The 229141-nt window shown below is 56.5% G+C and carries 214 protein-coding genes and 2 pseudogenes (2 of these 216 cut by a window edge); 98 read left to right on the forward strand and 118 right to left on the reverse strand.

Annotated features, from left to right (window positions below):
• Positions 1-440: the 3' end of an aminobutyraldehyde dehydrogenase gene (gene patD, locus V4835_RS11160; RefSeq protein ID WP_331412179.1), read on the forward strand. It extends 985 nt beyond the left edge of the window; 440 of the gene's 1425 nt are visible here — the last part of the coding sequence; the start codon falls outside the window, past its left edge; the stop codon is at positions 438-440.
• A gap of 37 nt (positions 441-477) precedes the next feature.
• Here the strand turns inward: patD and V4835_RS11165 are convergent, their stop codons facing one another.
• Genes V4835_RS11165 through V4835_RS11175 form a run of 3 tightly spaced genes read right to left on the reverse strand, consistent with a single transcriptional unit; the run spans position 478 to position 1372 of the window.
• On the reverse strand, positions 478-660 hold the full coding sequence (locus V4835_RS11165) for a DUF1869 domain-containing protein (protein WP_047348342.1): 183 nt from the start codon (positions 658-660) through the stop codon (positions 478-480).
• Positions 661-664: 4 nt separating this feature from the next.
• Entirely contained in the window at positions 665-1018 is a 354-nt protein-coding gene (locus V4835_RS11170) for a DUF1971 domain-containing protein (protein WP_331412180.1), read from the reverse strand.
• Between the two features lie 27 nt (positions 1019-1045).
• Positions 1046-1372, reverse strand: a complete 327-nt coding sequence (locus V4835_RS11175) for a DUF1971 domain-containing protein (RefSeq protein WP_331412181.1) — start codon at positions 1370-1372, stop codon at positions 1046-1048.
• A 244-nt stretch (positions 1373-1616) separates the two neighbouring features.
• Here V4835_RS11175 and V4835_RS11180 point away from each other — a divergent pair, with 244 nt between their 5' ends.
• Both V4835_RS11180 and V4835_RS11185 read left to right on the forward strand, forming a co-directional pair.
• On the forward strand, positions 1617-1790 hold the full coding sequence (locus V4835_RS11180) for a GhoT/OrtT family toxin (protein ID WP_003856960.1): 174 nt from the start codon (positions 1617-1619) through the stop codon (positions 1788-1790).
• 86 nt (positions 1791-1876) lie between these two features.
• Positions 1877-2632 (forward strand): alpha/beta fold hydrolase, encoded by a 756-nt coding sequence (locus V4835_RS11185; RefSeq protein WP_331412182.1) that lies wholly within the window; start codon positions 1877-1879, stop codon positions 2630-2632.
• A 121-nt stretch (positions 2633-2753) separates the two neighbouring features.
• On the opposite strand, the gene V4835_RS11190 is transcribed toward V4835_RS11185, so the two are convergent.
• Genes V4835_RS11190 through V4835_RS11200 form a run of 3 tightly spaced genes read right to left on the reverse strand, consistent with a single transcriptional unit; the run spans position 2754 to position 9254 of the window.
• A complete protein-coding gene (locus V4835_RS11190; protein WP_331412183.1) occupies positions 2754-4931 on the reverse strand; it encodes a virulence factor SrfC family protein in 2178 nt (725 codons plus the stop codon).
• The gene (locus V4835_RS11195; RefSeq protein WP_331412184.1) at positions 4928-7909 is read right to left on the reverse strand and encodes a virulence factor SrfB; all 2982 of its coding nucleotides are present in this window, start codon (positions 7907-7909) and stop codon (positions 4928-4930) included. Before V4835_RS11195 ends, V4835_RS11190 begins: the two co-directional genes overlap by 4 nt.
• Before the next feature lie 4 nt (positions 7910-7913).
• Positions 7914-9254, reverse strand: coding sequence for an SrfA family protein (locus tag V4835_RS11200; protein WP_331412185.1), 1341 nt, complete (start codon positions 9252-9254; stop codon positions 7914-7916).
• A 283-nt stretch (positions 9255-9537) separates the two neighbouring features.
• On the opposite strand from V4835_RS11200, the gene V4835_RS11205 reads away from it, so the two are divergent.
• Positions 9538-11136: an ABC transporter substrate-binding protein gene (locus V4835_RS11205; protein ID WP_331412186.1), complete on the forward strand. Its 1599-nt coding sequence runs from the start codon at positions 9538-9540 to the stop codon at positions 11134-11136.
• 101 nt (positions 11137-11237) lie between these two features.
• Positions 11238-11471: a YdcY family protein gene (locus V4835_RS11210; RefSeq protein WP_331412187.1), complete on the forward strand. Its 234-nt coding sequence runs from the start codon at positions 11238-11240 to the stop codon at positions 11469-11471.
• 3 nt (positions 11472-11474) lie between these two features.
• Here the strand turns inward: V4835_RS11210 and V4835_RS11215 are convergent, their stop codons facing one another.
• Together V4835_RS11215 and V4835_RS11220 are read right to left on the reverse strand one after the other, a co-directional pair.
• Positions 11475-11924 carry a DMT family transporter gene (locus V4835_RS11215; RefSeq protein WP_331412188.1) on the reverse strand — a complete coding sequence of 150 codons (450 nt, stop codon included), beginning with the start codon at positions 11922-11924 and terminating at the stop codon, positions 11475-11477.
• A complete protein-coding gene (locus V4835_RS11220; protein ID WP_063142656.1) occupies positions 11921-12439 on the reverse strand; it encodes a GNAT family N-acetyltransferase in 519 nt (172 codons plus the stop codon). The genes V4835_RS11215 and V4835_RS11220 overlap by 4 nt, the downstream gene beginning before the upstream one ends.
• Before the next feature lie 148 nt (positions 12440-12587).
• Between V4835_RS11220 and V4835_RS11225 the strand changes: the two genes are divergently transcribed.
• The 3 genes from V4835_RS11225 (at position 12588) to V4835_RS11235 (ending at position 15193) form a co-directional block, all read left to right on the forward strand.
• Positions 12588-13163, forward strand: a complete 576-nt coding sequence (locus tag V4835_RS11225; protein WP_063142657.1) for a helix-turn-helix domain-containing protein — start codon at positions 12588-12590, stop codon at positions 13161-13163.
• 65 nt (positions 13164-13228) lie between these two features.
• Complete coding sequence (locus V4835_RS11230; protein ID WP_331412189.1) at positions 13229-14269, forward strand: NADP-dependent oxidoreductase; 1041 nt, start codon at positions 13229-13231, stop codon at positions 14267-14269.
• A 255-nt stretch (positions 14270-14524) separates the two neighbouring features.
• Complete coding sequence (locus tag V4835_RS11235; protein WP_331414113.1) at positions 14525-15193, forward strand: GntR family transcriptional regulator; 669 nt, start codon at positions 14525-14527, stop codon at positions 15191-15193.
• A gap of 119 nt (positions 15194-15312) precedes the next feature.
• Here V4835_RS11235 and pqqU read toward each other — a convergent pair whose 3' ends face one another.
• Complete coding sequence (gene pqqU / locus V4835_RS11240; RefSeq protein ID WP_331412190.1) at positions 15313-17427, reverse strand: TonB-dependent receptor PqqU; 2115 nt, start codon at positions 17425-17427, stop codon at positions 15313-15315.
• A gap of 242 nt (positions 17428-17669) precedes the next feature.
• Here pqqU and yncE point away from each other — a divergent pair, with 242 nt between their 5' ends.
• Entirely contained in the window at positions 17670-18731 is a 1062-nt protein-coding gene (gene yncE / locus V4835_RS11245) for a 7-bladed beta-propeller protein YncE (protein ID WP_039262863.1), read from the forward strand.
• Between the two features lie 92 nt (positions 18732-18823).
• Here yncE and ansP read toward each other — a convergent pair whose 3' ends face one another.
• On the reverse strand, positions 18824-20320 hold the full coding sequence (gene ansP, locus V4835_RS11250) for an L-asparagine permease (RefSeq protein WP_047651051.1): 1497 nt from the start codon (positions 20318-20320) through the stop codon (positions 18824-18826).
• A 322-nt stretch (positions 20321-20642) separates the two neighbouring features.
• Positions 20643-21539, reverse strand: coding sequence for a LysR family transcriptional regulator (locus V4835_RS11255; protein ID WP_331412192.1), 897 nt, complete (start codon positions 21537-21539; stop codon positions 20643-20645).
• A 112-nt stretch (positions 21540-21651) separates the two neighbouring features.
• Between V4835_RS11255 and V4835_RS11260 the strand changes: the two genes are divergently transcribed.
• The gene (locus V4835_RS11260; RefSeq protein ID WP_331412193.1) at positions 21652-22050 is read left to right on the forward strand and encodes a (R)-mandelonitrile lyase; all 399 of its coding nucleotides are present in this window, start codon (positions 21652-21654) and stop codon (positions 22048-22050) included.
• On the opposite strand, the gene V4835_RS11265 is transcribed toward V4835_RS11260, so the two are convergent.
• Positions 22047-23582, reverse strand: coding sequence for a methyl-accepting chemotaxis protein (locus V4835_RS11265; protein ID WP_331412194.1), 1536 nt, complete (start codon positions 23580-23582; stop codon positions 22047-22049). The two genes, V4835_RS11260 and V4835_RS11265, sit on opposite strands and share 4 nt — an antisense overlap.
• Positions 23583-23924: 342 nt before the next feature.
• Here V4835_RS11265 and V4835_RS11270 point away from each other — a divergent pair, with 342 nt between their 5' ends.
• The 11 genes and pseudogenes from V4835_RS11270 to V4835_RS11320 all read left to right on the forward strand — a co-directional run bounded on the left by V4835_RS11270 (position 23925) and on the right by V4835_RS11320 (position 34204).
• Positions 23925-24464: an AAA family ATPase gene (locus V4835_RS11270; protein ID WP_331412195.1), complete on the forward strand. Its 540-nt coding sequence runs from the start codon at positions 23925-23927 to the stop codon at positions 24462-24464.
• Between the two features lie 110 nt (positions 24465-24574).
• Positions 24575-25576, forward strand: a complete 1002-nt coding sequence (locus tag V4835_RS11275; protein ID WP_331412196.1) for an LLM class flavin-dependent oxidoreductase — start codon at positions 24575-24577, stop codon at positions 25574-25576.
• Positions 25573-26694: a M20 peptidase aminoacylase family protein gene (locus tag V4835_RS11280; protein WP_159514284.1), complete on the forward strand. Its 1122-nt coding sequence runs from the start codon at positions 25573-25575 to the stop codon at positions 26692-26694. The genes V4835_RS11275 and V4835_RS11280 overlap by 4 nt, the downstream gene beginning before the upstream one ends.
• A gap of 16 nt (positions 26695-26710) precedes the next feature.
• Positions 26711-28974 (forward strand): annotated as a pseudogene (locus V4835_RS11285) (NtaA/DmoA family FMN-dependent monooxygenase).
• A gap of 9 nt (positions 28975-28983) precedes the next feature.
• On the forward strand, positions 28984-29493 hold the full coding sequence (locus V4835_RS11290) for a GNAT family N-acetyltransferase (protein ID WP_159514281.1): 510 nt from the start codon (positions 28984-28986) through the stop codon (positions 29491-29493).
• Positions 29494-29502: 9 nt separating this feature from the next.
• On the forward strand, positions 29503-30429 hold the full coding sequence (locus V4835_RS11295) for an amino acid ABC transporter permease (RefSeq protein WP_331412197.1): 927 nt from the start codon (positions 29503-29505) through the stop codon (positions 30427-30429).
• Positions 30413-31186 (forward strand): amino acid ABC transporter ATP-binding protein, encoded by a 774-nt coding sequence (locus V4835_RS11300; protein ID WP_023335851.1) that lies wholly within the window; start codon positions 30413-30415, stop codon positions 31184-31186. The genes V4835_RS11295 and V4835_RS11300 overlap by 17 nt, the downstream gene beginning before the upstream one ends.
• 9 nt (positions 31187-31195) lie before the next feature.
• On the forward strand, positions 31196-32083 hold the full coding sequence (locus V4835_RS11305) for an ABC transporter substrate-binding protein (RefSeq protein ID WP_039262855.1): 888 nt from the start codon (positions 31196-31198) through the stop codon (positions 32081-32083).
• 41 nt (positions 32084-32124) lie between these two features.
• Positions 32125-32742, forward strand: coding sequence for a glutathione S-transferase family protein (locus V4835_RS11310; protein ID WP_331412199.1), 618 nt, complete (start codon positions 32125-32127; stop codon positions 32740-32742).
• Positions 32743-32779: 37 nt separating this feature from the next.
• Entirely contained in the window at positions 32780-33010 is a 231-nt protein-coding gene (gene pptA / locus V4835_RS11315) for a tautomerase PptA (protein WP_063142672.1), read from the forward strand.
• Positions 33011-33202: 192 nt separating this feature from the next.
• A complete protein-coding gene (locus V4835_RS11320; RefSeq protein WP_331412200.1) occupies positions 33203-34204 on the forward strand; it encodes a Kdo(2)-lipid IV(A) acyltransferase in 1002 nt (333 codons plus the stop codon).
• Between the two features lie 45 nt (positions 34205-34249).
• Here V4835_RS11320 and V4835_RS11325 read toward each other — a convergent pair whose 3' ends face one another.
• The gene (locus V4835_RS11325) at positions 34250-35935 is read right to left on the reverse strand and encodes an NAD-dependent malic enzyme (protein WP_331412201.1); all 1686 of its coding nucleotides are present in this window, start codon (positions 35933-35935) and stop codon (positions 34250-34252) included.
• Positions 35936-35967: 32 nt separating this feature from the next.
• Positions 35968-36915 carry an AEC family transporter gene (locus V4835_RS11330; protein ID WP_331412202.1) on the reverse strand — a complete coding sequence of 316 codons (948 nt, stop codon included), beginning with the start codon at positions 36913-36915 and terminating at the stop codon, positions 35968-35970.
• 349 nt (positions 36916-37264) lie between these two features.
• Here V4835_RS11330 and V4835_RS11335 point away from each other — a divergent pair, with 349 nt between their 5' ends.
• A complete protein-coding gene (locus tag V4835_RS11335) occupies positions 37265-38596 on the forward strand; it encodes a 2-hydroxycarboxylate transporter family protein (RefSeq protein WP_331412203.1) in 1332 nt (443 codons plus the stop codon).
• 121 nt (positions 38597-38717) lie between these two features.
• A complete protein-coding gene (locus V4835_RS11340; RefSeq protein ID WP_331412204.1) occupies positions 38718-39359 on the forward strand; it encodes a DNA-binding protein in 642 nt (213 codons plus the stop codon).
• Here V4835_RS11340 and V4835_RS11345 read toward each other — a convergent pair.
• A complete protein-coding gene (locus tag V4835_RS11345) occupies positions 39352-39651 on the reverse strand; it encodes an ArsR/SmtB family transcription factor (protein ID WP_063142676.1) in 300 nt (99 codons plus the stop codon). The genes V4835_RS11340 and V4835_RS11345 overlap by 8 nt on opposite strands.
• Before the next feature lie 160 nt (positions 39652-39811).
• Between V4835_RS11345 and fusA the strand changes: the two genes are divergently transcribed.
• The gene (gene fusA / locus V4835_RS11350; RefSeq protein ID WP_331412205.1) at positions 39812-41911 is read left to right on the forward strand and encodes an elongation factor G; all 2100 of its coding nucleotides are present in this window, start codon (positions 39812-39814) and stop codon (positions 41909-41911) included.
• A gap of 83 nt (positions 41912-41994) precedes the next feature.
• On the opposite strand, the gene V4835_RS11355 is transcribed toward fusA, so the two are convergent.
• Entirely contained in the window at positions 41995-42420 is a 426-nt protein-coding gene (locus tag V4835_RS11355; protein WP_331412206.1) for a DUF3828 domain-containing protein, read from the reverse strand.
• Between V4835_RS11355 and V4835_RS11360 the strand changes: the two genes are divergently transcribed.
• Positions 42411-42563: a hypothetical protein gene (locus V4835_RS11360; RefSeq protein ID WP_331412207.1), complete on the forward strand. Its 153-nt coding sequence runs from the start codon at positions 42411-42413 to the stop codon at positions 42561-42563. The two genes, V4835_RS11355 and V4835_RS11360, sit on opposite strands and share 10 nt — an antisense overlap.
• A gap of 56 nt (positions 42564-42619) precedes the next feature.
• On the opposite strand, the gene V4835_RS11365 is transcribed toward V4835_RS11360, so the two are convergent.
• Positions 42620-43192 (reverse strand): flavin reductase family protein, encoded by a 573-nt coding sequence (locus V4835_RS11365; protein WP_063142679.1) that lies wholly within the window; start codon positions 43190-43192, stop codon positions 42620-42622.
• 108 nt (positions 43193-43300) lie between these two features.
• Between V4835_RS11365 and nhoA the strand changes: the two genes are divergently transcribed.
• Complete coding sequence (gene nhoA / locus V4835_RS11370) at positions 43301-44146, forward strand: N-hydroxyarylamine O-acetyltransferase (protein WP_331412208.1); 846 nt, start codon at positions 43301-43303, stop codon at positions 44144-44146.
• A 95-nt stretch (positions 44147-44241) separates the two neighbouring features.
• Complete coding sequence (locus V4835_RS11375) at positions 44242-44691, forward strand: hypothetical protein (protein ID WP_301509398.1); 450 nt, start codon at positions 44242-44244, stop codon at positions 44689-44691.
• A gap of 163 nt (positions 44692-44854) precedes the next feature.
• Here V4835_RS11375 and V4835_RS11380 read toward each other — a convergent pair whose 3' ends face one another.
• Entirely contained in the window at positions 44855-45430 is a 576-nt protein-coding gene (locus V4835_RS11380; protein ID WP_331412209.1) for a TetR family transcriptional regulator, read from the reverse strand.
• Positions 45431-45545: 115 nt separating this feature from the next.
• Between V4835_RS11380 and V4835_RS11385 the strand changes: the two genes are divergently transcribed.
• Positions 45546-47033, forward strand: coding sequence for an MFS transporter (locus tag V4835_RS11385; RefSeq protein WP_331412210.1), 1488 nt, complete (start codon positions 45546-45548; stop codon positions 47031-47033).
• A gap of 77 nt (positions 47034-47110) precedes the next feature.
• Complete coding sequence (locus V4835_RS11390) at positions 47111-48994, forward strand: potassium transporter Kup (RefSeq protein ID WP_331412211.1); 1884 nt, start codon at positions 47111-47113, stop codon at positions 48992-48994.
• A gap of 37 nt (positions 48995-49031) precedes the next feature.
• On the opposite strand, the gene V4835_RS11395 is transcribed toward V4835_RS11390, so the two are convergent.
• Genes V4835_RS11395 through V4835_RS11425 form a run of 7 tightly spaced genes read right to left on the reverse strand, consistent with a single transcriptional unit; the run spans position 49032 to position 55482 of the window.
• Positions 49032-50258: a Zn-dependent hydrolase gene (locus V4835_RS11395; RefSeq protein WP_331412212.1), complete on the reverse strand. Its 1227-nt coding sequence runs from the start codon at positions 50256-50258 to the stop codon at positions 49032-49034.
• Positions 50255-50737 carry an L-2-amino-thiazoline-4-carboxylic acid hydrolase gene (locus V4835_RS11400; protein WP_032656897.1) on the reverse strand — a complete coding sequence of 161 codons (483 nt, stop codon included), beginning with the start codon at positions 50735-50737 and terminating at the stop codon, positions 50255-50257. The genes V4835_RS11395 and V4835_RS11400 overlap by 4 nt, the downstream gene beginning before the upstream one ends.
• Positions 50738-50754: 17 nt before the next feature.
• Positions 50755-51912 carry a branched-chain amino acid ABC transporter substrate-binding protein gene (locus V4835_RS11405; RefSeq protein WP_331412213.1) on the reverse strand — a complete coding sequence of 386 codons (1158 nt, stop codon included), beginning with the start codon at positions 51910-51912 and terminating at the stop codon, positions 50755-50757.
• A gap of 28 nt (positions 51913-51940) precedes the next feature.
• Positions 51941-52660, reverse strand: coding sequence for an ABC transporter ATP-binding protein (locus tag V4835_RS11410; RefSeq protein ID WP_331412214.1), 720 nt, complete (start codon positions 52658-52660; stop codon positions 51941-51943).
• The gene (locus V4835_RS11415; RefSeq protein WP_032656902.1) at positions 52653-53420 is read right to left on the reverse strand and encodes an ABC transporter ATP-binding protein; all 768 of its coding nucleotides are present in this window, start codon (positions 53418-53420) and stop codon (positions 52653-52655) included. Before V4835_RS11415 ends, V4835_RS11410 begins: the two co-directional genes overlap by 8 nt.
• Positions 53417-54523 (reverse strand): branched-chain amino acid ABC transporter permease, encoded by a 1107-nt coding sequence (locus V4835_RS11420; RefSeq protein ID WP_331412215.1) that lies wholly within the window; start codon positions 54521-54523, stop codon positions 53417-53419. Before V4835_RS11420 ends, V4835_RS11415 begins: the two co-directional genes overlap by 4 nt.
• An 8-nt stretch (positions 54524-54531) precedes the next feature.
• Complete coding sequence (locus V4835_RS11425) at positions 54532-55482, reverse strand: branched-chain amino acid ABC transporter permease (RefSeq protein ID WP_063142690.1); 951 nt, start codon at positions 55480-55482, stop codon at positions 54532-54534.
• A gap of 170 nt (positions 55483-55652) precedes the next feature.
• On the opposite strand from V4835_RS11425, the gene V4835_RS11430 reads away from it, so the two are divergent.
• Positions 55653-56597: a LysR substrate-binding domain-containing protein gene (locus tag V4835_RS11430; RefSeq protein WP_063142691.1), complete on the forward strand. Its 945-nt coding sequence runs from the start codon at positions 55653-55655 to the stop codon at positions 56595-56597.
• On the opposite strand, the gene V4835_RS11435 is transcribed toward V4835_RS11430, so the two are convergent.
• From V4835_RS11435 to yddG, 3 genes are all read right to left on the reverse strand, one after another.
• Entirely contained in the window at positions 56587-57027 is a 441-nt protein-coding gene (locus V4835_RS11435; protein ID WP_063142692.1) for a GFA family protein, read from the reverse strand. The two genes, V4835_RS11430 and V4835_RS11435, sit on opposite strands and share 11 nt — an antisense overlap.
• Positions 57028-57104: 77 nt before the next feature.
• Entirely contained in the window at positions 57105-58187 is a 1083-nt protein-coding gene (gene ompC, locus V4835_RS11440) for a porin OmpC (RefSeq protein ID WP_063142693.1), read from the reverse strand.
• A gap of 620 nt (positions 58188-58807) precedes the next feature.
• Positions 58808-59686 carry an aromatic amino acid DMT transporter YddG gene (yddG, locus tag V4835_RS11445; protein ID WP_331412216.1) on the reverse strand — a complete coding sequence of 293 codons (879 nt, stop codon included), beginning with the start codon at positions 59684-59686 and terminating at the stop codon, positions 58808-58810.
• Positions 59687-59907: 221 nt separating this feature from the next.
• On the opposite strand from yddG, the gene fdnG reads away from it, so the two are divergent.
• From fdnG to fdnI, 3 genes are read left to right on the forward strand one after another with little or no spacing between them, the layout of a single operon-like run.
• Entirely contained in the window at positions 59908-62955 is a 3048-nt protein-coding gene (gene fdnG / locus V4835_RS11450; RefSeq protein ID WP_331412217.1) for a formate dehydrogenase-N subunit alpha, read from the forward strand.
• Between the two features lie 11 nt (positions 62956-62966).
• Positions 62967-63851: a formate dehydrogenase subunit beta gene (gene fdxH, locus V4835_RS11455; RefSeq protein ID WP_331412218.1), complete on the forward strand. Its 885-nt coding sequence runs from the start codon at positions 62967-62969 to the stop codon at positions 63849-63851.
• Positions 63844-64500: a formate dehydrogenase-N subunit gamma gene (gene fdnI / locus V4835_RS11460; RefSeq protein WP_032640727.1), complete on the forward strand. Its 657-nt coding sequence runs from the start codon at positions 63844-63846 to the stop codon at positions 64498-64500. Before fdxH ends, fdnI begins: the two co-directional genes overlap by 8 nt.
• A 60-nt stretch (positions 64501-64560) precedes the next feature.
• On the opposite strand, the gene ppk2 is transcribed toward fdnI, so the two are convergent.
• Positions 64561-65379, reverse strand: a complete 819-nt coding sequence (ppk2, locus tag V4835_RS11465; RefSeq protein WP_331412219.1) for a polyphosphate kinase 2 — start codon at positions 65377-65379, stop codon at positions 64561-64563.
• Positions 65380-65555: 176 nt separating this feature from the next.
• Between ppk2 and V4835_RS11470 the strand changes: the two genes are divergently transcribed.
• The 3 genes from V4835_RS11470 to araJ all read left to right on the forward strand — a co-directional run bounded on the left by V4835_RS11470 (position 65556) and on the right by araJ (position 67795).
• Complete coding sequence (locus tag V4835_RS11470) at positions 65556-65924, forward strand: hypothetical protein (RefSeq protein WP_331412220.1); 369 nt, start codon at positions 65556-65558, stop codon at positions 65922-65924.
• Positions 65924-66430 carry a YbjP/YqhG family protein gene (locus V4835_RS11475; RefSeq protein ID WP_331412221.1) on the forward strand — a complete coding sequence of 169 codons (507 nt, stop codon included), beginning with the start codon at positions 65924-65926 and terminating at the stop codon, positions 66428-66430. The genes V4835_RS11470 and V4835_RS11475 overlap by 1 nt, the downstream gene beginning before the upstream one ends.
• A gap of 189 nt (positions 66431-66619) precedes the next feature.
• Positions 66620-67795, forward strand: coding sequence for an MFS transporter AraJ (gene araJ, locus V4835_RS11480; protein WP_063142699.1), 1176 nt, complete (start codon positions 66620-66622; stop codon positions 67793-67795).
• Between the two features lie 6 nt (positions 67796-67801).
• Here araJ and V4835_RS11485 read toward each other — a convergent pair whose 3' ends face one another.
• The 7 genes from V4835_RS11485 to V4835_RS11515 all read right to left on the reverse strand — a co-directional run bounded on the left by V4835_RS11485 (position 67802) and on the right by V4835_RS11515 (position 76261).
• A complete protein-coding gene (locus V4835_RS11485; protein ID WP_331412223.1) occupies positions 67802-68893 on the reverse strand; it encodes an alkylhydroperoxidase domain protein in 1092 nt (363 codons plus the stop codon).
• Positions 68894-68903: 10 nt separating this feature from the next.
• Complete coding sequence (locus V4835_RS11490) at positions 68904-69893, reverse strand: putative FMN-dependent luciferase-like monooxygenase (RefSeq protein WP_331412224.1); 990 nt, start codon at positions 69891-69893, stop codon at positions 68904-68906.
• Positions 69890-71497, reverse strand: coding sequence for an ABC transporter ATP-binding protein (locus tag V4835_RS11495; RefSeq protein ID WP_331412225.1), 1608 nt, complete (start codon positions 71495-71497; stop codon positions 69890-69892). The genes V4835_RS11490 and V4835_RS11495 overlap by 4 nt, the downstream gene beginning before the upstream one ends.
• Entirely contained in the window at positions 71497-72345 is an 849-nt protein-coding gene (locus V4835_RS11500) for an ABC transporter permease (RefSeq protein WP_032656932.1), read from the reverse strand. Before V4835_RS11500 ends, V4835_RS11495 begins: the two co-directional genes overlap by 1 nt.
• Complete coding sequence (locus V4835_RS11505) at positions 72342-73286, reverse strand: ABC transporter permease (RefSeq protein ID WP_024909556.1); 945 nt, start codon at positions 73284-73286, stop codon at positions 72342-72344. Before V4835_RS11505 ends, V4835_RS11500 begins: the two co-directional genes overlap by 4 nt.
• A 10-nt stretch (positions 73287-73296) precedes the next feature.
• Positions 73297-74916 carry a TIGR04028 family ABC transporter substrate-binding protein gene (locus V4835_RS11510; RefSeq protein WP_331412226.1) on the reverse strand — a complete coding sequence of 540 codons (1620 nt, stop codon included), beginning with the start codon at positions 74914-74916 and terminating at the stop codon, positions 73297-73299.
• Positions 74917-75058: 142 nt separating this feature from the next.
• Positions 75059-76261 carry an NAD(P)/FAD-dependent oxidoreductase gene (locus V4835_RS11515; RefSeq protein ID WP_331412227.1) on the reverse strand — a complete coding sequence of 401 codons (1203 nt, stop codon included), beginning with the start codon at positions 76259-76261 and terminating at the stop codon, positions 75059-75061.
• A gap of 130 nt (positions 76262-76391) precedes the next feature.
• Here V4835_RS11515 and V4835_RS11520 point away from each other — a divergent pair, with 130 nt between their 5' ends.
• Positions 76392-76892, forward strand: coding sequence for an RrF2 family transcriptional regulator (locus V4835_RS11520; RefSeq protein ID WP_331412228.1), 501 nt, complete (start codon positions 76392-76394; stop codon positions 76890-76892).
• Positions 76893-76941: 49 nt separating this feature from the next.
• Here V4835_RS11520 and adhP read toward each other — a convergent pair whose 3' ends face one another.
• The 6 genes from adhP to V4835_RS11550 all read right to left on the reverse strand — a co-directional run bounded on the left by adhP (position 76942) and on the right by V4835_RS11550 (position 83693).
• Positions 76942-77952, reverse strand: coding sequence for an alcohol dehydrogenase AdhP (gene adhP, locus V4835_RS11525; protein ID WP_148241713.1), 1011 nt, complete (start codon positions 77950-77952; stop codon positions 76942-76944).
• Positions 77953-78150: 198 nt separating this feature from the next.
• Positions 78151-79863, reverse strand: coding sequence for an ABC-F family ATP-binding cassette domain-containing protein (locus V4835_RS11530; RefSeq protein WP_331412229.1), 1713 nt, complete (start codon positions 79861-79863; stop codon positions 78151-78153).
• Between the two features lie 424 nt (positions 79864-80287).
• The gene (locus V4835_RS11535) at positions 80288-81985 is read right to left on the reverse strand and encodes an NAD-dependent malic enzyme (protein ID WP_063142707.1); all 1698 of its coding nucleotides are present in this window, start codon (positions 81983-81985) and stop codon (positions 80288-80290) included.
• 176 nt (positions 81986-82161) lie between these two features.
• Complete coding sequence (gene sra, locus V4835_RS11540; RefSeq protein ID WP_008501714.1) at positions 82162-82299, reverse strand: stationary-phase-induced ribosome-associated protein; 138 nt, start codon at positions 82297-82299, stop codon at positions 82162-82164.
• A 95-nt stretch (positions 82300-82394) separates the two neighbouring features.
• Positions 82395-82610, reverse strand: coding sequence for a biofilm-dependent modulation protein (gene bdm, locus V4835_RS11545; RefSeq protein ID WP_023335793.1), 216 nt, complete (start codon positions 82608-82610; stop codon positions 82395-82397).
• Positions 82611-82841: 231 nt separating this feature from the next.
• The gene (locus V4835_RS11550) at positions 82842-83693 is read right to left on the reverse strand and encodes a Vmh family MBL fold metallo-hydrolase (RefSeq protein ID WP_063142708.1); all 852 of its coding nucleotides are present in this window, start codon (positions 83691-83693) and stop codon (positions 82842-82844) included.
• Positions 83694-83803: 110 nt separating this feature from the next.
• On the opposite strand from V4835_RS11550, the gene V4835_RS11555 reads away from it, so the two are divergent.
• Positions 83804-84679: a LysR family transcriptional regulator gene (locus V4835_RS11555; protein ID WP_063142709.1), complete on the forward strand. Its 876-nt coding sequence runs from the start codon at positions 83804-83806 to the stop codon at positions 84677-84679.
• A gap of 7 nt (positions 84680-84686) precedes the next feature.
• On the opposite strand, the gene V4835_RS11560 is transcribed toward V4835_RS11555, so the two are convergent.
• Positions 84687-85646: a hypothetical protein gene (locus V4835_RS11560; protein WP_063142710.1), complete on the reverse strand. Its 960-nt coding sequence runs from the start codon at positions 85644-85646 to the stop codon at positions 84687-84689.
• A gap of 115 nt (positions 85647-85761) precedes the next feature.
• Between V4835_RS11560 and V4835_RS11565 the strand changes: the two genes are divergently transcribed.
• Entirely contained in the window at positions 85762-86190 is a 429-nt protein-coding gene (locus V4835_RS11565) for an OsmC family protein (RefSeq protein ID WP_331412230.1), read from the forward strand.
• A 23-nt stretch (positions 86191-86213) separates the two neighbouring features.
• Here V4835_RS11565 and V4835_RS11570 read toward each other — a convergent pair whose 3' ends face one another.
• Positions 86214-87119 (reverse strand): LysR family transcriptional regulator, encoded by a 906-nt coding sequence (locus tag V4835_RS11570; RefSeq protein ID WP_063142712.1) that lies wholly within the window; start codon positions 87117-87119, stop codon positions 86214-86216.
• A gap of 114 nt (positions 87120-87233) precedes the next feature.
• Here V4835_RS11570 and V4835_RS11575 point away from each other — a divergent pair, with 114 nt between their 5' ends.
• A complete protein-coding gene (locus V4835_RS11575; RefSeq protein WP_008501706.1) occupies positions 87234-87983 on the forward strand; it encodes an SDR family NAD(P)-dependent oxidoreductase in 750 nt (249 codons plus the stop codon).
• Here the strand turns inward: V4835_RS11575 and V4835_RS11580 are convergent.
• From V4835_RS11580 to V4835_RS11610, 7 genes are read right to left on the reverse strand one after another with little or no spacing between them, the layout of a single operon-like run.
• Positions 87980-88909: an ABC transporter ATP-binding protein gene (locus V4835_RS11580; protein WP_063142713.1), complete on the reverse strand. Its 930-nt coding sequence runs from the start codon at positions 88907-88909 to the stop codon at positions 87980-87982. The two genes, V4835_RS11575 and V4835_RS11580, sit on opposite strands and share 4 nt — an antisense overlap.
• Positions 88902-89888: an ABC transporter ATP-binding protein gene (locus V4835_RS11585; RefSeq protein WP_063142714.1), complete on the reverse strand. Its 987-nt coding sequence runs from the start codon at positions 89886-89888 to the stop codon at positions 88902-88904. The genes V4835_RS11580 and V4835_RS11585 overlap by 8 nt, the downstream gene beginning before the upstream one ends.
• A complete protein-coding gene (ddpC, locus tag V4835_RS11590; RefSeq protein WP_047647662.1) occupies positions 89888-90781 on the reverse strand; it encodes a D,D-dipeptide ABC transporter permease in 894 nt (297 codons plus the stop codon). The genes V4835_RS11585 and ddpC overlap by 1 nt, the downstream gene beginning before the upstream one ends.
• Entirely contained in the window at positions 90778-91800 is a 1023-nt protein-coding gene (locus tag V4835_RS11595) for an ABC transporter permease (RefSeq protein ID WP_063142715.1), read from the reverse strand. Before V4835_RS11595 ends, ddpC begins: the two co-directional genes overlap by 4 nt.
• 23 nt (positions 91801-91823) lie before the next feature.
• Positions 91824-93356, reverse strand: coding sequence for an ABC transporter substrate-binding protein (locus V4835_RS11600; RefSeq protein WP_063142716.1), 1533 nt, complete (start codon positions 93354-93356; stop codon positions 91824-91826).
• Positions 93357-93371: 15 nt separating this feature from the next.
• Positions 93372-93947: a D-alanyl-D-alanine dipeptidase gene (gene ddpX / locus V4835_RS11605; protein WP_063142717.1), complete on the reverse strand. Its 576-nt coding sequence runs from the start codon at positions 93945-93947 to the stop codon at positions 93372-93374.
• A 12-nt stretch (positions 93948-93959) separates the two neighbouring features.
• Positions 93960-94814 (reverse strand): MurR/RpiR family transcriptional regulator, encoded by an 855-nt coding sequence (locus V4835_RS11610; protein WP_063142718.1) that lies wholly within the window; start codon positions 94812-94814, stop codon positions 93960-93962.
• A 266-nt stretch (positions 94815-95080) separates the two neighbouring features.
• Between V4835_RS11610 and V4835_RS11615 the strand changes: the two genes are divergently transcribed.
• From V4835_RS11615 to dsbG, 14 genes are all read left to right on the forward strand, one after another.
• Entirely contained in the window at positions 95081-96562 is a 1482-nt protein-coding gene (locus V4835_RS11615; RefSeq protein ID WP_063142719.1) for an alpha/beta hydrolase, read from the forward strand.
• A 95-nt stretch (positions 96563-96657) separates the two neighbouring features.
• Complete coding sequence (locus tag V4835_RS11620; RefSeq protein ID WP_331412231.1) at positions 96658-97869, forward strand: diguanylate phosphodiesterase; 1212 nt, start codon at positions 96658-96660, stop codon at positions 97867-97869.
• Between the two features lie 88 nt (positions 97870-97957).
• Positions 97958-98848: an aminoimidazole riboside kinase gene (locus tag V4835_RS11625; protein ID WP_331412232.1), complete on the forward strand. Its 891-nt coding sequence runs from the start codon at positions 97958-97960 to the stop codon at positions 98846-98848.
• A 173-nt stretch (positions 98849-99021) separates the two neighbouring features.
• Positions 99022-100539, forward strand: a complete 1518-nt coding sequence (locus V4835_RS11630) for a carbohydrate porin (RefSeq protein ID WP_331412233.1) — start codon at positions 99022-99024, stop codon at positions 100537-100539.
• Positions 100540-100605: 66 nt separating this feature from the next.
• On the forward strand, positions 100606-101976 hold the full coding sequence (locus V4835_RS11635; RefSeq protein WP_024909534.1) for a sucrose-specific PTS transporter subunit IIBC: 1371 nt from the start codon (positions 100606-100608) through the stop codon (positions 101974-101976).
• Positions 101976-103382, forward strand: coding sequence for a sucrose-6-phosphate hydrolase (locus V4835_RS11640; protein WP_331412234.1), 1407 nt, complete (start codon positions 101976-101978; stop codon positions 103380-103382). Before V4835_RS11635 ends, V4835_RS11640 begins: the two co-directional genes overlap by 1 nt.
• Positions 103383-103410: 28 nt before the next feature.
• The gene (locus V4835_RS11645) at positions 103411-104427 is read left to right on the forward strand and encodes a LacI family DNA-binding transcriptional regulator (protein WP_032643129.1); all 1017 of its coding nucleotides are present in this window, start codon (positions 103411-103413) and stop codon (positions 104425-104427) included.
• A gap of 89 nt (positions 104428-104516) precedes the next feature.
• Positions 104517-106067, forward strand: a complete 1551-nt coding sequence (locus V4835_RS11650) for a methyl-accepting chemotaxis protein (RefSeq protein ID WP_331412235.1) — start codon at positions 104517-104519, stop codon at positions 106065-106067.
• Positions 106068-106267: 200 nt separating this feature from the next.
• A complete protein-coding gene (locus tag V4835_RS11655) occupies positions 106268-106687 on the forward strand; it encodes a hypothetical protein (RefSeq protein ID WP_063142724.1) in 420 nt (139 codons plus the stop codon).
• Positions 106688-106692: 5 nt separating this feature from the next.
• Positions 106693-107253: an RNA polymerase sigma factor gene (locus V4835_RS11660; protein WP_331414115.1), complete on the forward strand. Its 561-nt coding sequence runs from the start codon at positions 106693-106695 to the stop codon at positions 107251-107253.
• An 87-nt stretch (positions 107254-107340) separates the two neighbouring features.
• On the forward strand, positions 107341-107712 hold the full coding sequence (locus V4835_RS11665; RefSeq protein WP_045356147.1) for a hypothetical protein: 372 nt from the start codon (positions 107341-107343) through the stop codon (positions 107710-107712).
• A 47-nt stretch (positions 107713-107759) separates the two neighbouring features.
• On the forward strand, positions 107760-109784 hold the full coding sequence (locus tag V4835_RS11670; RefSeq protein WP_331412236.1) for a protein-disulfide reductase DsbD family protein: 2025 nt from the start codon (positions 107760-107762) through the stop codon (positions 109782-109784).
• Between the two features lie 7 nt (positions 109785-109791).
• Complete coding sequence (locus tag V4835_RS11675; RefSeq protein WP_331412237.1) at positions 109792-110403, forward strand: DsbA family protein; 612 nt, start codon at positions 109792-109794, stop codon at positions 110401-110403.
• Positions 110404-110444: 41 nt separating this feature from the next.
• Complete coding sequence (dsbG, locus tag V4835_RS11680; RefSeq protein WP_331412238.1) at positions 110445-111203, forward strand: thiol:disulfide interchange protein DsbG; 759 nt, start codon at positions 110445-110447, stop codon at positions 111201-111203.
• A gap of 39 nt (positions 111204-111242) precedes the next feature.
• Here dsbG and V4835_RS11685 read toward each other — a convergent pair whose 3' ends face one another.
• From V4835_RS11685 to V4835_RS11725, 9 genes are all read right to left on the reverse strand, one after another.
• Positions 111243-112535, reverse strand: coding sequence for a glycoside hydrolase family 10 protein (locus tag V4835_RS11685; protein ID WP_331412239.1), 1293 nt, complete (start codon positions 112533-112535; stop codon positions 111243-111245).
• Between the two features lie 7 nt (positions 112536-112542).
• Positions 112543-112830: a VF530 family protein gene (locus tag V4835_RS11690; RefSeq protein WP_331412240.1), complete on the reverse strand. Its 288-nt coding sequence runs from the start codon at positions 112828-112830 to the stop codon at positions 112543-112545.
• Positions 112831-112924: 94 nt separating this feature from the next.
• On the reverse strand, positions 112925-115096 hold the full coding sequence (locus tag V4835_RS11695) for a glycoside hydrolase family 2 protein (RefSeq protein WP_331412241.1): 2172 nt from the start codon (positions 115094-115096) through the stop codon (positions 112925-112927).
• Entirely contained in the window at positions 115086-117764 is a 2679-nt protein-coding gene (locus tag V4835_RS11700; protein ID WP_331412242.1) for a hybrid sensor histidine kinase/response regulator, read from the reverse strand. The genes V4835_RS11695 and V4835_RS11700 overlap by 11 nt, the downstream gene beginning before the upstream one ends.
• Positions 117765-117775: 11 nt before the next feature.
• Positions 117776-118201, reverse strand: coding sequence for a globin (locus tag V4835_RS11705; RefSeq protein ID WP_063142733.1), 426 nt, complete (start codon positions 118199-118201; stop codon positions 117776-117778).
• Entirely contained in the window at positions 118198-119592 is a 1395-nt protein-coding gene (locus V4835_RS11710) for a DUF3131 domain-containing protein (RefSeq protein WP_331412243.1), read from the reverse strand. The genes V4835_RS11705 and V4835_RS11710 overlap by 4 nt, the downstream gene beginning before the upstream one ends.
• Positions 119577-121124 (reverse strand): DUF3131 domain-containing protein, encoded by a 1548-nt coding sequence (locus V4835_RS11715; RefSeq protein WP_331412244.1) that lies wholly within the window; start codon positions 121122-121124, stop codon positions 119577-119579. Before V4835_RS11715 ends, V4835_RS11710 begins: the two co-directional genes overlap by 16 nt.
• Positions 121121-122452 carry a DUF3131 domain-containing protein gene (locus tag V4835_RS11720; RefSeq protein ID WP_331412245.1) on the reverse strand — a complete coding sequence of 444 codons (1332 nt, stop codon included), beginning with the start codon at positions 122450-122452 and terminating at the stop codon, positions 121121-121123. Before V4835_RS11720 ends, V4835_RS11715 begins: the two co-directional genes overlap by 4 nt.
• Entirely contained in the window at positions 122449-124266 is a 1818-nt protein-coding gene (locus tag V4835_RS11725; protein ID WP_331412246.1) for a glycosyltransferase family 2 protein, read from the reverse strand. Before V4835_RS11725 ends, V4835_RS11720 begins: the two co-directional genes overlap by 4 nt.
• A 281-nt stretch (positions 124267-124547) precedes the next feature.
• Between V4835_RS11725 and opgC the strand changes: the two genes are divergently transcribed.
• Genes opgC through V4835_RS11750 form a run of 5 tightly spaced genes read left to right on the forward strand, consistent with a single transcriptional unit; the run spans position 124548 to position 128654 of the window.
• The gene (gene opgC / locus V4835_RS11730) at positions 124548-125765 is read left to right on the forward strand and encodes an OpgC domain-containing protein (protein ID WP_331412247.1); all 1218 of its coding nucleotides are present in this window, start codon (positions 124548-124550) and stop codon (positions 125763-125765) included.
• A gap of 11 nt (positions 125766-125776) precedes the next feature.
• A complete protein-coding gene (locus tag V4835_RS11735) occupies positions 125777-126676 on the forward strand; it encodes a hypothetical protein (RefSeq protein WP_331412248.1) in 900 nt (299 codons plus the stop codon).
• 9 nt (positions 126677-126685) lie between these two features.
• A complete protein-coding gene (locus V4835_RS11740; RefSeq protein WP_331412249.1) occupies positions 126686-127900 on the forward strand; it encodes a PP2C family protein-serine/threonine phosphatase in 1215 nt (404 codons plus the stop codon).
• Positions 127890-128228, forward strand: a complete 339-nt coding sequence (locus tag V4835_RS11745; RefSeq protein WP_032657000.1) for an STAS domain-containing protein — start codon at positions 127890-127892, stop codon at positions 128226-128228. The genes V4835_RS11740 and V4835_RS11745 overlap by 11 nt, the downstream gene beginning before the upstream one ends.
• Positions 128229-128654 (forward strand): ATP-binding protein, encoded by a 426-nt coding sequence (locus tag V4835_RS11750; RefSeq protein ID WP_331412250.1) that lies wholly within the window; start codon positions 128229-128231, stop codon positions 128652-128654.
• A gap of 28 nt (positions 128655-128682) precedes the next feature.
• On the opposite strand, the gene V4835_RS11755 is transcribed toward V4835_RS11750, so the two are convergent.
• On the reverse strand, positions 128683-130170 hold the full coding sequence (locus V4835_RS11755) for a UbiD family decarboxylase (protein WP_331412251.1): 1488 nt from the start codon (positions 130168-130170) through the stop codon (positions 128683-128685).
• Positions 130171-130282: 112 nt separating this feature from the next.
• Between V4835_RS11755 and V4835_RS11760 the strand changes: the two genes are divergently transcribed.
• Complete coding sequence (locus V4835_RS11760) at positions 130283-131167, forward strand: LysR substrate-binding domain-containing protein (protein WP_063142743.1); 885 nt, start codon at positions 130283-130285, stop codon at positions 131165-131167.
• Here the strand turns inward: V4835_RS11760 and V4835_RS11765 are convergent.
• Both V4835_RS11765 and V4835_RS11770 read right to left on the reverse strand, forming a co-directional pair.
• Positions 131158-132069, reverse strand: coding sequence for a LysR family transcriptional regulator (locus V4835_RS11765; RefSeq protein WP_331412252.1), 912 nt, complete (start codon positions 132067-132069; stop codon positions 131158-131160). The two genes, V4835_RS11760 and V4835_RS11765, sit on opposite strands and share 10 nt — an antisense overlap.
• Before the next feature lies 1 nt (position 132070).
• On the reverse strand, positions 132071-133057 hold the full coding sequence (locus V4835_RS11770) for an MBL fold metallo-hydrolase (protein WP_331412253.1): 987 nt from the start codon (positions 133055-133057) through the stop codon (positions 132071-132073).
• 259 nt (positions 133058-133316) lie between these two features.
• Between V4835_RS11770 and V4835_RS11775 the strand changes: the two genes are divergently transcribed.
• From V4835_RS11775 to V4835_RS11785, 3 genes are all read left to right on the forward strand, one after another.
• Positions 133317-134324: a LacI family DNA-binding transcriptional regulator gene (locus tag V4835_RS11775; RefSeq protein WP_063142746.1), complete on the forward strand. Its 1008-nt coding sequence runs from the start codon at positions 133317-133319 to the stop codon at positions 134322-134324.
• Positions 134325-134421: 97 nt separating this feature from the next.
• Positions 134422-135810, forward strand: coding sequence for a glycoside-pentoside-hexuronide (GPH):cation symporter (locus tag V4835_RS11780; RefSeq protein ID WP_442877324.1), 1389 nt, complete (start codon positions 134422-134424; stop codon positions 135808-135810).
• 43 nt (positions 135811-135853) lie between these two features.
• Complete coding sequence (locus tag V4835_RS11785) at positions 135854-137221, forward strand: NosD domain-containing protein (protein ID WP_331412255.1); 1368 nt, start codon at positions 135854-135856, stop codon at positions 137219-137221.
• 96 nt (positions 137222-137317) lie between these two features.
• On the opposite strand, the gene V4835_RS11790 is transcribed toward V4835_RS11785, so the two are convergent.
• Together V4835_RS11790 and V4835_RS11795 are read right to left on the reverse strand one after the other, a co-directional pair.
• Positions 137318-138058 carry a 5'-nucleotidase, lipoprotein e(P4) family gene (locus V4835_RS11790; RefSeq protein WP_331412256.1) on the reverse strand — a complete coding sequence of 247 codons (741 nt, stop codon included), beginning with the start codon at positions 138056-138058 and terminating at the stop codon, positions 137318-137320.
• Between the two features lie 77 nt (positions 138059-138135).
• Complete coding sequence (locus V4835_RS11795) at positions 138136-138663, reverse strand: GNAT family N-acetyltransferase (RefSeq protein ID WP_331412257.1); 528 nt, start codon at positions 138661-138663, stop codon at positions 138136-138138.
• A 132-nt stretch (positions 138664-138795) separates the two neighbouring features.
• On the opposite strand from V4835_RS11795, the gene treZ reads away from it, so the two are divergent.
• From treZ to glgX, 3 genes are read left to right on the forward strand one after another with little or no spacing between them, the layout of a single operon-like run.
• Positions 138796-140583, forward strand: a complete 1788-nt coding sequence (gene treZ, locus V4835_RS11800; RefSeq protein WP_331412258.1) for a malto-oligosyltrehalose trehalohydrolase — start codon at positions 138796-138798, stop codon at positions 140581-140583.
• A complete protein-coding gene (treY, locus tag V4835_RS11805; RefSeq protein WP_331412259.1) occupies positions 140580-143048 on the forward strand; it encodes a malto-oligosyltrehalose synthase in 2469 nt (822 codons plus the stop codon). The genes treZ and treY overlap by 4 nt, the downstream gene beginning before the upstream one ends.
• Before the next feature lie 15 nt (positions 143049-143063).
• Positions 143064-145139: a glycogen debranching protein GlgX gene (gene glgX, locus V4835_RS11810; RefSeq protein ID WP_063142753.1), complete on the forward strand. Its 2076-nt coding sequence runs from the start codon at positions 143064-143066 to the stop codon at positions 145137-145139.
• A gap of 2 nt (positions 145140-145141) precedes the next feature.
• Here the strand turns inward: glgX and V4835_RS11815 are convergent, their stop codons facing one another.
• Positions 145142-145687 carry a winged helix DNA-binding protein gene (locus V4835_RS11815; RefSeq protein WP_023311843.1) on the reverse strand — a complete coding sequence of 182 codons (546 nt, stop codon included), beginning with the start codon at positions 145685-145687 and terminating at the stop codon, positions 145142-145144.
• Positions 145688-145886: 199 nt separating this feature from the next.
• On the opposite strand from V4835_RS11815, the gene V4835_RS11820 reads away from it, so the two are divergent.
• Genes V4835_RS11820 through V4835_RS11830 form a run of 3 tightly spaced genes read left to right on the forward strand, consistent with a single transcriptional unit; the run spans position 145887 to position 148597 of the window.
• Positions 145887-146609 carry a DUF969 domain-containing protein gene (locus V4835_RS11820; protein ID WP_032657020.1) on the forward strand — a complete coding sequence of 241 codons (723 nt, stop codon included), beginning with the start codon at positions 145887-145889 and terminating at the stop codon, positions 146607-146609.
• Complete coding sequence (locus V4835_RS11825; RefSeq protein WP_331412260.1) at positions 146606-147592, forward strand: DUF979 domain-containing protein; 987 nt, start codon at positions 146606-146608, stop codon at positions 147590-147592. Before V4835_RS11820 ends, V4835_RS11825 begins: the two co-directional genes overlap by 4 nt.
• Before the next feature lie 9 nt (positions 147593-147601).
• Positions 147602-148597, forward strand: coding sequence for a DUF2891 domain-containing protein (locus V4835_RS11830; RefSeq protein ID WP_331412261.1), 996 nt, complete (start codon positions 147602-147604; stop codon positions 148595-148597).
• A 68-nt stretch (positions 148598-148665) separates the two neighbouring features.
• Here the strand turns inward: V4835_RS11830 and V4835_RS11835 are convergent, their stop codons facing one another.
• Positions 148666-150069, reverse strand: coding sequence for an MFS transporter (locus tag V4835_RS11835; protein WP_331412262.1), 1404 nt, complete (start codon positions 150067-150069; stop codon positions 148666-148668).
• A 117-nt stretch (positions 150070-150186) separates the two neighbouring features.
• Here V4835_RS11835 and V4835_RS11840 point away from each other — a divergent pair, with 117 nt between their 5' ends.
• Positions 150187-151092, forward strand: a complete 906-nt coding sequence (locus tag V4835_RS11840; RefSeq protein ID WP_331412263.1) for a LysR family transcriptional regulator — start codon at positions 150187-150189, stop codon at positions 151090-151092.
• A gap of 3 nt (positions 151093-151095) precedes the next feature.
• Here the strand turns inward: V4835_RS11840 and V4835_RS11845 are convergent, their stop codons facing one another.
• Together V4835_RS11845 and V4835_RS11850 are read right to left on the reverse strand one after the other, a co-directional pair.
• Entirely contained in the window at positions 151096-152550 is a 1455-nt protein-coding gene (locus V4835_RS11845) for a Cu(+)/Ag(+) sensor histidine kinase (protein ID WP_331412264.1), read from the reverse strand.
• Complete coding sequence (locus tag V4835_RS11850; RefSeq protein ID WP_121423768.1) at positions 152540-153223, reverse strand: copper/silver response regulator transcription factor; 684 nt, start codon at positions 153221-153223, stop codon at positions 152540-152542. Before V4835_RS11850 ends, V4835_RS11845 begins: the two co-directional genes overlap by 11 nt.
• 162 nt (positions 153224-153385) lie before the next feature.
• Here V4835_RS11850 and V4835_RS11855 point away from each other — a divergent pair, with 162 nt between their 5' ends.
• From V4835_RS11855 to silA, 4 genes are read left to right on the forward strand one after another with little or no spacing between them, the layout of a single operon-like run.
• Entirely contained in the window at positions 153386-154771 is a 1386-nt protein-coding gene (locus V4835_RS11855; protein WP_331412265.1) for an efflux transporter outer membrane subunit, read from the forward strand.
• Between the two features lie 28 nt (positions 154772-154799).
• Positions 154800-155141 carry a cation efflux system protein CusF gene (gene cusF, locus V4835_RS11860; protein WP_331412266.1) on the forward strand — a complete coding sequence of 114 codons (342 nt, stop codon included), beginning with the start codon at positions 154800-154802 and terminating at the stop codon, positions 155139-155141.
• Positions 155142-155152: 11 nt separating this feature from the next.
• A complete protein-coding gene (locus V4835_RS11865; RefSeq protein ID WP_331412267.1) occupies positions 155153-156403 on the forward strand; it encodes an efflux RND transporter periplasmic adaptor subunit in 1251 nt (416 codons plus the stop codon).
• Between the two features lie 10 nt (positions 156404-156413).
• A complete protein-coding gene (gene silA / locus V4835_RS11870) occupies positions 156414-159554 on the forward strand; it encodes a Cu(+)/Ag(+) efflux RND transporter permease subunit SilA (protein WP_331412268.1) in 3141 nt (1046 codons plus the stop codon).
• Between the two features lie 42 nt (positions 159555-159596).
• On the opposite strand, the gene V4835_RS11875 is transcribed toward silA, so the two are convergent.
• The 3 genes from V4835_RS11875 to V4835_RS11885 all read right to left on the reverse strand — a co-directional run bounded on the left by V4835_RS11875 (position 159597) and on the right by V4835_RS11885 (position 162582).
• Positions 159597-160181: a hypothetical protein gene (locus V4835_RS11875; protein ID WP_331412269.1), complete on the reverse strand. Its 585-nt coding sequence runs from the start codon at positions 160179-160181 to the stop codon at positions 159597-159599.
• Positions 160182-160196: 15 nt separating this feature from the next.
• Positions 160197-161162, reverse strand: a complete 966-nt coding sequence (locus V4835_RS11880; protein WP_126795395.1) for a hypothetical protein — start codon at positions 161160-161162, stop codon at positions 160197-160199.
• A gap of 511 nt (positions 161163-161673) precedes the next feature.
• The gene (locus V4835_RS11885; RefSeq protein ID WP_331412270.1) at positions 161674-162582 is read right to left on the reverse strand and encodes a LysR family transcriptional regulator; all 909 of its coding nucleotides are present in this window, start codon (positions 162580-162582) and stop codon (positions 161674-161676) included.
• Positions 162583-162676: 94 nt separating this feature from the next.
• Here V4835_RS11885 and V4835_RS11890 point away from each other — a divergent pair, with 94 nt between their 5' ends.
• The 3 genes from V4835_RS11890 to V4835_RS11900 all read left to right on the forward strand — a co-directional run bounded on the left by V4835_RS11890 (position 162677) and on the right by V4835_RS11900 (position 164673).
• Positions 162677-163639: an NAD-dependent epimerase/dehydratase family protein gene (locus tag V4835_RS11890; RefSeq protein WP_331412271.1), complete on the forward strand. Its 963-nt coding sequence runs from the start codon at positions 162677-162679 to the stop codon at positions 163637-163639.
• A gap of 81 nt (positions 163640-163720) precedes the next feature.
• Positions 163721-164164, forward strand: a complete 444-nt coding sequence (locus V4835_RS11895) for a PACE efflux transporter (protein ID WP_331412272.1) — start codon at positions 163721-163723, stop codon at positions 164162-164164.
• A 137-nt stretch (positions 164165-164301) separates the two neighbouring features.
• Positions 164302-164673, forward strand: coding sequence for a VOC family protein (locus V4835_RS11900; protein WP_331412273.1), 372 nt, complete (start codon positions 164302-164304; stop codon positions 164671-164673).
• A gap of 12 nt (positions 164674-164685) precedes the next feature.
• On the opposite strand, the gene V4835_RS11905 is transcribed toward V4835_RS11900, so the two are convergent.
• Positions 164686-165453, reverse strand: a complete 768-nt coding sequence (locus V4835_RS11905; RefSeq protein ID WP_331414118.1) for a DeoR/GlpR family DNA-binding transcription regulator — start codon at positions 165451-165453, stop codon at positions 164686-164688.
• 86 nt (positions 165454-165539) lie between these two features.
• On the opposite strand from V4835_RS11905, the gene V4835_RS11910 reads away from it, so the two are divergent.
• Positions 165540-166124, forward strand: a complete 585-nt coding sequence (locus V4835_RS11910) for an NUDIX domain-containing protein (protein WP_331412274.1) — start codon at positions 165540-165542, stop codon at positions 166122-166124.
• Between the two features lie 83 nt (positions 166125-166207).
• Positions 166208-166966 (forward strand): trans-aconitate 2-methyltransferase, encoded by a 759-nt coding sequence (tam, locus tag V4835_RS11915; protein WP_331412275.1) that lies wholly within the window; start codon positions 166208-166210, stop codon positions 166964-166966.
• A 6-nt stretch (positions 166967-166972) separates the two neighbouring features.
• On the opposite strand, the gene V4835_RS11920 is transcribed toward tam, so the two are convergent.
• From V4835_RS11920 to V4835_RS11955, 8 genes are all read right to left on the reverse strand, one after another.
• On the reverse strand, positions 166973-168163 hold the full coding sequence (locus V4835_RS11920; RefSeq protein WP_331412276.1) for a cytochrome c biogenesis protein/redoxin: 1191 nt from the start codon (positions 168161-168163) through the stop codon (positions 166973-166975).
• Positions 168164-168302: 139 nt separating this feature from the next.
• Complete coding sequence (locus V4835_RS11925; protein WP_331412277.1) at positions 168303-169601, reverse strand: ATP-binding protein; 1299 nt, start codon at positions 169599-169601, stop codon at positions 168303-168305.
• The gene (locus tag V4835_RS11930) at positions 169598-170338 is read right to left on the reverse strand and encodes a response regulator (RefSeq protein ID WP_063142774.1); all 741 of its coding nucleotides are present in this window, start codon (positions 170336-170338) and stop codon (positions 169598-169600) included. The genes V4835_RS11925 and V4835_RS11930 overlap by 4 nt, the downstream gene beginning before the upstream one ends.
• Positions 170339-170382: 44 nt before the next feature.
• On the reverse strand, positions 170383-171378 hold the full coding sequence (locus V4835_RS11935; RefSeq protein WP_331412278.1) for an alpha/beta fold hydrolase: 996 nt from the start codon (positions 171376-171378) through the stop codon (positions 170383-170385).
• A 145-nt stretch (positions 171379-171523) separates the two neighbouring features.
• The gene (locus V4835_RS11940; RefSeq protein ID WP_331412279.1) at positions 171524-171964 is read right to left on the reverse strand and encodes a GNAT family N-acetyltransferase; all 441 of its coding nucleotides are present in this window, start codon (positions 171962-171964) and stop codon (positions 171524-171526) included.
• A gap of 12 nt (positions 171965-171976) precedes the next feature.
• Entirely contained in the window at positions 171977-172447 is a 471-nt protein-coding gene (locus tag V4835_RS11945; protein ID WP_331412280.1) for a GNAT family N-acetyltransferase, read from the reverse strand.
• Between the two features lie 9 nt (positions 172448-172456).
• Entirely contained in the window at positions 172457-173044 is a 588-nt protein-coding gene (locus V4835_RS11950) for a hypothetical protein (RefSeq protein WP_331412281.1), read from the reverse strand.
• Positions 173044-174006, reverse strand: coding sequence for a hypothetical protein (locus tag V4835_RS11955; RefSeq protein WP_331412282.1), 963 nt, complete (start codon positions 174004-174006; stop codon positions 173044-173046). The genes V4835_RS11950 and V4835_RS11955 overlap by 1 nt, the downstream gene beginning before the upstream one ends.
• Positions 174007-174182: 176 nt before the next feature.
• On the opposite strand from V4835_RS11955, the gene V4835_RS11960 reads away from it, so the two are divergent.
• Positions 174183-174731 (forward strand): GNAT family N-acetyltransferase, encoded by a 549-nt coding sequence (locus tag V4835_RS11960; RefSeq protein WP_331412283.1) that lies wholly within the window; start codon positions 174183-174185, stop codon positions 174729-174731.
• Here the strand turns inward: V4835_RS11960 and V4835_RS11965 are convergent.
• From V4835_RS11965 to sad, 9 genes are all read right to left on the reverse strand, one after another.
• Positions 174719-175633, reverse strand: coding sequence for a bestrophin family protein (locus V4835_RS11965; RefSeq protein WP_063142779.1), 915 nt, complete (start codon positions 175631-175633; stop codon positions 174719-174721). The genes V4835_RS11960 and V4835_RS11965 overlap by 13 nt on opposite strands.
• Positions 175634-175834: 201 nt before the next feature.
• A complete protein-coding gene (locus V4835_RS11970) occupies positions 175835-177286 on the reverse strand; it encodes a tagaturonate reductase (RefSeq protein WP_331412284.1) in 1452 nt (483 codons plus the stop codon).
• A 118-nt stretch (positions 177287-177404) separates the two neighbouring features.
• The gene (locus V4835_RS11975; protein WP_331412285.1) at positions 177405-177932 is read right to left on the reverse strand and encodes a GNAT family N-acetyltransferase; all 528 of its coding nucleotides are present in this window, start codon (positions 177930-177932) and stop codon (positions 177405-177407) included.
• Positions 177933-178014: 82 nt separating this feature from the next.
• Positions 178015-178980 (reverse strand): sensor domain-containing diguanylate cyclase, encoded by a 966-nt coding sequence (locus V4835_RS11980; RefSeq protein WP_331412286.1) that lies wholly within the window; start codon positions 178978-178980, stop codon positions 178015-178017.
• 119 nt (positions 178981-179099) lie between these two features.
• Positions 179100-180539 carry a sensor domain-containing diguanylate cyclase gene (locus V4835_RS11985; RefSeq protein ID WP_331412287.1) on the reverse strand — a complete coding sequence of 480 codons (1440 nt, stop codon included), beginning with the start codon at positions 180537-180539 and terminating at the stop codon, positions 179100-179102.
• 113 nt (positions 180540-180652) lie between these two features.
• A complete protein-coding gene (locus V4835_RS11990; protein WP_063142784.1) occupies positions 180653-181009 on the reverse strand; it encodes a DUF4186 domain-containing protein in 357 nt (118 codons plus the stop codon).
• Positions 181009-181935: a glutaminase B gene (glsB, locus tag V4835_RS11995; RefSeq protein ID WP_063142785.1), complete on the reverse strand. Its 927-nt coding sequence runs from the start codon at positions 181933-181935 to the stop codon at positions 181009-181011. The genes V4835_RS11990 and glsB overlap by 1 nt, the downstream gene beginning before the upstream one ends.
• A gap of 62 nt (positions 181936-181997) precedes the next feature.
• The gene (locus V4835_RS12000) at positions 181998-183587 is read right to left on the reverse strand and encodes a methyl-accepting chemotaxis protein (RefSeq protein WP_331412288.1); all 1590 of its coding nucleotides are present in this window, start codon (positions 183585-183587) and stop codon (positions 181998-182000) included.
• A gap of 107 nt (positions 183588-183694) precedes the next feature.
• Positions 183695-185083 (reverse strand): succinate-semialdehyde dehydrogenase, encoded by a 1389-nt coding sequence (gene sad, locus V4835_RS12005; RefSeq protein ID WP_331412289.1) that lies wholly within the window; start codon positions 185081-185083, stop codon positions 183695-183697.
• A 98-nt stretch (positions 185084-185181) separates the two neighbouring features.
• Between sad and ptrR the strand changes: the two genes are divergently transcribed.
• Positions 185182-186060 carry a putrescine utilization regulator PtrR gene (ptrR, locus tag V4835_RS12010; RefSeq protein WP_023335713.1) on the forward strand — a complete coding sequence of 293 codons (879 nt, stop codon included), beginning with the start codon at positions 185182-185184 and terminating at the stop codon, positions 186058-186060.
• Here the strand turns inward: ptrR and V4835_RS12015 are convergent.
• Complete coding sequence (locus tag V4835_RS12015) at positions 186014-186496, reverse strand: GNAT family N-acetyltransferase (protein ID WP_331412290.1); 483 nt, start codon at positions 186494-186496, stop codon at positions 186014-186016. The genes ptrR and V4835_RS12015 overlap by 47 nt on opposite strands.
• An 84-nt stretch (positions 186497-186580) precedes the next feature.
• On the reverse strand, positions 186581-187372 hold the full coding sequence (locus tag V4835_RS12020; RefSeq protein WP_331412291.1) for a PhzF family phenazine biosynthesis protein: 792 nt from the start codon (positions 187370-187372) through the stop codon (positions 186581-186583).
• A 176-nt stretch (positions 187373-187548) separates the two neighbouring features.
• On the opposite strand from V4835_RS12020, the gene V4835_RS12025 reads away from it, so the two are divergent.
• On the forward strand, positions 187549-188745 hold the full coding sequence (locus V4835_RS12025) for a sugar transporter (RefSeq protein WP_331412292.1): 1197 nt from the start codon (positions 187549-187551) through the stop codon (positions 188743-188745).
• 92 nt (positions 188746-188837) lie between these two features.
• Here V4835_RS12025 and V4835_RS12030 read toward each other — a convergent pair whose 3' ends face one another.
• A complete protein-coding gene (locus V4835_RS12030; RefSeq protein WP_047647729.1) occupies positions 188838-189503 on the reverse strand; it encodes a MarC family NAAT transporter in 666 nt (221 codons plus the stop codon).
• Between the two features lie 255 nt (positions 189504-189758).
• Here V4835_RS12030 and marR point away from each other — a divergent pair, with 255 nt between their 5' ends.
• From marR to marB, 3 genes are read left to right on the forward strand one after another with little or no spacing between them, the layout of a single operon-like run.
• A complete protein-coding gene (gene marR, locus V4835_RS12035; RefSeq protein WP_008502236.1) occupies positions 189759-190193 on the forward strand; it encodes a multiple antibiotic resistance transcriptional regulator MarR in 435 nt (144 codons plus the stop codon).
• 20 nt (positions 190194-190213) lie between these two features.
• Positions 190214-190594 (forward strand): MDR efflux pump AcrAB transcriptional activator MarA, encoded by a 381-nt coding sequence (gene marA, locus V4835_RS12040; RefSeq protein ID WP_008502237.1) that lies wholly within the window; start codon positions 190214-190216, stop codon positions 190592-190594.
• A gap of 33 nt (positions 190595-190627) precedes the next feature.
• Positions 190628-190846 carry a multiple antibiotic resistance protein MarB gene (marB, locus tag V4835_RS12045; protein ID WP_029741246.1) on the forward strand — a complete coding sequence of 73 codons (219 nt, stop codon included), beginning with the start codon at positions 190628-190630 and terminating at the stop codon, positions 190844-190846.
• A gap of 33 nt (positions 190847-190879) precedes the next feature.
• Here the strand turns inward: marB and eamA are convergent, their stop codons facing one another.
• The gene (eamA, locus tag V4835_RS12050) at positions 190880-191782 is read right to left on the reverse strand and encodes an O-acetylserine/cysteine exporter (protein ID WP_331412293.1); all 903 of its coding nucleotides are present in this window, start codon (positions 191780-191782) and stop codon (positions 190880-190882) included.
• 194 nt (positions 191783-191976) lie between these two features.
• Here eamA and ydeE point away from each other — a divergent pair, with 194 nt between their 5' ends.
• Positions 191977-193170 carry an efflux MFS transporter YdeE gene (gene ydeE, locus V4835_RS12055; protein WP_331412294.1) on the forward strand — a complete coding sequence of 398 codons (1194 nt, stop codon included), beginning with the start codon at positions 191977-191979 and terminating at the stop codon, positions 193168-193170.
• A gap of 48 nt (positions 193171-193218) precedes the next feature.
• On the opposite strand, the gene zinT is transcribed toward ydeE, so the two are convergent.
• The 8 genes from zinT to V4835_RS12095 form a co-directional block, all read right to left on the reverse strand.
• Positions 193219-193860 carry a metal-binding protein ZinT gene (gene zinT / locus V4835_RS12060; RefSeq protein ID WP_331414121.1) on the reverse strand — a complete coding sequence of 214 codons (642 nt, stop codon included), beginning with the start codon at positions 193858-193860 and terminating at the stop codon, positions 193219-193221.
• Between the two features lie 52 nt (positions 193861-193912).
• Positions 193913-194611 (reverse strand): urea ABC transporter ATP-binding subunit UrtE, encoded by a 699-nt coding sequence (urtE, locus tag V4835_RS12065; RefSeq protein WP_331412295.1) that lies wholly within the window; start codon positions 194609-194611, stop codon positions 193913-193915.
• A 9-nt stretch (positions 194612-194620) separates the two neighbouring features.
• Positions 194621-195418, reverse strand: a complete 798-nt coding sequence (urtD, locus tag V4835_RS12070) for an urea ABC transporter ATP-binding protein UrtD (RefSeq protein ID WP_063142793.1) — start codon at positions 195416-195418, stop codon at positions 194621-194623.
• Complete coding sequence (gene urtC / locus V4835_RS12075) at positions 195418-196491, reverse strand: urea ABC transporter permease subunit UrtC (RefSeq protein WP_331412296.1); 1074 nt, start codon at positions 196489-196491, stop codon at positions 195418-195420. The genes urtD and urtC overlap by 1 nt, the downstream gene beginning before the upstream one ends.
• Positions 196491-198065, reverse strand: a complete 1575-nt coding sequence (gene urtB, locus V4835_RS12080; protein ID WP_331412297.1) for an urea ABC transporter permease subunit UrtB — start codon at positions 198063-198065, stop codon at positions 196491-196493. The genes urtC and urtB overlap by 1 nt, the downstream gene beginning before the upstream one ends.
• Before the next feature lie 23 nt (positions 198066-198088).
• Complete coding sequence (gene urtA, locus V4835_RS12085; RefSeq protein WP_331412298.1) at positions 198089-199360, reverse strand: urea ABC transporter substrate-binding protein; 1272 nt, start codon at positions 199358-199360, stop codon at positions 198089-198091.
• A 201-nt stretch (positions 199361-199561) separates the two neighbouring features.
• Positions 199562-200665 carry a cobalamin-independent methionine synthase II family protein gene (locus V4835_RS12090; RefSeq protein ID WP_331412299.1) on the reverse strand — a complete coding sequence of 368 codons (1104 nt, stop codon included), beginning with the start codon at positions 200663-200665 and terminating at the stop codon, positions 199562-199564.
• Positions 200666-200821: 156 nt separating this feature from the next.
• On the reverse strand, positions 200822-201235 hold the full coding sequence (locus tag V4835_RS12095; protein ID WP_331412300.1) for a rhodanese-like domain-containing protein: 414 nt from the start codon (positions 201233-201235) through the stop codon (positions 200822-200824).
• 73 nt (positions 201236-201308) lie between these two features.
• Between V4835_RS12095 and ftrA the strand changes: the two genes are divergently transcribed.
• Positions 201309-202316, forward strand: a complete 1008-nt coding sequence (ftrA, locus tag V4835_RS12100; protein WP_331412301.1) for a transcriptional regulator FtrA — start codon at positions 201309-201311, stop codon at positions 202314-202316.
• A 233-nt stretch (positions 202317-202549) separates the two neighbouring features.
• On the opposite strand, the gene V4835_RS12105 is transcribed toward ftrA, so the two are convergent.
• Positions 202550-202912: a hypothetical protein gene (locus V4835_RS12105; RefSeq protein WP_331412302.1), complete on the reverse strand. Its 363-nt coding sequence runs from the start codon at positions 202910-202912 to the stop codon at positions 202550-202552.
• Between the two features lie 243 nt (positions 202913-203155).
• Between V4835_RS12105 and V4835_RS12110 the strand changes: the two genes are divergently transcribed.
• Positions 203156-203386, forward strand: coding sequence for a DUF2554 family protein (locus V4835_RS12110; protein WP_331412303.1), 231 nt, complete (start codon positions 203156-203158; stop codon positions 203384-203386).
• Here V4835_RS12110 and V4835_RS12115 read toward each other — a convergent pair whose 3' ends face one another.
• Entirely contained in the window at positions 203387-205351 is a 1965-nt protein-coding gene (locus tag V4835_RS12115; protein ID WP_023335684.1) for a peptidase U32 family protein, read from the reverse strand.
• Between the two features lie 80 nt (positions 205352-205431).
• A complete protein-coding gene (locus tag V4835_RS12120) occupies positions 205432-205959 on the reverse strand; it encodes a helix-turn-helix domain-containing protein (protein WP_331412304.1) in 528 nt (175 codons plus the stop codon).
• 92 nt (positions 205960-206051) lie between these two features.
• Between V4835_RS12120 and V4835_RS12125 the strand changes: the two genes are divergently transcribed.
• Positions 206052-207218 carry a benzoate/H(+) symporter BenE family transporter gene (locus V4835_RS12125; protein ID WP_331412305.1) on the forward strand — a complete coding sequence of 389 codons (1167 nt, stop codon included), beginning with the start codon at positions 206052-206054 and terminating at the stop codon, positions 207216-207218.
• Here V4835_RS12125 and V4835_RS12130 read toward each other — a convergent pair.
• Complete coding sequence (locus V4835_RS12130) at positions 207198-208070, reverse strand: helix-turn-helix transcriptional regulator (RefSeq protein WP_032642978.1); 873 nt, start codon at positions 208068-208070, stop codon at positions 207198-207200. The genes V4835_RS12125 and V4835_RS12130 overlap by 21 nt on opposite strands.
• Before the next feature lie 174 nt (positions 208071-208244).
• Here V4835_RS12130 and V4835_RS12135 point away from each other — a divergent pair, with 174 nt between their 5' ends.
• Complete coding sequence (locus V4835_RS12135) at positions 208245-209141, forward strand: DMT family transporter (RefSeq protein WP_331412306.1); 897 nt, start codon at positions 208245-208247, stop codon at positions 209139-209141.
• Between the two features lie 34 nt (positions 209142-209175).
• Here V4835_RS12135 and V4835_RS12140 read toward each other — a convergent pair whose 3' ends face one another.
• Positions 209176-209850, reverse strand: a complete 675-nt coding sequence (locus V4835_RS12140) for a DUF3313 domain-containing protein (RefSeq protein ID WP_032657106.1) — start codon at positions 209848-209850, stop codon at positions 209176-209178.
• A 135-nt stretch (positions 209851-209985) separates the two neighbouring features.
• Positions 209986-211581, reverse strand: coding sequence for an ABC transporter substrate-binding protein (locus V4835_RS12145; protein WP_331412307.1), 1596 nt, complete (start codon positions 211579-211581; stop codon positions 209986-209988).
• A gap of 111 nt (positions 211582-211692) precedes the next feature.
• Here V4835_RS12145 and pepT point away from each other — a divergent pair, with 111 nt between their 5' ends.
• A complete protein-coding gene (pepT, locus tag V4835_RS12150; RefSeq protein ID WP_331412308.1) occupies positions 211693-212922 on the forward strand; it encodes a peptidase T in 1230 nt (409 codons plus the stop codon).
• Here pepT and tehB read toward each other — a convergent pair.
• Entirely contained in the window at positions 212919-213533 is a 615-nt protein-coding gene (gene tehB, locus V4835_RS12155) for a tellurite resistance methyltransferase TehB (protein ID WP_331414123.1), read from the reverse strand. The genes pepT and tehB overlap by 4 nt on opposite strands.
• Positions 213534-213647: 114 nt before the next feature.
• Here tehB and ydcK point away from each other — a divergent pair, with 114 nt between their 5' ends.
• Complete coding sequence (gene ydcK, locus V4835_RS12160; RefSeq protein ID WP_331412309.1) at positions 213648-214628, forward strand: YdcK family protein; 981 nt, start codon at positions 213648-213650, stop codon at positions 214626-214628.
• On the opposite strand, the gene rimL is transcribed toward ydcK, so the two are convergent.
• The 3 genes and pseudogenes from rimL to V4835_RS12175 all read right to left on the reverse strand — a co-directional run.
• The gene (rimL, locus tag V4835_RS12165) at positions 214623-215162 is read right to left on the reverse strand and encodes a 50S ribosomal protein L7/L12-serine acetyltransferase (RefSeq protein ID WP_331412310.1); all 540 of its coding nucleotides are present in this window, start codon (positions 215160-215162) and stop codon (positions 214623-214625) included. The genes ydcK and rimL overlap by 6 nt on opposite strands.
• A 95-nt stretch (positions 215163-215257) precedes the next feature.
• On the reverse strand, positions 215258-216913 hold the full coding sequence (locus V4835_RS12170; protein ID WP_331412311.1) for a glucan biosynthesis protein D: 1656 nt from the start codon (positions 216911-216913) through the stop codon (positions 215258-215260).
• 242 nt (positions 216914-217155) lie between these two features.
• Positions 217156-217332, reverse strand: a pseudogene (locus V4835_RS12175) (transporter substrate-binding domain-containing protein); the annotation flags it as partial.
• Positions 217333-217398: 66 nt separating this feature from the next.
• On the opposite strand from V4835_RS12175, the gene V4835_RS12180 reads away from it, so the two are divergent.
• The 4 genes from V4835_RS12180 to V4835_RS12195 all read left to right on the forward strand — a co-directional run bounded on the left by V4835_RS12180 (position 217399) and on the right by V4835_RS12195 (position 221463).
• On the forward strand, positions 217399-219138 hold the full coding sequence (locus V4835_RS12180) for a recombinase family protein (protein WP_331412312.1): 1740 nt from the start codon (positions 217399-217401) through the stop codon (positions 219136-219138).
• A gap of 562 nt (positions 219139-219700) precedes the next feature.
• Positions 219701-220546 carry a lysozyme inhibitor LprI family protein gene (locus V4835_RS12185; RefSeq protein WP_331412313.1) on the forward strand — a complete coding sequence of 282 codons (846 nt, stop codon included), beginning with the start codon at positions 219701-219703 and terminating at the stop codon, positions 220544-220546.
• Positions 220536-220904, forward strand: a complete 369-nt coding sequence (locus V4835_RS12190) for a hypothetical protein (RefSeq protein ID WP_331412314.1) — start codon at positions 220536-220538, stop codon at positions 220902-220904. The genes V4835_RS12185 and V4835_RS12190 overlap by 11 nt, the downstream gene beginning before the upstream one ends.
• Positions 220888-221463 carry a hypothetical protein gene (locus V4835_RS12195; RefSeq protein WP_331412315.1) on the forward strand — a complete coding sequence of 192 codons (576 nt, stop codon included), beginning with the start codon at positions 220888-220890 and terminating at the stop codon, positions 221461-221463. Before V4835_RS12190 ends, V4835_RS12195 begins: the two co-directional genes overlap by 17 nt.
• A gap of 442 nt (positions 221464-221905) precedes the next feature.
• On the opposite strand, the gene V4835_RS12200 is transcribed toward V4835_RS12195, so the two are convergent.
• Genes V4835_RS12200 through V4835_RS12215 form a run of 4 tightly spaced genes read right to left on the reverse strand, consistent with a single transcriptional unit; the run spans position 221906 to position 225264 of the window.
• Positions 221906-222979: a PAAR domain-containing protein gene (locus V4835_RS12200; RefSeq protein WP_331412316.1), complete on the reverse strand. Its 1074-nt coding sequence runs from the start codon at positions 222977-222979 to the stop codon at positions 221906-221908.
• A gap of 59 nt (positions 222980-223038) precedes the next feature.
• Entirely contained in the window at positions 223039-223821 is a 783-nt protein-coding gene (gene istB / locus V4835_RS12205) for an IS21-like element ISSen3 family helper ATPase IstB (protein WP_001531258.1), read from the reverse strand.
• The gene (gene istA, locus V4835_RS12210; protein ID WP_279750628.1) at positions 223818-224840 is read right to left on the reverse strand and encodes an IS21-like element ISSen3 family transposase; all 1023 of its coding nucleotides are present in this window, start codon (positions 224838-224840) and stop codon (positions 223818-223820) included. The genes istB (V4835_RS12205) and istA (V4835_RS12210) overlap by 4 nt, the downstream gene beginning before the upstream one ends.
• A gap of 46 nt (positions 224841-224886) precedes the next feature.
• Entirely contained in the window at positions 224887-225264 is a 378-nt protein-coding gene (locus tag V4835_RS12215) for a PAAR domain-containing protein (protein ID WP_331412317.1), read from the reverse strand.
• A gap of 341 nt (positions 225265-225605) precedes the next feature.
• On the opposite strand from V4835_RS12215, the gene istA (V4835_RS12220) reads away from it, so the two are divergent.
• Positions 225606-227105: an IS21 family transposase gene (gene istA, locus V4835_RS12220; protein WP_039817891.1), complete on the forward strand. Its 1500-nt coding sequence runs from the start codon at positions 225606-225608 to the stop codon at positions 227103-227105.
• Positions 227102-227857: an IS21-like element ISEc10 family helper ATPase IstB gene (gene istB, locus V4835_RS12225; RefSeq protein ID WP_039817893.1), complete on the forward strand. Its 756-nt coding sequence runs from the start codon at positions 227102-227104 to the stop codon at positions 227855-227857. The genes istA (V4835_RS12220) and istB (V4835_RS12225) overlap by 4 nt, the downstream gene beginning before the upstream one ends.
• An 8-nt stretch (positions 227858-227865) precedes the next feature.
• Here istB (V4835_RS12225) and V4835_RS12230 read toward each other — a convergent pair whose 3' ends face one another.
• Positions 227866-228402, reverse strand: coding sequence for a hypothetical protein (locus V4835_RS12230; protein WP_331412318.1), 537 nt, complete (start codon positions 228400-228402; stop codon positions 227866-227868).
• 113 nt (positions 228403-228515) lie between these two features.
• Positions 228516-229141, reverse strand: a protein-coding gene (locus V4835_RS12235) for an IS3 family transposase (RefSeq protein ID WP_088581786.1) (it continues 522 nt past the right edge of the window). Within the gene, positions 228516-229141 belong to an annotated coding region that runs on past the window's edge; the region does not span the whole gene.

The raw sequence follows: 229141 nt of genomic DNA on the forward strand, positions 1-229141 counted from the left end.
CACGCGTCTGTCAAGCCGTCGATGACGCGAAAGCGCTCGGCCATATCCGCGTCGTCACGGGCGGGAGCAAAAAAGAGGGGGCAGGCTACTACTTCCAGCCAACCCTGCTGGCGGGGGCAAAACAGGACGACGCCATCGTTCAGCGAGAGGTGTTTGGCCCCGTGGTGAGCGTTACCGAGTTTGACGATGAGGCGCAGGTGCTGGCCTGGGCGAACGATTCGCAGTATGGACTGGCGTCATCGGTCTGGACCAAAGACGTGGGCCGCGCCCATCGTCTGAGCGCGCGCCTGCAGTATGGCTGCACCTGGGTGAATACCCATTTTATGCTGGTGAGCGAAATGCCGCACGGCGGCATGAAATTATCCGGCTACGGCAAAGATATGTCGGTCTACGGGCTTGAGGATTATACGGTTGTCCGGCATGTCATGATCAAACACTAAAAATCCTGCCCGGCGGCCAGCTTCGCCGGGCGTTTTCTTACCAGCCACACACCTCGTGTTCATTTTCCGTGTCGTAAGCGCGGACGGTATTCACCAAATCTTTCACCACGTCTGCGGCGACGTCCGGTATGAGCAACTCCATTGGGGCGTCTGTTTCATAATCCACCGAGACGCCGTTGCTGTTGTTGGTTACGGTCACGGTGTACGTTGCTTTACCCACGCCGTTACTCCTTATGTGTATTAACCACTTTTCCGATACCTGCGCCCTGAAGCGTAACGTCAGGATCGGCAAAAAAGTCGATATTGAAATACGTATCGTCAGTCAATAACTCAATGCGGTGCCATTTTTCCGGCGGTGAGATGCCAAACGATCCGGCCTCGATCACCAGCTCCAGATCCGGTTCTGTCGCGTCTGCATCCGGGAAGCCAAAATAGCGCACGGCGCCCTCCATCACGGACAAACGGCCGTAGACGCTGGCTTTCGTATTATGATGGGTGAAAAGGGCTTTTGGCGCCGTGTCTTTGTTCCAGAATGGCGTGGAGCGGGTATGAACAAAATTCTCAGGAATACGTAGCATAATGGTTTCCTCGTAAGTAAAAGCCGCTTAAAGCGACCTCAGTACATCGGGTTCGACGAAAAAGTCGACGTTGAACAGCGCGTCATCGGACATCACTTCGATGTGATGCCATTTCTCAGGCGGAAAAACGCCGAAGTGTCCGGCCTTGATGATCAATGTGCTGTCAGGCTCGGGAGTCAATTCATCGGCATAGCCTAAGTAACGCACGGCACCCTGCATCACGGTCAGGCGAGGATAAACGCCCGGACGGGTACCCGTGTCGAGATGACGCTGAAAGATCCCAGCAGGGGCAGTGTCTTTATTCCAGAAAGGTGTGGAACGGGTATGAATACAACTCGGCGGAATGCGTAGCATATTGCCTCCCATGAATGTCTGCCTTTATTAGACGCCTTTTCGTAATACATAATTTATCAAAAAGTGCATTTAATATGCATGTTATTAATAAAGGTTATTGTCCGCTCTCCCAGTTTGTTACGCAGAATACTCAGTTGTTATTAGCCTTAATATTTAAGTGGTTATTCTGTAACGAAAAAACTTGATCTGTATCAACATATGACGCATATTGCGTGCGGTTATTTTTTCGGCTCTGGTATACAGAATGACGTTGTATCAAAAGATGTTGGTTTTTTACGCAATCATGGCTTCCATCTGCGCATTAATTACCTGGTTCCTCTCTAAAGACCGCAAACGTATCCGCCTGCTCAGCGCTTTTCTGGTGGGGTCAACCTGGCCAATGAGCTTTCCCGTTGCGCTGCTGATCTCGCTTTTCTGAAGCACGCTTCCATTTTTAAAAGATGAATATGGCATTCCAGATATGATGACTGTATAAATACACAGTGTGTCGTAAAAGGAGTGCTTATGAACAGTTTTTACTCGCAGCAGGCCGGCTGCACCGTGCGCTGGCATGACTTGCCCGGCGCAGGCGATCCCGTGGTGTTCATTCACGGACTGGGCTGCGCCGCTTCCTATGAATATCCCCGTGTCGTTTGTGATCCGCTGTTTGGCGCGCGCAGAGCGATTCTCATTGATTTGCCCGGCAGCGGCTACAGCGACAAGCCTGAGCACTACAGTTATAAAACCACCGACCAGGCGCACGTTGTGGCGGAACTGATTGACCACCTTAAGCTGGATGCCTTCTGGTTATACGGCCACAGCATGGGCGGCAGCATCGCTATCGAAACGGCGGGGCTGCTGGCTTCGCGCGTGAAGGGACTGATGGTGTCAGAACCCAATTTTCATGCGGGTGGAGGGATGTTTAGCCGGTCTATTGCAGCGCAAACCGAGCAACAGTTCCTGAGCCAGGGCTATGACGCCATGCTCAGCGCGGAAAAAACGGCGTGGGCGGGATGTCTGCAGAGCAATGCGCCGTACGCCGTCTGGCGGGGAGCATCGAGCCTGGTGGCGGGCGTTGAGCCCGAATGGGAAGCACAGTTCCTGTCACTCCCTTGCCCGGTAACGTTGATTTTCGGCGAGCTGTCTCTGCCGGATGACGATGTGGACAATCTGAAGCAAAAGGGCGTTGAGGTAAAAATCATCCCTGCGGCGGGACATTCAATGTCGTGGGAAAACCCGTCTGCGCTGGCGCAGACGTTAGCCGGGTGTATGGCGGAGTGATGAGCGCAAAAGTTTCGCCCGGCGGCGCTACGCTTGCACGGGCCTACAACGATGAAGAGTGTAGGCCGGGTAAGCGGCAGCGCCACCCGGCAAGAAATGCGGCTACATTGTTAATCAGCGTTTAGCGTAATAATGCGTGCAAGGCCTGACGCGCGTCAGGCTGAACATCCTGCGGGTGCTGGTAATCAATGTTCTCTATCGCGCGGCTATAGAGGGCGACCAGCCAGTCGTAAACGTACGCGGTGGCCGCATGCACGGGCTGTTCTCCCAGACGCGTCAGGCGGGGCTCGGCGCTGCTGACCACCGGCGTGACGAAGATTGCCTGACCCTTGCGGATGCGGCTTGCCGGACGGACCGCCACGGGCGTCTGATCGTAACCCAGCCAGCCAATGAAATTGCCCATCACGGCATGCAGTTGCGCAGCGCTACTTTTATCCGCTTCGACAATACGCTGAAGCTGCTGAGGCAGATCGAGCCGGTAGCTGGTGACCACCAGTACATCCGCGATTTGCTGTAACACCGCAGGTTCCAGCCCAAGACGGGCGGCCGCGGCCTCATTGCGGCTCCACTGGCGCAGATGATTTATCCATACTCTGTGCGCCAGTCGCGCTTTGTCTTTTGTCTGGAACAGGCCGTTGCTTTCCTGCGCATTCTCGGCAAACAGGTCAATGGTGTCCGTAAACAGCCCGTTCACCTGCTCCTCGCGAGGCTGCTGAATGGCGAGCAGCGTTTCAAAGGCTTTCAGCGGCGGCAGCAGGCCTTCAAGCAGCTCACCGTGGCGGGCGGCGCTGTTTTGCAGCGTGCGCACCATGCTTTCGGCCTGAGCACGTCTTGTCCCCGGTTCCTCAACCAGCGGCGCCAGATAGCTTTGCATCAGCGATGAGAGCTCCTGTCTCAGCAGGCCTTTCAGCGTGCTGAGACGCTTCTGTCGCTGCGCGGGCAGCGTGGCCTGAGACAGCCACTCAACGACGCGCTGCATGCTGTGGCTGTCCAGCGCCTGCAGCGTGCCCCAGCGTAAACCCGGCTTTCCGAGCAGATGCTGTACGGCTTCATCGAGATTCTGCCGGGTGGTAAAGCGGGCGTCATGGGGGGTAATCGCCCACACCAGACCCGGAAGGGCAGATTCTTCAGCAGGCTGCGTCTCCTTCACCCAGTTCATCAACACTTTTGCTTTTTTTGCCGTCTGTTCGTGCTGCGCCGTCGCATTACAAATCACCAGCACATCAGGCTGAAGCTGTTGACGGTAATGCTCGAGCAGCCACTGGGATTTCGCCTGGCGCAGCGGGTCGGCACGGTTATCTTCAAAAATCGGAATATCAATAATGTCGACGTTATCCAGCGCGCCGTTCTCAACCGGCAGCACCAGCTCGCGGGTCAGGAAGGCTAGCACATCGACGGGGATACTGATGGCGTTAAGCATTTCACCGCTATTCAGCGGATGAAGCAGCGTCTCCTGCGCGTCCTGCAGGTCTAACGTGCCGTCATGCGTCAGGAACCCTTCACCCGGCAGCCCGAAGCTGTCCACCAGCAGGCTAAGCGGGGCAGCAAGCTCGCTGGCATGGCTGGTTTGATGCAGCACATGGGCCAGTTTTAACCACTGCTGGGTCAACTCCTGCTGCTCGCCCCACAGCAGCGACCAGACGCTGGCCCGCGTGCTGAGATCGAGCGATGGCACCAGCTGGGCAAATTCATGCCAGAGGGCATCATCAATTTGCTGTTTCGCGGCGGGTACGGCGGTTTGCCAGAAGCGGGCAATCGCACCCACTTCCTGAGCCGTGATGCCGGGCACGCCCTGCGGCTGGCGCAGCCCGCGCCATTTCTCCAGACGTGTCTCAATGACCGCCTTATCCACCGCGCGCATCTGAGGATGCAGCGTCGTGCGGGCAATAAATAGCTGTACCAGCTCGGCCTCGGTGACCAGACGCAGGCGCAGCGGGAACGCCTCATCGGCCACCTCCGGGGTTTCCCGGGTGAAGCGGACGGCCATGTTGGTCAGGGCATGTCCCGGATTGATATGCGAAAAATAGTCAAAGGTGCGCTGGCCCGGCGTCACGTTCAGGCGCCCATTGCCGCTGCCGCACAGAGACAACAGCAGATGTGCCTTCGCGCTTTGCGAATGGCCGTAAAGCCCAATGCTGCTCTGGCGGGTCATGGCGCGTTCAATGGCCTGCTCCCGCGCCTGCGCCGCGTTGATGCGAGCAAGCAGGGCGTCAGCATCGTTATCCAGCACAGGGGCGTTCAGGCGCGTCTCATTAATCCACCCGATTAAGGCCTGAGTGGTGGTCGTCGTCGCTGTCATTTCAGGTATACGCTCCCGCTGTCGATCCAGTAGTGGCTACCGCTGTGTCGGCGATCGGCCAAGGTATTCAGTTTGAAGGTTAATGCGTCAGGCGCAACCGGCGTGCCGTCCTGCAGCCAGGCATCGCTCAGCTCGAAGGCCTCCGGGCCTTCCTGCTTGCTGCCGCCGCAGAGTTTGAGGCGCACGTTCAGCACGCCGTCACCGGCAATGGCTTTCGCCAGTTCGGCCGAGTTAATGCTGAGCGTGTAGAGCGGCGTGGCGGGCCAGCGCGCGTTCGCCAGCTGGCGGAAGCCGAGGGTGACGTTGCCGCGCAGCGGGAAGTGCAGACGAGCGTCGAGCTTCGCGCCGGGCTTATCGAGATCGATATCCTGATACCAGACGTTTTCCTCGCGCAGGGTGTTGACGGTGTTGTCCAGCACCCCGAGATACCGCACGGTTGAATACGCGCCAATGTCCGCGGCCTTAAAGTTGAAGCGCGGCAGGCGCAGGTCGAGCGCCAGGCTGCAGAGCATGGCTCCCACCGCGGCCGTCGATTTCGGGTTGCCAATGCGCCCCTGCTGGCTGAACGGATACCACTCGTGCACCTGGTATTTATCCAGCCAGACGATGCGGTTGACCGGCACCGGCTGCAGATGGCGAATGAGCGCCTGAACGCCCGGCAGGCAGCCGGGGCGACCGGTGATCAGCAGAATATCGCAGCTGTAATGGGATATCGCCTCGCACACCGCGTGCAGCGGTGAGGCCAGCGTAAACTGCCCGGCCAGCATCGCATCCTGCATTTCGCGGAAATTCACGTGCAGCGGCACGGCGAACAGGTCAAACGCGTCGGAACCCGCAGGCAGGGCATGATCGATCGCCTGCTGCAGGTAATTCATTACGTTACGAGTCGGTTTCTGCGGCAGGAGATCGCCAAAGGTGGCGTGCAGACCGGCCAGCGGATCGTCAACGTCGCTCGATTCCCACGCGGCAAGAATGGCATGGCCAATTGGCATAAAGAGCTGAAGCGCCGTTTGCTGGCGAAGTACGGCCTGGGTATCAATGCGCCCGGAGTCGCCGAACAGCGACGCCATCAGCAGCGAGGCGTCCGCGATACCGGATTTCTGCAGCTGCGTTTGCAGGGCAGGCAGCACGTAGCGCTGGATCACGTCCAGAAGCGTATCGTCGCCCGCCACTTTAAAGCCTTCGCGGAACAGCAGCTGCGGGGTGATCTTGACGTTATTGCCCGAACCGTCATCCAGCTGATAATGGGTGATCGCCATATCCGTTGTGCCGCCGCCGATGTCGATGGAGGCAACGCGTAATGCGCGACCCGGCTGGCTACCCGGCTCAGGCTCACGGTCCGGACGGGCCAGGGAGGCGAAGAAGGCTTCTGTCTGACCGCCAAAGCGGGAGATCGCTTCGTTATACAGCCAGACCAGTTGACCACAGCTGGCTTCATCCCACTCCATCTGGATTTCAGGAACCGGCACCACGCTTTTATCCTGCTGTTTGCGGGTGACAAAATCCTCATCCTGCGGGTGCCATCCCATCGCTTTCCAGACGATGGCGATGGCTTCAAACATGCGGCGACGGAAAATCTCGCGCTCCTGCTTTGGCATGGCCGAGGGCAGAGTCAGGATCAGGGTGCGCAGCTGGCGCGGCGACGCCGGGAAGCCGAGACGCAGGCGCGTGGCGACGCTGTTGATTTGCCCCAGGGCCTGAGCCAGCAGCTCGCACAGCATGTGTGTCATCAGGGTGCTGCGGCTGTACTGCGGCGAGAAGACCGGCAGCCGCTCGTCCTGCGGCAGCGTGAAGAGCGGCTCTCCGTCATCGTTCATCAGGTTCATCAGCGGAAACGCGGTGGCGAGCGGTTCACGCTGGGTTTTGCTGTTCATCTGGCTAAAGCGCCAGTCCTGCACGACCGGCGTTTCATCCCACAGGTAGCGGCGCGGGCTGGAGATGCCGCTGTTGCCTTCCGTTCCCAGTCGCTGCATCGCCAGCTTGCGGGCTTCATCGCCGACGCGAACAATCGACGGCCAGACAAAGGCATCTTCGCGACCGCTTTCAACCGAGAAGTGCTGCTTGCCAAAACGCGCTTCCGAAAACTCGAGACGGCTGGTGAACAGCGGTTCGTTCAGGAACTGCGGCTCGCTTAACGAGCGTACCTGCAGCTCGGCGGTCTGGCGCAGCCCATCGTTCGCATCACCGTGGTCTTCAATAATGACGCCGCAGGTGTGGGTATTGCCCACGTCGAGGATCAGGTCGACCGGAATGGCAGGCGTGCTGAGCGTGTGGGTAACAAATTTTACTTCCGGCACGGTGAGCTGTTCACCGAGCATGGTCATCAGGTTGAGCCAGTGGGCCTGATATTCAAAACCGCGCATTGCCTGCTGGAGATCGCGTTCTGAACGATTTTCAACGCCGTCGGCATACTGGGTAAACGCCTCGCGCAGCCAGCCGTCAATCCAGGTCTGGTCGAGGAAACTTTCGACCTCATTGTCTCGCCAGGCCAGCGCGAAACGGGTCCCGTTCAGAATATCGTTTTCAACCGGGGACAGGGCGGACGTGGCGTGTTCAGCTATCTGGCTGTCAAGGGCGAGGGTGACGCGGTGCGTATTGCCTGCCGTATCGGGTGTATCCAGCCTGCGCACCTGAACGCGGGCCCAGTTATCCGGCCCCTCAACAAAGGTTCGCGGCGGGTTGAAGCGCAGGAACGGAACCGGAAGCCAGACGCCGTCCAGCACCGTCAGAGATTGATGCAGCGGGATGGTTGTTTCCGGTTTGACCACTTCAGGCTGCCCGCCGTTCGTTCCCGGCACGGTATAGCGCCCGTTGACCAGGTCGAAATCGAGTCGCAAAAGCGGGCCGTTCGCGGTTTTACGTACGAAGCGCCCGTTGCTGGCGGTGTCCTGCGGCGTCAGCCCGAAATCAAGGAACTGCACGCCGCTGTTGGCAATAAGCGTGACGCTTTGTTTATAGTCGCAAAGATTAACCAGCATAGGATCAGGCACCTGCTTTCTTGAACGTCAGTGGGACGACGGTATTGGCATCATAACGGGCGCGACATTCTGCGATATCGCTGGCGCCTGCTTTACAGGCAATCTCCGGCATCGGGTAGCGGGAACCGTCGGTGCAGCGGGCAGTACCGCGACTTTTAATCATCAGCTCGCCGTTGCTGTGCAGCCCGGAGAAGACCTCCGCGCGGCAGACAACGCTGTCGCCATGGACAACCCGGGCGAACCCTTTATTGTTCTGAATCTGATAGCGCATTGACGGCGGCTTGCCGGTTACCGGATCTTTCACGTCGAGAACCGCACGCCAGGTGCCGTTCAGGAAACGCGTCGATCCCGCTTTCACCTGATTCGCTTCCATCACCATGGCATCTTTCGGAATGGCGACAATCACCACCGGGGCGGGCTGTGGCGCAGGAACGGGAGCAGGCTCTTTTTCTTTACTTGCCAGGACCTCTGCCTGATGCAGCGGTAATTTCATTGCCAGCGGCTCAACCGCTTTGATCGGCTTTGGCGCAATCTCCACGGGCACAGGTGCGGGCGCCGGGGCGGGCTCAGCGGAAGGCGTCTGTTTTGGCCACAGCAGCGGCGCGGCGATGGCGGCAACAATCACGGCGGCAACCGGCAGCGTCCACAGGGGAACGCGGCGCTTTTTCTCGACGATCGGCGGTGCCGGTTCCTGAACGGGCTGCGCCACGGCCGGGGCTGGCTCGGGCTCATACAGATCTTCCGGCGTAATGCGCACCACCGTGGAAGGGGCGATCAGCGGCTCGTCAGCGTGCTCGAAGGTCATCACCGTTTCTGGCTCGGGCTCAGGATCCTCGATCACAACGGGGGCGGGCTCAGGGATCAGCGATTCACGCAGGCAGTCGAGGACATCGTCGCGCGCATTCTCGTTCAGGTTTACAAACCCCCAGAAGCTGATGACCGGCTTTCCGTCCACCAGGAAGAGGAAGTTTTCAGCCGGGAACTGAAACGCCTTCGACAGCAGAGAACCAAAAAGCTGCTGCGCGGTTTTGGGAGACTGGAGGCATTTCTTGCTTAACGACTCGACGCTGGCCAGCGTGTTTTCCAGATAGCGCAGGGCGCGATAACGGTCATCTTCATCGGCCGCTTTCCAGCTGGTTACGCTCCCTTCAACGGGAGAATACCAGTCCACGCGGTCGCCGCTGTCGTTGACCTGAGGAATAGCCAGACAGTCGACGATGGCCTGTTGTTTGCGCAACCGGAGCGCTTCCCGGATTTGTAACGCTGATTCAAAAACGGCTTGTCCGCCGCCGCCAACGGCCTGAAAATCATCCAGGTTACCGCTGCGTAAAAGAGTTTTTGCCACGATTTGATCCCATATACTTCTTCACACCGTTACTTTAACGAAACGAGGAAGCAACCAAACGGGGGAAGAGACGCTAAAAGGGCCGATTTCTTGCGGCATAGAAAGTGACGGTTGTGCTTGACGAATAATGGCCCTTAAGGCAAATCACGATTTTGGGCGCTGGCGGTTAAAACAGCAAAAAACGCGGCTTTAGAATAACCTGATAGTGTTTCGTTATTTGCCAGGTCATAACGGCTGTGCTGTTATTACTGTCTTATATAATAAAACTGTCAGGGTTATAACCATGTCTACAGGGAAAACACTGCTCGCCCTTGCGCTGAGCGCTCTTCTACCAGCCGGTGCCGCATGGGCGGCAAACAGCGACACCCTTATTTACTGTTCTGAAGCCTCCCCCGAGTCGTTCAACCCGCAAATTGCCAGCTCTGGCCCGTCATTTGTGGCCAGCTCTCAGGTGCTGTACAACCGCCTGATCAATTTCGACCCGGTGAAAAACACCCCGGTTCCGTCGCTGGCAGAGTCCTGGACGATCTCACCGGACGGCAAGACCTATACCTTTGCCCTGCGCAAAGGGGTGAAGTTCAACAGCAACAAATACTTCAAACCGACGCGCGACTTTAACGCCGATGACGTTATTTTCTCGGTTATGCGTCAGAAAGACCCTAAACATCCGTACCATAATGTGTCGCAGGGCAACTACGAATACTTCAACGATGTGGGTCTCGATAAGCTGATCCAGGACGTTAAAAAGGTCGACGATTATCACGTTCAGTTCACCCTCAGCGAGCCCAACGCCGCGTTTCTGGCCGACTGGGGGATGGATTTTGCCTCCATTCTCTCCGCCGAATACGCCGACGCGATGCTGAAAAAAGGCACGCCTGAAAACGTAGACACCTGGCCGATTGGTACCGGGCCTTATGTCCTGCAGCAGTACAAGGTGGATTCGCTGATCCGCTATGTTGCTAACCCGAACTACTGGGACGGCGAGGTGCCAACGAAGCATCTTATCTTCTCCATCACGCCAAATGTGGAAACCCGTCTGGCGAAGCTGCAGACCAACGAGTGCCAGATCGTTCCTGCGCCGTCCCCGGTCCAGTTTGACGCGATCAAGAACAATAAAGACCTGACGCTGCACTCCGTCGATGCCCTGAACGTCGGCTATCTGGCGTTTAATACCGAGAAAAAACCGTTTGATAACGTGCTGGTGCGTCAGGCGCTTAACTACGCGACCGACAAGAAGGCTATTGTTAATGCGGTCTTTATGGGTTCCGGCACGGTGGCAAAATCGCCGATCCCGCCAAATATGCTGGGCTTTAATAAAGATTTGAAGGACTACAGCTACGATCCTGAAAAAGCGAAAGCGCTGCTGAAGCAGGCCGGGCTGGAGAAGGGGGCGGAAGTCACGCTGTGGTCAATGCCGGTTCAGCGTCCGTATAACCCGAACTCGCGTCGTATCGCAGAGATGATCCAGAGCGACTGGGCGAAAGTCGGCGTGAAGGCCAAAATCGTCTCTTACGAGTGGGGGGAATATCTCTCCGGAATGCGTAAAGGCGAACATGACTCCGCGCTGTTTGGCTGGATGTCCGATAACGGCGACCCGGACAACTTTGCCGACGTGCTGCTGGGCTGCAACAGCATTAAAACCGGATCCAACGCCGCGCGCTGGTGCGATAAGGGTTATGATGGTCTGGTACAAAAAGCGAAGCTGACCAGCAGCCCGGCCGAGCGTGCGAAGCTCTACGGCCAGGCGCAGGAAATTTTCTACCAGCAGGCGCCGTGGATCGCACTGGCAAACGGGAAAACGTTCTATGCAACCCGCAGCAACGTGACCGGATATAGCGTGAGCCTGATGGGCAGCGATTTCTCCAAAGCGAAGCTGAACTAAGAGTTTTATCGCCGGGTGGCGGCTACGCCTTACCCGGCCTACATTTGGAACCCGTAGGCCCGGTAAGCGTAGCGCCACCGGGCACATAACAAGGAGTGACAATGTCACATTTAAGCGAAGTTACCACCCGTGTCGATGCCGCCCTCGAAGAGAGCGTCATCACCCACATGAATGAACTGCTGATTGAACTGAGCGATGATGCTGAGCTTAGCCGTGAAGATCGTTACACCCAGCAGCAGCGGCTGCGTACCGCGATTTCACACCACGGCAAGCAGCATAAGGAAGAGATGGATGCGCGTCAGGAACAGCTGACCAAAGGCGGCACCATACTGTAACGATCAAAACTGGCGTCGCGCCACCAGCCAGGCCCCGACGACCAGCATCACCGCGCCGCACGCCGGGCCAATCAGGGCGCGCAGCGGAACGCCATGGCTTTTCAGCACGTCCATTACCAGCCCACCGATGAGCTGGCTTGCCACCAGCACGGCGATGGTCGTCGCCGCGCCAACGTTCTGATACCCGCTGATGCTGGCAAAAACGAAAAACGACCCCAGCAGCCCCGGAATGAGCGTCCACCAGCGTACGGTTGCGGCCAGTTCGCTAAACCCGGCGACGCCCTGTTTCAGCAGCAGAATACTGACAAACAGCACAATGCCGACCAGAGAGTTCAGCAGCATCGCGATAAGAATGGTGGAGGAGGACTGGGTGATACGTACCATTAAGGTGTTTTGCACCACCAGACCGATCCCCGCCGCCACCAGAAACGCCAGCGTCAGTGACTGATTCATGGGATGGCGTCCGGATCGCTGCGCTCGTCGAGCTGAAGCTGCATAAAGGTTAAGTCCAGCCAGCGGCCAAACTTGGTCCCCACCTGCGGCATCTGCCCCGTTGTCACAAAACCGAGCGTTTCATGGAGATGAATCGAGGCGTGGTTTTGCGCCTCAATTCCCGCCACCATGACATGTTTGCCGATCTGACGAGCTTCGATTATCAACGCTTTCATCAGCGTGCGGCCAATACCTTTGCCCTGATGATCCGGGTGGACATAAACCGAATGCTCAACCGTATGGCGAAAACCGTCGAAGGCGCGCCAGTCGCCGAAAGAGGCGTAACCGGTGATCGCACCGTCTTCTTCAGTCACCAGAACCGGGTAACCCGCGAGCGTGCGCGCCTCAAACCACGCGATCCGGTTATCGGTATCGACGGTTTTATCGTTCCAGATCGCGGCAGTATGCAGCACCGCGTGGTTGTAGATCTCTCCTATCGCAGCGCAGTCTTCTTTGCAGGCGTGACGAACGATCATGATTAACCCTCTGTGTGTTGTTCACTATAGTATTACGTTATTCCTACGATATTACACAATGGCATTGCCCGATCGCTACGGCATAAGCCATATTTTTTTGTTATCAAAAGCCCATTGAAATGCCGTTCATACACTATAGTATGACGTCATGAACACCATAACAGACACGATGAATCAACGGATTAGCGCAAGAATTCGCCTTGAACGCGAGTCTCGCGGATGGTCCCTGAGCGAGCTTGCCGACCGGGCAGGGGTTTCGCGCGCGATGATCCACAAGATAGAACGCGGAGACAGCAGCCCGACGGCCACCTTGCTTGCCCGCCTGTCCGGCGCGTTTGGCATCAGCATGTCAACGCTCATTGCCCGGGCCGAAATGCAGGAAGGCAAGCTGCTGCGCCTTGCAAACCAGCCCGTCTGGCGAGACCCGCAGACGCACTACCTCCGCCGCCACGTTTCTCCCCGTACCGATCTGCCCATCGACCTTGTTCAGGTTGAACTGCCTGCGGGCAGCGATGTTCCGATGCCTGCATCTTCTTACGCGCTGGCACGTCAGCTTATCTGGCTCCAGTCCGGCGAGCTGGTGTTTCAGGAGGGCGATACCCGCCACGAGATGCACGCCGGAGACTGTCTCGAGCTGGGGCCGCCAAATGACTGCCGGTTCATCAACGAAACGAATGAACCCTGTATTTATCTGGTCGTACGGCTTAACCAGTCTGCCTCGTAATGCTAATGCGATAACGCCGATCGTGAGCCAGGCTGTAATGACACTTGTACCAGAAGGAGATCCCGATGAATCAATCTGTTTCGCAAAATCGCCGCTGGGTACTGGCCTCTCGCCCGCAGGGTGCGCCGGTCGCGGAAAATTTTCGTCTCGAAACGCAGCCTGTTCCCGCACCCGCTGAGGGGCAGCTTTTGCTGCGTACCGTCTGGCTGTCGCTGGACCCTTACATGCGGGGGCGCATGAGCGATGCGCCATCCTATTCACCGCCGGTTGAGCTGGGTGCGGTGATGGTGGGGGGAACGGTCAGCCGCGTTGAACAGTCAAATCATCCCGACTTCAAAGCCGGAGAGTGGGTGCTGGGCTACAGCGGCTGGCAGGAGTATGAACTCTCAGACGGCAGCGGCCTGGTGAAGCTGGGCGAAAATCCGTCCCATCCTTCCTGGGCGCTGGGTATTCTGGGCATGCCGGGCTTTACCGCCTATATGGGATTGCTGGATATCGGGCAACCAAAAGCGGGTGAAACGCTGGTGGTCGCCGCGGCGACGGGCCCGGTTGGCGCGACCGTCGGGCAGATCGGCAAAATCAAAGGGTGCCGGGTGGTCGGCGTCGCCGGTGGCGCTGAAAAATGCCGCCATGCCGTTGAGGTTCTCGGATTTGACCTGTGTCTGGATCATCACGCGGCCGATTTTGCCGAACAGCTGAAGCGCGCCTGCCCGAACGGGATTGATGTCTATTATGAAAACGTCGGCGGGAAAGTGTTTGACGCCGTGCTGCCGTTACTGAATACCTCCGCGCGCGTGCCGGTGTGCGGTCTGGTGAGCGGCTACAATGCGACGGGCCTGCCCGAGGGGCCGGATCGCCTGCCGCTCCTGATGGCGACCATTCTGAAGAAACGCATTCGTATGCAGGGCTTTATCATCGGCCAGGACTACGGGCACCGCATTAAGGAGTTCCAGGAAGCGATGGGACGCTGGGTGCAGGAAGGCAAAATTCACTATCGTGAACAGGTAACGGACGGGCTGGAGAACGCGCCCGAGGCGCTGATTGGCCTGCTTGAAGGGCGGAACTTCGGCAAAGTCGTGATTCGCGTCGCGAGTGACAATAAATAAACAGCATAATGGCGGGGTTTCCCGCCATATTTATTTGTGAAGATACGATATATTGTCTTTAATTAATGGACATGGCTTTTCGCGCCCGCTTCTCGGATGGGCCCGAAACCGATAAAAAAACAAATTTTGCTTTTTTTGATGTTTTTATGTACTTCCCACCACCAGGCATGACGATACAGGATATATCGGACCAGCGTCGTTTTATTAAAACTGGCGTTTAAAAATAGCATTAAGTTTTAGCTACAGGAATTGAACATGCTTGATTTGGATCACTTAGAAAAAGCCCAAAGGATCAGTCTTACCATGCAAGTTGAACTCAGTTTGAAAGGCGCGTTAATTACGGGCTCCCTCAAACCTGGGGCACGACTGATTACGAAAGAGATCGCCGATAAATTAGGAACCAGTATTACCCCGGTTCGCGAGGCGCTTTTACGCCTGGTGTCATCAGGGGCGTTACACGCCACGCCCGCGCAGGCCTTTCTGGTTCCGGAAGTAACGCTGGAGCGTTATAACGAGATTAACGCCATCAGAAAACAGCTTGAGCCGATGGCGGTCGCCGCAGCGTGCCAGAATATGTCAGAAGGCAAGCTGGAGGCGTTGCGCAAAATGTCAGAGGCATTCCATGAGGCCATGCGCAACGGAAACGTTCAGCAGGCGCTTCATGCGAACCGCGTCTTCCGCTTTACGCTTTATCAGTATGCGGAAATGCCGACGCTTAATGCCTTAATTGAACAGCTCTGGGTGCGCATCGGGCCCTGTATGAACTATCTGCATCAGGAGCTTAACGACATCAAAGCGTCGACATATCACTATGACGAACTCCTTTCCGCCCTTGGGCGAAGAGATGTTGCTGCCTGTAAGAAGGCGATTGATAAGGTGATTGATGAAGCGAATTTGCTTTTACAGCGACAATATTTTAACTAAGAGATTATTTAACAGAGCGACTATATACCGCACCTAATTATTTATCTGGTGAATAACTCCTGATGGCAATAAGCCATCAGGAGGGTTATTTCATTAATAAAATAAACGTTTCTTTTTGCTTACTCGAAGCGATAAGAGACCGACAGCCCGACCCCGTAGTTACGGCCTGGTGCTGGTTCGTAATAACGGCCGTTGGACTCGTTGACAATAACCGAGCCCGCGTACTCTTTATCGAACAGGTTATCGACGCGGCCAAAGACGTCCATGCCCCAGTTGCCGTAGTTGAATTTATACCCGGTGTTCAGCCCGACCACCGTATACGACGGCGCTTTCGCCGTGTTCTCGTCGTCGGCCATGATATCGCTCATATAGCGCACGTCAGAACCCGCGTACCAGCCTTCTTCAGGCTGCCAGCCAAACGAGGCGTAGCCCATGTTGCGGGCGATGCCCGGCATACGATTACCGTTACAGTCTGCGTCGCCGCAGACGTTGGTGCGGTAGGTCGCGTCCAGGTAGGTCCACGCCAGCTTCAGCTTCCAGTTCTCAGCAAACTGCTGGTCGAGGGAGACTTCCACACCCTGACGACGGGTTTTACCGGCATTTTTATAGCTGGTACGTCCGCCAGAGCTGGCATCCACCACGATCTCATCATCCGTATCGGTGCGGAACAGGGCAGCGGTCAGCAGGCCATTGCCGATGCGGGTTTTGCTGCCCACTTCGTACGTGTTGTTCGTGGACGGCTTCAGGCCAATGTTCAGACCGCCCTGGTTATCGGCGCGGTAGGAGAGTTCGTTGATGGTTGGCGTTTCAAAGCCGCGCCCTGCGGCGGCGTACAGGTTCCACGCGTCCGTCACGGCATACTTCACGGAACCGGCAGGGAGCCACTTGTGATAGCTCGCGTCACCGCTGTCATCGCCGTTGCCCGGCGTAACGTAATGGTCGTTGGAATCAAACCAGACCGAGCTGTAGCGCACCCCCGCATCCACGGACAGTTTTTGCGTCAGCTGCCAGCTGCTTTGCAGGTAAGGATCGACGTTCCACATCAGGTTACGTTCGTTTCGACGCTTGTCACCCTTCACGCCGTAATCCGGCACGCCGTTGTTCATCACGAAGTTCTCGTATCCGCGACGATCTTCGCTCAGGTTTTCGTAGTTCAGGCCGGTGGTAAACGTCACCGGCACCAGCAGCTCGCCGCGGTGCGTCCAGCGGGTATCAATTCCCTGATAGTGGCGCTGCATATCAATCACCCCGCCGGAGTGGGAAGGTTTCAGCTGCGGCTGATAGGGAATCGACTGGTACTGCGTCATTTCACGCTCACCGGCATACATCATCACGCTGAGGTCGTCCTGCGTGCTGAGCTGGCGATCGTAGCGCAGACCGGCCTGGGTCTGTTTGATGGTCTTGCGGGTGTTGTACTGATCGCCGCGCGGAGACTGACGCGGATTATTCTGCCACTCCTGATAGCTCAGCCCGCCCGGATCGTTGGCCTTCATGTCCACGCTGTTAAAGATAAGCGTCAGCTTGCTGACGTCATCAATACGCACGCCCAGCTTTGCATTGGCCAGGTTCTTCCGCGCGCCGCTGTGGTCACGGTAGCCTTTGGTGGTGAAGCGGGTGGTGGAAACGGTGTAATCCACATCGCCCGCGTGGGTGCCGTCACCCATCGCACCGGTGGCCTTCATGCCGTAGCGCCAGGTACCGTAACTGCCGTAATAGCTGCTGGCTTCAATGGTCGGCGGCTGCTGCCCGGTCTGGGTGTTGATGTTAATCACGCCGCCAGAAGCGTTGCCATAAAGGGCAGAGAAGGGGCCGCGCAGCACTTCAACGCTCTCCACGCTGGAGAGATCGATGTTGGAGGTCTGGCCCTGTCCGTCCGGCATGGTGGCAGGGATACCGTCGACGTACATACGGATACCGCGCACGCCAAACGTTGAGCGGGCGCCAAACCCGCGCATCGAAAGCTGGAGGTCCTGGGCATAGTTCTGGCGGTTCTGAATTTGCAGTCCCGGAACGCTGCCGAGGGATTCAGACAGGTTGATGCGAGGCGCGGCGTGGCGCATGTCATCGCCATTGACGACGCTGACCGCGGCCGGGGTATCCAGTTCCGATACGGTTTGCGGCGTGGCGCTGACGATCATGGTTTGTTCCTCCGCGCTCATTGCGGTTAGCGGCGCGAAAGTAACGGGAACCAGCAGCAGCGGGAGAGAGGCCTTACGGGCAGAAATGATTTTCATGAATAAAACCGGTTGTGGTGTATAAACGAACCAAATGGAACATGTCCATACATGTTAAAGGTTTTGTAAATGTTTTGAAAACTATAACCGCACATTGCGTTAATGAAAGGCGAGACGCGAAAGAAAAACTCCACATTCAGTTGATTAATGATTACTATTCTCATTATCAAAAGGCGATGCCATGACGTTGCCTGTCGGAAGTGATGTCAGCGGAAACCCCTCTTTTCAGAAAAGGAATTGTTATGTCTTTACGTCATCTGTGCTCGCCGCGTCTGAGCCTGTCACTGCTGTCTGCCACTTTACTGCTTGCCGGAACGTTCCAGGTGCATGCCGCCGAAGAGGTTCTGCGTAAAGCGGTGGGCAAAGGGGCGTATGAAATGGCGGTCAGCCAGCAGGAGAATGCGCTGTGGGTGGCGACGTCGCAAAGCCGCAAAACCGATAAGGGCGGGGTTATCTATCGCCTTGATCCGGTCACGCTGGACGTGACGCAGGCGATTCATAGCGATCTCAAACCCTTTGGCGCCACTCTCGACGGCGCGACGCAAACCCTGTGGTTTGGCAACACCATCAACGGCGCGGTGACGGCCATCGATGCGAAAACGGGCGACGTGAAAGGGCGTCTGGTGCTCGATAATCGCCAGCGCAGTGAAACCGTCAAACCGCTGCAGCCGCGCCAGCTGGTGGCGGATGACGCGAGCAACACGATTTACATCACCGGTGTCGGCAAAGAGAGCGTGATTTGGGTGGTGGATGGCGCAACGCTGAAGCTGAAAGAGACCATTGCCAATACCGGTACCTATAGCACCGGCCTGGCGCTGGATGCACAGGCGAAACGCCTCTATACCACGAATGCGGACGGTGAGCTGGTGACGATTGATACGGCCACGAATAAAATCCTGAGCCGTAAAAAAGTGCAGGATGACGGTAAAGAGCACTTCTACCTGAACCTGAGCCTCGACACCGCCGGTCAGCGTGCGTTCCTGACGGATTCAAAACAGCCGGAAGTGCTGGTGGTGAACCTGAAAGACGGCAGCGTGATCGAGAAAATCGCCGCGCCGGAATCCCTGGCGGTCCTGTTTAACCCGGCCCGCAATGAAGCCTATGTGACGCACCGCGAAGCGGGCAAGGTGAGCGTGATTGACGCGAAAACCTACAAGGTGACCAAAACGTTCGACACGCCGGTTTACCCGAACAGCCTGGCTCTCTCTGCGGATGGCAAAACCCTGTACGTGACGGTGAAACAAAAATCCACCCGCCAGCAGGAAGCCACTCAGCCTGACGACGTCATTCGTATCGCGCTTTAAGGTGGGAATTGCCCGGTGGCGCTGCGCTTACCGGGCCGACAAAACCATGAGAAGTAGGCCGGGTAAGGCGAAGCCGCCACCCGGCTTTTTTATTAACGCGAGGTTTCTTCTACCAGCGGCGCGTCGTGTTTTTCATCGTCGTGATGAACCGGCGCGGTGCTGTGGATCTCGTGAACGCGCTTACGCACGCCGAACCAACCGGCAATCAGTAGCACAGCCAGCAGCGGAATGGTCGCGATGGTGTAAGTACCGTTCGGGTAGTCGAACGCCATCAGCACCAGCACGCTGAACAGGAACAGCAGGGTGAGCCAGGAGGTCACCGGTGCGCCCGGCATCTTGAAGCTCACATCAGCCGCCTTGCCTTCTTTGATCGCTTTGCGCAGACGCATCTGGCAGACCACAATAAAGGCCCAGGAGGCGATAATCCCCAGTGCAGCCACGTTCAGAACGATCTCAAATACGCGGGACGGCACCAGATAGTTCAGGAACACGCCAAAGACGTAAACCACCAGCGTTGCCAGAATCCCCGCATAGGGAACCTGCTGCTTGCTCATCTTCGACATGAACTTCGGCGCGGAACCGCCCATCGACATAGAGCGCAGGATACGACCGGTAGAGTAAAGGCCGGAGTTCAGGCTGGAGAGCGCTGCCGTCAGCACCACGATGTTCATGATGCTGCCAACGTAAGGTACGCCCAGCTTAGAGAAGAAGGTCACAAATGGACTCTGACCCGCCTGATAGGCAGTCCATGGCAGCAGCAGAACCAGCAGCACCACGGAACCGACGTAGAACAGACCGATACGCCAGATTACGCTGTTGATGGCTTTTGGCACCATCGTCTGCGGATCTTTACATTCACCTGCTGCGGTGCCCACCAGTTCAATGGAGGCGAAGGCGAACACGACGCCCTGAACCAGGACCAGCGCAGGCAGCAGACCGTGCGGGAAGAATCCGCCGTTATCGGTTATCAGGTGGAAGCCGGTGGCATTGCCGTCCAGCGGCTTGCCGCTGCCGAGGAAGACGGTACCCACGACCAGGAAAATCACAATGGCCAGCACTTTTACCAGCGCAAACCAGAACTCCATCTCCGCGAACCACTTCACGCCGATCATGTTCATGGTGCCGACAATGGCCAGCGCGCCAAGCGCAAACACCCACTGCGGAACGTCACCGAACGCGCCCCAGTAGTGCATGTACAGCGCAACGGCGGTGATATCGACAATACCGGTCATCGCCCAGTTGACGAAGTACATCCAGCCCGCAACGTAGGCCGCTTTTTCACCGAGGAATTCACGGGCGTAAGAGACGAAACTTCCGCTGGAAGGGCGATGCAGTACCAGTTCGCCCAGCGCGCGTAGAATGAAGAAAGAGAAGATCCCGCACACCAGATAGACCAGGGCGAGAGCCGGGCCAGCCATTTGCAGACGCGCACCAGCACCTAAAAACAGACCCGTTCCGATAGCGCCGCCGATGGCGATCATTTGAACCTGACGGTTGCCCATCGCTTTGTGGTAGCCCTCTTCGTGGGAGTTCAACCAGCGACGTTTAGCAGCATGATGATCGGCTGCGCTTTTATTGCTTGTTTTCATTGAGTTACCTGTTTGCCTGTCTGAACCATTATCGTGATAGTCCTGCCTGGCAGAGCGCAATACAAACGATTGCTTCTGCACAAACACATGTCGCCTTCCCAGTCATTCTGCGTATGGATAAGGCGAAACATGGCGAGGCATCCTACCTGCAATTCATAAGCGACGCAAAATATAACCTTGCCGAAAGTGATGCACGTCGAAGGAAATCGTGTGGTCAGAGCAGACGGCGATCGCAACGCGCTGAATCGTGGTGAGTTTTTATACAAAACAGTTGACGGGTTGATTATTAAATCATCAGATTTTCTTAATTATTACCAGGTGGTCAAGATTTTGACTGCTGCAGAGCATCTAACAGTAACCTGAACGCGGTAGTGTGCTGGCGACGGCTCGGATAATAAAGATGATACCCCTCAAAAGTCGGGCACCACGCTTCAAGAACCCTGACCAGCCGTCCGTCACTCAGCGCCCCCAGAACCGACGCCTCCGGTACGTAGGCGAGTCCGAGTCCATTCTCAGCGGCGTCGATGCGCTGCGACAGGTTGCTCAGCGTAAGCTGCCCCTCAACCCGCACGCGAAGCTCGCGCCCGTCGCGCTCAAACTCCCAGTGATACAATCCCCCGCGCGTGGGCAGGCGCATATTGATACAGCGGTGGTCAGCGAGCTGCTCCGGCGTCTGCGGAACGCCTAAGCGTGCCAGATAATCCGCGGAACCGACCACGGCCATGCGCATATCTGGCGCGATCCGTACCGCAATCATATCTTTTGCCACCTGTTCACCCAGGCGAACTCCCGCGTCGAAACGGCCATCAACGATATCCGTCAGGCCGTTATCTACCGTCACTTCGACGTTAATCTCAGGATACTGCACCATAAACGCCTTCAGTACCGGCCAGAGCACGACGTCCATCGCGTGCTCGCCAGCGACGATGCGGATAGAGCCTGCGGGTTTGTTGCGCGCGCTGCGAAGCGCCGTGAGCTCCTGCTCGATCTCCAGCAAATGCGGGCTTAAGCGCGTAAAGAGCTGCTCACCTGCCTGAGTGGGAACAACGCTGCGGGTTGTGCGGGTTAAAAGGCGAACGTCGAGCCGCGCTTCAAGCTTGCGCATGGCGTGGCTTAGCGCCGATTGCGAGACGCCCAGCTGCGCCGCTGCGCGCGTAAAGCTGCGCTCGCGGGCGACTACCATAAAAGAGAGCAGGTCGTTGAAATTATCTTTTAGCATCGCGATTGCCTCTATTTATGAATTTGAATCATATTTCCTATCTGATTATGCATGCTAATGCTCCGGATTGCTTTGCGCTACTGTTAACGCAACAGTAAACGAGGAGCAAAAGATGAAAATTATCCGCAGCGGGTCATTACCTTCAGCAAAGGGACCGGAAGCCTGGTTCACCGGCACCGTCCGCATTGACGCGCCATTCCAGGCGAGCGAACCTGCCAGCGTTGGCGGAGCAACCGTGACCTTCGAGCCGGGCGCGCGCACCGCGTGGCATACGCATCCCCTTGGGCAAACGCTGATTGTGACGCAGGGTCGCGGCTGGTTACAGGAGTGGGGCGAAGCGGCGGAAATCTTGAATCAGGGGGATATCGCCTGGATCCCACCCGGCGTAAAGCACTGGCACGGCGCAAGCGCGCAAACGGCGATGACGCATATTGCTATCGCCGAATCCGTTAACGGCAGCCCGGTAGCATGGCTGGAAAAAGTCACCGACGAGCAGTACCCGAACGGCTAACCGCCAAAAACGGCAATCGCCTGCTGCAGGCGCGTCGTGCGCTGCGTCAGATGATTCGCGGCGTGAGCGACGTTATCCACCATCCCCGTATTGTTGTGTGTCATTGCGCCGATACGGGAGATGGATGCGTTGATGAGCGTCAGCGCCTGGGTTTGCTCCTGCGTGGCGTGGCCGATCTCCTTAATCAGGGAGGAGACCCGCAGCACGTTGTCGATCATAACCGTCAGCTGCGTTTCGGTCTGTTCCACTTTTTCCACGCCCGCGTTGACGCTGGCGACGTTTTTCTCAATCAGCGCTTTGATCTCTTTCGCCGCCGTCGCGGAGTGCTGCGCAAGGTTGCGCACCTCGGCCGCCACCACGGCAAAACCGCGCCCGGCTTCACCTGCGCGCGCCGCTTCCACGGCAGCATTCAGCGCAAGAATGTTGGTCTGAAAAGCGATGCGATCGATAACGCTGATAATATCGACGATCTGACTGTTATCCTGCGACACAGATTGCATCATACCGATAGTCTCTTTCATCATCGCTTCGCCGCAGTGGGCGCTGTCGCGGGTGCGATCCGCCATCTCCGTGGCTTCTTTCGCGGTTTCTGCCGTCTGCTTCACCGCGCTGGCGATCTCTTCCACCGCCGACGCGGTTTGCTGCAGAAAGTCTGCGGTCTCTTCTGAACGCGTCTGCAGCGCTGCACCTTCTTTCGCGACCTGCTGGCTGATGGTGCCAATACCGCTGATTTGCGCCCCGACATCGTCAACCAGCGAATTCAGGTTCAAACCGGATTGATTGACCAGGCGCATCATCAGCCCGATGTCATCGATCCTGTCAAAATGGTAATAGTCCGTTTTACGTCCTGAAACCACGCGCTGCATCTGCTGCACAATGGATTTTACCGGCCGGGCGATCTGCGCATGGAGATAATAAGCCAGGCAAGTCAACAGCAGCACCAGACTCCCCGACTGCACAAGTTTATCAGGGAATAAATACACCGCCAGGCAGGAGAGTAACGCCGTCGTCGCAATACCCAGATGGATTCGCTTAGGGGTACTAAGACATTTAAAAAGCGACATAAAAGAAAATAAACCGCGCCGAATTAACAGCCCTTTATAAAAACGATGATGTTTTAATTCGTTATTACGCACTTTTGCATACAGTTTTTCGCTGGCCGCGATCTCTTCCCGCGCGGGGATATTTCGCACGGAGATATAGCCCGTCAGGCTTTCATCCTGCCAGACCGGCGTCACGTTAGCCCGCACCCAGTAGTGATCGCCATTGTGACGACGGTTCTTCACCAGCCCCGTCCAGGTCTCACCCTGCTGCAGGGTAAACCACATGTCGCCAAACGCTTCGGCAGGCATGTCGGGATGGCGGATGAGGTTATGCGGCTCGCCCAGAAGATGTTCTTCTTTATATCCGCTGGCTTCAATAAAAGCGGAATTAGCATAGGTAATATGACTTTTTGTATCGGTGGTCGACATTAACGTCGAACCATCGTTAAGCAAATACTCGTTTTGTGTAACGGGAGTGTTACGCCTCATGAGTAGCTCCATGATGATGTGCGAGAATAAAAAATGCCCTGAAAACGTTCAGGTAAGATTAATGCGATTATTTTTATAACTGCCTGCGGTCTATTCTCTCTGAAATTAAGACTGTTCGAAATAGCCTTGCTCATTATTTTTAAATTGTTAATTTTGCCGAATGTAATAAAAATGAAAATATTTTAAAGGGCGTCTTTGGTTGGCGCTGCAAATAAATGACATAAGCCAAACTAAAAGGGGGAGATCGCCTCCCCGGAAAAATTGCCATGCTGAAATAGCGTTTCGTTAACAGGATGAAAACGCTATCATTTGGTCAATTTTCGTTAACACAGTGAGGCTGAGGTGAAAATTAACGTCATCGGAACCAGCGGGAGCGGAAAAAGCACGCTGGCGAAGCAGATTGCGACCGAACTGGCTATTCCCTATATCGAGATGGACAGACTCTACTGGCGGCCCGACTGGCAGGGCACGCCGGACGATGTGTTTCAGGAAAAGCTGGAGCAGGCGCTACAGGCGTCGCCTGACTGGGTGCTCGACGGCAACTATAACCGCACGCGGCCCGTTAAATGGCGCAATGTAGACGTTGTGGTGTGGGTGGATTATGGGTTTGCCCGCACCCTCTGGCAGGCCGTCAACAGGGCAATCAAACGGGCCTGGCATAAACGCGAGCTTTGGCCCGGAACCGGGAACAAAGAGAGTTTCCGTCGAGCGTTCTTCAGTAAAGAGTCCATTCTCATCTGGACGATGAAAACGTGGCGTAACAACCGCACGCGTTATGAAGCCGATCTGCAAAACCCGCAATATGGCCATATTCGTTTTGTCCGCATAACCCGCCGCGGGCAGGCGGAAACGCTGATTGCCTCCTTAAAGTCTTATTCTTAGCATGGTTTTATATATCTGATTTCCGGCAAACTAAATGTAAATTAATTGTTTCTCAGTGGTGAAATGCGCCTTTAATAATGTCGACATGTTAAGTCAAACGAGAACGCAACATGTCATGGCGAATCAGCATTCTGGATAAAAGCCCCATCGCTGAAAACGAAACGGCCGCCGATGCACTGGCGCGTACGCTGGCGCTGGCGCAGCAGGCAGAAAATCTGGGCTATCACCGCTTCTGGATTGCCGAACACCACAACACTCCCCATCTTGCCAGCCCCTCACCGGAGCTGCTGATTGCCTGGATCCTCGGGCAGACAACGCGCATCCGCGTCGGATCCGGCGGCGTGATGCTCCAGCACTACAGCCCTTATAAAGTCGCCGAGAATTTCAACGTGCTGGCCGCGCTGGCGCCCGGTCGCGTGGATCTTGGCGTCGGGAAAGCCCCCGGCGGTTTACCGCTCTCAACGCGTGCGCTGCAGCAGGGCATGAATCAAGAGGAAAAGGGCAGCTTCGCCGAACAGCTGGCCCAGCTCGATCGCTGGATCCGTCCTGAACATCCGTCAACCGAGGATGCCGTCCGCGCCACGCCTCAGCCGCCGTCGCCTGCAGAACGTTTTCTGCTGGGCGCGAGTACCGATAGCGCGCTGCTGGCCGCCGGGCTCGGCTGGCACTTTGTTTTTGCCGCGCATCTGAACGGTGACCCGGAACTGCTGCGCGAGGTGGTATCGACCTGGCGTAAGAGCAGCACGCGGGACGTGATTGTGGCGGTACAGGCGATTGTCGCGCCGACGCAGGCCGAGGCAGAAGCCCTGGCGCAAAAGGTCGAAGTGTGGGGCGTTGAGCTGGCAAACGGCCAGCGTGTCACCGTGGCCAGCGAAGAGCAGGCCTACGCCTTTGCGCGTCAGGCGGGCAGCGAGCCGGTGCGCATTGCACGCCGGGCGCAGTCGCTGCTGGCCGGTACGGCTGAGTCGGTACTTGAACAGCTCAACGCGCTGCACCAGCAGTGGGGCATTGACGAATTTATCATCGACACGCCGGTAGCGGAGGGAGCAACGCGCGTCGCGTCGCTGCGCCTGCTGGCCGAGGCGCGTCTTAACAGGGAGGTTACCGTATGAGCTTTGGCGAACAGCTGATTGCCTGGCGTCGCGAGTTGCACCAGAACCCGGAGCTTTCCGGCCAGGAAGTGGAGACCACGACGCGCCTGCGCCAGTGGCTGACGAACGCCGGGATTACCCCGCAGCCTTACGATCTGTCTACCGGACTGGTGGCGGAAATCGGCTCGGGCAGCAAACTGATTGCGCTGCGGGCAGATATCGACGCTCTGCCGATTGAAGAGCGCAGCGGCGTGCCGTTTAGCTCGCAGCGTGCAGGCGTAATGCATGCCTGCGGGCACGATATCCACACCAGCGTGATCCTCGGCGCCGCGTTGAAGCTGAAAGAGCGGGAAGCGTCGCTTAACGGCCGCGTTCGGATCCTGTTTCAACCTGCCGAAGAGAACTTTGGCGGTGCGAAGAGCATGGTGCGCGCCGGTGCCCTGCGTGACGTCAGCGCCATCTTCGGCATGCATAACGAGCCCGGCCTGCCGGTCGGTGAGTTCGCTACCCGCGGCGGGCCATTTTATGCCAACGTCGATCGCTTCGTGATCCGCATTACCGGTAAGGGCGCGCACGCCGCACGTCCGCACGAAGGCAACGACGCCATTGTGCTGGCGAGCCAGCTGGTGACGGCGCTGCAAAGCGTCGCCAGCCGCAACGTCAATACGCTGGACTCGGTGGTGCTGAGCGTGACGCGCATTGCAGGCGGTAACACCTGGAACGTGCTGCCGGAAAGCGTCGAGCTGGAAGGCACGCTGCGCACCCATCGCACGGAAGTGCAGCAGAACGTGAAAGCCCGCGTGGGCGAAATCGCCGCCGGGTTTGCCAGCGCCTTTAGCGCACAGATTGATATCACCTGGTATGCCGGGCCCACCGCGCTGGTGAATGACGAACGCTGGGCCGATTTCGCCACCTCGGTCGCCCGGGACGCCGGATATGAAACCCGGCACGCCGAGCTGCATATGGGTGGGGAAGATTTCGCGGTCTATCTGCAGCAGATCCCGGGGGCGTTTGTCAGCATCGGTAGCAACAGCCCGTATGGTTTACATCATCCGGCCTTCAATCCGGATGAAGCCTTAATTGAGCCCGCTGCCCGCTATTTTGCAGAGCTTGCGGAAAAAGCCCTGCAACACGTTTAATTCTTAAGAGGTGAATATGTCTGCACATCGTCAACTGCGGCTGGGGACCATTTTGCATGGTGCATCCGGAAATATGTCCGCCTGGCGTCACCCTGAGGCCGTCGCCGATGCCAGTATCAATTTTGATTTCGTCAAAGCGACGGCGTTAAAGGCGGAGGAGGGTAAACTCGATTTTTTATTCGTTGCCGACGGTCTTTATATAAACGAGAAATCGATCCCGCATTTTTTAAACCGCTTTGAACCGCTGACGGTGTTATCCGCTCTCGCCAGCATCACCTCGCACCTGGGGCTGGTGGGAACCTTATCCACCTCCTACAGCGAACCCTTCACCACGGCGCGCCAGTTCGCCAGCCTCGACCACCTCAGCAACGGACGCGCGGGCTGGAACGTGGTGACTTCGCCGCTGGAAGGGTCGGCAAAGAACTTTTCCCGCGAAAAACACCCCGAGCATGCGCTGCGCTATCGCATTGCGGATGAGTATCTCGACGTGGTGAAAGGGCTGTGGGATTCCTGGGAAGGCGACGCCTTTGTGCGCAATAAAGAGAGCGGCCAATTCTTTGATTCGGCAAAACTGCATACCCTGGACCACCACGGTGATTTCTTCCAGGTCGCCGGGCCGCTGAATATTGGTCGAACGCCGCAAGGACGACCGATTGTCTTTCAGGCGGGCGCGTCGGACGACGGGAAAAAGCTGGCGGCGAAACATGCCGACGCCATTTTTACCCATCACGAAACGCTCGATGAGGCAAAAGCGTTTTATCGCGACGTGAAGCAGCAGCTGGAAACTAACGGACGCCGCGCGTCAGATTTACATATTTTCCAGGGCGTCAGCGTGATTGTGGGTAAAGACGCCGACGACGTGGAGAACCAGTATCAAACCACGGCGGCGCTGGTGTCGATTAACGATGCCCTCAACTACCTCGGGCGTTATTTTGAACATCACGATTTCAGCCAGTATCCGCTCGACGAGCCGTTCCCGGATATCGGCGACTTAGGCAAAAACAGCTTCCGCAGCACCACCGATGAAATTAAGCGTAATGCCGCAGAGCGCAACTTAACCCTGCGTCAGGTAGCGCTGGAAGCCGCATCAACGCGCCCGCGCTTTTCCGGTACGCCGGAAGAGGTGGCAGACGGCCTGCAGGCCTGGTTTGAAGGCTATGCCGCAGACGGCTTCATCATTCAGGGCGGTACGCCGGACACCTTCCCGCGCTTTGTTGACCTGGTGGTACCTGTTTTACAGGCGCGCGGCCTGTTCCGTACCGACTACCCGGGCACCATGCTGCGCGAAAGTCTGGGTTTAGACGAACCTAAAAATCAATTCACACAACAATAAAAGAGAACACCGCTATGCAGAAAACATCGCTTATTCTGGCGCTCGCGCTGGCCTTTACCCCTGCCGTCTGGGCAGAGAATGTGAATATTAACGGCACCGGCGTGAGCATCGAGGCCAATAAAACGCCGGTTAATACCGTCAAAAATGGCGAGGCGGTGGCACAGCTGCCAAAAGATTATCGCTTCGCCGTGCCGGGGAAATTTACCGTGGCGGTGGCGGGCCTCAATCAACCGCCGCTGACGGTGTTTTCCGATGACAACAAAACGCTGCTGGGAAGTGAGGTGGACGTCGCCCGTCTGGTCGCTGACAGCCTGGGGCTGGAGCTGAACGTGGTGCCGACCTCCTGGGAAGACTGGCCGCTGGGCGTGGCCTCCGGGAAATATGATGCCGCCATCAGCAACATCACCGTCACCAAAGAGCGTAAAGAGAAGTTTGACTTTGCCACCTACCGAAAAGATTCCCTCGGGTTCTACGTGAAATCAACCAGCCCGATCAAGTCGCTTGAGAAGGCTGAGGACATCGCCGGGCTGCGGATTATCGTCGGCTCCGGCACCAACCAGGAGGCCATCCTGCTCGCATGGAATGCCGAAAACCTGAAGAAGGGGCTGAAGCCCTTTACCCCGATCTATACCAAAGACGATGCGGCACAAACGCTGGCACTGCAGTCCGGACGCGCGGATGCCTACTTTGGCCCGAACGTGATTGGCGCCTGGAAAGCGGCGCTGAACGGGAAAACCAAACTGGTGGGTAGCGTGGACGGCGGCTGGCCGAAGGCGGCGCACATTGCCGTGACGCTGAAAAAAGGCAGCGGGCTGGTTGAGCCGGTGCAAACCGCGCTGAACGGCGTGATCAAAAACGGCGATTACGACAAAGTGCTGAACCGCTGGGGGGAAGGCGTTGAGCGCATTCCTCAGTCCGAAGTGAACCCGGCTGGCCTGGGCGATTAAGGAGGCTGCATGAGCGAACGATTTCGTGACGTTTCCCCGGAGGATGCCGAGCTCCAGCCCATCATTGAGGGGCTGTTCGGTGAATATGCTGCCCGTTACGGCGACTACTTCTCTAAAGACGCGGAGGTGGAACTCACCGAGTGGTATTTAGCGCCGCAGGGGCTGTTTATCGTGCTGGAGCGCGACGGGAAAATTATCGCCACCGGCGCGTACAAACCTTTCGACGAACGCACCGCGGAAATCAAACGCATCTGGACGGACAAAACCCTGCGTCAGCAGGGGCTTGCCGGGCGCGTGGTGCAGGAGCTTGAGCGCAGGGCGGTGCTGGCAGGATATAGCCAAATCTACCTGACAACCGGTTTTCGCCAGCCGGAAGCGGTCAGGCTCTATATCAGCCAGGGCTATCAGCCTCAGTTCGATCTGAACCGGGATCCGGAAGAGTACAGCCAGCCGCCGTTTGACGGTCGGCTGCGCTTCACCAAAACGCTGGTACGCGAAGCGTTCAGTAAAACCGCATGAGGAACGACGATGAGCAACGTTGAAACCATTAAGGTGGTCCCGGCGCGTTATCCGCTGCGGACCGTCGGCGCCGCGGTGGCGCTGTTTGTCCTGGCGGTCGTGATTCAGTCCGTGGCCTTTAACCCGCGCTGGGAGTGGGCGGTCTTCGCCCGCTGGTTCTTTGACCCGGTTATCCTCGAAGGCGTCGGGCAGACCCTGCTGCTGACGCTGATCGGCACCGCGCTGAGCGTGGTGTTGGGCGGCATGTTGGCGCTGGCGAGACTGTCCTCGTCATGGCTTCTGAGCAGCCTGGCATGGGGGTACATCTGGCTGTTTCGATCGCTGCCGCTGATTGTGGTGCTGATCGTTCTGTACAACTTTTCCTATCTCTACGACACGCTCTCTCTCGGCGTGCCGTTCACCGGCATCACCTGGGGCAGCTTTGAAACCATCAACGTGCTGGGGCAGTTTTCTACCGCCGTGGTGGGGCTAACCCTGGTGCAGAGCGCCTATACCGCCGAGATCATTCGCGGCGGATTCCTGGGGGTCGATCACGGGCAGTACGAGGCCGCCGCCGCGCTCGGACTCCCGGCCTGGCGCCGCACGGTGCGCATCATTTTGCCTCAGGCGCTGCGTACCATCCTGCCGTCGGGGTTCAATGAAATCATCAGCCTCGCCAAGGGCACGGCGATGGTGTATGTCCTGGCGATGCCGGAGCTGTTCTATACCATCCAGATGATCTACAACCGCACGCAGGAGGTGATCCCGCTGCTGATGGTCGGTGCTGCCTGGTACCTGGCGATCACCACCGTCCTGTCCGCTATCCAGTATGGCGTCGAACGCGCGCTTGCCCGCAGCGAACGCCGCTCTGCCGTTAACCAGAACCGTGCCACCCGTCGTACCCGTTCTGTCACCACCACGCCAGCACAGGAGCCCGTCCATGCAAGCCTCTCCTGAAGGACATATTTCAATTACCGGCGTCAGCAAGTTTTTTGGCCGCCATAAGGCGCTCGACAACGTTTCGCTTGAGATCCCGCCAGGGTCCGTGACGGTGATCCTCGGGCCGTCCGGCTCCGGTAAATCGACGCTGCTGCGCACCATTAATCACCTGGAGCGCGTCGACGAAGGCTTTATCCAGATTGACGGGGATTACATTGGCTATCGTCGTCAGGGCGATAAGCTCTATGAGCTAAAGGAGAAGGAGATCCTCAAACAGCGCGTCAACGTGGGCTATGTGTTCCAGAACTTCAATCTCTTTCCCCATCTCACGGTGCTGGAAAACCTGATAGAGGCGCCTATCGCGCATAAAAAGCTCAGCAAAAAAGAGGCGGTGGAAAGGGCGTACAGCCTGCTGGACGTGGTTGGGCTGCGGGATAAAGCCGATGCCTGGTCACGCCATCTTTCCGGCGGCCAGCAGCAGCGTATTGCCATTGCCCGCGCGCTGGCGTTACGCCCTCGGGTGATGCTGTTCGATGAGCCCACCTCGGCGCTGGATCCGGAGCTGGTGGGGGAAGTGCTGGACGTGATCAAAAAGCTGGCCCGGTCCGGCACCACGCTGGTGGTGGTGACCCACGAGATCGGCTTTGCCCGGGAAGTGGCGGATCAGGTGGTGTTTATGGTCGACGGAAAAATCGTCGAGCAGGGAAGCAGTGACGAGGTATTAAACCGTCCGTCACATGCGCGAACGCGACAGTTCCTCTCCAAAGTCTTGTAAGGAGCGCCAATGAAATATGGACTTCTGGCGGGGCTGGTCTTCACGACGGCGAGCCACGCCAGCATTGATTTGAAAGCCAACGAACAGCCGCTGCCGGTAACGGTGGATCGGCAGGCCGTGGCGAAGATCCCCGCCAATTATAAATTCGTTGAGCCGGGTACGCTGACGGTCGCCGTTTCGGCGCTGAATTCTCCGCCGCTGGCGCTGCTGGCCAGCGATAACCGTACGCGTATTGGCAGCGATCCGGATATCGCCCGCCTGCTGGCGGGCAGCCTGGGGCTAAAGCTGAAGCTGGTGCCGACGGCGTGGGAAGACTGGCCGCTGGGGATCGCCTCCGGGCGCTACGACGTGGCGTTGGTGAACATTGCGGTGACCGAACAGCGTAAAGAGAAGTTTGATTTTGCGACCTACCGCGTCGATTCGCTGGCGTTTTCGGTGAAATCCACCAGCGAGATCCAGTCAATCAAAAGCGCGGAAGATCTGGCGGGGAAAAAGGTGATTGTCGGCTCTGGTACGAATCAGGAGCGCATTCTGCTGGGCTGGAACGAAGAGAACAAAAAGGCGGGGCGGACGCCCGCGCTGCCGGTCTATCTTCACGACGATGCCTCGGGCAATCTCTACATTCAGTCCGGCAGGGCGGACGTGTTCTTTGGCCCTCAGTCGGTTTCAGCCTACAAAGCGGCGCTCACCGGCAAAACCCGCGTTGTCGGTTTAGGGCCGAAAAAAGCCTATGTCGCGACCACCACCAAAAAAGGCAATGAGCTGGTGTACGCGCTGCAGGCCGCGCTGGACGGCGCGATTAAGCGCGGAGATTATCAGAAGGTGCTGGCGCGCTGGGGCGAGCAGGGGGAAGCGGTGGCGCAGTCGGAGGTCAACCCGCCAGGGATAACCTACTAATGGTGCTCTACACTTAGGGTTTTCATCCCGCAGGGGGCAACATGATTAAACTTTATGGCGTACCCGGCTGGGGCTCGGCAATCGGTGAAGTGATGCTAATCCTGGCTGATATCCCTTATCAATTTATCAACGTGGACGGGTTTGACCAGCCCGGCCCGCAGCGTGAGCTGCTGCAAAAGCTCAACCCGCTGTGTCAGGTACCCACGCTGGCGCTGGAAAATGGCGCCATCATGACCGAAACGGCGGCAATTGCCCTGATGGTGCTCGACAGGTGTCCCGATCTCGCTCCGCCCGTGGGGCAGGCCGAACGCCAGCAGTTTCAGCGTCTGCTGATCTGGTTTGTGGCCAACGTCTATCCCACGTTTACGTATGCGGACTATCCCGATCGCTGGGTGCCGGATGCGCCGGAACAGCTGCAAAAAAACTGCATCGAATACCGGAAGTCCCTCTATTTGTGGTTCGAAACTCAGCTCAAGGCCGCCCCGTTTGCGTTGGGTGAACGGCTGACGCTGCTGGACGTGTATATCGCGGTGGCGCGCACCTGGGGGCCACGCCATGGCTGGTTTGCGACCAATACGCCGAAACTGACGGCCATCGCGGACACCGTATGTCAGCTGCCGGAACTGCACAAGGTGTTAAAGGCCAACGGTATTATCTGATAACGTGGAGCCACGACTCACAACTGGAAGCCTGCATATGCCACACGTAGATATCAAATGTTTTCCCCGCGATTTGAACGACGAACAAAAAACCGCACTGGCCGAGGATATTGCTGAAGTCATTATTCGCCATTTCAACAGCAAAGACGGCTCGGTGTCCGTTGCGTTGAATCAGGTGGATCCTGAGGACTGGAAAGCGCAGGTCTGGGATACCGAAATAGGACCGAAGCTGGACGAGTTAATTAAAAAGCCAGGCTATTCAATGTAAGCGCAATTGCCGGGGGGAGTTCTCCTTCCCGGTTTTTCCCCGCCTCATCTTCCTGCTTTTCGCAAAAATGGATAAAAATGCGTTTTGTCTTATCCGTTACACTTTACGTTTCTGACTGACAGCTCATCAATCCTTAGGAAAGATCTCCAACCGAATCAGTTAAGGACAGACACGTTAAAGGATAATTTTCTCATGACAAAATTACCCCGTTTTTCACTCGCCTTTCTTCATCCCCGTTACTGGCTAAGCTGGGCCGGCATTGCCGCGCTGTGGCTCATCATGCTGCTCCCTTATCCGCTTCTGTTCAGCATCGGTCATGGTCTTGGTCGACTGGCGATGCGCCTGCTTCCGCGCCGCGTCGAGATTGCCCGTCGCAACCTTGAGCTCTGTTTTCCGGAGATGAAAAAGGATGAACGCGAGTCATTGCTGCAGCGTAATTTTGAATCGGTAGGAATGGGGGTGATCGAAACCGGAATGGCATGGTTCTGGCCTGAATGGCGGGTGCGGAAATGCTTTACCGTGACGGGTTATGAACACATGGAAAAGGCCAGGGCGCAAGGAAAGGGCGTGGTGCTGGTGGGGATGCATTTTCTGACGCTTGAGCTGGGCGCGCGGATATTTGGCATGCTTAACCCCGGTATTGGGGTGTATCGTCCCAACAATAATGCGCTGCTGGACTGGCTTCAGACGCGCGGACGCCTGCGCTCAAATAAAACCATGCTCGATCGTCATGATTTAAAGGGCATGATTCGCTCGCTGAAGCAGAATGAGATTTTGTGGTACGCCCCGGACCATGACTATGGCAAAACCAATAGCGTCTTTGTGCCGTTTTTTGCGGTTCCGGATGCCGCCACGACCGCTGGGAGCTATATGCTGGTCAAAAGCGCTAAGCCTGCCGTCATTCCCTTTGTGCCGCGCCGCAGGGTGGACGGCACCGGCTACGAACTGATTATTCTGGAGGATATCAGCGAGGCGCTGCAGGGGGGAGATAAAGAATCTGTTGCGACGCAGATGAACAGGGCAATTGAGCAGGCGGTACGGATGGCGCCAGAACAGTATATGTGGCTGCACCGGCGCTTCAAAACGCGTCCTGAAGGTCAGCCTGACCGGTATGCCCGCCGCAGGAGCGTGGCGCCGCGGGCTGATATCCTGTCCGCCGCGGATCTTTCAGACCGATCGGGCGTCCAGCACTAAGGCAGCAATCCTGCCCTCACCGTGCAGTGAGGGCAGGCGCGAGTCTTACAGCGCAGACCTGCGGTACGGCGCATAGTCCGCCTGCCACCAGGTCTTCTCGATACGCGCCATCAACGTCTCATCATCTATCGCCGGAGCCATGCCCTGTGCAATCGCGGCCCGGGCGACGGCGACGGCAATCTGGCGTGAGACCGTTTCAATCTGATCTACCGGCGGCAGCAGTCCGCCTTTTTCCGTGGTGACCAGCGGAGACTGCGCGGCCAGGCTGCGGCTTGCTGCCATCAGCATCTCTTCCGTTACCCGACGCGCGTTGCAGGCCAGTACGCCCAGCCCCAGGCCCGGGAAAATATAGGCGTTGTTACACTGGGCGATCTCGTAGTGTTCATTCTCCCAGAATACCGGGGCGAACGGGCTGCCGGTAGCCACCAGCGCGGCACCCTGGGTCCAGGCGATAAGGTCCTGCGGCTGGGCTTCCGCCCGTGAGGTCGGGTTCGAGAGCGGCATGATGATTGGGCGCGGACAGTGGCGATGCATCTCTTTGACAATCTCTTCGCTGAACAGCCCCGGCTGGCCTGAAACGCCGATCATCACCGTAGGATGCGCATTCTTCACCACGTCCAGCAGGGAAATATTTTGCGAGTCTACCTGCCAGCTGCAAACGGCGTCGCGCGCGGTAAGCAGGTTTTTCTGGAAATCGAGCAGGTTGGTCATGTCGTCGGTCAGCAGGCCGAAGCGGTCGACCATAAAGATCCGGCTGCGCGCTTCCGGCTCGGTCAGGCCGTCATCCACCATCAGCGCCACAATTTTTTCAGCTATCCCGCATCCGGCAGAACCGCTGCCCAGGAAGACCACGCGCTGGTCGCGAATGCGCGTGCCCGCCGCATGCGCCGCCGCCATCAGCGTTCCGGCGGTGACGGCTGCCGTGCCCTGGATATCATCATTGAAGCAGCACAGCTGGTCGCGGTAGCGCTGGAGCAGCCTGGTGGCGTTTTTCTGCGCAAAGTCTTCAAATTGCAGGAGAACATTGGGCCAGCGCGCTTTAACGGTGCTGACAAACATATCCATAAACTCAGCATACTGATCGTCGCTGATGCGCGGATGACGCCAGCCCATGTACATCGGGTCGTCGAGGTGCTGCTGATTATTGGTGCCGACATCCAGCATAATCGGGAGGGTAGAGGCCGGATGGATCCCGCCGCAGGCGGTATACAGCGACAGCTTGCCAATTGGGATGCCCATTCCGCCGATACCCTGATCGCCAAGCCCTAAAATACGTTCCCCGTCCGTCACCACAATCACACGAACGTCGTTGCGCGAAAAGCTTTGCAGCATCTCATCAATACGATGGCGGTTAGGCCACGAAATAAACAGGCCGCGCGCGCGTCGATAAATCGTCGAGAAATGCTCGCAGGCTTCACCGACCGTCGGGGTATAGATAATCGGTAACGTCTCTTTCAGATGCGAACGCAAGAGGTTATAAAAGAGCGTTTCATTGGTGTCCTGGATATTTCGCAGGTAAACATGACGCGAAATATCGCTTTTAAAATGACAGAACTGCACCCAGGCGCGCTCGGTTTGTTCTTCAATAGTTTCAACGTTGTGCGGCAATAATCCATGCAGATTAAAATTGTCACGCTCTTCTTTAATAAATGCGAGCCCTTTATTGAGTAACGGATTTTCCAGCAATACGGCCCCGTTATAGGGGGTGTACAGAACTTCTTTCCTGGACATGGTTAACTCCTGAATTTTTTAAATAAAACAGATTAAGAGATGAAATAGATCATAATGCCTTCGGTCACGACCCCGACGGCAGTGCCAATTAATATGGAGGAGGATGCGGTATCAATATAGGTATCGCTGCGTAAGGCAAACATCCCCGCGGCAATAGCGGAAGGCGTTGCGCCAATAATGACGACCTGCTGCAATAAGGTATGGCTCAGGCCAAAGGCGAGCCCGGCGGCGGCCATGATTGCCGGCTGAATCAGGTTTTTAATACTGATATTGGTAAAGGTCTGCACGTTCAGCTTTGGACGTTCACCGTAAAACAGCAGGCCGAGGGCAAACAGGGACAGTCCGCCTGAAACCTTGCCCACCATCTCAATAGGCATGCTGAGAATAGAAGGGATTTGCACACCGGCCAGACTGAGCAAGACGCCGGAGACCGGGATCCAGACGATAGGATTGCGTGCCGCTTTGATGAGGTTTTGCACGATCATCGCGCCCGGGTGCAGCGCCTCCAGGCCATCATGGCCGTTTTTATCACCCATACGAATCAGGACGATAGTCAGAGGGATCATGATAACGCTGGTAATAATGTTGCCGATGAGCACACCGATAAATCCTTCCGGCCCAATCAAAACCGCCAGGACCGGCGCGCCAAAGTAGGCCATATCAGGAAAGGCGCAAACCAGAGACTGAATAGCGCTGGTTTTGATATCGTGGCGAAAAACGTAGCGTGAAATAAATAGCGTCAGTAAATACGACCCCATTAAACCGACAACCAAAACGGCCATAAAGGTCAGGTTCTTAATTTTATTGGGGTCGGTATGCAATGCACCAATAAAAAGATGGAAAGGAAGGGCGAAACGAATCACCACGGTTGCCATGACGTTTGCATCTTCACGCCGGGAATATCCCAGCTTTCCACTTAGCCATCCAAGTAACATTATAAAGACGAGCGGAAACAGTGACTGTAATAGTAATGAAGGCATAGTATTTCCTGTAGGGTATTTTATGTGTTTTATTGCAGCGCTAATCTAGCGCTTAGATAGCAGGGCAGGAGTGACAAGGGTCACACTCTTTCTGGTTTTATTAATTTCAAAAAGATTGCATTAACCGGCATGAATACTTTAGTTACTTAATGATGAATTAAGTTATTTAAAGAGGAAGGGTAGTATTGTTCACATTTCTCTCCGATACCTCATGTTAATTTCACCCTGAGCCTGTTTTTAGAAAAGGCCATCTACGTCATTATTTATATTTAAGAACATTTTTTCGTATCAGGAATAGCTTCAGTTATTCCTTTCTCTGCATATCCGAACACAATTTTCAGGTGATTATATGAAAGATAATCCTGTACCGACTTCTGAGCTGCCTACCTCGCGTTTTGCCTTTGGGCTCAACAATACCGAGGTGGGCACGGTCCCGCTGATGCTGTTCGTCGGGATTGCCGCCATTGTAGCGACGTCCGCCTGGGCAGGGCTGCTGCCGAAAAATATGATAGGTGGTCTCGCGGTCATCATGACCCTCGGTTTCGCGTTTGCCAAAGTGGGGCGTCAAATCCCGGTGCTGAAGGATATCGGCGGCCCGGCGATCCTGTGCCTGATGGTGCCCTCGGTGCTGGTCTATTTTGGCGTATTCGGGAAACATACCCTTGATACCGTGCATCTGCTGATGAAAGAGGCGAATCTGCTCTATTTCGTCATCGCCTGCCTGGTGGTCGGCAGTATTCTGGGGATGAACCGGGTGCTGCTGATCCAGGGGATGATGCGCATGTTTGTTCCGCTGGTGGCGGGAACCTGCATGGCCGTGCTGAGTGGCCTTATTGTAGGCTCACTGTTTGGTTATACGCCTTACCACACCTTCTTCTTCATCATTGTGCCCATCATTGGCGGCGGGATTGGCGAGGGGATTTTGCCGCTTTCCCTGGCCTATTCGGCAATACTGGGGCAGACGCCGGACGTCTACGTTGCGCAGCTGGCACCCGCTGCGGTCGTCGGGAATATCTTCGCCATTATTTGTGCGGGCTCGCTGGCGCGACTCGGCGCGAAACGTCCTGCGCTTTCGGGAAATGGTATGCTCACGCGGAGTAAAGACGACGCCAGCCTGTTTGCCGGGGCGCAAAGCACGCAGCAGACGGATTTTCATCTGATGGGGGGCGGATTACTGATGGTGTGCGCGTTTTTCATCGTCGGAGGATTGTTTGAAAAACTGGTCCACATTCCCGGCCCGGTGCTGATGATCCTGATTGCCGTTCTGTGTAAATACTTCAGGGCGATCCCGGCCTCGATGGAGCAGGGCGCGCACAGCTGCTATAAATTCGTCTCGGCTGCGCTGGTCTGGCCGCTGATGATCGGCCTCGGGATGTTATACGTACCGCTTGAGAGCGTGGTGTCGGTCTTCTCGGTGGGATACGTGGTGGTATGCGGTTCGGTCGTGATTGCGATGGCGCTGAGCGGCTACTTTATCGCGTCGCGTCTGAATATGTATCCTGTGGAAGCGGCCATTGTGACCTGCTGCCACAGCGGGCTGGGCGGAACGGGGGACGTGGCCATATTGTCCGCGTCTAACCGGATGTCGCTCATGCCGTTCGCGCAGATCGCCACCCGCATCGGCGGCGCGTCGACGGTGATTTTCGCCACCCTGCTGATGGGCTGGATTATGGCGCACTGATCCGAAACGTCAGGATACTGAATCGCAACGACATTTTCAGGATGTCGCTGCGGTTCAGTCCTTTATAAATATCACCGTACTGTATAGAATTACCGCATCCACAGCGACGGGATACCACACGATGACCGGAAGAGTTGATTATCAGATTGAAAAATATCTCCTTACCGAAGCCGCCGAGCCGGAACGCCTGACGCGCCAGTGGGCGGAGGTGATGGAGGAGTGTCGTGAGCAAAAGTCCGGTGCAGAGGAGCGGCTGCGCCTCGCGTTGCTTAATGTGGATTACGTCACCAGCTTCGAGCTGCCCTTCAGGCTGCTTCTTACCCGTGCGCCCCAGCTGATAGACGCTGTCAGAAAAGAGCTTCAGCTCAGTCAGAAAAATGTTCTGTTTAACGGCAAGCGCTTTGGCTGCGTCTATAGCCTTAAAAGGGATCTCGACGGAATACCTGACGAGTTTACCTATCAGCTGAAAACGCGGATCCAGCGCAGTGATGCGACGGGATGTAATGAATTACCTTACAGGCAAATTGCCCAGCAGGTTAAAGCCCCCCGCGAACGCCTCAAGCTGGCGCTGGAAAATGGGTTAGCGGTAACGGCACTCGACGGGCTTTTCTGGTTTGGCATTCAGCGCATCGCGGTGGATGTGCAAAGATTACGCAAAACAGGGATGAGGATAGTGACGTCCGACGCCGAGGTATTTGATACGCTCACCAAAACAACCCGGCGGATCCCAGTCTATCGCCTGCAAGGGACTGAAATTATTTAACCTGCAACAGTATCGCCATCAGCCCTGGAAAACGGGCATCCAGATCCTCTCGTCGCAACGAAATCATGTTTTCTCGTCCCTGCGGACGCTGCCAGATCACGCCGCTGTCGCGCAGTACGCGCCAGTGGTGGGTCATCGTTGACTTCACCACGTCTTCCGGGCGCAGCGCGTTACAGCTGAGTTCGCTGCCGTCGGCCAGCCGGCGAATGATCGACAGCCGGAGCGGGTTGCCGAGGGCAAACAGCACATTTTCCAGCAGTATTTGTTCAGTTTCAGGGTGGTTTGGGATCATCGTTTTCCTGCGTTTGGCGTCAGATTGAGCTATATCAACAATAGGTCAACCGTTAAAAAATAGTTCGATAATACTCGTACAATAAGACTATTATAGCAAACGAACGAATGCACGACCATCCTGGTCGTCACAGACAAGTCATATGACTTAAGGAAATATCATGCCCCGACCCATCCCTCTCGAACGTTATCGCAACATCGGTATCTCCGCGCATATCGATGCCGGTAAAACCACCACCACCGAGCGCATCCTGTTTTATACCGGGATGAGCCACAAGCTGGGTGAAGTACACGATGGCGCGGCAACCACTGACTGGATGGCGCAGGAGCAAGAGCGCGGGATCACGATTACCTCCGCGGCGGTCAGCTGCTTCTGGCCGGGTATGGACAGAGGATATGAGCCGCACCGGATCAACATCATCGACACCCCGGGACACGTGGATTTCACCATCGAGGTGGAGCGTTCCATGCGCGTACTCGACGGTGCCGTGATGGTGTATGACTCCGTGGGCGGCGTGCAGCCGCAGTCGGAAACCGTATGGCGTCAGGCCAATAAATATCACGTTCCGCGACTGGCCTTCGTCAACAAAATGGACCGTCCGGGCGCTGATTTCTTCCGCGTCGTGCGGATGATGCAGGAACGCCTGAAGGCCAATCCGGTGCCGATTGTCATCCCGGTGGGTGCCGAAGATCATTTCACCGGCGTGGTGGATCTCATCAAGATGCGCACCATTCTGTGGGACGATGCGACGCAGGGCATGGTATTTACCTATGCGCCCGTGCCGGATGATTTAGTCAGTACCGCCCGGGAATGGCGGGAGAAAATGGTCTCTGCGGCAGCGGAAGCCAGCGACGATCTGATGGATAAATACCTTGAGACGGGCGATCTCGACGAAGCAGAAATCATCAGGGGGCTGCGTATTCGCACCATCTCGGGCGAAATCCAGCCGATGCTGTGCGGCAGCGCGTTCAAGAATAAAGGCGTTCAGCGCATGCTTGATGCGGTGATTGAGCTGATGCCGTCGCCGCTGGACGTGCCCGCTATTGATGGCGTGGATGAAAAAGGGCAGCACGCGGAGCGTCATCCAAGCGATGATGAGCCGTTCTCGGCCCTGGCGTTCAAGCTGATGAGCGACCCGTACGTCGGTCAACTGACCTTTATCCGCGTGTACTCTGGCGTGCTGCGCAAAGGCGACGCGGTGTACAACCCGGTGAAAGGGAAGAAAGAGCGTATCGGGCGTATCGTGCTGATGCATGCCAACGATCGCCACGAGGTGGACGAACTGCGCGCCGGGGATATCGCGGCCTGCGTGGGGCTGAAAGATGTAACCACCGGCGACACGCTTACCGATCCGAATGCCGTCATCACGCTTGAACGCATGGAGTTCCCGGATCCGGTTATCTCGCTGGCGATCGAGCCGAAAACCAAGGCCGATCAGGAGAAAATGGGGATCGCGCTGCAGCGTCTGGCGGCGGAAGATCCGTCATTCCGCCTGCATACTGACGAAGAGTCCGGCCAGACCATTATCTCCGGGATGGGTGAGCTACACCTCGAGATTATCGTTGACCGCATGAAGCGTGAGTTTGGCGTCGAGGCGAACATTGGTCGTCCGCAGGTGACCTACCGTGAAACCCTGCGTAAAGCGGTGAAGGATATCGAAGGCAAATTTGTCCGTCAGTCCGGCGGTAAAGGGCAGTACGGCCATGTGGTGCTGAGCCTGGAGCCTCTGGAGCCTGGAAGTGGTTTTAAATTTGAAGATGCCACCAAGGGCGGCGTGGTGCCGCGCGAGTATATCCCGTCCGTTGAGAAAGGGCTGCGGGAAGCGATGAACAGCGGCGTGCTGGCGGGCTACCCGGTAGTCGATGTCAAGGCGACGCTGACGTTTGGCTCGTATCACGACGTCGACTCCTCGGAGATGGCGTTCCGCATGGCGGCGATCCTCGGCTTCAAAGAGGGGGCCCGCAGGGCGGATCCGGTGATTCTCGAGCCGATCATGCACGTAGAGGTGGAAACACCGGAAGAGTACGCCGGTAACATTATGGGCGATCTCTCTTCCCGCCGCGGCATGGTGCAGGGGATGGCAGAGCAGTACGGAAGCCAGATTATTCGTGCTGACGTGCCGCTGTCAGAGATGTTTGGTTATGCCACGACATTGCGCTCGATGTCCCAGGGGCGCGCGACGTATACGATGGAGTTCCATCATTTTGCGGAAGCACCGCGGAATGTTGCGGATGAGATTATTTCACGGCGTGCGAAGTAGTTAATGAATTGCACACGGTAGCCGCTGGGCTATCGTGTGCTTTTTCCTCTGCAACAGAGGGCGTTTCCTTTCATATCACGTTTTTACTTTATCAGCGTGGCCGAGCGAACTTTCCATACGCCTTTTTCCTGAACGAGACAATCTGCTACAACGTGATCTTGTTTCTTCCCAAACGCGATATAGACGTTTGTGCAAACGGCATCAAAATCAGAGTGTAAGACGGTTATCTGATCCCAGTCTTCATCCCAATCCTGCGATTTGATGAACATATCCGCATCTGGCATGTCTTTTTCGTTACTGTCGCCAGAGTACATTTCTTTAATTGCTGCAATGGTCCCTGAGGCTACGTACTCGTTCATGATGTCGGGATTAAGTACTGGCGGTTTGTCCTGACTCAGCTGAGCGATATACCATTGATTGAATTTAAGCGCCGCCTGGCCCGGTGAAGAGATGCTATCTGCGACCGCGAACGGAGACAGGGCAAAAAGAAAAAAGCAGAGTGTTTTCATTAGTCATGCCTGAACAGTTCGTAATGGGCCTGTATGTTTCGGTAAGCCTGTCCGGGATACAACGTGCGTTGTACAAAATCGCTTATCCACTGCTGACCATCGTAGATGCAAACGTGGCCGCTATCGTGACCCACAATAAATAGTAAACACAAAATTCCATAGGAATTTACTATAATTCAGTAGGATATGATTAAGTAACTCAATCCAGCGCCTTCACCATCTTCCCACTCGCCACAAACGTCCCGGCTCCAAGATGATGCAGGGTATTAAGCTTATCCTCGTCAAACTGCCAGCGTCCGGCGATAAACGCGCGCTCATCGGCTGCCGCTGAAACCACTTCACCAAACAGCGTATCGTATTTTTCAGCAGCGGAGGTGACGGGTAATAACCGACACTCCATCCATGCCAGACATTTTTCTTCTATCACCGGCAGGCCAAGTTCAGGACCGTTCACGACCGGGATCCCGTAGCAGTTGAATTTGTCTTCATCGCGCCCGCTGACGCTACCGACCGCGTATGTCCAGTTGGCCGCCGCCACGCCGGGGATGACGATGCCAAATTTCCCACTGCGTTCAATCAGCTCACGCGACCAGGTACTTTTATCCACGACGATCGCGATGCGCGGCGGTTCAAACTCAACGGGCATTGACCATGCGGCGGCCATCACGTTGCGTCTGTCGAGGCTTTCATCCCGACTGGTAATAAGCACAGTTGGGCCGTGGTTCAGAAGACGGCTGGCATGACGTAATTCAACAGGGCGAAAGTGGCTCATAGGATCTCCTCATCTACACCGATGAGTATGACGAAAAAGCACGGAAATCAAAGTGTGTGCGTAAAATTAGTTTATAAACAGAACATCACAATCAAAGGAAACTGATGCATGTCCCCATTCCTGACCGCCTATTTCGACCGCATCGGCTGGACGCAACCGACACGGGTGGATATTGATACCCTGCGCGCGCTGCATTTACATCACAACTGTGCGATCCCTTTTGAGAATATTGATGTCGTTCTGCCGCGCGAAATCCAGCTTGACGATCGGTGCCTGGTCGACAAGCTGGTCACCGCACGTCGCGGAGGGTACTGCTTTGAGCAAAACGGTCTGTTCGAACGCGTATTGCGCGAGGTCGGTTTTACGGTGCGTAGCGTGCTGGGACGCGTGGTATTAGCGAGTCCGCCGCAAATGCCGCCGCGCACGCATCGCCTGCTATTGGTCGAGCTTAACGGTGAGCGCTGGATTGCCGATGTCGGGTTTGGCGGCCAGACGCTGACGGCGCCGATTCGTCTGCTCGCCAGTGAAGAACAAGAGACACCGCACGGGCTGTATCGTCTGCTGAGCGAGGGTAATGACTGGGTGCTGCAGTTCCGTCACCACGAGCACTGGCAGTCGATGTATCAGTTTGACCTGACAACGCAGTATTTCAGTGATTACGTGATGGGGAATTTCTGGTCGGCGCACTGGCCGCAGTCGCATTTTCGTCATCATCTGTTGATGTGTCGACATCTGCCTGACGGCGGCAAGCTGACGTTAACTAACTTCAGCTTTACCCACTGGCAGAATGGCCATGTGGAGGAGCAGATCCACCTGCCAGATGCAAAGGCGCTTTACCAGCTGATGCAGTCGCGGTTTGGTCTTGGAGTTGACGATCCTAAGCACGGCTTTACACTGTCAGAATTGACGGCGGTGATGGCAGGGTTTGATACGCATCCGCAGGCAGGAAAATAGCCCGGTGGCGGCTACGCCTTACCGGGCCTACAAGGGCTCGTACGTAGGTCGGGTAAGGCGTAGCCGCCACCCGACAATATCAAAGGCATACTGATATGGAAATCTTGATTCGGAATAAATTCAGTTCAGTGGGAATGTTGCTCGGCGTTATTGCGCTGCTTCTCTCATTAGCTCAGTTCACCCTCGGTCCGTTTTCTTCAAAGTCGACAGCGCTTGAAGTTGTTGTGGCTGAAAAGGTTTCGGCGGTAAAAAAAGGAATAATGGCTGGTATAAAAGGAGAGCAGCCGACCGTTGAGAAGAAAAAGGAACCGGTAGATATTGACCGGTTACTGATCGCTAGCGGAATAATGTTATCTGTCATGGCGTTGGGACTTGCTTTCATTAGTGGCCTGCGTAAAGAGAACAAATGGACCGTGAGTGGGGCACTCTTTTTTTCCGGGGCCACGATCGCTTTTCATGCGGCGTTACTGGCTTTTGGTCTTATCGCTGCGGTTTTGCTCCTGATGTTAGTTGTTTCAATCATAAGCGGAAGCACTCCGTTCTGACCTTATAGCCCGGTGGCGGCTACGCCTTACCGGGCCTACAGGGTTCTAACGTAGGTCGGGTAAGGCGAAGCCGCCACCCGACACAGTCAGCCACGCTGCCTGGCTTGAGGCAGTGCTCGCACTAATTGTAAATTTTGTACAGAATAATATTCCGTTTGGAGTATTAAAATAATTCGAGGGAAATAAGCTTATCGAGATGCTTATTAAACGCGGCTTCGTCCATTTCGGGCATGTTTAAGATATACATCCCGTCAAGACCGCACACCAGACCAATCAAGCGCCAGGCAATATTTTCCGCCCGATCGCCCGGCTTCAATTCTCCGGCCTCCGTTCCCGCTTTGATAAGCGCCACCGTTTCATGGTGCCACATCTCCATGGTCATCACATAGGCACCCTTGATGTCGGCATCACGGCTGGCAAGGATCTGCGCTTCGCGCCAGAGGCGAATATAGGGCTCAAACCTTCCGTCATCGCTGCCGAGCATGGCATGAAGCTGCTCCCGCCATCCGGCCTGTTTACCCGCGACATCCGCGTCCAGCAGCTCGCGAATCAACCGTACGAACGCCAGCGATTTTAGCTCCCCGCCGGACGTAAAGTGATGATGCACCTGGCCGGTGGCGACCCTGGCCTCGGCGGCAATACGGCGTACCGTCATGGCCGCCAGTCCTTCTGCCAGCGCCACGCGCATGGCGGCCTGTAAGATGGCTTCCCGCCGTTCATCCTTGCTCAGATATCGCATGTTTACTTACTCTCAATGGTAATGAAACGAGTGTAACAAAAAGCTGGACACTCGTTCAACTTTACGTAGGATCGCATCCTGGACATGTGTCCATGTTTTAAAGAAAAGGAAATTTATGTTTCGTCAGTGGTTAGCGTTAGTGATTATCGTGCTGGTGTATATTCCGGTGGCGATCGACGCGACGGTGCTGCATGTGGCGGCGCCGACATTGAGCATGACGCTGGGCGCCAGCGGCAATGAATTGCTGTGGATCATCGATATTTACTCGCTGGTGATGGCGGGAATGGTGCTGCCGATGGGCGCCCTGGGTGACCGCATTGGTTTTAAACGACTGCTCATGATTGGCAGCGCGCTGTTTGGCCTGTCGTCGCTGGCGGCAGCCTTTGCCCCGTCAGCAGGTTGGCTGATTGCAGCGCGCGCCTCGCTGGCAATTGGTGCGGCGATGATCATTCCAGCTACGCTGGCCGGGATCCGCACGCTGTTTATCGACGCGCGGGATCGTAATATTGCGCTCGGCGTCTGGGCCGCGGTGGGTTCCGGCGGGGCGGCGTTTGGCCCGCTGATTGGCGGTATGCTGCTTGAGCATTTTTACTGGGGCTCGGTGTTCTTGATCAACGTGCCGATCGTGCTGGTGGTGGTTTCGCTGGCCGCGCGTTTTGTGCCTCCTCAGCAGGGCCGCCCGGAGCAGCCGCTGAATATTAGCCATGCCATTATGCTGATTGTGGCGATTTTGCTGCTGGTTTACAGCGCCAAAACCGCGCTTAAAGGCGTCCTGTCACCGTGGGTAGTCGCCTCCGCGCTGGTGACCGGCTCGGTGCTGCTGTTTATCTTCGTGCGTATTCAGCTCCGCGCTCGCGTACCGATGATCGACATGCGTCTCTTCTGCCATCGCATCATCTTGAGCGGCGTGGTGATGGCGATGACCGCCATGATTGCCCTGGTCGGTTTTGAGCTGCTGATGGCCCAGGAGCTGCAGTTTGTTCATGGCTTTACGCCGTTTGAAGCGGGAATGTTCATGCTGCCGGTGATGGTCGCCAGCGGGTTCAGTGGTCCGATCGCGGGTGTGCTGGTCGGGCGTTTGGGGCTACGCATCGTCGCCGCCGGCGGTATGGGGCTCAGCGCCGTCAGCTTTATCGGCCTGTCGATGCTCGACTTCAGCACGCAGCAGTGGCAGGCGTGGGGGCTGATGGTGCTGCTCGGCTTCAGTGCCGCCAGCGCGCTGCTGGCCTCGACCTCGGCAATTATGGCGGCCGCGCCGAAAGAGAAAGCCGCCGCCGCAGGGGCCATTGAAACCATGTCCTATGAACTGGGCGCCGGGCTGGGGATCGCCATCTTTGGTCTGCTGTTGACCCGCAGCTTCTCGGCGTCAATTGACCTGCCGCAAGGGCTGAATGCCTCGCTCGTCGATAAAGCCTCGTCATCCATTGGTGAGGCGATGAAGGTGGCGCAGGATCTGACCCCGACGCTGGCGGAGTCGGTGATTGAGGCGGCGAAAAGCGCGTTTATCACCTCGCACAGCGTGGCGCTGGGCAGCGCGGGCGGAATGCTGCTGCTGTTGGCCGTAGGGATTTGGTTTAGCCTGGCGAAGGTCAAGCCGCAGTAATACAGGGCGAGCGGTTGGCGCGGGCGGGGCAGATGGGCTATGTTTTTTATAGGATTATCTGACTCTTGCTGGAAAATATGAGCCCTCGCCACAGCAGTGAACCGTCCCAACCGCTCTCCCGGTTAACCCTGCTTGCAGGGGGGGCGCTGGGCGTCGTTTTTGGTGATATCGGCACCAGCCCGCTTTATACCTTCCGGACGGTGCTTTCGCTCTCTGAGCATGATCCAACGCCCGGCGTCATACTGGGCCTGCTCTCGCTGATTACCTGGACACTCATCCTGGTGACATCCATAAAATATGCCGCCTTCGCCATGCGAATTGATAATCATGGCGAGGGGGGCATCATGGCCTTGATGTCGCTTCTGGTGGAGAAAGGCAAAGGCGGGCGCTGGGTGATTTTTGCCGCCCTGATTGGCGCAGCGCTGATTTACGGTGACGGCGCGATAACCCCGGCAATCTCCGTGCTTTCTGCCCTTGAAGGGCTGGAGATGGTGATCCCTGAGTCCCAGCCGTACATATTACCCCTGACGGTGGCGGTGTTGCTGGGGCTGTTTCTTATCCAGCCTTTTGGTACCGCCCGCATAGGGAAAATATTTGGCCCGGTGATGGCGCTGTGGTTTTTGGCGATTGCTGCGCTGGGCGTGCGGGGGATCGTTCAACACCCCTCGGTACTGCTGGCCCTCAACCCTGCGTACGGCATCGCGTTTTTGTTTTCGAACGGGTACACCAGTTTCCTGGTCCTGGGCGGCGTTTTTCTCTGCGTGACGGGTGCCGAGGCCCTGTATGCAGACATGGGGCATTTTGGTAAAAAGCCGATCTGGCTTGCCTGGTACGGTATCGTCTTTCCTTCGCTGCTGCTCAACTATGCTGGCCAGTCAGCGCTGATTCTGGCCGGTGCCGACAGCAAGCAAAACCTTTTCTACACGCTCTGTCCGCCTGTGCTTCAGGTCCCGCTCATCATTCTTGCCGCACTGGCGACAATCATCGCCAGTCAGGCGATTATTACCGGCGCGTTTTCCATGACGCGCCAGGCCATTCAGCTTGGCTGGCTACCCCGATTACGCATCAAACAGACGGCGGCAGAAAGCTACGGTCAGATTTATATCGGGATCATAAACTGGCTGCTGATGGTGGTGACCATCGGGCTGGTGGTGTTCTTTAAATCCTCCGATAAGCTTGCCGCCGCGTACGGCATCGCCGTGTCGTTAACCATGCTGATGACCACGGGGCTGTTGTTTGTGGCGATGCGGGAAGTGTGGCGCTGGAGCCTGGCCCGCAGTGTGGTTATTGCCCTCTGTTTCCTGGTGATTGATGCCACCTTCTTGTTTGCCAACCTGATTAAGGTCCTGGAAGGCGGTTATATTCCGCTGCTGATGGCCGCAGCGATTTGTACGGTGATGCTGATCTGGCACCGCGGCGTTAAGGCGGTATCCGCATCGGTGGGCGAGAAGGGCGTCAGCGTGGATGCGTTCTTTGCCCAGCTTCAGCAAAAGACGGTGCCCAGGGTGGCGGGATCCGCCGTCTTTTTGACCCGTACGCAGAACAATATCCCGCCGGTCATGCGCTGGCATGTCGCGCGAAACCGGGCGCTACAGCAAGATGTGTTGTCGCTTACCATTGATATTCTGAATGTGCCCTATGTGGGGGAAGAACAACGTATCAGGGTAGAGCAGCGCGCGCCGGGCTACTGGCACGGCGTGGCGCAGTATGGCTTTATGGAACACCCGGACATCCCGCATTTGCTGCAGGGCGTCAGCGAGATTAACGCGCTTTTTGCCACGGATGACGCAACCTGGTATGTCGGGCATGAAACCATTGTGGCAGGCGAGGGTGAGGCAGGTATGGCGGCCTGGCAACGGCACATATTTGCTTTTATGAAGCGCAACTGCACGCACGTCATCAACCATTATCACCTTCCGAGCGATCGGGTTGTCGAAATCAGCCGACGCGTTGCCGTGTAGATTCTGGCGAAAGCAGAGGTCCTCTGCTTTCCCCGTTCTATCTCTCAAGGGCCGCAGACAGGACGCTATGCAATAATACATTTGCCCCTTTCTCCGCCCACTCTGGCAGGATCCTTTCCGCTTCGTTATGGCTGATGCCTTTCACGCAGGGGATAAAGATCATGCTGGCGGGCGCAATTTTGCTGACATAGCAGGCGTCGTGTCCCGCACCGGAAACCATCGGTTTCGACGAATAGCCCAGTTCCGCTACGGCCTTCTCCGTACGAGCCAGGCATTCGGCATCAAACGCGATAGGCGCGTAGTCAAAAATGCGTTCAACGGCAGCCGCGACGCCGCGCAGTTTCAGGCTTTCAGCCACCTTATGCAGCGCCGCTTCCATGGCTTCCAGCGCCTGCTGCGCCGGATGGCGAAACTCAACGCTGCATTCCACGCGAGACGGCACGACGTTGCGCGAGTTTGGCGTAACCTTCGCCATACCGATCGTCGCGCGTCCGTCCGGCGCATGCCGATAGCCAATCTCTTCCACCTTCAGCGCCAGCTCGGCAAAGGCGGTCAGCGCGTCGCGGCGGCTGTGCATCGGCGTCGTGCCCGCATGGGCGGCGAATCCTTCCAGCGTCAGGGTAAACCAGCGCTGGCCCATTGCCGCGCGAACTAACCCGATATCCAGACCTTCATCTTCCAGGATCGGGCCCTGCTCGATGTGCAGTTCGTAGCAGGCGTGAACGGGAAACGCGCGGGCAGAGGCTTCACCCCGGTAGCCAATGCTCTCCAGCGCTTCGCCCACGGTAATGCCATCGTTATCCGCGCGGGTATGCGCGTACGCTTCGCTAAATTGCCCCGTCCAGACCCCTGAAGAGAGCATGGCTGGCGCAAAGCGCGCGCCTTCTTCGTTAGTCCAGTTCACCAGCACAACGTCACGCTCGGTCTCAACGTGACGATCGTTGAGGGTTCGCAGCAGCTCCAGCCCGGCCAGCACGCCGTAAACCCCGTCGTAGTTACCGCCCAGCGGCTGGGTATCCACATGTGAACCCGTCATGACCGGAGCAAGCTGCGGGTTTTTCCCCGGTCGACGAATAAACATATTGCCCATGCTGTCGACGTCGCAGGTGAAACCCGCGTCCAGCGCCCAGTCGCGCAGCAGGTTACGCGCAATACGATCTTCCTCGCTCAGTGCCAGACGGGTCACGCCACCGGCGGGCGTGCCGCCGATCTGCGCCATCATCTCAAGCGTTGACCACAGCCGTTCGGCGTTGATGCGGATCATGTCTTGTCCTTACTGCTGCGGTAGCGGAAATCACAGCACGAACCGCCCTGCATGATGGTGGTCGTGCGGGTCAGCTTCACGTCCGGCGCATAGCCAACGATGAATTTTTCATCGCGCGCGCAGGAGAGCAGGTGACCAATCTCGCCCAGGCCCATTTCGTGATACATCTCCGCGTAGCGACAGCGGGTCACGTTGTAGTTGTACTGCTGGTCGTCGGCGTCGATCACCTTCACGTCCAGGGCGTTATCTTTCTCCCACAGATACTGCAGGGCGATAAAACTCTTTACGTCCGCGCCGTTGGGTTCTTTGCTGGCAAACGCTTTGCCAGCGTCAATCGCGGCCTGCTCAATGGCCTCGCCAATGACCGCCTGGGCGCGGGTTTTCCCTATCTCGCGCACCAGGATTTCATAAATTGGCTTAATAATTTCTGCTTCAATTTTGCGGCGGGCGAGAATGCCCAGCTCGTTATTATCACTCATCACATTGCCTCGCTGCGTTACTTCGCTTTTGCGCCACCCAGCACGGTCTGCGGCTGCCATTTGCCGTCGACAACTTTGTAAACGGTGAAAGACGGCGATTTCAGGTTACCTTCTTTATCAAACGCGATCTGTCCGGTGACGCCGGAGTAGCTGATGGCGCGCAGGGCGGGCAGATAGTCGGACGGCTCAACGGAGTCTGCTTTTTCCATCGCCGCAACCAGCACGCGGGTGGCGTCATAGGCGAACGGAGCGTGCAGTTCGATATGGGTATGGTAGCGGGACTGATAGGCCTGTTCGAACGCTTTTCCACCCGGCATCTGGTCAACGGGCAGACCCGGCTCCAGCGCGACTACGCCTTCGCCTTCTTTCTGCGCCAGCTGCAGGAACGTCTGGCTGACAAATCCGCCTGCGCCCATCAGCGTGGCGTTCATGCCCAGCTGTTTGATACGACGCGCCAGCGGTGCGGCCTGGCTGTCGACGCCGCCGAAGAAGATCAGATCGGCGTTTTTACTGCGAATAGCGGTCAGCACGGCGCTGAAGTCCACCGTTTTATCATCAACGTACTGACGATCGACAACCTTCACGCCCTGCGCTTCCAGCGATTTAATAAACTGGTCCGCCAGACCCTGACCAAAGGCGGTACGGTCGTCAATCACCGCGATGCGTTTGGCTTTCAGCGTATTGACCGCGTACTGACCGGCAAACTGACCGCCGTCGTCGTCGTGGCCCATCACGCGGAAGCTGGTATCAAAACCCTGTTTGGTATAGGCGTGACCGGTCGCGACCGGTGCCACCTGTGCGATACCCGCATCGTGATAGATACGTGCGGCAGGAATGCTGGTACCGGTGTTCCAGTGACCGACCACGCCCGCCACGCCGCTATCCACCAGACGCTGCGCCACGGCCACGGCGGTGCGCGGGTCGGACTGATCGTCTTCGGACTGCAGTTTAAAGGTCACCGCTTTGCCGCCGATGGTCGGGTGCTGCTTGTTAATGTCGTCAATTGCCAGCTGCGCGCCGTTCTCCAGATCTTTACCGATACGGGCAGACGGGCCGGTGAGCGGGCCTGCCAGACCGATAACCACGGTTTCACCGTCGGCGGCCCACGCGGCCGTCGAGGCAAAACTGCCGAGGAGGATAGCGGCGCTAAGCGCACTGATTTTTACTGTTTTCATTGTATTTCCCTGATGTTGGCTGGTGTTGTTAAACGGGCATTTCGCCCAAATAAATCTGTGCAATCTGGTCGTCATTGAGCAGCGCTTTCGATTCGCCATGATGAACAATGCTGCCGCTGTCCATTACCCACGCGCTGTCGGTGACTTCCAGCGCGAGACGGGCGTTTTGCTCGATGAGCAGCACGGCAACGCCGCGCTCGCGCAGGCCGGCAATGACGGCAAAAATGTTTTCGACCATCTTCGGGGCGAGGCCCATCGAGGGTTCGTCGAGGATCAGCAGGCGCGGGCGGCTGAGCAGGGCGCGGTTAAGGGCCAGCAGCTGTTGTTCTCCGCCGGAAAGCAGGCCAGCGAGCTGATGCTGCCGTTCTCCCAGGCGCGGGAAGCGCTCGAAAATGGCGTTCATCTCTTGCTTAACGGTGACAGCGTCACGTCTTAGCCAGGCGCCCATCAGCAGGTTTTCCAGCACCGTCATGCGGGAGAAGATCCCTCGTCCTTCCGGGACCATGACCAACCCGTCGCGGAGCAGGGTTTCGGGGGTGTGCTTACGTACCGCTTTACCGTTGAATTCAATACTGCCCCTAAAGCTTTCCAGCCCGGTAATGGCGCGCACGGTGGAGCTTTTCCCCGCGCCGTTAGCGCCGATCAGCGTAGCCTGTTCGCCCTCGTGCAGGGTAAAAGAGACGTCGCGTACGGCCTGAATGCCGCCGTAATGCACGTCCAGACGTTCGACCTTGAGTAATTCAGACATGGGCGTTGCCTCCAAGCCAGGCGGCGATCACTGCCGGGTCGCGACGTACGCTCTCCGGCGTGCCGCTGGCGAGCGTTTTGCCGTAATCAAGCACTGTTAGGCGATCGCAGATGCCCATCACCAGCTTGACGTCATGTTCAATCATCAGCAGGGTTTTACCGTCATCGCGCAGGCGGATAAGCAGCTCGCCGAGCGCCACTTTTTCCGCTGCGTTCATCCCGGCGGCGGGTTCGTCCAGCGCCAGCAGCAGCGGATCCGTTGCCAGCGCGCGGGCAATCTCCAGACGGCGCTGATGACCATACGCCAGATCGCAGGCGCGGTAGTGGGCGAACTTCGCAATGCCGGTGTACTCCAGCCAGTGCCAGGCCAGCTCCCGGGTCTGCGTCTCTTCCGCGCGAGCGCGTTTGTGGCGGCTAAGCGCGGCCCACAGGCCGTTACGGGTGCGCACGTGGCGACCCACCATCACGTTTTCCAGCACCGACATGTCGTTAAAGAGGCGCACGTTCTGGAAGGTGCGCGCAATCCCGGCGGCGGTGACTTTCTCAATGTGCTTTGGAAAATAGGGCTTATCGGCAATGGAAAATTCACCGCTGTCCGCCGGATAAAGCCCGGTGATCAGGTTAAAGCAGGTGGTTTTCCCCGCGCCGTTGGGGCCGATCAGCCCGTAGATCTCGCCCTTGTTCACGGCGATCGACACATCATCCACGGCGGTAAGCCCGCCGAAGCGTTTTGACATATTGCGTACGGTTAACAGGCTCATGCTTTCACCTCCTTGTGGCGTACCGGCCAGATGCCTGAAGGACGCACCAGCATGACCAGCACCAGCGCCAGGCCGTAGAACAGCTGCCGCAGCACTTCCGGGTCAATCAGCACCGTGCCGAACAGCGCCTGCTGAACCGGGGCTGCCTGACTGCGCAGCAGTTCCGGCAGGGCGGTAAGCAGCACCGCGCCGAGGATCACGCCCGGAATATGTCCCATACCGCCGAGCACCACCATCGCCAGTACGGCAATGGATTCCTGTAACGTGAAGGATTCCGGGGAGACAAAGCCCTGAAACGCGCCGAAAAGGGCACCCGCCACGCCGCCAAAAGAGGCACCCATCGCAAAGGCCAGCAGCTTATAGTTACGCACGTTGATGCCCATCGCCCGTGCGACGTCTTCATCCTCACGGATGGCGTGCCAGGCGCGACCAATACGGGAATGCTGCAGGCGCAGGCAGACAAAAATAATCGCCACAATCACCAGCATCAGCAGGTAGTACCACAGCCACAGCGCGGGCACTTTGAAACCAAACCAGTGGTATACGCCGCTAAACTTCAGGCCGAACAGATTCAGCGTATCCACCCCGGTAATGCCCTTTGCACCGTTGGTGATGTTCACCGGACGGTCGAGGTTGCGCATCAGGATGCGGATGATTTCACCAAAGCCGAGGGTCACTATCGCCAGATAGTCCCCGCGCAGCTTCAGCGTGGGAGCACCCAGTAAAATGCCGCAGACCGCAGCGACGAGCGCCGCCAGCGGAATAATCAGCAGATATGACGTGTGCAGCCCGTCCGGGAACCAGACGCCGAGGACAGGAAACACCTCCAGCAGGTGTGGCGAGGCCATCAGTGCAGCGAGGTAAGCCCCGACCGCGTAAAAAGCGATAAACCCCATATCCAGCAGGCCGGTATAGCCCACCACAATATTGAGCCCCAGCGCCAGCATGATATAGATCAGGGCGAAGTCGATAACGCGCACCCAGTAGTTGCCGCCAAGCTGCGTGGCCACCACGGGGGCAACCAGCAGCGCGAGGCAGAACAGAACCATGCCTGACCAGAATTTGCGCGGCGCCGCCGGGGTTTGTAGTTGAAGAGTTGTCATCTTTTTCCTTATGCCCTGTGCGCCACGCGCTCGCCCAGCAGGCCTGCCGGACGGAAGACCAGCACCAGAATCAGGACCATGAAGGCAAAAACGTCCTGATAGTTGCTGCCAAAGACGCCGTGGGTCAGCTCCCCCAGATAACCTGCGCCCAGCGCTTCGATAATGCCGAGCAGGATCCCGCCAATCATGGCGCCGCGAATGTTGCCAATCCCGCCCAGCACGGCGGCGGTGAAGGCTTTAATCCCCGGCAGGAAGCCCATCGAGAAGCTGGCGTTGCCGTAGTTGCTCGCCATCATCACGCCTGCCAGCGCGGCAAATACGCCGCCAATGGCGAACGTCAGGGCAATAATGGCGTTGGGGTTAACCCCCATCAGCGTGGCCACGCGCGGGTTTTCCGCCACGGCGCGCATGCCGCGGCCCAGGCGGGTGTATTCCACCAGCAGCCAAAGCCCGGTCATTACCGCAAGCGCCAGCGCCACGGTAACAATGCCGGTGACGGTCACAATGGCAGGGGGATGCAGTTCACTTCCTGACGTCACGGCGATCGGGTCCATGGGCAGGATCTGCGGGAACATCAGCGGGTTGCGCGTCCAGATAATCATCGCCACGGTTTGCAGCAGGACAGAGACGCCGATACCCGAGATCAGCGGCGCCAGGCGCGGGGCGTTGCGCAGTCGGCGGTAGGCAAAACGCTCTACTGCCATTGCCAGCAGGGCGCAAACGGCCATGGCAATCGCCAGGGCAACGCCAAGCTGCAACAGCAGCGGCATGTGCGGAAAGGTGGCGTTCAGGGCGTTAATGGCGGAGAGCGTGGTGAGCGCGCCAACCATCAGAATATCGCCGTGAGCAAAGTTAATAATGCGCAAGATGCCATACACCATGGTATAGCCCAGCGCGATCAGCGCGTAGATGCTTCCCAGCATCACGCCGTTGATCAGTTGTTGTATGAATGTATCCAACGTCTGTACCCGCAAAGTGCTCTCTCTGCGGCTACCATCCGATAAATGAATTAAATTGTAAAATACACATATATTATTTCTTATGATAAACCGATATTGCATTATCTTAATGATTTATATAAAGATAATATAATCGCATTTCCGGACGAAAAGCCTAAAGAAATCAACATATGAATAAAACAGAACAATCGGCGGGTTTGTCTGCGTATGCAGAAAGCCGCCTGGCAAACGATCCGCCGCTTCGGGCTGTTCGTGCCTTTGAGGCCATCGCCCGGCTTGGCAGCGTCACGCTGGCCGCGCAGGAGCTGGATATCTCACCGTCGGCGGTCAGTCATCAGCTCAAGGTGCTCGAAGGGTATCTGCAAATGCCGCTGACGGAGCGTCAGGGGCGCAGGCTGGTGCTGAGCCAGCACGGACGTGAATATTACCGCTCGATCCGAGCGGCGTTTAACGTGCTGCGCCAGGCAACGGAGCATCTGGCTGAGCAGGCGCAAACGCGTCAGGTCACCATCAGCCTGATCCCGCTTTTCGGCATGGGGTGGTTTATCCCGCGCCTGCCTGATTTCATGCGTGCCAATCCGCAGACCGAGATCAACGTGGTGTATGCCAACCACCGTAACTATCTGAGCGATGCGTCGGATATGTCGATTCGTTTTGGTAACGGCCAGTGGGCGGGCTATCAAAGCGAAAAACTGATTTCCGGACAGATGGTGCCGGTGTGCAGCCGGGCGTTTTTGCGCATTCATGGCCATATCGACACGCCTGAGCAGCTGCTGCAAATGCCCCTGCTGCACGATGAGGAGCGCACCACGTGGCCGCAGTGGTTTCTGCTGCAGGGGGTAAAACGCCCGCTCCGGCGCAGCGGCCCTCTGTTTGAGGACGGGCTGTTAACGCTGGCCGGCGTGCAGGCCGGGCTGGGCTGCGCGTTGATGCGCGAGCCGCTGATCGCACCTTATCTTGAGAGCGGCGAGCTGGTGAAGATATTTGACTTACCCATTGATGACGGGCGCGACTATCACCTCTGCGTTCGTTCAGATTCAGAGATGACCGAGGACGGTAAGCTGCTGCAAAACTGGCTGCGTCGGGCGGCGAGCGTTGAACCACTTACGGCGTAAGCAGGCAGTGTTTGTCCAGCGCTTCCATTTCCGATCCGCTGTAGCGCGCGTATTGCCCGGTCAGGCCAAAAAACGCAGGTTGGGTTTCGGTGTAGATTTCTGCTGCTAGCACCAGCCGACGTCGTTCATCCTCGCTCATCTCAAGCAGCGTCCAGGGAATGAAGTAGCGCGACGTTGAGGTCAGTTTGAACCACAGCGGGCAGCCGCAGCCGGGACAGAACCAGCGTTCGCCGCGTGCGGATGACGCAAAATGAGAAGGGGAGATGGAGTCTTGCTCCACCAGCGGCTGGCCCTGCGTCTCAAGATACATGGCAATACCGCCCGACCACTTCTGGCATTGCGTGCAGTGACATGCGTATACGTCAAAATTGTTGAGGCTCGCGCTGAACTGACTCATTCCGCACAAGCAGCGTCCTTTGAATATGTGCATGGCGTACTCCTTTTTGACGCCAGAAATCCGTATAAAAAAAGCCAGCCACATGGGCTGGCTTTTTATCGTGACAAATCTTAGAACTGGTAGGTCAGGCCTACAGCTACGATGTTGTCGGTAGCAACGCCAGTTGCTTTGGTGAAGCTGTTGTCGTCAACCAGGTTGATTTTGTAATCAACATAGGTAGACATGTTTTTGTTGAAGTAGTAGCTCGCGCCAACGTCAACGTATTCAACCAGATCCTGGTCGCCGTATGAACCGATGTCTTTACCTTTGGATTTCAGGTAAGCGATGGATGGACGCAGGCCGAAGTCGAACTGGTACTGAGCAACAACTTCGAAGTTCTGAGCTTTGTTCGCGATATAACCGTCACCGAAGTTGGTCATGTTGCGGGTTTCAGAGTAGGTAGTTGCCAGGTAGATGTTGTTCGCATCGTATTTCAGGCCAGCAGCCCATACTTCTGCGTTCTCACCGCCAGCGTTAACGGTGTTAGCGACTCGACCTGCAGCAACCTGACGGTCAGTACGGTCAGATTTAGCGTAGGTTGCACCAACACCGAAGCCGTCCATTTCATAGGTAGAAGACAGACCCCAGCCGTCACCGTTCGCTTCGGTGATGTCATTACGGTCGTTTTTACCCTGGTACTGAGCAGCAACGTTCAGACCGTCAACCAGACCGAAGAAGTCGGTGTTACGGTAGGTTGCAACGCCAGTCGTACGGCCAGTCATAAAGCCATCGGTCTGAGTCCAGGTATCGCCACCGAACTCTGGCAGAACGTCAGTCCATGCGCCGATGTCGTAAGCAACACCGTAGTTACGACCGTAGTCGAATGAACCGAATTCGTTGAATTTCAGACCCGCGAATGCCAGACGGGTTTTGTTGCCGTCAGCGCCCTGGGATTCAGAACGGTTGCCTTTGAACTCATATTCCCACTGGCCGTAACCGGTCAGCTGATCGTTGATCTGAGTTTCGCCTTTGAAGCCCAGACGAACGTAAGTTTTGTCGCCGTCGTTGCTGGAATCATCAGAGAAATAGTGCAGACCTGTTACTTTACCGTACAGATCCAGCTTGTTACCGTCTTTGTTATAAACTTCAGCCGCGTTTACAACGCCTGCTGCCAACATGGAAGTCACTGCCACTGCAACTAATTTAAGTTTCATCTTAAATATTCCTTATAATTTTCTTTGGTATTTCCTGAGCCACTTTGAACAATTTCTAAACGAGGCTAATCGTCAATGGCATGCTATTTTTAGAAATCTTGTAGTCCTATTTCAATAATAAGTTTCAAATTATTAGTAATAATTTCAGTTAGTGTGATCGAGATCGGGTAAATGACGGTGAAATGGCGTGAATTGATGAATATTCATTCAATTTTTTGCGTGATTGATTGCCGGTAATATAGTTTCGATGTGGTTTTATAAAAAATGGTAATTATCGGTATTTTCGTTCTTTTGGTGGGTGGTGAGTGGCTATTTGAGCCGTAATGCCTTGTTTTAAACCTTTTATGTACGGAATTTCCGTTCTATTAAATGAAATAAACAGAAACACACTATTGCACTTTGTGCTATTAAGATCGTGAGTATTCGCAAGTAACTAATCACGAGCCGGTGTCAATTTATGTCAATGGAAGTGAATGGAAATTTACGAAAGGACGCTAATATAAACAGAGTCTAAACACGCGCACTACTGGCCTGATGAATATTTTGGCGTGCGCTCACATATTAAATTTATGTTAATTTTTTGCTGTCGGGATAAATATTACCCGACAGCAAAACTGGCATTATTTTCTGGTGGCGTACCAGCAAAGCAACGACCCGGCGCAGACCATCAGCGCGCCTTGCCAGAATGCGAAGGAGAGTGGGGAATTCAGCACTGCGGCGGCAAGCGCGGCTGAGAGGACCGGGGTGAAATAGGATACGGCAGCCAGTACCGTGACGTTACCGTGAAGGATGCCAATATTCCATGCGGCATAACCAAACCCAAGGGCTACCCCGCACATCACGAGTTTTACCACCACCGGAAGCGTGAACACCATATCGGGCTGATCGCTGAGGGCATATTTCACCCACAGACTCAGCGCTGTCAGCAAAACAAACAGGGTGATACCGTTTTGCCCTTTCGCAAATTTACTGGTTACGGTGCAGTAGGCGGCCCAAATAAATGCCCCGGCGAATGCCAGCGCATAGCTCAGCGGACTGGACACGATATTGCGGGTGATTTCATCAAGATGTAACCCCTGTTCGCCCCCTAATACCCAGCAGACGCCCAGCAGCGAGATGGCTAACCCGGGGATCACCCACAGGGTAGATTTTTGACCGTTGAACAAAATGGCAAACACAATCGTCAGGCTTGGCCAAAGGTAATTGACCATGCCGACTTCAATAGCCTGCGATCGCGTTGCGGCATAGCCCAGCGACAGCGCCAGGCATATTTCGTAGCTGACAAATAAAACGCTGCCGGCAATAAGATAGCGGGGTGAAAACCGCCTGATATCAGGAAATCCTACCGTCACCAGACACAGTAATCCGCTGAGGGTGTATATCATCGCCGCACCGCCTACCGGGCCCAGTCCCTCACTCACGCTGCGAATTAGGCCGACCATGGTGCTCCATAACAGTATTGCCGCCAGCCCAATAAGCGTTGCTCTTTTTCTGTCCATTACTTCGCCATTGCAATAAAAATCAAACGAAAAATGTATCGCATTCATCCTGACGCTGTCGCGAATTATTCTCTTAAACCGTTAATCAAAAAGGGGTATTTAAATATTCCGGGGGTGACTATTAAGGGGGTCAAGACAGATGACCTTGATTTGACGCAAAAAAATCAGGGGAGTTACTGCTAGTTTGCGCCACGAAGTCTTATTCGAAAACGAGGACAACAATGGACGTCAGCCGCAGACAATTTTTCAAAATCTGCGCGGGCGGTATGGCCGGAACAACGGCAGCCATGCTGGGATTTGCTCCCAAAATGGCGCTGGCTCAGGCACGCAACTATAAGCTGCTGCGCGCAAAAGAGATCCGTAACACCTGCACATACTGCTCCGTAGGTTGTGGGCTTTTGATGTATAGCCTGGGCGATGGCGCGAAGAACGCCAGAGAAGCGATTTACCATATTGAAGGGGATCCGGATCATCCGGTGAGCCGCGGGGCGCTTTGCCCGAAAGGGGCGGGGCTGCTGGACTATGTTCACAGCGAAAACCGCCTGCGCTACCCGGAATACCGCGCGCCGGGTTCTGATAAATGGCAGCGTATCTCCTGGGATGAGGCCTTTTCCCGTATTGCCAAATTAATGAAAGCCGACCGCGACGCCAACTTTATTGAAAAGAACGCGCAGGGCGTAACGGTCAACCGCTGGCTTTCCACCGGGATGCTGTGCGCGTCTGCGGCGAGTAATGAAACCGGCATGCTGACGCAAAAATTTGTGCGCTCTCTCGGCATGCTGGCGGTAGATAACCAGGCGCGCGTCTGACACGGACCAACGGTAGCAAGTCTTGCTCCAACATTTGGTCGCGGTGCGATGACCAACCACTGGGTTGATATCAAAAACGCTAACGTCGTGGTGGTGATGGGCGGTAACGCCGCTGAAGCCCATCCGGTGGGGTTCCGCTGGGCGATGGAAGCGAAAAACAACAACGACGCAACGCTTATCGTCGTCGATCCGCGCTTTACGCGTACGGCATCGGTGGCCGATATCTATGCGCCAATCCGCTCCGGCACGGACATTACGTTCCTGTCTGGGGTACTGCTGTACCTGATCGAAAACAACAAAATCAACGCGGACTACGTTAAGCACTACACCAACGCAAACCTGCTGGTGCGGGATGATTTTGCCTTCGATGACGGGCTGTTTAGCGGCTATGACGCTGAAAAACGCCAGTACGATAAAACATCCTGGAACTATCAGTTCGACGAAAACGGCTATGCGATGCGTGATGAGACGCTGACGCACCCGCGCTGCGTGTGGAACCTGCTGAAGCAGCACGTTTCCCGCTACACGCCGGAGGTGGTGGAGAACATCTGCGGCACGCCGAAAGCGGACTTCCTGAAGGTGTGTGAAGTGCTGGCCTCAACCAGCGCCGCAGACAGAACCACGACGTTCCTGTACGCGCTGGGCTGGACGCAGCATACCGTCGGCGCGCAGAACATCCGCACCATGGCGATGATCCAACTGCTGCTCGGCAACATGGGCATGGCGGGCGGCGGCGTAAACGCGCTGCGCGGTCACTCCAACATCCAGGGCCTGACCGACCTCGGCCTGCTGTCGACCAGCCTGCCGGGCTACCTGACGCTGCCGTCTGAGACGCAGGCCGATCTGCAAAGCTATCTGGCCGCGAATACGCCAAAAGCGACGCTGCCGGATCAGGTGAACTACTGGAGCAACTATCCGAAATTCTATGTCAGCCTGATGAAATCCTTCTACGGCGATGCGGCGCAGAAGGAGAACGACTGGGGCTTTGAGTGGCTGCCGAAGTGGGACCAGGCCTACGACGTCATCAAGTATTTCAACATGATGGATAAGGGCAACGTCACGGGGTATATCTGCCAGGGCTTTAACCCGGTGGCCTCCTTCCCGGACAAAAACAAAGTCGTTCGCAGCCTGAGCAAGCTGAAGTACATGGTGGTTATCGATCCGCTGGTGACCGAGACCTCCACCTTCTGGCAGAACCACGGGGAATCAAACGATGTCGATCCGGCGTCGATCCAGACCGAGGTGTTCCGCCTGCCGTCCACCTGCTTTGCAGAAGAAGACGGATCTATTGCCAACTCCGGCCGCTGGCTACAGTGGCACTGGAAAGGCCAGGACGCCCCGGGCGAAGCGCGTAACGACGGCGAGATCCTGGCCGGGATTTACCATCGCCTGCGCGAAATGTACCGCACCGAAGGGGGCAAAGGCGCCGAACCGCTGCTGAAGATGAGCTGGAACTACAAGCAGCCGGATCGCCCTGAGTCAGAGGAAGTCGCCAAAGAGAACAACGGCGTGGCGCTGGCGGATCTCTATGACGCGAGCGGCGCCCTTGTGGCGAAGAAAGGCCAGCTGCTGAACAGCTTCGCGCTGCTGCGCGACGACGGCACGACCGCGTCGTCATGCTGGATCTACGCCGGCAGCTGGACGGAGCAGGGCAACCAGATGGCCAACCGCGACAACGCCGATCCGTCCGGGCTGGGCAATACGCTGGGCTGGGCATGGGCGTGGCCGCTCAACCGCCGCGTGCTGTATAACCGCGCCTCGGCGGATATCAACGGCAAGCCGTGGGATCCGAAACGCATGCTGATCCAGTGGAACGGGGCGAAGTGGACGGGGAACGATATCCCGGACTACAACACCGCCGCGCCGGGCAGCAACACCGGGCCGTTTATCATGCAGCCGGAAGGGCTGGGACGCCTGTTTGCCCTCAACAAGCTGGCAGAGGGGCCGTTCCCGGAACACTACGAGCCGATGGAAACGCCGCTGGGAACGAACCCGCTGCATCCAAACGTGATCTCCAGCCCGGTAGTGCGCATCTACGAAGACGACGTTCTGCGCTTAGGCAAAAAGGACAAGTTCCCGTACGTGGGGACGACCTACCGCCTGACCGAGCATTTCCATACCTGGACCAAGCACGCGCGGCTTAACGCTATCGCGCAGCCGGAACAGTTTGTGGAGATCAGCGAGACGCTGGCGAAGGCGAAAGGCATTGCCAACGGCGACCGCGTGACGGTGAGCAGCAAGCGCGGCTTTATTCGCGCGGTGGCGGTGGTGACCCGTCGTTTGCAAAGTCTGAACGTGCACGGGCAGCAGGTGGAAACCGTGGGCATTCCGCTGCACTGGGGCTTTGAGGGCGTGGCGCAGAAAGGCTACATCGCCAATACCCTGACGCCAAACGTCGGCGATTCCAACTCGCAAACGCCGGAGTACAAGGCGTTTCTGGTCAACATCGAGAAAGCGTAAGGAGCGATTCAATGGCGATGGAAACACAAGACGTTATCAAACGCTCCGCGACCAACCCGATAACGCCCGCACCCCGCGCGCGGGACTACAAGGCAGAGGTTGCCAAGCTTATCGACGTATCTTCCTGCGTGGGCTGCAAGGCCTGCCAGGTGGCGTGCTCGGAGTGGAACGATATCCGCGACGAGGTGGGGCACTGCGTCGGGGTCTACGACAATCCGGCGGATCTGAGCGCCAAATCCTGGACGGTAATGCGCTTTAACGAAACCAACCAGAACGGCAGGCTGGAGTGGCTCATCCGCAAAGACGGCTGCATGCACTGTGAAGATCCGGGCTGCCTGAAGGCGTGCCCGTCTGCCGGCGCGATTATTCAGTACGCCAACGGGATCGTCGATTTCCAGCAGGACAACTGCATCGGCTGCGGCTACTGCATCGCGGGCTGTCCGTTTAATATCCCGCGCCTCAATAAAGAGGATAACCGGGTATACAAATGCACCCTGTGCGTGGACCGCGTCAGCGTCGGGCAGGAGCCTGCCTGCGTCAAAACCTGTCCGACCGGGGCTATCCACTTCGGCACCAAAAAAGAGATGCTGGACGTGGCGCAGGCACGTGTGGATAAGCTGAAAGCGCGCGGCTACCAGAATGCGGGCATCTATAACCCGCAGGGCGTGGGCGGTACGCACGTGATGTATGTGCTGCACCACAACGACCAGCCGGAGCTGTACCACAACCTGCCGAAGGATCCGGCGATCGATACGTCCATCAACCTGTGGAAAGGGGCGCTTAAACCGCTCTCGGCGGCGGGCTTTATCGCCACCTTCGCCGGGCTGATTTATCACTACATCGGCATCGGGCCAAACAAAGAGGTGGATGACGACGAGGAGGATCATCATGAGTAAGTCGAAAATGATAGTGCGCACGAAATTTGTCGACCGCGCCTGTCACTGGACGGTGGTGATCTGCTTCTTCCTGGTGGCGGTGTCGGGGATTTCGTTCTTCTTCCCGACGCTGCAGTGGCTGACCGAAACCTTCGGTACGCCGCAGATGGGGCGCATTCTGCATCCGTTCTTCGGCGTGCTGATTTTCGTGGTGCTGATGTTTATGTTCGTGCGCTTTGTCCACCATAACATCCCGGACAAGCAGGATATCCCGTGGGTGAAAGGGATCGTCGAAGTCCTGAAGGGGAACGAGCATAAAGTTGCGAAAGTGGGGAAATACAACGCCGGGCAGAAGATGATGTTCTGGACCATCATGAGCATGATTTTTGTGCTGCTGGTGACCGGGGTGATTATCTGGCGTCCGTATTTTGCGCACTATTTCCCGATTCAGGTTATTCGCTACGCGCTGCTGATCCACGCCACGTCGGCCATCATTCTGATCCACGCCATCCTGATCCATATGTATATGGCGTTCTGGGTAAAAGGATCGATTAAAGGGATGATTGAAGGGAAGGTGAGCCGCCGCTGGGCGCAGAAACACCACCCGCGCTGGTATCGTGATGTGGAACGTCTGGAAGCGAAACAGGAAAGTACGGAAGGAATGAAGTGAGCGCAGCGCCGTCGGCTTTGCCCGGCGGCGCTGCGCTTGCGCGGGCCTACTCCTGCTATATCAGAACCGCTCCTGCACATACCGGAACGGGTATTTTGTGGGTTTGACTTTACCAATTTTACGTTTCGGTAAATCCACCTTGTCTACGTGTATTTCTTTATAGGGGATCTGCGAAAGCAGGTGCGAAATAATATTCAGGCGCACGCGTTTTTTATCTTCTGAACGCGCCACAAACCACGGTGCCCAGGCGGTATCGGTGGCTTCAAACATAGCGTCGCGCGCGAGGGTATACTGGTCCCACAGGTTAAAGGATTTAATATCCATCGGCGAAAGCTTCCAGATTTTACGACCGTCGTTAATACGATCGCGCAGGCGGCGCTCCTGCTCTTTAGGCGTCACCTCCAGCCAGTACTTCAGCAGGATAATCCCGGCATCCACCATCGCTTTTTCCATGACCGGTGCGCCGTCCAAAAATTTCTCCGCCTGTTCCTCCGTGCAGAAACCCATTACCCGTTCCACGCCCGCGCGGTTATACCAGCTGCGATCGAATATCACTATTTCGCCAGCCGAAGGCAGATGCGGCACATAGCGCTGGAAGTAGAGCTGACTTTTTTCTTTATCAGTTGGCGCCGGCAGCGCAACAACGCGAAACACGCGAGGACTGACGCGCTCGGTGATCGCTTTAATGGTACCGCCTTTACCGGCACCGTCGCGTCCTTCAAAAACAATACACACTTTGAGACCTTTGGCGACGACCCACTGCTGGAGCTTAACCAGTTCCACGTGCAGGCGACGAAGCTCTTTTTCGTACTCTTTGGTCTTAAGCGGTGCATTCGTTTCGACATCAACAGCGACACTGGTTTTCTTTTTGCTTCCCATGATTGTCATCCTCAGGTTATCCGGCGCGGGAAAAAGCGAGGCCGCACTATGAAGTGTAATCCACCTGATATTATACGTAATCTTTTTAGGTAATTAATTTTACAGCACTTTTAAACCCGCGCGCTATGTGTGGTTAGCGTGATAATTTCATTCTTATTTACTTAAAGGAACTAAGAATGAGTTGGAATAAAGAAGCTGCGGTTTCGTATCTCCGTTCACACGCTCTGGGGCACTCTCATAGTGAATGTGCTAAGTTTACCCGCCTGGCCATTCTGGCTGGAGGTGTTAAGGTGCCGAACACAGATTATGCAAAAGATTATGGGGCGGAATTATTACGAGCTGGATTCAGTGAGCTGCCGCCCGGTTCAACTTTAATTTCTGGCGATGTGGCTGTGATACAGCCGTATCCTGGTGGAAATGGCATAGGTCACATGACTATGTATGACGGTACGCAGTGGATTTCTGACTTTATTCAAAAAAGCATGTATCCGGGGCCTGGGTACCGCAAAATGCAACCATCTTTTAAAATTTACAGGATGCATTAATGAAAAGGATATTTTTATCATTCGTTATGTTGCTGGTGGGATGTAGTTCGGCTGCCAATCAAGACCATAGCGCACAAGACACCACCGAATTATTTTATAAATCCTATCTTTCTGCATACGGCAGCGATGAAGCCAGGCCTTATCCTGACGACGAACTGCGTAAATATGTTTCTGCTGATACTCTTACTCGCATTAGTGCCATTCAGGAAATCTCTGAACAAGAGTTAATAGAGTCTGACTATTTTACGTATACCCAGGATTACTCTCGCGAATGGATACCCGCGTTACGAGTGGAAAACGCCAGGCCATTTTTAAACGGTGAAGTAGTCCAGGTCACTGAAGGGGCGGGTAACGGGCGAACCATACACCTTGAAGTATTTCTTCGTCGTGAAGATGAAGCATGGAAAATCTACCGCGTTCGTGACATAACGAACAATCACGAGCACCCAATTTTCAATGCTGGCGCTATTACACGCGCCAAAACAGTGGCAGAAAGCGCACTGTGAAAGCTACACCTTAAACCTTTTGAAGCCCTGACACCTGCCGGGGCTTTTTATTTGCCTCTCCTGCCGCGTAGCAATTGGAGAAAACTCCTGAAATAATGGATTAACCTGTCAGCCAACCGATTTGAACTGGCTCACCATACAAGATTATTCAATAATGCCCGTCGCGAGTGATTAACCAGTGGTTGAAGTATGAAAAAGACAATTTTTTCGTTGGCACTTGGCACATTTGGCCTCGGGATGGCTGAATTTGGCATTATGGGCGTGCTCACCGAACTGGCGCATGACACGGGTATTTCGATTCCCTCCGCCGGGAATATGATCTCGTTTTATGCTTTCGGTGTGGTGATTGGCGCTCCGATTATGGCGCTGTTTTCCGGTAAGTTCTCCTTAAAAACCACGCTGCTGTTTCTGGTGGCGATGTCCGCTGTCGGCAATGCCCTGTTTACGTTTTCCACGTCGTACTTCTGGCTGGCGCTGGGACGGCTGATTTCTGGTTTTCCGCACGGGGCCATTTTTGGCGTCGGGGCGATTATCCTCTCGAAAATTGCGCCACCGGGTAAGGTGACGGTCGCGGTGGCGGGAATGATCGCCGGTATGACCGTAGCCAACCTGGTGGGCGTACCGCTGGGGACCTGGCTCGGGCACCAGTTCAGCTGGCGTTATACCTTTTTTCTGATTGCCGTGTTCGACGCGCTGGTGATCCTTTCGGTTCTGCTCTGGGTGCCGGACATCCACGACACGTCAGAAATCAAATTGACCGAGCAGTTCCACTTTCTGAAAAAACCAGAACCCTGGCTGATTTTTGCCGCCACCATGTTTGGCAACGCCGGCGTGTTCGCGTGGTTCAGCTTCGTTAAGCCGTTTATGGTCAACGTTTCAGGCTTCACCGAAGGCGTGATGACGATCGTCATGATGCTGATGGGGCTTGGCATGGTGTTGGGCAATCTGCTGAGCGGTAAACTCTCGGGCCGGTTTAGCCCGCTGCGCATTGCGGCCACCACCGACATGGTGATTGTCGCCTCACTGCTGCTGCTTTTCGCCTTTGGCGAACTGAAAACGGCCTCGCTGGTCATGGGCTTTATCTGCTGTGCCGGGCTGTTCGCACTCTCTGCGCCGCTACAAATTCTGCTTCTGCAAAATGCGAAGGGCGGTGAGATGCTGGGGGCGGCAGGGGGGCAGATGGCGTTTAATCTCGGCAGCGCGATTGGCGCGTATTTTGGCGGGATGATGATTACCTTCGGCTTTAGCTGGCGTTACGTCACGCTGCCGGCAGCAATACTCTCTTTCTCGGCCATGAGTGCGCTGCTGATCTACGGTCATCTTCGGGCCAGACGGGCTCAGGCTAACGCTCGCGCGCTAGCCTGACAGGTTTCAGGCAAGCCAGGGCTCACCCAGGGTCAGCATCAGGCGGTTGGCCCAGGCGAAGAACGCGGCGGACTGCACCAGATCAAGCTGCGCTAAGGTATCCAGCCCCTCTTTTTCCAGCGCGGCAAGGTGCAGCGGCGTGGCGGCAGGCGGCGTGACCGACAGCGCCGCCGCAAAATTGATTTCCGCCTGCCAGCGTGCGGAGTGCCCCTCGCTCAGAGATTGCCCCGGACGCACCGCCAGAAGCGCCTCTACCGCAGCGTCATCCTTTGACAGCTGGCTGGCCTTACGCGCATGGACAGATGCGCAGTAAATGCAGCCGTTGATTTTACTGGCGACCGTTGCGGCCAGCTCGCGCTCGGCGCGCGGCAATCCCCCCGGTGTATAAAAAATCCCTTTATCCGTTAGCGTGCGCTGTTCAAGCACCGGCAGGTTGCGCCCCAGCAGGCGGAAGTAGTCGGAATCGGTATGACCAAATTTCGCCAGGATGGCAACCTCATCGTCACGGAAATCCGCCAGCGGTTTGGCCGCTATCCACGGTTCCCATCCCAGCTCCTGCTGGGTAAACGCGACGGGGGCCGCCTTCCCGGTGACCGTTGTTGCGGTCGTGTGCCAGATGCCTGCCGCCACCGGCGCATCGCTTTTGGCGACGGGCTTGTCGTTCAGCAGCCGTAGCCCGGTGATGAGTCGGCTCTGGAAGCTCACAAACGCGACGAGCTGCGCCAGGGTAACAATGCCTTCCTTGCTCCATCCCGCCTGGATCAGCGCCTTCAATGCAGCTGGCGTCGCTTCGACGGGGGAGAACGTCAGCAGCCGCGCGAAATTCAGCGCCGGGGTCAGGCGTTCTGAGGTGGGGTCGGCCAGGCCAAACCCCGCATAGTGCGCGGCCAGCGCCTCCGCGCTGTGCCAACGGGCGACTTTTGCCGCCACGGCGAAGCGCTCGTCGAGTGCAAAATCACCATCCTGCTGGCTAAACAGGATTTCGTAGCTGCCCTGCGCGTGGCGCGTGGCGGCATCACGCGTGGCGCGCGCCTCTGCCAGAGGGGAACCGGGTTTAATTTCCGCCAGCTCGGCGAGAATGTCCTGACTTAATGACATAGGTGTCTCCTCAAAGGATGTGGGGGGCAATACGTTCGGCGATCAGTTCGATGGACCGCAGCGTGTCGCGATGCGTGGGTTCGACCGAATGAACCTGGAATGAGATATCCGTGGCGCGCCTGAGAATGGAATCCGCATTCAGCGAATGCAGCACCGTATCGGGCGAACCAATATGGGCGTCGAACTGGCGGCGATAATCGGTGACACCGTCACCTTTAGCCGTGAGCCCGGCAGCGCGATGCTGCTGGGCTTGCTTCGTGAGGCCCGGCGCCGCGACCTTGAGCGCATAGTCGTCGCTGTCGGCGACGAACGCCGTGCGGGAGGCCAGAATACGCGGCGCGATGCCCGCCGGCAGCGCATCGAGATAGGCATCCACAATCGGGTTCTGGATCTCGTCGAGCGTTAAATCAAGCCGATCTGCCGGGCGCGGCTGCGTGCGCGAGAGCATTAAACCGTGTCCGGCCTGCGCGGCGCGAACGGCACCGTCGACAGAGAAGGTGGCAATCCAGATACGGTCAGCAAGCTGTGGCGCAGGAGGGTAAAGGTGGTTATCCGGATGGGTCAGGGAATCCCCGCGCCAGGCGCTTTGGATCACATGCAAATGGTCGGCAAAGGCCGCGCCGCGCTCCTCAAACGTCAGGCCGAACGGCAGAAATGAGGTCGGTGTGCCCCCCGAACCAAAACCGACTTCAAGACGTCCATCGGCGAGTAAATCGAGCACGGCGGCATCTTCTGCGACGCGCAGCGGGTTTTCCATCGGCAGGGTAATGATGGCCGTGCCCAGGCGGATGGTTTCGGTATGCGCGGCGACGTGTGCCAGAAACAGCAGCGGCGACGGCAGGCCGCCTTCACTTTCGTGGAAGTGGTGCTGCGCAATCCAGGCGCTGTCAAAACCGTGGCGTTCGGCGTGGCGGATCTGTTCAGTTGCCAGACGATAGCGCTCCTTCGGCGTAGCGTCGTCAAGCAGGCGGGTGAAAAATCCCAGGCGTTTTCGCGTCATGCGAACTCCTCCGTAGCGGGTGAAAAATGGGGAATGGCGTCAATCAGCTCGCGGGTATAATCGTTCTGCGGCGACGCGAATAAGGTTCCGACGTCGCCCTGTTCGACCACCTGACCGCTGCGCAGCACCGTGACGCTGTGGGCGATCCGGCGAACGGTAGACAGATCGTGCGTGATAAAAAGGTAGGTCAATCCCAGCTGCTGCTGCAGCTGCTGGAGCAGAGCCAGGATCTGCGCCTGGACGGTGACGTCCAGCGCGGAGGTGGCTTCGTCCAGCACCAGAATGGTCGGCTCGAGGATCAGCGCCCGGGCGATGGCAACGCGCTGGCGCTGTCCGCCTGAAAGTTCCCGGGCGGTGCGGCTCAGGAGTTCGACGGGCAGGGCAACCCGCTGCGCCACGGTCTCCACCCGGACCTTTCGCTCCGCCTTACCGAGGCGAGAAAAATTCTTCAGTGGTTCTTCGATGATCTCAAACAGCGTCTGACGCGGGTCGAGAGAGGCAAACGGGTTCTGGTAGACAAACTGGATCTTCTGGCGCAGCTGACGGCGGGCCTCGCGGCTGAGCGCGGTGGCATCAATATCATCAATGATGACCTGCCCGCTGTCGGCCTGTTCAAAACCGAGCAAAATACGGGCGAGGGTGGTTTTCCCGGAGCCGGATTCACCAACCAGCGCATGCGTACTGCCGCGCCTGACGTCAAACGTTACCCGGTCCAGCGCCTGAAGCTGGTGTCCTTTGCCGAGGGAGAATTGTTTGCTGATGGCGCGGGCGCGAATGGCCGGTGACGCGAGCCGGCGGCCTGCTACCGGGGCGATGGTCAGGCGCTGGCCCTGGAGATCGCTCAGCAGCTGGCGGGTGTAGGCGTGCTGCGGCGTGCGGACGATATCGGGGGTGTTGCCCTGTTCCTGAACCTCGCCATCGCGAAAAACCAGCAGCCTGTCCGCACGCTGTGCGGCCAGCGCCAGATCGTGGGTGACAAACAGAACGGCGGTACCCGACTCCCGGCGCAGGATATCCAGCAGATCGAGAATGCGTTTTTGCACCGTCACATCCAGCGCGCTGGTGGGCTCATCGGCAACGATCACATCCGGGCGCAGCGCAATCGCGATGGCAATCAACACGCGCTGTTTCATTCCGCCGGAGAGCTGGTGGGGATACTGCGTCATGCGCTGTTCGGGGTGGCTCAGGCCGACCTTTGTCAGCAGGGAGAGCACCTGCTCGTCGCGCTCGGCGCGGGTCACCTTCTGGTGTAGCTGAATAATTTCTCCGACCTGCGCACCGATGGTTTTCACCGGGTTGAGCGAATTACCCGGATCCTGCGGTACCAGGCTAATTCGCGCCCCGCGAAGGGTATCGAGACGCTTAGCGGACCATCGGCTAATCTCCTCGCCGTTGAGCGATATTTTTCCCGCATCGCGCCGGGCGTTGTCAGCCAGCAGACCAATGATCGCCTGTGCCGTGGTCGTTTTGCCGGATCCGGATTCGCCGACAAACGCCAGCATTTCACCTCGCCCGAGCGTAAAGCTGACGCTATGCACCACCTCTCGCCACTGGCGCGCGGTACGGTAGCTGATCGTCAAATTTTCCACTGAGAGCACGGTCATTAGCGACCTCCGCTGAACTGTTGGCTGATACGGTTGGTGGCCAGCACCACGGCGATGACGACGACGCCGGGGAAGGTGGTGAGCCACCAGGCGGTAGAGAGATAGTTACGGCCTTCGGCAATCAATAAGCCCCATTCCGGCACCGGCGGCGGGGTGCCGTAGCCGAGAAAGCTCAGCGTGGAGAGCGCCAGGATGGCCTGACCAAACTGCAGCGTGGCAAAGGCGAGGACGGCGGTTAACGCGTTGGGCAGGATGTGTCGCCACAGCACCGCAAAGAACGTCCCGCCGCTGCCAAAGGCCGCTTCGACATAATCCGTGTGCCGAATGCGCACGACCTCACCGCGCGCGAGGCGGGCGAAGCTGGCAATTGAGGCCACGCCGACGGCAATCGCGGCGTTAACGGTGCCAAACCCGAGCAGAATAATCACCGTCAGCGAGAGCAGCAGAGACGGGATGGACAGCAGCACGTCGACGAAGCGCATCAGCAGAGACTCGACGCGTCCGGCGAACGCCCCGGCAACCACGCCTAAGCCGGTGCCTACCACCAGACCCATCGTCACGGCGGCCAGCGCCGCGCTCAGGGAGTGTGATGCACCATAGACAATACGCGTGTAAACATCGCGGCCAAGCTGATCGGTGCCGAGCCAGTGTCCCGCCTGCGGCGCCAGGCGTTGTGCCCCGGCGATGCCCTCAATCGGGCTGTAGTGGGTTAACAGGCCGGGCGCCACGGCGGCAAAAGCGGCGAGAATAATCACCCCCCATGCCAGCCACAGTCCCGGCTGCCATTCCACGCCCTGCCACGCTGGAACGCGTTTTCGCGCGGCGGCAGCGTAATCGACCAGACTCATGATGCACCTCCGGTAACGGTTTGCAGGCGGGGATCCAGCAGCGGCATCAGCAGATCCACCAGCAGATTGATCAGGACAAAACCGAGGGCGGAAATCATCACTACCGCCTGAAGTACGGCGATATCCTGGTTATTCACCGCCTGCTGGGTCAGCTGTCCGAGCCCGCTGCGGCCAAAAACGGTTTCCGTGATCAGCGCCCCGGCAATCAGCTCGCCCAGCAGCAGCCCGGCAATGTTCAGGACCGGCAGCAGGGCGTTGCCGGTAACGTGACGCCACAGGACGGCGGTTTCACTCAGCCCTTTGGCCCGGGCAACGGCGACAAACGGCTGCGTCGCCACCTGGTCCAGGCTGCGCATCAGAATTTGTGCCAGCGGGGCGGAGATCGGGATCGCAACGGTCACTATCGGCAGGATCAGCCCCTGCAGCGGCGTTGGGTTAATCACCGGGATCAGCCGTAGCTGAAAGGAAAAAAGCTGGATGAGGGCAATCCCCAGCCAGAACGTCGGTAAGGAGATAAACAGGACCGGCAGAGACTGGAGGGTATTGCTCAGCCAGCGCAGACCCGGCAGACGCGATGCAAAGGCCAGCGCAAACGCCAGCAGGACCGCGAGTACAAACGCGGGCAGGGCGAGACTCAGGGTATCCGGCAGATTGCTGGCAATCAGTTCGCTGACCGGCACGCCTGCCTGTAGCGAATAGCCGAAATCACCGCGCAGCATCGCCAGCAGCGTGTGGCCGTATTGCTGCCACAGCGGGCTGTCCGCGCCGTAGGCCACGCGCATCTCCTCGATTTGCGCCGGGCTTAAGCCCAGGTCCGGGTTCTGAAATTTAATCAGCACCGCGTCGCCCGGCAGCACCTGGAGCAACACGAACGAGAGGGTAAAGGCGGCCCACAGTACCAGCAGCCCGTGCCCAAAGCGTTGAAGAAGTGCGTGGCGCATCGTCAGCTCCTCAGTGTTTCTCAATCCACGCGCCGTAGAACGACGGGCGGCCTACCGCTTCAAAATTGACGCCTTTCAGCCACGGCGCGCCGGCAAAGACCTGCGGCTCCTCGAAAATCGGAATGACGTAGGCGTTATCCAGCAGGTAGCGCTGGGCATCGCCGCTCAGCTGCAGGCGTTTTTGCGGATCGACCTCAGCAGAAATGTTCACCAGCAGTTCATTCAGCTTGTCGTCACGGAAGTTTTTGACCTTGTCGCTGGATCCGCCTTTTTGCAGCAGCGCGTCGCGGTTAGCCAGGTAGAACATGCTTTTCACCACGTCCGGATCGGCGCGGCCTACTTCGGAGACGGTTAACGGGGTTTTCAGCGGGTCAAGGTTATCCAGCGTGCGGCTGCCTGCATCACCGGCTTTGACGCTCAACGCCACGCCCACCTGTCGCCACTGCTGGGCAACCAGCTGCAGCACCTCTTTGTTTTGCGGCTGCGGCAGGGATTCATACACCGTCAGTGCCAGACGTTGGCCGTCTTTGGCGCGGATCCCGTCGCTGCCGGCTTTCCAGCCCGCGTCGTCCAGCAGCCGGTTAGCTTTTGCCGGGTCAAAGGTCAATTTGTCGCTGAGGTCGACAAAGCCTGCGGCGGAATCGGCAATCACCGACTTCGCCTGCGGATAGTTGGCCGAGAAGAGGGTCTCGACCACCTGTTTTGCATTGGTGGCATGCAGCAGCGCCTGGCGTACGCGAATATCGGAGACCAGCGGGTTATCCGGGCGGAAGCTGATGCTGTCATTCACCCCGCGCGTCGGGGCGGCGTAGGTCTTATAGCCCTGGTCTGTCGCCTGCTTTTCGTCATACGCCTGCACCTGGCGAATAAAGTCGGCCTGACCGGCCAGCAGGGCGCCAACGCGCACGCTGTCTTCCTGAGTGACGATAAACTTAATGCCGTCTAGGTTGGCTGGCCCCTGTTGCGCCAGATTTTTGGGACCCCACTGATAGTCTTTGCGCGCTTCGAGCGTCACTTCACGACCCAGCTTCTCGTCCTTCACCACAAACGGACCGGAGCCAATGATATGGCGGGCATCCCCCAGCTCTTCGAAGTTGCGCTTCAGCGTGCTGAGCGAAACCAGACCCGAGCCAATGGTGGCGGTGCCTTGCAGGAACCCCGGCGACGGTTTTTTGAAGTAGAACTTCACGGTCAGCGGGTCGATGACTTCGCTACGATCGTAGTTGTTGATCACTTCTGACACCGGCAGGCGCTGCGCCTTATTGCCTAAACCGTAGGTATCAAAATTTTTCGCCACGGCGTTCGCGTCCAGCGGCGTGCCGTCGGAGAAGGTGATGCCGGGACGAAGTTTAAAGGTGTATTCGGTTTTATCGGCGTTGGTGGTCCAGCTTTCTGCCACCCAGGGTTCCACCTGCAGCGTCTTTGGGTTCTGCCACGTCAGTTTGTCGGTGATTTGATTCAGGATGCCGCCGTTCGGGTAAAAGCCACCGGCAGGAGGATAGAGGTTGGTGTGCGCCTGTTGCTCCAGATAAATCAGCGTGCCGCCTTTGACGGGCGCATCTGCTGCCCAGGCTGCGGTTGTCGCCAGAATCAGCGCCGCCAGCAGCGGCAGACGAAATGGGGTTTGCATGGTGAATTCCTTTGTTATCTTCTTGTTAGCGTCGGATTCATCATCGGGCGCAGGGGAAAACAAGGGAACAAAGGAATTAAGATAAGGATTGCCGGAAACTGAAAATAAAAAACGCCCCGTTAACGGGGCGATGGCGGGGGGACTAGACGAATTTCGCCAACGGATCGGCGGCGGCAAATGCGACCGTTTTGTCTGCTGCTGGCGGATAGATCAGCTCGTTCGTGATGGCGATTTTGATCTTCTTCGCCTCGTCGCGGACGGATTTGACGGCCTGTTCCCAGCCCTCGGTATAGACTGCGCCCCACGCCCCTAAATCCAGGCAGGTAACATAGTTCACCTGACGATAAGGATATGGCGCGATGTTTAGCAGGCTGGCTGCCGCGTTGTGTCCGGCAAATTTCCCAAGCTGGATGGCGTGCTGGCAGGTCATCAGCGCCGTGTTGCCCGCATCGTCCGTTTTGGCGTGCGCCATGTCGCCCGTTGCATAGATGTCCGGATGGGCTGGAACCTGCAGCGACTCGGTAACGATAAGCCGCCCCTGGTTGTCACGTTCGCCGTCAATCTGCTGGCTGAGGGGGTTGGCCTCAACGCCTGCCGTCCAGACCACGGTAGAGGCGGCAATACGTTCGCCATTTTTTAAGGTAACGCCGTTTGCGTCGATGGCTTCCACTTCGCTGTTAAGACGCCATTCAACGCCCAGCTCGCGGCTTGCGTCTTCAATGGTCTTGCGCAAGGCTTCGCTGTAACGTCCACCGATAACTGCACCGCGTTCAACTACGATTACTTTAATCGCCGTATCTTCACCCAATCGAGAACGAAGCCGGGCAGGGAGCTCGGTCGCCAGCTCAATGCCGGTGAAACCGCCGCCGCAGACCACAACGGTGTTGCGTTCTTGTGAGGCAGGCCGTGAAGCCAGTGAATCCAGGTGCTGCTCAAATACCTGCGCCGATTCCAGCTGGTCGATATCAAATGCGTACTCGGCAAGCCCGGCAATGGAAGGGCGTTTGGTCTGGCTACCCGTCGCCAGCACTAAACGTTCGTAAGTCACCGAGGATGTTATCCCTTGATTATCACGGAATACCACCGTTTTTGCCTGAGTATCAATATGTTCTGCGCTCCCGGCAATGAACTCAATATTCAGCTCAGCGAACAGTGCGGTCAGCGGCGCGACCAGCGTTGATACCTTTTCTTCATAGAAGCGCGGGCGAACGCGCAGCTCAGGAACGGGCGCCAGCACGGCAATCTTAAGACTGTCTTTTCCTTCCAGCGCCGACAGGCGAGCGGCACTGACCGCAGCCCACATACCGGAAAAGCCGCTACCCACAATTAAAATCTGCTTTTTCATACTCGATCCTTTTGATCGCCAGGCTGTGTACCTGACATAACTGCTACTATACTTGTCGGAGTTAACTGCGACAACTTCTTTCTGAGTTAAAAATCGTTATAATGGCCTGAACAGCAAACTGGGGTTAACCATGGCGTTTTACAGTTCCGGTGTGGAATACGGCATTCACAGCCTGATGTGCATGGTGGATGCGAAGGGCAACGAGCGGGAGATGAGCGTCAGGGAGATGGCTGCCCTTCAGGGCGTGCCGTACGATTATCTCGGTAAAATATTCACCCGCTTGTCGCGTGCCGGGCTGGTCATCAGTACGGAAGGCAAGGGTGGGGGCTTTAAGCTGGCGCGTCCGGCGGAGCTGATCACCGTGCTGGACGTAACGCACGCCATCGACGGCGAGAAAAATATGTTTGAGTGCAGGGAGATACGCCAGCGGCTGGCCGTGTTTGATGAAACGCCGCCTGCCTGGGTGTGTGACGGTCCGTGCGGGGTACGTTCGGTGATGGACAGCGCGCAGCAGCGAATGGAAGAGGAGTTAGCCCGGCATACCATTCTCGATCTGGCGCGCAAAATGTATCGGAAAGCACCGGACACGTTCCAGATTGAGGTTCAGGAGTGGATTTCGGACCGGCGTTAGTCGTAACAGTAGGCCGGGTAGGGCAAAGCCGCTACCCGGCGACAGGTGTTTACGAGCGGAGATCAATGACCATACGGCCACGAATCTGGCCCTGCTCCATCTCTTTAAAGATGGCGTTGATGTCCTCCAGCGGGCGCATCGTGACTTTCGGCACGACCTTACCTTCAGCGGCGAACTGGAAAGCTTCCTGCAGATCCTGACGGGTGCCGACCAGCGAACCTACCACCTGAATGCCGTCCAGCACCAGACGCGGAATGTCGAGACTCATCGCTTCCGGCGGCAGTCCAACCGCGACCACGCGGCCACCGGCACGCACGGCATCAACGGCGGAGTTGAATGCTGCTTTTGCAACGGCAGTAACGACTGCGGCATGCGCGCCGCCCGTTTTCTCCTGCACAATTTTAGCGGCATCTTCGCTGCGGGAGTTGATGGTTAAATCTGCACCCATGCTGGCCGCCAGCTTCAGCTGTTCGTCGTTAACGTCAAGGGCGATGACTTTGGCGTTAAAGACGTTTTTGGCGTACTGCAGCGCGAGGTTGCCCAGCCCGCCCAGCCCATAGATTGCAATCCACTGGCCCGGTTTGATACCCGAGACCTTCACCGCTTTGTAGGTGGTAACGCCAGCGCAGGTGATGCTGCTGGCCGCCGCCGAATCCAGGCCGTCCGGCACTTTTACCGCGTAATCCGCGGTGACGATGCACTCTTCCGCCATCCCGCCGTCAACGGAGTAACCGGCATTTTTCACATCGCGGCACAGGGTTTCGTTGCCGGTATTACAGTATTCGCAGTGGCCACAGCCTTCAAAAAACCAGGCCACGCTTGTGCGGTCGCCGACTTTCAGCGACTTCACGCCTGGGCCGACTTCTTTTACGATACCAATCCCTTCATGGCCCAGGATTACCCCGGTTTTATCGCCGAAATCACCGTTCTTCACGTGGAGATCGGTATGGCATACGCCACAGCATTCCATCTTCAGCAGGGCTTCCCCGTGCTTAAGCGGGCGTAATGTTTTTTCGGTGACGTTGACCTGGTGATCCTGAGTGACAACAGCAGCCTTCATGTGTATCTCCTTGTTCATGATAAGAATCTGTATAGCAGGTGTAGTACCCCTTAAGGATTGATACATTAGCCTGGTAATGCAAGGTTGCGGCAACATAATGTCATCATTTGATTCGATTGCTGATTAAGAATACGGCGTTCCTCTAATAATTTAGGGGGAAAATACTGGCCCGACGAGAGAGCCTCGCCGGGCGCAGCGTTACAGCTGTGCTTCTATCTCCTCAATCTCTTTACGCCATTGCGCCTGCAGCTGCGGCTTTTGATGCTTTGGCTTTCGCGCCAGATCGTCTTCCAGCAGCGTTTCCAGCGCGACCAGCCGTTCGAGCAGATCATCATACGGCGAGGATTGAACCGACGCAGTAGTGATAACAGGCGCGGTGGATGTCACCAGCCCCGCGCTTTCACGCAGGCGCTCAAACACCGCTTCTGCATCGTGCCACTCGCTCAGCTTTTCCTCTTCAATCAGCCAGAAACGGTTGCAGCTTTGGCTAATTAACTGACGGTCATGGCTGACCAGCAGCACGCCGCCTTCGAACTGCTGAAGGGTTTGTGCCAGCGCCTCTTTGCCTTCCATATCCAGGTGGTTGGTCGGCTCATCCAGCATTAGCAGGCTATAGCGGGCAAGCGTCAGGCCAACGAACAGCAGGCGCGAGCGTTCGCCACCGCTGAGCGTGCTGACCGTTTGCCCGTGACGCGCCCACGGGAAACCCGCGCTTATCAGCGCCATTTTGCGGTTCTGCGGATCCGGTGCGAAAGGCTCCAGCGCGTCGAGCAGCGTGGCGTTGTCCGCAAGCTGATGAAGCGTCTGGTCGTAATAGCCTGGCGACACGCGCGGATGGATTTTCAACCCGCTGTCTGCGGACTCTTCGGCGAACTGTTGCCAGATAAGCCTCATCAGCGACGACTTGCCGCAGCCATTACGACCGACAATCGCCACGCGATCGCCGCTTTTTAGCCGCGCCATGTCGATGTTAAACAGCGGCGGTAGCCCGGGTGCAGGCGGGACGCTGAGGTTTTCCATCTCCAGCAGACGGTCTGCCCGCAGCGCGTCGCCGCGCAGGGTTAACGTCCACGGGCTGCCTGCCGTGAGCGCCGTCTGGCTCTCCTTCAGCCGTTCGACCTGTTTTTCCATCTGTTTGGCTTTGCGGGCCAGGTCTTCGTTGTCGTAAACCTTGCCCCAGGTCGCCAGCCGCTTCGCGCTGGCGGTCACGCGGTCTATCTCCTTTTGCTCCGCCTTGTGGCGCTGCGCGTCGCTTTCATCCTTTGCTTCAAGCGCCTTGCGGGCGGCCGTGCAGGGAAGGGCGAAGTAGTGCAGCGTTTTATCGCGCAGGATCCAGCTGCCGTTGGTGACGGCATCCAGCAGCTGTCTGTCATGCGAGACCAGCACGAAGCTGCCCGACCAGTTCTGTAGAAAATGCTCCAGCCAGAGCATGGTCGGCAGGTCAAGGTGGTTGCTGGGTTCATCGAGCAGGAGCAGATCCGGCTCGTGAATCAGCGCCCGCGCCAGCAGCAGGCGGGTGTGTTGCCCGCCGCTCAGCGTGGCGGATTGCAGCATCATATCCTGCGGCGTGAAGCCCATGCTCGCCAGCAGCGTTTCGGCTTTCCAGCGCAGGCTATCGCGCTCGGCTAAAGGCAGCTGTGCGAGTACGGCATCCAGCATGGTCAGCGGGAAAATGGCGTCCGGGAGATGTTGTTCCACGCGCGCCATCAGGCAGTGCCCGGCCAGCGCTACCGTTCCGGCGGCGGGGGAGTCTGTGCCGTCCAGCACCTTCAGCAGCGTGCTTTTTCCGCAGCCGTTGTCGCCCAGCAGGCCAATGCGGTCGCCTTTTTTCAGCGTAAAGGAGAGTGAGTCGAAGAGCGTGCCAAACGCCGTATCAACGCGTAAAGATTGTGCAGTGAGTAAAGTGCTCATTGTTGCTTACCCAAGAGTTACAGGCATGTTTATGCCTCGTCAAACATCGCTGACGATAACTCAGTAAGCCCGAGAGAAGGGATTTCAGGGGTTGGTGTCTTCGCTCAAGCAGAAGTTATCGCAGCACGATACCGATAACGCTTGAGCTGGTGCGATCACCAAATGTATGTGAAACATTGAAAATTTCACGATACAGCATAATTGGCCTCCTTATATATTCAGTAGGTTAATGGATGAAAGGAGTGTAGCGGGGGAAAAGGGGTTTGGCTAGTGGGTATTCGATGGCGCGGTCTGTTGCCCTCACCCTAACCCTCTCCCACGGGGAGAGGGAAAACACCCCGCCCGTAGGCCCGGTAAGCGAAGCGCCACCGGGCGATTGGGCCGCACCGCGTCTCCCACAGGGAGAGGAAACGGTCGGGTCGAATTAAATCGAGGTACGGCGATAGCTGCGGTATTCAGGCTTCCAGAAGTTGTCGTCGATGGCCTGCTGCAGCGCGTCGGCAGAGGTTTTCACCGCCACGCCCTGCTGCTGCGCCATTTTGCCTACCGCAAATGCGATAGCGCGCGACACCTTGTGAATGTCTTTCAGCTCCGGCAGCACCAGCCCTTCACCGTTGTTGACCAGCGGAGAGTAGCCCGCGAGGGTTTCGCTCGCCGACATCAGCATTTCGTCGGTAATGCGGGACGCGCCGGAGGCGATCACGCCCAGACCAATGCCCGGGAAGATGTACGAGTTGTTGCACTGGGCAATCGGATAGGTTTTATCCTTCCACACCACCGGATCGAACGGACTGCCGGTCGCGACCAGCGCGTTACCTTCGGTCCAGGCAATGATGTCCTGCGGCGTTGCTTCCACGCGGGAGGTCGGGTTGGAAAGCGGCATCACGATAGGGCGCACGCAGTGCTTGTGCATCTCGCGAATAATCTCTTCGGTAAAGAGACCAGTTTGCCCGGAAACGCCGATAAGAATATCCGGCTTCACGTTGCGCACTACGTCCAGCAGGGAAAGGACTTCGTTGTCGGTATCCCAGTTTTTCAGGTTCTCACGTTTCTGCACCAGCTTGGTCTGGAACGGCAGCAGGTTTGGCATACCGTCGGTCAGCAGGCCGAAACGGTCAACCATAAAGACGCGGGAGCGGGCCAGCTCTTCGCTTAAGCCTTCACGCTGCGTCTGGGCGATAATCTGCTCGGCGATACCGCAGCCCGCAGAGCCTGCGCCCAGGAAGACGATTTTCTGGTAGCTCAGCTGGCTGCCGGCCGCGCGGCTGGCGGCGATAAGCGTACCCACGGTCACGGATGCGGTGCCCTGGATGTCGTCGTTAAAAGAGCAGATCTCATCGCGATAGCGGTTCAGCAGCGGCATCGCGTTTTTCTGCGCAAAGTCTTCAAACTGCAGCAGAACGTCCGGCCAGCGGTGCTTCACGGCCTGAATGAAATCGTCGACAAACTGATAGTACTCGTCGTCGGTAATACGCGGATGACGCCAGCCCATATAGAGCGGATCGTTGAGCAGCTGCTGGTTGTTGGTGCCGACGTCCAGCACCACCGGCAGGGTATATGCCGGGCTGATGCCGCCGCAGGCAGTGTAGAGTGAGAGTTTACCGATTGGGATCCCCATCCCGCCAATGCCCTGGTCGCCGAGGCCGAGAATACGTTCGCCGTCGGTCACCACAATCACTTTGATATTGTGGTTCGGCACGTTCTGCAGAATATCGTCCATGTTGTGACGGTTCTGATAAGAGATGAATACCCCGCGGGAGCGACGGTAGATCTCTGAGAAACGCTCGCAGGCCGCACCCACCGTCGGGGTGTAGATCACCGGCATCATCTCTTCAAGATGGTTCTGCACCAGGCGATAGAAGAGGGTTTCATTGGTGTCCTGAATGTTACGCAGGTAGATGTGTTTGTCGATTTCAGTTTTGAAACCCTGATACTGGATCCACGCGCGCTCCGCCTGTTCTTCAATGGTCTCAACCACTTCCGGCAGCAGGCCAAGCAGGTTAAAGCTGCTGCGCTCTTCCATGCTGAAGGCGCTGCCTTTGTTAAGCAGGGGGAATTCGAGTAGAACCGGTCCGGCGTATGGGATGTATAAGGAACGATGTTTTTTCAGTTTGTTGTCCATGTCACTCACTCTTTTTATGAAGATCCGTCCCTGACACTGCTGTTTGTCATCTTTCTGGCCTGTGCGCTGGGGTGCGGTCAGGCGGTATTATAAAGGAGCTGAATATTAATTACCGCAACACATAAACAAAAACACCACCGGGGTTACCGATGGTGTTCTGGATCTCAGTCTGGAACTTACTTGCCCGCGTGGCGTTTTCTGCCGGTGGCGTGAGTGACCTGCGTTTCATGGTCGCCTTCAATCACCACTTTACGCTGATTAGAAAGCTTGTAGTTCAGTCCCAGAATATGGCGTGCCTGACGGTTCGATTTCATGTTAACTCCTCAATCCTGTTGATAGTTTTAAGGACCAGTTTGCTTACGCAAACGAAATGTAACCCCTTAGGTTGCTGATCCAGCTTAGCAGGTTTTTACAAAGGTGCGTTTTGCCCGCTGACGACGTAGTTAATGGTCTGCTGGTAGATGTCACTGAGGATGTCATTATCCGTGGATTCCACCCACTTGGTGAGTTCCATCAAAATGTCATCTTCAGTCACAGCACCGTGCTCGGCGTGAAGACCCTGCGCAATCGCGTTAACGAGTTCAGGTTGTGCTGCTGTGGTATTAGCCGGGTAATAAGTAAACATGCTGCCTCCGTGTCGTTGTCTGTTTAATGGTACGGCTCGCAAAAATTTAATTCATAAACAGAATGGCAAATATTTCCCCGGTTGTGGCTCAGATTCATCTTAGAAATAAAAATGACATAAGTGTATGCTTTTATGTGCTTTTAGAAGGGAAGGATATATCGACGGGCAACAGTGTGGATATTATGAGAGTGCTCCTGCTATCACGAATATATAGCAGGAGCAGATGTTAAATTACCACTTCATTTCGCCGGTATTCACTTTGGCGCTTAATTCCAGCGAGCTCTCTTCCGCCAGGCCCGGATACTGTTTTTTCAGGGTGCTGATGACGCCCGCGGAGTCTTTATGCGCGGACAAGGCCTTTTCAAAGCGCTGCAGATAGTCGCGGGTAAAATCAATCGCGCCAGTGCCCGCCGGTGGCGTGCCCAGATAGTGGCCCGGGATCACGCGCTCTGGCTTGTGCGCGGCCATAGATTGCAGCGTTTCCTGCCACTGCTTGCGGCTTTCCGGGGTCTGGGTGTCTGCCGTCCAGACGTGAATGCCCCAGGCTACCCCGGTGCCGCCGAGGATCGTTTTTGCTGACGGGATCCACACATAGGCCGCATAGCCGTCTGGCTGCTCGATATCGACCTTTTCCCCGTCAACCATAAACGTTGTTGAGGCAAGCACCTGCGGGACGACCAGCTCCGTTGGCGCGCCGTCTTTCATCTGCGGGCCCCAGAAGGCGAGCTTGGCGTCTTTGGTGGCTTTGATATGGTCAACCACGTGCTGCGTGGCCACCACTTTGGCATTCGGGAAGGCTTTGACCAGCGGCTGCAGGCCAAAATAGAAATCCGGATCGCCGGAGGTGATCACAATCTTATTCAGGGTTTTACCGCTGCGGCGAATTTTCTCTACCAGCGCTTCGCCATCCTTCACGCTGAACTGCGCGTCAAACAGCACCGCCTCTTTCGGGCCGGAAACCAGCGTGGACGAGACCGGGAAAATGCCTTTTTCCTGCGGGTTATAGGTATCAACGTTCAACGTCGCGGCAAAAACAGCCGGCGTGATAAGGGTGGAAAGCAGGGCAAGGTGAGTGAGTTTCATGCTGTTGTCTCTGTTGTTCAGGAATGTGTCTATTGTACGGATATTCGCATTTGCCAGAATTCCTGAAACAAGACATGCTTAGTTTCATAAATCGAGCAAATGGAGCTTATATGGATCGCGTTATCGCCGCTCAGGTCTACAACCGGATATGCGAGCTGGGCAGTTTGAGCGCGGCGGCCCGCGCGTTGGGCATTTCCCGACCGATGGTAAGCCGCTACCTTGAACAAATGGAGAAGTGGGCGGGAACGCGGCTGGTAAACCGCTCCACGCGCAAGCTGACGCTGACCGCGGCAGGGGAAAAGGTGCTGCAAAAAACGCGGACGCTCTCGCAGATTTCACAGGAAATTGAAGGTCAGTCGGAGAAAGACTTGCCGTCCGGCACGCTGCGGGTGGCCTGCGCGCACTTTACCGCCATGCACCTGATTGCACCGGTTCTGCCCGGCCTGCTCTCGCGTTACCCGCAGCTGCGCATTGAGCTGGACGTGAATAACCACCCGGTCAGCCTGGTGGGAGAGCGCATTGACGTCGCCGTGCGCATTACCGACAACCCCGAACCCGGCATGATTGCCCGCCGGCTGGGGGAGTGTCGCTCGGTGCTCTGCGCCTCGCCGGACTATCTTGCACAGCACGGTACCCCCGTCAGCCCCGAAGAACTCGCGCAGCACAACTGCCTGCACTACAGCTTTTTCGCCGGGCAGTCCTGGCACTTCCTGACGCCGGAAGGTGAAAGCCTGAGCGTGGCCGTCAGCGGCAACCTGAGCGCCAGCATCTCTTCGCTGCTGATGGACGCGGCGATTAAGCACTGCGGTATCGCCATGCTGCCGGAGCGCGAAGCGTCTGCCGCGCTGGAGCAGGGATTACTGGTGCCGGTGCTGGAGGCCCTGGAGCCTAAACCGCTTGCCATCCATGGCATTTATCAGTCCCGGGAATACCAGCCTGCCGCGCTGCGCGTGTTTCTCGACGAACTTTCGCGCTACCTGGCATAAGAAGGGATCACTTCGCCTTTAGCCAGGGAGAAGACGTGCTCCAGAATATAATCTCGGCACCGAGATAACTTTCGCCGAAGCGGACAAATTCCGCTTTGGTGAACGGTTTTCCGGTCTGAGGATTCTTGTAGGTCAGGGTCGGTTCCTGAACCGCCATGGCGATGAGCGGCAGCGTCTGTTTATTTTTATTAAAGAAGGGATAGGCATTCTTCATGTGCGCCTTGCGGTTGGGAACAATGTCCGGCCCGCCCAGGCCGACATTGTTAGCGCTGGTATACGCAAACAGACGCCCCATGTAGCTGTGGTCATTATCCCACTCGCACGGCCAGAAGTTCACGTATTGCACCACGTGTGATTTCTGAAAAGCCTTTCGCGCAAAGGCCAGGTTTTCCATTTCTCCCGCGAAATAGCCGTCGCAGGTAAAACCGGCGGGCGGATTTTTTTCGTCGATATCAATGGCGGTTTCGGGCAGGTTTACCCCATACACCTCGCCATCAAAGCGTTTCGCAAGGGCGGCCAGCAGCGCCTGGTAGCGCTGGCGCACGGCGGGATCCCACTGACGCGCCACCCATCCTGAACCGACGGGCTTGCCTTCGCCGGGGTTATCGAACTGCGGCGCAATCCCGCCACCGTATCGCTTATCGTGCATCAGATAGTCCGGCACGTAGCGGGCGTCCGGCTCAAAGAAACGATCCTGGATTTGAATAAAGAGCTTTTTTCGGGCGGCCTTAACGCGCGCCAGATCCTGCTCAATCCGCGAGAAGTCATAGTTGTCCTTCTCGGGTTCCAGCAAGCGCCAGTTGTAAACGATCTGCACGCCGCCGATATCGCTTCGCGCAACAAGCGGAAACGCCGCGTCGAGATCGCCCGAGCTGGTATAGATAAAATTCTCCGGCGTTTTCGCCAGTGAAGACAGCGACAGAGCCAGCGTGGTTACGGCGACGGCCATCCTGAATTTTAGCGCCATATCATTATCCTTTTTGTCGGTACAGCAGGTGAAGGTCCTGGAATTGTCTGTGTTCCAGGGTGGGCCAGATGCGTAGTCTATACTTAACCCTTTGTAAGCCAAAAGGAGAGCAAGAATGACTATTCATAAGCACGGTTCGGCACACTGGTCTGGCGACATTAAGCGCGGAAAAGGAACGGTTTCCACCGAGAGCGGCGTTCTCAATCAACAGCCTTATGGTTTCAATACCCGCTTTGAGGGTGAAAAGGGGACCAACCCCGAAGAGCTGATTGGCGCGGCGCATGCGGCCTGCTTCTCAATGGCGCTGTCGCTGATGCTCGGGGAAGCGGGCTATACCGCCGATTCCATTGATACTACCGCGGACGTCTCTCTGGATAAAACCGACGGCGGCTTTGCCATCACTAAGGTTGCCCTGAAAAGCAAGGTCACCGTTCCCGGCATCGCCCCCCAGCAGTTCGATGGCATTATTCAGAAAGCAAAAGCGGGCTGTCCGGTATCGCAGCTCCTGAAAGCTGAGATTTCGCTGGACTATAAGCTTAACTAAGCCCCAGCCGGGTTCGCGCCCGGCTACCCCTTCAGCGCGGCGGGGAAAACCTCCGCCAGCCACGCGATAAATACCTTCAGACGGTGCGTCAAATGCCGGTTCTGCGGGTAAACCACATGAAACGGATAGGCGGCAGGGCGCCAGTCGCCCAGGATCGCCGTCAGCGTTCCCGCCTGCAGATACGACTTTGCCGAATACTCAAAGGTCTGAACGATCCCCAGCCCCGCTGCGGCAGCCGCCAGATGGGCATTACTTTCATTGACGCCGAGATAGTGCGGAATGTTGATTTCCAGCGCCTCGCCGTTTTCTCTGAAACGAATCGGAAATGCCCGCCCGGTGACGGGCGAAAGGTAGCTGATAAGCTTGTGCCCGTTGCACAGCTCCTGGGGATAGGCCGGGACGCCATGATTTTTGAGGTAACCCGGCGTTGCGCAGGTGACCATTTCCGCGTTACCGAGATGACGGGCGATGAGGGTCGAGTCGTCCAGCGGCCCGCCGCGGATCACGCAGTCTACGTTGCCGCTGATGAGATCGACCGGCCGGTCGGCCACGCCAAGGTCGATGCGGATATCCGGGTAGCGCCGCATAAAGTCCGGCAGCAGGGGGATGAGCACGTCCCGGGCGGTGGATCCGCCCACGTCAACCCGCAAATGCCCTTTTGGCGTCGCGCGGGAAACGCGAAACGAGGTGTCGATATCTTCGATATCAATCAGCACCCTGAGCGCTTTTTCATAGTATTCCATCCCTTCAGGCGTCGCGACCACCCGGCGAGTCGTCCGGTGCAGGAGACGTATCTCCAGGTGCGACTCAAGCGATTTAACCAGCTTGCTCAGCGTGGCGATCGGCATATTCAGCGAGTCCGCCGCGCGGGTAAAGCTTCCGGACTCCACGACCCGCGTGAAGGCGCGCATCGCCATGAGCTGGTCCATGATGACCTCTGATTATTTCTGTAGGTGAATAGTCATTTTCATTTTTGCCCATTTTTCACTAATGCCGCAAGGGCTAAAGTTTGTCCAACGCAAACCCAACAAAAGGTAAATGACATGAACACGACTCTCTCAGGAAAAATCGCACTGGTCACCGGCGGCAGCACAGGTATTGGTCTTGCCACGGCGCAGGAGCTGGCTGCGCAGGGCGCGAAGGTATACATCACCGGACGTCGCCAGGCCGAGCTGGACGCGGCGGTGGCTGAAATTGCTTCAACCGCGGTAGGCATTCGCGCGGACGTCTCTAAGCTTGCCGATCTGGACGAGGTCTATGCCCGGATAGCCAAAGAAGAAGGCCGTCTTGATATCCTGTTCGCCAATGCCGGGGGCGGCGATATGCTGCCGCTGGGCGCGATTACCGAAGAGCAGTTTGACCGTATTTTCGGCACTAACGTTCGCGGGGTGCTGTTTACGGTGCAGAAGGCGCTGCCGCTGCTCTCCGCCGGCTCTTCGATTATTCTGACCGGCTCGACGGTGTCCATTAAAGGGACGGCAAACTTTAGCGTCTACAGCGCCAGTAAGGCCGCCGTGCGCAACTTTGCCCGCTCCTGGGCGCTGGATTTGCAGGGCCGCGGGATCCGCGTCAACGTGGTGAGTCCGGGTCCAATCAAAACGCCGGGTCTCGGCGATCTGGTGCCGGAAGAACACCGTCAGGGGCTGTACGACGCGCTGGCCGCGCAGGTACCGCTTGGGCGTTTAGGCGCGCCGGGTGAGGTGGGTAAAGCGGTGGCGTTTCTGGCCTCCGACGCGGCCAGCTTTATTAACGCCACCGAGCTGTTTGTGGACGGTGGGATGGCGCAAATCTAATCCAGACTGCGCCAACATCGGACGTTACGGCCCTCGCGTGAGGGCTGTAACGGCTGGGGACGCTCACACCCCTGCGTTGCCATCGGACAACGGTCGCGGAAAAAACAGCCTTCGGGCAGATGACGGTTGCCGGGAAGCTCCGTTTTGCGCAAGGCCAGATTTTCATCCAGCGGTTCACCGGTGCGGGGAACCGAGTCGAGCAGCAGGCGGGTATAGGGATGGCGCGGCTCCCCCAAAACCTGCGCGGCGCTGCCCAGCTCCACAATCTGCCCAAGGTACATCACCGCCACGCGGTCGCTCATGTGTCTGACCACCGAGACGTTATGCGAAATTAACACGTAGGTCAGATTACGCTGCTGTTGCAGGTTCACCAGCAGGTTGAGGATTTGCGCCTGCACGGAGATATCCAGCGCGCTGGTGGGTTCATCAAGCACGATAATATCGGGGTCGGACGAGAGCGCCCGGGCGATGGCAATGCGCTGGCGCTGCCCGCCGGAGAAGGCGTGCGGAAGCCTGTCGAGATATTCCGGGCGAATGCCAACCTGCATCGCCAGATCCTCCGCCAGCTGGCGGCGCACGCGCTCGCTGCTGCGCTTTTGCACCCACACCGGCTCGGTGATGATGCGCCAGACCGGCAATCGCGGGTCGAGCGAGGAGAGCGGATCCTGAAACACCATCTGCATGCCGCCCGCGTGGAGCGCCCGCTGGCATGCGCCGGTGCTGGGCTTAAGCATGCCCATCAGCAGCTGGGCCAGCGTGCTTTTCCCGCAGCCTGATTCCCCGACAATGCCGAGCGTTTCACCCCGACGGATCTGGAGATCGAGCCCGTTGAGGGCATGGACCTGTTCCGTTACGCGCCCCAGCCAGTTTTTGCGCGCCGCAAAGTTCACGTGCACGCTATCCAGTTCCAGCAGTACATCAGACATGGTGTTTCTCCCGTTGCGGATACCAGCAGGCGGCCTGTTGGCCCTCTGCACCGTTGGGCTGTAAGCGCGGCGTTTCGCTGCATTTCGCCCCGGCGGCAAAGCAGCGCTCCCGGAAGGCGCAACCCTGCGGAAGCTGGCTGAGGTTGGGCACCGTGCCGGGGATGGCGGGAAGCAGAGCGCGCGGCTCGCCGTTTTCCGGCGAGCACTGCAGCAGGCCGATGGAATAGGGGTGCACGGGGCGGTGGATCAGCGTTTGCGTGGCACCGCTCTCAATCACGCTGCCCGCATACATCACGTACATTCTGTCGCAAAGCTGCGACACCACGGCCATATCATGGCTGATAAACAGCACCGAGGTACCGCTGGCTCGCGCCTTATGCTTCAGCAGGCGCAGCACCTGGAGCTGGACGGTAACGTCCAGCGCGGTGGTCGGCTCGTCGGCGACGATCAGCTCCGGCTCGCAGGAAAAGGCAAGGGCGATCATCACCCGCTGGCGCATGCCGCCGGACAGTTCAAACGGATAACGCTCCATGACCTGCTTCGCGTCCGGGATTTGCATCTCTTCCAGCAGGGTAATCGCCTTCTGCTGCGCCTCGCGCCGCGAAAGCGGCTGATGCTGGCGGATCACCTCTACCATCTGTTTGCCAATCCGCCGCGTCGGGTTGAGGGCGGTCATGGGCTCCTGAAAAATCATCGCTACTCTGGCTCCGCGCCACTGGCGAAGCTGCTTCTCGGACGCCGTCAGGACATTTTCGCCGAGTAACGTCACCTGACCATGGTGAATGCGGTAGCTCCCTTCCGGCAGCAGGCGCATGGCGAGCATGGCGGTCACCGATTTACCCGACCCCGACTCGCCCACCACGCCGACAATTTCGCCCCTGCCGATCTCCAGCGAGACGTGGTTCAGCGCGTGGACCTCACCGCGAAAAATCGGGAAGCTCAGGTGCAGGTCTTCAATACGTAATACCGGTTCGGTCATCACTGTTTTCCTCCCGACTTCGGATCCAGCAGGTCGCGGATTCCGTCGCCAAACAGGTTAAAGCCCACGGCGGTAATTAAAATCGCCGCACCGGGAAAGGCGCAGTACCACCACTGGTCCAGGACGTAGTTACGGCCAACGGCCACCATCGCCCCCCATTCGGCGGTGGGCTGCTGCGCGCCCAGGCCAATAAACCCCAGCGTGGCGGCCATCAGAATGGCGCTGCCGATATCCAGCGAAGCCTGCACAATCAGCGGCGGCAGGGCGTTGCGCAGGATATGCCAGCGGATCAAATGCCAGCGGGACGCGCCAAACGTGCGGGCGGCCTGGACGTAGGTAAACTGGCGCACCACCAGGGTTTGCCCGCGCGCCAGCCGGACGTAAAACGGGATGCGGACAATCGCAATCGCCAGCATGGCGTTAAACAGGCTCGGACCGAGCGCGGCGGCCAGCGCCATGGTCAGCACCAGGGAGGGAATGGAGAGCATAATGTCCATCACCCGCATGATGATGGCGTCGCCGCGCCCGCCCAGCACGCCGGACAAACAGCCCAGCAGCGAGCCGATGCCGCCCGCAATCACCACCACCGCCAGCCCGGCGGTAATCGACTGCTGGCTGCCCGTCAGCACGCGGCTGAACAGGTCGCGACCTACCTCATCGGTGCCAAACCAGTGTTGCGCAGAAGGCGCCTGCAGGCGGGCGGTCAGATCCAGCGCGTTCGGGTCATGTGGCACAATCCACGGCGAGGCCACCATCAGGAAGAGCATCGCAATCATAATGACGCCGCCAACGATCGTGAGCGGGCTTTGACGCAGCATCCAGAACAGCTTTGCCCAGTTGATGCGTTGTCTGGCGGTTTTAACCGGGACGGGCGTTTCCTGCGTTAACATCATTCGGCACCTCCGCGCCCGATTCGCGGGTCAATCCACAGGTAAAGCAGATCGACCACCAGATTAACCAGCACGTAGGCCAGCGAAACGACGACGGCAAAGCCCATCACGGCAGGGAAATCGAGCGCCTGAATGGACGTCACCACCCAGGCGCCCATGCCCGGCCAGGCAAAGACGGTTTCGGTCAGCACGGCGCCGTAAAGCAGATCGCCCAGCGCCAGCCCGAGCACGGTAATGGACGGGATCATTGCATTGGGCAGGGCGTAGCGCAGGACGATGTACCAGCCGGGCAGGCCGCTGGCGCGCGCGGTGCGGATGTAGTCCTCGCTAAGCTGCTCCAGCATCGCCGAGCGAACCTGGCGCGCCACAATCCCCAGGTGAACAAACGCCAGCGTCAGCGAGGGTAAAATCAGGTGCTGAAGCGCATTGAAAAAGACCTCACCGTTGCCCTCCAGCAGCGCGTCCAGCAGATAAAACCCGGTGACGCGCGTCGGGGGATCGAGCCAGTCGTCCAGCCTGCCGCCGCCGGGCAGAATCTGCAGGTGCCCGTAGAACAGCACGATGACGCCCAGCCCAAGCCAGAAGGCCGGCGTGGAGATCCCGGTCATCGCCATTAAACGCACCAGGTGATCCAGCCAGCGGTTGCGGTACACCGCCGATAAAATCCCCAGCGGCACCCCGATGATCAGCGCCAGCAGCAGAGAACAAAAGGCCAGCTCCAGCGTGGCGGGGAAAAAGGCCTTCAGGTCTTCGGCGACCGGACGCCCGGTACGGATGGACGTGCCTAAATCACCGTGCGCCAGGGCGTCCACGTAGCGGCCAAACTGTATATACAGCGGCCGATCCAGCCCTAGCTGCTGGCGGATGTTCTGCACGATTTCGTCGCTGGCGCGATCGCCGGCCAGCAGACGGGCCGGATCGCCGGGGATCAGGTGCGAAATAATAAAGGTGATAATACAGACACCGGCCACCACCAGGAGTAACCCCCAGCAGCGCTGGCGCACGATGCTCCAGAACGTCATACACTTTCCCCCGGCGAGAACCGTTATTTGCTCATGGTGGCGATGTTGAACACCTGCTCGAGCATCGGATTAAAGGTGAAGCCTTTGACCTCTTTGTTCATCGCCAGCTGGTAGTTTTTCTGGAACAGATAAACGTAGGCCGCCTCGTCGATGACCACCTTTTGCGCCTGCTGGTAATCTTTGGTGCGTTCCGCCTGATCGGTCGTTTTCAGCGCCGCCTGCAGCAGGGAATCGACCTCTTTGTTCTCATAGAACGAACGGTTGCCCGGCAGCCCTTTTTTGTCCGATTCGAACCAGTAGTTCATGAACATGTACGGGTCGGCGAAGTCGGGACTCCAGTTGCCGATGGCAATGTCGTAATCGCCTTTGCCCACGCGGTCACGCATGGTGGCGTTTGCCAGTTTTTCCAGCTTGACGTTAACCCCGAGTTTGCCGAGGCTGGCCTGAGTGGAAAGGGCGATCGGCTCCCAGTTCGGGTCGTTATCCGAATAGAGGAAGGTCAGGCTGGCGGGTTTGTCTTTGACCTTCTCCAGCGCCGCTTTGGCTTTCGCCTCATCGAAGCTGTACTGCATGGCCGTCGCGTCAAAGCCCCACATGCCTTCCGGGATCGGGCCGCGCATCTGCTTGCCGTTGCCGCTCAGGATGCCTTTCACCATCCCCTGGTAATCCGTCGCCCAGGAGATGGCCCGGCGTAAATCCACCTGATTGAGCGGCGCTTTACCGTTGTTGAGATAGAGGTAAGTCACGCGCAGGGACGGATATTCCGCGACGGCGACTTTGCCTTCCTGCTTCAGGGCCGCAAGCTGATCGACCGGCAGGGCGTCGGCAATGTCCAGATCGCCGCGGGAAAGCTGCAATCGGCGCGAGGCGCTTTCACCGATAATTTTCACCGAGACGCGCTTAAAGTGCGGCTTCTCACCCGGCCAGTGGGGGTTTGGTACCAGGATCAGCTGCTGGCCTTTCTGCCAGCTTTTGAGCATAAAGGGCCCGGAGCCGGCGGTGTTTTGCGCCAGAAAACCGCGCGCATCGTCCGCCGCATTGGCCTTCAGCACCGCCGGGTTAATGATGGACGCCCCGTCGTTTGCCAGCGTATACAGGAAAGGCGCGAACGGCTGGCTGAGGGTGAACTTCACCGTATGGTCATCAACGGCATCAATTTTCAGGTCTTTCGGGAAGGCTTCAGACGGCCCCTGGCCGAGCTTCAGCAGGCGTTCAAAAGAGAGTTTTACTGCTTCCGCGGTGACCGGCGTGCCGTCGGAGAATTTCGCGTTATCCGCCAGGGTAAAGGTCCACTCTTTCTGGTCGTCGGACGCCTTCCAGCCCGTCGACAGATCGCCTTTCACCTCGGTAGAGCCCGGCTTGTACTTGACCAGACGCTGGTAGGACGGATAGGTGACGGTCCAGTCGTTGTTATCAATGGTGATGGCAGGATCGAGCGTTTGCGGATCGGCGGCTTTGCCGATTGCCAGCATGTCTTTCGGGACGGCAGCCAGCGCCAGCGGGGCGCTCAGGGCCAGCGTGGCGGCAATTACGGTCGAGAGAAGCGATGTTTTCATGGCAGTGCTCCAGGTTTAAAGAGAGGTGTGCGTCAGGGGAAAACAGGCAAAACGGTCGTCAAGCAGCGGGTAGCTGGCGGCGTTCGGCAGTTCGAAGTGCCACCATTCGCTGCTGATACCGACAAAACCGCCGCCGAACATGATGGCGTTCAACAGCAGACGGTTGCGCTGGGCGTGCGGCTGCACGGAGGGGTGATACGGATGCGATCGGTCATGCATTTCGTCAAAACCTGCCCCCATATCCAGCACGGCGTTATGTTCATCCATCAGGGTGACGTCGATGGCCGTACCGCGGCTGTGATTGGAGCCAATCGTCACGTCGACCACGTATTCCGGGTTCGGGCAGGCATCCCACAGCTGAGCCTGCGCCTGCTGCGGCCGATAGGCGTCGTAGACCATCAGCTTCAGCCCGGCCAGGGAGGCAATGCTGATGGCTTTTGCCAGCGCGGTGGCCGCATCGGTATGCAGCAGGCACAGCGCCTCCTGATAGATCGGGCGGCCGGTGATGTTGTCGGCGGTGGCGTATTTCAGATCGATATGCAGCGTGGGAAACGTCTTCGCTACATCAATCAGTTCACTCTCTTCGGGCATAGCTCCGCTCCTTTAGCGTTCGAATTGACCAAACTCTTGTTGTAATTGTCGGTTGACCGCCAGACGCGCCGGGAGCGCGTCACCCAGCGCTTCCGCCACGCCCGACAGCAGCAGGTTGAACAGGCAGCTCACGGGGGCAAGTGAATCCCAGAAATGACCGGTATCGGTTTTCACCTGCAGTAAATCAATCGGGTAATCCCGCGCCCACGGGCACCAGATGTCGGTGATCAAGGCCAGCGGAATGCCTTTCTCGCTGGCGACGCGGCAGTACTGGCGGGCCATCGAGGAGTAGGTGCGCGTGTCGGTCAGCACAACGTACGGGTGCGAAAACCCCGAGTTCAGGGATTCTACCCAGCTGCCGGACGCCCCCTCCGAATAGCTCACGCGCGGGCGGAGGTACTCAAGGTGGCTGAAGAAGGCGTTGGCAATCCCGCGCGTGGACTGGATCCCCAACACAAACACCGCGTCGGCGTGGGCGAGGTTGTGCACCACCTGACGGAAGGCGTCCGTTTGCGCCAGCTGGTACACCTGCGTGATGGCATCCACTTCCAGCGACAGGGCATGCTGAAGGCGGCTGGAAAGGGGGCGCTGCTGCTGCCAGGAGTCCAGCCGCTCGTTCATGCCCCAGGGCTGATACGGATCGCGCAGGCTCTTTTTGGCATCTTCCAGGTTGCGATACCCCAGCTTGCGCAGGAAGCGTCCAACGGTAATTCCGCTGGTCCCGCTTGCCTGACCCACGCTCTCAGCCGTTTCAAACGGGATTTGCGCGGCGTGCGCCAGCAGCCAGCTCCCGACCCGCTTTTCGCTGGGCGTGAGCTGGCTGAACGTCGCTTCGATACGGCTTAACATCTCAGGTTTCGTCGTCATACCGCCTCGCTGTTAACAGGCTGTCAATGGCTGAGTTTGTGTTACCTGGTTAACAATGCATGACGCGTGCCATATTCACAGGGCGGGTTAAACCCGCTGTGCAGTAAACTTCATGCAATAATTGTTTAACCAATGATCAACATTTGTGCAGCGTAGTTCACTTTTGGTGCACTGTCTGACGCGGCAGGTATGAATTTGGTGAATACGTCAGTCCGTTCACATTTTTGATAAGATAGATGTACTGTGAACATACAAGGGATCCCGGCATGGCAAATCTGCCCTGGCGAGTCAGCGTGCGCCTGATGACGCTTGCAAAGAAAATAGGGATGGTCGTAGGGATCGTCCTGCTCGTCCTGCTGGCGGTGCGGGTCTATCTCTCACAGCAGGGACCGGAACTGCACCTCTGGCATACCTGGCGGGCCGACGAGATGTCCGTGCGCGAGATGGATAACGCCAATTTTGCCGGGTATATCGCCCGGGAAAACGCTATTTTTGCCGATCTCGATCGCGCGGTGACGGCGAAAACAGAGGGCGAGGAACGTTCGCCGTTAAACCGCTTTTATCGCCAGAGCCTGGTGTGGCCCGGTCAGTTTGCTCCCGATGCCAACCGCTCGTTTGTGCTGATGCCTGCCGGAAAGCCCCGCGGCGCGGTAGTGCTGCTGCACGGTTTGACGGACTCGCCTTACAGCGTCAGGCGCCTTGCGGTGAACTATCAGCAACGCGGTTTTGTCGCGGTAGTCCCGCGCCTGCCCGGGCACGGCACCGCGCCCGGCGCGCTGACGGACGTTGACTGGGAGATGTGGCTGGCGGCGACGCGTCTGGCGGTGCGGGAAGCCACGCGTCTGGCGGGTGAGGCTGTGCCGCTGCATCTGGTGGGCTACTCCAACGGCGGGGCGCTGGCGATGAAATATACCCTCGATGCGCTGGACGCGCCTGCGCTTCGTCGACCGCAGCAGGTGATACTGCTCTCACCGATGATCGGCGTGACGGCCTTTGCGCGCTTTGCCGGTTTCGCCGGGCTACCGGCGCTGCTGCCGGCGTTTGCCAAAGCGGCGTGGCTGAATATCGCGCCGGAATATAACCCGTATAAATATAATTCGTTCCCGGTGAACGCCGCCCGCCAGTCGTGGCTGCTGACGAAGGCTCTTCAGGAGCAGATGGGCCGCGAGGCGCGGGAGCAACGGCTGGCACAGCTGCCGCCGGTGCTGGCGTTCCAGTCGGTGATGGATTCTACGGTCAGCACCCGCGCGGTGGTGACCGGCCTGTTTGACCAGCTTCCGGCAAACGGCAGCGAGCTGGTGGTGTTTGACATCAACCAGGCCGCGAGCTTCCGCCCGCTGTTCAAACCGTCGTCCTGGACGGCAACCTCGGCGCTGCTGCCGGTTGCGCAGAGACGTTACGGTGTCACGGTTATTACTAATGCGGACGCACACAGCTTCTCGACGGTGGCAAAAATTACCCCGGCAGGCAGCACCCGGGAGACGGTGGTGCCGCTTGCGCAGGCCTGGCCGCAGGATGTCTATTCGCTATCGCATGTTGCGGTGCCGTTCCCGCCGGATGACGATCTCTATGGCCGTGAGCCTGGGGTGAAAAACCGCTACGGCATCAGCCTGGGGACAATTGCGCTTTGGGGCGAAACCTCCGTATTGAGCGTCGGAAAAGAGGCGCTGATGCGGGTCACCTCAAACCCGTTCTACGACTATATGCAGGAGAGGATTAACAGCCGGATCGGGGACGGGGAAAAGTAACGTTCCCCTGTGGCGTGAATATGTTAGGTCGCATTGATTAAGTATGTTAAATAATAGCTTTAAGGCACCTCTCTTTCTCATTGGAACCTATTTTTGTGCTGACGACTCTGATTTACCGAAGCCAGTTGAATTTATCCCGCCCCTCCACCGAGCTGCGGGAGCTGGTGGAGCGCGCCAGAGGCCGTAACGCAAAGCTGAACATTACCGGCGTACTCCTTGCTAAAGGGAGCGACGTTCTGCAAATCCTGGAAGGGTCGGAAGAGAGCGTGGTTAAACTGTTCCATAAAATCCGTGATGATAAGCGGCACAGTGGGGTGGTTGAACTGATGCGGGATTACGGCCCGCGCAGACGCTTCGAAAACGTCGGGATGCTGCTGTTCGATCTGCAAACGCAGTCGCCGAAAGAGGTGCTGCAGTCGGTCCTGCACTACAGCAAGCTGGACAGCTATCTCACCTCCGACGATCGGGTATTCAAATTTATTCAGACGTTTATTATGGGCAAACGTCCGACCCCGTCGGGGGCGCGCTACGTCCCTGAAAAATGGACGCTGTCACCCGAGGCGTTACCCTTTGGCGAACGTCTGGGGCTGATGGCTAACCAAACCTGTCAGTTTGCGCTCCAGCCCATCGTTGAGCCCTCGGAAGGGAAGATCAGCTCGCTGGAAGCCCTTATTCGCGGCAACGACGGCGGCAGCCCTGAGCATTTCTTCAGCACCCTCGACCCGGACAAACTCTACGAAGTCGATCTCCAGACCAAAGCGTATGCCTTTGCGCTGGCGGAAAAACTGGGGATTGGCAGCCATAAAATTGCGGTCAATCTGCTGCCGATGTCGCTGGTGAATGTCCCCGGCGCAGTGGAATTTCTGGTCGCTCAGATTAAAAAACATGGTCTTCAGCCGGAGCAGGTGGTGATTGAAGTCACCGAAAACGAGATGATCTCCGGCTTCAACCAGTTTAACAGCGCCATTAAGCAGCTTCGCGGCGAGGGCGTGGGTCTGGCGATCGATGATTTTGGTTCCGGCTATGCCGGTCTTTCGCTGCTGACCCGCTTCCAGCCGGATAAAATTAAGATCGACCGGGAGATTGTCAGCAATATCCACCTCAGCGGCCCGAAGCAGGCGATTGTGCGCTCCATCGTCAGCTGTTGCTCCGATCTCGAAATTACCCTGGTGGCCGAAGGGATCGAGAAGATAGAGGAGTGGTGCTGGCTCGAGTCTGCCGGTATCCGTCGTTTCCAGGGCTTTCTGTTCGCCCGTCCGCAAATTAATGGCGTCGGTGATATTCACTGGCCGCATCTGGTGCGTTAAGCCAAATTTCCTTCCCGTTATTTCCCCTTCGCCCTGCCTGTGCTTAAATAGCTAAATCGGTTTAATATAGTTTAGCTAAGAGGGTTACATGAAAAAAATCTGGGTACTTGGCGATGCGGTAGTGGATTTGCTGCCTGATGGAGAAGGCAGATTACTGCAGTGTCCCGGCGGCGCACCGGCAAACGTCGCGGTCGGCATTGCCCGACTGGGCGGCCAGAGCGCCTTTATCGGCAGGGTTGGCGACGATCCTTTCGGACGCTTTATGTCTAAGACATTAGCCGACGAGCGGGTCGACGTGAAGCATATGCGCCTTGACCCGGCGCACCGCACCTCAACGGTGGTGGTCGATCTGGATGACCACGGCGAACGCTCGTTTACCTTTATGGTGCGCCCGAGCGCCGATCTGTTTCTGGAAACCGCCGATCTGCCGACGTTCAGCGCCGGGGAATGGCTGCACGTCTGTTCCATCGCGTTAAGCGCAGAGCCGAGCCGTTCCGCGACGTTTGAGGCGATGGCCACCATTCGCGAGGCGGGCGGCTACGTCAGCTTCGACCCCAATATTCGCCCGGACCTCTGGCCGGAGGAGAGCGACCTACGCCGCTGCCTGGAGCAGGCCCTGCAGAGCGCAGACGTGGTGAAACTCTCTGTGGAAGAGCTGGCGTTCTTAACCGGAGATGTGCCGGTAAGCGTCGGTCTAAACGCGCTGATGGCGCGCTGCCCGGCGCGTCTGGTGCTGGTTACTCAGGGTAAAGAGGGCGTCATCGCCTGGCATGACGGCACCGTGAAGCACTATCCGGCAACTCCCGTTCAGTGCGTCGATACGACCGGCGCGGGCGATGCCTTCGTCGCCGGACTGCTCTACGGCTTGGCCGCCGGGCAGGACCTGACGCCCGTCATCGCCTTAGCCCAGCGCTGCGGCGCGTTAGCCACTACCGCCAAAGGGGCGATGACCGCATTGCCCTGGCAGCACGATCTGTAATTCCTTCCTTCACTGGCCGCCATCCGGCGGCCTGAATTGTCGCCTCGATCACACTTACTAAAACGGTTTAGCAAAAAAGATTGCCGATCCAAAATTCAGAGGTTTAGTATCAGCAACCTAAACCGGTTTAGCAATTTAGCACGTTTAATGACTTCTTTTAGGGATGCGACAAAATGTATAAAAAACGCAGACTTGCCGTGATGATAGGCATGCTGGCCGGAAGTACCTCTGTTTTTGCCCAAACGGATATGACAAGTATCGAAGCGCGTCTTGCCGCGATGGAGCAGCGACTCCAGGCGGCGGAAACGCGTGCGCAGGTGGCTGAGAAGCGTGCCACGGATGCGGAACAAAAAACGCAGCAGCTGGTTGCCGCCCAGCAGCAGACCCAAACGACAGCTCAGGCGGTGGCGCAGCGTACCACCGCGCTGGAGAAGAAGGCGGATCAAAGCAGCGGGTTTGAGTTCCACGGCTACGCCCGTTCGGGCCTGCTGATGAACGATGCGGCCTCCAGCAGCAAAAGCGGTCCTTATCTGACCCCGGCCGGTGAAACCGGCGGTGCGGTAGGCCGTCTGGGTAACGAAGCAGACACCTACGTTGAGCTGAACCTGGAGCACAAGCAAACCCTGGACAACGGGGCCACTACGCGCTTCAAGGCGATGCTGGCCGACGGCCAGAGAACCTATAACGACTGGTCAGCCGATACCAGCGATCTCAATATTCGCCAGGCCTTCGCGGAGCTGGGCAATCTGCCTGATTTTACCGGCGCGCTGAAGGGCAGCACCTTCTGGGCGGGTAAACGCTTTGACCGCGACAACTTTGACATTCACTGGCTGGATTCCGACGTGGTGTTCCTCGCCGGTACCGGCGGCGGCGTCTATGACGTGAAATGGAACGATTCGCTGCGCAGCAACTTCTCCATCTACGGCCGCAACTTCGGCAGCGTGGAGCAGACCGACAATAACGTGCAGAACTATATCCTCACCATGAACCACTTCGCCGGACCGTTCCAGCTGATGGTGAGCGGCCTGCGGGCGAAAGATAACGACGACCGTAAAGACACCAACGGCGATCTCATCAAAACTGATGCTGCGAATACCGGCGTTCATGCGCTGGTCGGGTTGCACAACGAGAGCTTCTACGGCCTGCGGGAAGGGACCGCCAAAACGGCGCTGCTGTACGGTCACGGGCTGGGTGCGGAAGTGAAAAGCATCGGCTCCGACGGCGCGCTGCTGTCTGAGGCGAATACCTGGCGTTTCGCAAGTTACGGTGTCACGCCAATCGGCGGAGGCTGGAGCGTTGCGCCCGCCGTCCTGGCGCAGAGCAGTAAAGATCGCTACGTCAAGGGCGACAGCTATGAGTGGGTGACGCTCAACACCCGTCTGATTAAAGAGGTGACGCAGAACTTCGCCCTGGCGTTTGAGGGAAGCTATCAGTACATGGATTTAAGTCCGGAAGGCTATAAGGACCGCAACGCCGTTAACGGCAGTTTCTACAAGCTGACCTTTGCGCCGACGTTAAAAGCGAGCAAAATCGGCGATTTCTTCAGCCGTCCGGAGCTTCGTCTGTTTGCCACCTGGATGGACTGGAGCAGCAAACTGGATCATTACGCCAGCGATGATGCCTTTGGCAGCAGCGGCTTCAACGCCGGCGGGGAATGGAACTTTGGGGTCCAGATGGAAACCTGGTTTTAACCCATCACGCTCCCGCCTGGCGGGAGCGTTTCGCACATCATAAAAAGAAGTCAGGCAGAGGTATCTATGGATTTTAATCAAATCGCCCGCGAGCTCATTCCGCTGCTCGGTGGCAAGGAAAATATCGCCAGCGCGGCGCACTGCGCAACGCGTCTTCGTCTGGTGCTGGTCGATGACGCGCTTGCCGATCAGCAGGCGATCGGCAAGGTCGACGGCGTAAAAGGCTGTTTTCGTAACGCCGGGCAGATGCAGGTGATTTTTGGGACGGGCGTGGTCAATAAGGTTTACGCCGCGTTTATTCAGGCGGCGGGGATTAGCGAGTCCAGTAAATCTGAGGCCGCGGATCTGGCGGCGCGCAAGCTGAACCCGTTCCAGCGCATTGCCCGTCTGCTCTCCAATATCTTTGTCCCGATCATTCCCGCGATTGTGGCATCCGGCCTGCTGATGGGCCTGCTCGGCATGGTGAAAACCTACGGCTGGGTCAATGCGGATAATGCCATCTACATCATGCTGGACATGTGCAGCTCCGCGGCGTTTATCATTCTGCCTATTCTGATCGGTTTTACCGCCGCGCGGGAATTTGGCGGCAACCCGTATCTCGGCGCGACGCTGGGCGGCATTCTGACGCACCCGGCGCTGACCAACGCCTGGGGCGTGGCCTCAGGCTTCCACACCATGAACTTCTTCGGCCTTGAGATCGCGATGATTGGCTATCAGGGCACGGTATTCCCGGTGCTGCTGGCCGTCTGGTTCATGAGCATCGTGGAGAAAAACCTGCGCCGCGCGATCCCGGACGCGTTAGACCTGATCCTGACGCCGTTCCTCACCGTCGTTATCTCCGGCTTTATCGCCTTGCTGATTATCGGCCCGGCGGGGCGCGCCTTAGGGGATGGCATCTCCTTCGTTCTGAGCACGCTGATCGCCCACGCGGGCTGGCTGGCCGGGCTGCTGTTCGGCGGGCTTTACTCGGTGATTGTGATCACCGGTATTCACCACAGCTTCCACGCGATCGAAGCCGGGCTGCTGGGTAACCCGTCGATTGGCGTGAACTTCCTGCTGCCGATCTGGGCCATGGCGAACGTGGCGCAGGGCGGCGCCTGTCTGGCGGTGTGGTTCAAAACCAAAGATGCCAAAATCAAAGCCATTACCTTACCGTCGGCGTTTTCTGCGATGCTGGGCATCACCGAAGCGGCCATTTTTGGTATCAACCTGCGCTTCGTTAAGCCGTTTATCGCCGCGCTGATTGGCGGCGCGGTGGGCGGGGCCTGGGTGGTCTCAGTCCATGTCTACATGACCGCCGTTGGGTTAACCGCTATTCCGGGCATGGCCATCGTGCAGGCCAGCTCGCTGCTCAACTATATTATCGGTATGGTGATTGCCTTCGGCGTGGCGTTTACCGTCTCACTGCTGCTGAAATATAAAACGGACTCTGAATAATGACGTTACCTTCCCGCTGGCCTGCGATCCTGCAGGCCGTTATGAAAGGCCAGCCGCGGGCGCTGGCGGATAGCCACTATCCGCAGTGGCACCCCGCGCCGGCGACGGGGCTGATGAACGATCCCAACGGGTTTATCTGGTTTGCCGGCCGCTACCACCTGTTCTATCAGTGGAACCCGCTGGACTGCGAGCATCGGTTTAAATGCTGGGGGCACTGGAGCTCAGCGGACCTGGTGCACTGGCAGCATGAGCCGCTGGCGCTGATGCCCGACGAAGCGTATGACCGCAACGGCTGCTACTCCGGTAGCGCCGTGGATAACCAGGGCGTCCTGACCCTGTGCTACACCGGCAACGTCAAGTTTGATGACGGCAGCCGCACGGCCTGGCAGTGCCTCGCCGTGGAACAGCCGGACGGGACCTTTAAGAAGCTGGGTCCGGTGCTGGCCCTGCCGGAAGGCTACACCGGCCACGTGCGCGACCCGAAGGTGTGGCAGCATGACGGGGAGTGGTACATGGTGCTCGGCGCGCAGGATGTGCAAAAGCGCGGCAAGGTGCTGCTGTTTAAGTCAGCCGATCTGCACGCCTGGGCGTCGTGCGGGGAAATCGCCGGTCACGGGGTCAACGGCCTGACGGATGCGGGGTATATGTGGGAGTGTCCGGACCTGTTCGCGCTCGACGGAACGCACATCTTGATCAGCTGCCCGCAGGGGCTGGCACGCGAGCCGCATCGCTATCTCAACACCTATCCGGCCACCTGGATGAGCGGGGCGTTTGACTATGCAAACGCCGCATTCGACCACGGCGATCTGCACGAGCTGGACGCGGGCTTTGAGTTTTACGCTCCGCAAACGACGCTGGCGGAAGACGGGCGACGCATTCTGATCGGCTGGATGGGCGTGCCGGACGGGGAAGAGATGCTTCAGCCCACCCGGGCGCACGGCTGGATGCACCAGATGACCTGCCCGCGTGAATTACGCTATCGCGACGGCAGGCTCTGGCAGACCCCGGCGCGCGAGCTGGCGGCGCTGCGCGAAGATGAGCAGCGCTGGCAGGGATGCGCCAGCGAGGCGCCAGACCTGGACGCGACGCGCCTGGAGTTTGAGCTGAACGTATCGCAGGTGAATGTCGATTTTGGCGGCACGCTGCGTCTCACGGTTGATGAGAAGGGCATACGGCTTGAACGCGCGAGCCTGAAAAACGGTGAAACGTTGAGCCGCTATTGGCAGGGCGACGTCACTCATTTGCGCGTTCTGTGCGACCGCTCCAGCGTTGAAATTTTCATCAATCACGGTGAAGGGGTGATGAGCAGCCGCTATTTTCCTGACCATCCGGCCCGGGTGCGATTCGAAGGTGCGTCCGATATCACATTACGCTACTGGTCGCTGCGCGCCTGCATGATAGAATGAGGGTTTTGGCAGCCGGATCTAAGTCGTTGTGAGAAAAACAAAACGCGTCACCATTAAAGACATCGCGGAGCTGGCGGGTGTGTCAAAAGCTACCGCCAGCCTGGTCCTGAACGGGCGCAGCAAAGAGCTTCGCGTGGCGGAAGAGACGCGCGAGCGCGTGCTGGCGATTGCGAAAGAGCACCACTATCAGCCCAGCATTCACGCCCGGTCGCTGCGCGATAACCGCAGCCACACCGTTGGTCTGGTGGTCCCGGAGATCACCAACTACGGTTTTGCCGTCTTTTCTCACGAACTGGAAACGCTGTGCCGCGAGGCGGGCGTTCAGCTGCTGATCTCCTGTAGCGATGAGAACCCGGGACAGGAGACGGTGGTGGTGAACAACATGGTGGCGCGTCAGGTGGACGGGCTGATTGTGGCCTCCAGCATGCTTAACGATGCGGACTACCACAAGCTGAGCGAGCAGCTGCCCGTTGTCCTGTTTGACCGCCACATCAACGACAGCGCGCTGCCGCTGGTCATCACCGATTCCATTACCCCAACGGCAGAGCTTGTTGCCGACATTGCGCGCCAGCATCCTGATGAGTTCTACTTCCTCGGCGGCCAGCCCCGCTTATCCCCGACGCGCGACCGTCTGGAAGGGTTTAAGCAAGGGCTGCGTGATGCCGGTGTGGAACTGCGCCCCGAGTGGATCATTCACGGCAACTATCACCCGAGCTCCGGGTACGAGATGTTTGCTGAACTCTGCGCCCGTCTGGGTCGTCCGCCGAAAGCGCTGTTCGCCGCCGCCTGCGGGCTGCTGGAAGGGGTGCTGCGCTATATGGGCCAACATAACCTGTTGCAAAGTGACATCAGGTTAGCCAGTTTTGACGATCACTATCTCTACGATTCGCTGACGATCCCCGTGGATACCATTCGCCAGGATAACCGTCAGCTGGCGTGGCACTGCTTTGATTTGATTAGTAAATTGATTGAGGGCGAGACCCCGGAACCGCTGCAGCGGAAGCTGGATGCTACCCTGCAGCGACGCTATAAGTCAGCGAAATAGCCCGACTTGATACTTCAATAACTTTAATTAATTTAAGTTTTGGAATGGCCGATAACCATAAGGAATAATTTCCCTTGAGGTATTGGTTTATGTCGTTGAAAAAGTCGTCCCTGATCGTCCTGTTCTCACTGCTTTTCTTCTTTGTTGTCAGCACTGTGACCAGCGTTGGCCTCATCATTAAAAGTAATAATTCCCTGGATAACGTCAACAAAGAGATCCAGGTTGTGCTGTCCATTATTGATCCTATCAATCATAGCCGTACGCTGCGCGTTCGGGTGATGGAGTATGTGAAGATGGTGGAAGCGGGCAACTCGGCGGACGGGGCTGCAAAGCTAACCGCCGTGAAAGAGGCGCTGACCAAAGCGGACCACGCCTTTGCGGCCTTTATGGCTTCGCCGCGTCTGACGGATGAAGCGCCGCTGGTGACGGCCTATCAGGATGCCTGGCAAAACTACCGCAACCAGGGACTGGCGCCGCTGATCGATGCCGCCGAGGCGCACGATGTGGCCAAATTTAACGCGCTGATCCCGGAAGTCTCCCGCCTTGACCGTCAGTACGAGATCGTTCTCGACCAGGTCCTTTCCGTCCACCAGAAATACGCCAAAAGCCTGAACGAAGATGCGAGCAGCAATTTCGTCTCTGGCCTGGCGATCATTGCCGCTATCGCCAGCCTGTTTGTGGTGGTGATTGTCGCCGTCAGCCTGCTGATGAAGCGCTTTGTCTTTGCGCCGGTCAACCTGGCGCGCGAGCACTGTAGCCAGATTGCGGCAGGCAAGCTGGACATTCCGGTGCCGGTCAAGGGGAGCGCACATAACGAAATCGATCATCTCATGAGCTCGATGGAGCAGATGCGTCAGGCGCTGCTGGAGACCATCGCCCAGGTGCGCGACGCGAGCCATACCGTAACGCACGCGGCCCAGGAGATTGCCTCCGGGAATATCGACCTGGCGTCACGTACCGAGCAGCAGGCTTCCGCGTTGACCCAGACGGCGGCCAGCATGGAAGAGCTGAGCGCGACGGTGGCAAACAATACTGACAACGTTTACCAGGCCGGTAAACTGGTGCAGGACGCGGTGAAAAATGCCCACACCGGTGAAGCGGTGACCCGCGAAGTCATCGACACGATGAATACCATCGCGGCGAACTCGAAGCGCATCGAAGACATTACCAGCGTGATCAACAGCATCGCCTTCCAGACCAACATCCTGGCGCTGAACGCGGCGGTGGAAGCGGCGCGCGCGGGTACGCAGGGTCGCGGCTTTGCGGTCGTGGCCAGCGAGGTACGCACCCTGGCGCAGAAAAGCGCGGTGGCGGCCAAGGACATCGAGAGCCTGATTGCGCAGTCGGTATCCAGCGTGAAAAACGGTGCGGAGCTGGTGAGCCGCTCGGGCGAAGTGATTGACTCGATTATTTCATCGGTGAATAAAGTGAATACGCTGATGGAGCAGATCTCCGTCGCCTCTGAAGAGCAGAGCCGCGGGATCAGCCAGGTCGGGCAGGCGGTGACCGAGATGGATGGCGTGACCCAGCAGAACGCCGCGCTGGTGCAGCAGTCCGCCGCGGCCGCGGCCTCGCTGGAAGAGCAGGCGCAGCAGCTTTCGCGGAGTATTTCGAGTTTTAGTTTGCCGGTGCAGGCGTAAGCCTTTGACATGTGCCGGGTGGCGCTGGCGCTTACCCGGCCTACGAAACCTGTAGGCCCGCGCAAGCGTCAGCGCCGCCGGGCAATAACCGCGAATGTGCGGACAGAGTAATTATTTCATTCACCCCAGCAATATTTCCCTTCCTCATCCGTCTACCTCATCACAAGCCATAATCAGTTACTGTAAATGAGGTAAACACCATGAGAGATTTTGAAATGCACGGCAGAGGTCACGGGCGCGGATTCGGTCGCCACCGCATGGGCAAGGGCTTAGTCATCGGCGCGGTGATTTTCATCGTGCTCGGCCTGCTGGTGATGACCCTGTGGAACGCCTTGCTTCCGGCCATCCTCGGCGTTAAGGCCATCGGATTCTGGCAGGCGCTGGGCATTCTGGTGCTGAGCCGCATTCTGTTTGGCGGGTTAGGTTTCCGCCCGGGGATGTTTGGCGCGCACCGCCGGATGCACGAGCGCTGGATGAACATGACGCCAGAACAGCGCGAGGCGTTTATTCAGCAGCGCCGCGAAGGGTTTGGTCGCCACGGCCGCGGCCACTGCGGCTGGCACGGTCATCGTGACGATAAGCGCGATGACGCCACGCCAAAAGCGCCGGAAGCAGAGTGAGCGAAATGAAAGCCGGGGAGGCGGGCGGATCCATGCTGATGTCGGCGCTTAATGCCTGCCGCGCCCGGCTGACAGCCTTCATTCGCGGGCGGACGTCCGTTCGCGATGATGCCGACGACATTTTGCAGGAAGTGACATATCAGCTGATGAAAGTGGAGCAGCCGGTCGAAAACGTCGCCGCCTGGCTGTTCCGCGCGGCGCGTAACGAGATGACCGACCGGGCGCGTAAAAAGCGCGAAGTCTCACTCTCCGGCTATTTTACGGGCGAAGACGAAGAGGGTTTTCCGGAGGACGAGCTGGCCGAAACCCTGTTCGGCGTCCCGCACACGCCGGAAGAGGAGTATCTCAAAACGCTGCTGTGGGAAGAGCTGGGGCAGGCGCTGTCTGAACTGCCGCCGCCGCAGCGCGAGGTGTTTGAAAAGACCGAACTCCACGGCTACAGCATTAAAATGCTGGTAGAGGAGACCGGCGCCAGCGAACAGGCGCTGTTATCCCGCAAGCACAAGGCGGTGCTGTTTCTGCGCACGCGGCTGCGGGACGTCTACGACGCGCTGACGGGCGAATAGCGGCGACAGACAAAACCTTACACTTCCGGCACTTGTAGATTCATCACTATCGTTTATGATCGGGGCGTCTTGTCACTCTGGAATGTTATGCGCAACCGTCAGCTCCTCGGAAAATGGCTTTTGATCGTCACCTGTCTCGCGATGGCGCTTTGCCTCGTGCAGCGTGCGGTGATGCTCAACCATTTTTTACAGGGACTGGATCCGCAAATTTCTCTGAGCGCAGATGCCCCGGCTCAAAGCAGCAGCACCGAACAACCCGGCCCGTCGCCTTGCCAACTTGGCGCACACTCGCTGCTTTGCGCCCAGCCGCTGTTCTTCGACGGCGCGCTACCGGCCATTATTATCTTCTTCGCGCTGCTCCAGCTGTTTACGCAAGGGCGGGCATTGGCTCCCGCAGAACAGCCCGTTCAGGCGCCGCCTCCCCGAATACACCTTAAAAACTGCGTTTTCCGTGAATGAAAATCATCGTCCTCACACGATAATTTTCACTGTTCACGGAGTAAAACATGGTTAACCTCTTCAGGGGATTCGTCTTCCTGTGGCTGTCCTGCATTGGCATTGTCCATGCGGCGGACACAGGCTGGCAGGTTTCCCCACAAAACGATCACGCCCGCATCCGCTTTCAGGCGGAGAGGGAGCAAACGCACATTAAAGGCCTGCTCACCGTTGAGCTGAAGCCCGGCTGGAAAACCTACTGGCGATCGCCGGGCGAGGGCGGCGTGGCGCCGAAAATCAGCTGGCCCGAAGGCGTGACGGATAGCTGGTCCTGGCCGGTCCCGTCGCGCTTCGATATCTCCGGCATGACGACGCAGGGCTATCACGATAGGGTCACTATCCCGATTACGCTCGACGGGGTGAAGGGCGACACGCTTGACGGGACGCTCACGCTCTCGACGTGCAGTAACGTCTGCCTGCTGACGGACTACCCGCTGCATCTCGATTTTACCCAGCCGGTGGATGAGGGTTTCCGTAGCGAGTTCGAGCAGGCGATGCGCGCCGTGCCCGGTACGTCAGGCGTATCCGCGGATTTGTCCGCCTGGCTCTCTGGCGACAAGCTGGTGATTACCGGCACGACGGACGGGAAGTGGGATAATCCGGGGATCTACTTTGACCCGCTGGAGGGCGACATTCTTCCCGGCGAGCCGGTCATTAAACACGACGGCAATACCCTCCGGGTGGCGGTACCCGTGACCGATGAATGGGGCGATAAACCTGCCTCGCTGGAAGGCAAAGCGCTGTCGTTTGTGCTGACCAGCGGCGGTCAAGCGCAGCAAACCTCACTCACCGTTGGCGCGACGCCGACAGCGCCCTCCGCGCCTGAAGGGACGGGCAAAATGGTGCTCTTTGCGCTGCTGGGCGGGCTGATCCTCAACCTGATGCCCTGCGTGCTGCCGGTCATGGGGATGAAGCTTAACAGCATCCTGCTGGCGGGATCGGACAGGCGCGCGATCAGGCTGCGCTTTCTGGCCACCAGCGCCGGGATCCTCACCTCCTTTATGCTGCTGGCGGGGATGGTGACCGCGCTTAAGCTGGCCGGAGCGTCGCTGGGGTGGGGCATTCAGTTCCAGAACCCGTGGTTTATTGGCCTGATGGTCGCCGTCACCTTCCTGTTTGCGCTGAACCTGTTTGGCGTGTTTGAGATGCTGCTGCCTTCCGCCGCCACGGGACGGCTGGCGACGGCAGGAGGGGCGGGGATTGGCGGCAGCTTCTGCGAAGGAATGTTCGCCACGCTGCTGGCGACGCCGTGCTCCGCGCCGTTCCTCGGTACCGCGGTCGCCTTTGCCCTTGGCGCACCGCTGCACTCCCTGTGGCTCATCTTCCTGATGCTCGGCGTGGGCATGAGCCTGCCGTGGCTGTTTGTCGCCCTGGTGCCCAAAACGGCCTTGCTGCTGCCGAAACCCGGCCGCTGGATGAACACGCTCAAAGTCATCCTGGGCCTGATGATGCTGGCCTCCAGCCTCTGGCTGGCAACATTGTTGAGCGTGCATCTCGGCGAGTCGGTCAGCCAGATGGTGATGCTGGTGCTAATCGCCGTCGCGCTGGCGCTGTTCGCGCTGAAGGGGCAAAAATCCTCACCGCTTTTCTGGCTCGTGGTCATCGTGCTGTCGGCGTTCGGCGGGTATCAGGCGCGCGGGCTGCTTAACGCGCCGCCTGACGCGCCGGAGCAAAATACCGCGCAGGCAATCCCGTGGCAGCCGCTCAGCGAGGAGGCCATCCAGCAGGCGCTGGCGCAGGGAAAACGCGTGTTTGTGGATATCTCTGCCGACTGGTGCGTGACCTGTAAGGTGAACGAGCATCGGGTACTGAATCAGCCGAACGTTATTGCCGCGCTGCGCCAGCCGGACGTGGTGGCCCTGCGCGGAGACTGGAGCCAGCCGTCCGCGTTTATTGCGGACTTTCTGGCGAAGCGAAACCGCTACGCCATTCCGTTTAACGCGGTTTATGGCCCCGGCCTGCCCGATGGCGAAATCCTCTCGCCGCTGCTGGACAAGCGCACCCTGGTCACCACCCTGAACAACGCAAAAGGCTAACCGTGTTATGAAAAAAATCCTTATTACGCTTCTGCTCCTGCTGGCCCCGGTTCAGGTGTTTGCGGCCCAGCCGCTGACGCCGGGCCAGGAGCAGCGTGCGCAAAAGATGATCGCTGATTTCCTGTGTAACGATCCGAACTCCCCGCGCATCGGCGCGAAAAACCCAAAGCTCACCCTGGTGGTATTTACCGACTACAACTGCCCGTACTGTAAAAAATTCGATCCGTACCTGGAGAAGATTGTCGAAAAATACCCGGACGTCGCGGTGATCTTTAAATTTTTACCTTTCCGCTCGGAAAGCTCGCTGACCGCCGCGCGGGATGCGTTAACGCTCTGGCGTCAGGATCCCGGGCAGTTTATGAAGCTGAACCATACCCTGATGGCCAGGAAGGGATACCACGATGACGCCAGCATTCAGGAGGCGCAGAAGCGGGCAGGCGTGAGCGTCACGACGCCGGACGATGAGAGTTTGCTGACGATCAAGCGCAGCCTGATCGTCGCTGAAAAAATGGGGATCCAGGGCACGCCCGCCACGCTAATCGGCGAGGGATTGCTGCCCGGCTGGGTGCCGTTTGAACAGTTCGACGAAATGGTCAGTGACGCACTGAAAAACCGCTAACCTGAAGGGGGCGTAATGCCCCCGAAAAATCGGAGAGGGAAATGAAAAAATTACTGTTACTTTCGGCGCTGGCGACGTCAGGGCTGGTACAGGCGGCTGAAGCCATACCGGAGGTGGTAAAGCACTTCGGCGAGCAGCAGAACATTAAAATCATTAAGAAGCTGGATGCACCCGGCGGCGCACCGGCCTGGCTGGGGCAGTATCAGGATATGGGCGTGACGCTGTTTTTAACGCCGGACGGCAAGCACGTGATCTCAGGCTATCTGTACGATGACAAAGGAAAAAACCTCAGCGAGGGCTATTTCCAGAAAGAGATCTACGCCCCGATGGGACGCGAGATGTGGAAGAACCTCAACGCGGCGCATCCTCTGAAGGAAGGGGCGGATAACGCTCCGCGTAAAGTGTTCGTTTTCGCCGATCCGTTCTGCCCGTACTGCAAGCAGTTCTGGGCCGAAGCGCAGCCGTGGGTGAAGGCGGGCAAGGTTCAGCTCAACACGCTGCTGGTGGCGTTTCTCAACCCCAACAGCGGACGTAACGCCGCCGCGATCCTGAATGCGAAAGATCCGGTTTCGGCCTGGCGCGAATACGAGCTTTCCGGTGGGAAAAAATTGCCCAAGCCAGAAGGGGACGCATCCCGTGAAACGGTAGCGATCCTGCAGAAGCACCAGACGCTGATGGACAGCCTGGGCGCTAACGCCACGCCGGCCATTTACTATCTGAATGCGGAAAATGAGCTGCAGCAGGTGGTCGGTATGCCAGATGCGCAGCAGCTTGAGGCGATGTTCGGGCCGAAGCCGTAAAAAACAGGCAGAAACGTGGCGTTTCTGCCTGATAGTCTCTTAGCTTCCCCAGCGTCCTTTCAGGTAGTTCACCGCCTGCTGCGTCTGCGGCTGGTTCAGGTAATCTTCCCTGAACAGGATGGTGCCATTCACGTTGGGCAGCGAATCGTTGAGATCGAGCTGTTTTTTCAGCTCCGGCACGCCGCCCTGAACCGTCCAGTCCGGCTCATTTTTCGACGGCTCTCCCACCTTGTAGAACGCAATGCCAATATACAGGCGAGTGTGGGTCGGCTTCACGACGTCGGCCCACCATTTGGTCAGCACGTCGTAGCGCGCGGCATCCCGCGAGAAGGGCCAGTAAATCTGCGGAGCGATGTAGTCCAGCAGACCCTGCTGCACCCACTGACGCGTATCGGCGTAGGATTCATCATAGGCCGCGGCGCCGCGGGTATCGGAGCCTGCCGGGTCAAAGGAGCGGTTGCGCCACACGCCCGCCGGGCTGACGCCAAACTCAACCTCGGGCTTGGTCTGTTTAATCGCGCGGGAAACCTGGACTATTAGCTGCTGCGTGTTGTGTCTGCGCCAGTCGGCCTTTGAGGCAAATCCTTGACCGTACTGCCGCCAGGTCTGCGAGTCATTGAGCGCTGAACCAGGTGTTTCGGTATAGAAGTAATCATCGAACTGCACGCCATCTACCGCGTAGTTCGCCACCACTTCGGTCACCACCCGGGTGATCCAGTCCCGCACTTCCGGAATACCGGGGTCGAGAACAAAGCGGTCACCCGAGACGCACACCCACTCAGGGTGCTGGACATAGACGCTGGACGGGCTCTGATAGGCGGTCCGGTTCAGGGCGGCGATGGTTGACGGCTTCGTGTTGGTCGACACGCGGTACGGGTTGAACCAGGCATGGACCTTCATGCCGCGCTTGTGCGCTTCGTCCAGCATAAACTGCAGCGGATCGTATCCCGGATATTCGCCGATGTTGCCCGTCAGCATATCCGACCACGGTAAAATTTTTGATGACCAGAGCGCCGTGCTGTCCGGCTTCACCTGGAAAAACACCGTGTTAATGCCGAGGTGCTTCAGGTTATCGAGCTTGCTGGTCAGCGCCTGTTTTTGCATCGCGATGCGCTGGTCAGCGCTTCGGCCATTCACCGAGGCCACCGGCGGCCAGTCGAGACGAGAGACGGTCGCCAGCCAAATCCCGCGCATCGGCTCGTTTGCCTGCTGCGTCGGTTTGCTCGCGGTGGGGAGAGGGGTAACCAGTGATTTGGGTGGTTTTGAGGAGCAGCTCACAAGTAAAAGCGCGCAGGCAGCCAGCGCACCAATCCGTTTTACGTGTCGCGTCATTTGCGTATTAGCTCTTGGTAATCCGACTGTTGGCCCAGGGATTAAAGGCGGGCTCCGCCTGTTCAGTGCTCACCTCATCGTGGAGGGAGTCCAGATACAGGGCTTCCACTTCCGCGCGCGCCCACGGGGTGCGGCGCAGAAATTTCAGGCTCGATTTAACGCTGGGATCTTTTCTGAAACAGTTAATTTTGATTCGGTCACCCAGCTCGCTCCAGCCATATTTCGCCACCAGGGCGTTGACCATCATCTCCAGCGTTACGCCATGCAAAGGATCGTTAGAAATGTGTGCAGTCATAGGTGTCCGGATGTCTCAATGTTTGTGGGGGCAGGGTTACCGGTGAAAGGGTACAAGAAAGCAGGGGAAGCGGCAATTTTCCTTTTCCCCTCGCTCACCTTATGACGGACTCAGTGCGCTGATTTTCACCGACCTTTTTTCCCGCTTTGTTTTCAATCGTAAACGTAATCGACACCTCATCCTGGCCCACGGGCGTGGCCGTCAGCGTTTTGACCATCGTTCCCGAGTCCGCTGCGATCGTCATCGTCATCGTGCCCTTTGTCAGCACCTTATCGCGCTGGGTGATGCGCCAGGTCAGACGGCACTCGCTGCACGGTTTCCAGGTGTCGTTGATGGCCCAAAGGCGCACGGTCGCCGCCGTGCCGGATTTCCACTGCTGGGTGAGCGGTTCAATGGACGGCAGAACCGGCTGGTACGCGCGTTTTAACGCGTAAAAACCGGCTTTAGGCTTCCGCAGGTAGTCCACCACGCCCCAGTTTATGGAGGGCCAGGTCTCCACAAACATGAAGTGGAACAGGGCCGTCACCGGCTGGTAGCGCTGTCGGCGATAGCTCTCGGCCGCCGTGGCCACCAGCCGCGCCTGATACGCCTGGGTATTGCGGATCATTTCCTGAATGGTGTTTCCGCGCGGGATACCGGCAAATTTAAACGTCTGGAAGGGCTGAAAATTATGGTATTTCCAGACGGTCCAGCCGGGATCGTCGGCGGCGGTGGTTTTTGGCCAGAGATGCACTGCCGGGATGATGGTTTGTAGCGTGGACAAGCGGGGAAGCGCCTGCGCGCCAAACTCGGTGATGATCCCCGTTTTGGCCGGCGTCAGCAGGTCGCGTACGGTACCGAAATACCAGCCCGCCCAGTAGTGCTCTTCAACGGCGGAAAAGCGATGCACGATGCGGGAGGTATCTTCGGCAAGCGTGTCCGCCACCTGCTGCGTGAGCTCGCGGTTCAGGTTTTTGTTCCAGTCGGGGAAGCGTTTTTCCATCCAGGGTGAGTTCCAGGGCGGTTCGTTATGGCCCCCCCAGACGATGATGGCGGGGGAGTTGCCAAACTGTTCGATCATCTCCCGCGTCTGGCGAACCGCGTTTTTCGTAAAGACGTCGCTACTGTCGTAGCCCCACTGCAGCGGAACATCCTGCCAGATCAGCGTGCCCATCTCATCGGCAACATCATAAAGCGCGCGTCCTGCGACGTGTCCGTGTACGCGTATGGCGTTGGCGTTCATGGCTTCTACCAGACGAAGATCGCGACGATATTTTTCTCGGGTCATGGTGCCGAGCCAGGGGGAGCCGATGTAATTGCTCCCCTTAACAAAAAGGCGTCTGTCGTTAATGAGCCAGCCTTTATTGTCGGGCTGCTCAACGATCTTGCGCAGTCCGGTGCGGGTGAGCGCCGTATCCATTAACCCGTTTTCATCCCGTAATGAGACGCGAACCGTATACAGGTGGGGGTTCCCGGTGCCGACGGGCCACCACAGTTTTGCCGCCGGCATGGGCAGCGTCACCTGCGCGGAATGGGCACCACTTTCGAGGGTAAGCGGAAAGTCTGCCTGGAAGCGTTTGCCGCTGAAATTGGCGGGCGTGGCGGTGAGTCGCGCGATAGCCTGTCCTTTCCCGAGCGCGCGATAGCGAATCTCAGCCTTCAATGCAGGGCTTTTCAACCCCTGCGACCAGTCGGGACGAAGGATGACCTCATCAATGGTGGCTCCCCGGCTAAGATGCAGCCTGACTGGTCCCCAGATACCGCCAGAGTTGGCGTCCTGTCCTTCTGGCGACCAGGCGCCTCCGGGACGCGTGTCGTGCTGATTAAGAATCCCCTTCATGGCCGTTTTATGCAGGGGCCAGGTTGTATGCGGATCTTCATAAGGGCTATCCACCCGAAGCACGAGCTGGTTGTGACGTTGTAACGCGGCGCTGGCATCCAGCGAAAAGCGCTGAAAATAGCCCTCGTGCTTGCCCAGCGGCTGGCCGTTCAGCATGACATCGGCCAGGTAATCGACGCCGTCAAACACCAGGGTGCTCATCACATCGGGCGGCTGAGCGGGTAGCGTAAATGCGTGCTTATACCACAGCGCGCCCTGGTGATCGTACCCGGCGCTGTACCAGTTGGCAGGAACTTTCAGCCCGCGCCAGCCTGACGTGGGAGGATGCGTGCTGTCATTGGCGTCCTGAACCTGCCAGGTACCCGCAAGCGACCAGCTTACCGGCGCTGATGTCGCCACCATTGTGGGGAGAAACAGGGCAAAGAGCAGCGTGCAGTTACGAGTCATGAGTAACGTTTACCCCGCGCGCGTTGAGCCATGCCGCCAGGCGCAGCGATTCCTTGTGAAGTTGTTCATTCAGCGCCGCAAGCTGTTGCCCCTCCAGCGTATGCGCTTCGCTCTCCAGCGCCTGCAGCTGTTGCGCGAGTGCCCTGAAGTCCAGCGTAATGGCTTCTCCGCGCAGCTTATGGGCCGTGCGGCGCAGCGCTTCGCGATCGTTGCTGTCGATAGCCCGGGTGATGGCTTTCATGGCTTCAGCCAGCCCGTCGCCAAACAGGGCCAGCAGTTCCTGTACCAGGTCAGGATCGTCAGCGCACTGCTTCAGCAGGCGTGCTTCATCCGGGAAGGCGGAGGGGGCATCATGGTTCGGGAGCACGCGCGCAATCTCCTCAGCGAGACGCTCCTGGCTGATGGGTTTGGCAATGTAGCCGTCGAATCCCATGTTAAGGCAGCGCTCTTTATCCCCCTGCATCGCGTGTGCGGTCATGGCGACGGTGGGCTGAGCCGGTCCGGGCCAGGACCGTTCCTCCTCGCGAAGCAGGCGAATGGCGGTCTCACCGTCCATCTCGGGCATCTGAAGGTCGATCAGCAAAACGTCCCATACGCCCGCGCGCCAGCGTTCAAGGAGCGCGACGCCGTTGTCGACGATCTGACAGCTATGACCGAGGCGTTCAAGCAGGCGCGCGGCGACCTTCTGATTGACCAGATTATCTTCAGCCAGCAGGATCCGTAACCCCGTTTCGCCCGGCGAGACGAGAGGCGTCGGTGTGGTTTCCCCCGCGAGCTTAGGCGCACGTTCAAACGCTGCGGCAATCGCCTGATGCAGCTCGTCCTGCGCAATAGGCTTATGCAGATAGTTTTTGATGCCGATCCGCTTCAGCATATTGATATCAAAATGTCGGCTCATGGAGCTCAGCATGATGATATGGCTATCAGAAATCTGCGGCAGAACCGAAAGCTCAAGGGCCAGAGACACGCCGTCCATTTCCGGCATCTGCGCGTCCAGCAGGATCAGCGGCCACGCTGTACCCGCTTTAACCCGATTAATGGCCTCGCTGGCTTTGTTGACGCAGGTGGGTTTCAGCCCCATCTGGCTAAGCATAGCGGCCAGCAGCCGCAGATTGGTCTCGTTATCATCGACCACCAGCACAGGTTCCCCGTTAAAGCGATCGCTATGCGGGCGTTCCTCCGGCGTAAGAAACTGTGTCGCAAGCGGCAGCGAAAACGAAAATTCGCTGCCTTTCCCCGGCTCGCTTGACACCGTTAACTCGCCGCCCATGGCCGCAACCAGCCGCGCCGAGATGGTTAACCCGAGCCCCGTGCCGCCGTAGCGGCGGGTGGTTGAGTTATCCGCCTGGCTGAAGGCTTCAAAAATGGCCTTTTGCTTATCTGTCGGGATGCCAATTCCGCTGTCGCGCACCCGAAAACGCCAGCGTTCCGCGCTTTCGCCCGGCTCAACAATCAGGATGACTTCTCCCTGATGGGTAAATTTCAGTGCGTTACCTAGCAGATTGGTCAGAATTTGACGCAGCCGGGCGCCATCGATCGTCAGCACGTCGGGCACGTCGGGTGCGATATCAACCAGAAGCTCAATGCCTTTTTCGCTCGCGCCCGGCATATGCGGGCGAATAAGCGACTGGACGAAGGGGCGGACGGGGACGGGCTCTGTCTCCAGCTCGACTTTGCCGGCTTCAATGCGGGAGAAGTCGAGAATATCGTTGATGATATGCAGCAAAGACTGGGCGGAACTCATCACCAGCGTCAGATAATCGCGCTGATCGGCGCTGAGCGCAGTATCAAGACAGAGCTGGGTCATGCCAATAATGCCGTTCATCGGGGTGCGAATTTCATGGCTCATATTCGCCAGAAACGCGCTTTTCGCCTCGTTGGCCTTCCTCGCATCCTGGGCGGCATTGATGGCCAGTATTTCTGCTTCTTTGCGACGCGTAATATCCTGCAGCGTGCCAATGACGCGTTCGGCGTTTCCTTCGATGGAGAGCGTGACCACCTGCCCGGACAGCATCATCCAGCGCAATCCTTCGGTTGGGTGATGAACGCGGATCTCGCATTCAAAGACCGGTCGATGATCCTGTTTCGAGGCGTGCAGCGCCTTGCGCAGCGCACCGCGATCCTCTTCGTGAACCTGGTTGAGCAAAAAACGCACCGGATATCGCCACTGCGTCCGCGACTGGCCCAGCATGGAAAGCAGGGTGTCGTTGACCTGTAAGCTGTCGCCAGAAATCTGCCAGTCCCAGATCCCAATGTGAATGGATTCCGCCGTCAGCAGAAAATCGTCATGCAGCTGGTGGCGCGCCCGCTGCGCTTCATCCAGCTCCGTGATATCGCTGTGCAGGCTGACAATTCCGCCGTCCGCAAGCCGTTGATGCTGAACGAAGATACGGCGATGGCCGGCCTGCCGCACTTCACAGTGCTTATCCTGACGACAGTTACGTATGACCGACTCGCGCAGCGTCTGGCGAAGACCGGGATCGACGTTGTAAACGGCGTCGATAAAGCGTTCCGCCAGCGCGTCAAGCGTTGTTCCCACCTTCAGCCATGGGGTGATGACCGGATAAAAAAGGGCCACGTTGTGATTCCAGGCCAGCAGTCGTTCATCTCGGTCATAAATCATGACGGCGGCGGGCAGTGCGTTAAGATCGTAGGTGAATGCGTTCATCGTGATCCTCCCTACGCGCGGTAGTGCAGTTCTGCCTGTCGGCGCAGATATTCCAGCCCGGGCGCGATCGCCATCGCCCAGGCCGTCAGGATCTCATCGTCGCACTGCGGATCGCGCTGGCTCACCGTGTTCAGCATGGCTTCGCGCCAGAGCGCGAAAAATCGCGGGGGGAGATGCAGACCGTCGTCGCTTTGCTCCCGCGCCAGGCGCTCGAGAAAATCAGGCACGATTAATGCGCCGTCTACCGCAAGCATGGCGAAGAAACTTTTAAACAGGGTCTGCTGACCCTCCCGATCCGGCAGGCGAGAAAAATGCTGCTCCGTCTCGGGTGACATATGGACGAAGGCGTCATAGAACGTCTGAAAAAACGCTGTTTTGTCATTATCCGGAAATACGCGGTTCAAACTGGATTCAAACAGATCGCGGTAAAACTTCACGGCGTCCTCCTTACGGCGCTTTCGCCCGGTAGACAGTGCCCGACTGGCGTATATTCATCTGCCACACGGCGCGTAAAGTAGGTCTCTTTCTTCGACCGGCGGGCGTCAAACAGGGGCCCGGCGTTGTGTTTAAAGAAAAGGGCTTCCAGAACCGTGGCATTGGTGGAAAGGGTCAGGGAGGCGTTGGTATCGCCCGTGGCTTCAAGGCGGCCTTCGTACCAGCCTCTTAGCGGATCGTGAAGGTGCTCGGTGACCGACATCAGTACGTCGGTATACGGGGTGTCCCACAAGACCCACAGCGCAAAGACCGCTTTTGTCGATACCTGCGCGAAGCGGGTGTAATCCCGGCCATCGTCGCCAACAGAGTTCCAGGCATAGCCATTTCCCCAGACGGTATCCTGTATATGCCAGGGTGCCTGAGGGAGCGAAAAGTCCGCTCTGGCCGTCAGGACCTTATCGGTCTCCCAGCGCGTTTTCTGGCTCAGCCAGACGTTTTCCGCCTGCTTGCGCAGACGCTTTTGCTGATCGGCCGCAACGCCTTCCGGCTCCCAGCCAAACTCCAGGCCCGGCAGCATATAGGGAAGGGTGGTAATCAGGGAGGGCTGCCACGTGGTGCGCGGATCCCGGGCATCGACGGCCAGACGCCGCTGGGCGATGATGACGTGGTGCGCAGGGGGCGCAAACGCTTTATCCGGGGAAAATCCCCACAGATGAAACGCCGTCGCGGCGTATTCGCTTTCGCCCAGGCGCAGCTCTTCCCGGACCACCGGCTGGCCGTTTTGCAGGGAGGACGACCACAGCTCCCCTTCGCCATCAATGACCGGGCAGAAATTCCAGCGCAGAATGATTTTATCCAGGTACTCGCTGTACTGTGGCTCCCGCTCAGCGGTGAGGCGCAGGGCGAGCATCAGGCGAGCCATGTCGCGTGCGGACCAGCCATTTTTGACGGGGTTGCCGCTAAAATCGACCAGCGCCGCCGTCTGGCTGGAATAAAGCCGCCCTGGCGTCCGGGCCTCGGTCAGCATCAGGCGGTTGAGGGTGCCCATCAGTCGCGCCAGGCGGGCGTCATACTCGGCCTCATCAATCAGCCCCAGCTCTTTTGCCGCCAGCATGGCGATAAGCGTATCGCCCATTTGCCAGAGCGTAACGCGGGGCTGTTTATCGCTCCCGTTGACCAGCCCGGTTTGCGGCTGCGTATTATTGACGAAATAGCGCCAGGCGATCGCCGCCCATTTCTGTTCTTCCGGCGTCAGGGCAGAGATACGTGCGCTGGAGTGCCAGCCGCCGGCGATCAGCCAGCGCCAGCCGGCACCCTGATGGCCAAACAGAGCGAATATGACCACGCCTGCGAGGAGTAATCCCGCGAGCCCTCTGGCTATGGTTTTAAGCATTGCGCTGTCACCGGAGGCAGTTTAACCGGCTCGTCCGCGCTGCATGAGGCGCACTGACAGGCCTGGCAGGCGGGTTTAGTGCGCTGCGTGACGCCGGTCCGGTCGCACCAGCTTTTCACGGCCGGCGTGCTGGTCAGGAAAGGGCGGCTACGAAGCGCGTTATTCTCTTCAAACTGATCGAGCAGTTTTTGATCCCACAGAGACGGGGCAAAATCCTTGCTCTTCGGGTTGTCGGTGTTGAAGGCCAGCAGTTTCCCCTCTTTTTTGAACAACAGGGCTTCCAGCATGATGCCGTTATTGTTCGCAGTGAACTCTTTGATCGGCCCGTCACCGTTTTCATACAGCCCTTCGTAGTAGCCTTTTCCCTCTTCGTTGGCATTCTCAATGGTGTTGAGCAGGCGGTCGGTATAAGGCGAGTTCCACAGGACCCACATTCCCAGCGCCGCCTTCAGTGAAATTGCTGCAGCGTTAGGAACGAACTGGCCCTTGTCGGTGATCGTGTTCCAGTTGTACCCGTCGCTGAAGACGGTGTCATAGACGAAGTAAGGGGCTTTATCTAGCTGGTGCTCAGAGCGCGCGGTGAGCACGCCGGTGATGGTATAGCGGTTCTCCTGAGCCTGATAAACGCGGTCGGCAAAGTTTTTCATCCAGGCCTGGGAGTAGTCGCGCGGGGCGTTATCGCGATCGGTCGGCTTATCGAAGCCGAACTCCAGCCCGTAGAGCAGGTAGGATTCCGTCACGACGTAGTTATGCTGAGACGTATTGCGCGGGTCGCGTGAATCATACGGGACCAGCACGCAGTAGATTTCGGCCAGCTCGTACGGCTGCGGGCGGCTGGCTTTACAGGTATTGAACCCCCAAAGCTGGTAGCCCGCTGCACCGTACTCTTCATAGCCCAGCCGGCCTTCCTGAACATACTTCGGTTGACCGTTTTCGAGATAGGCGCCGTACAGCGTGCCGCAGGGGTCGATCGCATGGCTGAAATCCCAGCCGAGCACCACGTTATCAACGCTGTTGCCGTATTCCGGGTAGCGCTCTTTGATGATTTTCAGCCAGACCAGCATTCGCCCAATGTCCAGGGCCGAGAAGCCAATTTCGCCGGGCTTGTTGGTATAGTCCACCTTCTGGCCGCTGATGGTGTTATAGGCTTTGTTGGGCAACTCATTACGGAACAGCACAAGGGTGTTCAACGTGGCGAGGAATTTCAGCATCCGGCGGTCGAACTCGGCTTTATCTATGATCCCAAGCTCACGCGCTGCCGTCATGGCGGCGATATAGGACGCGCTGTCCCACATGGTGGTGGAAGGATATTTGTTGACCGCATTCACCAGCCCCGTCGTGGGCTGATAGTTGGAGACGAAATACTGCCAGGCGTTTTTCGCAATGGTCATCTCTCTGGCCGTCAGCTCGCCGCTGCGCGGGGAGTAACCAGATGCAGGCAGCTCGGTTTCCGCACGCACGGTTGAGAGTGCCAGCCAGCAGATCGTTATTCCCGTGAGCAGGTGGAAAAGGATCGGGGATCTTGGCTTCATGGCGTTGCTCCTGCGGGAGTGGATGAATGGGGGGACGTGGAGAAGCAGGCCAGACAAAGCATCTGGCCATGCGCGATATACGACAGACTTTCCAGCACAATGGCGTTGGTGTCGCCGTCAACAACGGTATTGGCGGTGTTATTGAGATTTAACCCTCTTTGCCAGCCTTTACCCGGCACCTGAAGTGGCAGAACCTGCTGGCGTAGCGCTTCACTCCAGCCGTTGCGGAACAGGGCATACCAGGCAAACGCGGTGCGGGTTGAGGCGATCGCCACCTTCTCCGGTATCTCTTCGCGCAGGGCGCGCGCCTGAATTGGCTGCCTGTTGGGCAGATCGTTAACATAATCCGGCGCCGGTTCGGCGTAATCGGTGCTGACAGGCGGCTTTGGCGTGCGCAGGCTATGGCGCCGCTGCTGAATCTGCATAATCCGCCACGCGATTTCAGCGCTTTGTGCGTCAAAGCCAAGCTCAAGGCCGGTTAATAAATAGGGGAGACTGATTAGGGAGGTCTGCTTGCCCCAGGGCGTGCGCAGCCCTTCATCGGGAACCATGATCCCATCCAGGTCGATCATCTTTTGCCCTTCAGGCGGATTGGTGACCGCCAGTCCCGCCGCGCTATCAATCAAGCGCAGCGTATGGCTGGCATAGAGCCGGTAGCCAAAGCTGTCTCGCTGCTCGTCGGCAGCCAGCGTCCAGTGATGGAGCGGTACCGCTGCCTGGCTTTGGGTGTTGTTTTCCATCAGCGCGCCGGTGCGCCAGACGCTAAACAGATCGCGGACTGCGGCTGCGTGCTGAGGATAACGCCACAGAATGGTCTGAAGCGCCGTCAGCAGACGACTCAGCCCAATTGCGGAGGCGTCTGGTTTCCCCAGAATTTTAAGGGTGTCCGCATGGTAATACGCGGCAGGGAGGCCTTGTTCATTGAGCGGCAGCTGCCCCAGCGTGAACAGGGCCGTGCTGACCCTCTCGTCAAACTCATCGCTGGAAATGATATTGAGCTGCTCTGCGGCAGCGGTCGCAAACAGATAGCTCCCTACGCTCCAGAGGCTCAGCCAGGGCTCACCGTCGCTGGCGTTCGACAGACCATTTGGCTGGGTATTGTTCACATAGTATTGCCAGGCCACCCGCGCCCAGATGGCCTCTTCATAGGTCAGCTCGCGTTTCGCGGGCAGCGGCGGGAAGTCTTTACTGAGCGCGATGCCGCCGCTGCTTTCCACGCGCGAAGGCATTTGTTTCTCAACCCAGACCACAATGGCAAAGCCAAGCAGGAACCCCAGCAGAATAGTGAGATAACTGCGCGCGGAAAGCAGTGCATCACGTATTCTCATTGGGTGACCTCATCTTCTTCGGCGGGCATCCACATGGCCGCGAAAATCAGCGGCAGCATGGCGGCGATGTTTACCCCTCCCCAGAAAATATTGATGACGTAGCCCGAAGGATCGTCGACCTGGCCGCGTGCAACCTGAATCCCTCCCCAGATAAGCCCAGCCAGGGTCAGCACCACGATGGCAATCTGCGGCTTCACCAGATAGAGAAAACGGCCCGTCTGCCTCTCTTTTGGCGTGACGTGAAATTTGATCTGTTCGCCTCGAAGCACCGTATTGAGCGCGCGCAGGTTCATGGAAAAGAAGGAGAGGTAGGAGGCCCTGCCGTCCCAGGCCGAAATCCCCCATGTCCCGAACATAAAGGCCAGTTCGGAGAAAATAAAAAAGGGGAGAAAATGGAGATAGAACGGCGTCGACCAGGCAGATACCGGCGGAATGCCGGTGAAAAGATAAATAATGGGTGAAATCAAAAACACCGTGTTCCATACGCAGGCCATATAAGACCAGAAGGTCGTGGCATACATCAGCGTCTGGGGGAGCGACAGCCTGAAGCGACGACGGCTAAAGATGTTGTCATGGAATAAAATATCCAGCGAACCTGCGGCGTATTTAAAGCGCTGGATCATCCAGGTCAGCATATCCTGTGGAGAGAGCATCTTCGACTCAACGCGCGGGTGCATGACCGAGCGCCAGCGTCTTGCGGCGTCACCGTGCAGCAGCACCGAGGTGTAAATATCTTCGGAGACGTGGAATTTGTAGGGCGTTAACTCAGTGTCAAATGCCACGTGCGGGCGCATCGCCTCCTGTAGCGCGCTCCGCGTTTCGTCATCGCGGATGTCGCGGGTATGGCGATGGATCTCCTCTTCGACGGACCAGACGTAGCTTCGCAGCGCGGCCTGCATCACGGCCTCGCGACGGTGGATGGACGCCGCGCCGCAGCAGAATGCCGCGTTGGCCCAGTTGCGCCGCCGCAGGATCACGTCATAGAACATGCGCGGATCGTTAAAAAACGGGTCACGGCCAATCGTGACCGGCCCCACGAATTTTTGTATCAGCCAGCCCAGGCCATAGCCCACTTTTCCCGCTTTCCGCTGGCCCCAGCGTGAAAGGCTTTCACCTTCCGGGAGATCGAAGAACCATTGAGGCGTCTGCACCCATGCCACGTCAGGGTCGCGGAAATAGCCCAGCGTATGGCTGAGAAGGGTGGGAAATACCCGGGTATCGGCGTCGCAGATGACAATAAAATCGCCGTCAGTTTGCTCAAGGCCATTGCGCAGATTACCGGCCTTAAAGCCGATGTTGGTCTGGCGACTGATGTAATTGACGCCTTCCTCATCGCAAACGGCTTTCATCTCCGGGCGACGGCCGTCATCGAGGACGTGGATCCGGTAGTCAATCGGATATGGGTAATCCATATTCAGGGCATCGCGAATGGACAGCCTGACCAGCTCGGTATCTTCGGAGTAGGTGGCAATAAACAGATCCACCTTAACGGGACGGGGCTCTACGGCCTCCTCATGTGACAGGCAGTCGTTAATCTCGCTCGGGGGCGGATTCTGGGGGGGATCCTGTTCTTTCCATAAATTGATGGTAAACAGCACGGTACCGATCCAGGCCAGGGTTTCGGCGAGGACCAGCGGTATGGCGTACCATAACGCGTCCGTGTTCAGGGAGGCGGTCCAGCGCCAGTAAATATAATTTGCGCCCAGAATAAGCGCCGCAACCGCTAACACCTGCCAGGTCATCATTACCCAGCGCGGCGTTTTCAACGGTTCCGGAGGTCGACGATGTTCAAAACGGGAAAAATAAAAATCCATAGTTCCGGCGTTCCTGATTCCGTGAAAATGCAGACCCATTCTGCTGCGCAGGCAGTTGCCAGAAGGCCAAAGAAAATAGCGATTAAACAAGATTTAAGGTAAGTGTAGAACGCCGAATAAAAGTGTCCAGCCACGTTTATTACTATTATTTACCGTTGGTTAATTGTGATTAAATTCTGCTTAATCCTTCTTATCTGCCCGCGATAAATTGCGGTTACTATTCCTTTAGGCTATCTACTTTATTTAGACGTTAATTTTCGTTTGCAGGCAAAGGACACCCTATGAGCCATATTGCGCCGTCGATCGCGCAAGAAGATATAGCAAAATCAACATCATGGCGGTATGCCGCTGCAGGCGTTCGGGACCTGAGAATCGACTTTATGCGCGGAATTGCTCTCGTCATGATGGTCGTTGCGCATACTGAAGTGATGTCGGTATTTAATATATTTTCCTGGGAGCGTTTCGGGTTGACCACAGGTGCTGAAGGGTTTGTCATTCTCTCGGGATTTATGCTGGGTATGTTGAATCGCGCTCGCCTGCAAAAAGTCGTATTACTCACGGTTTCATGGGGGCTTTATCTCAGGGCGTGGAAAATATATCGTGTAAATATCATTATCATAGTGTCATTTATTCTTCTGGCATATGTCCCGCATATTAATCTTTTCGAGGTTACTCATTTTACCGATCGCTTTTCGGGTGAAAGCTGGTCGCTTTATCCAGTCACGCCACAAATAAAAGAGACCTGGTTCAACATTATCCTCTATTTGCAGATTGGCCCCCATCAGACGCAAATTCTGGGGCTGTATATCTTTTTGCTGCTCTTCAGCCCGCTATTTTTGGGGATGCTACAGAAGGGTAAAGTCTGGTGGATGCTGGGGCTGTCGCTGCTGGTGTACAGCCTGTGGCAGCAGTGGCCGCTCCGGTTGACGCCGTCGGAATTTGAATTCGCCTTTCCGCTGCTCGCCTGGCAGTTCATCTTTGTTCTGGGCATGGCCAGCGGCTGGTATAAAGCCGAACTGATCTCTTTCGCACGCACGCCGGCAGGTAAAGTGGTGGTGGTTGTGCTGGTGATGGTGGCGCTCATTCTGGGGTTCGTCGCACAGAACCATACCAACCCGTTTATGCCCCCCGCGCTGCTGATGCACGTGATTCCGCCTGACAGCTTCAATACCTTTTATCACACCTGGGCGGCGAAAAATGGGCTGGGCCCGGTGCGGGTGTTAAACGATATCGCCCTGATGGTCACCGTCTATCTGGTGCTGACCTGGTGCTGGGTGCCGCTCAACCGCCTGCTGGGATGGTTCCTGATCCCGCTAGGCCAGCACTCGCTATATACCTTTATTTTGCATGTGTACGTGGTGCTGCTGGTGAGTCAGTTCATCACCTTCGATTTGTGGCGTCATGCCTGGATAGAAAATACGGTAGTGCATGCTGCGGCACTGGGCATTTTGTGGCTCATGGCAAAATACAACGTCGCCGCACGCTGGATACCTAACTAAGGATGGCGGTTATGCGCGAAAAATGGCTCCTGGCGGGCGTCCTACTCGCCGCAATACCCGCGGCGGATGCGGCGCAGAGCAATGAGAAAGAGACGTTGCGCGATAAGAATGACGAACCCGTTCAGGCTGGCGTCTTTACCAGCCGTTGGGGGCGTTTGTTCTCGGGGAATGACAAGAAATTCTCTGGTGCCCTGAGCTTTAGTTCGGGGCTGAAAGAGCAGATGGTGAGCGTGCCCAATAGCTCGGACAGTGCCGCGCAGGAGAAAAAAATTAACCAGACGCTGAATCTTAGTCTTCAGTATTCCCCCTACAGCTTCTGGTTTGCCAACATTACCTCCCGGTTGCCGGTCAGAGATACCAACCGCTACACCGCGGATTTTCGCTACAGCTTCGGCTATGACGACTGGCACGCCAATACGGTTAGCCTGGTATACGGCAACTACGGCGATAACCACTTCTGGACGTCGGGGAGCCGAAGACACACCTATTTCGAACAGGGTGCCTTTACGCTGGCCTATAAGTTTTCGCTACCGAAACCGGTTGAAAACACGCTCCTGATTAATAAAGGAGACTCCATCATTTGCCAGGTCGGGTACAGCTGGGTCCCGCGCTACTACGACCTCAGCAGCGATGACATCCGCAAAAATAAAAACGTCATGCTCGGCGGCTGCGGCTATACCTTCAAACAACATTTCTTCGTTCGCGCAACGGCGTTCTGGTTCCCGGACAGCAGCCAGCAGCAGCCCTGGAACGGCGATTACAGCTACAGCTTCGGCTATGCGGGCTATACGCCGGGATCGTTCTCCGTCCAGTACGCAAACTATGCCGGGACGCGCTATCCGGGACATGGAAACGGTAATGCAAAATTCAGGGAAGGGACCGTGAGTCTCATCTGGTTCTTACCGCTATAGGAGGGATGCATGTCAGCGCTGCACGTGTTAATCGTTGAAGATTCGCTGATTTATCGTCGGTTGCTCTCCCGAATGCTCACCCAGTGGGGGTATATCGTGAGCGAGGCGGAAAATGGCGTTGCCGCGCTGGAAATATTGTCCAGCCAGCCGGTCAGCATGGTGATAAGCGACTGGGAGATGCCGGAAATGGACGGTCTCACGCTCTGCCAGACGATACGCAACCGTCAGTTTGGTCGCTACGTGTATGTCATCCTGCTGACGGCACGCGAAAATGCCGGGGATTTAACGCAGGGCTTTGATGCGGGGGCGGATGATTTTTTAAGCAAGCCCGTTGAACAGGCTGAACTACGGGCGAGGCTCCACGCCGGGGTACGTATTTTGACGCTGGAAGCGACCCTCGCGGCGCACAACAAGCGCCTGAGTGAAGCGTTACACCAGATTGAACAAGATCTTGAGCTGGCGGCGCGCGTTCAGCACTCGGTTCTGCCTTCACGCCGCTTACGCTTCGGGGACTACTTTTCCGACTGGCTTTTCTTGCCGTCTGCCTGGGTATCGGGCGATGTCTTCAATATTTTTCCTCTGGACTCTCATCTGGGGTTCTATTGCGTTGACGTGTCCGGTCACGGCGTGGGGGCCGCGATGATGTCCCTCGCGGTGGCGCGTCAGTTCCTGCACGGCCGGGTGGTGGACCGTTTTTTGTTTACCGCAGAGGGTGGAATTCAGTCGCCTGCTGAGGTCATCAGAATACTGAACAGCCGCTTTTGCAGTGAAGAAAACGACATCACCAGCTATTTCACCATCATCTACGGCGTGATCGACCCCGAAAGTGGACAGGGGCTGTTGTGCCAGGCGGGGCATCCTACTCCCGTGATTGTGAATGCAGACAATGCCGTCACTTCCGTAGGCGAGGGTGGACCGCCTGTCGGGCTGATGCCCGACCTCAGCTGGGAGGATGTCGCTTTTACCCTCAATCCAGGGGATCGCTTATGCTTATTCAGTGACGGCATCACGGAGTGTGAGAATAGCGAGGGCGAGCAGTTTGGCTCGCAACGTCTCGAACGCTGGCTTCATCAGCATGTCCGGCTGCCGGTTGACGAACTCTTGCCGCGGTTCGGTGACCACCTGACCGGCTGGCGCAACGCAAATCGTGATGAACCGACCGCCTTAACCGATGACGTTTCACTGTTAGTGATCGAGCGTCAGGGAGAACAGAATGATTATTAACACTGAACGATTACCGCATGCCAATATTCTCACGCCAGCGGTCCGGCGGCTGGATGCGTCCATTGCCGCGGCGTTTAAGGCTTCTGTCACGGAAGAAATTGGCAGCGATCGTAAAGCCTTGATTGTCGACTTTAGCAAAGTGGACTTTATCGACAGCAGCGGGCTGGGGATGCTGGTGTCGTTGTTTAAGCTGATGAACGGGAAAGGCGAAATGGCTTTATGTTCCCTGAACCCCGGGATCATGAATATGTTCACCCTGACTCGAATGGATCGCATATTCCGCATCTATCCGGATAAAAACAGCGCGCTTGCGCAGCTGGGGCAGTAGATGCAGACGCCGGTGCAGGCAAATTTTCCGGCGGCGCTCGTTTCCCTGACGCCGCTGGCCTGCTGGCTGGGAGACAGACTGGGCGCGCTTGCCGTTGACGATGAGTGGCGTTTTGCGCTCGATCTCGCCGTCTGTGAAGTGGCAACGAATATCATCCGGCACGCGCTGCATGAGGATGCCTCACGCGCATTCAGCGTACAGTTCGACATTCGGGACCATAATGTCTGCGTTGTCTTTACCGACGCGGGTGATGCGTTCCCGTTCGAGCGGCTTGAGGCCGCCCGACGAGACCGCTTCTGTGAAATCTCACCGTTGCTGGAGAGCGGCAGGGGGCTGATGCTCATTTTGCTGAGCGTCGACCGTTTCTCGGTGGAACGAAAGGCAGGTAAAAATATTGCCACGCTTGAAAAGAAAATCAGCGTATGACCTGCTGGTCATACGCCCGAAATTTTTCCTATTTCTTATCAGCAAACAGCTCCGGCGCCCACGGACGCGGGTCAACCTCCATAAACGGCGCGCGCTCGAAGCGGTCCTTCAGCGCCCACGGCACCGTGCAGTCGAAGATGGTCTTGCAGGAGATGCCGTTTCCGCGAATTGATGTGCTGTAATCCGGCGACTGGGACGGATCCAGCTGGTGGCCGCGGATCCCCGGAATATTCGTGATGCTGACATCTCCCTGCATGCGGGTGGTCATCGCCCACAGGATGTCGTCGCTGTCGAAAATATCTACGTCTTCGTCGACCAGAATAATGTTCTTCAGCTCCGAATAGGTGGCTAAGGCGATAAGCGCCGCCTGGCCCTGACGTCCTTCGTCTGACGGCTGGCGTTTTTTCACCTGCAAAATACCGAGGAACTTGCCGCCGCCCGCGGTATGCGCATAGACGTTTTGCAGGAAGCCCGGGATCGCCTCTTCAACGGCATTGCGGATGCTGGCCTCCGTCGGCAAACCGGCCAGCGTGGTATGTTCTTCTCCCGGTCCCACCAGCGTTTGCAGGATTGCGTGGTTTCGCATGGTCACCGCTTTCACTTTGATCACCGGCAGAGACGGGTTCGCCTCGCCGCAGTAGCCCGGGAACTCCGGCATCGCGTGGCCGGTATTGGTGTGCTGATCTTCCCTCACGCGCACGCCCGGTAGCAGTTCGCCTTCAATGATGATTTCCGCCCGCGCGATGGCTTTCTCTTTTACCTCCACGCCCTGCACCAGCTCGACCGGCTGCTGGCGCAGCGCCCCGGCAACGCCCAGCTCGTTGTAGCCAAACGGCGTGGTGGGGGCCTCAAAGCACGCGCCGATATAGATGGCGGGATCGAGGCCCATGTTGATGGTCACCGGCAGCGGTTTTCCAGCCTCTTCCGCCTTTTTGCGAAACACTTCGATATGGCGACCGGCGGCAAGGAACATGGAAAGCTCGTCCCGCTCCTGAACGCAGAGGCGGTGAATGGTGACGTCCGTCAGCGAGCTGTCTTCCGGATCGCTTGCCAGCACCAGCCCCAGACAGAAGAACGGGCCCGCATCAATCGGCGTGTTTGTCGGTGCCGGAAGCAGCTTGCGCAGGTCGAAGTCAGGATCGTCAGCGTAGAAGACCTGTTCCTGACAGGGTGCCTGGGATGCAGGGACAACGACGGGTGCCACCGGCTTTTTCACCGCCTGCCCGACGTGTTTTGCCAGTTCAGAGGGTTCGCACCCCAGAAGAAGCGCCGCGCGCTCGCGGCTGGCGTGCATACCCACCAGAATGCGGGAACCCGGATAGCCCTTCACGCTGTTGAACATCATGGCCGGGCCCGTGCGGGTTGGGCGTTTTACCGTGCCGCCCGCACCAATATGACGGTAGACTCCCGCCAGCTCCGCGTTGGGATCGACCGGATAATCGGTTTCGATATACTGCCCTTCGTGGCGCTGCAGCAGGGCGATGGCGCTGCGGAGATCGTTGATCGGGTTTTCCATATTTTCCTCCCTCGGTTGAATACCTCCATTTTTATGGCAATGACCAATAGCATCAATTGCATCATTACTGCTAAATTGATAAGTAAATTCATATCAAAAAAGGAGGCGTTCCGTGCAGTTTCGTCAGATGCGCCATTTCATCGTCGTTGCCGAAGAGCTCCACATGCACCGGGCCGCTGAGCGTCTGAATATGGCGCAACCGGCCCTGAGCCAGCAGATAAAGGCGCTGGAAGAACGTTTAGGCGTCACGCTCTTTAGCCGGGCGAACCGCCGCTTAACCCTGACGCCCGCGGGTGAAGCGTTTCTGGTGAAAGCCAGGCTCGCCATCTCCCTGACCGAGCAGGCGGTGCTGGACGCCAGGCAAACGGCAAGGGGCGAGCAGGGGGTGTTAAACCTGGGGTGCGTGTCGAGCGCGATGTTCGACGGCAGGCTCCCCGCCGCGCTGCGCCAGATGCATACGCGCTGGCCGGCCATTACCATGTCGCTGGTGACGGGAAACGTGCAGACGCTCTACGCAGCCGTGCAAAGCAACCAGCTCGATGTGGCCATTATCCGGGCGCCGCTGCCGTCGCTGCCTGACGATCTGCAAAGTCGTCCGTTCGCCTCGGAGAAAACGGTGCTGGCGCTGTATCGTCAGCATCCCCTGGCCGGATCGTCCGCGCTGACGCTTTCGTCAGTCAAAGATGAGAAATGGATCTCCCTGCGCGACCCGGAGGGAATGGGGCTGGAACAGTACTTCTATGACGCCTGCAGCGGGGCGGGCTTTCAGCCGGACGTGGTGCAAAACGCGACCGACGTGCCCACGGTGATAAGCCTGGTCTCGGCGGGGTTTGGGCTGGCGCTGCTGCCCGCCTCGGCAAGGGCGGTGAGCGTTGAGAACGTCGTCTACGTGGACATCCTCGATCGGCTGCGGGAGAGCGAGCTGACGCTGGTGTGCCACCGGATTATCCGATCAGAAGTGCTTAAAAAGTTTCTGGCTACCCTCGATCACGCCTGACGTCCGGCGGCCTGCAGCAGCTGCTCGCGCAGCCAGACGTTCGCCGGGTCCTGACTGTTTTTCGGGTGCCAGTACATGTAGATGGTTATCGGCTGGAGCGGCAGCGGCGGCGGAAAAATATCCAGCGTGCTGGCAAACTGTCTCAGCATCCGTTCCGGTAACGTGCAAACAAGATCGGTACCGGCGACAAGCGCAGGCGCCACGGCGTAGCTCTGCGTGGACATCGCGACGTGTCGCTGATAGCCCAGCCCGGCCAGGGTTTGATCGACAAAGCCGGTAAACGGATCCCCCGCCGACGACACCACCAGATGAGAAAGCGCGCAGTAGCTTTGCAGGTCTAACGCACCGTCCCCGCGCGGATGGTCTTTACGCTGGGCGGTAGCAAACGCGTCGTCGAGCAGCTTACGTCTGACCCAGCCGTCGTGGGCACCCGCGCTCACGCCGATGTAGATATCGACATCACCGTTTTCCAGCTGCTGCGGCAGCTCGGCCATCTCCGGCAGGGCGAAGCGCAGGCGGATACCGGGAGCATCGGTGCTCACCTGGTTAAGCAGCGCGGTGCCCAGCATCAGCGCCGGGTTTTCATGCAGAGCGATAACAAAGGTCCGGCGGCTGGTGGGGGCATCAAACGCGATGGGGGCAAACATCGCGCTGATGCCGCGCAGTACGTTCTCCACCTGAGGCTTAAGCGCTTCCGCTCTCGGCGTGGGCAACACCCCACGTCCATGTGGGGAGGGGATAAACAGCGGTTCGCCAAACAGTGTTCGCAGACGCGCGAGACGGGCGGACAGCGCGGGCTGGCTGATGCCGAGCCGCGCGGCCGCATGGGTGATATTCCTGTCCTGAAGCAGGGCGTCCAGGGTCAGGATCAGGTCTATGTCCATGTCAGAGAGGGGCGTCATCTTATTTCGCGCTGCTGGCGTCCCGGTTGGTATAGGTGACAGGGACCCAGGCATAGCCGCCGTTTTCGCCTTTGGTGACATAGCCGATACCCGGGAACGGCAGATGGGGCGCAGCAATCAGGTCTTTATTTTTCACAAAGTCGGCAAACGCACGTTCGCGCACGCTTGCCGCTTTGCTCTGATCTTCATCGTAGGTAATGGTCACGTCGGGCTGAGGGAACTGGACCGCCGCGGTGTGAATGATGTCGCCGACGAAGGTGATCTTCTCGCCTTTGCTTGTCAGAGTGTAGAAGGCTGACCCCGGCGTATGGCCGGGATGGACCGTGCCGGTCAGCCCCGGGAGAATGTCAGATGTGCCGCTAAACGGCACCACCTTACCGGCGTCAAGATAGGGTTTTAAGGTCTTCTGCGCGACGTCAAAGTAGTTCTTGCCGTAGCCGGTTTTTTTCTGATTCTCGTCGTTAAAGAAAAAGTCGACGTCCGGTTTGCCAACGAAAACGCGCGCGTTGCTGAACACCACCTTGCCGTCTTTGACCAGGCCACCGGCGTGGTCGGAGTGGGCGTGGGTCAGCAGGACTTCAGTAATGTCCTCGGGTTTAATCCCCTGCGTGGCGAGGCTCTCAATCAGACGTCCGCCGTTGCCGGGGCCAAAGAGCTGGCCTGATCCCGTATCTACCAGAATTTTATGTCCGGGCATCGCAATCAGGAACGCGTTGATGGACACCTCGGCCGGGCTGGTCTGGAAATTTTTCGCGAGCAGCGCATCAATTTTTTGCGGCGTTGTCCGGCGCAGCAGCTTGTGCAGATCCTGCGCGACGGTCCCGTCCGTAAACGAGGTCACCAGAACGTCGCCGACCTGAACGCTGTATCCGCCCGCCGGTTGTTTAACGACGTGCTGAGGCGTCTCTGCCGACGCCTGAAGCGCAGGGTAGAAAAGCAATGAACTGGAAATAAGCGTGGATAGAGCAAGTTTTTTCACGGTAAGCATACGAGTCTCCTTTGAAAGCGCTCATCTTACTTCTTCGTAAAATTATAAGAACCTGCCCAGAAATGATAGGACCTATAAATGGGTTGGATAGGTCCAGTGGGAAAACGGCGGCTAACGTTTCGCAACGCGAATGAAAAAATGAGAGCGTGAACCGGAATTCATGTAACGAAACAACATGTGAACTGGCTTACATTTTTGACCTCTATCACACTTTATAGTGACGTCACCGTGTAGAGGGTACATTTCATCATTATGGCTTATGGCTTCCATTAAAGACGTCGCAAAAAAAGCTGGAGTATCAACAGCTACCGTATCGCGGGTGTTGAACAATCATCCCAGCGTGGTGCCCGAAACGCGTCGGGCGGTACGTGATGCGATGGATTACCTGTGTTATGTACCCAATAAAAGCGCGATTCAACTGAGCGGTAAGTGCTCAGGCCTGATAGCCGTCGTGCTGCCGAATCTGGTCAACCCACATTTCTGCGAACTGCTGGCGACGTTTGAGGAAGAAGCCCGTTACATTGGCAAAACGGTGATCGTTAAAACGCATCAGAACCAGCCGCAGCAGGATAAACAGATCGTTCACACCCTGATCGGGATGGGAATTGACAGTTTGCTGTGGGTGCCGACGGAAGCGGAAGCTGAACTGGCGGAGTGGCTAACAGCAACACACATTCCGGTTGCCGTGGTGACGCAGGTTTCCCGTTTCTTTAACTCGGTGTCGATTGATCAGAGCAAAGGCGCGGAAAAAATTGCGGAACATTTTATCCAGACCGGACATACCGCATTAGGTTTTATTGCACAGGAGGGCGTAGACAATCGAAAAGTATCTGCCTGGAGTAAAAAAATCACCGGACACGGCATAGCACATAATCCGCAGAACCAGTTCTGGATACCAAAAGGTGAGGGTGAAAAAATATCAGGTCATATTAGTATTCTTGACGATATTATAGAAAATTTAGCCAGTCGAAAAACGGTATGTACGGGCCTGATGATCTATAACGACGTCGCTGCCAGCTATATTATTGATGGGTTAAATGCCAAGGGTTTATGCATCCCACAGGACATTGCCATCGTCAGTTTTGATAATACACTGCTGGCGCAGACCAAGAAAATTACCAGCGTCGCGCAGCCGATAAATGAAATTGCGCACCTGGCATTTCAGATGGTCAATAATAACAAGCAGGAAAGTATCGAAATGGTTGAAATCGACTCTCGCCTGATTATCCGCGAGAGCAGCATTACCCTTAATATCACTACGCTTTAAGTATTTATTAATCACATGCAACTCGAAGAGGGAATGTTTCCCTGACTTCGGATGATAAACCTTGCTTTGTATTTATTATCAATATTTAAGGATATATATGACAGCCGCAGATAAACACAGCGCTTATGAAAAATTGAGTCTGAAAGAAAAGATCGGCTACGGTATGGGCGATGCAGGGTCATGTATGATCTGGAGCGTGCTGGCGCTATATCTGACCTGGTTTTATACCGACGTGTATGGCCTTGATGCCGGTATTGTTGGTACCCTTTTTCTGGTAATCCGTGTTTTCGACGCCTTCAGCGACCCCGTCATGGGTGCAATTTGTGACCGTACCCGAACCCGCTGGGGCAAGTTCCGGCCGTGGTTGTTATGGATGGCCGTACCGTTTGGTCTGGGCGCGGTATTGATGTTCACCACGCCGGACCTGAGCATGAACGGGAAAATTATTTATGCATGGGTTACCTATCTGATTATGTCGTTGATTTATACAGCGATAAATATCCCGTACTGCTCGGTTGCTGGCGTTATTACGCTTAATCAGAAAGAGCGTCTGGGCTGTCTTTCATGGCGCTTCTTCCTCAATGGCCTCGCAACGCTGGTTGTATCTTCTTCTATTTTGCCGTTAACCGACTGGCTGGGTAACGGGAATAGGGCCTCTGGCTTTCAACTGACCATGATGATCATGGGGGGAGCCGCCACATTAATGTTCTTGTTCTGTTTTTCCAGTATTAAAGAGCGTGTGGTCTCGATTAAGACCAATGACTCTTTAAGAAAGGATCTCAACGACATCATTAAAAATGACCAATGGCTGTTGATGATCTCCATTACCTTCCTGAACGTTTTTCCAGCATTCATTCGCGGGGCAGTCACCATCTATTACGCCACCTATGTGATGCAGGCCTCCGTAGGATTTATCACCTTCTTTATGGCTCTCGGCGTGGCCTGCAATATGCTGGGTAGCGTCATTGCTAAACCGCTGACCGATCGTTTTGATAAAGTTAAACTCTTTCGCATTATTAATATTATTCTCGGCATACTTTCCTTTGCCCTGTGGTTTATCGATCCGCATTCATTGACGCCGCTACTGACGCTCTTTATTGTCATAAATATTCTGCACCTGATTCAGTCTGGGCCAATTCTGTGGGCCATGATGTCCGACGTCGACGATTATGGCGACTGGAAGTTTGGTAAACGTCTGACCGGTATTTCTTTTGCCGGGAATCTTTTCATGCTGAAAATGGGACTGGCTGTCGCCGGGGCTATTGTCGCGTGGATATTGTCCTGGACCGGTTATGTTGCGAATCAGGCTCAACAAAATCCGCAGACCCTCCAGGGCATTATTATGATGTTTTCGTTATTGCCGATGGTGAGCTATTTCTTTAGCGCGTGGATAGTGCGTTACTTCAAGCTGAATAATACCTTCCTCGAGAAAATAAAAGTCGAGCTCGCAAAGCGTGAACTAGAAACAAACCCTACTTACGCGTAGTAATAAATTTGTTGAATGTTAATTGACCGAAAGGATTTTACACATGTCCAGTAATAATTATTACGATGTCACAGAGTGGAATGCAGGTAATCCATATGATGATATTGGTGAAGTGATTAATAGTATTATCGCAGATATTAAGAGTCGGCAAACAAATACCGATGTGAATGAAGGCGGTAAACCCGGCGCGGTGATCTATATTCCACCAGGCGATTATCATCTTCTGACGCAGGTTGTCATTGATATTAGTTATCTAAAAATCATGGGGTCCGGGCATGGTTTTACGTCTTCCAGCATTCGCTTTAATACCCCAGAAAGCGACTGGCCAAACTGGCATGAATTATGGCCAGGTGGCAGCCGTGTCCTGGTGGATATGTCACCCGAAGAGGGAGCTGAGGAATCAGCTGGAGCCGCATTCTATATTGCGCGCAGCGGTGATCCGCGGATAAGCTCGGTTGAGTTTGCTGATTTTTGCATCGACGGACTGCACTTTGTTGACGACGGTTCTGGAAGCAATGACCCGGAGAACAGCTACCTTAACGGCAAGACCGGCATCTACATCGCCAGCGCACAAGACTCCTTCCGCATCAGCGGTATGGGTATGGTTTATCTTGAGCACGGCGTGACCATTTATAATGCTGATGCCCTGGCTATCCATAACAACTTCATCGCGGAATGTGGTAATTGCATTGAGTTGCGTGGTTCCGGTCAGGCTTCAAAAATCACCGATAACCTGATTGGTGCGGGCTACAGAGGCTACTCTGTTTACGCTGAAAACTTCGGCGGCCTTTTAATTACCGCCAACAATATATTCCCGCGCGGAAAAAGCAGCGTGCATTTCTCCGGGGTGGTTCGCTCCTCAATCAGCAGTAACCGATTTCATTCCTTTTACCCAGGCATGCTGGTCATCGAAGAAGGCAGCGCTGAAAACCTTGTATCGTCGAACCATTTCTTCCGCGAGCGTGAACCCTGGGGGCCGATGCAGGGCTACAATAACGGCTTAGATGATTTATATGGCCTGCTGTATATCCGTGGTGATAATAATTCCATCATTGCCAACCATATTTCCGAAACCATTGATACGCAATATATAACCCCGCCGGATGCTACTCCGGTCATTATTCGGGTGGTGTCGGGTAAAGGAAATTATATTTCTGACAATCATATTGTCGCCACAACCGAAACCACTGTTGAGGAGGCAGCGGCAGACGCCAGCGCGTGTTTCGCTACGCAGGTGAGTGCGTTACTGGCGACCGATGGTCTTGATGCGCTGACGGTGACAACCGTCCAGATTGAAGCGGCATCAGTGCAAAATACCGTGCTGGATTCAGGCACTGACGCTCAGGTAGTGATGGATAAAACCGCGAATGCATTCAGAGCGACACCTACTCCTGCGCGCAAGATGATTTAGCATCCCAGAAAATGTGAGTATCGGCCGGCGGCGCTACGCTTGCACGGGCCTACATACTGAATTTTGCCGGGTAAGCGCAGCGCCACCCGGCAAAATTCATGGCTTCCAGCTGTCCGGCGTAGCTTTCGACCAGGACCCATAAGCGGCGTTAGGCAGCACAATCCAGTCGTTACCGAAGTGTTCCGCGCTGGCCTCAACCAGCTCACGCTGCTGCTCGCTCGGCTTTTTGTTTTTAAACTGCACGGCGAAATCCGGCAGGCTGTCGCCAAACAGCATCACGATCTGCTGCTTTTTGAGGATGCTCTGGCGACGCTCTTCCTTGCTGACCGTGTCCAGAAGCACGCTTTCATCGGACACCTGCGGAAGTCCGAGGGCTTTTAACGTCCTGAGCGTATCGGCTTTATTTTCCTGCATGCGGTCCGAGACGTAGTAGATACGGACCTTGCTTTGATTCACATGGTCCAGAAACGCCTTCGCTCCCGGAATTAAGCCGGGTTTTCCCTGTTTCTCCCAGTCGCTCCAGGTGTCCCATTTTGTAAAGTCGTGACACTGCTCCGTGTCGCGCACCAGCAGAGGGGTGTTGTCCAGTACCGTTTCATCCAGGTCCATGACCACGGCGTAATTTTCAGGCGTTTTCAGACCTTTTAACTTTTCGTTAAAACGCTCGGTGGCAAACCGATACGTCTGCAGCTGAAGGGCCATAATCTCTGCCGATTTCTGCTGATAGCGCAGCGCCATTTCGTACGCTTTAGGTTCACACAGGTCGCGCCCGGCGGCCGTCGCCGCTGTACTTAAAACAGGTAATGCCAGCAGTAAAGCCTTCGCCATAAAATTCACGCTTCTTTCCTCAACGCCTTGTTTAAAATCCGCAAAGAGTAGTGAAGTTCAATGACAGAAATATGAAGGCCGCGTCGCTAGACCAGCATGTAATACCAGAACAGGGCGACTTCGTCTTTTTCCGGTAAGGCGTTGTAGAGATAACGATCGTAGCCGCCCAGGGTGAACCCGTAGTTACGGTAGAACAGACAGGCAGAGACGTTCACATTTTGTGTTTCAAGCCGTAATCCCGGCGCGTTTACGCTGCGGGCCCAGACGTGTGCGGCGGCCATCAATTTTTGTGCGGCGCCGGATCTGCGTTTTGTACGCTCAACGGCAATATAATCCACTGAGATAAATTTATTCCAGCCAATTGAAGCGGTAATAAATCCGGCTATTTCACCGTCATCCGTTTCGGCGATAAGAAATATGGCGTCCGGATCAACGCAGTGGTTTTCAAGGGTTTGAATGTCGAGTTCGTAGGTTTTAATCCAGGGCTCGGTGACGGCTTCGATATGCAAATCACAATGGATAAAAGGCTCTCGCGCAATGTGGCTAATGGTGAAAGAAAAGTCACAGCATTCAAGACGTAAGAGGTCAGTATTTAATCCTTTTCGAATCTGCATAATTTTCCCGGTAGTGAGTTATTTCATAAAGAATAGACGAAGCGGTTAAATCCGCTGGGCTAACACACTTTCAATCCTGAACTAAGCTTGTACTTCGTTCCGCGTAAAATGTGGGTCATTCGAGGACAATGAATGGAATTCAGAACATTTCAAAAGCAGTGGGGTGCTGAGTTTATTTCCGATGACGTAGTACGTTTTCGCGTCTGGGCAGAAGGACAGAAAGAACTTACGCTACGTCTGGCTACCGCCGACGTGCCGATGACGGCAACCGGCGACGGCTGGTTCCAGGCAGATGTACCCGGCGTCACGCACGGTGCAGAATACCAATTTGTTCTTCAGGACGGCATGACGGTGCCCGATCCTGCCTCGCGCGCGCAAAAGGGCGAGGTTAACGGCCCCTCCGTTGTGATCGATCCCCGACGCTATCAGCCACTCAACCGGGACTGGACAGGGCGGCCGTGGGAAGAGACGGTTATCTATGAACTGCACGTTGGCACCTTTACCCCGGAGGGCACCTTTCGGGCGGCCATCGACAAGCTGCCGTATCTGGCAGAGCTCGGTATTACCCAGCTTGAAGTAATGCCCGTCTCCCAGTTTGGCGGAACCCGCGGCTGGGGGTATGACGGCGTGCTGCTGTATGCCCCGCACGCCGCCTACGGCACGCCGGAGGATTTCCACGCGCTTATCGACGCGGCGCATGGGCTGGGGCTTTCCGTGGTGCTGGATATCGTGCTGAACCACTTCGGTCCCGAAGGAAACTATCTGCCCCTGCTGTCGCCCGGTTTTTTCGATGCGGATCGCACTACGCCCTGGGGTAACGGCATCGCCTATGAGCGGGAGCCGGTGAGGCGGTATATCACCGACGCACCGCTTTACTGGCTGACGGAGTATCGTCTGGATGGGCTACGTTTTGATGCCATCGACCAGATTAAAGACGCCTCCGGGACGCACATTCTTGAGGAAATTGCAGAGAAGATCCGCGAGGCGACCCCGCACCGTCACGTTCACCTGACCACGGAAGATAGCCGCAACGTGATTTTCCTGCATCCGCGCGATGAGCAGGGCAACACGCCGCTGTTCACCGCCGAGTGGAATGATGACTTCCACAACGCCGCCCACGTGTTTGCCACCGGCGAAACGCACGCCTACTACCAGGATTTTGCCTTTGAGCCGGAGAAAAAGTTCGCCCGGGCGCTGGCGGAAGGGTTTGTCTACCAGGGCGAGATTTCGCTGCAAACCGGGGAATCCCGCGGGGTGGAGTGCCACACGCAGCCGCCGCAGTTCTTCGTCGATTTTATTCAAAACCACGATCAGACCGGGAATCGCGCCCAGGGCGAGCGGCTTATCACCCTGGCCGGTGCCGGTAAGACGCGGGTGCTGCTTGCCGCGCTGCTGCTTTCCCCCCATATCCCGCTGCTGTTTATGGGCGAGGAGTTTGGGGAAACGCATCCTTTCCTGTTCTTCACCGATTTTCACGGCGATCTGGCAAAGGCGGTGCGGGAAGGGCGCGCAAAAGAGTTTACCGGCCACGCCGGGCACGATGAAACCGTCCCGGATCCGAATGACGTGAACACCTTTGTTCGCTCAAAGCTCGACTGGAATAAGGTCGCCACCGACGAAGGCAAAACGTGGCTGCGCTTCACGCGCCACCTGCTGACGCTGCGTCATCGCCATATCGTTCCGCTTCTTCGTCATGGCGGCACCGTTCAGGGCAAGGTGATCAAGACCGCGCCCGGCATGGTGGCGGTGGGCTGGCGCTTCCCGGCTGGGACGCTCTCTCTGGCGCTCAATATCGGCAATAAGCCCGTCGCGCTGCCCGATCTCGCGGGTGAAACGCGCTTTGCCTGGCCGGAAGTCACTGACGTTTTACCGCCGAACGGTATTGTCGTTCGCCTTGCTGATGGAGAAGCATCGTTATGATCCCTTCCGCCACGTACCGTATTCAGTTCCGTAATGGCATGACCTTCGACCGCGTTGCGGCGCTGGTGCCGTATCTGAAAGATCTCGGCATCAGCCACCTCTACGCGTCGCCCGTGTTTACCGCCACAGCGGGTTCCACCCACGGCTATGACGTCACCAACCCGAATGAAATTGACCCCGCTATCGGCGGACGAGAGGGGTTTGACCGCATGGCCACGGCGCTTAAGCAGGCCGGTATGGGGCTGATTCTGGACATTGTTCCTAACCATATGTCGACCTCGCTGGAAAATCCCTGGTGGCGGGATGTGATTGAATACGGCCAGCAGAGCCGCTATTTCCGCTACTTCGATATCGACGGCTCGCGCCCGCTTACGCTACCGTTCCTCGGTGACACCTTTGAAGCGGAGCTGGAGAAGGGGGCCATCACCCTAAAACGTGACGCTGTCACCAAAAAGGCCGCGCTGGTCTACTATAACGTCGAGTATCCGCTCAATCCGGGTACGTACAGCGAGGATAAGAGCATCGCTGAACTGCATGACGCGCAAAGCTGGCGGCTGATGTCCTGGCGGGAGGCGCCGAAGCAGCTCTCGTGGCGTCGCTTCTTTGAGATCACCGGGCTGGTCGGCGTTCGGGTTGAAGATGACGCGGTCTTTGACGATTCGCACCGGCTGATCCTGGAGCTGGTTCACGCGGGCGTGGTGGACGGCCTGCGCATTGACCATGTCGACGGCCTGGCCGATCCGCTGGGCTATCTGCAGCGCCTGCGGCAGAAAACCGGACCCGACTGCTACATCACGGTTGAAAAAATTCTCGCCAGGGGAGAACAGCTCCCCGCAGACTGGCCGATCTCCGGCACCACCGGCTACGAGTTTATCGCCTCGCTGGCGGAAGTGCTGGTCGACGACGCGAATCTGCCGCGCCTGGAGACCATCCACGACGAGACGCTGGGGATAACGGTCGATCGCCACGCCGAGCTGCGCGATGCCAAAGGCCTGATGACCGACCGCAATTTTGAGGGCGAATTCACCACGCTGCTAAACCTTGCTGACGATCTGGCCCGCCGCAATGAGGTTGCGCTGCCGCGCGAGGAGATCCGCCACGCGCTGCGCGAGCTGCTTATCGTCTTTCCGGTCTACCGCACCTACGGCACCCGGGAGGGATTAACCCCGCCGGACGTGGCGCTCCTTAACCGCGTGGTCGCCAGCGTGGAGACGTCTGAAGCGGCGCTGAGCCTGATTGTACGCATTCTTACCGGCGACCTGCCGCAAGCGTGCCGCGAGTCCGCCGCGCTTTTCAGAACCCGCTTCCAGCAGCTAACCGGGCCGCTGATGGCGAAGTCGGTGGAGGACACGCTGTTCTTCCGCCATAACCTGGAGCTGGCGCTCAATGAAGTGGGCGCCGACCCGACGCCGCGCGCGTTTTCATTATCCCGTTTCCACCAGGAGATGCGCATTCGTCTCGCCCGTCAGCCCGACGCGCTGCTGGGCACCTCCACGCACGATACCAAGCGCGGGGAAGATGCCCGGGCGCGTCTCTACACCCTGACGGAGGCGCCGGAACGGTGGGGCGATAACCTGGCCCGCTGGCGGCAGATGAACCAGACCCAGGTGCGTTTTCTCAATGACGGTACCGCGCCGAACGCCGCCGATACGTGGATGATCTATCAGGCGCTGGCGGGCGTCTGGCCCGCCGCGCAATCACCGGACGACGCCGAAGGGCTTAAATCACTGGAAGAACGTTTTCTTGGCTTCCTCGAGAAAGCGCTGCGCGAGGCAAAACAGCGCACCGACTGGATCGACAGCAACGAGAGCTATGAGAGCGTGGTGTTGAGCTACGCGCGGCACCTGCTTTCGCCGGACAACACCCTGTTCCTGCATGATTTCAGCGAGGCGATGCAGCCTTTTGTCCGGGCCGGGCTGATGAACAGCCTCAGCCAGACGGTGATCAAGCTGACGGCTCCCGGCGTGCCGGATATCTATCAGGGCAGCGAGGCGCTCAACTTTAGCCTCGTCGATCCGGATAACCGACGGGAGCCGGATTTCCCGACCCTGGTGCACAGCCTCAGCGCGGCGGATGCCACGGTGTTTGACAACCCGGCCTGCTGGCGAGACGGGCGCGTTAAGCAGTTCGTCACCGCCACGCTGCTGCGGCTTCGACCGCATTACGCCGCGCTTTTCCGCTACGGCGACTGGCTGCCGCTTAAGGTCAGCGGCGAGCGCGAGGAGAACCTGATTGCCTATGCGCGCGTTAGGGGCGACGAGGCGCTGATTGTTGCCGTGCCGCGTCTGGTTTTGGGTGTCAACGGCAACGAAACGCTGTGGGTTAATACCACGGTAGCGATACCCGACGAACTGGCCGGGAAGCGCTATCGGGATCTGTTCAGCGGTGAAAGCCGCATTCTGCAAGAGACGCTGGATTTAACGTCAGAAAAGGGATGTGTACTGGTTCTGCTTACCTGCGAATAATCGTGGAGAACGAAAATGGCAAAGGATACTACGTTTGAAATTCGGGCCGGTCATGGCCAACAGTTGGGTGCTAATTATGACGGGAAGGGAGTCAACTTCGCGCTGTTCTCCGCTCACGCCGAGCGGGTGGAGCTCTGTCTGTTTGACCCGTCCGGGAAAACCGAAATCGCCCGGCTGGAGCTGCCGGAATATACCCATGAGGTCTGGCACGGCTATGTGCCCGATCTGAAGCCCGGCGCGCTGTACGGCTATCGCGTCTACGGCCCCTACGATCCGGAAAACGGTCATCGCTTCAACCCGCATAAGCTGCTTATCGACCCCTACGCCCGCGAACTGGTGGGCGATATCGACTGGAACGACGCCCATTTCGGCTATGAGCTGGGGCATGATGAACTGGACCTCAGTTTTGACACGCGCGACAGCGCGCCGTTCACGCCAAAATGCAAGGTCATCGACCCGGACGCCTTTGACTGGCAGGACAACAGCCGGCCCAACGTGCCCTGGCCGCATACCGTTGTCTATGAAAGCCACGTGAAGGGCTTTACCCAGATGAACCCGGCCATTCCGCCCGAGCTGCGCGGAACGTTTGAGGGGATGGGGCACAAAGCCTCGGTCGATTACATCAAGAGTCTTGGCATCACCTCGGTGGAGCTGCTGCCGGTTCACTGGTTCCCGGACGACCAGCATCTGCTCGATCGTGGCCTGAAGAACTTCTGGGGCTATAACACGCTCGGCTTTTTTGCTCCGGCGTCGCGCTATTACGGCCCGGCGGGGATCCAGGGCTTTCGCGACATGGTACGCGCGTATCACGATGCGGGCATCGAGGTGATTCTGGACGTGGTGTACAACCACACCGCGGAAGGAAATGAGCTTGGCCCCACGCTCTCGTTTAAGGGGATTGATAATTACAGCTATTACCGCACCCTGCCGGACCAGCACCGGTACTACATCAACGACACCGGGACGGGAAACACGGTCAACACCTCGCACCCGCGCGTGCTGCAGATGGTGATGGACTCCCTGCGCTACTGGGCGGAGTCGATGCATATTGACGGTTTCCGCTTTGACCTGGGGACGATACTGGGGCGCGAGCCTGAAGGGTTTGACCCGCGCGGCGGTTTCTTTGACGCCATATCTCAGGATCCGGTGTTATCGAGACTCAAGCTGATTGGCGAACCCTGGGATATTGGCCCCGGCGGGTATCAGGTCGGCGGTTTCCCGCCGGGCTGGGGGGAGTGGAACGATAAGTACCGCGATACCGTCCGCGAGTACTGGAAGGGCGATAACGTCTCTACCGATTTTGCCGCGCGACTGCTGGGATCCGGGGATCTGTACGACCTGCGCGGGCGTCGTCCGTGGGCCAGCGTCAACTTCATCACCGCTCACGACGGCTTTACGCTGAATGACCTGGTGTCATACAACGAAAAGCATAACGCCGACAACGGCGAGGACAATAACGACGGGCATAACGATAATCGCTCGTACAACTATGGCGAAGAAGGGCCGACGGAGAACCCGGATATTATTGCCACCCGCGAACGGCAGAAACGTAATTTCCTGACCACGCTGCTGTTTTCCCACGGCACGCCGATGCTGCTGGCGGGGGACGAGTTTGGCCGCACGCAGAAGGGCAACAATAACGGCTACTGCCAGGACAGCGAGATCTCCTGGATCGACTGGAAGGGGTTATCCGAAAACGACGCCGCGCTGCGCGAGTTTACACGACGGCTCATTGCCCTACGCGCATCGCAGCCGTTATTGCGTCGTGAAAGCTGGCGCGACGGGCTGGAGATCCGCTGGTTTAATGCCGGAGGCGGTCCGCAGCAGGCCGAGCAGTGGGATGAGGGCTCGACGCTCGGCGTCTCCATCAGCAGGCCGGATCTCAGGCAGGAGGACGGCATCTGGCACGACGTGCTGATGCTGTTCAACCCGTTTGAAGGCACCGTGCCGTTCCAGATCCCGCAGTTTGGCGAAGGGGGATGGGTGCTGGAACTGTCTACGGCTGATGACGCTGCCGCCGGGACAGCGATCACCGACACCGTAGAGTACGAACTGGCTGGACGCAGTATTACCCTCTTCAGACGACCTTAACTTTAGAGTGATGCCGCCGCGCGGGCGGCGGTGTCATACAGGGATGAGATCGTGCGTAACAGCTGCGCGGTCTCGCCAATCGACTTCCCGGCAATGCCGCTCTCCGCGTGGATTGCGATCAGACACGCCTCCCGCACGTCCCGGTACTTCATGCACAACGCTTTCCCTTCTTCGGTGGTGGAGAAAAAGAGCTCTTTGCCCGCTTTCTCGCTCGTCACGTAGCCCGCTTTGACCAGCTTTTTCAGGGCGTAGGTCACCACATGGGTATCTTCCACATTGAGAACAAAACAGATATCGGCCAGCTTTTTCTTGCGGTCGCGGTGGTTCACATGGTGCAGCAGCGAGACGTCAAAGGCGCCCATATCGGGCTCGCCGGCTGCGGTCATGCAGCGCACCATCCATTTATTGAACGCGTTGCTGGTCATGATCAGCGCGTACTCCAGCTCTGACAGTTCCGCGCAGCGCTCGGACACCAGATGGCGGGAAGAGACGATCCGGCCATCGTTGATATCGTCGCGATCGGGTGAAGCACTCTTTTTCGAGGTCATAACGTTCCTTAGCCAGAAATGTAAACTCATCGATAAAATAAGAACATTTTATTGATAATTTGTTTACATGTTTTTGAGGTTCAGATATAGCTTTTTAGCGCAGGTTTTTCGAAACCTGACGAAAAACACAACATCGCTCGCCGCAAATTAAAAAAATAGCCGTCGGCGCGCAACGCTCACTTTGGATAGGGTAAACGTTATGGACGGTACTACGCTGTTGCCGCTGATCGGGATACCGATCGTGGTTATTGGTTTTGCGCTGCGCTTCAACCCGCTGCTGGTGGTCGTGGTGGCGGGGCTGGCGACGGGGCTGCTGGTCGGTATGGATTTCGGGATGCTGCTGGAGACCTTTGGCGAAAAGTTCGTGAATAGCCGATCGCTGGCGACCTTCATTCTGATCCTGCCCGTGATTGGTCTGCTGGAATATTACGGGCTCAAGGAGCGTGCCCAGGCCTGGGTGGCGAAGATCGCCAGCGCCACCTCGGCGCGTATTCTGATGCTCTATTTTGTCGCCCGTGAAGGCACCGCCGCGCTGGGGCTGATGTCGCTGGGCGGTCATGCCCAGACGGTGCGCCCGCTGCTGGCCCCGATGGCCGAAGGGGCGGCGCTGAACGAATACGGCGAGCTGCCGCAGCACATCCGCGACAAAATCAAAGCCCATGCCGCCGCGTGCGACAACATCGCGGTCTTCTTTGGGGAAGATATCTTTATTGCCTTTGGCGCGGTGCTGCTGATCGACGCGTTCCTGAAAGAGAACGGTATTCCGGGCATCGAACCGCTGCATATTGGCCTGTGGGCTATCCCAACCGCCATTGCGGCATTAGTTATTCATATGACGCGCCTGCTGCGTCTGGATGCCAGCATCCGCCGCGACGTCATGGCCTGGCGTGCAGAGCAGGGTAAACAGGAGGTGGCGCAATGATGACGCTTATCACCATTAACCGCGTGTACTACCTGATCGGCTTCGTCGTGATGCTGCTGGTTGTGATGACCCTGCGCGATCGCGCCAATCCAAAGCGTTTTACCACGGCACTGTTCTGGTTTTTATTCGGTGGGATCTTCCTGTTCGGTGACCTGATGGTGCAGGAGCTGGGTAAATCCCTGGCGTACCGGATTATCGGCGGCGGCGTTATAGCTATCGCGCTGCTGGCGGGTTTTGGCCTTGTCGGGAAAGGGCACTATGAAATGTCCACCGAAGACGAACGTCTCGCCTCGTCAAACCGCCTTAAGAACTGGCTGTTTCTGCCCGCGCTGATGATCCCGGTGGTGACGGTGATCGGCACCCTGTTCCTGAAAGGGGTTTCGGTTGGCGGCGTGTTCCTGCTCGATCAGAAACAGCTCACCCTCGCGGCGCTGTGCGTGGCCTGCGTCGCGGCGATCCTCACCGGCTGGTGGCTGACCAAAGGCACGCCGCTGCACGCCATTCGTCAGTCTCGTCGCCTTGTCGATACCATCGGCTGGGCGGTGATCCTGCCGCAGATGCTGGCCATGCTCGGCGGCGTGTTCGTGGCGGCCAATACCGGTGATTCGGTGCAGAAGGTGGTGGGCCTGTTCGTTAACCCGGATAACCGCTTTATGCTGGTGGTGATTTACTGCGTGGGGATGGCGCTGTTTACCATGATCATGGGCAACGCGTTTGCCGCCTTCCCGGTGCTGAGCGCGGGCATCGCCTTGCCGTTTTTGATCAACGTGCATCACGGCAACCCGGCGCCGCTGCTGGCGATTGGCATGTACGCGGGCTACTGCGGCACGCTGATGACGCCGATGGCCGCGAACTTCAATATCGTTCCCGCCGCGCTGCTGGAGCTGAAAGACAAGTATCAGGTGATCAAGATCCAGATCCCGACCGCGTTAACCCTGCTGGTGGTGAACGTGTTCCTCATGTATTTCCTCGTGTTTCGCTAAGGAGCTGTTATGGAATTAACGCAACATCAGGCTGACGCGTTTGCCCGCATGCCTTTGACCTATTTGCGCCAGGAATACCCGAACCACATCATGCATCTGCTGAATGATGATCGCGACGTGCTACCGCCTCGCGAACTGCACCCGATTTTCTACGGCTGTTTCGACTGGCACTCGGCGGTGCACGGCTACTGGCTGCTGCTGCGCTGCGTGCGCCTCTATCCCGAACTGCCGAGCCGGGACGCGATCGTCGCGCTTTTCGACGAGCACCTGACGGAAGAGAACGTGGCGAAGGAGCTGGCCTATTTCACCGCGCCGTTCCGCGCCTCGTTTGAGCGCCCGTATGGCTACGGCTGGCTGCTGGCGCTGGCCCAGGAGCTGAAGCAGTCGTCGCTGCCGCAGGCCGCAGGCTGGTACCGGACGCTTGAGCCGCTAACCCAGGATATTCGCAACAGGCTGGTGGATTACCTCGGCAAGCTCACCTATCCGATCCGCATCGGGACGCACTACAACACGGCGTTTGCCCTCGCGCTGGGGCTGGACTACGCCCGAGCCGCAGAAGATAGCGCGCTTGAGCAGGCGATTGTGACGGCGGCGGAGCGGTTTTACCTCGCCGACACGTGCTATCCGGCGCACTACGAACCCGGCGGTGATGAGTATATTTCCGGGGCGCTGACGGAAGCGCTGCTGATGAGCAAGGTGTCGGAGGGCTTCCCGGCCTGGTTTGACGCGTTTCTGCCGGATGTCGGCTCCGTTGCGGCGCTGATGAACCCGGCGGAAGTGAGCGATCGTACCGACCCTAAAATCGCCCATCTCGACGGATTAAACCTCAGCCGCGCCTGGTGCATGAAGCATATTGCCCGCGCGCTTCCGGCAGACCACCCGGCGCAGCAGGCGCTGCGTGATGCGGTGGCGAAACACCTGACGGCAAGCGTCGAGCATGTTGTCGGCAGCCACTACAGCGGCGGGCATTGGCTGGCGAGCTTTGCGCTGCTGGCGCTGGAGTAAACAAACGAGTCGTCTTTTTTGCCGGGTGGCGCTGCGCTTACCCGGCCTACAAAACTACACCGGGCGAATCAGGCCGATGCCCGAACCGCAGGGCGCAGCCTGCTCAGGCTAAACAACACCGACCCCGCCGAGGCGATGACGGCTATCCACAGTGCAACCTGGATGGCATGTTGATGGTCCCATCCCGTCGTCGCGGCCAGCAGCACGCCCACCGCGGCGGCACCAAGGCATTGGCCAAATGTCCTCACAATCGACAACACGCCGGAGGCATAGCTGGCATGCTCCCGCGCTACGTTAGAGAGCATTTCCCGGTTATTGGGGCTCTGGAAGCAGCCAAACCCAATCCCGCACACCAGACTGCGCAGGCAGATATTCCATGCGGAAGGATTGTCCGGCAACGTCGCCAGCAGGACCAGCCCACCGACAAAAATCATCAGCCCGATTGTCGAGATCAGCGGCGCGGAAATCGTATCTGCCCAGCGCCCCGCGTGCGGCGCGATCAGCACGATGCCGATCGGCCACGGGGTGAATAGCAGCGCGGAGACCACCGGGCTGTAGCCATACACGCTCTGAAACAGGAACGGCAGCGCGACAAAGGTGATGCCCTGACTGACAAACGAGGCCAGCGAGGTCAGGGCAGCGAGGGTGAAGCGTCCGTTTTTAAACATGACGGGCGGCAGGATGGGACTTCGCGCGCGCCGTATCCGCCAGATAAAGGCGATGGCGCTGACCAGCGTGAGAAGCCCCCAGCCGATGGCCTCCTGGCTAATGTGTTGCGTCACGCGCTGAAGGCTGTCGGCCAGCATAATCGCTGAGCCTAACAGCGCGGCGGAGAGCACGGCGCCAGGCGCATCAAAGGGTGAGCGGTCAACGGCTGATTCCCGCGGCAAGGCGCGCCACGCCAGCAGCAGGGCGATGCTGCCCGGAATAATGTTAATGGCGAACAGCCACTGCCAGCTCAGCGCGTCCAGTATGGTACCGCCCAGCACGGGGGCAACTGCCGTGCTGGAGGCGATAAGCAGGGCGTGCAGCCCCAAAATGCGGCCAAGCAGTCGACCCGGGAAAACGGATCTCAGGATAGCCGGGGCGATACTCAGGGTGGCCGCGCCGCCTATGCCTTGTAAAATGCGCATTCCGATCAGCATTTCTGGCGTGGTCGCCAGCGCGCAGCCGATCGAGGTGAGCGTAAAGGTGGCAAGCCCGGCAAGAAACACCGGGCGATAGCCCACGCGCGCCGCCAGCGCTGCGAAGATGGCTAGCGTCATTGCCGCTGACAGCAGGTAGCCGTTGGCGAACCAGACCGCCACGTTTGCGGGGACCTGCATCGCCGTTGCCATGGAGGGCAGCGCGATGTTGATCATGGTGCCGTCAAAGACGCCCATCAGCGTGGTGGTCATGACGGCGGCCATCACCCTGGCGCGTTCGCGCCCGGGTAAACCTTCATCGCCGGGCTGGTTTGAAAATAGCGTCATCGTCGTTACTCCGGATAAGAATAGTGATGACGAAACTATAATCATGCGGTATACAGGGCGGAAGACGCATCCGCTGCACTTAATCGTTGCATATAACGCCTTATCTGAGGAGCCATCGTGTCCGATCCTGACTTTAACCTTCTGGTTGCACTCGACGTTCTGCTCGCAGAAGCCAGCGTGGCGGGCGCGGCGCGACGTTTGAACCTCAGCACCTCCGCCATGAGCCGCACCCTGAGCAGGCTGCGGGAGGTGACCGGCGATCCTATTCTGGTGCGGGCCGGGCGTCATATGGTGCTGACGCCCTGGGCCGAAGCCACGCGGGATCGCGCCAGAAGCGCCGTGCATGAGGCGAGGGCGGTGCTTCAGCCCTCCACCGACGCGCTGAAGGTGGAAAATCTCGAGCGGCTGTTCACCATCAGAGCCAACGACGGTTTTGTGGTGGCGTTTGGGCCGCTGCTTATTGCGGCGGTGGCGAGCGTTGCGCCCGAGGTGTGCATCCGCTTCTCTCCGAAACCTGAAAAAACGTCGCGTTATTTGCGCGAGGGGCTTGTCGACCTGGAGATCGGCGTGCAGAGCAATATGGGGCCTGAAATACGGCTGCAAAGGCTCTTTCAGGATCGGTTTGTTGGCGCGGTGCGCAAGGGGCATCCGCTGTCATCACAGCCCACTGTCAGCCTTAGCGATTATGTTGCCTGGGGCCACGTGGTGGCCTCACCGGACGGATCGTTACACGGGTTTGTCGATGACGCGCTGGCGGAACGGGGGATGAAGCGCAAGGTCGCCAGCGTGGTGCCCGGATTTCCGACGGCGCTATCCGTGGCGCTGGCGTCCGATCTGGTTGCCATGGTACCGGCGCTGTACCTGCTCAATCAGCCGATGAACGAGCGCGTACACGTCTTTGAGCTGCCGTTTAAAACCCGGACCATTACGGTGTCGCAGATGTGGCATCCGCGCATGGAGAGGGACCCGGGGCATCGATGGCTCAGGGAAAAGGTACTGGAAGTGTGTCGGCCCGTGCGCTGACGCTCAGGCCGCTGTTCCCGGCACGGAGAGGATGAAGCGTGTCGACACCTCATCCGACTCCACGCGGACTTTTCCATGGTGCGCGGTGACGATGGACTTCACGATGGCAAGCCCGATCCCGCTGCCTTCGCCTTTGCGCTGTCTGGACGGATCGACGCGATAGAAACGGTCAAACAGCTTTGCCAGATGTTCCTGAGGGATCGGCGTACCGGGATTTTCTATCATCAGTTCAACGTTGTTATCCTGATTTCTGAGTGAGACCGTCACCGTTTTGCCTGCTGGCGTATAGCGCAGGGCATTGGAGAGCAGATTATTCATTGCTCTTCTGAACATCTGAGGATCGCCTTCTATCAGGCAGGGCATCCCGTTAAATTTCAGCGTGATGTTGCGTTCTTCCGCCCAGGCTTCGAAGAATTCGAAGACTTTCAAAACCTCCGCACTTAAATCAAACATCACCCGGTCAGGGATCAGCTGGTTATTATCCGCCTGCGCCAGGAAAAGCATGTCGCTGACCATCCGGGTCATCCGGTTGTACTCTTCCAGACTGGAGTACAGAACATCTTCCAGCTCTTTCTGCGAGCGGTTCTGGCTCAGCGCGATTTCCGTTTGCGTCACCAGGTTGGTGATGGGCGTTCTGATTTCATGCGCGATATCGGCGGAAAAATTCGCCTGACGGGTAAAGACATCTTCAATCTTTTCGATCATATGGTTGAAGGAGATGACCAGCTGTTCCAGCTCAACGGGTACGAGAGACGGCTCCAGCCGCGCATCCAGGTTTTCTGAGGTGATATTTTTAATGGCGTTGCTGACGTTACGCAGGGGCAAATGTCCCTGACGAACCGCAATGCGGATGACAAGAATAATCAGCAGGCTGATCGCCGCGGCAATCATCAGGAGATTCTTTTTCAGCGCCTCCAGGTAGTGCAGATGAAAATTAATGGAGAGCCCGATCAGCATGACGTAGTTCTGCGTTTTGCCCTGCAGCGTCGCCGTTCCTGAAGAGGCGATAATCCGGTACGTTTGCATGTTCATGTCGGACCCGGCGTGCACAGGCGTGGCAGGGCCTTCAACCGTCCAGTGAAACACATCCTGTGTGCGACAGTGTTCGCTAAAATCCTCCATGTTCATCGCAGGGCGCAGTGCCGCCCCTTGCGCCGAGCTGAACAGCGTATTTCCCTGCGGATCCAGGAGCAGGACGGCTACGCTGCGGTAGCCGGCGATCGACTCTTTGATCTTGCTGATTTTCTTTTGATCGGGGTCGGTGGGCGATCGCAGTATGCGGTGCATCGTAGTGCTGATTTGCTGCAGATCGTTGATATCCTGCTCGGCGAAATGCTTTTCAACGGAATGGAGCATAAACCAGGTAAAGGCGAAAAAGGCCAGTATCGTGGAGAGACTGATAAAAAAGGTCAGCCGCAGGGCAAGAGAAAAGGGGCGCCTGGGAAGCTTAACGTGCATCCGGTACCTCCAGCATATAGCCCACGCCGCGCACCGTCTGGATCAGCTTGGGTTCATAATCGTTATCAATTTTCGCGCGAAGCCGCTTTACCGCTACATCAATCGCGTTTGTATCGCTGTCAAAATTCATGTCCCACACCTGGGAGGCAATCAGGGAGCGGGGAAGCACCTCTCCCTGATGACGCATGAAAAACTCCAGCAGGCTGAACTCTTTGCTGGTTAACAGGATGCGACTTCCGGCCCGGCTTACCTTTCTCGACACGAGGTCAACCGTCAGGTCTGCCACCTGAAGCTGGCTTTCCGCAATCACCGTATTTCCGCGTCTTAACAGCGTCCTTACCCGGGCGAGCAGCTCAGCAAAGGCGAAAGGCTTAATCAGATAATCATCAGCGCCCAGCTCAAGCCCTTTAACCCGGTGTTCAATCGTGCCGAGAGCCGTGAGTAACAGGATGGGCATCCCTTTGCCGCCTGAGCGGAGCATGCGGACAATGTCCCAGCCGTTCACATCGGGCAGCATGATATCCAGAATCAGCAGATCGTATTCAGCGGTCATGGCGAGATGGTAGCCGTTCAGGCCGTTATCCGCGTGGTCCACAACAAACCCCGCTTCAGTCAGCCCCTTGCTCAGGTACTCACCGGTTTTAATTTCGTCTTCGACGATCAGTATTTTCATCATGCTCCCCTGACTGGCTGCTGATGACATTCTAGTGAGCCTGCGACCGTTAACAATGACTTACGCTAAAAATGACAACATTGTCATTATCCTGTCACCCGTCAAACAGGATGCGTTCCGTAGAGTAGCCCTAAAACTACTCTGGACTTCATTTAAACCGTTATGTTCCTGTTAAAACGACTAAGCATCAGCACGGTATTTATTCTGGCAGGCTGCGTCTCGCTGGCCCCAGAGTACCAGCGACCGGAAGCCCCTGTACCCCAGCAGTTTTCGCTCTCCCGTAACGGCCTGACGCCCGCGGCGGCGGGGTATCAGGACACCGGCTGGCGACGCTTTTTTGTCGATCCTCAGGTTGCGGGGCTGATTACGGAAGCCCTGAATAACAATCGCGATATCAAAATGGCAGCCCTGAAGGTCGAGGAAGCCCGGGCGCAGTTCAACGTGACGGATGCGGATCGTTATCCTCAGCTGAATGCCTCCTCGGGCATCACGTACAGCGGCGGGCTGAAAAGTGACAAACCCACCGCGCAACAGTACGACGCGGGCATTGCGCTTAGCTACGAACTCGATTTCTTCGGCAAGCTGAAGAACATGAGCGATGCCGACCGACAAAACTTTTTCGCCAGCGAAGAGGCCCGTCGCGCGGTGCATATCCTGCTCGTCTCTAACGTTTCTCAGAGCTATTTCAACCAGCAGCTGGCGTATAAACAGCTGCGCATTGCGCGGGATACGCTGACAAATTACCAGCAGTCTTATGCGTTCGTTGAGCAGCAGCTGGTGACGGGCAGTACGAACGTCCTGGCGCTGGAACAGGCCCGGGGACAGATCGAAAGCACGCGGGGAGATATAGCCAAAAGAGAGGGTGAGCTGGCGCAGGCCAATAATGCCCTGCAGCTGGTCCTCGGCACGTATCGCGCGCTGCCGGGCGACGGCGGCATGAACGCCAGCGACGTCGCGCCGGTGAAACTGCCTCCCCACCTTTCATCAGCGATACTGTTGCAGCGCCCGGATATTATGGAAGCGGAGTATCAGCTCAAAGCGGCCGATGCGAATATCGGCGCGGCACGTGCTGCTTTTTTCCCGTCTATATCACTCACCAGCGGGCTTTCAACCGGCAGCACGGAGTTGTCCAGCCTGTTCACGTCAGGGAGCGGGATGTGGAATTTTATTCCTAAAATCGACATTCCCATTTTTAATGCGGGCAGGAATAAGGCTAACCTGAAGCTGGCCGAAATTCGCCAGCAGCAGTCGGTTGTGAATTACGAACAAAAAATTCAGTCCGCCTTCAAACAGGTTGCCGACGCGCTCGCGCTGCGTGACAGCATTAACCAGCAGCTTGCTGCGCAACAGCGGTATCTTGATTCGCTACGCATTACTCTGCAGCGGGCCAGAGGGTTATATTCCAGCGGTGCGGTCAGCTATATCGAAGTGCTTGACGCGGAACGTTCTCTTTTCTCCACGCAGCAAAATATTCTCGACCTTATTTATGCCCGGCAGGTTAATGAAATTAATCTCTTAACCGCGCTCGGCGGCGGTTGGGTCGAATAACGTTATTTAATTAAACAGGAAAATAAACATGCGCAATTCACTTAAGGCTGTTGTATTCGGTGCCATCTCCATTGTGTTTTCTGCTGGCCTCCAGGCCGAGGTCCATCAGCACGAGGGGATGGGTGCTGCCAGCGAAGGGACCTCAGAGCAGCTCATCACCGGGACCGGCATCGTTAAGGACATTGATCTCACGAACAAAAAAGTCACGATCTCTCATGAAGCCATTCCGGCGATTGGCTGGCCCGCGATGACCATGCGTTTCACCTTTATTCAGGCTGACGAGAGTATCAATGCTTTAAAAGTCGGCAGTCACGTTGATTTTTCGTTTGTTCAGCAGGGCAATATCTCTTTACTGAAGAGCATTAAATAGCGAGAAACGGCATGGCCTCATTAAAAATAAAATATGCTGCCATGGTTGTCAGCAGCCTTATTGCGGGAGGGCTGATCTCGGTGACGGCCTGGCAGGCTCTTCATTCATCTGAAAAAACGGAAAATAGCGCACCAGAAAGAAAGGTAATTTTCTGGTATGACCCGATGAAGCCAGACGTGAAATTCGATAAGCCCGGCAAATCACCGTTTATGGATATGGATCTGGTACCGAAATATGCGGATGAAAACGACAATAAAAGCAGTGCCGGTATCCGTATTGACCCGACACAGGTTCAGAACCTGGGATTAAAAACGCAAAAGGTGACGCGCGGAACGCTGAATTATGCCCAGACGATCCCGGCCAACGTCAGCTATAACGACTATCAGTTTGTCATTGTGCAGGCGCGCGCGGAAGGCTTTGTGGAGAAAGTGTACCCGCTGACGACGGGCGATAAGGTGAAGAAAGGCACGCCGCTTATTGATATTACCATTCCTGACTGGGTAGAGGCGCAGAGCGAGTTTCTGCTGTTATCCGGCACCGGCGGAACCCCAACGCAAATAAAAGGGGTTCTGGAACGGCTTCGGCTGGCGGGTATGCCGGATGAGGATATTCAGAGGCTGCGTGCGACCCGCACTATCCAGACCCGGTTTACCATCAAGGCGCCGATCGACGGGGTGATCACGGCCTTTGACCTGCGTACAGGCATGAATATTTCCAAAGATAAGGTGGTGGCGCAAATTCAGGGGATGGATCCGGTCTGGATCGGCGCGGCAGTGCCTGAATCCATTGCTTATCTGCTGAAAGATACCTCGCAGTTTGCCGTTTCGATACCGGCTTATCCGGATAAATCCTTCCCGGTTGAAAAATGGAGTCTTCTGCCGAGCGTGGATCCAACCACCCGTACGCTGCAGGTGCGCCTGCAGGTCGCTAACAAGGATGAGCTGCTGAAACCGGGCATGAACGCGTACCTGAAGCTGAATACCCAAAGTCAGGAAATGCTGCTGATCCCCTCCCAGGCCGTTATCGATACCGGCAAAGAACAGCGCGTGATTACGGTTGATGCGGACGGGAATTTTGTCCCGAAAAGGATCCACGTTCTGCATGAATCTCAGCAGCAGTCCGGCATTGGTAGCGGACTGGAAGAGGGGGAGTCGGTGGTGGTCAGCGGGCTGTTCCTGATTGACTCGGAGGCCAATATTACCGGCGCGCTGGAGCGCATGCGTCACGCTGAAGCTGCTGACGGCGCGCATTCTGGCCATTAAGGAGACGATGATGATTGAATGGATTATCCGGCGGTCTGTCGCCAACCGTTTCCTGGTCATGATGGGGGCGCTGTTTCTCAGCATCTGGGGGGCATGGACCATTATCAACACCCCGGTCGATGCCTTGCCCGATCTCTCTGACGTTCAGGTGATTATCAAAACCAGCTATCCCGGCCAGGCCCCGCAGATTGTTGAAAACCAGGTGACCTATCCACTGACGACCACCATGCTGTCGGTTCCCGGCGCAAAGACCGTGCGCGGTTTTTCGCAGTTTGGTGATTCGTACGTGTACGTCATTTTTGAAGACGGAACCGATTTGTACTGGGCCCGTTCGCGCGTGCTGGAGTATCTGAACCAGGTTCAGGGCAAACAGCCCGCTGGCGTCAGTTCTGAAATCGGTCCTGATGCCACCGGCGTGGGCTGGATATTTGAGTATGCGCTGGTGGATCGCAGCGGAAAACACGATCTCGCAGAGTTGCGCTCATTGCAGGACTGGTTCCTGAAATTTGAGCTGAAAACGATCCCGAACGTGGCCGAAGTAGCCTCCGTTGGCGGCGTGGTGAAGCAGTATCAGATCCAGGTCAATCCGTTAAAACTGGCTCAGTACGGCATTAGTCTGCCGGAGGTTAAGCAGGCCCTTGAGTCGTCTAACCAGGAGGCAGGGGGATCGTCAGTTGAAATGGCGGAAGCGGAGTATATGGTCCGGGCCAGCGGTTATCTGCAGACGATGGACGATTTCAATAACATCGTCCTGAAAACCGGTGAGAACGGGGTACCGATTTACCTTCGCGATGTTGCCCGCGTACAAACGGGGCCGGAAATGCGGCGCGGTATTGCCGAGCTGAACGGGCAGGGGGAAGTTGCGGGTGGCGTGGTGATCCTGCGTTCGGGCAAAAATGCGCGTGAAGTCATTACGGCGGTGAAAGATAAGCTGGAGACGCTGAAGGCCAGCCTGCCGGAAGGCGTCGAGATTGTGACCACCTACGATCGCAGCCAGCTAATCGATCGGGCAATCGACAACCTGAGTTCCAAGCTGCTCGAAGAGTTTATCGTGGTGGCCATCGTCTGCGCCCTGTTCCTGTGGCACGTTCGCTCTGCGCTGGTCGCGATTATCTCTCTGCCGCTTGGCCTGTGTATCGCCTTTATCGTCATGCATTTCCAGGGGCTGAACGCCAATATCATGTCGCTGGGAGGCATTGCTATTGCCGTCGGCGCGATGGTGGATGCCGCTATCGTCATGATTGAAAACGCGCACAAACGGCTGGAGGAGTGGGATCACCAGCATCCGGGAGAGCAGATTGATAACGCCACGCGCTGGAAGGTGATCACCAACGCCTCTGTCGAGGTTGGCCCCGCGCTGTTTATCAGCCTGCTGATCATCACCTTATCCTTTATTCCTATCTTTACCCTTGAGGGCCAGGAAGGGCGGCTGTTTGGTCCGCTGGCCTTCACCAAAACGTACTCCATGGCGGGTGCGGCCGCGCTGGCCATCATCGTTATCCCCATCCTGATGGGGTTCTGGATCCGGGGTAAGATTCCCGCTGAGACCAGTAACCCGTTGAACAGGCTGCTGATTAAAGCCTACCATCCGCTACTGATTAAGGTGCTCCACTGGCCAAAAACAACCCTGCTGGTTGCGGCCTTGTCCATCTTCACGGTGATCTGGCCTCTCAGCCAGGTGGGCGGCGAGTTCCTGCCGAAGATCAACGAAGGCGATCTGCTGTATATGCCATCAACATTGCCGGGTGTTTCTCCGGCAGAAGCAGCGGCGCTGTTACAGACCACGGACAAGCTCATCAAAACCGTGCCTGAGGTGGCCTCTGTTTTCGGTAAGACGGGTAAGGCCGAAACGGCTACGGATTCCGCGCCGCTTGAAATGGTGGAAACCACGATTCAGCTCAAACCTGAGGATCAGTGGCGACCCGGCATGACGATTGACAAGATTATTGACGAGCTCGACAAGACCGTTCGTTTGCCCGGCCTGGCGAACCTCTGGGTACCGCCGATCCGCAACCGGATAGACATGCTTTCCACCGGGATCAAAAGCCCCATTGGTATCAAGGTGTCGGGTACCGTTCTGTCGGATATCGACGCTACGGCGCAGAGCATCGAGGCGGTAGCCAAAACGGTGCCGGGCGTGGTGTCTGCCCTGGCTGAACGTCTGGAGGGCGGGCGCTACATTGATGTCGATATCAACCGGGAAAAAGCCTCCCGCTACGGGATGACGGTGGGCGATGTGCAGCTGTTCGTCTCCTCGGCCATCGGCGGGGCGACGGTGGGTGAAACGGTGGAAGGCGTCGCCCGATACCCGATTAATATTCGCTATCCTCAGGACTACCGGAACAGCCCGAGCGCGTTGAAGCAGATGCCTATCCTCACGCCGATGAAGCAGCAGATCACGCTGGGCGATGTGGCGGATATCAACGTGGTTTCCGGCCCCACGATGCTAAAAACGGAGAATGCCCGACCTGCGAGCTGGATTTATATCGATGCCCGCGGCAGGGATATGGTGTCGGTGGTGAACGACATTAAGACGGCCATCAGTCAGAACGTAAAGCTGAGACCGGGCACCAGCGTCTCATTCTCCGGACAGTTTGAGCTGCTTGAGCACGCCAACAAGAAACTGAAGCTAATGGTGCCGATGACGGTGATGATCATCTTCATTCTGCTGTATCTGGCGTTCCGTCGCGTGGATGAAGCGCTGCTGATCCTGATGAGTCTGCCGTTCGCCCTGGTCGGGGGAATATGGTTCCTCTACTGGCAGGGCTTCCATATGTCTGTCGCAACCGGCACAGGTTTTATCGCTCTGGCCGGGGTGGCGGCAGAATTTGGGGTGGTCATGCTGATGTATTTGCGTCATGCCGTTGAGGCACAGCCGGCGTTATCCCATCGGGAAACGTTTACCGAACAGGGGCTTGATGACGCCCTTTATCATGGCGCCGTGCTGCGCGTCCGGCCAAAGGCGATGACCGTCGCGGTGATTATTGCCGGTCTGCTGCCCATTCTGTGGGGGACCGGTGCCGGGTCAGAAGTCATGAGCCGGATAGCGGCACCGATGATTGGCGGGATGATCACGGCGCCGCTGTTATCGCTGTTTATTATTCCTGCGGCGTATAAGTTAATTTGGCTGCGCAGGCATAAAAAGCCATAAAAAAACCCGCCAGCGATGGCGGGTTTTTTACGGGATGAACGCTTAGCGCACTGTTTTAGCACGCGTCTGGCTGAGAAGCTTGCGCCAGGCACGATTATGCAGAGTAAACAGCAGCATCTTATAGAAGGCGGTGGAAAGGATACAGCTGCCGCTAAGCAGTAGCATGACGATACTCACTAGCGCCGCGGTCAGACTGACGCCCGGAGCAGCGCTACAGCTCAGCGCGACCAGCAGATAGGCTGCCGTTAATACCAGGCTTATCACCGCCAGCGTAAGGTGTAACCGCACGGCGCGCATGCTGCCTTTGCCAATCATAAACATCGTCACGCCGTTAAGGCCAGCGAACAGAAGGGCGATCAGGACAACCCACACGAATACGTGTCCCGCTGGCTGATCGAGTCCGGCGAGTACGCCATACCCCAGCCACAGCTGCGGAATGGCGAAACTGACAATCACCCCGAGGGTACTGATTGCCGCTGGAATACCCATGGTGTGAAGGCCTACAGATTTGCCCATTTCTTCAGCCAACTGAGTCTTTAGCTGTTGCAGCTGTGTCGGGGAGGCATTGCTTATGCTGGTAGCCACCTCGTTACAGTGTTGCAGGCGACGGGAAAAAACTTTAATCATTTGAATACTCAGCGTTTAGTTAGGCGAAAATGACTGCAACAGACCGACTACATAGCGCCCGGACTGGACGGTGTTTTGAGGATTGCGGATCGTCCCCGTGAGTGAACTGCCCACAAAGGCCGATGCGTTGTTCACAGCACTCATCAGCTCACGTTGCAGTGATTTTTGTAATGATTCGCTGGGGAAACGTTTCGGGTAGACGCCTGCACGGATCGCTGCCTTCACGCCGGCGCTGGAGATACCTGGATTCTGCGCTTTAATGATCTCTTCCGTGATGCGCTTACGCTCAGCACGGCTCAGGCTTTGGAACCAGGCGGTAACTTTACTTGAGGATGCCGCTTTCATCAGCTTGTACGTTTCTAAAGTACCTCGCAGCGCGGTTCCTGCCGCAGCCAGCGAAATGACATCCAGAACCGTCGTGGTAGCTACATACCAGTCCTGGCTGTCGAGCCAGGCAACATCGGAACCATGATCGTTATGGATAGCCAGCAGACGGCCCGCGCCAATCATGCATTGTGCGCCAGTTGCCAGCGTACCGGACAGGCTAATCGCGGCAATCACACCGGACCCGCCAGCGGTAAAAGGCACTGCCGCACCGGCACCAAACGCCATAACAAGCGTAACAATCATCGCGCCACAGGCAAAACCGGTTGAGGTAATTTCCGTAGCAAGTGAGGGAGTCGTTAGCGTCGCCACCACAGCTTTTTCTGCACTGATTTCCTTAGCATCCGGAATTTTACTGATTACCACATGGCTGACGGTGCTCTGATTCACATCTGCAATGCGGCGTGAAGGGCGTACCAGCCAGCGCTGTTTGCCATCATCAAAAATGATGCCGACATTGTAAAAATTACGCGTGCAGTCGAGTTGGGCAGCCAGCTTTTTAAAATCGATATCAGCACCGGTTTGTAGTCCCAGGCTGCGCGAGAGGTCATAAGAGGGAAGGGTGCTGTCAGGCGACTGCTGACCTGGTAAGTTCATCGGGGAAGCTCCTTCATTCCGTGAGGACAATTAATTAGCAGGGTAATTTATTGAAGAAATTTATGATTCGAACATGGATATGTTGATAATAGCAGCGTTAACTCGGTGATCAAATGATATTGCTCGAGTTAAATGTAAACGATACCAGGGGGTATTAAAGCTACCGGCAGGCTTTCTCAGCACAGCAATATCCCTCTTAGGTGATTCAACAAACATCCGCGAATCAACTCAGTAACTGGTGCTGTGGCCAAAACAAGCAATGAAAATCGATCTGATGGAGTATCTGGTCAACGTGGTCCCATCCGGCGAAGTGATCGATCTGGTTAATCAAGCTAGCCAAATCGCGATTCCTAAAATGTAATAAAAGGGAGGTATCTCAAAGAGACCCATGGATTGCATTTAACATAATATACATTATGCGCACCAATATGGACTAAGGCGAAATCTAGCGTTTTGTGGACACATTGGTCCTGCATGCTAATGGCCTTTGAAAGCGTCTTCGCTGACCACCTCACCGTTTTGCCCTGTTGATATAAGCCTGTAAACCCTCAGCAAGAAAATCAAACACCGTTTTACAGGCCTGGCTGTGACGTAAATCCTCATGCATCACCAGCCAGGTGTCGAGATGAAATGCAAAGAAATCAGGCATTATCCTCTGTAGCTGCGGAAAAAAATCGGCGAGCTGTACCTGACACATACCGATACCTGCTCCGGCGCGTATGAGATTTAATTGTGCAATATCACTGTCGGTTCGCACGGTAAACAGATCGCGGTTTAGCTGTGGGTACTGTTTAAGTGCTTGTAAAATAAAGGGCGTCATGTTGTCGAAACCCACGAGCGTATGGGTAAATAACTCATCAATATTTTCCGGTGCACCATGTCGTGACAGATACGCTGGCGCGGCATGCAGACCTATTTCAATCCTGCCCATCCGACGCGCAATCAGTTGCTCCTGCACCGGTGTGGTCATGCGTACAGCAATATCCGCTTCCCGGTTCAGTAAATCCTGAACGCGGTTAGACAGAACCAGTTCAACGGTTATTTGCGGGTATTCTTCCTTTATGTGTGCAATCACCGGAGGCAGAACCTCGGTGCCGATAATTTCACTGGCGGCAACGCGCACTACGCCCCGTAATCCGGTTGCGCCGGAACTGAAACTGGCAGCCGACCGCTCAATCATCATGGCCGTATTTTCCATCGCTTGCGCATGGCCCTTCAGCTCGACGGCTGCGTCCGTGGCCTGCAATCCTGTCTGCGAACGGGTAAATAAAACAAGGCCGAGGGCTGATTCCAGTGCCGCAATATGACGTCCGGCAGTTGGCTGGGTAATGGCCAGCCTGCGTGCGGCCCCAGACAAGGACCCTTCTTTCATCACGGCCAAAAAGGTGCGATACCATTCCCACGGGATATTGAGCTTCATACAAAAATGCATACCTGCTGGCTTATATTATGCAATTACATTTATCCCGTGCGCTCATTAAGATGTCAAGCAGATATCCAATAAGGGTCAGACGATGAAAAGCACAGATAAGGTACTGATATTGGGCGCAACGGGCGGGATTGGTGGCGAAATTGCCCGTAAATTGATCCATGACGAATGGGATGTACGTGCATTACGCCGCAGCGTTCCGGGAAAAGACGCGCACAGCAATAGTATTACGTGGATAAGCGGCGATGCGCAGAATGCTGAGCAGGTTGAGGCCGCGGCGTCCGAATGCAGCGTGATTGTCCATGCCGTTAACCCGCCGGGGTATCGAAACTGGGAACAGCTGGTTTTGCCCATGCTGCATAACACCATCAGCGCAGCGGAGCGAAACGGTGCATTAATCGTTCTGCCGGGCACGATTTATAACTACGGTCCGGATGCTTTTCCCCTCTTACGCGAGGATTCCCTTCAGGATCCGGTTACCCGAAAAGGAGCCATACGTGTGCAAATGGAGCAGGAGCTCGCAGCCTATGCACAGCGTGGCGGAAAGGTACTGATTTTGCGGGCTGGCGACTTTTTTGGTCCCCATGCTGGCAATAACTGGTTTTCACAGGGATTAGTCAAACCGGGGCATCCACCGAAGGTCATTAAAAACCCCGGGAAAATCGGCGCCGGCCATCAGTGGGCTTATCTGCCGGATGTCGCCGAAACGCTCGCAGCACTGCTGACGCGTCGGGATGAGCTCGAACCGTTTGCCAGTTTCCATATGCGCGGTCATTGGGATCCTGATGGGACAGCGATGACCGCCGTCATAAAGCACATCGCGGAGCGTGCCGGTATTACGGCGAAGGTGAAGCCATTTCCGTGGTGGCTTGTCTCTATGATGAGTCCTTTGAACCCCACGCTGCGTGAAATGCGGGAGATGCGCTATCTTTGGGAGCAGACAATAGAGATGGATAATTCAAAACTGATTGCTTTTTTAGGCCATGAACCGCAGACCCCTCTTACTGAAGCCGTGCATTCCACATTAGCGGGCCTGGGCTGTATTTAACATAATCCTAACCTGCGCGTTTAGTAAGGGTTGAACGATGTCTGATATACTTCAGCTTTTGAAAAATGCAGCCCTAAGCAAATGGAAATTGAATTAAATAAAAGTGTTAAAGAGCGAATCTTTCATGCTGTCATTTTTGAAGTGATAGCTAACGTTATCATCGCGCTGTCGCTTGCCTGGCTGATGAACGTGTCGGTACTCCAGTCAGGTTCGCTGTCCGTGATATCCGCACTCACCGCGACGGCCTGGAATTTTGTATTTAATAAACTCTTTGACGCCCTGCAAAATAAACATCAGTTTCAAAGAACATTTCTCGTTCGTGCGATCCATGCGGTGGGTTTTGAAACAGGACTGATCGTCACCTTAATTCCCGTCGCGATGGTTATGCTGGATTTAACCATGACTGAGGCATTTTTCGTTGAGATTGGTCTGGTACTGTTTTTCCTGCCATACACGATGCTGTTTAACTGGCTATACGACTACCTGCGGTGGATATTTGTTGGACGGAAACGCTCTGCGATATAGCGGTTGATGCCATTCGTCCGTCTCGGCATCGGAAAGGACTGCTTTAATTGACGCCCGTCACATTGCCACGTTCTTTAGCATGTTCGCATCCCTCTCCTTCTATACTTTTTATTTCTCTCTTTTATAAGGAAGGAACCATGTTCGATCATGTAAAATTCGGCGTCAGTGATTATGAAAAAAGTAAAACCTTCTTTCTCCATGCGCTTAAGCCGCTTGGTGTCGAACTCATTGATGAAGGCACCCCAGAGTACGGTGTCGAAATGAGTTCAGGCAACGTTTCACTCTGTCTTTTTCAGACAAATGATAAACCTGCTCCTCTGCATCTGGCGTTTGTGGCCAACACGCGCCAGCAGGTCGATGCGTTTTACCATGCCGCCCTGCGCGCCGGCGGACGTGATAACGGCGGGCCGGGGTTGAGGTCATACGGTGAAAACTACTATGCCGCGTTTGTCATCTCGCCTGATGGCCACAATATCGAGGCGGTATGCCATGCGCCGGAGCGCGTGTAGCTCAAGGCCTCTTCAGTCGCTTTCTGAGGTCAACACGACGGAGACCCCCCTTTCCGATACCGCGCGGATCCAGTCCTTATCGGTATTGTCTTCAACGACGATGGTGTTCACCGATGACACATCGCCAATCACAAACGAAGACGCTGTGTTGATCTTTTCCGGAGAAGCCAGGACAACCGTCTCCGCGGCTCTGCCGGAAAATGCACGTTTGATGCACGCCTCTTCGAAATCACCGGTTGTCAGCCCAGCGTCGGGGTGAATGCCGGTCACGCCCATAAAGAACAGATCTGCATGAATATTTTCGATACCTTCGATGGCCGCAGCGCCGACCGCAACGATAGAGTGCTTATACAAGCGACCGCCGATCAGAATCACCTCAATGGACGGATGATCGACAAGCCCAAGGGCAATGCTTGGGCTGTGCGTAACCACCGTAATGCGTAGGTCTGCCGGTAAAAACGTAATCAGCTCCGAGGTCGTCGTGCCACCGTCGACGATCACCACCTGGCCTGATGAAATCAGCTTCGCGCCTTTGCGGGCCACTCTTTTTTTCGCATCCATTTTCACGGATTGTCGTTCAGCAAAGGGCGCAATCGCGGAAGATGCCGGAAGCGCGCCGCCGTGAACGCGCTGTAAACGCCCTTCTGCCGCCAGCTCGCGCAAATCACGCCGAATGGTGTCTTCAGAGACGTCAAAGAACACGCTAAGCGCCTTAGACTGGACCTGACCTTCGGCATCGAGCTTTTCGAGGATCAATTGTTTTCGCTGACTGGTGAGCATCATGAATTCCTGATGTTGCATGCTTTATCTTGAAACTGCACGATAATGCTGTTTATGATAATTACTCTACGTAAGGAGGAACAAACGTGCAATCAAAACGTGCAGATGTGCGCATCATTGACAGTGAAACGCTGTCAGATAACTGGTACGTCCTTAAAAAATACACCTTCGATCTGCAGCGACGCGATGGTGAATGGCAGCGTCAGCACCGGGAAGTCTACGACCGTGGGAACGGCGCGACGATTCTGCTCTACAACCGTGATAAAAAGACGGTGATCCTGACCCGCCAGTTCCGCTTCCCCGCCTTTATCAACGGCCATGAGGACGATTTAATCGAAGCCGCTGCGGGATTGCTGGACAATATGGATCCCGAAAGCCGCATAAAAGCAGAGGCGGAAGAAGAGACCGGATTCCGCGTTTCACGCGTGCAGAAAATCTTTGAAGCCTATATGAGCCCGGGTTCCGTTACGGAAAAGCTCTATTTTTATCTTGCCGAGTACCAGCCGAAGGACAGAACCGGCGCAGGCGGCGGGATCAAGGCGGAAGGAGAAGATATCGACGTGCTGGAAATGACGCTTGAAGAGGCATTACGCGGCATTGAAACGGGCAAGATTGTCGACGGGAAGACCATCATGCTGCTTTATCATGTTGCGCTGAAAGGCATTCTCTAGCCTGCCGCTCTTCGGACACCTGCCGCCGTGCAGGTGTCTGCCTGTGCTATTCTTGCAGAAGCATGCAAAACGGAGAACCGAAGATGGCCGACTGGAACCCTTCTCTTTACCTGCAATACGGCGCGGAAAGAACGCGTCCTGCCGCTGAACTGCTCGCCAGAATTCCTCTGGATGATGTCTCCACGATCGCTGATTTAGGCTGCGGGCCAGGAAACAGCACCGCGTTGTTGAAGCATCGCTGGCCGTCGGCACGCATCACCGGGGTCGATAACTCCCCTGCAATGCTTGAGGAAGCACGCACCGCGTTACCCGACTGTCATTTTGTTGAGGCCGATATCCGCCAGTACAAGCCTGGCCAGCCGCTGAACCTGATTTACGCTAACGCATCGCTACAGTGGATCCCAGACCATTACGACCTCCTGCCGCACCTTGTTTCCCTACTCACGCTTAACGGCGTATTAGCGATCCAGATGCCTGACAACTGGCTTGAACCCACTCACGTAGCGATGCGCGAAGTGGCGCTGGAGCAAGACTACCCCGATCGCGGCCGCGAACCTCTGCCGGGCGTGCATGCCTATTACGACATCTTGTCGGAGGCCGGTTGTGACGTGGATATATGGCGGACAACCTATTTCCATAAAATGAGCTCGCACCAGGCCATTATTGACTGGGTAAGCGCTACCGGTTTGCGCCCGTGGCTCCAGGAACTGAATGAGAGCGAGCAGAAACGGTTCCTGAAACGCTACCATGAACTGCTGGAAGAGCAGTATCCACTCCAGGAAAACGGGCAGATACTGCTGGCCTTTCCGCGGCTGTTTATTGTGGCTCAGCGTCAGCCCTGAACGAGGCTATGAACGGGCCTCTTTGAGCAGCTGTTGGATAACCTTTTCCTGCTGCTCATAATCGCCTTCGCCAAAGGCGGCATAGCGTAGCTGGCCTTTGGCATCGAAATAGTAGTGAGCTGGCCAGTACTGGTTCCCGAAAGCGTTCCAGATTTGGTAGTTGTTATCCGTCACCACCCGATACGGCAGCTGCCATTTATTTACCGCGTTTTTTACCGAGGCGAGCGGCTTTTCCCAGGGATATTCTGGCGTGTGAACACCTATCACGACCAGCCCCTGCGACTGATACTTTGCGGCCCAGTCTCGCACATGCGGGAGCGTATGCTGGCAGTTAATGCAATCCCACGTCCAGAAATCAATCAACACCACCTTACCCCGCAAGGATTCAGACGTGACAGGGTCACCGTTAATCCAACCTGTTCCGCCGCTTAACGAAGGCAGCTGGCTGCTGGGCTCTGTCATCACGACCGGCTGGAGCTTTACCGTCGCGGCTGTGGGTTTCGCCAGCGTCAGGAGTGTTGTCTCCAGACGGTCCGCAACGCCGTTTGCCCCTTTCAGAAGCGAGGTCATTCCTGTTGCGTTAAACACGACAGCCGCCAGCATCGCCACGCCCGCCCCCTGCCGCAGCTTTTCCATCAGCGCCGATTTTGCTCTTAGCGGCGCCATCAGCGTGCGGCCGCCTAAAACGAGCAGGCTTAACATCAGCGCGCATCCGCTGCCATAGGCCGCCAGCAGCGCGCCCGTCGCAATGGCCGAGTGGCCCGCGATATTAATGCTGAAAATGGCGCCCAGTATGGGCCCCGCGCAGGGAGACCAGAGCAGCCCGACCGCCAGCCCGGCCAGAAAAGCCGATGCCATACCGCGCGTTTTCCCGCTTCGGGCGTTGAGGACATTTCCCGCGCTGACGGCCGGACCCGCAATACGCTGGGCGAACGACGGAAAAATTAAGGCCAGCGCGGCCGCGGCCAGAATGACGAGGGCGATCCAGCGCCCGACGATTGTTGCCTCTGCGATCCACTCGCTGGCGACGGTGACGACCATCGCCACCAGGGTGAACATCACGATCATCCCCGCGAGCAGGGCCAGAATATGGCGTCGCTGCCCCTGAAAACCGGCGAACAGAAGCGGAATAACCGGGAGCGTACATGGACTGAGCAGGCTTATCATCCCGCCCAGAAAAGCGATTAACAGAAACATAGAAACCTCACAATACAAGTCCTGCGACGCTGCAGTGAGGCTATTTCATCGTGCGGATGTGTTCAGGATATGTGTAAAAATGCGGGTTTTGTCTGGCTCTGTATCACCCGGGCCGGGAGATACAAAGCCGTACAATTACCTAACGGAGCGGTAGCGTAATGGAGACATCCAGCCCGCCTTCGGCCCGGTTCGTCAGGTTGAGCTTTCCTTCCAGCTGAGCGGTGAGCTGCGCGGCAATCGCCAGCCCGAGTCCTGTTCCGCCGGTATCGCGGTTGCGCGATGTTTCAACCCGATAAAACGGCTGTAATACCGCCTCAAGCTCGGCTTCGGGGATCCCCGGTCCGTCGTCCACAATGTGAATAACCACCTCGCCATCGGACGAATCATCTATGGCAATCGCGGCACGCTCGCCGAACTTGAGGGCGTTATCCAGCAGGTTGGTCATCACCCGGCGAAGCGCCTGCGGACGCGTGACGATCGGTAAACGGGCTTCGCCTGCCTGAAACTGCACGTTTTTACCGATGTCCTGATAATCGCAGGCAATGCTATTGACCCATGCGTTCAGCTCCAGCTTCAGCGAGCTCTCTTCCAGGGATTCTGATGACCGGGCATACGCAATACCCTCCCGCACCAGACGCGACATGTTATCAAGGTCGTTTAAGAGCTTGTCCCGCAGTTCAGGCTGCTCCGTCATTTCAACGCGAAGCTTCATGCGGGTAATGGGCGTCTGGAGATCGTGAGAAATAGAGGCCAGGATCTGCGCGCGCTCTCTGAGATAAGACTGAATGCGCGCCTGCATTGCGTTGAAGGCATGGGCTGCACGCTGCACCTCCAGCGGCCCTTTCTCCGTCATTGGCGTGCTGGCCGCCGGATCCAGTGCATCCACCGCGCGGGTAAATTGTGAAAAAGGCCGTACCACCTGCCGCACGGCGATCCATGAGCAGGCCGCCAGGAGCAGCAGCTGCAGGATGAGCACAACGGGCAGCCAGCTGGCGACCGGCGGCATGCGCGGGATCAGGTCAATGGTCAGCGGCGAGCCATCGCGTAACGTAAGATGCGCCTGGATGTGTGAAATGGCGCCGGGAACGGCGGTGAAGCTGAGCGGATACTCTGCCGCAAGCGTCGCTTTTAAGGTTCGGATGGCATCCTGTGAACGCTTATCCGTCGGCGCTGCGCCGGGCTCCCCTGTACCCAGAATATAGCGATAGTTACCCCGTTCAAGCCTCGGCAGCCACGCCGCGCGCTCGCTGGCCGGTAGCCGGTCTAAAATGGCGACGCTGGTTGCGACGTCGTTTTCCAGATTACCAAGCATCACCGTGCGGGCGCTGTGCATTCGTTCAATCATGACCAGCGTCAGGCTCAGGGCGTTAGCCAGCAGCAGGCCGGGCAGCACGACGATCAGCAAACGGGCCAGCAGCGAGCGTGGCCACAGCCTCATTCGTTAACCTCTTTGATGGTCACCGGCATCGTAAAGACGTAGCCTTCGCTGCGCACGGTTTTGATATAGGCAGGCGTACGGGCATCTTCGTTCAGGCGCTGACGAACCCGGCTAACCAGCAGGTCGATAGAACGTTCAAACAGCTCGGCGTCGCGCCCCTGCGTCAGGTTGAGCAGCTGATCGCGGGTCAGCACCCGCTGAGGATGGTCAAGGAAAACGCGCAGCAGGCGATACTCCGCCCCGCTGAGCGCGACAATCACCCCTTCCGGATCGATTAAGTGGCGGGCGACGGTATCGAGCTGCCATTCACCGAACATCACCAGCCGCCCTGCTTCTGTCACCTGTAGATTGGGTGGCATCGTGCGAAAACGCCGTAAAATCGCTTTGATACGCGCCAGCAGTTCGCGGGCGACAAATGGCTTTACCACGTAGTCATCCGCGCCCATCTCCAGACCCAGGATCCTGTCCGTCTCCTCGTTGCGGGCCGTCAGCATCAGGATGGGCAGATCTTTGTGTTTGCCGCTGCGCAGCTGCCGACATAGCGTAAGCCCGTCGTCGCCGGGCATCATGACATCGAGCACCACCAGGTCGATATGCTGTTTATCCAGCACGACGCGCATCTCTTTGCCGTTGGCCGCGCCCGTGGCGCGATAGCCCGACTTAACGAGATAATCGACAATCAGTTCACGAATATCCCTGTCGTCATCGACGACAAGGATATGATCAATATGCTCCACCGAAATCTCCAGACCGAAGGGTAACGTATTGAAAATAGCACATTTCAGAGCTTGTCAGCGTCAACGACGGCCTTGACGAAATCCTGCGGATCTTCCTGAGGTGGATTGTGCCCCACGGTTGCCCCGAAGGTACGATGCTCATATTTACCGGTAAATTTACCCGCATAGGCCTGCGGAGCCGGATGCGGCGCCCCGTTGTTTCCGCCTTCGATGGTGATCGTTGGAACGGTGATATTCGGTAGCGCGGCCAGTTTTTGCTCGTAGCTGTCGTATTTGCGCTCGCCTTTTTCCAGCCCCAAACGCCAGCGATAGTTGCTGAGCGTCACGGCGACGTGATCCGGATTATCGAGCGATTTGGCGCTGGCGTTAAAAACAGCATCGCTAAATTTCCAGTCAGGCGAGGCCTGAGACCAGATCAAACGGGCGAAGTCATGCGTGTTTTTGGCATAGCCCTCAGCACCGCGCGCGGTGGCGAAATAGAACTGATACCACCACTGCTGCTCCGCTTTTGGCGGCAGCGGCTGTTTGCCAATCTGCTGGCTGCTGATGAGATACCCACTCACCGACACCAGTGATTTAACGCGCTCTGGCCACAGCGCCGCAACGATATCCGCCGTACGAGCCCCCCAGTCATATCCTGCAAATACCGCCTGCTTTATATTCAGGGCATCCATCAGGTTTACAATATCTTTCGCCATGGCTGAAGGCTGGCCGTTGCGCGGCGTTTGGGCGGACAGGAAGCGCGTGGTGCCGTAGCCGCGCAGAGAAGGCACAATCACCCGATAGCCTTTTGCCGCCAGCGCGGGGGCGACCTCGGCATAGCTGTGAATATCGTACGGCCAGCCGTGCAGTAAAATAACCGGCTGGCCATTTTTCGGGCCGATGTCGACATAACCGACATTCAGATCGCCGGCGTTGATTTGCTGCGGACGATCAAAGGCGGCCGCGACGTTTGTGCCGGTGACTTCGGCCTGACAGGCCATCACGGTGCCAAGAGAAACGGTCAGTGCGAGGGTTGAGTACGCGAGTTTGCTAAACATGTTGGTATCTCCGGTTGAGTACAATTCACGGGGATATAACAACACTGCAATGTATAGCGGATATGTGCGAAAGCGGATTTATTGCAAGCCTGTGTATGTATCCGGGACGCTGATACAGTGTGATACAAACACAGGCGTTGTCGCCTTAAAGGGAGAGGCGGTAGCGGACGTAATCGTCAGCTTCACCATATTTGTCATAGAGTTTACGCGCCGGGTTGTTCTCCCGGGTGACCCAATACAGTTTTGACCACCCTTCGCGCTTGCCTTCCTCAATCAGAGCATCAATGAGCGCCTTACCTGCGCCCGCCCCGCGTTCGTCGGCATCAACAAACAGATCTTCGAGGTAGCAGATGGGAGCCGTTGACCAGGTTCCTTCGTGCAGAATGCACATCGCGAAACCGATGACCTTTTGGTCCTTCTCTACCACGCGGCAGAACATCCGGGAATGCGTTGAGAGCGCCCTTTCCCATGTCGATGCGGTGACGGATTCCTCAAGGTAGCAATCATAAAAATGGGTATAGCCATCCCACAGCGGTCGCCATTGGGAATAGTCGTCTTCGCGTAGAGGTCTTACTGTGACAGCCATCTGTTCCTCACATTACAAATCGATCGCCATTTCGAAACAGCGTAAATCAACACCTGCCATACGCGAGTGATGATAGGTTTCGCTCAGCGTCACAAACCCCAGCTTCTGATAAAACGACTGGGCGTTAGGCGTTGCATCCAGCCTCAGGCGGGTTATCCCCCGACTGCGGGCCTCATTTTTTAGCGCCTCGATAATCCGGGTCGCCATGCCTTTACCGGATGCCGCGGGCAAGGTGAATATCGCCTCCAGACAGTGGGTATCCAGATCCAGATAGCCGGTTGCCGCAATATCACCCTTTTCATCTTCCACCACATAAAAAGGGTATTCAACGATCGTCTGCCGAAAGCGTTCGGGCATGAGATCTGGCGTCCAGCGCGCAATGACGTCGGCGTCGTAGCTTGTTTTACAGCCGTGACGAATCGCCTGATTGCGAATATTCCAGAGTATTTCGGCTTCCTGTGGCTTAGCTTTTCGTAACGTCATAACCCCCCTTTAACGGCTTTTTAGCCGCATTTCCCGTGCCAGTCTGGCAAGACGCTGAGTACGACAATAGAGCGTAAACAGCACAAAGCCGCTGCTGTTCATCACCACCCGACAAAGTAACAGCGCTAAGGATGCGATGACCAGCGGCCAAAGGCCTCCGTCATGCGAAAGCAGGGTATGTAAAACCTGAACGAGGGTCGTTATCAGCAGAATGATGAACAACGCCCTAAACCCCAACAATCCCGACGTCTTCCCACGAGCCAGGAGTACGCTTATCACAATGAGCGCGCCTGTCATCGTCAATGATGGTACGAAAAAGCTCAATGCATGATGTAAAGGTGACAATCCCTGCAACGCGCTGAGAAAAGGCAGAAGGTTTAACGCAAACGCCACTAAAAAAAGAGGTAACAGCACTGCTACCGGATAAGGATTTTGACGCGGAAGCTCGCTGAGTGGACGCGAAAAATACCGTTCCAGCTCGGGCGTGGAATGATTCAAGAGACGGATATCACGATGAGCAATAGCCTCCTCTATTTCTTTGCCATGCTTCAGGAGATCCTGGAAAACCCGTCCGGTTAAAAATCTCAAAAACTTCATCAGAATACCGCCAGTGACTGAATGGTACCGATAATGTATTTACCAGTCCGTGGTAAATTACTGGGCGCTGCAATAACGCCACTCACAGCACTCCCGGCCAATGCTGCGGCACTTGTAACCACTTGCCCAAGTTGTCGAGTGAGTTCTACCTGAACAGGCCCGGTTGGAAATCGTTTCGGATAAAGACCAGCGCGTATAAGTGCCTTAATTTCCTTGTTGCTTATACCGGGGTTTTGCGCGCGAATTATCAATTCGGTCAAACGAGCACGATCCTGACGAGGATAACTTTTTAACCACTCAGTGGCTTTCAAGGAAGATATAGATTTCATTGCACGCCAGGTGGTAACTGCTTCTTTTAGCGCCCCTCCTGCACTTGCTAACGAAATTACATCCAGCGAAGTTGAGGTGGCGACGTACCATTCTTGCGTATCGAGCCAGGCAACATTACCGCCACCGTTTTCAACCAAATCATAGATACGATAAAGGCCGTTAACGCATTGCAACCCGGTCGCAAGGGTGCCTGCGTAGCCAATCGCTACCAAAACACCACTTCCTCCTGCAGTAAGGGGGGTTGCCGCCGTGCCGGCAAGCATCACACCTCCAGTGATGATCATCGCCCCACATGATAGTACCGTTGATGCGAGTTCAGTTCCCATAGATGTAGATGCCACAGCATCAGTCAAGGATTTACCTACGCTAGAGGTGGATGGTTGTGAGTTCGCTTTAGTTACAATTACGTGAGTTACAATACCACTTTGACCATTAGGATGACGCTGACCAGAGCGAACCAGATAGCGTTGAGCACCATCAGAATAAATGATCCCGGCCTGAGCGAATTCGCGATTACAGTCCATTGCGGAACCCAGTGCTTTGAAATCGAAATCTGCAGCTCCAAAACCTGCTATGCGCGCATAATCATATCCGGGTAGATTTTTCTCAGGATTCATTCCAGGCAAAACCATACATTACTCCTTATGTGGGTGGGTAAGTTAACCCAACTACTCTGACGGTAATCGAGCGCTCTGCAGAGCAAAATTTTGGTAGTAAATACGTTACAACGCAACTAAATAGAATGTGGTAGAAGTGAAAATACCAGAACGCAAACAAAAGCATAACGCTTAAATATGGAGATCCGTGGATGACTATACCGACGCTCACGACAGAACGCCTGCTGCTAAAACCGCTGGTTGCCGAAGATGCGGCTCAGATACAAAAGCTGTATCCGCGCTGGGAGATTGTCCGCTATATGGTTTCTTCCGTGCCCTGGCCCTATCCGGATAACGGCGCGGAAAACTATGTCAACAACGTGGCGCTGCCGGATATGGCAAAAGGGATTGCCTGGTTCTGGAGCATTCGTCGTCGCGAGGGGCCGGACGCGCTGATGGGCATTATCTGTCTGTACGATGTGGAAGATAACAACCGTGGATTTTGGTTGGCCCCGGAGTTTCAGGGCCAGGGATATATGCGCGAGGCCAGCATTGCCGCGACGGATTACTGGTTCAATACGCTAAACAAACCCGTATTACGCGCCCCGAAAGCCGCCGCCAACAGCCGCTCCCGGCGTATTTCAGACAGTAGCGGCATGCGGCTTATCAGAACGGAACAAAAAGCCTACGTCAGCGGTATGCTGGATTCTGAACTGTGGGAGATCACCCGCGACGAGTGGAACGCCCGTCAGGTCAGCTGATAGTGCTTATCCGGCATCAGCCTTTCCGGAATGTTCTCTTCATCGTTCATCTGCAGCAGATCGCGTTCCATCATGTTGCAGATGGCGTCCAGCGGCAGATCGTTATTCTCGGTGCCGAACGGGTCTTCCAGCTCTTCCGCCAGGGTGTCCAGCGAGATAAAGGTGTATGAGATCAGCGCCGAAACAAAGGGCGTCATGTAGTGCAGATCCACGACCAGCGCGAACGGCAGCATGATGCAGAACAGATACACCGTGCGGTGCAAAATCAGCGTATAGGCAAAAGGCACCGGCGTGGTCGCAATACGTTCGCACCCGGAAAGCACGATGGACATATCGTTCAGACGGTTGTTCAGACTGTGGAACAGGATGTCTGAGAGTTGCCCGTTACGCCGCCGCACGGCCAGCCACTCCCCCATGATCAGCAAAATACGGTTCGCCGGTGAGTTGGCGCTCATCACGTGACGTAAATCATCCGGAGCAAGATAGCGAGAGAGCTGCTCGGCGTTCAGCTCCCGCCGCAGGGTCATGCGCAGGCAGTTGGCAAAAGCAATTTGCAGGCGGACAAATTCACCCAGGTGCTTATCGTCAGGTAAGGTGTTTTTTACCTCGCGAAACAGCGATCGTGCCGCTATCATCAGCTGTCCCCAGAGCAGGCGAGCCTCAACGTAGCGTGAATAACAGGCGTTGTTTCTGAAACCGAGAAAGATAGCGATCGCCACGCCGAGAATGCTAAATGGCGCCACGGTAAATTTGATGCCCAGCGAGGTATACCACGGCAACATCAGGATAACGGCGATAGAAAGCAGGAAGTTGAGCAGCAATCGGGTGTAGATTTTGGGAAGTACCGAACCGTGCCAGACAAAAATCAGTTGTAGCCAGTGCTGTTTAGGACGAACAATCATAGTGAGTTTCAGGAAAGAAAAGAGCGAGGCTATTAAACGTGATCCCCCTCACAGTTGCAAGCATGTTAACGAAACATTGAATTTTATCGCCTGCTAGGCAATAACCGCACGGTGTTGCATGTGCTTTTAAAAAAAAGGGCAAATAGTATGTTGTAACTAAATAAAGGTATCGTTAAACCCGGCCGAAGCCGGGTCACGTGATTAGCAAAGGGATTTAACCGCTGCGCGCATTCCCTTCAGCAGAATGGCATCAAGGTCCAGAGTGACCTGGTCGACAAGACCGGAGACCTGCGTCAGATCCTGTTCCCAATGCTCGCTCACGCTCAGCACTGACTGCACAAGGTCACGGGTACTGAGCTGCTGGTCGCGATGCTGTGCCCAGAGCTGCTGATAACGTTCCAGCCAGAATGCGTCATCCTGCACCGGATAGTTCTCCCCGTTACGCTCCGCGCGATAAAACGCGATCAATGCAGCCAGCGCGAACGTCAGACGCGCTGGTAATTGTCCGCCGGCCTTCTGCCCTGCCAGCAGCTGCGGCAGGATGCGGGTGCGGTATTTGGTCATGCCGTTAAGCGCAATGGAAAGCAGCTGGTGTCGGATGTAGGGGTTACGGAAACGCCCTGTTACCGCACTGGCGAAGGATTCCAGCTCGTCACGCGGCAGATCGAGAACAGGAATGATCTCCTGATAAATCGCTTTTTCGACGAATGCGCAGATCTCTGCATCATTCATCGCCTCGCCCACCGTATCCAGCCCGGCCTGGAATGCCACCGGCACCAGCGCCGTGTGCGCGCCGTTCAGGATGGCGACTTTGCGCTCTTTGTAGGGCCTGATGTCGTCGACAATCAGCACGTTCAGCGGGTGCTTATCCAGACGAAGTTCGCGCGCAAGGGATGCCGGGCCCTGAATCACAAACAGATAGAAATGTTCAGCCGTGTCCAGGAACCCATCGTGATAGCCCAGCTCCGCTTCCAGGGCTGCCGCATCGTCACGCGGGTAACCCGTCACGATGCGGTCAACCAGCGTCGAGCAGAAGCTGTTGGCGTCGTTTAGCCACCGGATAAAGGCGGCAGGCAGCGCCCACTCCTGGGCATAGCGCAGAACGAGTTCACGCAGTGCATCCCCGTTGTAGTCAATCAGTTCGCACGGAATGATGATCCAGCCTTTATCCGGTGCGCCGTTGAAGTGGCTGAAGCGCTCAAACAGCAGTCGCGCCAGCTTCGCCGGGTAGCTCACCGCAGGGGCATCGTCGAATTTGTCACCCGCGTGGTAGCTAATACCCGCTTCGGTGGTGTTCGAGAAAACAAAGCGCATATCCGGGTTGTGTGCCAGTTTCAGAAATGCGTCATAGTCATCGTAGACGCTAATTTCACGGTTAACCGAGCGGATAAGACGGCTCTCACTTACCGCTTCGCCCTGCTCGTTCAGGCCGCGAATGATAGTGGTATACAGACCATCCTGAGTGCTCAGCGACGGCGGGAAGTCGCTCTGAATAGGACGGACGATAACCACACCGGCGTTAAGATCGGTATGTTCATTTAACAGGTCAATTTGCCAGTCGACAAAAGCACGCAGAAAGTTGCCTTCACCAAACTGAATGATGCGTTCGGGGTATTGAGCACCGGGAAAATCACGACGGTTGAGCGTGTTCACAAGGGGGTTCCTTTTATGATTAGTCATACAGCCTGATAAGATTGGTACGATAACTTATCAAAACTTAACGACCAGAAACCCTGTTTTGATCAATCCGCGGTGCGGTTGTACAAAATAATTATAAGAACTTATAGAACACGGAGGTGGCCGTCATGGCGCCGTCCGGCATCAGCGCATAGCGTGGGATTTCCCCCACCTTTTGCCATCCGGCGCGCTGGTAAAAGGTCTCGGCCCCGCTGCCGGTAGCGGTATCGAGTACCAGAACCGAAATGTTCCTGGCCCGGGCCTCAGCTTCAAGCGCTTCCATCAATGCCATCGCGGCACCTTTCCGGCGCGCTTTCTCGTGAACCAGCAGCTTCGCCACATCGGCGCGATGCGGCTGGTTTTCAGGCTGGTCTGTGATTAGCTGCACCGTTCCGATGACGCCGTCCTGCGGATCGACGCAGGCCAGCACGAGGCGCTCATTGCGCCCTGCGCTTTCAGCAACGCCGCGCCAGAAAAAGCGGCCCGTCTCCAGGCTAAAGGGAAGCATAAAGCTGACGGATGCCCCGCCGTTCACACAGTTTTCGAGGATCCCGGCCAGCGCATCAAGGTGGATGAGAATTTCGTCTCGGGTGAGATTTTTGATTTGCAGTGAGGTATTCATTGTTTTTCCTTACGTTGAATACCGTCACTGTGCATTTAACATCTTCTTAACGCAAACGGATCGGACATAGGCTTTTGCTATGTCACCGGGCGCGCTGGCGCTGCTGCTTCATGGCATACATCTTTTCATCGGCCTCTTTTAACCACTGCTGCAGGTCGTTGCCGTTATGATCGAATTCACTTAGCCCCCATGAGAAGTGGAGCGACCAGGGGTGAAGCTTCCGGGCGTTATAGCTTTCAACCTGCTCGGCGAGATACTGCATGGCAATCCAGGCGCCCTGCTCATCCGTATCCGCGAACAGCACGGCGAACTCGTCCCCGCCAAAACGGACCAGCAGATCCGCCTCGCGGAAAGAGGCACGCATCAGATGCGCCATGGCTTTCAGCGCCTTATCCCCCTCTTCATGCCCGAAGCGATCGTTAATTTCCTTGAAGCGATCCAAATCCAGCCAGCCGAGCGTCAGCGGCTCGGCCCGGCGGCGGGCAACGGAAAGCGTGAAACGCACGAGCTGATTAAAGCCCCGACGGTTGAATAGCCCGGTTAATTCATCCGTGGTCGCCGCGCTGATGGCAGCAAATTCATCTTCCGCCAGCGCGCCAAGGTCTCCCAGGACGGCGAGGTCGGCGGCAGAAAACTCCCGGGGAGCGTAATCAATCAGGCACAGCGAGCCAACGCTAGCGCCGTCACGCAGGCGCAGCGGGAAGCCCGCGTAAAACCGCACGCGAGGTTCACCGGCCACCAGCGGGTTATCCGCAAAACGATCGTCCTGAAGCATATCCCCCACCACCAGCGGCGCTTCGGCGAGGATCGTATGCCCACAAAATGAGATGTTACGCGGAACGGTGCCGGGCGCCTGGCCGTCGGCCGACTTCACGATGAGCGAATGCTCATCAATGAGATTGACCATCGCCAGCGGCACCTGGAAGAAGCGTTTTGCCAGACGCGTTAACCGGTCAAACGCCGGGGAGCTGTCGATCTCAAGCAGGCCTGATTCACGCAGTGAGTTAAGACGTTCCGTTTCATTTTCAGGGGTTGCAGGTGCTTTCATAATGTCTCCTGACGTAAAGCGTTACTAAAAGCGTAGCTTAAACAGAGACATTGTCAGTGTTCTGACAGCCTGTTAAGCCGCTTACTATTCACGTCAATGCCTTATGACGATTAACGCAGCTATGTTTCACTCCCGGAGGGCGCGGCAATTTGCTCGTCCGCCACCCGGGCGCTGGTGCGGTTTCGACCCGCTTTTTTTGAACGATAGAGATGATCGTCCGCTTCGGCCATGAGCTTGTTGAAGACCTCGGTCAACTGCCATGACTCAGCCTTTCCGCTTCCGAGGCCAATACTGACCGTCAGAAAGAGCGTCTGTTGGCGCCATGTAAAAGGATGGCTGGCAACGGTGGATCGGATACGTTCAGCCAGTTCAAAACCGTGCTGCGCGTCGCCTGAATTGACCACCACAGCGAACTCTTCCCCGCCCATGCGCGCCACCATGCCGTCTTCGCCGACTACCTGCTGAACCTGCCGGGCAAACGACGCCAGCACGCGGTCTCCGCACTCGTGGCCGTAGTTATCATTAATGCTTTTGAAGTAATCAATATCCAGCAGCATGACGGTAAGAAAACGTGTATGCCGGTACGACTCTTCATGCTTTAACGCCTCATAAAGCCCGGAGCGCGAGTAGACGTGCGTTAAAAAGTCATAATCCGCCCTCAGCGAAACCTGGCGGATCAGGGAATTAATCGCCGCCATGCTTACGGATACCATCACCGGGCAGATCGCCATCGTGGCGATCCCCAGCCTAGCTGAAAACATCATTGGCGTCGTAAACGGCGTCGCCACGGCAATATTAATAATCGCGTTGGCGACCAAAATGATTTCAGTGGCGCCCGTGATAAACGTCAGCAGACAGGTCGCAGGCAATGAGTAACGAACCGCACACCAGATAAGCGCGGGCAGAGGAAACGAGAGACTCCCCGCGCCGCCAATCACCACCGACGCGACCACCGAGACGATCAACGCCATCACCGGCAGCAGCTGCTCCAGTCGTAACCTGAGCTCACGCCCGGGCATACGCAACGTGAGCATACAGGGCACAACGAGCACGCCGGTTGAGAACTGCTCGCTAAACCAGTCGGCAAACAGCGGCCAGAAGGTGTGGCTGTCAATCCCGACCGACCCCACCGCCCCGAGCAAGGCACAAAGCATCGCCGCAATCAGACAGTAGTTAAACAGGCGTAGTGCGTTAATCGGATCGGGGGTTTTCTTCATCAGCCGCTTGTCGCGCTGAACCAGTACGGCGACGACAACGATAAAGATCATGTTAGACAGGTTGATCACCACTGAGGCTATCCCCCAGTTGGTCGTCACCGCGTCGTACAACAGCATCGCGACATAACATACCGCATAGTAATGCAGACGATTCAGGTAAACATAGCGGGCGAAGATCCCTGCCATGACGCCATTCAGCGGCCAGAACAGCGACAGGGCCTCAACGAGCCGTAATTCCGCGCCCACAAAATAGAATAAGGTGGTGAACATGAAGATCGTCGATGCATTTCGCAGCGGCGTGTCGGGTCGGAACGGCCTGAAAGCGGTAAGTGCAGAACGCATTAAATATCATTCCATATGAAAGCTTATGGCAATTATTGCGGTCGTCAGCATGATCGGGACTAACTTGGGATGCATCTATAACACAAATACCACGGGAGCATAACTCGTCAAATTTAGGCGTTCATCTGCAGCACCAGCCAGTGGTGGATGACGCTGACGATATAATTTTGTTGCGGCGCGGTGAGCGTTACACCCTGTGGAATGTTATGCCATTTTGCCAGACAGCCCCGACAACAGGTGGCGGTGGCATGCTGGGCAATAAACACCGGGTGACCGCGCATGGGCGTCTGTTTACCGTCGTTTGCGGGGTGCGCGGGCGCAAGGCGCTTTTCGACAAAATCCGCGGCATGCTGGTCAATGGTTTCGGGGCCTTTGTCCCAGCAGTACTGTCGTTCCTTATCGCCTAAGCGAAAGCGCGAGCGAAATGTCGATCGCGCCAGGCGGGAAAAGAGAGGATCCAGATCGGACATCAGTATACGGAACGTCCCAGACGCTGGGTCAGTTTCTCCAGAACCGCCACGCCGGCAAGCGAATTTCCCGTTTCATCAAGTTCCGGGCTCCAGACGGCTATCGCCATTTCATGCGGCACAATCGCCACGACCCCGCCGCCGACGCCCGATTTAGCCGGAAGCCCAACGCGCCAGGCAAACTCACCGGCGTTTTGATACATCCCGCTGGTGGCCATCAGCGCGTTAACCTGCCGAGCCTGAAGCGGAGAAACGACCTCCTGGTCGAGATGCGGAGCGTGCCCCTGATGCGCAAGGAACAGGAACGTCTGAGCCAGCTCAACGCAGCTCATTTTCAGGGCGCAGTAATGGAAGTAATTTTGCAGCACGGTCGCCACGTCGTTATGGAAATTACCGAAGGATTTCATCAGCCACGCGATAGCCGCGTTACGTGCGGAGTGTTCAAACTCCGAGCGCGCCACCACCGCATCATAGGCAATATCGTCAACGCCCGAGAGCTGGCGAACAATCTCCAGCATTCGCTGGCGCGGTGCGCTGAGGCGACTTTGCAGCATATCGCAGACCACCAGCGCCCCGGCATTGATAAAGGGATTTCGCGGTTTACCTTGTTCAATCTCAAGCTGAAGCAGCGAGTTAAAAGGCTGGCCGGAAGGATCTTTACCGACACGCTGCCAGATCTCGTCTTCTTCATACTGGCGCATCGCCGCAACCAGACTCAGCACTTTCGAGATGGACTGAATGGAAAAACGTTCCGTTGCATCGCCTGCCTGGAATCGCTGTCCGTCGATGGTACAGATAGCAACCCCTAGCTTATTCCCGCTCACCGAGGCAAGGGCCGGAATATAGTCGGCAACCTTCCCCTTTCCAATTAACGGACGAACCTGCGCCAGAATCTCGTCCAACATCTCATTATGGATGACCGCAGCCACACTTTGCTCCTTGCCCTCAGGCTAAAACGGGCTGCGAGTATAACAGAGGCTAATGTATTGCGTCAGGCGCTAAGACGAAAACGCGAAACGGCCTGCAATAAAAGATCGGATTGCTTTTGCAGCCGCTCAGAGGCATCCGAGGCGTCAGAAACCAGCAGGTCCGTCTGACGAGAGACCTGATTCAGCGCCTGAAGCTGACGCGTCATCTGGTGAATACTGTCTCCCTGACTGAGCGTGGCGGTTGAGATCTCATTAAGCAAACTGCTTAAATTGCCCACCAGGCCGGTGACCTGCTGCAAATTCTCTTCCATCAGGGTAACGGCGCGGGAGCCGTCTTCAATGCCCTGCAGCGAGCGGTTAATAAGCTCCTGAATGGTCTGCGTCGAGTGGCTGCTTTTTCTGGCCAAAAGCCCGACTTCCCGCGCGACGACGGCAAAGCCGCGACCCTGGTTTCCGGCATGGGCCGCCTCGATGGCCGCATTCAGCGCCAGGATGTTGGTCTGAAACGCCACGCTGTCGATCATCGCCACGATCCCGCGCATCTCAGAAGATCGGTCGACGATCGCCTGCATGGACGCATTCACGGTAGACATCATCTGGTCGCCGCCCACGGCGGCCTGGCGCGCCTCATCGGCCCGCGAGCTGGCGAGCCTGGCATAGCCGGTATTCCCCTCCACATGGCTTTCCAGCGCCGCGATATGCGCCGTCACGTCCTCAAGCTCTTTCGCCTGACGCGCTGACTGCTGATACAGCTTCTGGTTACCCTCCGCCAGGGAACCAATATTCTCCACCATGGTGGCCGTGGCGTGGCTGACCTGGTTCACCAGCTGCTGCAGACCGTGCTGCATCGTCGCAATACTGTCGCTAAGCTGCCCTATCTCCCGGTTGAAGCGCTTGACGTCCGGCGGCGTGCCGGAGAGATCCCCTGCCGCCAGCCGGTTAATATGCGCAATCAACCGACGCAGCGGCGTAATCACCCATCTGGACATGCCGAACCAGACGGCAACCGCGATGGCGAGCAGCAGCACCGGCGCAAACAGGAACAACGTTTGCAGGCCCGAGAGCTGCGCCATTAGGCTCTGGCGCCCCTGCATGGCCTGCTTCTCGCTTGCCTGCTGATAGCGCGCATAGTTGTCGTTAAAATCAGACTGAAACGCCTGAGCCGGTACGGCAAAAAAAGCGTCGATCGTGTTGGTTTTGAGAAGCCCTTCAGCCTGCTCCTCGATCGCGCCGTAGAAAAGCTGATAGCTGTTCACCAGGGCATCGTCTTTCGGCGGATTGAGCGCCAGCCAGGCCTTCCACGCCTGCTGAGAAACCGTCAGCGCCTTTTGCGCATCGTCCATCAGGCTATGCCAGCTTCCGTCGGAACCGGTCTCTTTATCCTGCATAAACCAGACGCCGGACCGGTTAAGCAGATCGCTTGCCGCCAGCAGGGAAACGCGGGCCAGATCCAGCTTGCTCTGCTGCTGCCAGGCCAGCAGGTTTTGCTGCTCGTTACGCTGGGCGTCGTTCAGGGAGGCGTTAAGCAGGAATGACGAGGAGAGCTGCAGCGCGGAGAAAAGGCCAATAATGCAAAAGATACCCGTCAGCAGGCCAAAGTGACGAGGGGTGAGACGCTGCGCAATACGGCGAAAAATTTGCGTTAGGTTCATAATCATCTTCATTAACAATGCGTTAGACGCGTGCGAGTCTACGAAATGAAAATGACAGAACCATTGCAGAGAAATGACAACGGCCCTCGTGATGAGGGCCGAAGAAATTACACGCGATCCTTCCAGACCGTCTGCACGTTGCAGAACTCGTGCAGCCCAAAGTGGGAAAGCTCGCGGCCAAAGCCGCTTTTCTTCACGCCGCCGAAGGCCACGCGCGCGTCGCTGGCGCTATAGCCGTTGATAAACACGCCGCCGCACTCCAGTTCGCGGGAGAATTTATCCGCCAGCGCTGCGTCAGCGGTAAAGACGGTGGCGGACAGGCCAAAGTCGCTATCGTTGGCAAGCGTCAGGGCGTGCTCCGCGTCTTTCGCGACGGTAATGGCCGCGACCGGACCAAACAGTTCCTGGCGGAACGCCGTCATCGACGGGGTGACGTTGGCGAGCACGGTTGGCGCGTAGTAATTCCCCTCTCCGCCGATCTTCTCTCCGCCCAGCAGCAGCGTTGCCCCTTCGCCCAGAGTCGCCTGCACCTGCTGATGCAGTTCATCGCGCAGGTCAAAACGCGCCATCGGGCCAATAAAGTTCTCTTCCCGATCCGGTGCGCCCAGCTTCAGCGCAGAAACGGCCTCGACAAAACGACGGGTAAAGGCCTCTGCGATACCCTCCTCGACGATAAAACGTTTCGCCGCCGCGCACACCTGCCCGGTATTCTGGTAGCGACCCGCCACCGCCGCCTTCACGGCAAGATCCAGATCGGCATCGTTGAGAACGATAAACGGGTCGGAGCCGCCCAGCTCGAGAACGCATTTTTTCAGCGCGGCCCCCGCCTGCGCGCCAATGGCCGCACCGGCACGCACGCTGCCGGTGACGGTCACGGCCGCAATACGGCGATCGTTAATCGCCTGGCTTACGCCGTCATTGGTGGCGTTCACCCAGCCGAATAACCCTTCAGGGAAACCGGCATCCGCAAAGATCTGCCCAATAAGTTCCGCAGAGCCGAGCACGTTTGGCGCATGCTTAAGCAGATAGCTGTTACCTGCCAGCAGGATCGGCACCGCGCCGCGCAGCACCTGCCAGAGCGGGAAGTTCCAGGGCATCACCGCGAGAATCGGCCCCAAGGGACGGTATTCAATCACCGCGTTGTGGTTTTCCACCAGCGTGGGTTCTGCACGCAGCATCGCCGGGCCGTGCTCGGCATACCAGTCGCACAGACCGGCGGATTTTGCCACTTCCGCCCGCGCCTGCAGGATGGGTTTTCCCATTTCACGGGAGATCGTCTGCGCCATCTCTTCCGCGCGGTTTCGCAACGCTGCGCCGAGATCCCGCAGCTTCTGCGCCCGGTGGGACACGCTTTCGCGACGCCACTGGCGATACCCCGCGTCGGCCTGAGAAATCGCGCGTTCAACCTCTTCCGGCGTCGCCCAGGGATACGCAGCGAGGGTTTCCCCCGTTGCCGGGTTAACAGAGAGGGCATGTGTAGCAGATGAATATTTCATGATGTTCTCCACGCATTTCGGTTGATTCATTGTGGCTCACTCTGCTATTTCTTAAAAATGAATAATACTAACCACCTTATTCACGAAACGAGAATGCCATGGACTTAACCCAGCTTGAAATGTTTAACGCCGTCGCGCTGACGGGCAGCATCACCCAGGCGGCGCAGAAGGTGCATCGCGTGCCGTCCAACCTGACGACCCGCATCCGCCAGCTGGAGGCCGATCTTGGCGTTGAGCTGTTTATTCGTGAGAACCAGCGTTTACGCTTATCCCCCGCCGGGCATAACTTCCTGCGCTACAGCAGGCAGATCCTCGCCCTGGTGGACGAAGCGCGCATGGTCGTCGCGGGAGATGAGCCGCAGGGGTTATTTGCCCTCGGCGCGCTGGAAAGCACCGCCGCGGTGCGCATTCCTGAAACGCTGGCGCAGTTTAACCAGCGCTATCCGCGCATCCAGTTTGCCCTTTCTACCGGGCCTTCCGGGACAATGATTGATGGCGTACTGGAGGGAACCCTAAGCGCCGCCTTTGTCGACGGGCCACTGTCGCACCCGGAGCTGGAGGGCATGCCGGTCTACAGGGAAGAGATGATGCTGGTTACGCCTGCCGGGCATGCGGAGGTGACGCGAGCCACGCAGGTCAGCGGCAGCGACGTTTATGCCTTTCGCGCGAACTGCTCGTACCGTCGACACCTTGAAAGCTGGTTTCATGCGGACAGGGCCACGCCCGGTCGCATTCATGAGATGGAGTCCTACCACGGCATGCTCGCCTGCGTCATTGCGGGCGCGGGCATCGCGCTGATGCCGCGCTCAATGCTGGAGAGTATGCCGGGACATCATCAGGTTGAAGCCTGGCCGCTGGCGGAAAACTGGCGCTGGCTTACAACCTGGCTGGTGTGGCGACGCGGGGCGATGACCCGCCAGCTGGAAGCCTTTATAGCGCTGCTAAACGAACGTCTTCAACCAGCGCCTTCTCCATAAACAGGCTGAGCGGATCGTCTGCGTACGGGGCAAACGCCGGACGCAAATCGTACCCGCACTGCTCATACAGACGAACCGCGGCGCGCTGTTTGATGCCCGTCTCCAGCCTTACCGTGTGGCAATGACGGCTCAGGGCTTCATCTTCCAGGGCGGCCAGCAGCGTCTCACCGAGATGCTGCCCGCGATGGGCCGGATCGATATAGACCCGCTTCATCTCCCCCGTTCCGTCACCGTTGAGAACGATGGCTCCGCAGCCCACGGCCTGCAGCTGCTGGTCGCGAATGACCATCAGGATAAGTGAGGCTTCCGGCAGCGCAGCGAGGTCGAGCAGATGGTTGCTTTCGGCGGGATAGAGCTCGCTCTGATAGCGGTCAAGCGCCGCGATCAGTTTGAGAATGTCCGGATGACGTGCAGATTCAGAGGTAATGGAATACATGGCAGGCTCCTTGCTGTTTTTATATCAACATAGCGCAGGCCTGCCGGGGTGCTACATAGTATTAACTTATAGCGCGTCGCTCAGCTAGCGCAGGAAGATTCGCCCTTTCAGATACAGGGTCGCCTGGCCGCCAATCAGCACGCGGTCGCCCTTCTGCTCGCAGCGCAGATCCCCGCCACGGTATGAAACCTGGCGGGCATTGAGTGACGTTTTGCCCAGCTTTTCGCTCCAGTACGGGATCAGCATGCTGTGGGCGGATCCGGTAACCGGATCTTCCGGCACCCCTTCGCCAGGGCAGAAGAAGCGGCTGACGAAGTCATATTCTTCTCCCGGCGCCGTCACGCAGACCATTTTATCCAGCGGAAGCATCGCCCCAATATCCGGCGTTAACGCTTCCACCTGCTGCTGGCTCTCCAGCACCACCATGTAATCCCGTCCGACGCGCACCTCTTTTGCCGCCGTGATGCCCAGCGCGCTAAACAGCACCTCGGGAGGATTCTCCACAACCTCCGTCGACCATGCGGGGAAGTTCAGCGTTAGCCAGTCGCCGCTGCGTTTAACCGTCAGTTCACCCACGAAGCGGGTGGTGAAGGTGATTTCGGTATGCGGATAATCAAGGTATTCGAATATGACGTGTGATGCGGCCAGCGTGGCGTGACCGCAGAGGTTAATTTCATCCAGCGTGGTAAACCAGCGCAGCTCAAACCCACCGTCGGTGCGCACGAAAAAGGCGGTCTCAGACTGGTTATGCTGCTGCGCCATTTTGAGCAGCGTCTCGTCCGGCAGCCACTCTTCCAGAGGACATACCGCTGCGGCGTTGCCGCCAAAAGTTTTGTCGCTGAAGGCATCCACCAGATAAAAATCAATTTCCTGCATTGTCTTACCGCCTTTTTTATTGTGTTGTTCTTTTATATTCAATGAAAACAGCGTTCCCGGCTACCGCTTTCATAAGGTAAATATTGAGATCTACATCACATAATGGTTGAGTTTTCGCCGTGCGACGTTTTAAGATCGTCTCCTCTTCTTTTCAGCAACGAATCTTCGACATCCCTATGACAACGAACACAGTTTCCCGCAAGGTTGCGTGGCTACGCGTGGTCACGCTGGCCATTGCCGCGTTTATTTTTAACACCACAGAATTTGTTCCGGTTGGGCTGTTGTCTGACATCGCTGAAAGTTTCCAGATGGAAACGGCTCAGGTGGGCATTATGTTGACCATCTACGCCTGGGTAGTGGCGCTGATGTCCTTGCCGTTTATGCTGCTGACCAGCCAGATGGAGCGGCGCAGGCTGTTGATCGGCCTGTTTGCCTTATTCATCATCAGCCATGTTCTGTCATTTATGGCGTGGAGTTTTACGGTGCTGGTCATTAGCCGCATCGGCATTGCCTTTGCCCATGCGGTGTTCTGGTCGATCACCGCGTCGCTGGCGATACGCCTGGCACCGGCGGGGAAACGCGCGCAGGCGCTGAGCCTGATTGCCACCGGTACCGCACTGGCGATGGTGCTGGGTCTGCCGATTGGCCGCATCGTGGGGCAATACTTCGGCTGGCGTACGACTTTCTTCGCCATTGGTATGGGGGCGCTGGTTACGCTGGTGTGCCTGATTAAACTGCTGCCCGCGCTGCCGAGCGAACATTCCGGCTCGCTGAAAAGTCTGCCGCTGCTGATGCGTCGCCCGGCGCTGCTGAGTATCTACCTGCTTACCGCTATTATTGTGACGGCCCATTACACGGCGTATAGCTACATTGAACCGTTTGTACAGGTGGTGGCGGGGTTTAGCGCCAACTTTGCCACCGTCTTACTGTTGATCCTCGGCGGCGCCGGCATTATTGGCAGCGTGCTGTTCGGCAAGCTGGGCAACCGACATGCCTCGGCGCTGGTGAGCAGCGCTATCGGTCTGCTGCTGGCCTGCCTGCTGCTGCTGATGCCTGCCGCAGGCAGTGAGAGCCACCTGGCGATCCTCAGCCTGTTCTGGGGCGTGGCGATCATGATTATTGGTCTGGGCATGCAGGTGAAAGTTCTGGCCCTGGCGCCGGATGCAACGGACGTCGCAATGTCGCTGTTCTCCGGGATTTTCAATCTGGGGATTGGCGCGGGCGCGCTGGTGGGAAATCAGGTAATTCTTCACGTATCGATGTCCGCGATTGGCTATCTGGGTGCCATTCCGGCTCTGGTGGCGCTTGTCTGGTCGGTGCTCATCTTCCGTAAATGGCCGGTGGCGCTGGAGGAACAGGGTCAGCACGGGTGAGATTTGTTGGTGCCGGGTGGCGCTGCGCTTACCCGGCCTACAAGCTACAAAACCCGTAGGCCCGTGCAAGCGAAGCGCCGCCGGGCAAGACATCAATGATAGGTCTTAATAATTTCCAGCACGCCGTTAATAATAAACTGCACGCCCATACAGACCAGTAAGAAGCCCATCAGGCGGGAAATCGCCTCGATACCGCCCTTGCCTACCCAGCGCATAATGGCGCCGGAGCTGCGCAGCGACGCCCACACGATAATCCCGATAATCGCAAAAATCAGCGGTGGCGCAACCGTCAGCACCCAGTCCGGGAAGGTTGCGCTGTCGCGCACCGTTGATGCGGAGCTGATGATCATCGCGATGGTACCCGGCCCCGCCGTGCTCGGCATGGCAATCGGTACAAAGGCGATATTCGCACTTGGTTCGGTTTCCAGCTCTTCCGATTTACTGGCCGCTTCCGGCGACTCATGCGCTTTTTGCGCCGGGAACAGCATGCGGAAACCGATAAAGGCCACAATCAGCCCCCCGGCGATACGCAGGCCAGGGATGGAAATCCCGAAGGTATTCATCACCACCTGTCCGGCATAGTAAGCCACCATCATGATGGCAAACACATACACCGAGGCCATCATCGACTGATGGTTGCGCTCGGCGCTGTTCATATTCCCTGCCAGCCCGAGGAACAGCGCCACCGTCGTTAACGGGTTAGCCAACGGCAGCAAGACCACCAGCCCAAGGCTGATTGCTTTTATTAAATCCAACATAGTGCGTTGTTGTCCTTATCCATATTCAACACAGCAATTATAGGGTGAAAGTGTGGCATTGAGCCATGGGCGCAACGTAACGATTATTTTCCGCCTGGAATGATAACTGACGGTTATCTATATGATTTGAAAGGACTCAAAAAAAGTTCATGAAACGTTTTAGCAATTCGTGGCATCGGCTGATTCATTCAGTTGACTTATACTTGCCTGAGCAATAATATCTGCCGTGACTAACTACTTGCCAGGGCAACCATTGTGAAAAGCACCAGTGATATCTTTAACGACGTTGTTCCGCTGGGTCGTCTTATTCATATGGTAAATCAGAAAAAAGATCGCCTGCTCAATGACTACCTGTCACCGCTGGATATCACCGCAACACAGTTCAAAGTGCTGTGTTCCATTCGCTGCGAAGTGTGTATCACACCGGTTGAGCTGAAAAAGGTGCTCTCTGTCGATCTGGGCGCGTTAACCCGCATGCTCGATCGTCTCGTCTGCAAAGGATGGATAGAACGAAGCCCTAACCCGAATGACAAACGCGGCGTACTGGTGAAGCTGACCAGCGACGGTGCGGCCATGTGCGAGCAATGTCATCAATTAGTAGGACAAACACTGCATCAGGAACTAACAAAAAACTTAACGGCAGATGAAGTGGCAACCCTTGAGCTTTTGCTTAAGAAAATACTGCCGTAAACAGAAAAAGAGGTATGACGATGTCCAGACGCAATACTGACGCTATCACCATTCATAGCATTTTGGACTGGATCGAAGATAACCTGGAATCGCCGCTCTCCCTTGAAAAAGTGTCAGAGCGTTCAGGTTACTCCAAATGGCACCTGCAACGGATGTTCAAAAAAGAGACCGGTCATTCATTAGGTCAATATATTCGCAGCCGCAAGCTGACGGAAATTGCCCAGAAACTGAAAGAAAGCAATGAGCCGATCCTTTATCTGGCGGAGCGTTACGGATTTGAATCGCAACAAACCCTGACGCGTACGTTCAAGAACTATTTTGACGTGCCGCCTCATAAGTATCGAATCACCAGCGTGCCGGGCGAATCCCGATACCTGTATCCGTTAAAACACTGTAGTTAATCATCGCCTGTAACAGACGTAACCGAGGAAATCATGAAAGTTACCGCCTCCGCCGCCCTCGCCTTGCTGGTGCTGTTCTCCAGCCAGACCTTCGCGGAGCAAACCCCTCGTGCAACGCAGCAAAATAATCCTGATACGATGATTTTGCCGTCAGCACATGACCAGTCGCCTTATGATTTCAACCACATGGGTGCTGGTAGCGACAAATCCGACGAATTAGGCGTGCCTTATTATAATCAGCACGGCCTCTGATTCGTTTTTGCCCCGCAGACGCGGGGCTTTTTTTTATGCCTTTCTTACCCGCGTCGCCCTACGCACGCGCAGGCCAAAGACGTTAATGTACAGCCCGGCCATGATCAGCACGGCGCCAATCAGCTGCAGCGCGCTCAGCGTTTCATCCAGTAAGAGTGCCGCACTGGCAAGCCCCACCACCGGCACCAGCAGGGATAACGGTGCGACGCGCCAGGTTTCATAACGGCCCAGCAGCGATCCCCAGATCCCGTAGCCCACAATGGTGGCGACAAAGGCCAGATAGACCAGAGAAAGGATGGTGGTCAGGTCGATCTCGACCAGGCTGTTGAGCATGACGGCCGGGCCATCCAGAATCCACGCCGCAACCATAAACGGTAAGACGGGGATCAGTGCGCTCCAGACCACCAGGGACATCACCTGCGGGCGCGCCTCGTGCTGCATAATCAGCTTGTTGAAAATGTTCCCGCAGGCCCAGCTCAGCCCCGCCGCCAGCGTCAGCATAAAGCCCAGCAGCGCCACGTGCTGGCCATTCAGGCTGGCCTCTATCAGCACCAGTACGCCAAACACCGCCAGCGTGATCCCCGCCAGCTGTTTGCCCTGCAGGCGCTCGCCAAACACAAACGCGCCGAGAATAATGGTAAAGAAGGCCTGCGCCTGTAAGACCAGCGAGGCCAGACCGGCCGGCATACCGAACTTGATGGCGCAGAAGAGAAACGCGAACTGGCCGAAGCTAATGGTCAGACCGTAGCCCAGCAGCAGCTTTAACGGGATCTTCGGACGGGCGACAAAGAAGATGGCCGGGAACGCAACCAGCAGAAAACGCAAGCCGGCCAGCATCAGCGGCGGCATGTTGTGCAGCCCCAGCTTGATGACCACAAAATTGAGCCCCCATACTACGACCACCAGCAACGCCAGCAGCCCGTCTTTACGCGTCATACCCTGCCCCTGAATTATTAATAATTTGTTAACACTTCAAGGTACCAGAAAAAAGTACGCCACGAGAAGATCATTAATTCTGGCAGGCAGCTGAAGCACTTAGGGATAAATCGGGTGCTATACAAGCCCCTTATGTCATGGTAATCCTGTTAACACACATCTAATAAAAGCATAAGCAACTGTCGGGCAGGAATATGAAACCATCTCTCAGGCGCTCAACCGCAGCGCTGCTGGCATCGTCATTGTTATTAACCATTGGTCGAGGGGCAACGCTGCCGTTTATGACCATTTATCTCACGCGCGTCTACAGCATGAGCGTCGAGAATATTGGTTATGCCCTGACGATTGCGCTGACTATCGGCGTGGTGTTCAGCCTGGGATTTGGCATTCTTGCCGATAAGTTTGATAAAAAACGCTACATGCTGGTCGCGATCGTGGCCTTTATCGCCGGATTTGTCGCGATCCCGCTGGTCGATAACGTCACGCTGGTGGTGCTGTTCTTTGCGCTGATCAACTGCGCCTATTCCGTCTTTTCGACGGTGCTGAAGGCCTGGTTCTCCGACGTACTTACCACGAGCCAAAAAGCGCGCGTCTTCTCGCTGAACTATAGCTTCCTGAACATTGGCTGGACCATCGGACCGCCGATTGGCACCCTGCTGGTGATGTACAGCCTGCAGCTGCCGTTCTGGCTGGCGGCCTTCTGCGCCGCCCTGCCGCTTGGATTCATCCATTTCTTTGTGCAGAAAAGCGTTGCGCTGGATACCGCCGAAGAGAAGATGCCCTGGCAGCCGTCGGTATTGCTGAAAGACCGCGCGCTGTTCTGGTACACGCTGTCAGGCCTGCTCGCGTCGTACGTCGGCGGATCGTTCGCGACCTGCATTTCGCAATACGTTCTGGCCGCGCATGCAGACAGTGATTTCGCCGAAAAGGTGGTCGCCGTGGTATTACCCGTCAACGCCGCCGTGGTGGTGACGCTGCAATATGCGCTGGGCCGTAAGATCTCTGCCAGCAATATTCGCCCGCTGATGACCCTCGCCACCCTGTTTTTTATCGTGGGGCTGGGGGGCTTTATGCTCTCCGGAGAAAACCTGGTTTACTGGGGCATCGCTGCCGCCATCTTTACCCTGGGTGAGATTATCTATGCGCCGGGCGAATACATGCTGATCGACAACATTGCCCCGCCGGGGATGAAGGCAAGCTATTTCTCCGCGCAGGCGCTGGGCTGGCTCGGCGCGGCGGCAAACCCGATGATCACCGGTATTATCCTGACCAACCTGCCGCACTGGTCGTTGTTTGTCATCATGATGGTCGCCATCGTCATTGCGTGGCTGATGATTTTGCGCGGCATGAGCGTGAAGGCGTGGTGCGAAGCGCCCAAAGTCGCGTAACCATGCAGGCCGGGTAAGGCGTAGCCGCCACCCGGCAAAAGCAACAGACTAGTGGTGCAACATCTCCTCCACCACCTGCTCTTTGTACATCTCATTCGGATAATAGGTCGGCCAGTTATCCATCTCTTTCAGCAGCGCCTCGTGAGAGGTGTTGCCCATAAAAATATGGAAGTGAGAAGAGGCCTTCGGCGCGATGGTGTGGTCGCTGAACTGAACAAACTTCGGTGCCTTGCTGCTGGCGTCCTTACACTCAAACAGGTAGCGAACGCCTTTTTTGCCCGATGCGTAGGTCAGTATTTTGTAGCCGCTGTAATCGTAATGACAGCGGCTGACCGCGTTGCCTTTATGAAATTCCATCACGTTATTTTCGATGCCGATGGCATCCACGTCCGTCGCATATCCCTTACGGTAGTACGCTTTCACCTCGTCAAAGGTTTTGCTTTTGTCTTTCTGCGCTTTCTGCTTAAAGACCGGATCCAGCGAGCCGTCCAGCAGGAACGGATAGACCGACTGCCAGGTCCCGTCCCAGTCAGACAGCGCTCTGTCCTTCACGTCCTTATCCTCAAACACGCCGCTCGCCGCTTTCTGTTCCGCTTCGGTCATCTGATGGCCGTGCGAGTGAGCAAAAAGCTGACCGCTGACCAGCAGCGCACCCAGAGTCATGGCAAATTTTCCAATATGTGCAGTCAACATAACACCCTCATTCCGTTTGATAAGAATGCGAATGTTATATTATAACATTTCAGATCGCAACCAGCCCGCGAACGCCCTCCTGCTCCATGTTTTCACCCCGTCCGCGCTGAATAATCGTGCCGCGCGACATTAGCAGGTAGCTGTCGGCCAGCTCGGCGGCAAAGTCGTAAAATTGCTCAACCAGCAGGATCGCCATATCCCCCCGGTCCGCCAGGGTGCGGATCACCTGGCCAATCTCTTTAATCACCGACGGCTGTATGCCTTCGGTTGGCTCGTCCAGAATCAGCAGCTGCGGGCGGCTCGCCAGGGCGCGACCAATCGCCAGCTGCTGCTGCTGTCCACCGGAGAGGTCACCCCCGCGACGCTGCTTCATCTCTTTAAGCACCGGAAACAGCTGCCAGATCTCGTCCGGCACCTGCTTCGCCTCGCGGGCGGAAAATCGCGACAGCCCCAGCAGCAGGTTCTCCTCCACGGTCAGGCGCGGGAAAATCTCGCGGCCCTGCGGGACGTACGCCACGCCAGACTGCACCCGCTGGTGCGGCCTGCTGTTAGTGATCTTTTTACCCTGCCAGACGATCTCCCCGGTTTTCGCCGGGATCAGCCCCATCAGACACTTCAGCAGCGTGGTTTTCCCGACGCCGTTGCGCCCCAGCAGGCAGGTGACTTCGCCGGTGACGGCCTCAAAGCTCACGCCGCGCAGGATATGGCTTCCGCCGTAATACTGATTCAGTTCGTTGACCTGTAGCATCATCGCTCCCTAACGTCCCAGATAGACCTCAATCACCTGCTCATTGGCCTGCACCTCGCGAAGCGAACCTTCCGCCAGCACGCGTCCCTGATGCAGCACCGTCACATGATCGGCAATGGTTTCAACAAAACCCATATCGTGCTCCACCACCATCAGGGAGTGCTTACCCGCCAGCGTTTTGAACAGCTCGGCGGTGTATTCCGTTTCCGCGTCGGTCATCCCGGCGGCCGGTTCATCCAGCAGCAGCAGGTGCGGGTCCTGCACCAGAAGCATCCCGATTTCCAGAAACTGCTTTTGCCCGTGCGAAAGCAGCCCGGCGCGGCGGTCCCGCTCGCCGCTGAGGCGCAGCAAAACCAGCATCTCATCAATGCGGTCGCGCTGTTCACCGTTGAGCGTTGCCCGCAGGCTCGCCCAGACGGATTTATCGGTTTTCATGGCGATCTCCAGGTTTTCCCACACCGTCAGCGCTTCAAAAACGGTGGGTTTCTGGAATTTACGCCCGATCCCCTGGCGGGCGATGGCCGCAGGCTCCAGCGCGGTCAGGTCGATGGACTGATCGTAAATCGCCCTGCCGCTCTTTGGCCGCGTTTTGCCGGTGATGACGTCCATCAGCGTGGTTTTACCGGCTCCGTTAGGGCCAATCACGCAGCGCAGCTCGCCCACGCCGATATTTAGCGAGAGATCCGTCAGGGCCTGAAATCCATCAAAATTGACGTTAATCGCCTCAAGCTGAAGCACCGGGTCGGTCTGTTCACGGTAACGATCGCCGGGCAACTGGCGGGTAAATAACCCTTCGGCTGGCTGCATTATTTATCTCCCTTTCGAAACAGACCGTAGACGCCGCGCGGTAAAAACAGCGTGACGGCGATAAAAATTAATCCCAGAAACAGCTGCCAGTATTCCGGCATCGCGACGGTGAAGACGCTCTTTGCACCGTTCACCAGCGCCGCGCCAATCACCGGCCCGACCAGCGTGCCGCGACCGCCCAGCGCCACCCAGATCGCGGCTTCAATCGAGTTCGTCGGTGACATTTCGCCAGGGTTGATAATGCCCACCTGCGGGACGTACAGCGCCCCCGCCAGGCCGCACAGCACGGCAGAGAGCGTCCATACCAGCAGCTTGAAGCCGCGCGGATCGTAGCCGCAAAACGTCAGGCGATTTTCGGCGTCGCGAACGGCGGTCAGGATGCGGCCAAACTTGCTCTTCGCCAGCGCAAATCCGGTGCCTAACGCCAGAATCAGCAACAGCACGGTCGCCAGAAACAGCGCGATACGGGTGGTCGTTTCAGTCACCGAAAACCCGAGCAGCGTGGTGAAGCCGGTAAAACCGTTATTGCCGCCAAAACCGGTTTCGTTGCGAAAGAACAGCAACATCCCGGCATAGGTCAGCGCCTGGGTCATAATCGAGAAGTAGACCCCTTTGATCTTTGAGCGGAAGGCAAACCAGCCAAACACCAGCGCCAGCAGGCCCGGCACCATGACAATCAGCACCAGCGCCCAGGCAAAATGCTGGGTTCCCCACCAGAACCACGGCAGCTCGCTCCAGGAGAGAAACGACATAAACGCAGGAAGACCGTCACCCGCGGCCTGGCGCATCAGGTACATCCCCATTGCATAGCCGCCCAGCGCGAAGAAGATGCCGTGTCCAAGAGACAGCATCCCGGCATAGCCCCAAACCAGATCCAGCGCCACCGCAACGATGGCATAGCAGAGGATCTTGCCAATCAGCGTCAGCATCCAGGTCGACAGCGCCAGCGGATGCGTCGCAGGCAGTAAGGCGAAAAACGGTAATATCAGCAGACACACCACCAGCAGGCTGCCTGCAAGTTGCGTTGTGCGCGGCGCTTTGCGCGCCAGCGTTAAGGTCAGCGGCTGGCTCATCAGTCAATCACCCTCCCTTTCAGCGCAAACAGCCCCTGGGGGCGTTTCTGAATAAACAGCACGATCGCCACCAGAATCACGATCTTGCCCAGCACCGCGCCCATCTGCGGTTCAAGAATTTTATTGAAAATGCCCAGACCAAAGGCCGCGGCCACGCTGCCTGCCAGCTGGCCTACGCCACCAAGAACGACCACGAGGAAAGAGTCAATGATATAGCCCTGGCCCAGCTCCGGCCCGACGTTACCGAGCTGCGATAGCGCTACGCCGCCTAACCCGGCAATCCCTGAGCCAAGCCCAAACGCCAGCATATCGACGCGACCTGTCGGTACCCCGCAGCAGGCGGCCATGCTGCGGTTCTGCGTCACCGCCCGCACGTTGAGCCCCAGACGCGTTTTATTCAGAATGAGCCAGGTAAAGAACAGCACCAGCAGCACGAATCCCAGCACCACAATCCGGTTCCACGGCAGCGTGAGGTTGGCAAAAACCTGCACCCCGCCGGACAGCCACGCCGGGTTGGCGACCTCCAGGTTCTGGGCACCAAACGTCATGCGCACCAGCTGGATAAGCATCAGGCTGATCCCCCACGTTGCCAGCAGCGTTTCCAGCGGGCGACCGTACAAATGGCGGATCACTGTGCGCTCCAGCACCATCCCGATGCCCGCCGTCAGGCAGAACGCGACCGGCAGCGCGATAACGGGATAGAGCGCCAGCCACTGGGGCGCAAGCCCGGCCATCGCCTGCTGCACCATCCATGTGGCATACGCGCCCAGCATCAGCATCTCGCCGTGCGCCATATTAATGACGCCCAGCAGGCCGTAGGTAATGGCAAGCCCCAGCGCCGCCAGCAGCAGAACCGACCCCAGGGACAGCCCCATAAACGCCTGGCCCAGCAGATCGCCCCACATTAGTCGATGCTGGACCTGGCTAAGACTCTCCTGCGCGGCGGCGCGCACCCCGGGATCCGGCTCTGTCTGTGCCTGAGTAAACGGGGTAAGTCTGGACTCCACGTCCGGGTCGTCAGACTGCCCTAATAATTCGACGGCCTTGCGGCGCACCTCTGCCTGCGGGCTGGCCAGCTGGAGATTTGCCACCGCCAGTAAAAGCGCCTGACGTGCCACCGCGTCCGTTTCATCGTTTACCCGCTTTTCCAGAAAAGCGAGCATATCGGGCTGGGCATCCCGCTGAAGCTGACGTGCCGCTGCTCGCCTTTCTGTGACGCTGTCACTTACAAGCTGATGCGTTGCGATGGCCGTGGCGGCCAGCACGCGCAGCCGGTTGGTCAGACGAACGGCTTTGGTCGCCCCTTCGGCCGCCTGAGCATCACCGAGCGACACCAGTTGACCATTGCGCTGCGCAAAAGCGTGCTTTTGGCTGTCGGTATACAGATTTTCCTTTTGCAACGCCTGGAGCAGCGGCAACCTTGCCGCATCCGGCGACGCGGCCCACTGCGTCAGCAGTTCCGCCTGCTGGCTGCGGCTGGCGGCAACAAAACGATCGGCATCCGATGCCTGCGCCATCCCTGGCAGCAGTCCGGTAAGCCATACAAGCGCGACAAGCATGCGTATGAGGTTCATGGCTTTCTCCCTGCGGTGATGGCTCAGTTACTGGCGGTTTTCATCGGCTGGTCGGGTTTTTTATCATTCCCGGCAATGAACGGGCTCCACGGCTGGGCGCGTACCGGCTGCTCCGTCTGCCACACCACGTTAAACTGGCCGTTGCCTTCGATTTCGCCGATCATGACCGGCTTATGCAGATGGTGGTTGGTGGCGTCCATGGTGAGCGTAAAGCCAGACGGCGCCTTAAAGGACTGCCCGGCCATTGCCGCACGCACTTTATCCACGTCGGTAGTGCCCGCTTTTTCCACCGCCTGCGCCCACATATGGATGCCCACGTAGGTGGCTTCCATCGGGTCGTTGGTCACTACGGTATCGGCGTTCGGCAGCTTATGCGCTTTGGCATAGGCTCTGTAATCCGCTACGAAGGCCTGGTTGGTCGGGTTATCGACGGATTCAAAGTAGTTCCACGCGGCCAGGTTGCCGACCAGCGGCTTGGTGTCGATCCCGCGCAGCTCTTCTTCGCCCACGGAGAACGCGACTACCGGCACGTCCGTCGCCTTCAGCCCCTGGTTAGCCAGCTCTTTGTAGAACGGCACGTTGGAATCCCCGTTGATGGTCGACACCACGGCGGTTTTGCCGCCTGCGGAGAATTTCTTGATGTTGGCGACGATGGTCTGATAGTCGCTATGGCCAAACGGGGTATAAACCTCTTCAATGTCCTTATCCTCAACCCCTTTCGAGTGCAGGAAGGCGCGCAGGATCTTGTTGGTGGTGCGCGGGTAGACGTAATCGGTTCCCAGCAGGAAGAAGCGCTTCGCCGCACCACCGTCTTCGCTCATCAGGTATTCCACCGCCGGGATGGCCTGCTGGTTCGGCGCCGCGCCGGTATAGAAGACGTTCGGCGACATCTCTTCGCCTTCGTACTGCACCGGGTAGAACAGCAGGCCGTTCAGCTCCTCGAACACCGGCAGTACGGATTTGCGCGAAACCGACGTCCAGCAGCCGAACACTACCGCCACTTTATCCTGACTCAAGAGCTGACGCGCTTTCTCGGCAAACAGCGGCCAGTTGGAGGCCGGATCCACCACCACCGGCTCCAGCTTCTTGCCCAGCACGCCGCCTTTGGCGTTGATCTCGTCGATGGTCATCAGCGCGACGTCCTTTAGCGGGGTTTCGGAGATCGCCATGGTGCCGGAAAGAGAGTGCATGATCCCCACTTTGATGGTGTCGGCCGCCTGCACGCCAAAACTCATTCCCATCGCCGCAACGGACGCGGATAACGCAAAGGCTTTTAATAAGGTACGACGCTGCATATTTTCACTCCTGAAAAAGAACGCTGTGCGAAAGCGTCCGTTACGGCATGGACGCGGGAAAAATGTCTCAGCGAAGCAGGAGCAAAAAGGATGCCAGAATGGAGGAAGCGCTATTGCAGGAGGTGGAACGCAGGATGTAAAGAGAACGTCTCAGAATGGCACAGCGCTGCACTTTTATAATGCAGCGCTGAGGAGGAGGTTTTACCAGACTTCGCTGGCGATCTGCGTGACCAGACGGACTTTGTCCCACTGCTGGGTTTCGCTCAGGCTGTTGCCCTCTTCGGTCGAAGCAAAGCCGCACTGCGGGCTGAGGCAAATTTGCTCTTTTGCCACGAATTTCGCCGCCTCTTCCAGACGGGCTTTAACACCCTCAGGGTTCTCCAGCTCGCCGTTTTTCGTGGTAATCAGGCCCAGCACCACCTGCTGCTTGCCCGGGCGAACAAAGCGCAATGGCGCGAAATCGCCGCTGCGGTCGTTATCATATTCAAGGAAGAACGCGTCAACGTTGACCGTCCCGAACAGCACTTCCGCCACCGGCTCATAGCCGCCTTCGGAAATCCAGGTTGAACGGAAGTTACCGCGACAGACGTGCAGCCCGATGGTCAGATCGTCCGGCTTGCCTTCCAGCGCCTTGTTCAGGACGCGGGCATAGATGCGCGCCAGCTCGTCGGCATCATCGCCGCGCTCGCGGATCTGACGACGCTGATCGTCCGAACAGAGGTAGGCCCAGACGGTGTCATCCAACTGCAGGTACCGGCAGCCCGCGTCGTAGAATGCGCGGATGGCGTCGCGCCAGGTGGTCGCCAGATCGTCAAAATAGACGTTCAGGTCCGGATACACAGTGGCGTCAATATCTTTACGGCCTCCACGGAAATGCAGCACGCTCGGGCTGGGAATGGTCATTTTCGGCTGAGCATTGCCGCTGATGCTTTTCAGGTAACGGAAATCTTCGAGCATCGGATGCTCGCCGAAGCCCAGCTTGCCGGTCACGCGCACGCCGTGGGCTTTGGTTTGTACTCCGTTGAACTGTATACCCTGCTGTGAATCGTAACGCTCAACGCCCTGCAGACCGTCGAAGAAGTCGAAGTGCCACCAGGCGCGGCGGAACTCGCCGTCGGTGACCACGTTCAGCCCGCACGCGCACTGCTGCTCAACGACGTGGCGGATGGCGTCATCCTCTACCGCGCGAAGCTGTTCGGCATCAATTTCGCCGCTGGCGAACTTCTGGCGCGCCTGCTTGATGGCATCCGGGCGTAAAAAACTGCCGACTACATCGGCGCGGTACGGGGCGTGGTGTCGTTGCATGAAAATCTCCTCGGTCTGCCGGCGGTAATTGCCAACAGTGATAATTCATCATTTGAAGTTTTAGACTTCTGGATGTCTAAATGTCCAAAAACAATGTCATACCTGTTGTATTCCGGCAAACGAGAAAATTTCACGGGTGTTGAAAAAAATTCATGTTCACAGGGCGGCGGCGGTTTCGCTGCTGGCAAAGGCGAACTTTTCATCTTCCCAGCCGGTGATGCCTCCGAGCATGATTTTGACCGGCAGCCCGAGACGCGCCAGCTTCAGCGCGGCTCTGTCCGCGCCGTTGCAGTGCGGTCCTGCGCAGTAGACAACGAACAGCGTGCCTTCGGGCCATTGGGCCATGCGCTCGGCGGTCATCTGGCTCCGCGGCAGGTGCAATGCGCCGGGCACGTGACGGCGGGCAAACTGCTCCGGGCTTCCCACCACGTGCAGCAGCACGAAATCCTGCTCATTATTTGCGATGGCGTGATGCACATCGGCACAGTCGGTCTCGACGCTCAGGCGACGCAGAAAATGGGTAACGGCTTCCTGCGGCTCGGCAGCCGGAAATTCAGTAACATAGCTCATGATCCTTCCTCATCTTTGGCGTTTGTGTTAACACTACTCTATCCACAAATTCAGCCCGTGAATGCGTTCGCTCATGCCAGAAAACAGCAAAAAGATGACAAACTTAAGACAAATTCCCCGCCCGAAAGTGGTCGTGCTGGCGTATGACGGTCTGTGTACCTTTGAGTTTGGCGTAGCGGTGGAGATCTTCGGCCTGCCGCGTCCCGAGCTTGGGGACGAATGGTATCGTTTTGAGGTGGCGGGCGTTGACAGCGGTGAACTCCGGGCGACGGGCGGGATCCGCATTATTACCGACGGGGATATCACCCTGCTTGAGTCTGCCGACCTGATCGTTGTTCCGGGCTGGCGGGGACTGGACTCGCCGGTTCCGGAGGCGCTTTGCGGCGCATTGCGTCAGGCCAGCGCGCGCGGGTGTCAGCTGCTCTCTATCTGCTCGGGCGTTTTTGTGCTGGCCGCCTCGGGGCTGCTGAGCGGACGTAAAGCCACGACGCACTGGCGCTACCTTGACGCGCTAAAAGCCCGTTACCCTGACATCGACGTGGTTGAGGATGTGCTCTACCAGGACGAGGGCGATATACTGACCTCCGCGGGCAGCGCGGCGGGGATCGATCTCTGCCTGCACGTTGTGCGTCGGGATTATGGCATGGAAACCGCCAACAGCGTGGCGCGTCGGCTGGTCATTCCCCCTCACAGGGATGGTTCTCAGCCGCAGCAGCTGAGCCGCCCGGTGGCGCAGCTGCGGGAAAGCCAGCGTCTCGGCCAGCTGTTTGATTTTCTGCATACGCATCTTATCGAGGCGCACAGCGTCGACTCGCTGGCGCGTCGGGTCGGTATGAGCCAGCGTACTTTCCTTCGTCGCTTCGAGGCAGCAACGGGAACGACGCCCGCACGCTGGTTGATCAATGAGCGCCTGCTGAGAGCAAAAGATTATCTGGAAAGCAGCCGGTTAAGTATCGACAGCATTGCTGAACAGACCGGGTTTGGTCAGGCGTCGACACTGCGCCATCATTTTCGCCAGCAGTTCGCGCTTTCCCCGGCCCAGTATCGCAAACAATTTTCACGTCCTGGTACGGCCCGCTAATGGTTGAGGGTTCGCCACTAAATAATGCCTGCACGGACGACCCCCTCTCCACTATCGGCTGACGCCATAAACCCACCGAGATATCCGGCGCAAAAAAAAACCGCCAAAAATGGCGGTAAATGCTTGCATGGATAGATTTGTATTTTGTTCTCTACGTCCCGACACTCCATGGCCGGGCTGCGGATCCCATACAACCTAACACTTGTTGTCTTAACGAACGCTAAACAACCTTATTAACCTGCATGGGTATTGATCTGTAAATAACGCATAAGGCCCTGCTCTGCGCTCTGTCTGGCGTCGTCATTAATGGCTTCAAGATAAAAGGAGCGTGCGACACCATAAGGTGCTTTTTCAGAGGGATACACAGCGAACTGGAATGTTTTCCCTCTTGCTTGATGAGTGCAATCTAATTCCCAACGCAGATCGTTCACTTTTTTGCTGGCGCAGTCAACGCCACCATAATCGCTGGTTAAATAGGAACCGACGCGAATCTCTGCAGACCGGATATATTCTGGTTCGTCATTAGCTGCATAACGAACCACGGCAACGCCCCCAACAGCAATCGCCAGAAGCGCAAGCGCTATTATTTTTTTCATTTATAAATGACCTATTCCTTAGCCCAAGACAACTATTATATAAGATTTATCCTTAATATGAATATCCATTGTGGACAAGAAATGGGAGTTTACAAAGTCCATAATGATTTTTAGGAAATATCTTAATCATTATTAAAAAACCACATTTTTTGACATTTTCTTTGCGTGAATTTTATTTTTTGAATAATAACGCTAAAAAATAATCGTCATGATTATCCCGTATTATTTTATAGCGGTGAATCCATGATTAAAAAAGGGTTATCTCTCGTTATGCTTATCTGTGCGCTGTTTTCAGGCCAGCTGATGGCCGGGCACAAAGGACATGAATATGTATGGGTAAAGAATGTGGGGCATCAGCTTCGTCATGAAGCCGACAGCGATGAGTTACGAAGCGCTGCGGAGGAGTCGGCGGAGGGTTTGCGCGAACACCACCTGTGGCAGAAATCGCGCAAACCGGACACGCACGTTCGGTAATTAGCTGCCCTTGCGTTTTGGCAGGGTTTTCATCAGATCGTCAGGGCTCACGGACGCCACGATACTGCCGGGCTGCGGCATTTTGAAGATGTGGTTTTTCATCTTGCCAATCACATGCATTTCACATGGACGGCAGTCGAACTTGAGGGTCAGCACTTCGTCACCGTTGACCAGCTGCATCGGTGTGGCCTTCCAGCTCTTAATGTTCCCTTTCGCCTGCTTAGGACACAGGTTAAACGCAAAGCGGAGGCAGTGCTTGGTGATCATCACCGGCACATCGCCCTTCTCTTCATGCGCTTCATAGGCTGCGTCTATCAGCTGCACCCCGTGGCGATGATAGAATTCACGGGCTTTATGGTTGTAGACGTTGGCGAGGAAGGATAAATGGGTGTCAGGGTATACTGGCGCAGGGACGGCTTCGGCTTTACGGCTGCCGCGTGGATACTGTGCCAGGCGCGCGGCGTCCAGCATCTCTGCCGTTTCACGGCGGAACGCGTTAAGCAGGCTGTTTGGCACGAACAGCGCGTCCGGCAGATTCACGTCGATTGCGCGCGCGTAGTAAATCGTCTGGCCCAGCTTCGCCACGCCATCCTTCAGGCTGTTAAGCGCTTTTTCCGCGTTGTTTGCCACCTCGAACAGGCCATCGAGCGTATGCGTCACGCTGATGCCGTCTTCACATGTCATGGTCAGAATCAACTGCTCTTCCCAGCCGCCCAGCTCAATATCCACGGCGATACGACGTTCGCTGGAGGTTTTCAGCAGCGCCTGCTGCCAGTTATGATCGAGGTTACGGTTAAGCGCCGCGTTCGGCCGCGCCTTGTAGAGATCGGCGGGCATTTCATTCGGCCATACGCGGTAGCGGTTCTCGCCGGTTTTCTCCACCGTATTGGCGCGGAAGCCCACGACTTCACGCTTAATCATCACGTTAAGGCCATCGCCGTTTGCCAGCGGTTCCGTCACTTCAACATCCAGGTGATCTTTCGCCACTTTCAGCACTTCACCGACCGGTAAACCGATAAACTTCGGTGAGTCAAACGCGCCGATATCCCCTTTACGGGCATTCACAAAATAGTCCGTACTGCCGCGGTGGAACGTTTTGTCCGTCGACGGAATAAAGAAATGCTCGGTGCGACCGGCCGACGCGCGCGCCAGGTCGCCGCGATCTTCGATGATGGCGTCCAGCATCTGGCGATAGTGCGCGGTGATGTTCTTCACGTAGCTCATATCTTTGTAGCGTCCTTCAATCTTGAAGGAACGCACGCCCGCGTCGATCAGCGCGCCCAGGTTGGCCGTCTGATCGTTATCCTTCATGGAGAGCAGGTGTTTTTCGAACGCCACGACGCGGCCCTGATCGTCTTTCAGGGTATACGGCAGACGGCAGGCCTGAGAACAGTCGCCGCGGTTGGCGCTGCGGCCCGTCTGCGCGTGGGAAATATTGCACTGACCGGAATAGGCAACGCAGAGCGCGCCGTGGATAAAGAATTCAATCGTCGCGTCGGTCGCCTGGTGAATATCGCGGATCTGATTCAGGTTCAGCTCGCGCGCCAGAACGATCTGCGAAAAGCCGACATCGGAGAGAAACTTCGCTTTCTCGACCGTGCGGATATCACACTGGGTACTGGCATGGAGCTCAATGGGGGGAATATCCAGCTCAAGCACGCCCATGTCCTGAACAATCAGGGCATCAACGCCGGTCTGGTAGAGATCGGTAATCAGACGTTGCGCAGGCTCCAGCTCATCATCATGAAGAATGGTGTTCAGGGTCACGAACACTTTCGCCCCGAAACGGTGGGCGAACGGCACCAGTTCAGCAATATCGCTCAGGCTGTTGCTGGCGTTATGGCGGGCACCGAAGCCAGGGCCACCAATGTAGACGGCGTCAGCGCCGTGAAGGATCGCTTCACGGGCAATGGCGGCGTCGCGGGCCGGGCTTAAAAGTTCAAGATGATGGGATTGCAGGCGCATACTTCGTCGTTATCCGTTATGGTCAAAATGGCGGCTATTGTAGTCAGAAGTATGCGTCAGCGAAACAGTTTTGCGTAGCGTCAGCGGGGATAATGAATCAGGGAGTGAAAATGCACCGTCCGGTCGCTGCTGTTGCGGTAGGCGTGCGGTTTATCACCGGCAAAACGGACGCCCGAATCGGCAGAAATCGTCTGCCATTTGCCGTCAAGCTTCATCTCCAGCTCGCCGTTGACCACCACCACATGTTCAATCACCCCGGCCTCATGCGGCGTGGATTCACTCAGCGCGCCGGGCGCTAGCGTAATGGAGAAATAATCAAACCCGAGCGTCTCGTCCCACGGAAAGAGCGGTTTAACCACCATCGCCTGCTGCTGCGGGTCAAACACCGCATGCCGATCCGCCTCCGGCGTGATGAACGCGGAAAACGGAACGTTCAGTCCTGTGGCAATTTTCCACAGCGTCGACACTGTCGGGCTGGATTCATTGCGCTCGATTTGCCCCAGCATGGCTTTTGACACGCCGGTCTCGTCCGCGAGCTTCGACAAACTCCAGCCGCGCGCCTGGCGCAGCGTTTTCAGCGTGGTTGCAAGATGTAGTGTGATGTCCATGTTCCCTCCTGATGGCGACCAGCATACCACTTGTACGCTATAGCGCACAGTGCTACCTTATGTCGGACGTTATAACGCACAACGGAGTTTCCATGCGCCCTTCCTCTCACCTTGTTCCAGTCGCACTGGCTGGATTTGTCGCCGTGCTGGTCGGTTACGCCAGCTCGGCCGCCATCATCTGGCAGGCCGCCGCTGCGGCAGGCGCCAGCGCACAGCAGATTGCGGGCTGGATGACCGCGCTGGGGATAGGGATGGGTGTCAGCACGCTGGCGCTTTCCTGGTGGTACAAAGCGCCGGTGCTGACCGCCTGGTCGACGCCCGGCGCGGCGCTGCTCGCCACCAGCCTGCACGGCGTGACGCTGGCTGAAACGATCGGCGTGTTCATCTTTGCTAACGCGCTCATTTTACTGTGCGGCATCACCGGGCTCTTCGCCCGTCTGATGAGGCTAATCCCCCATTCGCTTGCTGCCGCCATGCTGGCTGGGGTGTTGCTGCAGTTTGGCCTGCACGCGTTTGCGCATCTTGAGGGACACTTTCTGCTGTGCGGCAGCATGATTGCGGCGTGGTTGATAGCAAAAGCGCTGGCCCCACGCTATGCCATCTTAGTTACGCTGCTGGTCGGCGGTATCGTGGCATGGGCGGGAGGTGACGTTGTCACTGATAAGCTCACCCTCTCCCTTGTGATGCCCGAGTTTATTGCGCCCACGTTCACCTTCACCAGCCTGGTGAGTATTGGCGTGCCCTTCTTCCTGGTCACCATGGCATCGCAAAACGCGCCGGGTTTCGCCACGATGAAGGCCTCCGGTTACCCGCTGGCAGTCTCTCCGCTCATCATCGTTACGGGGGCGCTGGCGCTGCTGCTTTCCCCTTTTGGTGTCTTTTCTATCTGTATCGCGGCCATTACTGCCGCCATTTGTCAAAGCCCGGATGCGCACCCGGACGCCGATAAACGCTGGCTGGCGGCCATCGCAGCCGGAGGGTTTTATCTGCTGGCGGGGATTTTCGGCGGTTCAATTACCGGGCTGATGGCCGCTCTGCCGCTCAGCTGGATCCAGACGCTCGCCGGTCTGGCGCTGCTGGGCACCATCAGCGGGAGTTTATATCAGGCGCTGAATCACGAAGCGGAGCGCGACGCAGCCATCGTCACGTTCCTGATGACCGCGAGCGGCGTCACGATCCTCGGCATCGGTTCGGCATTCTGGGGGCTGGTGCTGGGCGGCGTGTGCTATGCCCTGTTTTCACGCGCTCGCCGCGCGTAGCTGCGAAGGCGTCATGCCCGTCGCGCTGCGAAAGCGGTTGCTGAAGTGGCTGGCGGAGTTAAACCCGCAGGCAAGGGCGATGTCCGTCAGCGGCGTCGAGGTGTGCTGCACCAGGGCCTTCGCTTTTTCCATTCGCCTCTGCATCACGTACTGATGCGGCGCCAGCCCCGTCGACTGGCGGAACATGCGGGCAAAATGGTATTCGCTGAGGGCGGCCTGCGCCGCCAGTTCAGCCAGCGTCAGGGGCTGGCCCAGGTTCTCTTCGATAAAGGCCAGCACGTTGCGCAGCACGAACGGCGATAGCCCGCCGGTGACGACCGGCAGCTTCCACTGAACGTTAGAGTAGTTTTGCAGCAGATGGGTCAGAAGCAGCGTAGAGGCCGTGCTCAGGGTGAGCTGGTTGGCATTCTGCTGCCAGTCGCAGCCGAGCAAAAACTGGCGATACAGCGCGGTGATCTTCGGATCGCTGCCAAAAATGCGCTCGTCCAGCGTCAGCGAAAGCGGCCGCTTGTCCCAGATCTTTTCCCCAACGTCGCGCAGGTGTTCATCGGTGCAGTAGAGATGCACAAACGACAGGTCATCACGGATATCCCACGTCGATTCGCTCTCTTTTGGCATCAAACAGAAACGGTCCGGTCCCCCGCCGTTCTTCCAGCCGCCCGGCGTTTTTTGATAGCTTTCGTAGCCGTCCGCCACGTACAGGCTGAGGGTATGATGGTTACTTTTTACCGTTATCGTATCGTGCTTGTTGTACCACGCTGCCAGCTGAATACCCGAATTCAGCGAGACGGTTTCCCGCAGGACCGCATTCTGTTGGCAAAGCGTTTCAAAGGTATCGTAAGCGTGAGACATAACCGTAAGCGCGTGGTTGACTGGAATATCAGTCTAAGAAGAGTTGTCTCCCGTTGCCAGTCCCCCTGGAAGAAAAAAGCGCAAGATTTTGCAAGTCACCCGCAAGCCGGTGAAAGCCCGTTGCGAATCTCAGCGTCATACTGCGGGCTTCCGTGGTTTGAGAAGAGAAAAAGTATGAACGCATTATTATACGGACTGGTGGTGGTTATCTGGGGAACCACCTGGATTGCGATTTTCCTGCAGCAGGGCCCCGTAGCCGCGCCCGTCTCTATTTTCTGGCGCTTCGCCGTCGCCAGCCTCACGATGATGGTGGTGTTAGTCGCCCTGCGCCGCCTGCGCAAGCTGGCGCTGCGGGATCACCTTTATTGCATGCTTCAGGGATGCTGCGTTTTCTGCTTTAACTTCTGGTGCTTTTACACCGCAGCCTCGCACATCAACACCGGGCTGGAATCGGTGATCTTCTCCATGGCCGTGCTCTATAACGCCATTAACAGCTTTATTTTCTTCGGGCAGCGTCCGCCGGCACGGTTCTGGACGGCGGCGGCACTGGGGCTGGTCGGGATAATTACCCTCTTCTGGGACGATCTGCTGGCCAGCGGCTGGAGCGCGTCGCTCCTGACCGGGATTGGTCTTTCCGCGCTCGGCACCTACGGCTTCTCGCTGGGCAATATGATCAGCATGCGCCATCAGCGCAGAGGCCTTGAAACCATGACCACCAACGCCTGGGCGATGCTCTACGGCACGCTGGTGATGGGCGGCATTGCCCTGTTCAGAGGCGACAGCTTCGCGCCAGAGTGGACCTTCAGCTACGTCGGCGCACTGATCTATCTGGCGCTGTTTGGTTCGGTCATTGCCTTTGGCGCCTACTTCACGCTGGTGGGCCGCATTGGTCCGGGCAAAGCGGCCTACAGCACACTGCTCTTCCCGCTGGTGGCGTTGTCCATCTCTACGGTGTATGAGGGCTACGTCTGGCATATCAACGGTATTGTGGGATTAGTGCTGATTCTGGGGGGAAATATGGTGATGTTTACCAAACCAGAAACCTGGTTCAGGCGCTTACGAACGGCGTAAATAAAAAGGCCTGCAATGCGCAGGCCGTTTTATTTTATTTAGCGGGTTTTTTCACATCAAACATGGTGGCATCCGTCGCCATATCATCAACAACCTGCTTCAGCGTCGCAAAGGTCATTGGCGTACTTTCGTTGTTCAGATCTTTACCTTCGCCTTTACGCACCACCTTCATGACCGGTTTGTTGGTGGCCGCATCGATCAGCTCGCCTTCAAAGAAGAGATGCGTATCCATGGTGCGATGCCCGGTTGCCATCTGCGTACCCGCTACCACCAGCGCGACCGGCACCACTTCATAGAACTGCAGACCCTCTTTCTGCGAACTCACCCCGGTAATAGCACCGCGGAAAATCAGGCTGTGTTTACCCGGCGTGGTCACAATTGGCTTACGCGTACCAATAGCCGTTTTCATTTTGGTATTGGTGTAATTCAACAGCTCATCAAGCGTTTTTTGCCCAATTTGAGTGGTTGGTTTTGGCGTTGGATAATAAGTAATCGGCGTCCAGAGAATACTGTCGTAATTCGCTTCGTTATAGGAAGGGTCAACCCAACGCAGCGTTGGTTTTCCCGTCGCAGATGTCGTCTGTTGTAATCCTGAATAGTCTTTTAAAAAGCCGGAGTATTGTTCGGGAGCGGCGACTTTTGAAGAACAGCCCGCCAGCGCCAACAGACCAGTAAGCACTGCAACTTTAAAAAAAGTTTGAGTACGCATGATAGTTTTCCATGTTATCTGCAAGTATGCATTTGAAGTTATAGCAAAAGACGGGCGGGTTTGTTGTGACAAAAAATGATGCGGGGAGCACAAATTGCGAAAAGACTGCCCGGAGGCGTGCCGGGCAGTGAAAAATTACTGATTTATATCCAGTTGCCAGAACAGATGTTTGCCAAACGGGTCGATTTCATAGCCCGTCACCTCCTTGCGCACCGGTTCGAAAATGGTTGAATGCGCAATCATCACCGCGGGCATCTGGTTATGCATCATCTGCTGAGCCTGTTTATACAGCGCCACGCGCTTATCGCGGTCGGTCGTTGATTTTGCTTCCGCAATAATTTTATCAAAGGGCTTATAGCACCATTTCGCCGAATTTGAGCCGCCGTTTGCCGAGGTGCAGGTAAACAGCGGACCAAAGAAGTTGTCGGGATCGCCCGTTGCGGTCGTCCAGCCCATCAGCGCGGCCTGATGTTCACCGCCCTTCACGCGCTTAAGGTATTCGCCCCATTCGTAGGTGACGATTTTGGTCTGTACGCCAACTTTCGCCCAGTCGGCCTGTATCATCTCCGCCATGCGTTTCGCATTCGGATTGTACGGACGCTGCACCGGCATCGCCCACAGGTCGACGCTCACGCCGTTGGCAAAACCGGCCTCTTTCAGCAGCGCCTTCGCCTTTTCGGGATCGTAATCGTAATCCTTAAGCTCGCTGTCGGCGCTCCAGACGCCAGGCGGCAGCAGGTTCTTCGCCGCGGTGCCGGTGCCGTGGAACACGGCATCAATGATGGCCGGTTTATTGATGGCCATCGCCAGCGCCTGACGGACTTTTACGTTATCCAGCGGCGGCTTTTGGGTATTGAAAGCCAGAAAACCGGTGTTAAGTCCGGCTTTGCTCATCAGGTTGATGTCTTTGTTCGCCTTCATGCGCGGCAGGTCCGCCGGGTTCGGGAACGGCATCACCTGACATTCGTTCTTCTCAATTTTGGCAAAACGCACGGAGGCATCGGGTGTGATGCTAAACACCAGCCGATCCAGCTTCGATTTCCCCTGCCAGTAGTCTGCGAACGCCGTAAACAGGATCCGTGAATCCTTCTGATACTGCGCCAGCTTAAACGGCCCGGTGCCGATGGGCTCCATATCCACCTTCTCCGGCGTGCCTGCCTTTAGCATCGCGTCGGCATACTCCGCGGAAAGGATCGAGGCAAAATACCATGCCAGATCGGCGACAAACGGCGCTTCCGGGTGCGCCAGGGTAAAGCGCACGGTGTGGTCATCAACTTTATCAATGCTCGTTATCAGACTGCCAAACTCCAGACTTTCAAAGTTGGAGTAGCTGCCGTTAGAGACGTTGTGGTAGGGATGATTCACGTCTTTCTGCCGCATAAACGAGAAAATCACGTCGTCGGCGTTAAGGTCGCGGGTCGGCGTGAAGGATTTATTGCTCTGGAACTTGACGCCTTTACGCAAATGGAAGGTATAAACCTTGCCGTCGTCGCTGACCTCCCAGCGCTCCGCCAGGCTCGGCACCAGCTCCGTGGTGCCGGGTTTGAAATCGACCAGCCGGTTATAGACCGGCACGGCGCTGGCGTCCACGCTGGTTCCCGAGGTGTATAACTGAGGATTAAAGTTTTCCGGCGATCCTTCGGAGCAATACACCAGCGTTTTCGCGGCAACGGTGGAACTGACCGTGAGTGCAGCGAGTGCCAGCGCTAAAGTTGTGAGTTTGCTTTTCATCATTTATTCCTGTCTTTTTAATTCGACGGCTAATTAATTCTTTTGCCATTTCATAAATAACATTAAAGTGATGTGGCAAACACCCGAGAAATAAATAAGGAACAAATCACTATGGGCTCGCCGCTTTCCAGACAATTAACGCACCGTTTTTTCCGCTATCTCGCTATTACCAGCCAGAGCGATCCCAAAGTCAAAACCCTGCCCTCAACGCCGGGCCAGCACGACATGGCGCGGGAGCTGGCGCAGGAGCTGGCACAGCTGGGGTTAGACGACATTGTGATTGATGAATTCGCCACGGTGACGGCGGTAAAAAAAGGCAACGTGGCCGGTGCGCCGCGCATCGGCTTTATTACCCATATTGATACCGTGGACGTGGGATTATCACCGGATATTCATCCACAAATATTAACCTTTACCGGTGAAGATCTCTGTCTGAATAAAGAAAAAGACATCTGGCTGCGGGTTAAAGAGCATCCTGAAATTCTGGCTTATCCAAATGAGGAGATTATTTTCAGCGACGGAACCAGCGTATTGGGCGCGGATAATAAATCGGCGGTCACGGTCGTCATGACGGTGCTGGAAAACCTGACGGCTGAACATCAGCATGGAGATATCGTCGTGGCATTTGTGCCTGATGAAGAGATCGGCCTGAACGGTGCCAAAGCGCTGGATCTTAAGCGCTTCGACGTCGACTTTGCCTGGACCATTGACTGCTGCGAGCTGGGCGAAATTGTCTACGAGAACTTTAATGCGGCAGCCGCTGAGATCCGCTTTACCGGCGTGACGGCGCACCCGATGTCCGCCAAAGGCGTGCTGGTGAATCCCCTGCTGATGGCGACTGACTACATCAACCATTTTGACCGCCAGCAAACGCCAGAGTGCACCGAGGGACGTGAAGGCTATATCTGGTTTAACGGCATTCAGGCCGGGCAGAACGAGGCCGTTCTTAAGGCCAATATCCGGGACTTTGACAAGGACAGCTTTGCCGCCCGCAAGCAGCAGATTGCCGACGTTGCCGCGCTGATTGCCGCCCAACATCCCACGGCCACGGTCGACTATCGCATTGAAGATACCTACAGCAATATTAGCAATGCGATTGGCGAAGACAGGCGCGCTATCGACCTGATGTTTGAGGCGATGGAATCGCTCGGCATCACGCCGAAACCAACGCCAATGCGCGGCGGGACCGACGGCGCGGCGCTCTCGGCAAAAGGGCTGCTCACGCCGAACTTCTTCACCGGCGCGCATAACTTCCACTCGAAGTTTGAATTCCTGCCGCTGTCGTCGTTCGAGGCATCTTACAACACTGCGCTGCAGATCTGCCTGCTGGCCGCCCGTTAAGCGGGCTTGCGCGCCAGCATAGTGGCAAAGCGCAGCTTGATGCGGTTGCCGTTTTCATCGGTGCGGTGCAGCTCGCCAACGTCTTCATTGTATTTGAGCAACTCCCAGCCTTCATAGTAGTTGCTCAGCTCGCCGGTTTTAAACGCAAACGGGAAGCCGACGGTGCACGGATAATCCGCCGTATCCATGGCGGCAACAATCAGGTTGTAGCCGCCCGGCTTTGTGCAGCGCTGCATGTTGGCAATAAGTCCCGGGATGGTTTTTGACTCCAGGAACATCAGCACCACGGTGGAGAGAATGAAATCGTATTCGCCGTCAAAACTCAGGTTGTTGAGATCTTTAACCGCCGTCTGGAGGTTATCGATCCCTTCTTCCGCCTTGATGCGCTCGATATTATCGATGCTCATCGGGTTCTTGTCCCACGCGGTCACATCGTAACCGTTGGCTGCCAGATAGAGGCTGTTACGGCCATTGCCGCAGCCCAGATCCAGCGTTTTACCCGGTTTAATCTTTTGCGCACTGAACAGCACCTCTGAATGGGTGCGGGTTAAGCCATATTTCTCTGTGAAGTAATTCTCATCGACTGTCATTATTTTTTCCTGAGCCTGCATAAGTTTAAAGTGCATCCTGAATGCCATTTTAAGGCGTTTACCGCCTGGTTGCCAGTCGTTCGAAAACCGAAAAATTTGCTACGTTTAGTTAAGACGCCTATCAGAGACACAAAGATGACCAAATATCGCCTTAGCGACGAGACCCGCCTCTGGCAATGGAAAAACGGCGAGACAGCCCACTCTGCGACGCTGCGGCAGATCGTCGCCACGGCGGATTTTAGCGACGTGACGGCCGGTACCAAAGGCGGCTGGATTGACGACGAGCGCGCCCTCGCGCAGGACGGCGACTGCTGGATCTACGACGAAAACAGCGTGGTGTTCGCCGGTGCCGTCGTGTCCGGCAACGCGCGCCTTACCCTGCCGTGCGTCGTCAGCCATGATGCCCGTATCGGCGACAGCTGCTGGCTGGACGGCGCGGAGGTCAGCCACGGGGCGCGGATAAGTGACAACGTCACCATTCAGCAGTCCTGCGTGCGGGGCGAGTGCCATATCTACGGCGAGGCTCGCGTACTGCATCACAGCGTGGTGATTGCTGCCAAAGGGCTAACGCCGGACCATGACCAGATCCTGCAAATCTACGATAAGGCAACGGTTAGCCAGTCGCGCATTGTGCACCAGGCGCAAATCTACGGTGAGGCGATGGTCAACTTTGCCTTTGTTGAGCACCGCGCCGAAATATTCGACAACGCCATCCTCGAAGGCAACGATCTGAATAACGTCTGGGTGTGCGACTGCGCAAAAGTCTATGGCAACGCCCGCGTGATTGCCGGCTATGACGACGATGCGATCCCGACGGTGCGCTACAGCTCTCAGATTGCGGAGAACGCCGTGGTGGAAGGAAACTGCGTCATCAAGCACCACGTCCTGATTGGCGGTCAGGCCTGGCTGCGCGGCGGGCCAATCATGCTTGACGATAAGGTCGTGATTCAGGGGCGCGCGCGGATAAGCGGGGATGTGCTCATCGAGCACCGGGTTGAAATCACCGACGATGCGGTCATTGAAGCGTTTACCGGCGAGAGCATTCACCTGCGCGGCGAAAAGGTGATTAATGGCGACCAGCGTATCACCCGCACCCCGCTGCTGGGGGCGTTATAGGGTATAAATCTTGCCGTAGATATTCACATCGTCAAAGCGGCCATTCAGGTACTCAGCTTCCCGCAGGCACCCTTCCAGCGTAAAACCGTTGCGCACGGCAACGCTGTTGCTGTGCTGATTCGCCACCCGACACTTGATCACAAAACGCCGGATCTCACCGCGTTCCACGTAGTAGCGCATAAACGCCTGAAGTGACCGGGAGAGAATGCCCTGCCCCTGGCGATCTTCATCCAGCCAGTAGCCGATGTACCCGGCCTTGTTGGCTGGTTCAATCGTATTAAACGACAGCACGCCGACCAGTTCATCACCCGCGAAGATCAAAAACATTTTGGCGTAGCCGCGCTGGTGCAGCATCTGGTTACTCTGCACGTTGCGGCGGGTATCCTCTTCGCCGCCCACGTGCTGCGCCCAGTCAAAGGCAGTCTGCAAATAGGTTTTGTTTTTGATGACGAGGTTGTGCAGGTCGGTAGTGTAACGCTCTTCGACGGCGCGAAGCTCGATATCCTGGGTAACGGGGATGATTTCTGAAGACATGGTGCCTCTCAATTGCCGGGTGGCGCTAACGCTTACCCGGCCTACAGTATCGAAACGTAGGCCGGGTAAGGCGAAGCCGCCACCCGGCACAAGGGTTAACGCATTACCCTATCATCAACATACTGACGTTTGTCCGGCGCTGGCGGGAAATACTGGTACAGCCAGGTTTCGCTGATGGCATCGCCCTGGCAGCGCAGGAACAGACGCATATCCACCGGCTCCGTAGAATCCGAGGTTGGATACCAGTCAAACAGGATGCGGTAGCCGTCAAAAGGCTCAACGTAGAGGATCTCAACCTGCTTCGCTTCACCGCTGGAGAGCGTGATCACCGGCTCAATGCCTTTTGGCGCAGCGGCCTTCAGGTCGCCGCCGACGAAGTCGATGGCAAAGCGACGGGCCCACACTTTCGGGTAATTTTCGCCCGGTGCCCAGCCTTCCGGGAACCCGCCCATGCCGGTACGGGTGGCGAAGACGTTGGCCAGCGGAGAACGCACCGGCGGCATTGCGCTCCAGTACAGACGATATTTAAAGTCCAGCTCGTCGCCCGCCTTCACCGCTTTTTCCGGCTGCCAGAAGCAGACCACGTTATCCAGCGTTTCACCCGTGGTCGGGATCTCCATCAGGCCAACCGCGCCTTTCCCCCAGTCGTTACGCGGTTCAACCCACAGGCTCGGGCGTTTGTTATACCAGCCCATCACGTCCTGATAGTGCGAGAAATCGCGATCGAGCTGCAGCAGGCCGAACCCTTTCGGGTTTTTGTCCATATAGGCGTTGAACTGCAGCTTCTGCGGGTTGTTTAGCGGACGACAAATCCACTCCCCGTTGCCGCGCCACATTGCCAGGCGGTCGGAGTCATGAATTTGCGGATGAATGGTGTCACACATGCGGCGTTCATTGTTGCCGCAGCTGAACATGCTGGTCATCGGCGCGATGCCGAGCTGCTTGATGTCCTTACGCGCGTAGAGATGGTTTTCCACCTCCATGATTACCTGGCTCTTCTCGCAGTGGATCACGAATTTATAGGCGCCGGTGACGCTCGGGCTGTCCAGCAGCGTATACACGGTAAAGGTCGTGTCGCCGGGCTTGACGGTTTCAAACCAGAAGGAGGTAAAGTCCGGGAACTCTTCCGGCGTGTCGGTAAAGGTATCTACCGCCAGACCGCGGGCGGAAAGGCCGTACTGATAGGTGTCATCCACCGCGCGGAAGTAGCTCGCACCCAGGAAAGAGACGATATCGCGACGCGCCAGTTCAGGGGCCTTGAAGGCGCGGAAGCCCGCAAAGCCGAGATCGCTTTGCCCTTCCAGCTGTTTGGTATCCACGCCCGTTTCACCGTAGCTGAACAGCTCCGGACGGAAGTGGATCTCACGCGCCACGGCGGTAGACTGGTCCAGCGAGAACATCCGCACGCGGCGACGGAACCCCATCCCCATATGGAAGAACTGCACGTCCAGCTGACGCCCTTCAATGTTGTTCCACAGTGACTGTTTTTCATCGTAGCGGATGGCGTTGTACGCCTGCGGCGTCATGGTCGCCAGCGTGTCCGGCAGCGGACGCGGCGCGCCACCCCACGGGGTTTTCGCCAGGTCATGCGCCATGGATTGCAGTACGGAGAAGTCAAAACGACGGCTCTGGCCGTCAGCAATGTCAGAGTCGGCAGCGTATGCCGCTTTGGAAAACAGGGAAGCAAGGCCAGATGTGCCGCTCAGGGCTGCCACTGCCAGCGAGCCTTTTAGAAAACGTCTGCGATTCATGCCTGGAAAAACGTCCTTATGGTCGTGTGAATGTGTTTCGCGCTCGGCGAAATGACGGCAAGAAAGAACGCACAGCCTAAACAAAAATGGTTAAGAATCCAATTGTTGGCCGGTGATTATCTGAACAAAGTGAGAAATATTTTCTGTCGACCAGAACGGCCCGAAAGTGGTGTAAAGAAAGCCTGGAAAATGTGTATAAAAATGCCCCGTCAGGACATCAGCTGACGGGGCGAATGAGGCGGTTATTTTACGCTGACATCGATACCCGGGAAGTACTTATCAGCGAGTTTAGCGATCGTGCCGTCGGCACGTACTTTATCAATCGCGGCATCAAGCTGCTTTTTGGTGGCCTCGTCGCCCTTACGCAACCCAAAACCGATCCCACTGCCGAGGATAGTGTCGTCAGACACCGGTTTGCCGGATGCGAAATTATTAATACCTTGGTATTATGTCAACACAATGACACATCAGGAAGGTTTTCTGGCATGAAACCAAAGCTATATTCATATGTTCGTTTCTCATCAACCAAGCAAGCCGGAGGTAACAGCCTCGAGCGCCAGAAGGATATCGCCACGAAGATAGCTGCACGCTATAACCTCGAACTTGATACAACCGCCTACCACGACTTAGGAATGTCCGCCTTCAAAGGTAAGAATGCATATCAGGGTAAGCTGTCCGAATTTATCAAACAAATCGGGAAGAAAGTCCCCAAAGGCTCTTGGTTGGTTATCGAAAATCTTGACCGTATTAGCCGTGATGATGCCTTATCAGCGCTGGACATTTTCAAAAGTATACTGATTAAAGATATCACTATTGTTACGGGTATGGACGAACGTGTATACACGTACCAAGACTTGAAAACGAACATGATCGATCTGATTTTGTCTGTGATGCAATTTACACGCGCGCACGATGAATCAGTGACAAAGAAAAACCGTGTTGAGGCACAGGCACGTAGCCTGATCCGATACAATCTCAATCGTGAAAGCGGAACACCAGCAAAAGCAATCGAAACCGTAGGAGCAAATGTGTGGTGGGTAGACACATCAACCGGATTCGTCCTTCCCCATCCAGAACTATTCGAAGCTGCAAGAAAAATCATCAGTCTGAAGCTGGAAGGATACTCCCCTTTTATGATTAAAGACTTCATGGATCACAATTTTAAGTCACCCAAGAAAAGGAAGACTTTCAAAGGCGATCCGGAACAATGGGGAATATCCACCATCAATACAATTCTCAAGCCTGCATTGTACGGTGAAAAGAAAATCACACTGGATAAACGTGATAGTAACGGAATGCTGGTAAATAACGAAAAAGAAACGTTCATCATACCTGATTATTATCCCCCGCTGATTTCTGAAACTGCGTATTTCAACCTAATCAAAATCGACGGACAACATTCGGTCGAACGAAATGACAGGCTTAGGTCTAAGGGAGAAAAACCTGATATTCCCCTTCTTTCCGGCATCAGCATCCTGTACTGTGGAAAGTGCGGTAGCTATATGTACAAAGGAACGGTTAGTCCGGGTAAAAACTACCCTTACCACTGCGGTTCCAGGATCACAAAACAGGTTAAATGTGATAAGCATGGCTTCGTAGGATATCCACTTGAAACGGCTGTTTTGCAGTTAATTGCAGATCATATATGGAATAGTGAACAAGAAGATAAAACAGCGTGGTATGAGGCTGAAATAGCTAAAGCCGTTATCAGTGTACAAAAGCTGGTAAAGCTGGCTAAGCTTACTGACGAAATTGAAGAGCTTGCAACAGAGATCAACGATGCAAAGCGAAAGCAACTTGAATTAGAAAGAAATTTTTTAGAATACAAATCAAATAAAGTCGTCGTTGCAACTGGAGGTTGGGAAGAGTTCAGAAAGTTTGACGTATACGATGCCAAAAACGTAGATAGGCATCGTATACGGATGAAAATAAAACAGGCCGTTAAAAGAATCGATGCGTATAACATAGACTATCGTCACCATTATTTTCTAATCACATTTGTCGATGGGAAAACACAAAAAGTGGTAATCAAAACCGCAAGAAATCGCTCACCGGGTAAGATTTATGTTGATGTGCACACGATCAACGATGCTCAAATCATTGAGTCCGAAGGGTTGGTATTGCATGATCATATTGACATATTGATCAACCGAGAAAAATTCATGACCGAAGCGAAAAAGCGACTAGATCATCCCCGAACACTGATCGATGAACTGACGGAATAAAGGTAAGTGTTAGTGCCATTGTAAAATTGCCCCACAGAAATGTTAGCGTAATCCATCGCTATATAGCCATGAATCGCTCTGTATCTTGTCAGAGCGATTAAAGCAGACTTCAGACATCGTTCAATATAAAACCCCCGTAAAACTTGATACACAGCGTTGTAGAGCAAGGGTCCAAAATTACATCGTATTCATTATGTCTACGAACTGTACGAATTGCACCGTTTCTTATCGAAACACCTCTGTGGTTGCCTGAAACCCCGCACAAAGTAGATGGTCAAGTCTTCCAATCGCAGTATTCAAGATTAACCGCAGCTCCCCGCCCGACGTTAACACCAAGCATATGAACCATTTGAAAATCCTTTAAATACAATCGACTTAGTATCGCTCCCCTCTCTTCTACTCACACCAATTGATCGTTTTTATAGATCAATTTATCAATATTGATAGATTTCACAGATCAATGTAAAATCGAGTTTTCCAACTAGACTTCGGTTCAAAACTAACCAATTTTCGTCTTCTGAATGAAGAACAGTTTTTCGATAGCACAAGGAAAGACTTAGACATGAAGCCAAGGAAGATCATTAAGATCATAGTGTTGAATGCATTTTTGTTTTCAGGAACCGCTACAGCAACCGCAGATAACCGCACAAGTTTCCGTAACATGGATACCGTAGATGACCTTCTGGCGCTCCCAGTAAGTGAACTTTGCCTGAATGGTGGACCTACGTCAGATGACATAGAACTCATATTGCTAAATGGCCCCCTGGCACGTTCTATGTATCAAAATGACCCTACGGCAGCACGGATGGTCATTAATGAACAGTCCGCAAAAATTAAAACCAGAATCAAAGAAAAGTGTTCAAATCCTGATAAGCCCGTGCGTAAGTTAACAAAAGAATTGTTTAAAAATGAATATGCCATGTGCAAACGTGGAGCACCGACGATAGAAGAAGTTAAGGCATTCATTAAAGAATCTGACGCCTCTGAGCTGAATATTGATAATCAATTGCAAGCCATCCCTTATGAGAATCGCTTGATAATGGAAGAAGGTGCAAAATTAAAAGGATATACCCTTCGTGAAATGATGATTGAAGACATAGCTACGAAAGTCTCAAAAAATTGGGAAAGAGCGTGTGCTGATAAATTATATTTTCAGAAGAAAACAAAGAACATCACAACCGATCATGACAAGCTAACAACACCACATTCCCTGGAAGAAGATTATCACATAGCGGATAAAAAGCTTAACGATACATGGAAAGAACTGCCACCTGAAAAACGAAAATCTTTACTACCATCACAGCGAAAATGGATCAAGCAACAATCCATTTGCAACAAAGATATTCAATGCTTAATTGACATGACCAATAAGCGCATTACTGAACTGGAGTCTGAAAATGCTAAGTAATGACTTAACAGTAGTATTGGAGCATGACTATTTAGCACAATCATCAGACAACACATATCGAGGAAAATACACGGTAGGACGATTTTACCTGACCGAGACTTTCATCGTTGAGTATATGAAGCTGGTACATAAAATCGATATACCTGATTCGTGGGTCAGTAGCCGTTTCACTAACATATCATGTACCGATACACGTAAGGTTATGTATATGGAAGGTTGCGACATGTTATCTAAAGACACAATGAATGAGATCCGTAAAGCAGTTAAGTCCCCGTCTGTCGGCGTGAAAATATATCGCAATGGAGAGCGTATTGTTAAGATAGAAGTTATGGAGATACAAAATGACCTCAAAATTTAAAAAGTCAAATGCAACTGTTGTCATATTATTCGGGCTTTATATATCGAATGGATTAGCAATAATCCCATGCCAGGCCAGAGAATCAGAATCATTAAATGCGGGTTCATCATCTTTACAACAACCGGAACAATCAACAAAGCCATCGATAATCGATATACTTCCAAGGATGTATACAACCGAAGAAGTTTATGCTCGATTTCAGGAACATGAGTTCAGAGCAACAAACGACTTCAAAAAGTGCCGATTGATGGTTACAGGAAAAATAAAGAGAATTAGCACAGCTACTTTCAGTAAAAATCCGGTAGTAACATTACATATCCCTGATTCAAGTGAAGGCCTGAAGTTCTTTTTCGAAAATACGGATTATGATAACGACAAGGTAGCAGCGTTAAACATAGGTGATACAGTGATTATTTCTGGCTGGAATGCACGACCAGGAACATTTGGGGACATTTTCTTCGATGATTCGCAAATCATGACAAAAATGGTTTCAAAGAAGAAGAGGCAAATGCTGGCTTTAAACGGTGGAATTTATGATCGGGAGATTTGTCATAAGTAGACATTTAAGCCAAGCTGATGCTTGGCTTTTACTTTATACATTTAACAACGAAGGCAAATAGAATACTACCAGCATGGAAACCAGTAATATGACCCCGACAATCAAAATTCGAACTTTTACACGTAACCAATCAGTGTACTGGTTGGGGAGATTTTTTATGAAACGGATTTGTTCATTGTCCATTCCTCTTGTATGGAACGAATTCTCTTTAAAATATAATGCCTTAATAAAGAATGCATCGCGCATGAAAGAGAAAAAGAGACCAGCATTCCGATAAATCAGAACTTCTGATGGACTTGTTCCAAATTTATCGACGAATAGCGAGCATAGAGTAATGAATTTGCTTTTCATGATAATGTTGTGGATGACTGAAACAATACACGTAAGTATCAGACATACACACAGAAAAACCCCAATTGCGTTCTGGTTTATAACTATAAAATCAATTACCGAAAGCTTCATACAATTGCTCTCCCCCCCACTCCCCGAATGCCCCACCAGCACTACTGCCCACATAGCCTAATCCAGCGCCAGCAATTACTGAGCAAGCAAGCCCTCCTACACCAGCAGTTCCTACGCCAATAGCAATACAGAGAGGTATCGCCATATAGCCGCTTGCAACACCACCACCCGTACCTAATGCAAAACTACCAATTTCAGTGTATTTCTTTTTAGTACATTCCGCTTCTCGCCCGACAGAACAGGCTTCATTGATTTCATTCATTGAATGAACAGCACTAAATCCAATTCCGACATAACCCGTATAACGCATTGCTTTAACATATTTGGCAGCACGTTCAATATGGGTCGCATAACCTTCAATATCGCCGATACCGCTTTGGTTCCATTTGTGGGTGATCGAACTCGTGGACAAACCCAAAGCATTCTTTATTTTTGTATATTCGCCAAACTTCATACCCTTGTTCAGGAAGCCCACTTTAAGCACCTGTTCAAGCTCTTTGAACAACTGAGCACGCCTTACATAGAACTGTTCACCGATCAAAGCCCCCCGTGTCATGTAGGTGTTTTTGTATGTATCCTGGATCTCTTTAAGAATTTTTTCGATATTTTCGAAGTATTTACCAACAGGTTCAGCGGCAAGGCCAATGCCTTTATCAGCAATATTGGAAAAGTTAGCTATCGTGGCGTAGTGCTTATGAAGGAAATTGGCCTCTTGATGGGTCAATGGTTCCAACGCAGTATCAATACGTTGTTTAGCTGCCTGCATATGGGCTATCTGTTCATCGTCCTGCTTGTCGGGATCAACCAGAAGCATGATAGAACCTGCTTTATATTCCTTACCAGCACCGTTAAGAGAACGATAAAGTTCGCGCGTCCCGGCTGGCGATTCACTTGCGAACAACCACGGCTCATAGGCACCCGTTTCAGCCCCGTAGGGAAGGACACAAAATCCAGCATCTACAGGTTCGCGTTTCGCTTCTAATTTCTTCTTAGCAACTTGTGCATGTTGTTCAGGTTCAGCAACTTTTTCGGGTTCAGGCTTAGGTGTCAACAACGGGTAAAAAGTGATCCACTAACCGTCACCACCAACGGTTTAATATTGATCCACCTTGTTTACTCAGGATTAGCTTCCGCTATAACCCCGGCCTTTCGTTTCTGCTTCAGTCGATAGCTCTCTCCTTTTATCTGGACTACGTGTGAGTGATGTAAGATCCGATCCAGCATCGCCGATGTCAGGGCCGCATCACCTGCGAACGTCTGGTCCCACTGCCCGAACGGCAGGTTGGAGGTCAGGATCATCGCGCTCTTCTCGTAACGTTTGGCGATGACCTGGAAGAACAGCTTGGCTTCCTCCTGACTGAACGGCAGATAGCCTATTTCATCGATGATAAGCAGCTTCGGGGCCATGACACCACGATTGAGAGTCGTTTTGTAACGGCCCTGACGCTGTGAAGTGGACAGCTGTAGCAGCAGGTCCGCTGCTGTTGTGAAGCGAACCTTGATGCCCGCCCGTACTGCTTCGTAGCCCATAGCTATCGCCAGATGTGTTTTTCCCACGCCCGATGGCCCCAGCAACACGATGTTTTCGTTACGCTCTATGAAGCTCAGGGATCGCAGCGACTGGATTTGCTTCTGAGGAGCGCCGGTGGCGAAGGTGAAGTCGTACTCCTCGAACGTCTTCACCGCCGGGAAGGCTGCCATCCGCGTGTACATCGCCTGTTTACGCTGATGCCGGGCCAGTTTCTCCTCATGTAACAGGTGCTCCAGGAAGTCCATGTAGCTCCATTCCTGATCCACCGCCTGTTGCGACAGCGCCGGCGCTGCGCCGATAAGACTGTCCAGCTGCAGCTGTTCAGCAAGTACCATCAGCCGTTGATGTTGCAGTTCGACCATCATGCGGCTCCTCTGCAGAACGTGTCATAGATGGAGAGTGGATGATGCAACGGCTGCCTGTCGAAGGTCATCAGGCTTTCATCAACCTGCACGTCATACTGTTTCTTCTCCGGTGGCAGTGCCAGCATGGATTGCTGTTCCTCCACCCAGCGATCACAGGGGCGGGTCTGGATAGTTTCATGCTTACGTTGATTGGCCACATCGTACAGCCAGCGCAGGCCGTAACGGTTTGCGGTTTCAACATCGAGGGTGATCCCCATCGGGCGCAGGCGCGTCATTAACGGGATATAGAAGCTGTTTCGGGTGTACTGCACCATCCGCTCCACCTTGCCTTTAGTCTGCGCCCTGAAGGGACGGCACAGGCGGGGAGAGAAGCCCATCTCTTTACCGAACTGCCACAGGGAAGGATGGAACCGGTGCTGCCCGGTCTGGTAAGCATCACGCTGCAGCACCACCGTTTTCATATTGTCGTACAGGACTTCCTGCGGTACACCGCCGAAGAAGCTGAACGCATTGCGGTGACAGGCTTCCAGCGTGTCGTAGCGCATGTTGTCGGCGAACTCGATGTAAAGCATTCTGCTGTATCCCAGAACAGCAACGAACACATGCAGGGGTGACTTGCCGTTTCGCATGGTCCCCCAGTCAACCTGCATCTGCCGTCCGGGCTCGGTTTCGAAGCGAACGACCGGTTCTGCCTGTGCTGGCAGGGTCTGTTTGCGGATGAACTCTCTCAGGATAGTAAGCCCTCCACGATAGCCCAGCTCCATGATTTCCCTGGCAATAACGGTCGCCGGAATTTTGTAGGGATGCGCATCGCTGATCCGCTTAGAGATGTAATCACGGTATTCATCGAGCAGTGATGATGGTGCCGGGCGTGGTGAATACTGCGGCTTTTCAGATTTAGCTTTCAGGTGGCTGCGGACAGTATTGCGCGAAATACCCAGCTCCCTGGCAATGGCCCGGATACTCATTCCCCGCTTGTGCAGGACTTTAATTTCCATACGAATCTCAAAAGTGATCATAAGCTCCCCTGTATTCAGAGGAGCAGATTAACCCCTGGATCAATTTTCAACCGCTGGGGTGGATCAGTTTTGCACCGTTGGTGACATTAGGGGCTGAGGCTACCAACGGAACAGCAACCGGGACGGCTTTAACTGCTTTCTTTTGCTCAGCCCAATAGGAAGCATTTGGGAATGACGAAATGAAACTTGCATTGCAGGGGCATGTACTTCGACTATGCAAAGTACCTGCTGCGGCAACTCCATGAATCGAATAAGTGGGGATTCCACCTGCGATATGGTATACTTTGCCGTCTTTACCACAAGAGACAGAATCGCCATTTCTCGCGGTCGCAATCCCTCCAAAACTGTGATTTGGAGAACCTGAAAGAATACTACCTCCGCACGTTGTCTTGTCGCCTATCCTCAGAAAATGACCAGTAGCCATAGAATCATCCTTAATGAAGTTTGTTAGCAGGTTTAGAACCATTCACTGCCAGAGAAGATACGATCCACATTTGCTTTTCGATGGAATAGGTGGATACACAGTATTGCGTTTCCGGGGTGATCATCGGTGTTGCGGTGACAAGTGCCGTTGATACAGCATTACGAGCGTGCTCTTTGATGAAAGAGATAGGTTGAGAGTTCAGGCTCTCCATTGATTCAATGTAACTGGTAAACTCTTCATGCCAGTAATATTAGGCGACAATAACTCAGTCCGGTTAGCGCTGATTATTCTGGCCGATTTTGTAATCTGAGCACCATGTTCATGATCCCACAGGAAATGGCGTGACGCTCAATACTCATCAGGTCAGTTATTACATGACTCAGCGTAAAAAAGGTGTAACCCAGCATATCTCGGCCATGAAGGCCGGTATCTCTGTTCGCTCAGGTCGCAGGATCGAAAAAGATCAGTGGTCTAAAACCGGTAATCGTCACTGGCGGACACGTAAAGATCCGCTTGAGGCCGTCTGGGACAGCGAGCTTGTTCCCCTGTTGAAGGAAAGACCTGCTCTGATGCCCACGACCCTGCTGGAAATGCTGCAGGATAAATATCCCGGTCAGTACCCCAGCAGCCTTCGCAGGACGATGCAGCGGCGGGTGCGCGAGTGGAAGCTGCAGTATGGTGCCGAGCAGGAAGTGATGTTCCGGCAACTTCATCAGCCTGGCCTGCGCGGCCTGTCGGACTTTACCGAGCTGAAAGGTGTAGTTGTCACCATCGGTGGCAAGTTATTGACGCATAAGCTGTATCACTTCCGCCTGGAGTGGAGCCACTGGAGCTGGATGCGGGTTGTACTGGGTGGTGAGAGCTTCTCTGCCTTGGCTGAAGGCCTGCAGGAAGCCCTCGGGCAACTGGGTGGCGTACCAACAGAGCATAAAACGGACAGCCTGCGGGCAGCATGGAAACACCAGGGTGAAGACGGTCGCCGCGAGCTGACTGAGCGCTATGCTGCCCTCTGCCAGCACTACGGTATGCAGGGCGTGCACAATAACGCCGGTCGTGGCCACGAAAATGGTTCAGTTGAAAGCGCCCACGGGCATCTGAAAAGACGGATCCGCCAGGCGCTGATGCTTAGGGGCAGTAACGACTTCAGCACCGTGGAAGAATACCAGGCCTTCATCACTCAGCAGGTCATGCGCCACAACCGCAACAACCAGGATCTGGTGAAAGAAGAGCGCCCCCATCTGAAACCACTGCCGCTGCGTCGCAGCGCCGACTATGACGAACTGACGGTGAGGGTCAGTAGCAGCAGTACCATCAACGTCAGGCACGTCGTCTACAGCGTCCCTTCCAGACTTGTCGGTCAGCTGTTACGCGTCCGCTTGTGGGATGATCGCCTGAGCTGTTACGTGGGTAGCAGTGAAGTGATGAGCTGCGCCCGCGTCAGGCCAGAAAAAGGGAAAACCCGGGCCAGGTGCATCGACTTCCGGCATGTGATCGACAGTCTGGCGAAAAAGCCTGGTGCGTTCTGCCATGCCACGCTGAGAAATGACATCCTGCCGGACGATGAATGGCGAAAACTGTGGCGTCGCCTGTGCAATCATCTGGAGCCAGAGATGGCTGGTCGCCTGATGGTACACGCCCTGAAACTGGCGGCGGGCTATGACGATATCTCGATCGTGGCACGGGGGATGGAACAGATGCTGAATACCCCGGGTGAGCTGGATCTGCACCGCCTGATGCGGTTCCTGGGGATAAAGGAAAAGGAGCTGCCGACAGTCAGTGTGGTTCAGCACAACCTGAGTAGTTATGAACAGCTGTTGCGCGGCAAAGGAGGTCTGCAGTGAGCAATATCCACCACCTTGAGCGTAGTCTGCGCAAACTGCGTCTGACCCGCGTCAGCGCTGAATGGCATGCGCTGGAGAAACGGGCTCTGGCAGAGGGCTGGACCCCGTCACGCTATCTGCTGACGCTGTGCAATGAAGAACTCCTGTGGCGCGAGAGCGAAAAACTGCGCCGCTATAAAAAGGAAGCCCGGTTGCCGGTGGCGAAAACGCTGGGTGAGTATGACTTCAGCCAGGTGCCGGAACTGAATAACGCTCAGTTCCGGCAGCTCTGCGAAACGACAGACTGGGTTGATGCCGGAGAAAATGTCCTGTTGTTCGGTGCCAGCGGCCTGGGGAAAAGCCATCTGGCGGCAGCGATCGTGGATGGCGTTGTAGGACTGGGCTACCGGGCCCGGTTCTACAGTGCCGGAGAGCTGCTGCAGGAGCTGCGAAAAGCGCGGACACAACTGAAACTGAACGAGCTTCTGCTGAAACTGGATCGCTACCGGGTGATAGTGATAGACGACCTCGGGTATGTCAAACGCGACAACGCGGAAACGGGTGTGCTGTTCGAGCTGATCGCCCATCGTTATGAGCGCGGCAGTCTGGTCATAACCAGCAATCATCCGTTCAGCACGTGGGGCAGCATCTTCGTGGATGAAACGATGGCGGTGGCGGCAGCGGACAGGCTGATCCATCACGGATATATGTTCGAGCTAAAAGGAGAAAGTTACCGGAAGAAGACATCGAAGGCAGTAACCAGCGTGGCTTAAAACCTCGCTCAATGGATGCGGCCAGAGTAGTTGGCGCCAGTCGGCAAAACTAGTTGACGTCTAATACAGTAACCATTCATTCCCTCGAACAGGGATTTGTCGAATTTCAGGATTGCTTTGTTTGTAACGGGATCTAACCCTTCACCAATAGGGAATGATTCAGGGAATTGAAGCGTGCGGTATAGCTCAGTTTGCAAGATAAGGTTTCTGAAAGCGTCAATTGAGAACCCAAACACAAGCATGATGCCGTAATGTGAATTACGAGCTTTTGTGTTGATCATCATTTCTGTAATGTTCAGATCAGAGAACGGGTAAACCTTCCATTCAGATGGTGTTTCTGCCTGATTCAGCACTTCAGCAGCAATTGCCGCATCAAGAATCGAAGTGTAAAGAGCCATCCCCTGAACATTGCCACCGCCAACCCATTGAGTCTCTAGCCACTGGACCCCGTCACCATTTACCGTCATCCGGGCAACAGAGAAAAGTAATGTGGGGCTAATGTAATCGTTTGTACCTGGTGCATAAAAATGAATCGTTTTACTCATAACATCCTGTACTTATTATCCAACAACGCTAAATGATGAATTGTACAAATAAAGACCAGATATACAATATGGATTTAACTTAAGCTAAATTCAATTGAATCGCCACGGATAATCTAGACACTTCCTAGCCGTTGATAATACTGGTTTTCATATTCTGTCGGTGACATCTGATCGCTGGAACCATGCCGACGCTTACTGTTATAAAACATTTCGATGTAATCAAAAATATCGCTGCGGGCTTCTTCCCGCGTTCCGTAGCTCTTTTTCTTTATCCGTTCGCGTTTCAACAACTGGAAAAAGCTTTCTGCAACCGCATTATCATGGCAGTTACCGCGACGGCTCATGCTGCCCTCCAGGCCGTGTGATTTCAGGAACGACTGCCACTCATGGCTTGTGTACTGACTGCCCTGATCCGAATGAACCAGCACCTGTTTTTGGGGATTACGGCGCCATACAGCCATCAGCAGTGCGTTCAGGACAATGTCCTTTGTCATCCGGGATTGCATGGACCAGCCGATAATTTTGCGTGAGAACAGATCAACAACCACGGCAAGATACAGCCAGCCTTCGTGGGTCCTGATGTAGGTTATGTCCGTTACCCAACGCTTATCCGGAGCATCCGGATTGAACTGTCGCTGGAGCCTGTTGGGCGACACGATACTGGCCTCGCCTTTACGTGCCCGCGGGCTCCGGTATCCGACCTGAGCCTTTATCCCGACACGTTTCATCAGTCGCCAGA

Origin of the sequence: Enterobacter cloacae complex sp. CARB60 (assembly GCF_036487345.1) — a bacterium.
Taxonomy (GTDB): domain Bacteria; phylum Pseudomonadota; class Gammaproteobacteria; order Enterobacterales; family Enterobacteriaceae; genus Enterobacter; species Enterobacter asburiae_D.

Bases quoted from the DNA above. Each gene is read 5' to 3' on its own strand.
- V4835_RS11170 (WP_331412180.1), bottom strand. From the start codon at position 1,018: ATGCTACGTATTCCTGAGAATTTTGTTCATACCCGCTCCACGCCATTC.
- V4835_RS11175 (WP_331412181.1), bottom strand. From the start codon at position 1,372: ATGCTACGCATTCCGCCGAGTTGTATTCATACCCGTTCCACACCTTTC.
- V4835_RS11180 (WP_003856960.1), top strand. From the start codon at position 1,617: ATGACGTTGTATCAAAAGATGTTGGTTTTTTACGCAATCATGGCTTCC.
- V4835_RS11185 (WP_331412182.1), top strand. From the start codon at position 1,877: ATGAACAGTTTTTACTCGCAGCAGGCCGGCTGCACCGTGCGCTGGCAT.
- V4835_RS11190 (WP_331412183.1), bottom strand. From the start codon at position 4,931: ATGACAGCGACGACGACCACCACTCAGGCCTTAATCGGGTGGATTAAT.
- V4835_RS11195 (WP_331412184.1), bottom strand. From the start codon at position 7,909: ATGCTGGTTAATCTTTGCGACTATAAACAAAGCGTCACGCTTATTGCC.
- V4835_RS11205 (WP_331412186.1), top strand. From the start codon at position 9,538: ATGTCTACAGGGAAAACACTGCTCGCCCTTGCGCTGAGCGCTCTTCTA.
- V4835_RS11210 (WP_331412187.1), top strand. From the start codon at position 11,238: ATGTCACATTTAAGCGAAGTTACCACCCGTGTCGATGCCGCCCTCGAA.
- V4835_RS11215 (WP_331412188.1), bottom strand. From the start codon at position 11,924: ATGAATCAGTCACTGACGCTGGCGTTTCTGGTGGCGGCGGGGATCGGT.
- V4835_RS11220 (WP_063142656.1), bottom strand. From the start codon at position 12,439: ATGATCGTTCGTCACGCCTGCAAAGAAGACTGCGCTGCGATAGGAGAG.
- V4835_RS11225 (WP_063142657.1), top strand. From the start codon at position 12,588: ATGAACACCATAACAGACACGATGAATCAACGGATTAGCGCAAGAATT.
- V4835_RS11230 (WP_331412189.1), top strand. From the start codon at position 13,229: ATGAATCAATCTGTTTCGCAAAATCGCCGCTGGGTACTGGCCTCTCGC.
- V4835_RS11235 (WP_331414113.1), top strand. From the start codon at position 14,525: ATGCTTGATTTGGATCACTTAGAAAAAGCCCAAAGGATCAGTCTTACC.
- pqqU (WP_331412190.1), bottom strand. From the start codon at position 17,427: ATGAAAATCATTTCTGCCCGTAAGGCCTCTCTCCCGCTGCTGCTGGTT.
- yncE (WP_039262863.1), top strand. From the start codon at position 17,670: ATGTCTTTACGTCATCTGTGCTCGCCGCGTCTGAGCCTGTCACTGCTG.
- ansP (WP_047651051.1), bottom strand. From the start codon at position 20,320: ATGAAAACAAGCAATAAAAGCGCAGCCGATCATCATGCTGCTAAACGT.
- V4835_RS11255 (WP_331412192.1), bottom strand. From the start codon at position 21,539: ATGCTAAAAGATAATTTCAACGACCTGCTCTCTTTTATGGTAGTCGCC.
- V4835_RS11260 (WP_331412193.1), top strand. From the start codon at position 21,652: ATGAAAATTATCCGCAGCGGGTCATTACCTTCAGCAAAGGGACCGGAA.
- V4835_RS11265 (WP_331412194.1), bottom strand. From the start codon at position 23,582: ATGAGGCGTAACACTCCCGTTACACAAAACGAGTATTTGCTTAACGAT.
- V4835_RS11275 (WP_331412196.1), top strand. From the start codon at position 24,575: ATGTCATGGCGAATCAGCATTCTGGATAAAAGCCCCATCGCTGAAAAC.
- V4835_RS11280 (WP_159514284.1), top strand. From the start codon at position 25,573: ATGAGCTTTGGCGAACAGCTGATTGCCTGGCGTCGCGAGTTGCACCAG.
- V4835_RS11290 (WP_159514281.1), top strand. From the start codon at position 28,984: ATGAGCGAACGATTTCGTGACGTTTCCCCGGAGGATGCCGAGCTCCAG.
- V4835_RS11295 (WP_331412197.1), top strand. From the start codon at position 29,503: ATGAGCAACGTTGAAACCATTAAGGTGGTCCCGGCGCGTTATCCGCTG.
- V4835_RS11300 (WP_023335851.1), top strand. From the start codon at position 30,413: ATGCAAGCCTCTCCTGAAGGACATATTTCAATTACCGGCGTCAGCAAG.
- V4835_RS11305 (WP_039262855.1), top strand. From the start codon at position 31,196: ATGAAATATGGACTTCTGGCGGGGCTGGTCTTCACGACGGCGAGCCAC.
- V4835_RS11310 (WP_331412199.1), top strand. From the start codon at position 32,125: ATGATTAAACTTTATGGCGTACCCGGCTGGGGCTCGGCAATCGGTGAA.
- pptA (WP_063142672.1), top strand. From the start codon at position 32,780: ATGCCACACGTAGATATCAAATGTTTTCCCCGCGATTTGAACGACGAA.
- V4835_RS11320 (WP_331412200.1), top strand. From the start codon at position 33,203: ATGACAAAATTACCCCGTTTTTCACTCGCCTTTCTTCATCCCCGTTAC.
- V4835_RS11325 (WP_331412201.1), bottom strand. From the start codon at position 35,935: ATGTCCAGGAAAGAAGTTCTGTACACCCCCTATAACGGGGCCGTATTG.
- V4835_RS11330 (WP_331412202.1), bottom strand. From the start codon at position 36,915: ATGCCTTCATTACTATTACAGTCACTGTTTCCGCTCGTCTTTATAATG.
- V4835_RS11335 (WP_331412203.1), top strand. From the start codon at position 37,265: ATGAAAGATAATCCTGTACCGACTTCTGAGCTGCCTACCTCGCGTTTT.
- V4835_RS11340 (WP_331412204.1), top strand. From the start codon at position 38,718: ATGACCGGAAGAGTTGATTATCAGATTGAAAAATATCTCCTTACCGAA.
- V4835_RS11345 (WP_063142676.1), bottom strand. From the start codon at position 39,651: ATGATCCCAAACCACCCTGAAACTGAACAAATACTGCTGGAAAATGTG.
- fusA (WP_331412205.1), top strand. From the start codon at position 39,812: ATGCCCCGACCCATCCCTCTCGAACGTTATCGCAACATCGGTATCTCC.
- V4835_RS11355 (WP_331412206.1), bottom strand. From the start codon at position 42,420: ATGAAAACACTCTGCTTTTTTCTTTTTGCCCTGTCTCCGTTCGCGGTC.
- V4835_RS11365 (WP_063142679.1), bottom strand. From the start codon at position 43,192: ATGAGCCACTTTCGCCCTGTTGAATTACGTCATGCCAGCCGTCTTCTG.
- nhoA (WP_331412208.1), top strand. From the start codon at position 43,301: ATGTCCCCATTCCTGACCGCCTATTTCGACCGCATCGGCTGGACGCAA.
- V4835_RS11375 (WP_301509398.1), top strand. From the start codon at position 44,242: ATGGAAATCTTGATTCGGAATAAATTCAGTTCAGTGGGAATGTTGCTC.
- V4835_RS11380 (WP_331412209.1), bottom strand. From the start codon at position 45,430: ATGCGATATCTGAGCAAGGATGAACGGCGGGAAGCCATCTTACAGGCC.
- V4835_RS11385 (WP_331412210.1), top strand. From the start codon at position 45,546: ATGTTTCGTCAGTGGTTAGCGTTAGTGATTATCGTGCTGGTGTATATT.
- V4835_RS11390 (WP_331412211.1), top strand. From the start codon at position 47,111: ATGAGCCCTCGCCACAGCAGTGAACCGTCCCAACCGCTCTCCCGGTTA.
- V4835_RS11395 (WP_331412212.1), bottom strand. From the start codon at position 50,258: ATGATCCGCATCAACGCCGAACGGCTGTGGTCAACGCTTGAGATGATG.
- V4835_RS11400 (WP_032656897.1), bottom strand. From the start codon at position 50,737: ATGAGTGATAATAACGAGCTGGGCATTCTCGCCCGCCGCAAAATTGAA.
- V4835_RS11405 (WP_331412213.1), bottom strand. From the start codon at position 51,912: ATGAAAACAGTAAAAATCAGTGCGCTTAGCGCCGCTATCCTCCTCGGC.
- V4835_RS11410 (WP_331412214.1), bottom strand. From the start codon at position 52,660: ATGTCTGAATTACTCAAGGTCGAACGTCTGGACGTGCATTACGGCGGC.
- V4835_RS11415 (WP_032656902.1), bottom strand. From the start codon at position 53,420: ATGAGCCTGTTAACCGTACGCAATATGTCAAAACGCTTCGGCGGGCTT.
- V4835_RS11420 (WP_331412215.1), bottom strand. From the start codon at position 54,523: ATGACAACTCTTCAACTACAAACCCCGGCGGCGCCGCGCAAATTCTGG.
- V4835_RS11430 (WP_063142691.1), top strand. From the start codon at position 55,653: ATGAATAAAACAGAACAATCGGCGGGTTTGTCTGCGTATGCAGAAAGC.
- V4835_RS11435 (WP_063142692.1), bottom strand. From the start codon at position 57,027: ATGCACATATTCAAAGGACGCTGCTTGTGCGGAATGAGTCAGTTCAGC.
- ompC (WP_063142693.1), bottom strand. From the start codon at position 58,187: ATGAAACTTAAATTAGTTGCAGTGGCAGTGACTTCCATGTTGGCAGCA.
- yddG (WP_331412216.1), bottom strand. From the start codon at position 59,686: ATGGACAGAAAAAGAGCAACGCTTATTGGGCTGGCGGCAATACTGTTA.
- fdxH (WP_331412218.1), top strand. From the start codon at position 62,967: ATGGCGATGGAAACACAAGACGTTATCAAACGCTCCGCGACCAACCCG.
- fdnI (WP_032640727.1), top strand. From the start codon at position 63,844: ATGAGTAAGTCGAAAATGATAGTGCGCACGAAATTTGTCGACCGCGCC.
- ppk2 (WP_331412219.1), bottom strand. From the start codon at position 65,379: ATGGGAAGCAAAAAGAAAACCAGTGTCGCTGTTGATGTCGAAACGAAT.
- V4835_RS11470 (WP_331412220.1), top strand. From the start codon at position 65,556: ATGAGTTGGAATAAAGAAGCTGCGGTTTCGTATCTCCGTTCACACGCT.
- V4835_RS11475 (WP_331412221.1), top strand. From the start codon at position 65,924: ATGAAAAGGATATTTTTATCATTCGTTATGTTGCTGGTGGGATGTAGT.
- araJ (WP_063142699.1), top strand. From the start codon at position 66,620: ATGAAAAAGACAATTTTTTCGTTGGCACTTGGCACATTTGGCCTCGGG.
- V4835_RS11485 (WP_331412223.1), bottom strand. From the start codon at position 68,893: ATGTCATTAAGTCAGGACATTCTCGCCGAGCTGGCGGAAATTAAACCC.
- V4835_RS11490 (WP_331412224.1), bottom strand. From the start codon at position 69,893: ATGACGCGAAAACGCCTGGGATTTTTCACCCGCCTGCTTGACGACGCT.
- V4835_RS11495 (WP_331412225.1), bottom strand. From the start codon at position 71,497: ATGACCGTGCTCTCAGTGGAAAATTTGACGATCAGCTACCGTACCGCG.
- V4835_RS11500 (WP_032656932.1), bottom strand. From the start codon at position 72,345: ATGAGTCTGGTCGATTACGCTGCCGCCGCGCGAAAACGCGTTCCAGCG.
- V4835_RS11505 (WP_024909556.1), bottom strand. From the start codon at position 73,286: ATGCGCCACGCACTTCTTCAACGCTTTGGGCACGGGCTGCTGGTACTG.
- V4835_RS11510 (WP_331412226.1), bottom strand. From the start codon at position 74,916: ATGCAAACCCCATTTCGTCTGCCGCTGCTGGCGGCGCTGATTCTGGCG.
- V4835_RS11515 (WP_331412227.1), bottom strand. From the start codon at position 76,261: ATGAAAAAGCAGATTTTAATTGTGGGTAGCGGCTTTTCCGGTATGTGG.
- V4835_RS11520 (WP_331412228.1), top strand. From the start codon at position 76,392: ATGGCGTTTTACAGTTCCGGTGTGGAATACGGCATTCACAGCCTGATG.
- adhP (WP_148241713.1), bottom strand. From the start codon at position 77,952: ATGAAGGCTGCTGTTGTCACTCAGGATCACCAGGTCAACGTCACCGAA.
- V4835_RS11530 (WP_331412229.1), bottom strand. From the start codon at position 79,863: ATGAGCACTTTACTCACTGCACAATCTTTACGCGTTGATACGGCGTTT.
- V4835_RS11535 (WP_063142707.1), bottom strand. From the start codon at position 81,985: ATGGACAACAAACTGAAAAAACATCGTTCCTTATACATCCCATACGCC.
- sra (WP_008501714.1), bottom strand. From the start codon at position 82,299: ATGAAATCGAACCGTCAGGCACGCCATATTCTGGGACTGAACTACAAG.
- bdm (WP_023335793.1), bottom strand. From the start codon at position 82,610: ATGTTTACTTATTACCCGGCTAATACCACAGCAGCACAACCTGAACTC.
- V4835_RS11550 (WP_063142708.1), bottom strand. From the start codon at position 83,693: ATGAAACTCACTCACCTTGCCCTGCTTTCCACCCTTATCACGCCGGCT.
- V4835_RS11555 (WP_063142709.1), top strand. From the start codon at position 83,804: ATGGATCGCGTTATCGCCGCTCAGGTCTACAACCGGATATGCGAGCTG.
- V4835_RS11560 (WP_063142710.1), bottom strand. From the start codon at position 85,646: ATGGCGCTAAAATTCAGGATGGCCGTCGCCGTAACCACGCTGGCTCTG.
- V4835_RS11565 (WP_331412230.1), top strand. From the start codon at position 85,762: ATGACTATTCATAAGCACGGTTCGGCACACTGGTCTGGCGACATTAAG.
- V4835_RS11570 (WP_063142712.1), bottom strand. From the start codon at position 87,119: ATGGACCAGCTCATGGCGATGCGCGCCTTCACGCGGGTCGTGGAGTCC.
- V4835_RS11575 (WP_008501706.1), top strand. From the start codon at position 87,234: ATGAACACGACTCTCTCAGGAAAAATCGCACTGGTCACCGGCGGCAGC.
- V4835_RS11580 (WP_063142713.1), bottom strand. From the start codon at position 88,909: ATGTCTGATGTACTGCTGGAACTGGATAGCGTGCACGTGAACTTTGCG.
- V4835_RS11585 (WP_063142714.1), bottom strand. From the start codon at position 89,888: ATGACCGAACCGGTATTACGTATTGAAGACCTGCACCTGAGCTTCCCG.
- ddpC (WP_047647662.1), bottom strand. From the start codon at position 90,781: ATGATGTTAACGCAGGAAACGCCCGTCCCGGTTAAAACCGCCAGACAA.
- V4835_RS11595 (WP_063142715.1), bottom strand. From the start codon at position 91,800: ATGACGTTCTGGAGCATCGTGCGCCAGCGCTGCTGGGGGTTACTCCTG.
- V4835_RS11600 (WP_063142716.1), bottom strand. From the start codon at position 93,356: ATGAAAACATCGCTTCTCTCGACCGTAATTGCCGCCACGCTGGCCCTG.
- ddpX (WP_063142717.1), bottom strand. From the start codon at position 93,947: ATGCCCGAAGAGAGTGAACTGATTGATGTAGCGAAGACGTTTCCCACG.
- V4835_RS11610 (WP_063142718.1), bottom strand. From the start codon at position 94,814: ATGACGACGAAACCTGAGATGTTAAGCCGTATCGAAGCGACGTTCAGC.
- V4835_RS11615 (WP_063142719.1), top strand. From the start codon at position 95,081: ATGGCAAATCTGCCCTGGCGAGTCAGCGTGCGCCTGATGACGCTTGCA.
- V4835_RS11625 (WP_331412232.1), top strand. From the start codon at position 97,958: ATGAAAAAAATCTGGGTACTTGGCGATGCGGTAGTGGATTTGCTGCCT.
- V4835_RS11630 (WP_331412233.1), top strand. From the start codon at position 99,022: ATGTATAAAAAACGCAGACTTGCCGTGATGATAGGCATGCTGGCCGGA.
- V4835_RS11635 (WP_024909534.1), top strand. From the start codon at position 100,606: ATGGATTTTAATCAAATCGCCCGCGAGCTCATTCCGCTGCTCGGTGGC.
- V4835_RS11640 (WP_331412234.1), top strand. From the start codon at position 101,976: ATGACGTTACCTTCCCGCTGGCCTGCGATCCTGCAGGCCGTTATGAAA.
- V4835_RS11650 (WP_331412235.1), top strand. From the start codon at position 104,517: ATGTCGTTGAAAAAGTCGTCCCTGATCGTCCTGTTCTCACTGCTTTTC.
- V4835_RS11655 (WP_063142724.1), top strand. From the start codon at position 106,268: ATGAGAGATTTTGAAATGCACGGCAGAGGTCACGGGCGCGGATTCGGT.
- V4835_RS11660 (WP_331414115.1), top strand. From the start codon at position 106,693: ATGAAAGCCGGGGAGGCGGGCGGATCCATGCTGATGTCGGCGCTTAAT.
- V4835_RS11665 (WP_045356147.1), top strand. From the start codon at position 107,341: ATGCGCAACCGTCAGCTCCTCGGAAAATGGCTTTTGATCGTCACCTGT.
- V4835_RS11670 (WP_331412236.1), top strand. From the start codon at position 107,760: ATGGTTAACCTCTTCAGGGGATTCGTCTTCCTGTGGCTGTCCTGCATT.
- V4835_RS11675 (WP_331412237.1), top strand. From the start codon at position 109,792: ATGAAAAAAATCCTTATTACGCTTCTGCTCCTGCTGGCCCCGGTTCAG.
- dsbG (WP_331412238.1), top strand. From the start codon at position 110,445: ATGAAAAAATTACTGTTACTTTCGGCGCTGGCGACGTCAGGGCTGGTA.
- V4835_RS11685 (WP_331412239.1), bottom strand. From the start codon at position 112,535: ATGACGCGACACGTAAAACGGATTGGTGCGCTGGCTGCCTGCGCGCTT.
- V4835_RS11690 (WP_331412240.1), bottom strand. From the start codon at position 112,830: ATGACTGCACACATTTCTAACGATCCTTTGCATGGCGTAACGCTGGAG.
- V4835_RS11695 (WP_331412241.1), bottom strand. From the start codon at position 115,096: ATGACTCGTAACTGCACGCTGCTCTTTGCCCTGTTTCTCCCCACAATG.
- V4835_RS11700 (WP_331412242.1), bottom strand. From the start codon at position 117,764: ATGAACGCATTCACCTACGATCTTAACGCACTGCCCGCCGCCGTCATG.
- V4835_RS11710 (WP_331412243.1), bottom strand. From the start codon at position 119,592: ATGCTTAAAACCATAGCCAGAGGGCTCGCGGGATTACTCCTCGCAGGC.
- V4835_RS11715 (WP_331412244.1), bottom strand. From the start codon at position 121,124: ATGAAGCCAAGATCCCCGATCCTTTTCCACCTGCTCACGGGAATAACG.
- V4835_RS11720 (WP_331412245.1), bottom strand. From the start codon at position 122,452: ATGAGAATACGTGATGCACTGCTTTCCGCGCGCAGTTATCTCACTATT.
- V4835_RS11725 (WP_331412246.1), bottom strand. From the start codon at position 124,266: ATGGATTTTTATTTTTCCCGTTTTGAACATCGTCGACCTCCGGAACCG.
- opgC (WP_331412247.1), top strand. From the start codon at position 124,548: ATGAGCCATATTGCGCCGTCGATCGCGCAAGAAGATATAGCAAAATCA.
- V4835_RS11735 (WP_331412248.1), top strand. From the start codon at position 125,777: ATGCGCGAAAAATGGCTCCTGGCGGGCGTCCTACTCGCCGCAATACCC.
- V4835_RS11740 (WP_331412249.1), top strand. From the start codon at position 126,686: ATGTCAGCGCTGCACGTGTTAATCGTTGAAGATTCGCTGATTTATCGT.
- V4835_RS11745 (WP_032657000.1), top strand. From the start codon at position 127,890: ATGATTATTAACACTGAACGATTACCGCATGCCAATATTCTCACGCCA.
- V4835_RS11750 (WP_331412250.1), top strand. From the start codon at position 128,229: ATGCAGACGCCGGTGCAGGCAAATTTTCCGGCGGCGCTCGTTTCCCTG.
- V4835_RS11755 (WP_331412251.1), bottom strand. From the start codon at position 130,170: ATGGAAAACCCGATCAACGATCTCCGCAGCGCCATCGCCCTGCTGCAG.
- V4835_RS11765 (WP_331412252.1), bottom strand. From the start codon at position 132,069: ATGACGCCCCTCTCTGACATGGACATAGACCTGATCCTGACCCTGGAC.
- V4835_RS11770 (WP_331412253.1), bottom strand. From the start codon at position 133,057: ATGCTTACCGTGAAAAAACTTGCTCTATCCACGCTTATTTCCAGTTCA.
- V4835_RS11775 (WP_063142746.1), top strand. From the start codon at position 133,317: ATGGCTTCCATTAAAGACGTCGCAAAAAAAGCTGGAGTATCAACAGCT.
- V4835_RS11780 (WP_442877324.1), top strand. From the start codon at position 134,422: ATGACAGCCGCAGATAAACACAGCGCTTATGAAAAATTGAGTCTGAAA.
- V4835_RS11785 (WP_331412255.1), top strand. From the start codon at position 135,854: ATGTCCAGTAATAATTATTACGATGTCACAGAGTGGAATGCAGGTAAT.
- V4835_RS11795 (WP_331412257.1), bottom strand. From the start codon at position 138,663: ATGCAGATTCGAAAAGGATTAAATACTGACCTCTTACGTCTTGAATGC.
- treZ (WP_331412258.1), top strand. From the start codon at position 138,796: ATGGAATTCAGAACATTTCAAAAGCAGTGGGGTGCTGAGTTTATTTCC.
- treY (WP_331412259.1), top strand. From the start codon at position 140,580: ATGATCCCTTCCGCCACGTACCGTATTCAGTTCCGTAATGGCATGACC.
- glgX (WP_063142753.1), top strand. From the start codon at position 143,064: ATGGCAAAGGATACTACGTTTGAAATTCGGGCCGGTCATGGCCAACAG.
- V4835_RS11815 (WP_023311843.1), bottom strand. From the start codon at position 145,687: ATGACCTCGAAAAAGAGTGCTTCACCCGATCGCGACGATATCAACGAT.
- V4835_RS11820 (WP_032657020.1), top strand. From the start codon at position 145,887: ATGGACGGTACTACGCTGTTGCCGCTGATCGGGATACCGATCGTGGTT.
- V4835_RS11825 (WP_331412260.1), top strand. From the start codon at position 146,606: ATGATGACGCTTATCACCATTAACCGCGTGTACTACCTGATCGGCTTC.
- V4835_RS11830 (WP_331412261.1), top strand. From the start codon at position 147,602: ATGGAATTAACGCAACATCAGGCTGACGCGTTTGCCCGCATGCCTTTG.
- V4835_RS11835 (WP_331412262.1), bottom strand. From the start codon at position 150,069: ATGACGCTATTTTCAAACCAGCCCGGCGATGAAGGTTTACCCGGGCGC.
- V4835_RS11845 (WP_331412264.1), bottom strand. From the start codon at position 152,550: ATGCACGTTAAGCTTCCCAGGCGCCCCTTTTCTCTTGCCCTGCGGCTG.
- V4835_RS11850 (WP_121423768.1), bottom strand. From the start codon at position 153,223: ATGAAAATACTGATCGTCGAAGACGAAATTAAAACCGGTGAGTACCTG.
- V4835_RS11855 (WP_331412265.1), top strand. From the start codon at position 153,386: ATGTTCCTGTTAAAACGACTAAGCATCAGCACGGTATTTATTCTGGCA.
- cusF (WP_331412266.1), top strand. From the start codon at position 154,800: ATGCGCAATTCACTTAAGGCTGTTGTATTCGGTGCCATCTCCATTGTG.
- V4835_RS11865 (WP_331412267.1), top strand. From the start codon at position 155,153: ATGGCCTCATTAAAAATAAAATATGCTGCCATGGTTGTCAGCAGCCTT.
- silA (WP_331412268.1), top strand. From the start codon at position 156,414: ATGATTGAATGGATTATCCGGCGGTCTGTCGCCAACCGTTTCCTGGTC.
- V4835_RS11875 (WP_331412269.1), bottom strand. From the start codon at position 160,181: ATGATTAAAGTTTTTTCCCGTCGCCTGCAACACTGTAACGAGGTGGCT.
- V4835_RS11880 (WP_126795395.1), bottom strand. From the start codon at position 161,162: ATGAACTTACCAGGTCAGCAGTCGCCTGACAGCACCCTTCCCTCTTAT.
- V4835_RS11885 (WP_331412270.1), bottom strand. From the start codon at position 162,582: ATGAAGCTCAATATCCCGTGGGAATGGTATCGCACCTTTTTGGCCGTG.
- V4835_RS11890 (WP_331412271.1), top strand. From the start codon at position 162,677: ATGAAAAGCACAGATAAGGTACTGATATTGGGCGCAACGGGCGGGATT.
- V4835_RS11895 (WP_331412272.1), top strand. From the start codon at position 163,721: ATGGAAATTGAATTAAATAAAAGTGTTAAAGAGCGAATCTTTCATGCT.
- V4835_RS11900 (WP_331412273.1), top strand. From the start codon at position 164,302: ATGTTCGATCATGTAAAATTCGGCGTCAGTGATTATGAAAAAAGTAAA.
- V4835_RS11905 (WP_331414118.1), bottom strand. From the start codon at position 165,453: ATGCTCACCAGTCAGCGAAAACAATTGATCCTCGAAAAGCTCGATGCC.
- tam (WP_331412275.1), top strand. From the start codon at position 166,208: ATGGCCGACTGGAACCCTTCTCTTTACCTGCAATACGGCGCGGAAAGA.
- V4835_RS11920 (WP_331412276.1), bottom strand. From the start codon at position 168,163: ATGTTTCTGTTAATCGCTTTTCTGGGCGGGATGATAAGCCTGCTCAGT.
- V4835_RS11925 (WP_331412277.1), bottom strand. From the start codon at position 169,601: ATGAGGCTGTGGCCACGCTCGCTGCTGGCCCGTTTGCTGATCGTCGTG.
- V4835_RS11935 (WP_331412278.1), bottom strand. From the start codon at position 171,378: ATGTTTAGCAAACTCGCGTACTCAACCCTCGCACTGACCGTTTCTCTT.
- V4835_RS11940 (WP_331412279.1), bottom strand. From the start codon at position 171,964: ATGGCTGTCACAGTAAGACCTCTACGCGAAGACGACTATTCCCAATGG.
- V4835_RS11945 (WP_331412280.1), bottom strand. From the start codon at position 172,447: ATGACGTTACGAAAAGCTAAGCCACAGGAAGCCGAAATACTCTGGAAT.
- V4835_RS11950 (WP_331412281.1), bottom strand. From the start codon at position 173,044: ATGAAGTTTTTGAGATTTTTAACCGGACGGGTTTTCCAGGATCTCCTG.
- V4835_RS11955 (WP_331412282.1), bottom strand. From the start codon at position 174,006: ATGGTTTTGCCTGGAATGAATCCTGAGAAAAATCTACCCGGATATGAT.
- V4835_RS11960 (WP_331412283.1), top strand. From the start codon at position 174,183: ATGACTATACCGACGCTCACGACAGAACGCCTGCTGCTAAAACCGCTG.
- V4835_RS11965 (WP_063142779.1), bottom strand. From the start codon at position 175,633: ATGATTGTTCGTCCTAAACAGCACTGGCTACAACTGATTTTTGTCTGG.
- V4835_RS11975 (WP_331412285.1), bottom strand. From the start codon at position 177,932: ATGAATACCTCACTGCAAATCAAAAATCTCACCCGAGACGAAATTCTC.
- V4835_RS11980 (WP_331412286.1), bottom strand. From the start codon at position 178,980: ATGAAAGCACCTGCAACCCCTGAAAATGAAACGGAACGTCTTAACTCA.
- V4835_RS11985 (WP_331412287.1), bottom strand. From the start codon at position 180,539: ATGCGTTCTGCACTTACCGCTTTCAGGCCGTTCCGACCCGACACGCCG.
- V4835_RS11990 (WP_063142784.1), bottom strand. From the start codon at position 181,009: ATGTCCGATCTGGATCCTCTCTTTTCCCGCCTGGCGCGATCGACATTT.
- V4835_RS12000 (WP_331412288.1), bottom strand. From the start codon at position 183,587: ATGAACCTAACGCAAATTTTTCGCCGTATTGCGCAGCGTCTCACCCCT.
- sad (WP_331412289.1), bottom strand. From the start codon at position 185,083: ATGAAATATTCATCTGCTACACATGCCCTCTCTGTTAACCCGGCAACG.
- ptrR (WP_023335713.1), top strand. From the start codon at position 185,182: ATGGACTTAACCCAGCTTGAAATGTTTAACGCCGTCGCGCTGACGGGC.
- V4835_RS12015 (WP_331412290.1), bottom strand. From the start codon at position 186,496: ATGTATTCCATTACCTCTGAATCTGCACGTCATCCGGACATTCTCAAA.
- V4835_RS12020 (WP_331412291.1), bottom strand. From the start codon at position 187,372: ATGCAGGAAATTGATTTTTATCTGGTGGATGCCTTCAGCGACAAAACT.
- V4835_RS12025 (WP_331412292.1), top strand. From the start codon at position 187,549: ATGACAACGAACACAGTTTCCCGCAAGGTTGCGTGGCTACGCGTGGTC.
- V4835_RS12030 (WP_047647729.1), bottom strand. From the start codon at position 189,503: ATGTTGGATTTAATAAAAGCAATCAGCCTTGGGCTGGTGGTCTTGCTG.
- marA (WP_008502237.1), top strand. From the start codon at position 190,214: ATGTCCAGACGCAATACTGACGCTATCACCATTCATAGCATTTTGGAC.
- marB (WP_029741246.1), top strand. From the start codon at position 190,628: ATGAAAGTTACCGCCTCCGCCGCCCTCGCCTTGCTGGTGCTGTTCTCC.
- eamA (WP_331412293.1), bottom strand. From the start codon at position 191,782: ATGACGCGTAAAGACGGGCTGCTGGCGTTGCTGGTGGTCGTAGTATGG.
- ydeE (WP_331412294.1), top strand. From the start codon at position 191,977: ATGAAACCATCTCTCAGGCGCTCAACCGCAGCGCTGCTGGCATCGTCA.
- urtE (WP_331412295.1), bottom strand. From the start codon at position 194,611: ATGCTACAGGTCAACGAACTGAATCAGTATTACGGCGGAAGCCATATC.
- urtD (WP_063142793.1), bottom strand. From the start codon at position 195,418: ATGCAGCCAGCCGAAGGGTTATTTACCCGCCAGTTGCCCGGCGATCGT.
- urtC (WP_331412296.1), bottom strand. From the start codon at position 196,491: ATGAGCCAGCCGCTGACCTTAACGCTGGCGCGCAAAGCGCCGCGCACA.
- urtB (WP_331412297.1), bottom strand. From the start codon at position 198,065: ATGAACCTCATACGCATGCTTGTCGCGCTTGTATGGCTTACCGGACTG.
- urtA (WP_331412298.1), bottom strand. From the start codon at position 199,360: ATGCAGCGTCGTACCTTATTAAAAGCCTTTGCGTTATCCGCGTCCGTT.
- V4835_RS12090 (WP_331412299.1), bottom strand. From the start codon at position 200,665: ATGCAACGACACCACGCCCCGTACCGCGCCGATGTAGTCGGCAGTTTT.
- V4835_RS12095 (WP_331412300.1), bottom strand. From the start codon at position 201,235: ATGAGCTATGTTACTGAATTTCCGGCTGCCGAGCCGCAGGAAGCCGTT.
- ftrA (WP_331412301.1), top strand. From the start codon at position 201,309: ATGCCAGAAAACAGCAAAAAGATGACAAACTTAAGACAAATTCCCCGC.
- V4835_RS12105 (WP_331412302.1), bottom strand. From the start codon at position 202,912: ATGAAAAAAATAATAGCGCTTGCGCTTCTGGCGATTGCTGTTGGGGGC.
- V4835_RS12110 (WP_331412303.1), top strand. From the start codon at position 203,156: ATGATTAAAAAAGGGTTATCTCTCGTTATGCTTATCTGTGCGCTGTTT.
- V4835_RS12115 (WP_023335684.1), bottom strand. From the start codon at position 205,351: ATGCGCCTGCAATCCCATCATCTTGAACTTTTAAGCCCGGCCCGCGAC.
- V4835_RS12120 (WP_331412304.1), bottom strand. From the start codon at position 205,959: ATGGACATCACACTACATCTTGCAACCACGCTGAAAACGCTGCGCCAG.
- V4835_RS12125 (WP_331412305.1), top strand. From the start codon at position 206,052: ATGCGCCCTTCCTCTCACCTTGTTCCAGTCGCACTGGCTGGATTTGTC.
- V4835_RS12130 (WP_032642978.1), bottom strand. From the start codon at position 208,070: ATGTCTCACGCTTACGATACCTTTGAAACGCTTTGCCAACAGAATGCG.
- V4835_RS12135 (WP_331412306.1), top strand. From the start codon at position 208,245: ATGAACGCATTATTATACGGACTGGTGGTGGTTATCTGGGGAACCACC.
- V4835_RS12140 (WP_032657106.1), bottom strand. From the start codon at position 209,850: ATGCGTACTCAAACTTTTTTTAAAGTTGCAGTGCTTACTGGTCTGTTG.
- V4835_RS12145 (WP_331412307.1), bottom strand. From the start codon at position 211,581: ATGAAAAGCAAACTCACAACTTTAGCGCTGGCACTCGCTGCACTCACG.
- pepT (WP_331412308.1), top strand. From the start codon at position 211,693: ATGGGCTCGCCGCTTTCCAGACAATTAACGCACCGTTTTTTCCGCTAT.
- tehB (WP_331414123.1), bottom strand. From the start codon at position 213,533: ATGCAGGCTCAGGAAAAAATAATGACAGTCGATGAGAATTACTTCACA.
- ydcK (WP_331412309.1), top strand. From the start codon at position 213,648: ATGACCAAATATCGCCTTAGCGACGAGACCCGCCTCTGGCAATGGAAA.
- rimL (WP_331412310.1), bottom strand. From the start codon at position 215,162: ATGTCTTCAGAAATCATCCCCGTTACCCAGGATATCGAGCTTCGCGCC.
- V4835_RS12170 (WP_331412311.1), bottom strand. From the start codon at position 216,913: ATGAATCGCAGACGTTTTCTAAAAGGCTCGCTGGCAGTGGCAGCCCTG.
- V4835_RS12180 (WP_331412312.1), top strand. From the start codon at position 217,399: ATGAAACCAAAGCTATATTCATATGTTCGTTTCTCATCAACCAAGCAA.
- V4835_RS12185 (WP_331412313.1), top strand. From the start codon at position 219,701: ATGAAGCCAAGGAAGATCATTAAGATCATAGTGTTGAATGCATTTTTG.
- V4835_RS12190 (WP_331412314.1), top strand. From the start codon at position 220,536: ATGCTAAGTAATGACTTAACAGTAGTATTGGAGCATGACTATTTAGCA.
- V4835_RS12195 (WP_331412315.1), top strand. From the start codon at position 220,888: ATGACCTCAAAATTTAAAAAGTCAAATGCAACTGTTGTCATATTATTC.
- istB (WP_001531258.1), bottom strand. From the start codon at position 223,821: ATGATGGTCGAACTGCAACATCAACGGCTGATGGTACTTGCTGAACAG.
- istA (WP_279750628.1), bottom strand. From the start codon at position 224,840: ATGATCACTTTTGAGATTCGTATGGAAATTAAAGTCCTGCACAAGCGG.
- V4835_RS12215 (WP_331412317.1), bottom strand. From the start codon at position 225,264: ATGGCTACTGGTCATTTTCTGAGGATAGGCGACAAGACAACGTGCGGA.
- V4835_RS12230 (WP_331412318.1), bottom strand. From the start codon at position 228,402: ATGAGTAAAACGATTCATTTTTATGCACCAGGTACAAACGATTACATT.